Annotated in this window: 165 protein-coding genes and 16 pseudogenes (1 of these 181 running past the window's edge); 100 read left to right on the top strand and 81 right to left on the bottom strand. The window is 71.7% G+C overall.

Annotation, left to right across the window (positions count from 1 at the left end):
- Positions 1 to 346: 346 nt before the first annotated feature.
- Genes QQM39_RS45395 through QQM39_RS45370 form a run of 6 tightly spaced genes read right to left on the bottom strand, consistent with a single transcriptional unit; the run spans position 347 to position 4,969 of the window.
- A complete protein-coding gene (locus QQM39_RS45395; protein WP_302003418.1) occupies positions 347 to 910 on the bottom strand; it encodes a hypothetical protein in 564 nt (187 codons plus the stop codon).
- A 5-nt stretch (positions 911 to 915) separates the two neighbouring features.
- Complete coding sequence (locus QQM39_RS45390; RefSeq protein WP_302003417.1) at positions 916 to 1,518, bottom strand: TIGR02466 family protein; 603 nt, start codon at positions 1,516 to 1,518, stop codon at positions 916 to 918.
- On the bottom strand, positions 1,515 to 2,282 hold the full coding sequence (locus QQM39_RS45385; RefSeq protein WP_302003416.1) for an HEXXH motif-containing putative peptide modification protein: 768 nt from the start codon (positions 2,280 to 2,282) through the stop codon (positions 1,515 to 1,517). Before QQM39_RS45385 ends, QQM39_RS45390 begins: the two co-directional genes overlap by 4 nt.
- Complete coding sequence (locus QQM39_RS45380) at positions 2,198 to 2,950, bottom strand: TfuA-like protein (RefSeq protein WP_302003414.1); 753 nt, start codon at positions 2,948 to 2,950, stop codon at positions 2,198 to 2,200. Before QQM39_RS45380 ends, QQM39_RS45385 begins: the two co-directional genes overlap by 85 nt.
- Positions 2,947 to 4,161 carry a YcaO-like family protein gene (locus QQM39_RS45375; protein WP_302003413.1) on the bottom strand — a complete coding sequence of 405 codons (1,215 nt, stop codon included), beginning with the start codon at positions 4,159 to 4,161 and terminating at the stop codon, positions 2,947 to 2,949. The genes QQM39_RS45380 and QQM39_RS45375 overlap by 4 nt, the downstream gene beginning before the upstream one ends.
- 4 nt (positions 4,162 to 4,165) lie before the next feature.
- A complete protein-coding gene (locus tag QQM39_RS45370) occupies positions 4,166 to 4,969 on the bottom strand; it encodes a hypothetical protein (RefSeq protein ID WP_302003412.1) in 804 nt (267 codons plus the stop codon).
- Positions 4,970 to 5,314: 345 nt separating this feature from the next.
- Here QQM39_RS45370 and QQM39_RS45365 point away from each other — a divergent pair, with 345 nt between their 5' ends.
- The 3 genes from QQM39_RS45365 to QQM39_RS45355 all read left to right on the top strand — a co-directional run bounded on the left by QQM39_RS45365 (position 5,315) and on the right by QQM39_RS45355 (position 8,833).
- A complete protein-coding gene (locus tag QQM39_RS45365) occupies positions 5,315 to 5,632 on the top strand; it encodes a hypothetical protein (RefSeq protein ID WP_302003411.1) in 318 nt (105 codons plus the stop codon).
- A gap of 95 nt (positions 5,633 to 5,727) precedes the next feature.
- Positions 5,728 to 7,572 (top strand): M3 family metallopeptidase, encoded by a 1,845-nt coding sequence (locus tag QQM39_RS45360; protein WP_302003410.1) that lies wholly within the window; start codon positions 5,728 to 5,730, stop codon positions 7,570 to 7,572.
- Positions 7,556 to 8,833, top strand: a complete 1,278-nt coding sequence (locus QQM39_RS45355) for an MFS transporter (protein ID WP_302003409.1) — start codon at positions 7,556 to 7,558, stop codon at positions 8,831 to 8,833. Before QQM39_RS45360 ends, QQM39_RS45355 begins: the two co-directional genes overlap by 17 nt.
- A gap of 198 nt (positions 8,834 to 9,031) precedes the next feature.
- Here QQM39_RS45355 and QQM39_RS45350 read toward each other — a convergent pair.
- A pseudogene (locus QQM39_RS45350) lies at positions 9,032 to 9,526 on the bottom strand (FAD-dependent oxidoreductase); the annotation flags it as partial.
- A 184-nt stretch (positions 9,527 to 9,710) separates the two neighbouring features.
- On the opposite strand from QQM39_RS45350, the gene QQM39_RS45345 reads away from it, so the two are divergent.
- The 3 genes from QQM39_RS45345 (at position 9,711) to QQM39_RS45335 (ending at position 12,429) form a co-directional block, all read left to right on the top strand.
- A complete protein-coding gene (locus tag QQM39_RS45345) occupies positions 9,711 to 10,382 on the top strand; it encodes an RNA polymerase sigma factor (RefSeq protein WP_302003408.1) in 672 nt (223 codons plus the stop codon).
- Positions 10,379 to 11,029 carry a hypothetical protein gene (locus tag QQM39_RS45340; protein ID WP_302003407.1) on the top strand — a complete coding sequence of 217 codons (651 nt, stop codon included), beginning with the start codon at positions 10,379 to 10,381 and terminating at the stop codon, positions 11,027 to 11,029. The genes QQM39_RS45345 and QQM39_RS45340 overlap by 4 nt, the downstream gene beginning before the upstream one ends.
- A 239-nt stretch (positions 11,030 to 11,268) precedes the next feature.
- Positions 11,269 to 12,429, top strand: coding sequence for an acyltransferase (locus QQM39_RS45335; protein WP_302003406.1), 1,161 nt, complete (start codon positions 11,269 to 11,271; stop codon positions 12,427 to 12,429).
- Positions 12,430 to 12,995: 566 nt separating this feature from the next.
- Here the strand turns inward: QQM39_RS45335 and QQM39_RS46450 are convergent.
- Positions 12,996 to 13,118: a hypothetical protein gene (locus QQM39_RS46450; protein ID WP_367669683.1), complete on the bottom strand. Its 123-nt coding sequence runs from the start codon at positions 13,116 to 13,118 to the stop codon at positions 12,996 to 12,998.
- A gap of 59 nt (positions 13,119 to 13,177) precedes the next feature.
- On the opposite strand from QQM39_RS46450, the gene QQM39_RS46445 reads away from it, so the two are divergent.
- Positions 13,178 to 13,345 carry a hypothetical protein gene (locus QQM39_RS46445; RefSeq protein ID WP_367669682.1) on the top strand — a complete coding sequence of 56 codons (168 nt, stop codon included), beginning with the start codon at positions 13,178 to 13,180 and terminating at the stop codon, positions 13,343 to 13,345.
- A 38-nt stretch (positions 13,346 to 13,383) separates the two neighbouring features.
- On the opposite strand, the gene QQM39_RS45325 is transcribed toward QQM39_RS46445, so the two are convergent.
- Together QQM39_RS45325 and QQM39_RS45320 are read right to left on the bottom strand one after the other, a co-directional pair.
- Complete coding sequence (locus QQM39_RS45325) at positions 13,384 to 14,313, bottom strand: carbohydrate kinase family protein (protein WP_302003405.1); 930 nt, start codon at positions 14,311 to 14,313, stop codon at positions 13,384 to 13,386.
- Complete coding sequence (locus tag QQM39_RS45320; protein ID WP_302003404.1) at positions 14,310 to 14,996, bottom strand: class II aldolase/adducin family protein; 687 nt, start codon at positions 14,994 to 14,996, stop codon at positions 14,310 to 14,312. The genes QQM39_RS45325 and QQM39_RS45320 overlap by 4 nt, the downstream gene beginning before the upstream one ends.
- 57 nt (positions 14,997 to 15,053) lie before the next feature.
- Between QQM39_RS45320 and QQM39_RS45315 the strand changes: the two genes are divergently transcribed.
- Complete coding sequence (locus tag QQM39_RS45315) at positions 15,054 to 15,725, top strand: TetR family transcriptional regulator (protein WP_302003403.1); 672 nt, start codon at positions 15,054 to 15,056, stop codon at positions 15,723 to 15,725.
- Positions 15,726 to 15,782: 57 nt separating this feature from the next.
- Positions 15,783 to 16,544 (top strand): YqjF family protein, encoded by a 762-nt coding sequence (locus QQM39_RS45310; protein WP_302003402.1) that lies wholly within the window; start codon positions 15,783 to 15,785, stop codon positions 16,542 to 16,544.
- A 76-nt stretch (positions 16,545 to 16,620) separates the two neighbouring features.
- Here the strand turns inward: QQM39_RS45310 and QQM39_RS45305 are convergent, their stop codons facing one another.
- From QQM39_RS45305 to QQM39_RS45295, 3 genes are all read right to left on the bottom strand, one after another.
- A complete protein-coding gene (locus QQM39_RS45305) occupies positions 16,621 to 18,567 on the bottom strand; it encodes a DUF1996 domain-containing protein (protein WP_302003946.1) in 1,947 nt (648 codons plus the stop codon).
- Between the two features lie 185 nt (positions 18,568 to 18,752).
- On the bottom strand, positions 18,753 to 19,205 hold the full coding sequence (locus QQM39_RS45300) for a flavodoxin family protein (protein ID WP_302003401.1): 453 nt from the start codon (positions 19,203 to 19,205) through the stop codon (positions 18,753 to 18,755).
- 47 nt (positions 19,206 to 19,252) lie between these two features.
- Positions 19,253 to 19,933, bottom strand: coding sequence for an anti-sigma factor antagonist (locus tag QQM39_RS45295; protein WP_302003400.1), 681 nt, complete (start codon positions 19,931 to 19,933; stop codon positions 19,253 to 19,255).
- A gap of 228 nt (positions 19,934 to 20,161) precedes the next feature.
- On the opposite strand from QQM39_RS45295, the gene QQM39_RS45290 reads away from it, so the two are divergent.
- Complete coding sequence (locus QQM39_RS45290) at positions 20,162 to 20,527, top strand: winged helix-turn-helix domain-containing protein (protein ID WP_302003399.1); 366 nt, start codon at positions 20,162 to 20,164, stop codon at positions 20,525 to 20,527.
- 223 nt (positions 20,528 to 20,750) lie between these two features.
- Here QQM39_RS45290 and QQM39_RS45285 read toward each other — a convergent pair whose 3' ends face one another.
- Positions 20,751 to 21,632, bottom strand: a complete 882-nt coding sequence (locus QQM39_RS45285; RefSeq protein ID WP_302003398.1) for a YegS/Rv2252/BmrU family lipid kinase — start codon at positions 21,630 to 21,632, stop codon at positions 20,751 to 20,753.
- Positions 21,633 to 21,706: 74 nt separating this feature from the next.
- Positions 21,707 to 23,305 carry an FAD-binding oxidoreductase gene (locus QQM39_RS45280; protein ID WP_302003397.1) on the bottom strand — a complete coding sequence of 533 codons (1,599 nt, stop codon included), beginning with the start codon at positions 23,303 to 23,305 and terminating at the stop codon, positions 21,707 to 21,709.
- Positions 23,306 to 23,374: 69 nt separating this feature from the next.
- On the opposite strand from QQM39_RS45280, the gene QQM39_RS45275 reads away from it, so the two are divergent.
- Complete coding sequence (locus tag QQM39_RS45275) at positions 23,375 to 23,974, top strand: TetR/AcrR family transcriptional regulator (RefSeq protein WP_302003396.1); 600 nt, start codon at positions 23,375 to 23,377, stop codon at positions 23,972 to 23,974.
- A complete protein-coding gene (locus tag QQM39_RS45270; RefSeq protein ID WP_302003395.1) occupies positions 23,971 to 25,554 on the top strand; it encodes a glycerol-3-phosphate dehydrogenase/oxidase in 1,584 nt (527 codons plus the stop codon). Before QQM39_RS45275 ends, QQM39_RS45270 begins: the two co-directional genes overlap by 4 nt.
- Before the next feature lie 98 nt (positions 25,555 to 25,652).
- On the opposite strand, the gene QQM39_RS45265 is transcribed toward QQM39_RS45270, so the two are convergent.
- Positions 25,653 to 26,291 (bottom strand): bifunctional 2-polyprenyl-6-hydroxyphenol methylase/3-demethylubiquinol 3-O-methyltransferase UbiG, encoded by a 639-nt coding sequence (locus tag QQM39_RS45265; RefSeq protein WP_302003394.1) that lies wholly within the window; start codon positions 26,289 to 26,291, stop codon positions 25,653 to 25,655.
- 300 nt (positions 26,292 to 26,591) lie between these two features.
- Between QQM39_RS45265 and QQM39_RS45260 the strand changes: the two are divergent.
- The 5 genes and pseudogenes from QQM39_RS45260 to QQM39_RS45240 all read left to right on the top strand — a co-directional run.
- Positions 26,592 to 26,672: pseudogene (locus tag QQM39_RS45260) on the top strand (oxidoreductase); the annotation flags it as partial.
- A 23-nt stretch (positions 26,673 to 26,695) separates the two neighbouring features.
- Positions 26,696 to 26,830, top strand: a pseudogene (locus tag QQM39_RS46440) (sugar diacid utilization regulator); the annotation flags it as partial.
- A gap of 39 nt (positions 26,831 to 26,869) precedes the next feature.
- Positions 26,870 to 27,187, top strand: a complete 318-nt coding sequence (locus QQM39_RS45250) for a CdaR family transcriptional regulator (RefSeq protein ID WP_302003945.1) — start codon at positions 26,870 to 26,872, stop codon at positions 27,185 to 27,187.
- 81 nt (positions 27,188 to 27,268) lie between these two features.
- Positions 27,269 to 27,802 (top strand): GNAT family N-acetyltransferase, encoded by a 534-nt coding sequence (locus tag QQM39_RS45245; protein WP_302003393.1) that lies wholly within the window; start codon positions 27,269 to 27,271, stop codon positions 27,800 to 27,802.
- A 79-nt stretch (positions 27,803 to 27,881) separates the two neighbouring features.
- Positions 27,882 to 29,114, top strand: coding sequence for a serine hydrolase (locus tag QQM39_RS45240; RefSeq protein WP_302003392.1), 1,233 nt, complete (start codon positions 27,882 to 27,884; stop codon positions 29,112 to 29,114).
- Between the two features lie 114 nt (positions 29,115 to 29,228).
- Here the strand turns inward: QQM39_RS45240 and QQM39_RS45235 are convergent, their stop codons facing one another.
- A complete protein-coding gene (locus QQM39_RS45235) occupies positions 29,229 to 30,020 on the bottom strand; it encodes a maleylpyruvate isomerase family mycothiol-dependent enzyme (protein ID WP_302003391.1) in 792 nt (263 codons plus the stop codon).
- A gap of 104 nt (positions 30,021 to 30,124) precedes the next feature.
- On the opposite strand from QQM39_RS45235, the gene QQM39_RS45230 reads away from it, so the two are divergent.
- Positions 30,125 to 30,844, top strand: coding sequence for a lipoprotein (locus tag QQM39_RS45230; protein ID WP_302003390.1), 720 nt, complete (start codon positions 30,125 to 30,127; stop codon positions 30,842 to 30,844).
- A gap of 123 nt (positions 30,845 to 30,967) precedes the next feature.
- On the opposite strand, the gene QQM39_RS45225 is transcribed toward QQM39_RS45230, so the two are convergent.
- From QQM39_RS45225 to QQM39_RS45190, 8 genes are all read right to left on the bottom strand, one after another.
- On the bottom strand, positions 30,968 to 31,621 hold the full coding sequence (locus QQM39_RS45225; RefSeq protein WP_302003388.1) for an SRPBCC family protein: 654 nt from the start codon (positions 31,619 to 31,621) through the stop codon (positions 30,968 to 30,970).
- Entirely contained in the window at positions 31,614 to 31,976 is a 363-nt protein-coding gene (locus QQM39_RS45220; protein ID WP_302003387.1) for a helix-turn-helix transcriptional regulator, read from the bottom strand. The genes QQM39_RS45225 and QQM39_RS45220 overlap by 8 nt, the downstream gene beginning before the upstream one ends.
- Before the next feature lie 90 nt (positions 31,977 to 32,066).
- The gene (locus tag QQM39_RS45215) at positions 32,067 to 32,846 is read right to left on the bottom strand and encodes an alpha/beta fold hydrolase (RefSeq protein WP_302003385.1); all 780 of its coding nucleotides are present in this window, start codon (positions 32,844 to 32,846) and stop codon (positions 32,067 to 32,069) included.
- A gap of 66 nt (positions 32,847 to 32,912) precedes the next feature.
- Entirely contained in the window at positions 32,913 to 34,064 is a 1,152-nt protein-coding gene (locus QQM39_RS45210; RefSeq protein ID WP_302003384.1) for an alpha/beta hydrolase, read from the bottom strand.
- Entirely contained in the window at positions 34,061 to 36,415 is a 2,355-nt protein-coding gene (locus tag QQM39_RS45205) for a thioester reductase domain-containing protein (protein WP_302003383.1), read from the bottom strand. The genes QQM39_RS45210 and QQM39_RS45205 overlap by 4 nt, the downstream gene beginning before the upstream one ends.
- Positions 36,416 to 36,500: 85 nt before the next feature.
- Complete coding sequence (locus QQM39_RS45200) at positions 36,501 to 50,369, bottom strand: type I polyketide synthase (RefSeq protein ID WP_302003382.1); 13,869 nt, start codon at positions 50,367 to 50,369, stop codon at positions 36,501 to 36,503.
- 64 nt (positions 50,370 to 50,433) lie between these two features.
- Positions 50,434 to 52,200: a fatty acyl-AMP ligase gene (locus QQM39_RS45195; RefSeq protein ID WP_302003380.1), complete on the bottom strand. Its 1,767-nt coding sequence runs from the start codon at positions 52,198 to 52,200 to the stop codon at positions 50,434 to 50,436.
- Positions 52,201 to 52,574: 374 nt separating this feature from the next.
- Complete coding sequence (locus QQM39_RS45190) at positions 52,575 to 52,811, bottom strand: hypothetical protein (RefSeq protein ID WP_302003379.1); 237 nt, start codon at positions 52,809 to 52,811, stop codon at positions 52,575 to 52,577.
- A gap of 294 nt (positions 52,812 to 53,105) precedes the next feature.
- Between QQM39_RS45190 and QQM39_RS45185 the strand changes: the two genes are divergently transcribed.
- The 6 genes from QQM39_RS45185 to QQM39_RS45160 are packed head-to-tail and all read left to right on the top strand — an operon-like array spanning position 53,106 to position 58,412.
- Positions 53,106 to 54,548 carry a sensor histidine kinase gene (locus QQM39_RS45185; protein ID WP_302003378.1) on the top strand — a complete coding sequence of 481 codons (1,443 nt, stop codon included), beginning with the start codon at positions 53,106 to 53,108 and terminating at the stop codon, positions 54,546 to 54,548.
- On the top strand, positions 54,545 to 54,967 hold the full coding sequence (locus QQM39_RS45180) for a roadblock/LC7 domain-containing protein (RefSeq protein ID WP_302003376.1): 423 nt from the start codon (positions 54,545 to 54,547) through the stop codon (positions 54,965 to 54,967). The genes QQM39_RS45185 and QQM39_RS45180 overlap by 4 nt, the downstream gene beginning before the upstream one ends.
- Complete coding sequence (locus tag QQM39_RS45175) at positions 54,964 to 55,326, top strand: DUF742 domain-containing protein (RefSeq protein ID WP_302003375.1); 363 nt, start codon at positions 54,964 to 54,966, stop codon at positions 55,324 to 55,326. The genes QQM39_RS45180 and QQM39_RS45175 overlap by 4 nt, the downstream gene beginning before the upstream one ends.
- A complete protein-coding gene (locus tag QQM39_RS45170) occupies positions 55,298 to 55,948 on the top strand; it encodes an ATP/GTP-binding protein (protein WP_302003373.1) in 651 nt (216 codons plus the stop codon). The genes QQM39_RS45175 and QQM39_RS45170 overlap by 29 nt, the downstream gene beginning before the upstream one ends.
- The gene (locus QQM39_RS45165; protein ID WP_302003372.1) at positions 55,945 to 57,183 is read left to right on the top strand and encodes a cytochrome P450; all 1,239 of its coding nucleotides are present in this window, start codon (positions 55,945 to 55,947) and stop codon (positions 57,181 to 57,183) included. The genes QQM39_RS45170 and QQM39_RS45165 overlap by 4 nt, the downstream gene beginning before the upstream one ends.
- The gene (locus QQM39_RS45160) at positions 57,180 to 58,412 is read left to right on the top strand and encodes a cytochrome P450 (protein ID WP_302003371.1); all 1,233 of its coding nucleotides are present in this window, start codon (positions 57,180 to 57,182) and stop codon (positions 58,410 to 58,412) included. Before QQM39_RS45165 ends, QQM39_RS45160 begins: the two co-directional genes overlap by 4 nt.
- Positions 58,413 to 58,534: 122 nt before the next feature.
- Here QQM39_RS45160 and QQM39_RS45155 read toward each other — a convergent pair whose 3' ends face one another.
- Entirely contained in the window at positions 58,535 to 60,067 is a 1,533-nt protein-coding gene (locus tag QQM39_RS45155; RefSeq protein ID WP_302003370.1) for a helix-turn-helix domain-containing protein, read from the bottom strand.
- Positions 60,068 to 60,345: 278 nt separating this feature from the next.
- On the opposite strand from QQM39_RS45155, the gene QQM39_RS45150 reads away from it, so the two are divergent.
- Positions 60,346 to 62,331: a glycoside hydrolase family 97 protein gene (locus QQM39_RS45150; protein WP_302003369.1), complete on the top strand. Its 1,986-nt coding sequence runs from the start codon at positions 60,346 to 60,348 to the stop codon at positions 62,329 to 62,331.
- 194 nt (positions 62,332 to 62,525) lie between these two features.
- Complete coding sequence (locus QQM39_RS45145; protein ID WP_302003944.1) at positions 62,526 to 63,545, top strand: LacI family DNA-binding transcriptional regulator; 1,020 nt, start codon at positions 62,526 to 62,528, stop codon at positions 63,543 to 63,545.
- Positions 63,546 to 63,637: 92 nt separating this feature from the next.
- Here QQM39_RS45145 and QQM39_RS45140 read toward each other — a convergent pair whose 3' ends face one another.
- The 3 genes from QQM39_RS45140 to QQM39_RS45130 are packed head-to-tail and all read right to left on the bottom strand — an operon-like array spanning position 63,638 to position 65,690.
- The gene (locus tag QQM39_RS45140; protein WP_302003368.1) at positions 63,638 to 63,964 is read right to left on the bottom strand and encodes a hypothetical protein; all 327 of its coding nucleotides are present in this window, start codon (positions 63,962 to 63,964) and stop codon (positions 63,638 to 63,640) included.
- Positions 63,961 to 65,304 carry a hypothetical protein gene (locus tag QQM39_RS45135; RefSeq protein ID WP_302003943.1) on the bottom strand — a complete coding sequence of 448 codons (1,344 nt, stop codon included), beginning with the start codon at positions 65,302 to 65,304 and terminating at the stop codon, positions 63,961 to 63,963. The genes QQM39_RS45140 and QQM39_RS45135 overlap by 4 nt, the downstream gene beginning before the upstream one ends.
- A 5-nt stretch (positions 65,305 to 65,309) precedes the next feature.
- The gene (locus QQM39_RS45130; protein ID WP_302003367.1) at positions 65,310 to 65,690 is read right to left on the bottom strand and encodes a hypothetical protein; all 381 of its coding nucleotides are present in this window, start codon (positions 65,688 to 65,690) and stop codon (positions 65,310 to 65,312) included.
- Positions 65,691 to 66,583: 893 nt separating this feature from the next.
- On the opposite strand from QQM39_RS45130, the gene QQM39_RS45125 reads away from it, so the two are divergent.
- Positions 66,584 to 67,204 carry an L-threonylcarbamoyladenylate synthase gene (locus tag QQM39_RS45125; protein WP_302003366.1) on the top strand — a complete coding sequence of 207 codons (621 nt, stop codon included), beginning with the start codon at positions 66,584 to 66,586 and terminating at the stop codon, positions 67,202 to 67,204.
- A 123-nt stretch (positions 67,205 to 67,327) separates the two neighbouring features.
- On the top strand, positions 67,328 to 68,083 hold the full coding sequence (locus QQM39_RS45120; protein ID WP_302003365.1) for a dienelactone hydrolase family protein: 756 nt from the start codon (positions 67,328 to 67,330) through the stop codon (positions 68,081 to 68,083).
- Between the two features lie 78 nt (positions 68,084 to 68,161).
- Here the strand turns inward: QQM39_RS45120 and rox are convergent, their stop codons facing one another.
- The 4 genes from rox to QQM39_RS45100 all read right to left on the bottom strand — a co-directional run bounded on the left by rox (position 68,162) and on the right by QQM39_RS45100 (position 73,359).
- A complete protein-coding gene (gene rox, locus QQM39_RS45115) occupies positions 68,162 to 69,589 on the bottom strand; it encodes a rifampin monooxygenase (RefSeq protein ID WP_302003363.1) in 1,428 nt (475 codons plus the stop codon).
- 243 nt (positions 69,590 to 69,832) lie between these two features.
- Positions 69,833 to 71,023 carry an MFS transporter gene (locus QQM39_RS45110; RefSeq protein WP_302003362.1) on the bottom strand — a complete coding sequence of 397 codons (1,191 nt, stop codon included), beginning with the start codon at positions 71,021 to 71,023 and terminating at the stop codon, positions 69,833 to 69,835.
- Positions 71,024 to 71,093: 70 nt separating this feature from the next.
- On the bottom strand, positions 71,094 to 72,293 hold the full coding sequence (locus QQM39_RS45105) for an MFS transporter (RefSeq protein WP_302003942.1): 1,200 nt from the start codon (positions 72,291 to 72,293) through the stop codon (positions 71,094 to 71,096).
- Positions 72,294 to 72,459: 166 nt separating this feature from the next.
- Positions 72,460 to 73,359 (bottom strand): arginase family protein, encoded by a 900-nt coding sequence (locus tag QQM39_RS45100; protein ID WP_302003361.1) that lies wholly within the window; start codon positions 73,357 to 73,359, stop codon positions 72,460 to 72,462.
- A 271-nt stretch (positions 73,360 to 73,630) separates the two neighbouring features.
- Here QQM39_RS45100 and QQM39_RS45095 point away from each other — a divergent pair, with 271 nt between their 5' ends.
- From QQM39_RS45095 to QQM39_RS45085, 3 genes are all read left to right on the top strand, one after another.
- Positions 73,631 to 74,512, top strand: a complete 882-nt coding sequence (locus tag QQM39_RS45095; RefSeq protein WP_302003360.1) for an MHYT domain-containing protein — start codon at positions 73,631 to 73,633, stop codon at positions 74,510 to 74,512.
- An 83-nt stretch (positions 74,513 to 74,595) separates the two neighbouring features.
- Positions 74,596 to 76,098, top strand: a complete 1,503-nt coding sequence (locus QQM39_RS45090; RefSeq protein ID WP_302003359.1) for a metallophosphoesterase — start codon at positions 74,596 to 74,598, stop codon at positions 76,096 to 76,098.
- A gap of 80 nt (positions 76,099 to 76,178) precedes the next feature.
- On the top strand, positions 76,179 to 77,225 hold the full coding sequence (locus QQM39_RS45085) for an LLM class flavin-dependent oxidoreductase (RefSeq protein ID WP_302003941.1): 1,047 nt from the start codon (positions 76,179 to 76,181) through the stop codon (positions 77,223 to 77,225).
- Here the strand turns inward: QQM39_RS45085 and QQM39_RS45080 are convergent.
- From QQM39_RS45080 to QQM39_RS45065, 4 genes are all read right to left on the bottom strand, one after another.
- Complete coding sequence (locus QQM39_RS45080; protein WP_302003358.1) at positions 77,170 to 89,391, bottom strand: non-ribosomal peptide synthetase/type I polyketide synthase; 12,222 nt, start codon at positions 89,389 to 89,391, stop codon at positions 77,170 to 77,172. The two genes, QQM39_RS45085 and QQM39_RS45080, sit on opposite strands and share 56 nt — an antisense overlap.
- A gap of 184 nt (positions 89,392 to 89,575) precedes the next feature.
- Positions 89,576 to 90,550 carry a TauD/TfdA family dioxygenase gene (locus QQM39_RS45075; RefSeq protein ID WP_302003357.1) on the bottom strand — a complete coding sequence of 325 codons (975 nt, stop codon included), beginning with the start codon at positions 90,548 to 90,550 and terminating at the stop codon, positions 89,576 to 89,578.
- A 106-nt stretch (positions 90,551 to 90,656) separates the two neighbouring features.
- A complete protein-coding gene (locus QQM39_RS45070; protein ID WP_302003356.1) occupies positions 90,657 to 91,262 on the bottom strand; it encodes an AAA family ATPase in 606 nt (201 codons plus the stop codon).
- A 21-nt stretch (positions 91,263 to 91,283) separates the two neighbouring features.
- Positions 91,284 to 92,837 carry a glycoside hydrolase family 32 protein gene (locus QQM39_RS45065; protein WP_302003355.1) on the bottom strand — a complete coding sequence of 518 codons (1,554 nt, stop codon included), beginning with the start codon at positions 92,835 to 92,837 and terminating at the stop codon, positions 91,284 to 91,286.
- 189 nt (positions 92,838 to 93,026) lie between these two features.
- Here QQM39_RS45065 and QQM39_RS45060 point away from each other — a divergent pair, with 189 nt between their 5' ends.
- Genes QQM39_RS45060 through QQM39_RS45045 form a run of 4 tightly spaced genes read left to right on the top strand, consistent with a single transcriptional unit; the run spans position 93,027 to position 97,652 of the window.
- Entirely contained in the window at positions 93,027 to 94,436 is a 1,410-nt protein-coding gene (locus tag QQM39_RS45060) for an extracellular solute-binding protein (protein WP_302003354.1), read from the top strand.
- A complete protein-coding gene (locus tag QQM39_RS45055; protein WP_302003353.1) occupies positions 94,433 to 95,386 on the top strand; it encodes a carbohydrate ABC transporter permease in 954 nt (317 codons plus the stop codon). The genes QQM39_RS45060 and QQM39_RS45055 overlap by 4 nt, the downstream gene beginning before the upstream one ends.
- A 14-nt stretch (positions 95,387 to 95,400) precedes the next feature.
- On the top strand, positions 95,401 to 96,255 hold the full coding sequence (locus tag QQM39_RS45050; protein WP_302003352.1) for a carbohydrate ABC transporter permease: 855 nt from the start codon (positions 95,401 to 95,403) through the stop codon (positions 96,253 to 96,255).
- Positions 96,252 to 97,652 carry a glycoside hydrolase family 32 protein gene (locus tag QQM39_RS45045; protein ID WP_302003351.1) on the top strand — a complete coding sequence of 467 codons (1,401 nt, stop codon included), beginning with the start codon at positions 96,252 to 96,254 and terminating at the stop codon, positions 97,650 to 97,652. The genes QQM39_RS45050 and QQM39_RS45045 overlap by 4 nt, the downstream gene beginning before the upstream one ends.
- On the opposite strand, the gene QQM39_RS45040 is transcribed toward QQM39_RS45045, so the two are convergent.
- A complete protein-coding gene (locus tag QQM39_RS45040; protein ID WP_302003940.1) occupies positions 97,615 to 98,679 on the bottom strand; it encodes a LacI family DNA-binding transcriptional regulator in 1,065 nt (354 codons plus the stop codon). The two genes, QQM39_RS45045 and QQM39_RS45040, sit on opposite strands and share 38 nt — an antisense overlap.
- A 96-nt stretch (positions 98,680 to 98,775) precedes the next feature.
- Here QQM39_RS45040 and QQM39_RS45035 point away from each other — a divergent pair, with 96 nt between their 5' ends.
- From QQM39_RS45035 to QQM39_RS45025, 3 genes are all read left to right on the top strand, one after another.
- Positions 98,776 to 99,606 carry an aldo/keto reductase gene (locus tag QQM39_RS45035; RefSeq protein WP_302003350.1) on the top strand — a complete coding sequence of 277 codons (831 nt, stop codon included), beginning with the start codon at positions 98,776 to 98,778 and terminating at the stop codon, positions 99,604 to 99,606.
- A 90-nt stretch (positions 99,607 to 99,696) separates the two neighbouring features.
- On the top strand, positions 99,697 to 100,314 hold the full coding sequence (locus QQM39_RS45030; protein WP_302003349.1) for a DNA polymerase ligase N-terminal domain-containing protein: 618 nt from the start codon (positions 99,697 to 99,699) through the stop codon (positions 100,312 to 100,314).
- 78 nt (positions 100,315 to 100,392) lie between these two features.
- Positions 100,393 to 100,827, top strand: a complete 435-nt coding sequence (locus QQM39_RS45025) for a cupin domain-containing protein (protein WP_302003347.1) — start codon at positions 100,393 to 100,395, stop codon at positions 100,825 to 100,827.
- Positions 100,828 to 100,844: 17 nt separating this feature from the next.
- Here the strand turns inward: QQM39_RS45025 and QQM39_RS45020 are convergent, their stop codons facing one another.
- Positions 100,845 to 103,181, bottom strand: coding sequence for a SpoIIE family protein phosphatase (locus tag QQM39_RS45020; protein ID WP_302003346.1), 2,337 nt, complete (start codon positions 103,179 to 103,181; stop codon positions 100,845 to 100,847).
- 93 nt (positions 103,182 to 103,274) lie between these two features.
- Positions 103,275 to 103,922 (bottom strand): type III effector protein, encoded by a 648-nt coding sequence (locus QQM39_RS45015; protein WP_302003345.1) that lies wholly within the window; start codon positions 103,920 to 103,922, stop codon positions 103,275 to 103,277.
- Between the two features lie 128 nt (positions 103,923 to 104,050).
- Here QQM39_RS45015 and QQM39_RS45010 point away from each other — a divergent pair, with 128 nt between their 5' ends.
- From QQM39_RS45010 to QQM39_RS45000, 3 genes are all read left to right on the top strand, one after another.
- Complete coding sequence (locus QQM39_RS45010) at positions 104,051 to 104,482, top strand: Hsp20/alpha crystallin family protein (protein ID WP_302003344.1); 432 nt, start codon at positions 104,051 to 104,053, stop codon at positions 104,480 to 104,482.
- A 100-nt stretch (positions 104,483 to 104,582) separates the two neighbouring features.
- Positions 104,583 to 104,978 (top strand): DUF2267 domain-containing protein, encoded by a 396-nt coding sequence (locus tag QQM39_RS45005; protein ID WP_302003343.1) that lies wholly within the window; start codon positions 104,583 to 104,585, stop codon positions 104,976 to 104,978.
- Between the two features lie 73 nt (positions 104,979 to 105,051).
- Positions 105,052 to 105,486, top strand: a complete 435-nt coding sequence (locus QQM39_RS45000; RefSeq protein ID WP_302003342.1) for a DUF2267 domain-containing protein — start codon at positions 105,052 to 105,054, stop codon at positions 105,484 to 105,486.
- 533 nt (positions 105,487 to 106,019) lie between these two features.
- Here QQM39_RS45000 and QQM39_RS44995 read toward each other — a convergent pair.
- The 7 genes and pseudogenes from QQM39_RS44995 to QQM39_RS44965 form a co-directional block, all read right to left on the bottom strand.
- Positions 106,020 to 106,478 carry a peroxiredoxin gene (locus QQM39_RS44995; protein WP_302003341.1) on the bottom strand — a complete coding sequence of 153 codons (459 nt, stop codon included), beginning with the start codon at positions 106,476 to 106,478 and terminating at the stop codon, positions 106,020 to 106,022.
- Positions 106,475 to 106,855, bottom strand: coding sequence for a MauE/DoxX family redox-associated membrane protein (locus QQM39_RS44990; RefSeq protein ID WP_302003340.1), 381 nt, complete (start codon positions 106,853 to 106,855; stop codon positions 106,475 to 106,477). Before QQM39_RS44990 ends, QQM39_RS44995 begins: the two co-directional genes overlap by 4 nt.
- 72 nt (positions 106,856 to 106,927) lie before the next feature.
- A pseudogene (locus QQM39_RS44985) lies at positions 106,928 to 107,236 on the bottom strand (helix-turn-helix transcriptional regulator); the annotation flags it as partial.
- 129 nt (positions 107,237 to 107,365) lie between these two features.
- The gene (locus tag QQM39_RS44980; RefSeq protein ID WP_302003339.1) at positions 107,366 to 107,896 is read right to left on the bottom strand and encodes a MarR family winged helix-turn-helix transcriptional regulator; all 531 of its coding nucleotides are present in this window, start codon (positions 107,894 to 107,896) and stop codon (positions 107,366 to 107,368) included.
- A gap of 52 nt (positions 107,897 to 107,948) precedes the next feature.
- A complete protein-coding gene (locus QQM39_RS44975; RefSeq protein ID WP_302003939.1) occupies positions 107,949 to 108,338 on the bottom strand; it encodes an iron chelate uptake ABC transporter family permease subunit in 390 nt (129 codons plus the stop codon).
- A 75-nt stretch (positions 108,339 to 108,413) separates the two neighbouring features.
- Positions 108,414 to 109,169: a response regulator transcription factor gene (locus QQM39_RS44970; protein WP_302003337.1), complete on the bottom strand. Its 756-nt coding sequence runs from the start codon at positions 109,167 to 109,169 to the stop codon at positions 108,414 to 108,416.
- A 77-nt stretch (positions 109,170 to 109,246) separates the two neighbouring features.
- Positions 109,247 to 109,897, bottom strand: a complete 651-nt coding sequence (locus QQM39_RS44965) for a TetR/AcrR family transcriptional regulator (RefSeq protein WP_302003335.1) — start codon at positions 109,895 to 109,897, stop codon at positions 109,247 to 109,249.
- A gap of 358 nt (positions 109,898 to 110,255) precedes the next feature.
- Here QQM39_RS44965 and QQM39_RS44960 point away from each other — a divergent pair.
- The 3 genes and pseudogenes from QQM39_RS44960 (at position 110,256) to QQM39_RS44950 (ending at position 112,992) form a co-directional block, all read left to right on the top strand.
- A pseudogene (locus QQM39_RS44960) lies at positions 110,256 to 110,938 on the top strand (response regulator).
- Positions 110,939 to 111,039: 101 nt separating this feature from the next.
- On the top strand, positions 111,040 to 112,020 hold the full coding sequence (locus tag QQM39_RS44955; RefSeq protein ID WP_302003334.1) for an ATP-dependent DNA ligase: 981 nt from the start codon (positions 111,040 to 111,042) through the stop codon (positions 112,018 to 112,020).
- A gap of 195 nt (positions 112,021 to 112,215) precedes the next feature.
- Positions 112,216 to 112,992 (top strand): NPP1 family protein, encoded by a 777-nt coding sequence (locus tag QQM39_RS44950; RefSeq protein ID WP_302003333.1) that lies wholly within the window; start codon positions 112,216 to 112,218, stop codon positions 112,990 to 112,992.
- A 102-nt stretch (positions 112,993 to 113,094) separates the two neighbouring features.
- Here the strand turns inward: QQM39_RS44950 and QQM39_RS44945 are convergent, their stop codons facing one another.
- Positions 113,095 to 114,114: a DUF5937 family protein gene (locus tag QQM39_RS44945; protein ID WP_302003332.1), complete on the bottom strand. Its 1,020-nt coding sequence runs from the start codon at positions 114,112 to 114,114 to the stop codon at positions 113,095 to 113,097.
- Between the two features lie 142 nt (positions 114,115 to 114,256).
- Between QQM39_RS44945 and QQM39_RS44940 the strand changes: the two genes are divergently transcribed.
- Positions 114,257 to 115,483, top strand: coding sequence for an MFS transporter (locus QQM39_RS44940; protein ID WP_302003331.1), 1,227 nt, complete (start codon positions 114,257 to 114,259; stop codon positions 115,481 to 115,483).
- 17 nt (positions 115,484 to 115,500) lie between these two features.
- Positions 115,501 to 116,436, top strand: coding sequence for a hydroxymethylbilane synthase (hemC, locus tag QQM39_RS44935; protein WP_302003330.1), 936 nt, complete (start codon positions 115,501 to 115,503; stop codon positions 116,434 to 116,436).
- A gap of 67 nt (positions 116,437 to 116,503) precedes the next feature.
- Here hemC and QQM39_RS44930 read toward each other — a convergent pair whose 3' ends face one another.
- Together QQM39_RS44930 and QQM39_RS44925 are read right to left on the bottom strand one after the other, a co-directional pair.
- The gene (locus tag QQM39_RS44930) at positions 116,504 to 117,025 is read right to left on the bottom strand and encodes a hypothetical protein (RefSeq protein ID WP_302003329.1); all 522 of its coding nucleotides are present in this window, start codon (positions 117,023 to 117,025) and stop codon (positions 116,504 to 116,506) included.
- 189 nt (positions 117,026 to 117,214) lie between these two features.
- A pseudogene (locus tag QQM39_RS44925) lies at positions 117,215 to 117,799 on the bottom strand (ABC transporter permease); the annotation flags it as partial.
- 5 nt (positions 117,800 to 117,804) lie between these two features.
- Here QQM39_RS44925 and QQM39_RS44920 point away from each other — a divergent pair.
- Both QQM39_RS44920 and QQM39_RS44915 read left to right on the top strand, forming a co-directional pair.
- Positions 117,805 to 118,017: pseudogene (locus QQM39_RS44920) on the top strand (ABC transporter ATP-binding protein); the annotation flags it as partial.
- A gap of 20 nt (positions 118,018 to 118,037) precedes the next feature.
- Positions 118,038 to 118,247 (top strand): annotated as a pseudogene (locus QQM39_RS44915) (multidrug ABC transporter permease); the annotation flags it as partial.
- Here the strand turns inward: QQM39_RS44915 and QQM39_RS44910 are convergent.
- A pseudogene (locus tag QQM39_RS44910) lies at positions 118,247 to 118,888 on the bottom strand (ATP-binding cassette domain-containing protein); the annotation flags it as partial. The pseudogenes QQM39_RS44915 and QQM39_RS44910 overlap by 1 nt on opposite strands.
- Positions 118,889 to 118,890: 2 nt before the next feature.
- Positions 118,891 to 119,339, bottom strand: a pseudogene (locus QQM39_RS44905) (MarR family winged helix-turn-helix transcriptional regulator).
- A 248-nt stretch (positions 119,340 to 119,587) separates the two neighbouring features.
- On the opposite strand from QQM39_RS44905, the gene QQM39_RS44900 reads away from it, so the two are divergent.
- Positions 119,588 to 120,379 carry a SigB/SigF/SigG family RNA polymerase sigma factor gene (locus QQM39_RS44900; RefSeq protein ID WP_302003328.1) on the top strand — a complete coding sequence of 264 codons (792 nt, stop codon included), beginning with the start codon at positions 119,588 to 119,590 and terminating at the stop codon, positions 120,377 to 120,379.
- Positions 120,380 to 120,394: 15 nt separating this feature from the next.
- On the opposite strand, the gene QQM39_RS44895 is transcribed toward QQM39_RS44900, so the two are convergent.
- Positions 120,395 to 120,727 carry an ANTAR domain-containing protein gene (locus QQM39_RS44895; protein ID WP_302003326.1) on the bottom strand — a complete coding sequence of 111 codons (333 nt, stop codon included), beginning with the start codon at positions 120,725 to 120,727 and terminating at the stop codon, positions 120,395 to 120,397.
- Positions 120,728 to 120,896: 169 nt separating this feature from the next.
- Between QQM39_RS44895 and QQM39_RS44890 the strand changes: the two genes are divergently transcribed.
- Positions 120,897 to 121,700, top strand: a complete 804-nt coding sequence (locus tag QQM39_RS44890; protein ID WP_302003325.1) for a VOC family protein — start codon at positions 120,897 to 120,899, stop codon at positions 121,698 to 121,700.
- A gap of 141 nt (positions 121,701 to 121,841) precedes the next feature.
- Here QQM39_RS44890 and glgX read toward each other — a convergent pair whose 3' ends face one another.
- Both glgX and QQM39_RS44880 read right to left on the bottom strand, forming a co-directional pair.
- Positions 121,842 to 123,986: a glycogen debranching protein GlgX gene (gene glgX, locus QQM39_RS44885; protein WP_302003323.1), complete on the bottom strand. Its 2,145-nt coding sequence runs from the start codon at positions 123,984 to 123,986 to the stop codon at positions 121,842 to 121,844.
- Entirely contained in the window at positions 123,983 to 124,495 is a 513-nt protein-coding gene (locus QQM39_RS44880) for a pep a2 (RefSeq protein WP_302003321.1), read from the bottom strand. The genes glgX and QQM39_RS44880 overlap by 4 nt, the downstream gene beginning before the upstream one ends.
- A gap of 299 nt (positions 124,496 to 124,794) precedes the next feature.
- Between QQM39_RS44880 and QQM39_RS44875 the strand changes: the two genes are divergently transcribed.
- The 6 genes from QQM39_RS44875 to QQM39_RS44850 all read left to right on the top strand — a co-directional run bounded on the left by QQM39_RS44875 (position 124,795) and on the right by QQM39_RS44850 (position 134,548).
- Positions 124,795 to 125,097, top strand: a complete 303-nt coding sequence (locus QQM39_RS44875; protein WP_302003320.1) for a DUF5133 domain-containing protein — start codon at positions 124,795 to 124,797, stop codon at positions 125,095 to 125,097.
- Between the two features lie 70 nt (positions 125,098 to 125,167).
- Complete coding sequence (locus QQM39_RS44870) at positions 125,168 to 127,183, top strand: alpha-1,4-glucan--maltose-1-phosphate maltosyltransferase (protein WP_302003319.1); 2,016 nt, start codon at positions 125,168 to 125,170, stop codon at positions 127,181 to 127,183.
- Positions 127,180 to 128,898: a maltose alpha-D-glucosyltransferase gene (gene treS / locus QQM39_RS44865; RefSeq protein ID WP_302003317.1), complete on the top strand. Its 1,719-nt coding sequence runs from the start codon at positions 127,180 to 127,182 to the stop codon at positions 128,896 to 128,898. Before QQM39_RS44870 ends, treS begins: the two co-directional genes overlap by 4 nt.
- Before the next feature lie 41 nt (positions 128,899 to 128,939).
- Positions 128,940 to 130,298, top strand: a complete 1,359-nt coding sequence (locus QQM39_RS44860) for a maltokinase (RefSeq protein WP_302003316.1) — start codon at positions 128,940 to 128,942, stop codon at positions 130,296 to 130,298.
- Between the two features lie 4 nt (positions 130,299 to 130,302).
- Positions 130,303 to 132,510 (top strand): 1,4-alpha-glucan branching enzyme, encoded by a 2,208-nt coding sequence (glgB, locus tag QQM39_RS44855; RefSeq protein WP_302003315.1) that lies wholly within the window; start codon positions 130,303 to 130,305, stop codon positions 132,508 to 132,510.
- A gap of 133 nt (positions 132,511 to 132,643) precedes the next feature.
- Positions 132,644 to 134,548 carry a long-chain fatty acid--CoA ligase gene (locus tag QQM39_RS44850; RefSeq protein WP_302003314.1) on the top strand — a complete coding sequence of 635 codons (1,905 nt, stop codon included), beginning with the start codon at positions 132,644 to 132,646 and terminating at the stop codon, positions 134,546 to 134,548.
- Positions 134,549 to 134,582: 34 nt separating this feature from the next.
- Here QQM39_RS44850 and QQM39_RS44845 read toward each other — a convergent pair whose 3' ends face one another.
- Together QQM39_RS44845 and QQM39_RS44840 are read right to left on the bottom strand one after the other, a co-directional pair.
- A complete protein-coding gene (locus QQM39_RS44845; RefSeq protein WP_302003313.1) occupies positions 134,583 to 135,143 on the bottom strand; it encodes a hypothetical protein in 561 nt (186 codons plus the stop codon).
- 10 nt (positions 135,144 to 135,153) lie between these two features.
- A complete protein-coding gene (locus QQM39_RS44840) occupies positions 135,154 to 135,756 on the bottom strand; it encodes a hypothetical protein (protein WP_302003312.1) in 603 nt (200 codons plus the stop codon).
- A gap of 349 nt (positions 135,757 to 136,105) precedes the next feature.
- Between QQM39_RS44840 and QQM39_RS44835 the strand changes: the two genes are divergently transcribed.
- The 4 genes from QQM39_RS44835 (at position 136,106) to QQM39_RS44820 (ending at position 140,828) form a co-directional block, all read left to right on the top strand.
- Positions 136,106 to 137,488 (top strand): NAD(P)/FAD-dependent oxidoreductase, encoded by a 1,383-nt coding sequence (locus tag QQM39_RS44835; RefSeq protein WP_302003938.1) that lies wholly within the window; start codon positions 136,106 to 136,108, stop codon positions 137,486 to 137,488.
- Positions 137,489 to 137,556: 68 nt separating this feature from the next.
- Positions 137,557 to 139,800, top strand: coding sequence for an FUSC family protein (locus tag QQM39_RS44830; protein WP_302003311.1), 2,244 nt, complete (start codon positions 137,557 to 137,559; stop codon positions 139,798 to 139,800).
- A 46-nt stretch (positions 139,801 to 139,846) separates the two neighbouring features.
- Positions 139,847 to 140,068, top strand: a complete 222-nt coding sequence (locus QQM39_RS44825; RefSeq protein ID WP_302003310.1) for a hypothetical protein — start codon at positions 139,847 to 139,849, stop codon at positions 140,066 to 140,068.
- Positions 140,069 to 140,372: 304 nt separating this feature from the next.
- Positions 140,373 to 140,828: a cyclic nucleotide-binding domain-containing protein gene (locus QQM39_RS44820; protein ID WP_302003309.1), complete on the top strand. Its 456-nt coding sequence runs from the start codon at positions 140,373 to 140,375 to the stop codon at positions 140,826 to 140,828.
- A 3-nt stretch (positions 140,829 to 140,831) separates the two neighbouring features.
- On the opposite strand, the gene QQM39_RS44815 is transcribed toward QQM39_RS44820, so the two are convergent.
- Positions 140,832 to 142,130, bottom strand: a complete 1,299-nt coding sequence (locus QQM39_RS44815) for an MFS transporter (RefSeq protein WP_302003308.1) — start codon at positions 142,128 to 142,130, stop codon at positions 140,832 to 140,834.
- Between the two features lie 79 nt (positions 142,131 to 142,209).
- Complete coding sequence (locus QQM39_RS44810) at positions 142,210 to 142,824, bottom strand: LysE/ArgO family amino acid transporter (RefSeq protein ID WP_302003307.1); 615 nt, start codon at positions 142,822 to 142,824, stop codon at positions 142,210 to 142,212.
- Positions 142,825 to 142,890: 66 nt separating this feature from the next.
- Between QQM39_RS44810 and QQM39_RS44805 the strand changes: the two genes are divergently transcribed.
- The gene (locus tag QQM39_RS44805) at positions 142,891 to 143,814 is read left to right on the top strand and encodes a LysR family transcriptional regulator ArgP (protein ID WP_302003306.1); all 924 of its coding nucleotides are present in this window, start codon (positions 142,891 to 142,893) and stop codon (positions 143,812 to 143,814) included.
- 147 nt (positions 143,815 to 143,961) lie between these two features.
- Here QQM39_RS44805 and QQM39_RS44800 read toward each other — a convergent pair.
- Positions 143,962 to 144,360: pseudogene (locus QQM39_RS44800) on the bottom strand (TetR/AcrR family transcriptional regulator C-terminal domain-containing protein); the annotation flags it as partial.
- On the opposite strand from QQM39_RS44800, the gene QQM39_RS44795 reads away from it, so the two are divergent.
- Positions 144,343 to 144,480, top strand: a complete 138-nt coding sequence (locus QQM39_RS44795) for a hypothetical protein (RefSeq protein WP_302003965.1) — start codon at positions 144,343 to 144,345, stop codon at positions 144,478 to 144,480. The pseudogene QQM39_RS44800 and the gene QQM39_RS44795 overlap by 18 nt on opposite strands.
- A 106-nt stretch (positions 144,481 to 144,586) precedes the next feature.
- Complete coding sequence (locus tag QQM39_RS44790; protein ID WP_302003305.1) at positions 144,587 to 144,829, top strand: WhiB family transcriptional regulator; 243 nt, start codon at positions 144,587 to 144,589, stop codon at positions 144,827 to 144,829.
- Between the two features lie 66 nt (positions 144,830 to 144,895).
- Here QQM39_RS44790 and QQM39_RS44785 read toward each other — a convergent pair.
- Both QQM39_RS44785 and QQM39_RS44780 read right to left on the bottom strand, forming a co-directional pair.
- Positions 144,896 to 145,089 (bottom strand): annotated as a pseudogene (locus QQM39_RS44785) (ATP-binding protein); the annotation flags it as partial.
- Between the two features lie 43 nt (positions 145,090 to 145,132).
- Positions 145,133 to 146,548, bottom strand: a complete 1,416-nt coding sequence (locus QQM39_RS44780; protein WP_302003304.1) for a M1 family metallopeptidase — start codon at positions 146,546 to 146,548, stop codon at positions 145,133 to 145,135.
- 169 nt (positions 146,549 to 146,717) lie between these two features.
- Between QQM39_RS44780 and QQM39_RS44775 the strand changes: the two genes are divergently transcribed.
- Entirely contained in the window at positions 146,718 to 147,068 is a 351-nt protein-coding gene (locus QQM39_RS44775; protein ID WP_302003303.1) for a DUF488 domain-containing protein, read from the top strand.
- 40 nt (positions 147,069 to 147,108) lie between these two features.
- Here the strand turns inward: QQM39_RS44775 and QQM39_RS44770 are convergent, their stop codons facing one another.
- Together QQM39_RS44770 and QQM39_RS44765 are read right to left on the bottom strand one after the other, a co-directional pair.
- A complete protein-coding gene (locus tag QQM39_RS44770) occupies positions 147,109 to 148,782 on the bottom strand; it encodes an FAD-binding dehydrogenase (RefSeq protein ID WP_302003302.1) in 1,674 nt (557 codons plus the stop codon).
- Positions 148,783 to 148,799: 17 nt separating this feature from the next.
- On the bottom strand, positions 148,800 to 149,426 hold the full coding sequence (locus QQM39_RS44765) for a TetR/AcrR family transcriptional regulator (RefSeq protein ID WP_302003301.1): 627 nt from the start codon (positions 149,424 to 149,426) through the stop codon (positions 148,800 to 148,802).
- A gap of 117 nt (positions 149,427 to 149,543) precedes the next feature.
- On the opposite strand from QQM39_RS44765, the gene QQM39_RS44760 reads away from it, so the two are divergent.
- The 4 genes from QQM39_RS44760 to QQM39_RS44745 all read left to right on the top strand — a co-directional run bounded on the left by QQM39_RS44760 (position 149,544) and on the right by QQM39_RS44745 (position 153,568).
- Positions 149,544 to 150,173 carry an alpha-ketoglutarate-dependent dioxygenase AlkB gene (locus tag QQM39_RS44760; protein ID WP_302003300.1) on the top strand — a complete coding sequence of 210 codons (630 nt, stop codon included), beginning with the start codon at positions 149,544 to 149,546 and terminating at the stop codon, positions 150,171 to 150,173.
- Between the two features lie 110 nt (positions 150,174 to 150,283).
- On the top strand, positions 150,284 to 151,480 hold the full coding sequence (locus QQM39_RS44755) for an acyltransferase family protein (RefSeq protein WP_302003299.1): 1,197 nt from the start codon (positions 150,284 to 150,286) through the stop codon (positions 151,478 to 151,480).
- A 49-nt stretch (positions 151,481 to 151,529) separates the two neighbouring features.
- Positions 151,530 to 152,291 (top strand): MBL fold metallo-hydrolase, encoded by a 762-nt coding sequence (locus QQM39_RS44750; protein WP_302003298.1) that lies wholly within the window; start codon positions 151,530 to 151,532, stop codon positions 152,289 to 152,291.
- A gap of 41 nt (positions 152,292 to 152,332) precedes the next feature.
- The gene (locus QQM39_RS44745; protein ID WP_302003297.1) at positions 152,333 to 153,568 is read left to right on the top strand and encodes a DUF4032 domain-containing protein; all 1,236 of its coding nucleotides are present in this window, start codon (positions 152,333 to 152,335) and stop codon (positions 153,566 to 153,568) included.
- Between the two features lie 27 nt (positions 153,569 to 153,595).
- Here the strand turns inward: QQM39_RS44745 and QQM39_RS44740 are convergent, their stop codons facing one another.
- Entirely contained in the window at positions 153,596 to 154,468 is an 873-nt protein-coding gene (locus QQM39_RS44740; protein WP_302003296.1) for a universal stress protein, read from the bottom strand.
- A gap of 342 nt (positions 154,469 to 154,810) precedes the next feature.
- Here QQM39_RS44740 and QQM39_RS44735 point away from each other — a divergent pair, with 342 nt between their 5' ends.
- From QQM39_RS44735 to QQM39_RS44720, 4 genes are all read left to right on the top strand, one after another.
- Positions 154,811 to 156,487 carry an FAD-dependent oxidoreductase gene (locus tag QQM39_RS44735; RefSeq protein WP_302003295.1) on the top strand — a complete coding sequence of 559 codons (1,677 nt, stop codon included), beginning with the start codon at positions 154,811 to 154,813 and terminating at the stop codon, positions 156,485 to 156,487.
- A complete protein-coding gene (locus QQM39_RS44730) occupies positions 156,484 to 157,929 on the top strand; it encodes an ATP-binding protein (RefSeq protein ID WP_302003294.1) in 1,446 nt (481 codons plus the stop codon). The genes QQM39_RS44735 and QQM39_RS44730 overlap by 4 nt, the downstream gene beginning before the upstream one ends.
- A complete protein-coding gene (locus QQM39_RS44725; RefSeq protein ID WP_302003293.1) occupies positions 157,926 to 158,279 on the top strand; it encodes a UBP-type zinc finger domain-containing protein in 354 nt (117 codons plus the stop codon). Before QQM39_RS44730 ends, QQM39_RS44725 begins: the two co-directional genes overlap by 4 nt.
- A gap of 113 nt (positions 158,280 to 158,392) precedes the next feature.
- Complete coding sequence (locus QQM39_RS44720) at positions 158,393 to 161,335, top strand: helix-turn-helix transcriptional regulator (protein ID WP_302003292.1); 2,943 nt, start codon at positions 158,393 to 158,395, stop codon at positions 161,333 to 161,335.
- A 16-nt stretch (positions 161,336 to 161,351) separates the two neighbouring features.
- Here the strand turns inward: QQM39_RS44720 and QQM39_RS44715 are convergent.
- Positions 161,352 to 162,574 (bottom strand): annotated as a pseudogene (locus QQM39_RS44715) (SGNH/GDSL hydrolase family protein).
- 261 nt (positions 162,575 to 162,835) lie between these two features.
- On the opposite strand from QQM39_RS44715, the gene QQM39_RS44710 reads away from it, so the two are divergent.
- From QQM39_RS44710 to QQM39_RS44680, 7 genes are all read left to right on the top strand, one after another.
- A complete protein-coding gene (locus QQM39_RS44710) occupies positions 162,836 to 164,080 on the top strand; it encodes a serine hydrolase (protein ID WP_302003291.1) in 1,245 nt (414 codons plus the stop codon).
- Positions 164,081 to 164,184: 104 nt separating this feature from the next.
- Positions 164,185 to 165,600: a CAP domain-containing protein gene (locus QQM39_RS44705; protein WP_302003290.1), complete on the top strand. Its 1,416-nt coding sequence runs from the start codon at positions 164,185 to 164,187 to the stop codon at positions 165,598 to 165,600.
- A 65-nt stretch (positions 165,601 to 165,665) separates the two neighbouring features.
- Positions 165,666 to 166,343, top strand: a complete 678-nt coding sequence (locus QQM39_RS44700) for an AIM24 family protein (RefSeq protein ID WP_302003289.1) — start codon at positions 165,666 to 165,668, stop codon at positions 166,341 to 166,343.
- A gap of 171 nt (positions 166,344 to 166,514) precedes the next feature.
- Entirely contained in the window at positions 166,515 to 167,579 is a 1,065-nt protein-coding gene (locus QQM39_RS44695; protein ID WP_302003288.1) for a tetratricopeptide repeat protein, read from the top strand.
- Positions 167,576 to 168,607 (top strand): polyprenyl synthetase family protein, encoded by a 1,032-nt coding sequence (locus tag QQM39_RS44690; protein ID WP_302003287.1) that lies wholly within the window; start codon positions 167,576 to 167,578, stop codon positions 168,605 to 168,607. Before QQM39_RS44695 ends, QQM39_RS44690 begins: the two co-directional genes overlap by 4 nt.
- A gap of 39 nt (positions 168,608 to 168,646) precedes the next feature.
- On the top strand, positions 168,647 to 169,606 hold the full coding sequence (locus QQM39_RS44685) for a threonine/serine dehydratase (RefSeq protein ID WP_302003286.1): 960 nt from the start codon (positions 168,647 to 168,649) through the stop codon (positions 169,604 to 169,606).
- 155 nt (positions 169,607 to 169,761) lie between these two features.
- The gene (locus QQM39_RS44680) at positions 169,762 to 171,372 is read left to right on the top strand and encodes a serine/threonine-protein kinase (protein WP_302003285.1); all 1,611 of its coding nucleotides are present in this window, start codon (positions 169,762 to 169,764) and stop codon (positions 171,370 to 171,372) included.
- On the opposite strand, the gene QQM39_RS44675 is transcribed toward QQM39_RS44680, so the two are convergent.
- Positions 171,373 to 172,809, bottom strand: coding sequence for a serine hydrolase (locus tag QQM39_RS44675; RefSeq protein WP_302003284.1), 1,437 nt, complete (start codon positions 172,807 to 172,809; stop codon positions 171,373 to 171,375).
- A 138-nt stretch (positions 172,810 to 172,947) separates the two neighbouring features.
- Between QQM39_RS44675 and QQM39_RS44670 the strand changes: the two are divergent.
- Together QQM39_RS44670 and QQM39_RS44665 are read left to right on the top strand one after the other, a co-directional pair.
- Positions 172,948 to 173,915, top strand: a pseudogene (locus QQM39_RS44670) (LLM class F420-dependent oxidoreductase).
- 120 nt (positions 173,916 to 174,035) lie between these two features.
- Positions 174,036 to 175,073 (top strand): hypothetical protein, encoded by a 1,038-nt coding sequence (locus QQM39_RS44665; RefSeq protein ID WP_302003283.1) that lies wholly within the window; start codon positions 174,036 to 174,038, stop codon positions 175,071 to 175,073.
- Positions 175,074 to 175,136: 63 nt separating this feature from the next.
- Here QQM39_RS44665 and QQM39_RS44660 read toward each other — a convergent pair whose 3' ends face one another.
- On the bottom strand, positions 175,137 to 175,619 hold the full coding sequence (locus QQM39_RS44660; RefSeq protein ID WP_302003282.1) for a DUF6328 family protein: 483 nt from the start codon (positions 175,617 to 175,619) through the stop codon (positions 175,137 to 175,139).
- Positions 175,620 to 175,701: 82 nt separating this feature from the next.
- Positions 175,702 to 176,685 (bottom strand): aldo/keto reductase, encoded by a 984-nt coding sequence (locus tag QQM39_RS44655; RefSeq protein WP_302003281.1) that lies wholly within the window; start codon positions 176,683 to 176,685, stop codon positions 175,702 to 175,704.
- 183 nt (positions 176,686 to 176,868) lie between these two features.
- Here QQM39_RS44655 and QQM39_RS44650 point away from each other — a divergent pair, with 183 nt between their 5' ends.
- Positions 176,869 to 178,515 carry a cholesterol oxidase substrate-binding domain-containing protein gene (locus QQM39_RS44650; RefSeq protein ID WP_302003937.1) on the top strand — a complete coding sequence of 549 codons (1,647 nt, stop codon included), beginning with the start codon at positions 176,869 to 176,871 and terminating at the stop codon, positions 178,513 to 178,515.
- A gap of 7 nt (positions 178,516 to 178,522) precedes the next feature.
- Here QQM39_RS44650 and QQM39_RS44645 read toward each other — a convergent pair whose 3' ends face one another.
- Positions 178,523 to 179,734 (bottom strand): FAD-dependent monooxygenase, encoded by a 1,212-nt coding sequence (locus QQM39_RS44645; RefSeq protein ID WP_302003280.1) that lies wholly within the window; start codon positions 179,732 to 179,734, stop codon positions 178,523 to 178,525.
- Between the two features lie 346 nt (positions 179,735 to 180,080).
- Here QQM39_RS44645 and QQM39_RS44640 point away from each other — a divergent pair, with 346 nt between their 5' ends.
- On the top strand, positions 180,081 to 180,452 hold the full coding sequence (locus QQM39_RS44640) for a tyrosinase cofactor (protein ID WP_302003279.1): 372 nt from the start codon (positions 180,081 to 180,083) through the stop codon (positions 180,450 to 180,452).
- A 57-nt stretch (positions 180,453 to 180,509) separates the two neighbouring features.
- Positions 180,510 to 181,334, top strand: a complete 825-nt coding sequence (locus QQM39_RS44635; RefSeq protein WP_302003278.1) for a tyrosinase family protein — start codon at positions 180,510 to 180,512, stop codon at positions 181,332 to 181,334.
- A 20-nt stretch (positions 181,335 to 181,354) separates the two neighbouring features.
- Here the strand turns inward: QQM39_RS44635 and QQM39_RS44630 are convergent, their stop codons facing one another.
- Both QQM39_RS44630 and QQM39_RS44625 read right to left on the bottom strand, forming a co-directional pair.
- Positions 181,355 to 182,035, bottom strand: coding sequence for a ribonuclease H (locus tag QQM39_RS44630; RefSeq protein WP_302003277.1), 681 nt, complete (start codon positions 182,033 to 182,035; stop codon positions 181,355 to 181,357).
- A 47-nt stretch (positions 182,036 to 182,082) separates the two neighbouring features.
- Positions 182,083 to 182,886, bottom strand: coding sequence for a VOC family protein (locus QQM39_RS44625; RefSeq protein ID WP_302003276.1), 804 nt, complete (start codon positions 182,884 to 182,886; stop codon positions 182,083 to 182,085).
- Between the two features lie 102 nt (positions 182,887 to 182,988).
- Between QQM39_RS44625 and QQM39_RS46435 the strand changes: the two are divergent.
- The 6 genes and pseudogenes from QQM39_RS46435 to QQM39_RS44600 form a co-directional block, all read left to right on the top strand.
- Positions 182,989 to 183,237: pseudogene (locus QQM39_RS46435) on the top strand (alcohol dehydrogenase catalytic domain-containing protein); the annotation flags it as partial.
- A 223-nt stretch (positions 183,238 to 183,460) separates the two neighbouring features.
- Positions 183,461 to 183,889 (top strand): hypothetical protein, encoded by a 429-nt coding sequence (locus QQM39_RS46430; protein ID WP_367669719.1) that lies wholly within the window; start codon positions 183,461 to 183,463, stop codon positions 183,887 to 183,889.
- A gap of 187 nt (positions 183,890 to 184,076) precedes the next feature.
- Positions 184,077 to 185,519 carry a family 2B encapsulin nanocompartment shell protein gene (locus QQM39_RS44615; protein WP_302003275.1) on the top strand — a complete coding sequence of 481 codons (1,443 nt, stop codon included), beginning with the start codon at positions 184,077 to 184,079 and terminating at the stop codon, positions 185,517 to 185,519.
- A 16-nt stretch (positions 185,520 to 185,535) separates the two neighbouring features.
- Positions 185,536 to 186,579, top strand: a complete 1,044-nt coding sequence (locus QQM39_RS44610; protein ID WP_302003274.1) for a family 2 encapsulin nanocompartment cargo protein terpene cyclase — start codon at positions 185,536 to 185,538, stop codon at positions 186,577 to 186,579.
- 50 nt (positions 186,580 to 186,629) lie between these two features.
- Positions 186,630 to 187,508 (top strand): geranyl diphosphate 2-C-methyltransferase, encoded by an 879-nt coding sequence (locus QQM39_RS44605; RefSeq protein ID WP_302003273.1) that lies wholly within the window; start codon positions 186,630 to 186,632, stop codon positions 187,506 to 187,508.
- Positions 187,509 to 187,639: 131 nt separating this feature from the next.
- Positions 187,640 to 188,542, top strand: a complete 903-nt coding sequence (locus QQM39_RS44600) for an SGNH/GDSL hydrolase family protein (protein WP_302003272.1) — start codon at positions 187,640 to 187,642, stop codon at positions 188,540 to 188,542.
- A gap of 7 nt (positions 188,543 to 188,549) precedes the next feature.
- On the opposite strand, the gene QQM39_RS44595 is transcribed toward QQM39_RS44600, so the two are convergent.
- Positions 188,550 to 189,032, bottom strand: a complete 483-nt coding sequence (locus tag QQM39_RS44595) for a VOC family protein (protein ID WP_302003270.1) — start codon at positions 189,030 to 189,032, stop codon at positions 188,550 to 188,552.
- Positions 189,033 to 189,157: 125 nt separating this feature from the next.
- Here QQM39_RS44595 and QQM39_RS44590 point away from each other — a divergent pair, with 125 nt between their 5' ends.
- The 3 genes from QQM39_RS44590 to QQM39_RS44580 all read left to right on the top strand — a co-directional run bounded on the left by QQM39_RS44590 (position 189,158) and on the right by QQM39_RS44580 (position 191,727).
- Positions 189,158 to 190,363, top strand: coding sequence for an epoxide hydrolase family protein (locus QQM39_RS44590; protein WP_302003269.1), 1,206 nt, complete (start codon positions 189,158 to 189,160; stop codon positions 190,361 to 190,363).
- A 121-nt stretch (positions 190,364 to 190,484) separates the two neighbouring features.
- Positions 190,485 to 191,123 (top strand): ATP-dependent Clp protease proteolytic subunit, encoded by a 639-nt coding sequence (locus QQM39_RS44585; RefSeq protein WP_302003268.1) that lies wholly within the window; start codon positions 190,485 to 190,487, stop codon positions 191,121 to 191,123.
- Between the two features lies 1 nt (position 191,124).
- Positions 191,125 to 191,727, top strand: a complete 603-nt coding sequence (locus QQM39_RS44580; RefSeq protein WP_302003267.1) for a ClpP family protease — start codon at positions 191,125 to 191,127, stop codon at positions 191,725 to 191,727.
- A 15-nt stretch (positions 191,728 to 191,742) separates the two neighbouring features.
- Here the strand turns inward: QQM39_RS44580 and QQM39_RS44575 are convergent, their stop codons facing one another.
- Both QQM39_RS44575 and QQM39_RS44570 read right to left on the bottom strand, forming a co-directional pair.
- Positions 191,743 to 192,159 (bottom strand): helix-turn-helix domain-containing protein, encoded by a 417-nt coding sequence (locus QQM39_RS44575; RefSeq protein ID WP_302003266.1) that lies wholly within the window; start codon positions 192,157 to 192,159, stop codon positions 191,743 to 191,745.
- A 120-nt stretch (positions 192,160 to 192,279) separates the two neighbouring features.
- Positions 192,280 to 192,735, bottom strand: a complete 456-nt coding sequence (locus tag QQM39_RS44570; RefSeq protein WP_302003265.1) for an ATP-binding protein — start codon at positions 192,733 to 192,735, stop codon at positions 192,280 to 192,282.
- 181 nt (positions 192,736 to 192,916) lie between these two features.
- Here QQM39_RS44570 and QQM39_RS44565 point away from each other — a divergent pair, with 181 nt between their 5' ends.
- Positions 192,917 to 194,188: a streptophobe family protein gene (locus tag QQM39_RS44565; RefSeq protein ID WP_302003264.1), complete on the top strand. Its 1,272-nt coding sequence runs from the start codon at positions 192,917 to 192,919 to the stop codon at positions 194,186 to 194,188.
- A 114-nt stretch (positions 194,189 to 194,302) separates the two neighbouring features.
- On the opposite strand, the gene QQM39_RS44560 is transcribed toward QQM39_RS44565, so the two are convergent.
- Positions 194,303 to 194,713: a hypothetical protein gene (locus QQM39_RS44560; protein ID WP_302003263.1), complete on the bottom strand. Its 411-nt coding sequence runs from the start codon at positions 194,711 to 194,713 to the stop codon at positions 194,303 to 194,305.
- 392 nt (positions 194,714 to 195,105) lie between these two features.
- On the opposite strand from QQM39_RS44560, the gene QQM39_RS44555 reads away from it, so the two are divergent.
- Both QQM39_RS44555 and QQM39_RS44550 read left to right on the top strand, forming a co-directional pair.
- Entirely contained in the window at positions 195,106 to 195,396 is a 291-nt protein-coding gene (locus QQM39_RS44555; RefSeq protein WP_302003261.1) for a nuclear transport factor 2 family protein, read from the top strand.
- A 106-nt stretch (positions 195,397 to 195,502) separates the two neighbouring features.
- Entirely contained in the window at positions 195,503 to 195,790 is a 288-nt protein-coding gene (locus QQM39_RS44550) for a DUF1905 domain-containing protein (RefSeq protein WP_302003936.1), read from the top strand.
- Here the strand turns inward: QQM39_RS44550 and mgrA are convergent.
- Positions 195,780 to 196,772, bottom strand: a complete 993-nt coding sequence (gene mgrA, locus QQM39_RS44545; RefSeq protein WP_302003260.1) for an L-glyceraldehyde 3-phosphate reductase — start codon at positions 196,770 to 196,772, stop codon at positions 195,780 to 195,782. The genes QQM39_RS44550 and mgrA overlap by 11 nt on opposite strands.
- A 149-nt stretch (positions 196,773 to 196,921) precedes the next feature.
- Between mgrA and QQM39_RS44540 the strand changes: the two genes are divergently transcribed.
- Both QQM39_RS44540 and QQM39_RS44535 read left to right on the top strand, forming a co-directional pair.
- The gene (locus QQM39_RS44540; RefSeq protein ID WP_302003259.1) at positions 196,922 to 197,809 is read left to right on the top strand and encodes a LysR substrate-binding domain-containing protein; all 888 of its coding nucleotides are present in this window, start codon (positions 196,922 to 196,924) and stop codon (positions 197,807 to 197,809) included.
- A gap of 25 nt (positions 197,810 to 197,834) precedes the next feature.
- The gene (locus QQM39_RS44535) at positions 197,835 to 198,344 is read left to right on the top strand and encodes a DUF664 domain-containing protein (RefSeq protein ID WP_302003258.1); all 510 of its coding nucleotides are present in this window, start codon (positions 197,835 to 197,837) and stop codon (positions 198,342 to 198,344) included.
- Between the two features lie 13 nt (positions 198,345 to 198,357).
- Here the strand turns inward: QQM39_RS44535 and QQM39_RS44530 are convergent.
- Positions 198,358 to 199,429: pseudogene (locus QQM39_RS44530) on the bottom strand (adenosine deaminase).
- Positions 199,430 to 199,495: 66 nt separating this feature from the next.
- A complete protein-coding gene (locus QQM39_RS44525) occupies positions 199,496 to 199,882 on the bottom strand; it encodes a VOC family protein (protein WP_302003257.1) in 387 nt (128 codons plus the stop codon).
- 174 nt (positions 199,883 to 200,056) lie between these two features.
- On the opposite strand from QQM39_RS44525, the gene QQM39_RS44520 reads away from it, so the two are divergent.
- Positions 200,057 to 200,515 (top strand): pyridoxamine 5'-phosphate oxidase family protein, encoded by a 459-nt coding sequence (locus tag QQM39_RS44520; protein WP_302003256.1) that lies wholly within the window; start codon positions 200,057 to 200,059, stop codon positions 200,513 to 200,515.
- 111 nt (positions 200,516 to 200,626) lie between these two features.
- A complete protein-coding gene (gene sph, locus QQM39_RS44515) occupies positions 200,627 to 201,613 on the top strand; it encodes a sphingomyelin phosphodiesterase (protein ID WP_302003255.1) in 987 nt (328 codons plus the stop codon).
- 30 nt (positions 201,614 to 201,643) lie between these two features.
- On the opposite strand, the gene QQM39_RS44510 is transcribed toward sph, so the two are convergent.
- Positions 201,644 to 202,549: an aldo/keto reductase gene (locus tag QQM39_RS44510; RefSeq protein WP_302003254.1), complete on the bottom strand. Its 906-nt coding sequence runs from the start codon at positions 202,547 to 202,549 to the stop codon at positions 201,644 to 201,646.
- Positions 202,550 to 202,608: 59 nt separating this feature from the next.
- Positions 202,609 to 202,884, bottom strand: partial view of a chitinase gene (locus tag QQM39_RS44505; RefSeq protein ID WP_302003253.1) — the end only. It continues 435 nt past the right edge of the window; only the last 276 of its 711 coding nucleotides appear in the window; its start codon lies beyond the right edge, outside the window; its stop codon occupies positions 202,609 to 202,611.

Raw genomic sequence — 202,884 nt, 5'->3', positions numbered from 1 at the left:
GTAGCAAGCGCAGCCGCCTACAGACGCACCACCACACCTACGGAAAACCCCAGATCACTCCCACACAACCAAAAACCACAGATCAACCACCCCAACAACCAAACCGAACACACCCTCAAATCCACACCCAAACACACCCAAACACAGCCACATTCACCATTCCCGAGCCCCACCCCCAAAAACAGGACACCAAACCAAAACAACCACACCCCCTATCACTGCACCGTCACAACTGCCCACCCGCCACAAGGGCACCCCACCCATGGAAACCATCACGGCCCCGCACGGTACGAGCGGCTGCACAACTCCCCTCAAAAACCGGCCACTTCGAGGCGAGGTGCGGCCTTCACCCAGACAGCTTCTGCCCCAGCAGCAGGCCGGTCCGGTATGTCCCGGCGGCCCATGTGGAGTGCAACAGGCAGACCTCGACGGTGTGGCCGTCCTGGACGGGTGCCACCGACCATGCCACCCAGCTGGGGCAGATCAGCACGTTGCCGGGCTCGGGTTCCAGGTGGTGGTGGCGGCCCCAGGGCAGACCGGGCAGGAAGACGTTGCTGGCGCCGGCTCTCGGGTCGTGGAGGCTGATCCGCCCGGACTCGGCGTGCCGTGCGGTGCCGGTCGCGGAGACGACGACGATGGCCTGGAGCGTGCCCTTCCCGTAGCGGAGCCCGCAGTGGTAGCCCGCCTCCCAGCGTTCGGTGTGTGCGCTCCATGGCGTGTCCGGTTCCCGGGCGCCGGGGCCGGCCAGGGTGTGAGCGACGTCAGTGAGGGCCTGGCCCAACCTCTTGGTGCAGGCCGCCCGTACTTCCGGGTCGGAGCCGAGCAGGTCGGGCAGCCCAGCCAGGTCCTCGGCGGCCAGGGCGCCGCTCCACACGGGGGTCTCCCACAGGGAGGTGACGGGGAAGGTCATGGTCCTCACCGTTCGAAGCCGATGTTGAAGGCGATGCAGATCCGCTCGCTGCCGCCGATGTACGGCGTCACCCAGTGCTGCAACCAGCTGGGGAAGGCGATGAGTGAGCCGGTCCGCGGTGTGAAGGGCAGCAGCGGCGACCGGCCGGGCTCTGCCACGCAGGCCGCGGGGCGCGGGTCGACGAGCTCGATGTTTCCCGTGCCCTGCGCCATGTTCTCGGCGTGGACGTAGTACACGCCCGACCAGGCCGAGTCATGGTGCGAGTGGATCTTGTGGTGGCCCCACTCGTGGTAGATGACCGCCCAGGCCTCCGCGATCATCGACGCGGGCTCCCCCGCGGCCGTGACTCCGGCACCGACGTGGTGGTTCATGGACTCGCCGACATCGAGGATCCAGCCGCGCAGCGGGTCGATCAGGCAGTGGTCCCAGCGCAGCACGTCCGAGGTCGTCTTGGTCGCGTCGACGATACCGACGGTGGTGCCCGCTTTCGAGTGCTCCCTCTCCAGCAGCAGTTCGCGCAGAGCAGCGTTGTATCCGTCGGGGCTTTCCACCTGGTGGACGAGGAACGGCGTGCCCCAGCGGGTCGACAGTTCTCCCTTGAGTTTCACGCGGCAACAGCCTCCTGCAGCAATCGGTCGGCCAGCGCCTGTCCGTCGTCGGTCAGGCAGACGCGTGCCTCGTCGATGAGGGACAGGCACCCCTCGAGGTAGGACGCCAGGTCGGTGAGACGCCGGGAACGCTGGTCCTCGTCCACGTCCATCCGCTGCCACAGCCGGCGGACGTTGAGGACGACGTGCGCCGCGCCGAGGATCTCGTCCGGCTCTCGCTCGCTGGTACCGGACGGGAGTGTCAGTGTGTGGTCGCAGCCGCGGTGTTGCAGCGCCTTGATCTCCTCCACGAGGTAGAGCCAGTTGTGGGAGACCTCGTGCAGCACCTGCTCGGCGAGTTCGGCGCGGGAGGCGAAGGCGTCGTCACCGAGGAGAACGTGCTGCGGCCAGGCGTAGCAGCTGGCCCCGATGGCCCGCCCGCCGTCCCGCAGACGCAAGAAACGGATCGGCAGCCGCACCAGTGGCTCCCACGCCGGCACGGCGGCCGCGATCGTGGCCAGCGCCTCGTTCACCGCCGCCTGCCGCTCAGGTGCCAGCGGGCCACCCGGGATGTCCAGCTTCATGTCCATGCGGCGGATGGCCAGCGCGGTCAGCGGGGTCAGGACATCGTTCAGTTCGTCCGGGCCGGGCGGGGCCGCGCTGCCGGTGCGCCGGCTCGCGCGCACACAGGCGACCGCGGTCAGGAGGCGGCCAGGTAAGAAGGAGAGATCGAGGAAGGGAAATCCGCCGAATTCCCGCTCGGTGAACGACGCGGCTGACGCCATGGTTCCTCCTGGAGGAAAGTTGCCAGGTCACGGCTCTTGATCCGGTATCGGGCGGGGGGAGGCAGCGCGGACCGCAGCACGTCGGCGGCCGCGGCACCGAGCATGCGCCGGGCGAGCGCGATGACCTCCGCGAGCGAGCGGTCACCGAACCATCTGCCGGCCAGCTCGGTCAGCAGCTCTTCCTTCCGATCCCGGGACAACAGCCCCTCACCGGCCCAGTGCGCCAGAAGCACACGCAAGTCGACCAGAGCCTCGGTCGCGGGCCGGTAGCGCGGCGCGGGCCCGTGCAGCACGGCCACCTCGTCGTCGGGGGCCATGGTGTCGCGCAGGTGCCGGAAGACCTGCCCGTAGCCGATCACCCCGAGGGTGTGGAGTTCGGCAGCACGGATGGCGCCCATCGATCCGAGCCCCCAGACTCGCCAGCCGGCGTCGACGGCCTCGAGGAGCTCTCCGTGACCGACGGCCAGGACGTCGCCGAACCGGCCGTCGACCAGGGCGATCTCCTGGGGGACGCAGGTGTGCCGGCGCAGCAGCGAACGTATGGATCCGCGCTCCGCGGGCGGGTGCACCACGACGCCCGGCACTGTGGACAGCAGCTCATGCTGCCCGTAGCCCGTGGGGCCGACCATGACGTGCAGCGGTGACGGGGTGTTCCGGTGGTCGCTCACGCGGCCCCCACCAGCGTGCGTTCGACGCGCCGCAGCTGCCCCAGCCGGGTTCCCACGCGCTGAGTGGCGTTGGTGAAGTGCTCCGCGGTCGGAACCGCCACCCGCACGATACGGAACGGCAGGGCGAGTTCGGCGTAGTGGTACACGGCGATGGAGGAGAAGCCGGCGCCGCGGCAGTGCCGGACCAGGTGCTCCAGCATGACCTCGGGCGGGGCGGGGTCCGCTCCGGCTATGTCCCCGAACCGCACAGTGCGCCGTTCGTCGGCGTAGCGGCCGATCAGCTCCTCGCGGTAGCTGTCCATGGCCTGCGCCGGGGCGTCGCGGAACAGCTCGAAGGTGTCCTCCAGGTCCTCGCGGGCGCCCTGGATGTACGTGAGCCGGCTCTGGGCGGCTTCGGTGATCGCCCGCGTCGCGGCGATGACGGGGACCGGATGGGCGCCGTAACCGCCATTGCAGAACAGCGGTGTCGGAAAGTCCGGGTCCTCGATCAGGCAGGTGAAATAGGAGACGCCGAGGGCCGAGGGGACCCAGCGCAACCAGGTGCGCAGGCCCGCGGACCGGATCCTGTCGGTCATCTCGCTCAGGGCGGGCGGCAGGCTGTCGGGCCGGACGAGGAAGGAGGCATCGTCCACGACCTGGAAGGAAGAGATGTCCCGCTCCAGTACCTCGCACAGTCCGTGCACGGTGGCTTCCGGGTAGGTGTTTCCCGACGCGAGCCCCGTGGTGGTGGACCCGAAGTAACCGCTCGTCAGCTCCGGCGGGCAGGGGATGAAGACGAGCTCCGCCGGCACCGGGACAGGGCAGTCACGGACGATGTCGTGGGCGATGACCCAGGCAAGGGGCCGGTCGGGGTCGAGCGGGGCGTTGATGTGCGGACAGTAACTGCCCAACGTGGGGCCGCCGTCGCGGACCACGTCCCTCGCGCTCATCCACTCGACAGCGGCGGTCTCGGCCGCCCGCTCGGCCACACCTTGCTCGATGCTCTCCATCAGCGCACCGATGTGGGCTTCGGCGGGGCGACGGCCCTTTCCCGCCGAGACCCGCAGAATGCCGGCCCGCGGGCGCGTGGCGGAGCTGACGGGGATTCCGATCCGGTCCATCCACGTGACATCGGTGACCCGGGTGACACCCAGCCGCTGCGCGACCGCCCAGGCGACCGGCGCCGCCTCCTCCGCCGACCGGGTCCGGATGCTGCCGCTCAGCACATGCATACGGTCACCTCCCCGCACGGGACGCCGTGGCCCCCGGCAGCGCCGCGCCCGCCCCCGCGGTGTTCCAGGACGGCAGCTGGATGTGCGGTTTCAGCGCGATCCGCCGGAACATGCCGCTCTCCCGCAGCGGCCCTGGGTCCAACCCCCGCACGAGATAGGCCGTGCCGGAACGCCGGCCGGTCTGCAGGCACGGAAAGGGGTAGTCGGCCTCGGGGTCGCCGACGAACAACTCGTCGAGCTCGGGCAGTACGCGTGCGATCAGCCGCGCGTCCAGGCGTGTTCCATCGTATTCGTCGAAGGAGAAGCGCCGGTGACCGATGTCGAAATCGTCAATCGCTACGATCCCGGTGCCCGTCAGGGCGATTTCCTCGCGAATGGGCCAGTGCTCGTACCAGTGCGCGTCGAGATAGACGAGAGGCCGGCTGAAATTCTTCAGCAACCGTGGCAGCAGCTGGTCGGAGCTGCCTGTCAGAACGCGTACGTTGTCCTGCCCCGCCAGGCGCCGGCGGGTGAATGACGCATACTCCTCGGACACATCGCAGGTGCGTATCGGAGTGTCCGGATATTGCCTTGCCAAATAGGTCGTGGTGTCACCGAGGAAACTTCCCGTCTCCACGATTCCGTCGCAGCCGTAGGACGCCATCAGGAAATCAACCTGCAGGGCGGTCGTGATGTCGAACCCGAAGGGACCACCTCCATCACTGAGTCGGAAGCCACCGGCCCGCTCGACCGTGTAGAAATTGGCCAGAAGTTCCCGGGCGGCGCTCTGCGATCTTTGTGGGCTGGACTTTCGGGCGTCTCGAGACATGGGCCTCCGGCTTTCGGGGCGGTGTGTCGGCGGTTCGGACAGCGCACCCCCGGAACGTTACCCATGGCTCTTTGCTGCCAGAAGCGGGCCATGGCAAATGGCCCGAACTGAATGTGGCGGCCTTGTGCGGACGGTCAAAAATCGCAATCTACAACGGGGTTATTGGCGTCAAAACGGTCAGAACGCCGTGGCCTCGACGGTCGCTAAGCGGACAACTTCCCCAAGCGCAATTTTCAACCGCCACCGATGTGGGCGATGGTGGTTGGCGGTCGTGTTCTGCGACCGGGGGCCGAAGTGTGCGAACGCCCCAAGGCCGGTTCATCAGCTCGCAAACGGAGGACATACATGTCCGAGACGCAACCGAAGCTGACTCGATTCACCACCTCCGAGGAACGGGAGAACATCGTCGGGATCGACCTCGACCCCGTCGACGTCGACCACTACATGGACATCGTCAGGAAGGGACTCGTCGAGGCCGCTTCCGCCGCCGACGCCGCCGTCCAGGACAACTTCGGCCTGCGCGCCGAGGTCAGCATCCGGCTCAGCAGGCCGGTGGCCGAGGGTGACGACGTCAAGGAGGTCGTCGGCCGCCACACCGCCACCGGGCGCATCAAGGCGCGGAAGGTCTACATAGACCCCGAGAAGGCACCCAAGGTCGACTGAGTGCATCCTCTGGTGCGGTGCCTGCCCAGAGCAGGTCCCGCACCGCCCATGACAGTTCCACGCCAGCCCCACCACGGCCCGACGGAAACGGACAGATGAACCAAGCGACGCCGCCCCGCTGGAACCTCGACACAGTCTTCCCCTCCGCCGACGCCGCATCCCCCGACGAAGCTCTCCGTCGGCTTCGCACCCAACTCGAAGACCTGGAACGGCACTTCACCGAGCAGAAGATCGACCCGGGGCCGCCCCTGCAGACGACGCCGGACCAGGTCGCGCTCTTCGAGCAGACGCTCACCCTGGTCAGCCGAGCGGCCGAGGATCACCGGGTCCTCTCCCTGTACTGGGCAGGACGCTGCTGGGCGGACGGCGCGGACGCCGAGGCGGCGGCGCAGGCGGCCGCCGTTCGCCAGGCGACGAGCACGCTGCCCGCCCTGCAGTCACGCCTTCAACAGTGGGTGACCCGCCTGGAGCGCGAGCGGCTCGTCGAAGCCAGCCCGATCGCCGCCGCGCACCGCTACTGGCTCGAACGCACCCATGCCGTCGCGCGCCACCAACTCCCGCCGGAACAGGAGTTGTTGCTCGCGCAGCTCCGCCCCAGCGGCATGCAGGCATGGCAGAACCTCCACCGCGACCTGACCAGCAATCTCACCGGAGAGCTGGACGGCGAGACGGCGTCCATCGCCACACTGCGGAGCGAACTCGGGCGCCCGGAGCCGAAACGCCGGCACGCGGCATACGAGGCCGCCCAACGGGCGTGGCAGTCGATCGAGTCCCCGGCAGCGGCCTGCCTCAATGCCATCCGGGGCGAGACGCTCACGCTGGCGGCCCACCGAGGATGGGCCGGACCACTGGACCTGTCCCTCCATGCCAACGGTGTCGACAGCAGGATCCTGCACGTGCTGCACGAGGCGGTACGGGCGGCGCTCCCGGCCCTCCATCGCTTCGCCCGGGCCAAAGCCGCGCTGCTCGGAGTGCGGACCCTGTCCTATCCGGACATCGCCGCTCCCCTCCCCGAGGAACCGCAGATCGGCTGGGACGCCGCGCTCGAGATGACCCTGCGGGCGGCCGGCGCGTTCGCCGACGACTTCGCCGCCCTCGTCCGCCGGGCCGGCGACAACGCGTGGATCGACGCCGAGCCACGCCCCGGGAAGCGGCAGACCGCTTTGAGCATGCCCATGCGCGACGGACAGAGCCGACTGCTCGTCAACTTCGACGACAGCATGGACAGCGTCCTGAGTCTGGCGCACGAACTCGGACACGCCTACCACTACCACCTGCTGCGTGACAGCGAGGAACTGCAGCGCATCCCGCCCCTGGCTCTCGCCGAGACCGCCAGCCTGGTGTCCGAGACGCTGCTCCTGGAGCACGGCACCACGGACCCGACCCCCGAGCAGTACCTGGCGCTGATGAACGCCGACCTCATCGGGCACTTCCAGGTCGTCGTCGACACCTACAGCCGCTTCCTCTTCGAACACCGGTACCTCCGGCAACGCGAAGAGGGCACCGTCTCGGCCAAAGTCATCTCCGGCCTCCTGCACGAGGCCCAGTGCGAGACATACGGCGACAGCGTCGACGTCGCCACGCTCGACCGCTATGCCTGGATCTCCAAACCTCACTACTACGCCGAAACGCCCTTCACGAACTGGCCTTATTACTTCGGTCTGTTCCTCGGACTCGGCATCAGGGAAGGCACCGACGGTACTCTCCAGCCCGATGCCCTGCGGTACCTCCTCTCCAACTCCGGACGGCACGCTCCAGAGGTGCTCGCCCGACGGTGCGGCATCGACCTGGGTTCCGAGGAGTTCTGGATGGCATCGGCCGCCGGCCTGGCACGTCGAGTGGAGACGTTCTGCCGGGCGGCCGACGCCTACCTGAACAACGCGGGGCACACTTCCGCAGACACCGCCCGAGGAGACAACCCCGTTGCCCCGCAGCCCTGAGAATTCAGGCAGTACGACCGGTCTGCAGGCCTCGCCCCCCAGACCCCTGACAGCCGAACCGAGCTTCCTCTACTTCCTCGTCGCACGCACCGTGTCCGTCTTCGGCAACGGCCTGGCGCGCGTCGCCCTCGCCTTCGGTGTGCTCAGCCTGCCCGGAAGCACTCCGGGACAGCTCTCCCTGGTACTTGCCTGCCAGGCCATTCCCCAGGTGTGCTTCATCCTGATCGGCGGGGTCGTCGCGGACCGCGTCCGGCGCTCACGGCTCATCCTCGCCGCCGAATACACGGCGGGCATCGCCTTCACGTTCCTCGCGGTCCTGATCACCGCCGAGAGCGCCCCCCTCGTCCTGCTGTGCTTCCTGGCGGCGGTGGCCGGAACCGCCTCGGCGCTGCTGTATCCCGCCATGGACGGTCTCATCCCGCAGCTCGTCCCGGAGGACAGCCTGCAGCGAGCCAACTCGGCGCTGCGCACCGGAAGCAACACCGCGAACCTGGTGGGCCTCGCGGCGGCCGGAGCCATCGTCGGGTTCTTCGGAGCGGGCTGGGCGCTCGCCTTGAACGCCCTCACCTTCTTCGCCAGCGGCTTGCTCATGCACAAGGTGCCCGTCGCTCCGCGCCCGCGGCGCGCGACCTCCGGCTGGCAGGATCTGCGGGAAGGACAGCGGGAGTTCATGTCCCGCCAATGGCTGTGGGTCCTCACCGCCCAGTACGCCCTGGTGATGGCCGCGGTGAACGCCACCGTGGGGGTGCTGGGGCCGCTTCGTTTCCAGGACTCCGGCGGAGCGCAGACCTGGTCGGCCCTCGTCGGGGCCCAGGCGGTGGGCAGCATCGTCGGCGCGGCCCTGGGCGCCAGGTTCCGGCCCCGACGTCCGCTCCTCATCGCCTCGCTCGCCGCACTCCCCGCGGCGCTGCCCATGGCGCTCCTCGCCGCCCGGGCGCCGGCCTGGCTCACCATCGCCGCGATGTTCTTCACCGGCCTGAGCATCAGCGTCTACGGCGTCCTGTGGAGCACCACCCTCCAGCACAAGATCCCGGAGGAGTCCCTCTCCCGAGTCAGCTCCTACGACTGGTTCGGCTCTCTCTCCCTGGCCTCACTCGGCCTCCTGGTGGCCGGCCCGGCCGCCGAGGCCACCAGTCTGGCGACCACCCTCACCGTCTGCAGCCTGTCGGTGGTCCTGGCAACGGCCCTCAGCATCTCCTTCCCACAGGTTCGCACCCTCCCCCCGGGCCGCGACCATGAGCGCCCTCGGCGCAACCCATAAGGAGACCGGGCGAGCGAGCGCCTGCGTTCGAGTGCCGCCGATCATACGGAGGCCGTATGGGCAGGGACGGGCGTCCCGGCTGCGGCCGGCCGTGGTCATGGACGACGATGCGCGGCGAGCACTACGACGACGCCGAACGCGACACCGTCGGCCGGAGCCTGGCGAGCGTACTGGCCCGTGGTACTCGGCATCTTCAAAAGCGGTGGCCTCGGCGCTGCGGGGGAACATGGCCTGCTCGTACTCGGTGAGGGCGGCCTCGATGTCGTCGGGGTGTGCGGAGAGGGCCTCGCCGAGTTCGGCGCCGTCGAGCATGGCCAGGTTGGCGCGCCTTCGCCCTTCGTGACCGAGAGGTGGGCGGCGGCGCCGACCAGGGTCACCCCCGGCAACCGGTCCCACCGGTGCCCGGTCGGCGAGGGTGGTAGCGGCGCAGGACCGGCGCGGTGTCGCTGTTGGTGATCAGCGCGGTGAGCTCCGGTGCCCAGCCATCGAACTCCTTCGCGATCCGTACCGTCGCCTCGGCGGCCTCGGTGAAATCGATGGCCGCGAACCAGTCCTGCGGCTTGGACAGCACCACATAGGTGTGCAGGTGTCGCCGCTTTCCGGGACGGGCGCGATCATCGACCCGCCGCCGACCGCCTTCGCGGCGGCCTGGTGCCGGGTGTCGGCGGCGAACAGGTAGGTCTCGACGACGTACCGACGTACCGACATACGCGGTGTCCTCGCACATCCGCGTGGAGCTTCGCCCGTAGCGGGTCGCCCTGTTCGCTCTGTAACGCTTTTCGCGCCTCGTGCCAAGAACAACTGAAGCGCCTTTGAAGAACGCCGGTGAACCTCCGCCCAGGAGGACCGGGCAGCCGTTGACGACAAGGAGGCACCGGTGGATGACGCGGAACGGTTACGGGGCGGGCCCGCGGCGGCGGTACGTGACCCGCGGCTCTTCGAGGAGTTCTATCGGCGCCACGTGGACGCGGTGATGCGTTTCGTGGCCCGGCGTGTGGAGGACCCGTACACGGCGGCCGACCTGACGGCCGAGATCTTCCTCGCCGTCCTCGACTCCGCCCACTCCTACCGGCCGCGCCTCGGCAGCGAGACGGCCTGGCTGTACGGCATCGCACGCAACGTCGTGTCATCGGAGCGCCGCCGGATCGCCCGGGAGACCGAACGCGATCGACGCATCATCGGGCGGCGGCTGCTGGAGAGCGATGACATCTCCCGTATCGAGGACGAACTCGACGCGGAACGCCCCGGTCGGCTCCTCCTGGCCGCGCTGGCGAGGCTTCCCGAGGGTGAGCGGGCCGTCATGGAACTGATCGCAGTGGACCAGCTCACGGTCACCGAGGCGGCGGCCGCGCTGGGCATCCGCCAGGTCACCGCCCGCGTCCGCCTGCACCGGGCACGCAAAGCGTTGCGGGAGGAGACGGACTCCAAGGCCGCCAAGGCGAATTACACGAGTTCCACTTCCACGGCTTCCACGGCCGTACAGGCACGTTCCACAGGAACGCAGACGCCGGACACAGCGCTGCTGTACGTCGCAAGGGGAGAAGCATGAGCACGAGGACGACGTTCGAGGACCGGCTCCTGGACGGGCTGAAGCGGGAGATCGAGCAGCGGGAGATCGAGCAGCGCGAGGTCGGGACGTGCCCGGCGGGGCCAGGTGAGGCCGCAACCGGACAGGGCAGTCCGAAGGCTTCCGTGCGCCGCAAGTCCAAGGCGTCCGTGCGCCCACTGTCGGCCCCACGGCGGATCGCCGTTGTCGCGGTGGTCTGTACGGGGGCCTGGCTCGCCACGGTGGTTGCGCCCGGTTCGCCGACGGAGTCGACGGCATACGCCGTGGCGCCTCGCGACGACGGCAGTGTCACGCTCACCGTCAAGGACCAGAGCATCAGTGTCAAGGCCCAACGCGAACTCGCCTGGAAGGTCCGCCCGTGGGGCATTCAGGTGACCGTTGACGTACTGGCTCCCGGCTACGTCTGCGAGCGCAGCAAGGTCACCCCACTCGTGGGGGTCGATGCGCACGGCAACCGGGTTCCCGTCATCCCCCTGAAGGCCGGCTGGGACGTCACCCTGCGTCGGGGCAACGTACTGGCCTTCGAGAACACGAAGGGCGGCTCCCGGCCGCGTGCGGTCGAGTTCTACAAGACCGAGGCCGAGGCCGAGCCCTGCGTTCCGATGAAGGTCGCCCTGCCGGAGCGCTAGCCGGCCGGTTCACCGCAGCGCGTCCGCACTTGCGGAGCCGAAGTACCGCGAGCCCCCGCCCAGGCAACCCACAGACCCCACCGCAAGTCCAGCCGAGACCACACCAAACAGGACTCTGTCTGCGCATGCCCTCCCCACCCCTCGTCCCTGACTCTCCTGGACACTCACTCTCCGCAACATCACGATCATGTTCAGTCATCGCGGCATCCGGTCCGGCACGGCTGGGCTGGCTGGACGCGTTGCGCGGCATCGCCGCACTCGTCGTGGTGTTCGACCACTCCTCGTACACGTTCATGGCGGACTTCCGGCGGGAGTTGACGCCGCACTTCAACACCAGCCGCTACGGCATCATGCTGTTCTTCCTCGTGAGCGGCTACGTCATCCCCGCGTCGCTGGAGCGCCGGGGCAGTGTCGCCGCCTTCTGGATCGGGCGGATCTTCCGTGTGTACCCGCTGTGGGCGGCTGTCGTCACGGTGTTCCTCGCCGCCGGTCTCCTCGACATCGTGCAGGTTCCTGACTTCGGTCGGCAGAGCGCCGCCGCCGTCGCTGCCGCCCATGCCACCATGCTCCAGGAGCTGCTGGGCACACCCAATCTCCTGCTCGTCCTGTGGACGCTCTCGTACGAGATGTCCTTCTACCTGCTGGTCGTCGCCCTGTTCAGGGTCCGCCTGCACCAGCGGTCCGCGGCGGTCGCCGTCATCCTGGCCGTGCTCGCCGTCGTGAGCGTGACGGCGGGGATCGTGCTGCCGGCCTCTGCCCTGTCCGGCACGCTCGGCACCGGCCCGCTCATCGCGTTCGCCTCGATCGCCATGGTGGTCGCCGTCTGCTGTGCGAGCGCCAAGTCACCCGTGCTCCGGGGGGTCGGGGGTGTGCTGGGCGGGGTGCCGGCCCTCGTCCTGGTCGCGTTCAACAGTACGGTCCCGCTGTGGGAGAGCCTGGTGATCCTCGCCGTGATGTTCCTCGGAACCGCCGTCCACCGCGCCGAGAACGGCCAAAGCACCTGGCGGTATGCGGCGGGCACTGCCGTCACGGTGGCCGCCTGCGCCGTGGGCAGCGCCTACCGGTACGGCGACGGCGACCACTTCACACGGCGCGGCTGGATCGCCGCGTTCCTGCTGGCCTTGCTCACCTTCGGTACCGCACTGGCCGCGCGCCGCCGGCACATACCGCGCCCGCTGACCGGACTGGGAACGATCAGCTACTCGGTCTACCTGGTCCATCCCGTGCTGCTGGCGGTGATCGACAGCACGATCGGCCGGCGGCGGCAGGACAATCTCGCGCTCGAAGCGGCGTTCTTCACCGTGCTGCTGCCCCTGTGCGCACTGACCCACCGTTACATCGAAGCGCCGAGCCAGACTTGGGGCCGTAGACTGGCGCGCCCACCGCAGCCACGGCGGTAGGTTCTCCGCGGGTGACTTTGTTGGATCATGGCGGTCCGGGTCTGCCGGACCGTCTGGTCGACGTCACCGCCATGACCGGGTCTCGGGCGGCAGCAGTAAGGGCGTGTACCGCCTGGTGATGGACGACGCGACGACGGCGATCGCCTGCCTGCGGGACGACGCCGAGAACTACTGGCCGCAGGCCGAGGGGCGACGACGACCTCACCGACCCGCTCTCCCCCGGCCTCGGGCTCGACCTGTTCCAGGCCGCGCACGCGCGGCTGGACGCGCTCGGCGTCCGTGTCCCGGCGATCCGTCTCGTCGACCGCGGCGGCGACCACGGCCCGGCCGACCTCGCGATCGTCGAGGACCTCCCCGGCGAGAACCTTCAGGAGCTGCTCGCGCGCGACCCGGGCGCCGCCGCCCCGGTCATGGCCCGGCTCAGGGAGGCGCTGGAGGCGATGCGGGGCCATCAGGCTTCCACGTACGGCAAAGCGGCCGTGGTCGACGCAGGCGGCACATCGCGCGGGACATCGTGCGAGGGCGTCGTCCTGGACCGCGCGCTGCGGGACCTCACCGAAGCGGCGTCACGTGATCCGCGGATCGCGGGAGCCCGCGACCGGCTGGAGGAACGGCTGCCGGCTCTGGCGGCGGCGGTGCGGCCGCGCGCGCAGTACGCGGTCGTACGCGGCGAACCGGGACCCGACCATGTGCTGGTGGACAGGGACGGGAACCCCGTGCCGATCGCGACGCCTACCGGCCGCGGGAGGTGGACGGACTGGACGAGGACCGCCTCGCGTTCCACCTGCTCGCGCAGCGTCTGTCGCTGACCGCGGGGCCACTGCGGCTGCTCGACGGGGACTTCCCCGACCGGGCGTTCATGGCGGCCGTCGCCGAGTACAACCTGAACCAGGCGCTCGACCTGGTCCGCGCCTGAACGCCCCAGGCCGGACGCCCCCCGCCCCGCCTCTCACGTCACAGTCGGGGCTTGTGCGCCGCGGCGAAGCCATCGGCGGCAAGCAGGTCGAAGTCTCCATGGTCACTGCCCAGGCCCTGCGCCACCAACGCCGCCGCCGCGCAGCCGAGGACGGCGGAGTCGTACGGGGTGCGGCCCAAGCCCATGCCGCGTACGAAGCCCGCGGAGAACGCGTCGCCGCAGCCGGTCGTGTCCACCACGTCGACCTCGAAGGCGGGTACCTGCTGCGTGCCCTCCTCGGTCACCAACAGCGCTCCGTCACCGCCGCGGGTGACGGCGACCAGGCCGGCACCGGCGGCGAGGAGCTTGTTCGCGCCCGCCACCAGGTCCTCTTCGCCGGTGAAACCGAGGACCTGGTCCTCGTTGGGCAGCAGGTGGTCGACGTACGGCAGTGCCGACGCCACCTGCTCGAAACTCCCCAGCGCGCCGGGGGCGAGCAGGTCCACCGAGGTGACCACACCGTGCTCCTTGGCGTACGACAGGATGCGCGCGGCTGCCTCGACGCCGATCAGCTCGGGGCCGCCGAGGTGGAGGTGGGTGGCTTCGGCGATCGCGTCCCAGGGCACGTCGTCGGGGCCGTAGGTGATGTTGGCGCCGAGCAGGTGGAGTGAGGGGCGGTCGCCGTTCGGGCGGATGGGCAGGACACTCGCGGAGGTCGGGGTGTCGGTGCGGCGGACGAGGTACCGGGTGTCGATGCCTGCCGCGGCCAGCAGTTGGACCAGCATGTCACCGGTGGGGTCGGCTCCGATCGCCCCGGCGCTGCGCACTGAGGCGCCGAGCTTGGCGAGGGTCAGGGCGGTCCCGCCGGCCGTCCCGGCAGCCGTCATCCTGATGTCGTCCACCAGCGTCGCGCCCTGGCCCTCGGGTATCGCCTCCACCGGCCGCACCAGCACGTCCAGCACATGTACGCCCATCGTGACGACCTTCATCGGTTTCCCTCCTGCGCGGGCGGTACGGGGTGGGTGGTGCCGTAGTTCCGGGCGAGGGCGGCCTCGATCACCGCGAGCTGCTGCTGTTCGTCGAGGACGCGGGGTGTTCCGAGGGCGGCCGCGTGCTGGTAGACGCCGCACGCCCACTCCAGCAGCAGCGCGTGCTCGACCGCCTTGCCGAGCGTCGGCGCGTGAGTCAGCGCGCCATGGCCGGCCATCAGCGCGGCGCTGCGGCCCTCCAGCGCCGTCAGGACCGATTCGGCGAGCGCCGGCGTGCCGAAGGTGGCATACGGGGCCACGCGTACCGAGCCGCCGAGAGTGAGCAACTGGTAGTGAATGCAGGGCAGTTCGTCGAGCACGCAGGACAGGGCCGTCGCCATCGGCGCATGGGTGTGCACGACCGCTCCGGCGCCGTAGCGGCGGTAGACGCCCAGGTGCAGATCGAGTTCCGAGGTGGGCGCGAACCTCCCGGCCACGACCTTTCCGTCGAGGTCGACCACGCTCACCTGGTCTGCCGTCAGTTCGGCGAGCACCGCACCGGTGGCCGTGATCGCGACCCGGTCCTCCACCCGCATGCTCACATTGCCGGCCGTGCCGATCAGCAGCCCCTGTGCCCCCAGACGGCGGCACGCTTCGGCCACGGCGGCGCGCTCCTGACCCAGCACCGAGCTTGAGTCCGTCATGTACGCGACGCTAACGTAGAGCTGAAACAAAGTCACGTTCATGTTCGGAGGCCGCACATGGGGGATGCGCGGGCCCCGGAGCCGGGCGGCACGCGGCAAGTCCCCCCGCGCCGCACGCCCCGGCAGGCGCGCAGCAAGGCCCGTCTGGCCCGCGTCCTTCAGGCCGCCGAACGCGTCCTGGTCGGCGAGGGCGTCCAGGCACTGACCACGACCCGTGTCGCGGCGGAGGCGAAGGTCTCGGTCGGTTCGCTGTACCAGTACCTGCCCGACCGCGACGCGATCATCGACGCCCTCGCGGCCGGCTACTTCGCCCGGCTCGAGACGGCCATGGACGACCTCGTCCGCGCCGCGGCCGACGAGCGGTGGGACGACCCCGTCGGCGTGCTCATCGACGCCTACGCCGCCATCTACCGCACCGAACACGGCTTCAGGGCCCTGTGGTTCGGCAGCAGCCTCACCGAGCGGACCCGTGCCGCGGACCGTGCGCACAAACGCCGGATGGCGGACGGCATCCGGCGCGTCGTCCTGGCCCTCGGCGCCGCCCCGGACGGAGAGGCACTCGCCCGTGCCTGCCACGCCGCGGTCCTGGCCGCCGACGCACTCGCACAGGAAGCCTTCCGCCGTGACCCCGAGGGTGATCCGGGCCTCCTCGACGAAGCCAAGCTCATGCTGCGCGGTTACCTCACCGCGATCACCGCGCGCCATGAGGGGCAGGAGACCACGAGGTGACGGACGGGGTCTGGCGCGGCGTCCGGCGTCGGATCAGGGCTCTGTCATCCTGACGTAGTGCCGAAACCCACTCCCGTCAGCCCGGACTCTCCCGCTCCGATACCCACTCCTCTCCTCACCCAGCAGTGGCTCGACCTCGCCTTCATCCACTGGGCCGTCGAACCGGACGCCGTGGCGGGACTGCTGCCGAAGGGGACGGTTCCGGACACGCACGACGGGGTCACGTACATCGGGCTCGTCGCCTTCCGGATGCATCGGGTCGGCTGGCTGCGGCTGCCCGGCGTGCCGTATCTGGGGACCTTTCCCGAGACCAACGTGCGCCTGTACTCCGTCGACGCGCACGGACGACGCGGTGTCGTGTTCCGGTCGATGGACGCCGCACGGCTGATCCCGGTCGTGATGGGGCGCGTGGGCTTCCGGCTGCCGTACCTGTGGTCCCGGATGAGCGTCCGCGCGGCCGGCGACACCGTCACCTACACCAGCTCCCGCCGCTGGCCGGGGCCGCGCGGCGCGTCCAGCCGCATCACCGTACGCACCGGTGAACGCATCGAGGAGCCCACCGGGCTGGAGCACTTCCTCACCGCCCGCTGGGGCATGCACAACGCGTTCTTCGGCGGGCCCGAGCCGCTGGCGTACCTGCCCAACCACCACCCTCGATGGCCGCTGTACCGCGCCGAGCTGATCACCTGCGAGGAGAACCTGGTCACCGCGGCCGGGCTGCCCGCCCCCACCGCCTCCCCCGCCAGCGTCCTGTACTCCCCCGGCGTCCCCGTCCGCCTCGGCCGCCCGGCCCGCCCCGCCGGCATCCCCACACCGTGAGGGGCCCGGACCGGGATGACCGGTCCGAGCCCCGAGGGAACCTGTCGGCGTCAAGCGCCGTTACGGGCTCTTGCCGTCACCCGGCGCGGCGACGCGTACGCATGAGCAGCAGGAAGCCGGCCATGAGGAGTACGGCGCCGGCCGCGGCCGGCCACAGGGTGGTGCCGGTCTCCGCGAGCCCTCCGACCGCCTGCGGTTCCGTTCCGCCCCCGTCACCGGACTCCTCGCCGGCCGCGGCGGGCTGCGTCTGCGTGGGCGTGCTTCCCGCGTCGGCGCCGTCGTCCGCCGAACCGCCCTGTGCCGGTGCGGTGGCGTCCTGCGTGGCCGACGGAGTTCCGTACGACTTGGGCGCCACCGTGCTCGACATGGTGGGCTTGTCATCGTTCGCCGGTTCCGTCGCGGGCGCCTCGGTCGCCGGCTCGTCGGTCGCGGGCGGCTCAGTCGCGGGCTCCTCGGTCGCCGGCGCCTCGGTCGGCTCGTCCTCGCCGTCGCCGGGCTCCGGATCCTCGTTGCCACCGGGCGGAGTGTCGGGAGACGGGGTCGGCTGCGGCTGCTGCGTCGGCTCGTCCTCGCCCGGGTCGCCGCCCTGGTCGGCTCCGGCGCCGCACTCGCGGCCCTCGTTGATGCAGTCGACCATCTGACCCATCAGGTCCTCGGAGAAGACGTTGATGAAGTCGCCGTGGTCGGTGACCGGCTTGTGCAGCTGCTCGGGGAAGGAGTCCACCGCGAACAGCGGGGTCGTACGGCCGCCGTCCTGAAGGCTCGGCGCGTCGATGTCGTACACGATCCGCTGCACCAGCTGCGGAATGGCTTTGAAGCCGTCCGGGCAGGTGCCGTCGGCGGCCGCGAAGGCCACGTGGGTGCGGTGGTTGGCGGAGTCGATGTTCTGTCCGTCCCAGCAGCTCTGGAACTTGAACGTCCGCACCACGTCGCTGCCCCGCGGGCACAGCGGGTACTTGTCCTTCAGCTGCCGGTCCTCGAAGCCCGTGCAGCTCCAGGAGGCGTTGGCGTTGGCGGTGCCGTTCACGAAGGCCTTCGCATCGCCGGTGATGATGCGCAGCAGGCGCGGCATCTCGGTGACCTTGCCGCGCGGGTTGCCCACGAACGTGAGCGTCACTTCCTTGGGCGTGACGATCTCGCCGGCGTTGCCCTCGATGCCGCCGCCGGGGGCGTTCGCGTCCTGCTCCTGGGTTCCGTTCTGCAGGCGGATCACGGGCCAGTAGTAGGTGGACTTGTCGCCCTGGTCGACGCAGGTCGTCTCGGCGTTCGCCAGGTCCTCGTCGCTCGCGAAGGCGTCGTTGGCCTGGTTGCCGACGTAGTCGTGGAAGTGGTGGGCGCCGTTGGAGACGCCGGGGGCCACGATCACGTTGTCGGAGTTGAACAGGCCGTTCTCGTTCACCCCGCAACTGGTGGCGAAAGTGCCGCGCGAGGCTTCCTTCTGGAGGGCCGGGCCGGTCACGTTCGGCTGTACGGCGGTGATGTCGGCGAAGTCCGCGGCGACGGGGCCGTTGCCCGCCTGGCCGCCGTTGCCGGGCTGTTCGCCGTTGCCCGGCTGCTCGTTGCCCTGGTCAGCGCCTTCCTGGCCCGCCCCCTCGGCACCGCCCTCGTCCTGGTCGCCGTTGCCGCTGTCGGCGGCGCGCAGGGTGCACGGGACGAGGGACTCCAGGCCCTGGGGCCGTTCTCCCTCGCGGTCGACGGCGATGGCGATGCGCTCGATCGTCGCGGTGCGCTTGTCCTTCAGCGGATTCATGATCGCGCTGTCGGCGAAGCCGGCGTCCTGCTGGACGGCCCGGGCCGACTCCTGCAACCGCTGGTAGGCCTCGGCGATCTGCTGGTCCAGGAGGGCGAGTTCCTTCGCGACGTCCTCCTTCGCCCCGTCCGGCACGGCCGTCAGCCGACTGCCGACATCCGGGCAGTCGATGGTGCCGGCCACCGAGGACAGGGTCTGAGCAGGTTCCGTTCCCCCGTCCTCGGTGGCCGAGGCATAGACGTTGGCCGCAACCAGGCCGCCGCCGCCCAACATCAGCGCGACCGCTGCAAAGGTCGCGCGCCGTGCGCCCGTGGGGCGTCTTCGCGTGCTGCGTCCCAAGGAAGTACTCCTACGCCTCGTGGTCGGTCAGGGCATGAAAATCCCCCGGCCTTGTACGGAGACGAGCCGCGCAGTGTTCAATCGCCGCACGGATTCACAGAAATTCCTTATGACCAGGGTCAGTTCATCAGGCCGGCGGCGAGGGTGGCTCCCAGTTCCCAGCACGCCTCGATGTCGGCTTTGCCGGGTTCACCGGTCACCGTCACGGGTTGTGCCGTTCGTCGCCAGGCGAGGCCGGTGGTGATGGAGTCGATCGCCCGGACGGCGCCGGTCACGTCGCTGCCGCCGTGGACGTAGTAGCCGAAGGGGCGGCCTCGGGTCGCGTCCAGGCAGGGGTAGTAGACCTGGTCGAAGAAATGCTTGAGGGCTCCCGAGATGTAGCCGAGGTTCGCCGGGGTGCCCAGGAGAAAGCCATCGGCGTTCAGTACGTCGGACGCCGTGGCCGACAGTGCCGGTCGCCGTACGACCTCGACGTCCTCGACCTCCGGGGCGGTCGCGCCGGAGATGACGGCTTCGAGCATGGCCTGGCAGTTGGGCGAAGGGGTGTGATGCACGATCAGCAAGGTAGGCACACCCCGAACCCTGCCGGTGCGCCGCCGATCGACGCAACCGCGACGGTTCAGTCGGCGGCCTGGGCAGGCTCCTGGCCCTCCGCCTCACCTCCCGTGGTTCCCGCGCCGGAGTTGACCCTGGCGACCGCCGAGGACAGCTGTTCCTGCACGGCGTCCGGCAACGCGTCGCCCTTGACCGCGGTGACCAGGTCTCCGGCCAGGGAGTGCAGTTTGGTGTTGGTGTTCTGGGAGGCCGCGACCAGTACCGTCCAGGCCTCCTCGGAGCTCAGGCTGAACGAGGCCATCAGGATGCCCCGGGCCAGGTCGATGGTCGGCCGGGTCTGCATGGCCCGGCGCAGCTGGGCGACTTCGATCCGCAGGTCGTAGTCGGCGTCCTCGGACGTCTCCGTGTCCGGGACGTGCGGGGCCGGCGCGCCCTGGTCGTCCGGGCTCGGACGGGCGAACAGCGCGTGCGTGCCGGTCAGGTCGAGCAGGCGATCCACTTCCGTACTCACGGGGTGGAGGGCGATCGTCTTGGCCTGCTCCAGGGCTCTTTGGCGCAGGGTGAGCAGGATGTTGAGGGCGGAGCAGTCGCAGAAGGTGACGCCGCCCATGTCCAGGTCGACGCCGTGGACCGAGCGGCTCAGGGCTTCGCGCAGGACGCCGCGGAAGCGCTCGCTGGAATCCAGGTCGAGCTCTCCGCTGACCTTGACGGTGATCCGGTCACCGTCCGGGTGTATGGCGGTCACCAGCGAGCACGCCTGTGCGGCCGCCGAAGCGCCTCCGGCGTCCGCAGGGTCGGCAATGTCCCCCGTAGGGGGGTTCGCAGAGGACGCGAGCTCTGCCATGACCGCCTCTCCCTCAGGTACTCCCCGTCTCGGTACCAGATTGAACCCGAACTGCGGGACACGTCAACAGATACATGAAATGCAGTGCGTGTATTTGTATACGTGAACATACAGTCGTAGGCTTGGGACATGGACGGAGTCCCTGAGCCGCACACCGGATGGACCTTTCTGACGAACCACGCCCGTGTGCTGGCGGCCATCGCCGACAACCCGAACATCCGCATCCGGAGCATCGCCGCGCACTGCCGGCTCACGGAGCGCGCCGTCCAGAAGATCATTTCCGATCTTGAGCAGGAAGGCTATCTGTCGCACACCCGCGAGGGGCGCACCAATACCTACCGGATCACCCCGGCCAAGGTGCTGCGTCACCCCGCCGAAGCCGGGCTGACGGTGGCCGCGTTGCTCTCGTTGCTCGCCCAGGACGAGGCCGATCGCACCACCGCCCCCCAGCAGCTGAGGACGGCACGCCAGCGGATGCCGGTGGACGGCGGATGAGCGGTGGCCGAACCGGCCGTCGACGCGACGCCGAGCGCATGGCCGGCGGGCCTGCTGCTCAGGCCGCCCCCGTTGCTCCTGGCGGCCGCCTCGTCGCCGGCCGTGGGTACCCAGCGGATTCCGCCCGGCCAGATCTGGTCGGCGCTCGTGGCCCCTCGGGCACCGAGAACGACGAGATCGTGCGGCAGCAACGTCGGCCCGGGCTCGGCTCAGTACGCGCGGCTCAGCTCAGTACGCGCAGCGCTCCCGGAAGGACTCTGACCGTGACCGGGAGGACCGCCTCGACCTCGCCGTCCGCGCCGTAGGGCACCTCGCGGTCGGCCTCGATGCGGATTTCCCTGCCCCGCAGGATCCGCACTTGTGGGCGGTGGACGTGGGCGCCCGTCTTGAGGTCGTTCATCAGGGCGAAGAACAGCCGGCGCGGCGCTTCCCGGATCATGACGACGTCCAGCAGGCCGTCGTCCACGCGGGCGTCGGGCGCGATGAGGCGGCCTGAGCCGTAGTAGCCGGAGTTGGCGGCCACGACCGTGTAGCCGTTGAGGGGGTGTTCGCGGCCGTCGACGGTGACCCGGTAGCGCGCGGGGCGCCAGGTGGTGACGGCGCGCAGTCCGCCCGCGTAGTAGGAGGCGGCGCCGCGCAGGAGTGTGGCGTTGTTGGCGTGGCGGTTGGCCAGGGCGTCGACGCCCGCGTACACGCTGCCGAGGACCACGGTGCGGTCGTGGACGGCCGACTCGACCTCGATGGTGTCGACCTCACGGGGCTCGTGGTGGAGCAGTACCTGTGCGAGTGCCGTGGGTTCGGTGGGCAGGTTCAGCGCCCGGGCGAAGTCGTTGCCGCGGCCGGCCGGGACGAGGCCGAGCAGGGCGTCCGTGCCGCTGAGGGCGCCGCCGATGCCACCGGCGATTCCGTCGCCGCCGACGGCGAGCACCACCCTGCCCCGCTGTCCGGCGTCCCGGGCGAGGTCCCGGGCGTGGGGCAGGCTGCGGCTGTACTCGGTCTCCAGACCGGCCCCGGCCTCCCGCAGCAGCCGGGCCACCCGCAACAGGGCGGCAGCTGAGGCGGATCCGCCCGCCGTGGGGTTGACGATGGCGGTGAACTGTCGCATCGGTGAGCCTTTCGGGGCGACGGGAGGGTGCGCCGGAGGCGGGGGCGGGTGGAGTGGATGAGCGGGGGGCGGGGTCAGTCGGTGGGCAGGAGGACGCCGGGATTGAGCAGGCCTGCCGGGTCCAGTCGGCGTTTGACGGCTTGCAGCGCCTCGATGCCCAGGGGGCCCGCCTCGCGGACGTACCAGTCCCGGTGGTCGGTGCCCACGCCGTGGTGGTGGGTGATCGTGCCGCCCGCGGTGAGGATCGCCTCGTTGGCGGCGCGCTTGGCCCGCTGCCAGTGCGCCACCGGGTCGTCGCCCTGTGCCGAGACGACGGTGAAGTACAGGGAGGCGCCGTTCTCGTAGACGTGGGAGATGTGACACATGATCAGGGGCGGGGTGCCGGCCTCGGTGAGCGTGGTGGTGAGGGCTTCGCGGACCGAGGCGTACAGCTCGGGGACGCGCGACCAGAAGGTCGCCGTCTCCAGTGTCTCCGCGAACGCCCCCGCATCCAGCAGGGAGTCCCGCAGGTAGGGCGCCGAGTAGCGGCCGTGCGCCCAGCGCTGTCCCGGTTCCTCGCCGAGCGGGGTTCCGCCGCAGACGCGCAGGACGGCCGCGGCCCTCTCCCGGCGGTACGAGATGTCCGCTTCCGTGCCTTCGTAGCCGGTGATCGCCATGCATCCCGCGGACTGGTGCCCGGCGACGGAGGCGCCGATCGCGTCGGGTTGGGCGAGGCCGATCAGCGTCTCGGTCTCGTCGGACAGCCGCAGGACTGTGGGGCGCGGGCCGTCCTGGGCGAGGCGGCGCAGCGCGGCGGCGCCTTCCTCGAAGGAGGCGAAGCGCCAGCCCTCGTACACGCGGGCCTGGGGGACGGGGCGGATCCGGACCGTGGCGGACGTGATGACGCCGAAGGCACCTTCCGAGCCGAGGAGGAGCTGGCGCAGGTCGGGTCCGGCCGCCGAGCGCGGTGCGCGGCCGGTGTCGAGGGTGCCCTCGGGGGTGGCGAGGGTCAGGCCGAGGACCATCTCGTCGAAGCGGCCGTAGCCGGCGGATGCCTGGCCGCTGGAGCGGGTGGCGGCGAATCCGCCGATGGTGGCCCACTCGTAGGACTGGGGGAAGTGGCCGAGGGTGAAGCCGTGTTCGGCCAGCAGCGCCTCGGCCTGGGGGGCGCGCAGGCCGGGCTGCAGGGTGGCGGTGCGGGAGACCGGGTCGAGGGCGAGCAACTGGTCCATGCGCCGCAGGTCCAGGGCGACGAAGGGGCCGCGCCGGGCGGGGGCGAGGCCGCCGACGACGGAGGTGCCGCCGCCGAACGGGACCACGGGCAGGCCGTGTTCGGCGCATGCGCGCAGTACGGCGAGTACGTCGTCGTGGTCGGCGGGGAGTACGACGGCTGCGGGGATGTCGTCTACTTCGCCGTCGCGGATGCGGAGCAGGTCGGGGGTGGACTTGCCGCGCGTGTGCCGGATGCGGGTCTCGGCGTCGGTGCGGACGTGCTCCTCGCCTCCGACGGCGGCGAACAGGGCCTGGCGTGCGGCGGGTTCGAGGCGCGGCTCGGGTACGGCGATGTCCTCCAGGGCGAGCGGTCCGGCGGTGTACGGCTTGACGCCGAGCAGGTCGCGCAGCAGCCCGGTCACCGTCTCGGGCAGCGGCGCCGCCTTGGCCGGGTCGCCCCAGCCGCTCCACAACATGTCCATGGCGCTCGTCCTCATCGATTTGAGCGATGCCGTGTCCCGGACGGCCTCGCAGGCGTTACACTGTGACACATGACGCCCATTCGTCACAACCACTCGGACAGCGATGCGGTGCTCGACGCGGTGCGCGACTGCGTCCTGGCCGTCGGTGTCCGCCGTACGACGCTGACCGACGTGGCCCGCCGCGCCGGTGTCTCCCGGATGACGCTGTACCGGCGGTGGCCCGATGTGCGCACTCTGGTGGGGGACTTGATGACCCGGGAGTGGGTCGCGGTGGCCACCGGGGCCATGCCCGAGCGGCGCCCGGGGGCCGACGCGCGCAGCCTGATCGTCGACGGGCTCGTGGCCGGGGTGGCGGCCTTCCGCGTCCATCCGCTGTTCCGGAAGATCGTCGACGTCGATCCGGAACTGCTCCTCCCCTACGTCCTCGACCGTCGCGGCGCGAGCCAGGAGGCCCTCATCGCGCTCCTGGCCGACGCCCTGCGCGAAGGCCACACCGACGGGTCCGTACGCACCGGCCATGCCGAACGGCAGGCGCGGGCCCTGCTGCTGATCGTCCAGTCCTTCACCCTGTCCCTGCGGACCATGACCGACGAGGACGACGCCGACCTGAGCAGCGAGGCCTTCCTGGCGGAACTGCGCAGCATCCTGGAGAGGACCCTCACCCCATGAGCACTGCCACTCCCCCGGTTCCCGGATCGTCGCTGTCCGCCGCCCGGCGCTCGCGCGAACTGGCCGAGACGGTCGAAGGTCCGGTCGTGGACGTCCTGGTCGTCGGGCTGGGCGCGACCGGCGCCGGGGCCGCCCTGGACGCCGCCGCCCGGGGGCTGACGGTCGCCGCCGTCGACGCACACGACCTGGCCTTCGGCACGTCCCGCTTCAGCAGCAAGCTCATCCACGGGGGGCTGCGCTATCTCGCCTCGGGGCAGTTCGACGTGGCCCACGAGAGCGCGGTCGAACGCGGGGTGCTGATGGAGCGCACGGCACCGCATCTGGTGCGGGCCCAGCCCTTCGTGCTGCCGCTGACCCCGCTGGTTTCCCGCGGTCAGTCCGCCCTGGCCTGGGCCGGATTCCGGGCGGGTGACACCCTGCGCCTGGCGGCCCGCACGGCCCGCGCCACCCTGCCCGCACCGCGCCGGCTCTCCGCGGTGGAGACCCGGCACCTCGCCCCCGCCCTGCGCACCCAGGGCCTGCGCGGCGGCCTGCTGTCCTGGGACGGCCGGCTCACCGACGACGCCCGCCTGGTGACCGCGATCGCCCGCAGCGCCGCCGCCCGCGGTGCCCGGATCCTGACCCGGGTCAGGGCGCTGCGGCTCACCGCCTCCGGCGCCGTGATACGTGACGAACTCACCGGCGAGGAGGGCGAGATCAGGGCCCGCGCCGTGATCAACGCGTCCGGCGTCTGGGCGGGCGGCCTGGTGGACGGCATCCGGATCCGCCCCTCACGCGGCACGCATCTCGTCCTGCGCGCCGACCGCCTCGGCCCGCTGCCCGCGGGGCTCCACGTCCCCGTCCCCGGGGAGACCAACCGCTTCCTCCTCGTCCTGCCCCAGGGCGACGGCCGGGTCTACGTCGGTCTCACCGACGATCCCGTCGACGGCGACATCCCCGACGTGCCCGAGGTACCCGAGACGGACATCGGCTTCCTCCTCGACGTCCTCGGCTCCGTCCTGGACGTCCCGGTCCAACGCACCGACGTCGTGGGCGCGTTCGCCGGACTGCGCCCCCTGCTCGACACCACCCCCGCCGAGCAGTCCGGCGCGGCTCCCCGGACCGCCGACATCTCCCGCCGGCATGCGGTCCTCACCTCGCCGGACGGCGTGATCACCGTGGTCGGCGGCAAGCTCACCACCTACCGGCGCATGGCCGAGGACGCCGTCGACGCCGCCTTGGCCACCCGCCGGCTCACCGCCGGCCCCTCCCCCACCACCTCCCTCCCCCTCGTCGGCGCCGCATCACCCGACGTGCTCGGCTCGCTCCGGGCGCCGCGCCGTCTCGTCCAGCGCTACGGCACCGAGGCACCGGCCGTCCAGGCGCTCGGCGCGCGCGATCCCCGGCTGGGCGAGCCGGTGCTGCCGGGGCATCCCGTCACCGCCGCCGAACTGCTGTGGGCCGTACGCCACGAAGGTGCCCTGGACGAGGCCGACCTGCTCGACCGGCGCACCCGTATCGGGCTGGTGCCGGCCGACCGGGCGGTGGCGTTGGAGGCCGTACGGGAGGTGCTGGGAGAGGCGTGGGCCCAGCAGGGGTGAGTGCCGACGGGCCCGACAGGAGGCGTGAGCTGACGGTCCCTCCGGAAGGGGGCTGGTGGGCCTGGCGGAAGGCTCAATGGGGGTGCGAGCGCTCTCCGTCAGGCGTCGCCGCGTCGTATGCGCCACACGTGGTCGTCCCGGAAGCCCTGCACACCGTCCGGTGACGGGCTCGCCCTGCGCACCGTGTCCAGCGTCTCCACGATCCAGTCGCCCTTCGGCAGCGCGAGTTCGTCGAGGACGCTCTGCAGCGTCGGGAACTCGGCCTCGAAGGGTGGCTCGCTCTGCCAGGACGGCCAGCCGGCGTGCATCACGATCAGCAGGGTGCCGCCCGGTGCGACCGCCTCCGCGGCCTGGCGCAGAACGCGCTGCTGGTCCAGTGCGATCGGCGACTGCAGATACTGTGCGTTCACCAGGTCGAAGGAGCCCTTCGGGAACGTCTCTCCCAGCACGTGCCGTTCCCAGACCGCACGGTCGCTCACGCCGGCCTCGGTGGCGTGCAGGGCAGCGCGTTCCAGAGCCGTGTGCGAGATGTCGACGCCGGTGACCTGCCAGCCGCGCGACGCGAGCCACACCGCGTCGGCCCCTTCGCCGCAGCCCAGGTCGAGCGCGCTGCCCGGCCCGAGGCCGGAGGCCTCGCGTACCAGCAGGGAGTTGGGGCGGCCGCTCCACAGCCGCCCGCCGTCTCGGTAGCGGGCCTCCCAGAACTCGGCGGCCTTCAGGGCGGGGGTGTCGGTCATGGCGCCTCCCGGGTGCGCAGGTGTCGTCGCGGGACTCGGACGGCCGCGGGGGCTGCCGGGTCCACGCTCAAGAAGTCTGTGGGACGGCGCGAAGGGAAGCGAACAGTCTTGCCGATTCGGCAAAAGCCACCGGCCGACCGTGCGCACCGTGACGTGTGTGTGTGGGGGGGGACCTGGCGAACCGTTCGAGCGCAGCGACAGGCGGGCGACCGCAGGCCTACGACCTTGGTGCCGGTCCGTGCCGGTCCGCCTGGGCCCGCGGCCCGTTCGCCGAGCCCGCGCCGCGCTCGGCGTCGCACCATGCGCAGAGGACTACTTTGCACCGGCAATGTCGCACGAGCACTGGCCCAGGGCCGGAGTGCCGCAGGGCACGACGTGCTTCGGCGACGACGCCACAGCCGAACGAACCACCGGCCGAGTGCTGCAAGCGAGTCACCGACGTCATCGCCGCGCAGGACGGTCTCACGGCGCGCGGGGGGATCGGTGAACCGACCGCGTCCGTCGGCGGTCTGCACGATTCCCACCAGGATGCCTGCGACGCGCTCCGCCTCGGCGCCCGGACGGCAGGAGACTCCCCCGTGCATCTGATCACCGATCTGCGCGTCCACCAGACCCTGGCGGCGGTGGGCCAGTCGGCGCGCAACCGCCTGGTCGAGCGCCCGGCCGCGGACCTGCGGGCGCAGCCCGACTGGCCGGTACTGCGAGACACGATCACCGCTTGGTGCGAGAGCGGGTTCAACCTGGTACGGGCGTCCGCGGCGCTGCACATCCACCGCAATACGGTCGTGTACCGGATGAACAAGATCGAGCAGATCACCGGCCGTCCACTGCGCGAGCATCGGACCACCATGGCCCTGTACCTCGCCGGTCTGGCCGACCGACTGGGCGGTGCCTGAGTGCCTGCCGCAGGATCCACTGACCGCCGGGATGCGAGGCCGCAGTTCGCGCTTCCAGTACCGGGTCGGCAGGATGGGCCCATGACCGAGATCCGCACCCCCCGTCTTGTGCTGCGCCGATGGCTGGACGACGACCTCGTCCCCCTGTCCGAGATCCATGCCGATCCGGTGGTGATGCAGGGCATCGGCGACGGCAGGCCGCGCTCCCCGGAGCAGACCGCCGAGGACATCGAGGCATGGGAGGAGGAGTGGGACGAGGAAGGGTTCGGGATGTTCGCGGTCGAACTCCTGGGCTCCGGTGAGTTGGCGGGCGCCGTCGGCCTGTCCGTTGCCGACGCTCCGGCCAAGGTCGCCGGCCAGGTGGCGATCAGCTGGCGGCTCGGGCGGGCGTTCTGGGGGCAGGGATACGCCTCCGAAGCGGCGCACGCCACATTGGAGTTCGCCCTGCAGGACCGCGGCCTCGACCGCGTGGTCGCCGTGCGCCGGACGGGCGACAGCGCCTCCGCGAACGTACTCGACAAACTCGGCATGCAGGCGGAAGGCACCGCACAGCACCCGGTCCACGGCTACGAGCTCGCTGTATACGGCATCGACCTGACGCAGTACCAGGAATAGCACCGACGAGGGATTCCCCCACCCCCCTCCGGGTGATGCCGCCATGGCGCCGGTGAAACCGTTCGCTGAAGCTGGCCTCATGACCAAGCCGAAGGTGAAAAGCTCCCGGTCGCGCCTGGCGGCCGCCCTGGTCGGCGCGGCACTCGGTGCCGGTGCCCTGGTGGTGCCCGCGTCCGCGGCGCCGTCCTCGCCCGGGGAGGCCGGTCCGTTGAGCCGGGCGGACCTGCGGGCGGAGGTGGAACGCACCCTTGAGCAGGCGGGGTACGTCGGTATCTCGGTGGAGGTCCGTGACGGGCGCCACCGCTTCCGGGCCCGGGCCGGGGAGGCGAAGCTGGGCACCGGCCGTCCCGTTCCCTACGGCGGCGCCCTGCGGGCGGCCAGTGTGACGAAGCCGTTCGTCGCCACGGTGGTGCTGCAGTTGGTCGCGGAGGGACGGCTGTCGCTGGACGACACGGTGGAGCGGTGGCTGCCGGGCGTCGTCGCCGGCAACGGCAACGACGGCAGCCGCGTCACCGTCCGCCATCTGCTCCAGCACACGAGTGGCATCCACAGCTACCACTACACCGATGACACGGGCGACGACGCCGCCGCCTTCCAACGGCACAGGTTCGACCGCATCGAGCCGGAACAGCTCATCGCCGGGGCGATGCGCAGCAGCCCCGACTTCCCACCGGCCGCCCCCGGCGATCCCGAGCCGAACTGGAACTACTCCAACCCCGGCTACGTACTCGCCGGAATGATCATCGAGAAGGTCACCGGTCGTTCCTGGGCGACGGAAGTGCACCACCGGATCGTCGAACCGCTCGGCCTGAGAGGCACCTACGCCCCCGGACACGATCCGTTCCTTCGCGGACCGCATGCCCACACGTACCACCGTTTCCCGGGTTCGGACGGCTGGACCGACACCACGGTCCGCGACATGTCCTGGGCCGACGCCGCCGGCTCACTCATCACGACCGAGCGCGACCAGGACCGCTTCCTCAGCGCGCTGTTCGACGGCCGTCTGCTGCCGCCGCGGGAAATGGCGGAGATGCGCCACGTCGTGCCGGTGGGCGAGGACTTCCAGGTGCCCTTCCCCGGACTGCACTACGGACTGGGGCTGATGCGGCAACCGCTGAGCTGCGGCGGCTACCGATGGGGCCACGGCGGGGACACCGACGGCGGCAGCGTCAGGAACGGCCTCACCGAGGACGGGTCGCGCGGCGTCGTCATCAGCGCCACTGGCAAGATCCCCGAGGACGAACCGCTGTTGCGCGCCGAGGCGGCCGTCCAGCGGCTCGTCGACACCGTGCTCTGCGAGGGCATCCGGTGATGCGGCCCTGAACCGCGACAGCGGCGCCCGGGCGGAACCTCGGCAGGCCCGCCGGGCGCCGCTGTGGTCTTCGCCGTGTGGCCCGCCCGTAACTTCGCAACAGCCACAGGTAGTTCATTCACCCGTCGCCTCCAGCCAGAAGCCCGAGCGGGTCAGCCAGAGATCGAGCAGCTCCGTGTCTCCCTGCGTCTGGAGGGCGGGCGCGGGACGGCGGTAGAGGAACAGGAGCAGGTCCGTCGCCGGGCCGCTCGCGGTCACGGTGGCGTTGTCGGCCCCCGCGCGCCAGAGGGGGTGCTTGCCCGTGAGGTCGACGAGCCACTGTCCGGCGTCGGTCGCGTCGAAGTGGAGCGTGCGGTCCGGGCCGAGCAGGTCGGGCAGGTCCGGGCGGGGCTCGAACGCCTCGGGGAAGGTCGAGTACTCCAGCCATTCCTCCACCGCGTCGACGGCGAGGTCGCGCTCCAGCGCGAACCGCGTTCCGGCCGCCAGGGCCGCGTCGGCGCGGTGCACAACGGTCTCGTACGTCATGCGGCGCGCCCAGAACCCCACCGGCGCCGGCTGCTCCTCGGAAGGGTTCCACGCCTGGGCGTCGGGCCCGGCGGCGCGGAGGGTGGCGCTGAGGCCTGCGGCGCCTTCGAGGAGCCAGGGGACGAGGAACGACTCGTCCTCGTGGGTGTAAGCGGTCGGGTCGTTCACCAGCTCGTCGGGGATCGGACCGCCGGCCCGGGTCCGTACGATCTCCTCCGCCCATCGGTGGTCGCCGCCCACGTGCCGCAGCAGTTGGCCGAGGTTCCAGCCGGGGCAGGAGCGCACCGGGGCGGTCATGTCCGTGCCCCGCACGTGAGCGGTGAGCCGTTCGGTTTGGGTGACGATCTCGTCGCAGTAGCGGTCGAAGGGCAGCGAGGTCATCGCCTCATGATGCCGCAGGGCAGGACCTGCCTTGTCAGTGCTCTCGGATACTGTGTGCCGCCTGAGCAAGATCAGACGGCAAGATCGGGTGGGGAGAGAGAACGATGCTGGTGGGGGCGGGACAAGGGCGGCGCCGGCTGGCCCAGGGGGCTTTGCTGGCCGGGGTGCTGACGGGCTGTTCGGGGGCTGCGGAGGACGACGCGACGAAGACGTCGGCGAGCGCCTCGGCGTCGGCCGACGCGGCAGGTGACAGCGATACGGCGGTGAAGAGCGGCGGCACCATCGGCGCCGCCGGGTCGGCCTGTGAGCTGCCCGTCACGTTCGACATCGCCGAGGACTGGGAGGCGGAGGCCATCGACACCGGGGCGGCCGAGGAGAAGGGGGCCGGCGGCGGTGACGGCTCCGGCGGTTCCGAGAACGACGAGGTGGCCCAGGAGATCGCCGACGCGCTCCTGTACCAGGGCCCGGTCGCTGCCGCCTGTGAGGTCGACGCCAAGCCGGCGGGGAACATCGGCTTCCTCCGGGTCTGGACGGGCAAGCCGGGTGACGTCGACGCACGCACCGTGCTGGAGGCCTTCGTCGCGGCGGAGAACGGCGTGAGCAAGGAGAAGTACAGCACCTTCAAGGCGGGCGGCCTCGCCGGTGTCGAGGTGAAGTACCTCTACACCAGCAAGCTCCTGGAGGAGACGAAGGAGGAGTCGGCCATAGCCGTCACCACCGAGAAGGGCCCCGTCGTCATACACCTCGGCGGACTGGACACCGACGAGCACCGGGCGATGCTGCCGGCGTACGAACTCGCCAAGCGGACCCTGCGTACCGCCTGAGCGAGGGGGTGTCCGGCGCGGACGGCGAGCGCGCCGCGCCGGACACAGGACCGCGGGTGGTCGGACGACGTACCCGGAGCCGGTCAGGAGGCCGTGCAGGAGCCCGATCGCGTTCGATGAGCTCTACGACTGCCCCGCGTCGCTGTCCGCTCCGGTGTAGAACGCGATCGTCGCCGCCGTCGTGGCCGTCACGGTCTCCTCGTCGGCGCCCGAGGCGGCGTAGGCCTCTCCCCACAGCTCGCCCGACCGCGTGTAGAACGCCTTCCCCTCGTCCGAGACCTGCCAGGCCTCTGCCTCCTCCCTGCTCATCCCGCCCCCGGCGAGGTGCATGCCGAGGCCCAGCAACGCCCCGTCCCAGCCGACGCCCACGGCTCCCGGCCCGAAGCGGCCCCAGAAGTCGGGCGGCACCACGGCCACGTGCTCCAGCTCCAGCACCGTCCGCTCCTCGCCCTCCGGCGTGAGCCGCACCTCGACCTCGCTGAAGCCGGGATCGGGCCCGTACAGCCAGCTGACCCGCAGCCGTGTCGGCTCCTCGCACTGCAGGATCTCGCCACCGGCCTGGCCCTCCAGCTGGTAGCGCCCGCCCACCTTGAACTCCCCGCTCACCGGCAGGAACCAGCGGCCGATCCGCTCGGGCGACGTCACCGCGTCCCACACGTCGGCGATCTCGGCGTCGTAGGTGCGTCGCAGCAGCACCGTGCGGGCCTCGCCCGCCTCGACCTGCCGTGCACCGACCTGCCGGTGCAGGCGGTTCAACTGGTCGACGATCTCACTCATCCCCGCTCACGTCCTCTCTCAGTCTGCGTTCGCGCTTGCCTCGCGCGAGCTCCGTTCCGAGGGCGTCGAGCCGCTGCTCCCAGAAACCGCGGAACCTCTCCAGCCATGCGTCCACCTCCCGCAGCGGCGCGGCGTCGACGGCGTACAGCCGCCGCGTGCCCTCCGCCCGCACGGACGCGAAGCCGCTCTCGCGCAGCACCCTCAGGTGCTGCGAGACAGCCGGCTGGGAGATCCCGAACTCTTCCTGGATCACGGCACTGATGTCGCCCGATGCCTGCTCACCGTCGGCGAGCAGCTCCAATATCCGGCGCCTGACCGGATCACCCAGCACATCGAAAGCGTGCACGGAGCCCACTATGCCAGCGCCTGCTTATATAAGGCAAGGCTTAAATAAAGCGCCTGGTCGGGCCGGGGCCCGAGTGAGGTGGCTACCCGTTTCGACCGCTCATCCGCGGTCGGTGAGGAAGCGGTCGAGCGCCAGAGTCAGTTCCGCCGGCTTCTCCACCGGCAGTTCGTGGCCGGCGTCCAGGATGCGGATCACCGCGTCCGGATAGGCCTTGGCCATCCGCAGCATCTGGGCGACGGGCAGTTGGATGTCGTGGTGGCCGTGGACCATGAGGGTGGGCGCTTCTATCTCGCCGACCCTGTCCAGTACGTCGAAGGCGCGCATGGCGCCGTAGAGCGTCATGACGACCTCGCGGGGAGTGTCGGCGGAGGCGCGGATGTACGCGCGGACCTCCTCGCGCGGGTAACCGGGCGCGAAGGCGCGCTGGATGTTGGCGGCGACGAACAGCTTGAAGGGGGCGAGCGTCGAGGCGGCCATGAGCAGGGCGCGGCCGCGGCTGTAGGCCATCCTGCCGATGGAGTTCACCAGCACCATGCGCTCGACCCGCTCCGGGTGGGCGAGGGCGATGGTCTGGGCGATCATGCCACCCATGGAGTGGCCGACGATCACGAACCGCTCGATCTTCAGGTGATCGAGGAGGGCGAGGACGTCCTTCGCCAGGTCGTCGATCGTGCGTGCCCCCGACCCGCTGCTCTCGCCGTGCCCGCGCAGGTCGAGGCGGACGACTCGGCGAGCCTCGGCGAAGTGGGCCACCTGGTGGTCCCAGCGGTGCCGGTTCGCCGTCCAGCCGTGGACGAACACCAGGGGCACACCGTCGCCGTCGCGAGGGCCCTCGTCGTCGTACGTCAGTCTCGCGCCGTCGACTTCGAGCTGCGGCATGGGTGGCCTCCTGGAGTGCGGTTTCTGGTTACTGACGGGTACGGTAACCGGCCGTACCGGCTGCCGTCACCGGCGTTCGCCCAGGAAATCGAGGATGTGCCCGAAGACGTCGAGGGCCGCTCCCCTGCCGAGGAACGTGTCCAGGTGGCCGTAGCCGGGGATCTCGGTGTACGTGACGTCCAGTTGTGGCCGGCGGTGGGCGAGGACGTCGCGGCAGAGCTTCTGGGAGTCGAGCCACAGGCCGTTCTCGCTGCCCGCGAGGAGCAGGACCGGCGTGTCGATGCGGGCCGCCGCGTCCAGGGCGTTCCGCGGGAGGGCCCGGTAGCGGTGGTCGGTGTCGTGCCAGCGGACCACGGTGCGAGCCAGTTCGATGCGGCGCAGATGCGGCAGGATCCACAGCGGGGCGGGGCCGAGGAGTTCGGCGAGACGGTCGTGGGTGGCGTCGGTCAGGTGCTCGTGGACGAAGAGGGAAGCCCCGGTTCCCCAGGCCGAGTTGTGCAGGATCTGGCAGGTGGGGTCCGGGCAGGTCGCCTTGCGGGAGGCGAGGGCGAACAGCGGGGTGTACTTCGACCACAGGCCGACCTTGCGGAAGTCGACGGGGATGTGGTCGATACGGGACTTGAGGAGCTCACCGGCCAAGGTCATGCGCAGGGAGGTGCGGCCCGCGAGCTTCGGGGTGAGGAAGACGCCCTGGGAGACCACGCCGGCCAGGCCGGGCACGAGGCCTGCCGTCAGGCTCATCGAGAGGGTGAGGGAGCCTATGCAGTGGGCGACGACGAACAGGGGGCGGTCGCCGATGCGGGTGCGGATGTGGCGGACGGCCTCGGGGATGTCGTAGAGGGCGACGTCGTCGTAGGTGTAGCGGCGGCCCGTCTCGTTGTACGGCAGGCGGCAGCTGCCTCGCCAGTCGAGCAGCCAGGGCTCGTGGCCCTCGTCCAGGAGGACGTCGACCAGGTTGCGGGTCTCGGGCAGCAGGAACATGTCGGCCGAGGCCGTGTGTCCGTGCAGGAGCAGGACGGCGGGCCGGTCGCGGGCGGGGGTGCGGTCGCCCGCGTCGATGCGGGTCAGGCCGAGGCGTACGCCGTCGGTCGTGTGGAAGGGGATCTCCTCGACCGCCGCCGGGTCGAGGCGGTGGCGGAGGGGGCGCGGGGCCGTGGTGGTCCTGACTCTGCGCAGGGTCGGCCTGGGGGTCCTGGGGTTCGTCGTCCGGAAGATCATCGGTGGTGCTCCGTGGGGGTCGTGGTGCGGCGCAGGTCGAGCAGGTCCGCAGCGGCCCGGGCGAAGGGGCCGAGCAGGCCGCGGCCCATCTCCAGGCCGAACCAGGCGAGCCAGGTGAGCTTGGCGGCCCGCTTCTCCTGGCTGGTCAGGCGTGGGTCGACCTTGATGCCGTCGATCTGGTCGCGTACGTAGGAGTCGGCGGGGACGACGACCTCGCCGGCCAGGCTCGCGGGTTCGCCCTCGCGGCCGAGCTGCACGGTCAGGGCTCGGGTCTGGCGCCAGAGGTCGCGGCGGGGGCGGGCGTACTTGTGGCCCTCCAGCCACCAGCGGGTGCCGTCGGTGTCCGTCAACTCCAGGTGGCAGCGGAGGAGTTGGTGGTGCAGGCCGTGCCGGTGCGGGATGCCTTCCTCGGGGCGGATCCAGATGTCGCCGCGTGCCACGGTGAGCGGGTCGGGGTGCAGGGCCGGGCAGGTGACCTTGCCGCGGACGTCGACGCGGCGGTCCGTCACCAGTTGGTGCATGCTCGCGATGGAGAGGGTGAGGGACATCGTGCAGGGGCCGGCGGAAGTGCCAGGGGTGGTGGGGGTGGTGCTGCCGATCGGGGCGACGGTTCCTTCGGTGGTCTCGGTGAACCACAGGTAGGGCTGGTCGTCCTTGTGCGGGAGGTGGGCCAGGCCGTCGTGGGCGAGGCGTTCGAAGGTCTTCAGCTGGGCTCGGGCGTCGTAGCGGGAGGCCGGCGGGAGGCCGAGGGCGTCGACGAGTGCGGTGGTGCGGTCGGCCGTGGCGGCCGGGCCCTTGAGGGTCGCCTCGCAGAGTTTCAGGGCGGTGGGGCTCTGCAACACGCGGGTGAGGAAGGCCAGTTCGGGGATCGGCTCGGCCTGGAGGCGGGCCAGGGCGTCGGTGCGCCACTCGTCCCAGTCCTGGACGCGGACGTGCATGCCGCCGAGGGCCATGTCCCGTACGACGTCGTCGAGGGTGTTGGGGACGCCGGTGAGGTTGTAGTCGAAGCCCCAGGCGTCGGGTTCGCAGATGACGGCGGCCGCGACGCGGCTGACCCAGTCGACGGGAGCGGCGTTGAGGTAGCGGAAGGCGGGGACGGTGCGGAAGCGGCCGAAGGCCGAGATCAGGCCGCTGCTGAGGTCCTGGGGGTTGTAGGCGCCGGTCTTCGTGTGGCCGCCGATGCCGCCGGGGCGCAGGGCGGTGACGACCAGGCCGTGGTCGCGGGCGCGGCGCAGGGCGACTTCGGCGGCCCACTTGGTCTGGTCGTAGCCGGCGACGAGGCGGTCGATGTGGGCGAGGGGGTCGTCCTCGCCCATGGCGGGGATGCCGACCTCGTTGAAGACGGCGATGGAGGAGATGTGGTGCAGGGGCTTGGGGCGGCCGGTCGCGGCGAGTTCGGCGAGGGTGAGGGCGCCGAGGACGTTGCCGGCGCGCAGGGACTGGTAGCCGCGCAGGAAGTCCACGGCGGCCGCCACCCCGACGATGCTGTCCACTTCGTGGGCGAGGGTGTTCCAGAGGTCGTCGGTGAGGCCCAGGTGGGGGTGGCGGATGTCGCCGGGCAGCACGGTGACGCGGCGGCGGTTCTCCGACGACCAGGGCAGCGCATAGCCCTTGAGTGCCTCGCCGAGCCGGGCCACGGCCGCCTCCTCGTCGGCGGCCCGGACCAGGCAGTACACGTGGGCGTCGCTGTGGCGCAGCAGGTCCAGGAGCAGGTGGCTGCCGAGGAAGCCGGTGGCGCCGGTCAGCAGGATGCGGCGGGGAGGGAGGGGGTCGGGCGAGGCGGTGAAGGGGAGGCGGTCGGCGAGGGCCAGGTCGGCGAGGATCTGGGCGAGGTCGTCGGGGCGGGCTGTGGAGTCGGACGGGCCGGTGCGGGCGAGGGCGACCGGTGGAGCGGCGACTGCCGGCGACTCGACCGCCTGGATCGCCCCATGGGCAGCCGTTTGCGGTACGGCGGTGGTGGCTCCGGTCCTTTCCAGGTGGCGTTTGGCCAGGCTGGTCGGCCGGGCGTCGGCGAACACCTCGTCCAGGTCGATCTCCATGCCCAGCTCGTCCTCCAGCGCGCCGACGAGTTCCACGGCGTTCACCGAGGTGCCTCCGGCATCGAAGAAGTCCGCGTCGGGCACCAGGTGTCCGGAGGGAACGTAGCGGCCCGCCATGGCTGCGATGGTGGCGGCGAGCGTCTCCCCGTCAGGCGGCGGGGGCGGGGTGGTGTGGGCAGCCGACGTCTCGGCAGATCCCGTCACCCTGGCCAGCAGGTCGGTCACGGTCAGACCGGCACCGCCCCGCTCTATCGTCTCCGCGGTCGCCCGCTGGTCGGCGGCTGCCGACACGTTCTCGTTCACCTCACGCATGAGAGCCCTTCACGGTGTTGCCCTGCCCCTTCATCGGTGCTGTCTGGGCGGCGGGCGGCCCTCGGCCGCACACTGGTCCGCATCGTCATGGCCGCCGCCAGGAGCGGAACGTCCGCAGTTGTTCCGGGGTGACCACGGTCTCCAGCCGTTCGTCGTCCTGATCGCCGCCGCCCAGTGCGGACAGCAGGCGGCGGGCGGGGGCGTTGCGCGGCGTGCGTTGTGCTGTCAGGCGGATCTTGGCGCAGTCCAGTGCCTCGGCGCGGTCGGCCAGCCATTGCAGGAGGCGTTCCTCGACGCCTCGGCCGAGTGCCCGGCAGCTCATCAGCCAGGCCAGGACGTCGAGTTGGCCGCCCTCGTGGCGCAGGGCGAGCAGGCCGATCTGGCCGTAGTCGCCGAAGCGGTCCCGGGCCGCGGCCGTCCAGACCTCGCCGTGTGCGCGCCACCGGGCGACGTCGCCGCCGTCGGTGGAGCGGGCACGCAGGGTGAACTGGTTGGTGCGGCGGACGAGTTGCTCGGCCCGCTGTACATCGGCGTCGGCCAGGGCCCGGATGTCGACCTCCAGTTCCAGCCGGTCCAGGAACTCCTCGAAGCCGGCCTGTTCGCGTACGGCGTCCCGCTCCCGCTCCTCCTCGTAGAACCGCGCTCGCAGCGCGTCCTCGGCCGTCGCCGCCGCAGGGACCAGCGGCCACAACCTGCCCAGGAAATCGGGGAGTTCGGCCGCCGACGGGCAGGTCACCGACAGCACCTGCGGCAGTGCGGCGCGCATCCTGGCGATCTCGGCGGGGTTGTCGTCGAGGAACAGGAAGCTGTCCAGTCCGAGGTCGAGCGTGCGGGCCGCCTCGGCGAGGCGAGCCGGTTTCGGGCCCCAGGCGGCGGAGAGCACGCTGAAGTGCTCGGCCCGCAGGGGGCTTTCCGGGCGGTCCAGTACGGCGCGGACGGTGTCCTCGTCGTTGTTGCTGACCAGCACGAGCAGCGCGCCCGCCGCCCGCCACCGCAGGAGCCTGTGGGCGAGGAGGGCGCGCGGGCCGGTCAGGTCCACGGCCTCGGGGCCGATCTCCCCGGCCACGCCGCCCCACAGGGTCTCGTCGCCGTCGACCGCGATCACCTTCGGCGCCGGGCGCCGTACCGCTCGGACGACCTCGGCGAGGCGGAGGGCCACGGCCGCCTGGAAGTGCGGGGTGAACGGGAGGTGGGCCAGGCGTTCGGTCCGCTCGTCGAAGCGTTCCTCGACGGGGTGGTGGCGGGTCCAGTCGTCGTGGCCGAGGACGGCGATACCGGGCACGTCGGCCAGCTCGGCGGCGATCTCCTGTCCCCACCGGCTGAGGCGGTCCTCGTCCTGTGCGGCGGGCAGGAAGCCGACGATCAGCGGCTTGCGGGTGCGCTCGGCGACCGCGCGCAGCGCGGCCGGGTAGGCGGTGCGCAGTTCGGCGAGCAGCGCGTCGTCGACCGGGCCGAAGCGTTGCAGGTCCGTCGCCCGCAGCAGCACGACGCCCGCTGTCGTGGCCGGGTCGGCGAACACGCCGGACGGGTCGCGCAGGCTCGCCAGTACGTGGTGGTACGGGGCCTCCGCGACGGTCGTCACGCTGCCGTCCCGTACGGACTCGTCGATCGCCGTCTCGCACATCAGGGGCAGGTTGCCGAGGGCGAAGGTGGCGGCGAGTGCGAGCGTGTGGCCCGGCTCGGTCAAGGCCGCTGCGTCGGTCGCCCTCGCCGCACGCGCCGGCCCCGACGGGTCCTCGGCCGCCTCCGCGAGCAGACGCAGCAGTTCCTCACCGAGCTCGGTGACCGTCGCCGCGTCCAGGATGTCGAGGTTGTGGTCGAGACGGATCCGGCCGGCGTCCGGCGTCACGGTGATCATCAAGTCGAGGTCGGAGTAGCCCGTCCCGGCCGGCAGCACCTCCAGACCGGTCAGCCCGCGTGCGGCGCGGACGTAGTTGAAGTACACCTCCACCAGCGGCGCGTTGGCCCGGTACAGGCCTTGTCGGGCCAGCACCGGCAGCACGTCGGAGAACATCGCGCCCTTGGCGAGCACCGTCTCCAGCCGCCCGTCGGTGCGGCGCAGCACCTCCGCGATCCGCTCCCCCGCGCGGGCCTCGGCGGGGAACGGCACCGGCACACCGAAGAAGCCCACCGCGTCGTAGGCGTCGGCGTGGATGCGGGTGTCCACGGGCACGGCGAGGACGAAGCGTTCGCGCTCGCGCTTCCTGGCCAGCAGGACGGTCAGGGTGCCCAGGCAGAACGCGGCCGGGGTCACGGCCAGGCGGCTCGCGGTGGCCGAGATCCGGTCCATGAGGCCGTCGGGGATCGGCACGGTGACGCTGCCGGCGCGGTACGAGCGGGTCTGCGGGCGGGGTCGGCTCAGGGTCAGGTCGAGACGGGCGCTGCCCTGGAACGCCTCGCGCCAATCGCCCGCGTCGGTGCGCCTGTTGGCCTGCTCGGTGGACCGCCCATCGGCTTGCCCGGTGCCCTGCTCGTCGGTCCGCTGCGCCTCGATCAGAAGGTCGATGTCCCGGTTGGTGACGGTGTCACCGAGGGTGTCGCCGGACAGTTCGGCGTCGATCTCGCCCGCGACCAGCAGCAGCGACTGCAGATCACTGACGGCGTGGTGGGCGCCGTATACCAGGATCTGGCCGCGCTCGCCGCCGTCCAGCAGCTCGAAGCGCCACAGGGGCGCGACAGTCAGGTCGAACGGCGGCTCCAGCAGCTCGCGCAGCCGGTCGGCGGCTTCAGGGGCGGTGTCCGCCGGGACGACCGTCCATCGCAGCAGCGGTTCCGGCAGTTCGCGGTCCACCCTCAGCTGCCGTCCGCCTGCGTCGGCGGTGACGATGGCGGTGCGCAGGGCCGCGTGCCGGGCGGTGAGGCGGGTGAGGATGCCGGTGAGGGTCTCGCGGGTGGTCGGCGTGGTGAGGCGTACGGCGAGGCCGACGGCGTGGGCCGCGTCCGGCATGTCGGGCTGGGCGCTGCGCAGGAGTCGGACGACGTCGCGGGTCGCTGGGCGCAGTGCGGTCTCCGGGGCCTCGGGCGCGCGCTCCGGCTCCTCCTGGGTTGCTGTCGACCGTTCGGGAAGCGCCGTTCCCAGGGTTTGGGCGAGGCCGCGGATGTCGGCGGCCGAGAAGACGGTGGCGGTGGGGAGTTCGACGCCGAGTTCGCGGGCGAAGGCGTTCCGCAACCGTACGAGCATGAGGGAGTCGAGGCCGAGTTCCTTCAGGGCCGTGGTGGCGGAGACCTGGACCGCGCCGCCGGACACCTCACCGGCCCGGGCGCGTACGTAGGCCTCCAGGCGTACGGCCCGCTCGGTGTCGGTCGTCGCCGCGAACACCTTCTTGACGAGGTCGTCCGTGCCGGGCGTGCCCGTGGGGGCGGTGATCAGGTCGGCCAGGATCGGGCGGGTACGGGCCGCGTCGGGGTCGAGGGCCAGCATCTCCCCGTCCAGGGCAAGGGGGGCGAGCTGGCGGCGGGCCGTGGTCAGGACGCGGTCGAAGAGTTCGCCGCCGTCCTGTGCGGAGAAGGCGACCAGGCCCGAGCGGGCCGTCCGGGCCTCGCGGACGCCGGACTCCGACACCATGCCCACGCCCGACCAGGCGCCCCAGTCCAGGCTCAGCGCCCGGCGGTCCGTGCGGGAGAGGTGGTGGGCCCAGGCGTCGAGGAAGGCGTTCGCCGCCGAGTACGGGCTCTGACCGGCCGAGCCGAGCAGGCCGGCCGCCGAAGCGAACAGGACGAAGTCCTTTGCGTCCGGGGTCAGTTCGGTGAGCAGGGTGGTGCCGAGGACCTTGGGGGCGAGGACACGCAGGACGCGCTCGTCGGTCAGGTTGGCGATCGTGGCGTCGTCGAGGACACCGGCCGCGTGGACGACGCCGGTGATCGGGCCGAGTTCGTGCCGTACGGCGTCCAGGGCGGCGGTGAGGCCGTCGCGGTCGGCGACGTCCGCGCGCGCCGAGTGCACGGTCACGCCGCGCTCTTGGAGATCCCGGATCCAGCCCGAGGCGTCCGCGGCGGGCCCGCTGCGGCTCATCAGGGCCAGTCGACGGGCGCCGCGCCGGACCAGCCGCTCGGCGACGACACGTCCGAGGCCGCCCAGGCCACCGGTGATCAGGTACACGCCGTCCGGGACGATGGCGCCGTGACCGCCGTCGTCCGGGCGGGTGCGGGTCAGACGGGGCACGAGCCGTCCGGCGCCGCGCAGCGCGACGAGCCGTTCGTCGTCGGCGTGCCGCAGCTGGGTCCACAGGGCGCCGGTGCCTCCCGTGGGCGGGAGGTCGACGAGGGTGGTCCTCAGTTCCGGGTGCTCCTGCGCCACCGCGAGGCCGAAGCCCCAGGCGAGCGCTTGCTGAGGGTTCGTCACCTGCGTGCTGTCCCCGGTGTCGCCAGTGACACCGCTGTCACCTGTGGTAGCGGTGGCAGCGGCTGCCTGGCTGCCCCGCGCGACGACGAAGAGGCGGGGCGCCGGAGCCGGCGTCCGGTCGGCGAGCGTGCGCACCAGGTGGAGGGTGCTCAGGCAGCACAGCCGCGCCGCCTCCTCGGCCGTTTGCGCGTCCTCGATCGCGGGCGCGTCGAGTGCGGACAACTGCACTACACGCTCGGGCGGTTCGGTGGCGAAGGCCTGGTCGAGGAGGCGGGCCAGGTGCTGCGGGTCGGCCGGGTCGAGGACGTAGCGGCCGGGGCCCTCGGCGGCGAACTCCTCACCCCTGCGGGCGATCACATACGGCACCGAGGTGCCCAGCCGCTCGACTAGTTCAGCGGCCACACCCGAATCGTCGGCCAGGATCAGCCAACTCCCCCGTGCGGGCGGCTCGTTGGCGATCGGGCGGTGCCGCCAGCGGGTCTCGAACAGTGCTCCGTCGAGGGGTGAGAGCGCGGCGAGTTCGAACTCCTCGACTGCCAGGAGCAGTTGGTCCTTCTCGTCGTACAGCCGAAGGTCCAGTGTCGCGGTGTCGCCGGACACGGATCGCAGCTCGCATGTGACCCACGCGGGGCTGGTGCGCAGGCCGGTGTGGCGGAGCCGTCCGACCCCGGCGGGGACGAACGCCCGTCCCTGGGGCGCGTTGCCGGGCAGTGCGGCCGTGTGGAAGGCGGCGTCGAGGACGGCCGGGTGCAGGAGATGACCGGCGGCGGGCCGGTCGGCCAGTCGGGCGAGGGCGGTGGAGCGGGTGCGGTGGCCCGACTCCAGGCCCCGGAAGGCGGGGCCGTAGTCGATGCCGAGGGCGGCGAGGGCGCCGTAGACGGACGGGAGGTCGACCTGTTCGGTGCACCGTGCGCGCAGCATGGCGAGCGGCTCGCCCGGCTCGGCGGTGGTGGGTGCGGCGGGGGTGACCGCGATGCGTCCGTCGACGTGGTGTTCCCAGCGTGCGCGCTGTCCGCCGCCGGTGGGCGCCGAAGCGATGGTGAAGTCCCGGAATCCGTCGGCGGCGGGGCGCAGGACCAGTTGCAGCCGGGCCGGCCGGGACTCGTCGAGGCGGAGCGGCTGGACGAACCTGACGTCGGCGAGCCGTACCTCGCCGCCGCCTTGTACCGCCGAGGCGGCCTCCAGTGCCATGTCGAGGAAGGCGGCGCCGGGCAGCCACACCTCGCCGGTGACCCGGTGGTCGGCCAGATAGGCGAAGCGGCTGTCGCGCAGGTCCACCTCGCTCTGGAAGATGTGCCGGTCGGCCTCGTCGCTGGCCTCGACGTGTGTGCCGAGGAGGGGTGAGGCGCCGGTCGCGGTGGCCGGTGCGGGCGCGAGCCAGTGGCGTTCGCGGGCGAAGGCGTAGGTCGGCAGGTCGACCCGGCGGCCCGCCGGGAACAGCGTCGCCCAGTCGGGCGTGTGACCGGCCGTGTACAACTCCCCCAGCCCGCGCAGCAGTACGTCCCGTCCGCCCTGCTGCCGACGCAGCGAGCCCACGCTCACCGCGTCGATTCCGGCGTCGGCCGCCACCGCCTCGATGGACGGACCGAGCGAGGGGTGCGGGCTCAGCTCGACGAAGTAGCGGTAGCCGTCGTCCAGCATGCGCCGGATCGTCTCCGCGAAGCGGACGGGCTCGCTGAGGTTGGCGTACCAGTACGCGGGGTCCAGGCGGTCTCCGGGCACGGGCTCCGCCAGCACCGTCGAGTACAGCGCAGTCGCAGGCCGCGTGCCCCGGATGCCGGAGAAGCGGTCGAGCAGCTCCGCGCGGAGCGGCGCCATGAGAGGGGTGTGCGAGGCGAACGGCGTCGACAGCGACCGGGCCCGGATCCCCTGCTCGTCGAGGCTCCGGCGCAGGTCGGCCAGTGTGTCGCTGTCACCGGAGACGGCCGTGGAGTGCGGGCTGTTGACGGCGGCGACGAACAGCCGGCCCGCGTACGGCGCGAGCAGTTCCTCGACGCGCGGGCGCGGCAGGTCCAGGGACAGCATGCCGCCCTTGCCCGCGACCGGTACGACCGCCTGGGCGCGCCCGGTCACCACGGTGACGGCGTCGTCCAGGGTGAGGGCGCCCGCACTGTAGGCGGCGGCGATCTCGCCGAGGCTGTGGCCGGTCACGGCGTCCGGGGTGATGCCGAGCGAGCGCCAGGCGGCGGTCAGGGCGGCGTTCACCGCGAACAGCGCCGGCTGCAGATACTCGGTCCGCTCCAGGGGAGAGAACTCCTCCGGTGCCCGCAGCGCGTTGAGGACCGACCAGCCGACGTGCCGCTCCACCGCGTCGTCGATCCGGGTCAGCTCCTCGCGGAACGCCTCCGACTCGGTCATCAGATCCAGGCCCATGCCGGGCCACTGGCCCCCGTGTCCGGCGTGGACGAAGGCGACCTTGCCCGTCCGCTCCTCCCGCAGCGGTGGCAGCGGCACCCGGCCGGCCGCCAACTCACCGAGTACGGCCCGCAGTTCCTTGCTGTCCTCGGCGAGCACCGCCACGCGCCGCTCGAAGTGGCTGCGGTGGCGGGCCAGGGTGTGGGCGATGTCGGGCAGCGCGGCATCGGCGTCCTGAGCGTTGCCGCTCTCGGAAAGGTGGCGGGCCAGCGCCGCGGCCTGTCCGCGCAGACCCTCCTCGCTGCGGCCGGAGAGGACGAACAGGCGCTTGCCCGCCGGGAGTTCGGGTTCCGGCGACCGGGGCTCGGACTCCGGCTCCAGGGCCTCCTCGACGATCACGTGCGCGTTCGTTCCGCTGATCCCGAAGGCGCTCACACCCGCACGTCGCACCCGCCGCGCAGACGCGGGCCAGGGCACCGACTCCCTCAGTACGTGCAGCCCGCTGTCCGCCCAGTCGACGTGACGGCTGGGCGTGTCGGCGTGCAGGGTGCGCGGGAGGATTTCGTTGCGCAGTGACTGCACGACCTTGATCAGGCCGACCACGCCCGAAGCCGCCTGGGCGTGCCCGATGTTGGACTTCAGCGAACCCAGGTGGAGCGGGCGGCCTTCGGGTCGGGAGGCGCCGAAGACCTCCGCGAGGGCGTTCGCCTCGATCGGGTCGCCCAGGGTCGTGCCCGTGCCGTGTGCCTCCACGTGGTCGATGTCGGCGGGCCGGAGTCCGGACTGCTCCAACGCGCGGCGGATCACCTGCTCCTGCGCGGGGCCGTTCGGCGCGGACAGGCCCTGGCTGCGGCCGTCCTGGTTGACGGCGGTGCCGCGCAGCACGGCCAGGACCCGGTCGCCGTCGCGTCGGGCGTCGCTCAGCCGTTTCAGTACGACCATGCCGGCGCCCTCGGCCCAGATCGCGCCGTCGGCGGCGTCGGAGAAGGAGCGGCAGCGGCCCGTCGGGGACAGGCCGCGCAGCCGGCTGAACTCGACGAAGGTCTGCGGCGTGACCATCAGGGTGACGCCGCCGGCGAGCGCCAGATCACACTCGCCCGCGCGCAGCGCCTGCGCCGCCAGATGCACGGCCACCAGCGACGACGAGCAGGCGGTGTCCACCGTCAGCGCGGGGCCGTTCAGCCCGAGCGTGTACGCGAGCCGGCCCGAGGCGACGCTGAGCGCGGAGCCCGTGCCGACGTAGCCGTCCAGTTGGTCGAGCCGGGTGCCGGACAGGTAGTCGCTGCCGAACATCCCGACGTACACGCCGCCGGTGGTGCTGCCCGTCAGATCGCCGGGCACGATTCCGGCGCGCTCCAGCGACTCCCAGGCCGTCTCCAGCAGCAGTCGCTGCTGCGGGTCCATGGCCGCCGCCTCCTTCGGGGTGATGCCGAAGAAGCCCGCGTCGAAGGACTCGATGTCGTCGAGGAAGCCGCCCTCGCGGGCGTAGGACTTGCCGACGGCGTCCGGGTCGGGGTCGTACAGCGACTCCACGTCCCACCGCCGCGCGGGGAACGGTCCGACGGCGTCCCGCCCCTCCTCGACCAGCCGCCACAGCCCCTCGGGGTCCCTCACTCCGCCGGGCAGACGGCATGCCATGGCGACGAGGGCCACCGCCTCGTCCGACTGACGTGCGGGCGTGGGCGTGGGCGAGGCCTGGTGACTCGTCCGTCCTGTTGCCGCCAGGGCACCGGCCAGCAGGTACTCGGCGAGGCGGGTGGGCGTGGGGTGGTCGAAGAGGAGAGTGGCGGGGAGTTTGGCGCCGATGCGGGTGCTGATGCGGTTGCGCAGGTCGACCGCCGTCACCGAGTCCATGCCGAGGTCGCGCAGCGGCTGGTCGGGGCGGACGGATTCGGTCGAGCGCAGGCCGAGCGCATGGGCGGCCTCCTCGCGGACGAGGGCGAGGACGCGTGCGGCGCGTTCGGGCTCCGGCAGCCGGGACAGCCGGTCCGCCAAAGTGTGGCTGCCGGCCCGGTCGGGGCGAGGCGCGGGGAGCAGGGAACGCCACAGTGCGCCCGCCGGTGCGGCGGCTCGCAACCGGGGCAGGTCCAGAGGCCAGGCGACCAGGTGCGCGGTGTCGCGCCGCAGGGACAGCTCGGTCAGCTCGCGGCCCTGGTCCGGGGTGAGGGCGCGGTGGCCGAGGCGGGCCATCCGCTCCAGGTCGGCGTGGTCGGCGGCCAGCCCCTCCCCCGCCCAGGCGCCGAAGGACACGGACAGGCCCTGCAGCCCCAAGGCGCGTCGGTGGTGGGCGAGTTGGTCGAGGAAGACGTTGGCGGCCGCGTAGTTGGCCTGGCCCGCGTTGCCGACGACTCCCGCGGCCGAGGAGACCAGCAGGAAGAGGTCGAGCGGGCGGTCGGCGGTGAGCCGGTGCAGGTGGACGGCGCCGTCGACCTTGGGGCGCAGCACCTGCGCGAGGCGTTCGGGGGTCAGCTCGGCGACCACGCCGTCGGCGAGGACTCCGGCGCAGTGGACGACGCCGCGCAGGGGCGAGTCGTCGCCGATACGGGCCAGTACGTCCGCCACCGCGGCCGCGTCCGCGACGTCGCACGCTGCGACCTCGACTTCGGCGCCCAGCGCTGTCAGCTCGCCGGTGACTTCGGACGCGCGGGGGTCTTCGGCGCCCTGACGGGAGGTCAGCAGCAGGCGCGGGACGCCGTTCTCGGCGAGCAGACGGGCGATGTTGCGGCCTACCGCGCCGAGTCCGCCGGTGATCAGCACGGTGCCGTCGGTGGGGATCGGGGCGGGGCGGTCGGGTGGTGCTGGGCGGGCCCGTATCAGGCGCGGGGCGAGCAACTCGCCGCCCCGTAGGGCGAGTTCCGGCTCGTCGGCGTGGGTGAGGGCGGAGAGCAGTGGCGGCTCGTCGCCGCCACCGTCGAGGCCAAGGCCTAGCTCTAGGTCTAGGTCGAGCAGTGTCAGTCCGAGGTCCGGGTGTTCGGTGCGGGCGCTGCGCACCAGACCCCACAACACCGACTGGGCGAGGCCCGCGACGGCGTCCCCCTCAGCGGCTGCGATCGCACCGCGCGTAACCCAGATGGTGCGGGTGGGCGCCTTGTCGGGTGGGAGGGAGATCAGCGCCCGCAGTTCAGCCAGGGCCGTGGTCGCCAACTCGTGGGCGGTGGCGGCTGGTTCGGCGTCAGTCGCCGTCATTGGCCAGAATCGTACGACGATGTCGGCGCCCTCGTCGGCGACCTGGACGCCCGCCGCGCGCAGGTCGCGCTGGGCCGCCGCCACTGCGGGGTCGGACGGGTCGCCGTACACGGCCCACACTGAGCCGGGTGTCCCGGCCGGCTCCTCCGGTACGGCCGTCCACGCCATCTCGTACAGGTGTCGGCCGTTCCGCGAGCCGCTGCTCAGGTCGGCCGGGTTCGCGGCCCGCAGGCGTACGCCCTCCAGGCGCCCCGCCGGGAAACCGTCGGTGTCCCACAGGCTGACGTCCAGGGTGAGGTCCATGCCGGAGCCGCCGGTTCGCCGTACGCACGCGGTCAGGTCCGTCGCGCCGCCGGGCGGCAGGACACAACGGGCCACCGCGACCGGCAGCAGGACCCGCCGGTCGCCGGAGTCGAGGGCGGCGGCCACGTGGAGGGCGGCGTCCAGGAGCGCCGGGTGCACCGGGTAGGGGTCGGCCGTGTCGCGGGCCATGGGCGGCAGGGAGAGGCGGGCCAGCACGGTTGCGTCGCCGGTCGCGGCGGCCTGTCGTACGCCCTGGAAGGCGGGGCCGTAGCCGAGGCCGAGTCCGGTCAGGCGATCGTAGGTGCCCTCGTCCCAGGCCGGTTCGGCCGGCTCGGGCCACATCGGAGGCCGATCGGCCGGCAGGGTACTCGACTCGGCGGCGGACGCGGTGGCGTGCAGGGTCCAGTCCGCAGGCTCCTGGCCGCGGGGGCGGCTGTGGACCGTGATCTCGGCGACGGTCCCGGCGGTCACCACCTCTACGGACACTTCGACCGTGCCGGTGCCGGGCAGGGTGAGGGGGGCCAGGAGGAGCAGGTCGGTGACGTCGGCCGGGGTGTCCGGGCGGGCCACGGCGAGGGCGGCGCGGCAGAGTTCCATCAGGGTGGTGCCCGAGACTACGGTCCGGCCGAAGACGGTGTGGTCGGGCAGCCAGTCGGCGGTGGCCGGGGACCACTCGTTGCGGAAGGTCCAGCGGGTCTCGTCCGCCGACTGGAGCTGGATGCCGAGCAACGGGTGGGCAGCGTGGTCGAAGAAGCCGGGGGCGGTGGCGGAGGCGGCGGGCTCGATCCAGTGGCGTTGTGCGTCCCAGGCGTAGGTCGGCAGGTCCGCGGGGGTGGTGCGCGGGACCAGGCGGTGCCAGTCGATCTTCCGTCCGTGGACGTGGAGTTCGGCTGCGGCGCGGTCCAGGCAGGCGGGGCCGTCCTCGTCACGGCGGAGGGATCCGATCGCGACCAGGTCCTCGTCGATGGTGTGCAGGGCGGTGAGGAGAGAGGGGTGCGGGCCGAGTTCCACGAAGTAGCGGTAGCCGTCGGCGGTCATGCGCTCGACGGTGGGTGCGAAGCGGACGGGTTCGCGCAGGTTGGTGTACCAGTAGTCGGCTTCGAGTTCCTCGGTGACCGGCTCGGCCGTGACCGTGGAGTACCAGGCGACGGAGGTGGGGTGGGTGGTGACTCCGTCGAGTTCGTCGAGGATCGTGGCGCGGACGGGCTCGACCCGGGCGCTGTGGGAGGCGTAGTCGACGTCGAGGCGGCGGGCGAAGACCTGCTGTCGGTCGAGTTCGGCGAGCAGGACTTCCACCGCCTCCACGTCGCCCGCGATCACCGTCGAGCGGCCGCTGTTGACGGCGGCGACACCGATCCGGCCGCCGTGGTCGGCGAGTCGGGCCTCGACCTCGGTGTGCGGCAGGGCGACGACGGCCATCGTGCCGGTGCCGGACAGTGCGGTCAGGGCCTGGCTGCGCAGGGCGACCACCGCTGCCGCGTCGTTGAGGCTGAGCGCCCCGGCGACGCAGGCGGCGGCGACCTCGCCCTGGCTGTGTCCGACGACGGCGTCCGGCCGGATGCCGCGAGCGCGCCATACGGCGGCGAGCGACACCATCACGGCGAAGAGCACCGGCTGGACGACGTCGACGCGGTCCAGGGCAGGGGCGCCGGGGTCGCCGCGCAGGACGGATGTCACGGACCAGTCGGTGAACGGGCGCAGGGCGGCGTCGCAGCGGTCGAGCTCGTCGGCGAACACCGGGTCCCGGTCGAGCAGATCGCGCGCCATGCCGGCCCACTGGGCTCCTTGCCCGGGGAAGACGAACGCCAACTTGCCTGTGGCTACCGCCTGTTGGGGGCTGGCGATCAGGTCCGTGACGGCGTCGGCGTCGGGTCGGGTCTCGGTGAGTGCGCGCAGGGCGGTGAGCAGTTGGGCGCGGTCGCTCGCCCGGACGACGGCTCGGTGCTCGAAGTGGGTGCGGTGGTGGACCAGGGTCGCCGCCACGGCGGTGAGCGGCAACTCGGGCTGTCGCTCAAGGGTTTCGAGGAGTCGGCCGGCCTGTGCCCGAAGTGCGGGCAGGGTGCGGGCGGAGAGCGGGAAGAGGGTCACACCCGGGAGGTCGCCGGGCGACTGTGTCTGCTCCTCGGGAGCTTCCTCCAGCACCACATGGGCGTTCGTGCCGCTGATCCCGAACGCGCTCACTCCGGCGCGCCGCACCCGCTCGGGGTCCCGTGGCCAGGCCTGAGCCTCGGCCAGTACACGCAGACCGCTGTGTGCCCAGTCGATGTGCTCGGTCGGGGTGTCGGCGTGCAGGGACGCCGGTATCCGTTCATGGCACAGGGCCAGGACGGTCTTGATGACGCCGGCGATGCCCGCGGCGGCCTGGGTGTGGCCGAGGTTGGACTTCAGCGAGCCCACGCCGAGGGGGCGGTCGGCGGGACGGTCGGGGCCGAAGACGGCGGCCAGGGCTCGCCCCTCGATGGGATCACCGAGCCGGGTGCCGGTGCCATGCGCCTCGATGTGGTCCAGGTCGTGCGGCCGGAGCCCGGCGGCGGCGAGGGCGGCGCGCAACGCCCATTCCTGGGCAGGGCCGTTGGGGGCGCTGAGGCCCTGGCTGCGGCCGTCCTGATTGATCGCCGACCCCTTGACGACCGCGAGGATCCGGTCACCGTCGCGGCGTGCGTCCGCCAGCCGCTTCAGCAGCACCATGCCGCAGCCCTCGGCCCACACCACGCCGTCCGCGTCGGCCGAGAACGGGCTGCACCGCCCGGACGGCGACAGCCCGCGCAGTCTGCTGAACTCGACGTGTCCACGCGGCGTCACCAGCAGCGTCGCGCCGCCCGCCAGCGCGAGGTCGCACTCACCGCCCGCCAGTGCTCGTGCGGCCAAGTGCAGGGCGACCAGGGAGGACGAACAGGCGGTGTCGACGGTGACCGCCGGGCCCTGAAGGCCGAGGGTGTAGGCGATACGGCCGGACGCCACGCTGCTCGCCGAGCCGGTGCCGACGTGCCCGTCGAGCTGGTCCAGGGCGGCCGAGGCCAGGTATCCGCTGTCGTACAGGCCGACGTAGACGCCGGTGGAGCTGCCGTTCAGCGTGTCCGGAACGATCCCGGCGCGTTCGGTCGTCTCCCAGGCTGTCTGCAGGAGCAGCCGTTGCTGGGGGTCCATGGCCGCCGCCTCGCGCGGCGAGATCCCGAAGAAGCTCGCGTCGAAGCGGTCGATGCCGGAGAGGTAGCCGCCGCGCAGGGAGTAGGCCTTGCCGGTGGCCTCCGGGTCGGGATCGTGCAGACCTTGTGTGTCCCAACGGCCCGCCGGCACCTCGGTGATGACGTCCTCGCCGGCCGCCAGCAGCCGCCACAGCGCCTCGGGGTCGTCGGCGCCGCCCGGGAAGCGGCAGGCCATGGAGATGATCGCGATGTCGTCGTCGGCCCGGGTGGGCGTGCCGTGCGGAGCCGGGACCGCTGCCGGGGTACGAGCGGGCGCCTCGCCGAGGACCGCCTCACCGAAGACCCCCTCGTCGAACACCGCCTCGGCGAGCGCCGCGACGGTCGGGTGGTTGAAGACGAGGGACGGGTCCAGGGCCCGGCCGGTCAGCGCCGACAGCTCGGCGGCGAGTGTCACCAACTGCCGTGACCCCAGTGCGAGTTCGGCGATAGGCCGGTGCGGGTCGACGGCCGTCGGGTCGAGCCCGGCCGCCTCGGCGACGGCCGACTCCAGCCAGGCCCGCACGTCCCGCGGTGTCGTGAGGGACGGCTCGGCGGACTGCTTGGGGGACTCGTGAGCAGGCATGGAGACAGGTGTCCTCGTGGATTCGGGCAAGAGGTGAGGCCGTACGACGGTGGAGCGGGCGGGGTCAGCTCAGGGCGGGCGCGTCGATCACGGCGAGGGTGCCGCCCAGGTAGGCCGCCCGGGAGGCGTGGCGCTGGATCTTGCCGCTGGACGTCTTGGGGATGGTGCCCGGCCGGACCAGGACGACGTCGCGCACCGACAGGCCGTGGGCCTCGCCGATCGCGCTGCGGACGACGTCGGTGATCTTCTCCGCCTCGCCTGCCGAGTCGGGGGCGATCTCGGCGACGACGACGGGCTGCTCGCCGTCCGCGCCCGCACCCGAACCGGCCCCCGCGTCTCCCGCGCCGACGTCTCCTGCCTCGACGGAGAACGCGGCGGTGCAGCCGGGGCGCAGGGCCGGGTGGGCCATCTCAGCCGTCAGCTCCAGGCCCTGCGGGTAGTGGTTGCGTCCGTCGATGACGATGAGGTCCTTCAGGCGGCCGGTGACGAACAGCTCGCCGTCGCGCAGGAATCCGAGGTCGCCGGTGCGCAGGAAGCGGCCGTCGTGGCCGGTCAGGGCGGCGCGGAAGGTCTCACGGGTGGCGAGGGCGTTGCGCCAGTAGCCCTTGGCGACGCTCGCGCCGCGCACCCAGATCTCGCCGACCTCGCCGTCGGGCAGTTCCTCGTGCCGTTCGGGGTCGGCGATGGCGACGGTGACGTCGGGGCCGGGGCGTCCGCAGCCGACGGCCGCGGCGTCGGCCTGGCCGGAGTGCGGGCCCGTTTCGGAGGCCTGGAGCACGGCGGGCGGGGCGGTGACCGTGCTGCCGGTGACCATCAGGGTGGCCTCGGCCAGGCCGTAGCAGGGGTAGAGGGCCTCGCCACGGAAGCCGGCGGGGGCGAAGGTGTCGGTGAAGCGACGCAGTGTGGCGGCCCGGACCGGTTCGGCGCCGTTGAAAGCGACCTTCCAGCTGCTGAGGTCCAGTCCGTCGAGGAGTTCGGGCCCGGCGTGCTTGAGACAGAGCTCGTAGGCGAAGTTGGGGCCGCCGCTGGTGTGCGGGCGGTAACGGTCGATCGCGGTCAGCCAGCGCCGGGGCTGCTGGAGGAAGTGCAGCGGGGAGAAGAGGGTGGCGGTCACGCCCAGGTAGACCGTGTTGAGGACGGGGCCTATGAGACCCATGTCGTGGTACACGGGCAGCCAGCTGACGAACATCTCGTGGCCGTACTCCGCGATGGTGTCCGGCGTGTGGCCCATGCGCTCGGTGATGACCCGCTCGTTGGCCAGCAGGTTTCCGTGGGTGACCATCACGGCGCGCGGGGCGGAGGTGGAGCCGGACGTGTACTGGAGGAATGCCACCGAGTCGGCGGTGAGGTCCGGCTCGCGCCAGGAGGCGGCCGCCTCGTCGGGGATGTCCTCGGTGACGACGAGGGTGATGTCGGCGAGGTCGGGCAGGTGTTCCACCATGCCGGACAGGGCCGTGATCACCTCGCGGCCGCCCAGGATCACCTTGGCATCGGCGTCGGCGATGAGCCGCTTCATCCGGGTCAGGGCGCGGTGGTTCTGCGCGCGGCCCTGCGGCGGGACGCCCGGTACGGCGACGACGCCGGCCGCGAGGCAGCCGAGGTAGCCGCAGATGAACTCCGGGCCGGGCGGGTAGAGCAGCATGGCGCGGCTGCCGGTCAGTCCCCGCTCCTGCAGCCAGGCCGCGACGGCCCGGGACCGTTCGGCGAGACGGCCGTACGAGATCTCCTGGATCTCACCGTCGTGGTCGCCGGTGACGAGGTACCGGAAGGCGGTCCGGTCGGGATGGTGCGAGGCGTGCGTGGTCAGCAGATCGACCAGGGAACGAACCATGTGGCGAGTCACACCTGTCTGGATCGATGGGTGAGGAACTGGAGTTCGAGGGGCGCGTGATGACAACGCGCAGACGCCCCGGTCGGCCCGGCCCCCTTGCCAGGCCTTCCGTCTCGACAACCCGCCGAGGAGCTGTGGCGCTGGTCCGCCTACTCCTCGCGCCCCCCGTTCGGCTTCCTACCGGCGAGTAGCACCTTAGCAAGCCCGTTCGGTCCGACGAGCCGAACGAAAGTAAACCCTATGTGTCCAACAGGTGGTTGAAGAGGTGACGAACCGCCACGGGTCCGCCACCGCGCCCGCCGCAGACGAAAGCCCGGACACCTCCGCTTCGTCGGTGTCCGGGCCCCTGCGGGAGGGCCTGGGAGAGGGCTTGGTCAGCCGCCGTTCAGCCGCCTGCGCAGCAGCGTCTTGCCCAGTTCGGCGCCCTTGCGGCTGTCCGCCTGAGCCTTGCGGAACAGGTCGGCCACCTCGGTGTCCTTGCCGCGCTCCGCGTCCTCGATGTAGCTCTCCAGGCGCAGCGCGTTGCTCAGGCATGCCTCCACGTACCAGATCAGGTTGTAGTCCTTGTCCGGCGTACCGGTTGCGTGGCCGGCTTCCGTGCCACTGGTCATTCTGGCCTCCTCCGGCGTTGTCGTTCCTGGCCTCGCCGAGTACCCGCCGCCCGAACGGGCACACACCCGACCCCGCAGGAGTCCGGCATCCGCGCCAACTCCCGTAGGTTGTATGGCAATTGAGACAGTCGATGCAGAAGCGATCAGAGTCCCGGCACTTTCGAAGCGAAGTATCGATCGACCGTGCGAGATCGGTCGATGACGGTGTGTACTGTGCTCCGAGCGCCTCGCCGCAAGGCCTCGGAAACAGCCCTGCCCGACTGCCCCCGACCCGACCCCCTGGGAACCGACTCGATGATCGAAATACCGGACCTGGCGACCGGCGGTCTCACCGTCGGCATCCTGTCCGCGCTCGCCCTGGGCGGCGGGCTGCTGCGCGCACAGCGGCAACAGGCCAGGCAGCATGCCGAGATCGCCGCGTTAAGACGCCAACTCAAGGGCGCGGCCGAGGTGTTCACGGCCGAGGTCGAGCATCTCGCGGCGCGACGCGTCCCGGCCGCCGCCCGGCAGCCGGCACATCCGCATGTCGCCGTGCCGGGTCCGCTGCGTCCGCAGACGGCGGGGGCACCGCTGGGCCGCGCGCTGGAGCAGGTGCTGGCCGGGCTGCACACCGAGCTGGCCGCGCAGCGCACCCGGATCGACGCGGCCGCACAGGCCGGCATGCGCGGGGCGACGCGCGAGATCCAGGCGGGCCTGTACCGGCTGCAGGACGCGTTGCGCGGGCTCCAACAGAAGTACGACGACCCGGAGTTGACGCAGACACTGTTCCAACTGGACCACGAGAACGAGCAGTCGCTGCGGCGGGCGCAGGTCGCCGCCGTGGTGTGCGGAGCCTGGGTCGGACTGGCCCGCGAGGAGTCGCATCTGGTGGACGCGGTGACCGGCGGCCAGGCCCGGCTCGCGGGCTACCACCGGGTCCGGGTCCACAATCACCTGACGGCCGGGACCGGGCTGGTGTCGCACACCGTGGAGCCGGTCGCGATCATCGTCGCCGAACTCCTCGACAACGCCCTGCGGCACTCCGCGCCGGACACGGATGTCGTGGTCAACCTGGAGCATGTGCATCACGGCGCCTGCGTCACCGTCGACGACGCGGGTCTGGGCATGACCCAGGACGAACGCGCCCGGGCTCAGCGGCTGGTGGCGGGCTCCGAGCCGATTCTCCTCACCGAACTCGGCGATCCGCCGCGCATGGGGCTCGCCGCGATCGGGCAGCTGACCCGGCAGTTCGACCTGAGCGTGGACCTGTCGTCGCCCTCGCCGTACGGCGGGGTGCGGGCGGTGCTGCGGGTCGACAGCCATCTGCTCAGCCGTATCGACCCCGACGAGCGACCGCCCGCGGCGAGCGCGCCACGCTCCACCCGCACGTCCGCCCGGGACGCGGAGTCCCTCGACGTACGGGGCGAGGCGTCCAGCACCTCGCACGGATACGGGGCCGAACACGACGCCGCCGCCTCCGGTGCCGTATCCGGGCATCACGCCCCGCGCGACACCGGGGGTCTGCCACAGCGCCGGCGCCGTACGAGGGTGGCCGCCGCGGCGAGTGACATGCCCGCGCCGTCGCCTGCCGTACGCCGCCCGGAGCAGGCCGCCGCCGCGCTGGGTGCGCTGCAGGCGGGTACCGCCGCCGCGCGCTCCGCGGCCGACGAGCGCACCGGCGACACCTCCACCGCCGTATCGGAAACCGCGGCGAACGACACCGATCAGACCGACCATGAAGGGGGAACGGCTCGATGACCAGCCGCGATGTGGGAGACACGGCGTGGGTGCTCGAACCGATCCTGCAGGTGCCGCACGTGGTGGCCGCCGTGCTGCTCACGCGGGACGGACTGGTGACCGGGTACACGGACGCGCTCACCCGGCCCTCGGCCGAGCGGGTGGCCGCGATCACCAGCACCGTGCAGGGGGCGTGCCGTACCGCGGCGGCCGCGTTCGCCGACCGGGAGCGGGCGGAGGTGCGGCAGGTCGTCATCGAGTCGGACCACGGTTACGTACTGATCGTGCCGACGGACCACGGCACATGCGTGGCCGCGTACGGGGACGAGGAGGTGCGCCTGGATCTGCTCGCGCACCGGGTGCACTCGCAGGTGGCCCGGCTGGGCGAGAAGGCGATGGCCGCCGCGCCCCGAGGTGCCGACGGCGACGCTCCGGCATGACCGGCCGCCGTGCCGGCCGCCCCCTGGTTCCCGCGTATCTGTCGACCGGCGGCGTGGCCCGGCCCAGCCGGCCCCATCTGGAGCGGCTGTCGGTGCTCACCGGCGTCGGCACACCCGCCCCCGCCGATCTGCCCGCCGCCCAACTCGCCCTGCTGGACGCCCTGGACGACGGTTCGCTGACAGTCGTCGAGGCCGCGGCGCTGCTGCGGTTGCCGGTGTCCGCGGTGCGCGTCCTGGCGGCCGAACTCATCGACCGGGACCTGGTACTGGCCCGTGCGCCGATCCCGCCCGCCGGACGCTTCGACCCCGACCTGCTGAAGAGAGTGGCCGATGGCCTTCGCGCCCTCAAGCACCACTAGCCGTACCGTCAAAGCAGTTGGTGAGACCTCTGATGCGGCCGCCGGCATTCACCTGCCCGACACCGCTCTCGACCTGGTCAAGATCCTGGTCGCCGGCCCCTTCGGCGTGGGCAAGACGACGCTGATCGACTCGGTCTCCGAGATCCGGCCCCTGCACACCGAGGAGCCGCTCAGCGAGGCGTCCGCGCAGGTGGACGATCTCGCCGGGGTGCGGGACAAGTCGACGACCACCGTCGCCGTCGACTTCGGCCGGATCAGCCTGCCGGGCGGGGTCGTGCTGTATCTGTTCGGCACGCCCGGGCAGGAGCGGTTCCGGGCGCTGTGGGACGACATCGCCTACGGCGCGCTGGGCGCCCTGGTCCTGGTCGACAGCCGTCGGATCGACGCGTCGTTCGACGTGCTGGGGCTGGTGGAGGAGTCGGGGCTGCCGTACGCCGTCGCCTTCAACGCCTTTGCGGACGCGCCCCGCCACTACACGGAGGAACAGCTGCGCGCCGCCCTGGACCTGGACGCGGACTCGCCGATGGTGACGTGTGACGCACGGGACGCCGACTCGTCCCTCGACGCGCTGCTCGCGCTGGTCCAGTACCTGATCAACCGTCACGCTCCGGAGGACCGGTGACCGCCCACTCCCCCGACCGGCAGGCCTTCTCCCGCTCGGCGCCCGTGCGCCTGTGGGAGGACGCCTTCGCGCTGGATCCGTACCCGTATTACGAGGCCCTGCGCGCCCAGGGCCCGGTCGGCTGGGGCGAGTTGGCGCCGGGCGTGCCGGCGTATGTCGTCACCGACCGGCGCGCGGCGCTGGATCTGCTGCACGACACGGACACGTTCTCGCACGACCCGCGGCCGTGGGAGTCGACCGTCGCCGACGACTCGCCGGTCCTGGGCATGATGCGCTGGCGGCCCAACTCGCTGTTCGCCGACGGCGCGGCCCATGTCCGGTACCGCACCTCGCTGATCGACACCTTCGACCGGATCGAGCCGCACGACCTGCGGGCGCGAGTGCACCGGGCGGTGCGGGTGCTGGTGGGCCGGTTCGGGCCGAAGGGCGAGGCGGATCTGGTGGGCGAGTTCACGCGTCCGCTGATGGCGTTGGTCTTCAACAGCCTCTTCGGGCTGCCGGACAGTCACAGCGACCGGCTCCACGTGGCGCTCGGCAAGATGATGGAGGGCGGCGCCGAAGCGGCCGAGGGCGAGGCGGAGTACGGCGGTTACATCCTGGAGCTGATCGCGGCCAAGACGGAGCGGCGGGGCGACGACCTGCCGAGCCGGCTGCTGGACCACCCTGCCGGGCTCACCTCGGAGGAGGTCACCTGGCAGGTGTTCCTCACCCTCGGCGCCGGCCACGAGCCCACCGCCAACCTGGTGTCGAACGCGCTCTCCCGCATCCTCGGCAACCCGCTGTACTACTCCACCCTGACCAGCGGTGCCCGTCCCGTGACGGACGCGGTGGTGGAGGTGCTCCACCACGAGACACCCCTGGCGAACTACGGCATCCACTACGCCCGCACACCCGTGTCCTTCCACGGCACGTGGATCAGGGCCGCGGTGCCGGTGGTCGTCTCCTACGGGGCGCTCACGTGCTTCGCCGAGCGGGAGATCACCAGCGGCCGCCACCCCAGGGACGCCTCGCACCTGTCCTGGTCGGCGGGCCCGCACGCCTGCCCGGTCCGGCAGCACACGCTGCTCATCGCCACCGAGGCGATCGAACGGCTCACCCAGTGGCTGCCCGACCTGGAGCCGGTCCTGCCCCGCGAGCGCCTGACCTGGCGGCCCGGCCCCTTCCACCGCTCCCTGACCGCCCTGCCCGTCCGGTTCAGCCCCCGCTCCCCCGACCAGCCAGGAGTTCCGTCGTGACCGTGACCGACCGCATCGACCGCGTCGCCATCGACCCCTTCGGCGCCGACATCCCCGGCGAGAGCGCCCGACTGCGCGCCCTCGGCCCGATCGTGCCCGTGGAGCTGCCCGGCTCCATCCCCGCATGGGCTCCCACGGGCTACGACACCCTCAAGGAGCTCATCCTCGACCCGCAGGTCAGCAAGGATCCGCGACAGCACTGGCGACTGTGGCCCGAGATTGCGGAACACCCCTCCTGGGCCTGGATCCTGGGCTGGCTCGGGGTGGTCAACATGCTCTCCACCTACGGCGCCGACCACACGCGGCTGCGCAAGCTGGTCGCGCCGAGCTTCACGCAGCGGCGTACGGAGATGATGCGGCCACGGGTGGAGGCGATCACCACGGAGTTGCTCGACGCGCTGGATGACGGCAGCTCGGTCATCGACCTCAAGGCCGGGCTCGCCCACCCCCTGCCGATGCGGATGATCTGCGAACTGTTCGGTGTGCCCGAGGAGTTGCGGGAGGACACCGGAGCGCTCATCGCGGCCATCATGGACACCTCCGACCCGAGTCCGGAGCACGCCGCGTTCGTGCAGCAGCAGATCGGTGCGGTGCTGGGGGCGCTGATCGCCCACCGCAGCGAGCACCCCGGGGACGATCTGACGACCGAGCTGATCCGGGTGCGCGACGAGGACGGCGACCGGCTCAGCGACGAGGAGTTGCTGTACACGCTGCTGCTGGTGATCGGTGCCGGTTTCGAGACGACCGTCAATCTCATCGGCAACGCGGTCGTCGCCCTGCTGACGCACCCCGAGCAACTGGCCGCCGTACGGTCAGGGGAGATCGGCTGGGACGCGGTGATCGACGAGACGCTGCGGGTGCACCCGTCGATCGCGTCGCTCCCCCTGCGGTTCGCCGTCAGCGACATCAAGGTCGGGGACGTGACCATCGCGGCCGGGGACGCGATCATCACGACGTACGCCGCCGCCGGGCTGGACCCGGTGCGCTACGGGCCGGACGCGGCCGGCTTCGACGCGTCGCGCGGGGCCGACGACCATCTGGCGTTCGGGATCGGGGTGCACCGGTGCATCGGCGCCCCGCTCGCTCGCGTGGAGGCCCTGACGGCGTTGCCCGCCCTCTTCGACCGCTTCCCGGACCTTCGGCTTGCCGTCGGTGAGGACGAGTTGCGTCAGGTGCCGTCGTTCATCGCGTTCGGCTGGCAGGAGATTCCGGTGCGGTTGCGGGCCTGAACGGCCGGAAGCGGGGACGCGACCGGTCCCCCGTTCCGGTCGTGCCCCCGCGGCGAGTCGAACTTACGTCTACGCGGGCAGATTGGGTATCGCATCAATGCCCGCTGCGGCGCCCGTGGGACTCACCTGTGCACAGGTGAGTCCGGAAGGCCCGGTTTCGCCCCGTGCAGCGCGGGCTGATCCAGGTCGCCCACGACGAGATGGGCCAGGACGACCTCGTACAGGTCGCTGCCGCCGGCGAGGAGTTGCCGTTCGAGGACGGGTTCCGCGCTGCGGACGTGCTCGCGGACGGTCTGGGCGTGGACGCCGAGGGTCTGCGCGGCGCGTTCGGCGTTGCCGCCCTCGGCGATCCAGGCGCGCAGGGTGCGGCGCAGGTCCCGGGTGTCGTCCTCCAGGCGGGCGAGGAGTTCCCGTGCCCAGGTGCGCATGGCGGGCCCGGACAGCAGGTCGTGCAGCGAGGTGTGGGCCGCTGCGGAGGAGCCGGTGTCGGCCGGTGCGTCCGCCAGGCTCACCTGGCTGTTGAGCGCCAGGTGGACCACGGCACGGGCGGTCAGGTCGGCGAAGTCCGTGCGCAGGAGGGCTTCCACGCGTTCCATGCGGGCGCGGACGGTGTTGCGGCTGACGCCCAGCACCTTGGCCGCGTTGACGGCGGTGAACTCCAGGCCCAGCCGGGTGGTGGCGAGCAGTTCGGCGCGGGTGTGGTGCGGCAGGGTGTCGAGCGGGTGCAGCAGCCGGGCCGTCCAGCCGCGCAGTGCCGCCGGGTCGGTCAGGCGCTCGGGGTGGGTGCGTTCGGCGTAGACCGCGGCCTTGTCCGGGCGGAAGTGCGCGACGGCGAGGGCACTGACGGCCTGGCCGTACGCGGTGGCCGTGCGGGCCAGGCTCTGCCGGGCGCTGCCGCCGAGGAAGGTGCGGGGGCGTGGGCCGATCAGCGAGCGCAGTTCCTGGGCCTCGGCCTCGCCGGGCGTCACGACGATGACGTGTTCGTCGACCGCCGGGCAGAGCACGACCAGCGCCCGTTCGCCTGTCGCGTCGATGCACTCCCCGGCCAACCGGTCCCGGTCCTCGGCGGTGCCCTCGACGACGTGGACGCAGGCGGTGTCGGTGTCGAGCAGTCCGGGCCACAGTCCCGCGGCCACCCGGCGTGCGGAGACGGTGTCCTCCACCATCAGCAACTGCAGGATCGCCAGGCGCAGATCGGACGTCGCCCTCTGCAGCCGGCGTCCGGCGGCGGTCATCTCGCTCGCCTTGAGCAGGAGTTCGATCACCTGGACGGTGTGCGTGACGATGTCGGAGGTGCGCCGGTCGAAGGGGGTCTCGCGCGACACCGCGAGGACGCCGGCCGACGGCCGGTTCGGGTGCGCCACCCTGACCAGGCGCAGGTGACGGCCCTGGCCCTCCCAGGCGGCGGAGGCGATACGGCCGGCGGTGACGGCCGCGACGAGGTGCTCGTCCAGGGTCGCGCGTATGCCGCCGAGGAGCGTTCCGGTGTCGTCCTGCAGCGAGGCGGTGCCCTGCACGGCGTCCGCGAGCCAGGCGACGACCCGAGGGATGTCCTGCCCGGTCGGCCGCAGGTGGTCCAGCAACTCCTCCGCCCACACCGAGGCGTCGACGTCCCGCCCGCCCGCCTGACGGACCCCGCCCTCTCTGCCAGCCACGTCGGCCTTCACCTCGTCCTGAACCTTATTCACGACATACCGCTCGGACGTTACCTCACCCGTGCAGGGCGGTACGCCGAGGTACGCATCGGGGGCGGGTTCCCAGGGGCGCGACGGTCATCCCCCGAGGCCCTGAGCCCGCTCCCGACCGCACTCTTGACCCCGCCTCACATCGACGCGTAGAACATTCCCCAGGCAGAAAACGTTTACCGCACGCATCCTCCGCCCGGATCGAGCCGTGCACCGACGCGGCGCTCAATGGAGAGGCCCCTTCCAAGATGATCACGTCACAGGACCGGGAAGAGCTCGCGCCGGACGGAGTCGGCAGCCCGGGGGCACTGTCGCGCCGGGGGATGCTCAAGGGCACGGCCGTCACCGCCGGTCTGGCCGCGGCGGGGGTCGGCGCCGCGCGGCCGGCCCACGCGGCGGATGACGCGGCCGTCGTGCGGGAGTCGGTCGACGCGACCGCGCGCATGGGCGGCAACGCCATCACGATGTCGGTGGTGGACGGAGCGCTGCGGTGGTCCGCCCGGCACAACGGCAGGACGGTGATCGACACGTCCGTCCTGGGCCTCAGGCTGAGCGACGGGACCGTCCTCGGCGACGACGTGACGGTGACCGGTCACCGGCAGCGGACCACCCGCACCACCTGGACCCCGGTGTACGGGCGCAACGCCACCGTCACCGACCTCTACCAGGAGCAGCGTTGGGACCTGCGGGACAGCGCCTCGGGGATCGGCTTCGGCGTCCGGATCCGCGCCTACAAGACCGGTGTCGCGCTGCGCTACGTCCTGCTCGGCGAGGGCACCGCGACCCTCTCCGACGAGCTGACGACGTTCGTCTTCCCCGACGACACCACCGTCTACAGTGCCCGCGACGAGAACGCCTACCTCCCGGTGGAGCCGGGCTCCATCCCCGTCACCGGCACCTCGACCACGGACAACGGCCCCCTGACCGACCTGCCGCTGACCGCGACCCTCGACGACGGGCTCATCGCCTGTATCTGCGAGTCCTCCCGGCTGAACTTCCCGCGCCTGATGCTCGGTTCGGTCGAGGGGCAGCCGCGCGCCCTCTCCGCCTTCCTGATGGAGCACACCGCCCGCGGCACCGGCCCGGTCGAGACGACCAGCACGGTCACAACCCCGTTCGCCACGCCGTGGCGCGCGCTGGTCATCGGTTCCACCCACGCCGAACTGGTCGACAACGCCGAACTGGTGCTCAACCTGGCCCCGCCCAGCGCGCTGACCGACACCTCGTGGATCAAGCCGGGCAAGGTCTTCCGCTGCGAGCTCAGCACCGCCGCCGGCCTCGCGGGCGTCGACTTCGCCGTGGCCCGGGGCCTTGAGTACATCGAGTACGACGCCGGCTGGTACGGCCCCGAGTTCACCACCCCCGACGCGACCAAGCCGATCGCCGCCATCGACCTGCCGTCGGTCATCTCGTACGCCACGAGCAAGGGCGTCGGCGTCTTCCTCTACGTCAACCGGCTCGCGCTGACCGACGCGGACTCCCTCTTCGGCCTCTACAAGAGCTGGGGCGTCGCGGGCATCAAGCTCGGCTTCATCAACGACGGCACCCAGACGATGACCAACCAGATCACCGACTGGGCCGAGGTGGCCGCCAAGTACCGGTTGCTGATCGACATGCACGACGACGTCCGGCCGTTCGGCTACGAGCGCACGTACCCGAACTACATCAGCCTGGAAGGCGTCCGTGGCAACGAGCAGTTCCCGACCGCCACGCACAACGTGACGCTGCCCTTCGCCCGCAACATCGGCGGCCCGATGGACTACACCATCTGCTACGGCCAGTCACGCGACAAGACGACCAACGCCCACCAGATGGCGATGGCCGCGGTGTACTACCAGCCCCTCAACTTCCTCTTCTGGTACGACAAGCCGTCCAAGTACGCCAACCCCGCGAACTGGCCGGGACTGCCCTGGTTCAACGCCATCCCCACCACCTGGGACGAGAGCCGGACCCTGGCCGGGTCGATCGGCGAGTACGTGGCGGTCGCCCGCCGGGCCGGCGACACCTGGTACCTCGGGGCCATGACCAACGAGACGTCCCGGACGCTGTCGCTCCCCCTGTCGTTCCTGGGCGGCGGAACCTACACGGCGACCGTCTACGCCGACGGCACCCCGGGCACCAGCCCGTACCGGACCCCGGTCGTGGTCAGCACCCGGATCGTCACCGCGGAGACCACGCTGAGCGTGGCCATGGCCCCGGCGGGCGGCCAAGCGGTGGTCCTGACACCGAGCTGACGACACGGTTTGGGTAAACGTTTTCCCCGGCGCACGGCCCACGTGGGCCAGTACTTCTCCGATCCACGGGCTCACAAGGCCAAGCCGGGTGCAGTAACGTCGGAGCCGTGACGGACGAGGAAGAAGGTCCACCCGGCGGCCCCGGAGCGAAGAAGGCGAAGCGGAAAGCACGATCGGCCGACCGGCCGAGCACCATCCGTGATGTCGCCGCGAAGGCCGGTGTCTCGGTAGCAACCGTTTCCCGGACCCTGGCGGGCAACTATCCGGTGTCCGCGGAAACCAGGCAGCGCGTCATGGCCGCCGTCGACTCCCTTCACTACGTCGTGAACGTCCACGCCAAGGCGCTCTCCGGACGCGTCGCCGGCCCCATCGCCCTCGTCCTCCAGGACATCACCGGGCCGTCACTCGCCCACGTCGCCGCCGGAGTGGAACAGGAGGCCGGGAGCCGGGGGCGCCTGAGCCTGGTGTGCTCCACCAAGGGCGACACAAAGCGGGAGGACGACCTCGTCCAGCTCATGCGGGAACAGCACGCGGCGGCGGTCGTCCTCGTCGGCGGCACAGTGCCGGACGACGCCTATCACCGCCGGATGGCCGGCTACGCCAAGGCGCTGGACTCCGCGGGTTCCCGGCTGGTGCTGTGCGGCCGGCCGCCCCTTCCCGAGGGCGTGCCGGCGACGGTGGTGGACTACGACAACCGCGGCGGCGCCTTCCAGGCCACGGCGCACCTGCTGACGGCCGGCCACCGGCGCGTCCTCTTCCTCGGCGGCGCTCCCGGCTTCAGCAGCGCGGAGGAGCGCCGCCTCGGTCACCAGGACGCCCTGCGCGCCCACGGCACGCCGTACGTGGAGGAGCTGGACACCGCCGGGGACTACACCCGGAAGTCGGGCTACCTGCGCACCCGGGATGCGCTGCGCGCGGGCGTCGAGTTCACGGCGGTCTTCGCAGGGTCCGACGTGGTCGCGTTGGGGGCGCTGGCGGCCCTGCGCGAGGCCGGTCTGCGCGTCCCACGCGATGTCTCCGTGGTCGGCTTCGACGACGTCCCGTTCGCCGCCGACCTGACCCCGGCCCTCACCACGGTCCGCGTCCCGTACGAGGAGCTGGGCCGCACCGCCGTACGCCTCGCCCTGGAACGCGAGGTGGGTTTCCCGTCCGACAACCACGTCGTGTTGAGCACGCAGTTGGTGATCCGGGATTCGGTGCGTACGGCAAGCTGAGAACGGCGGTCGTGGGCGGTCACAGCAAGGCCGGCGCCCCGGGCCGAGTCAATAGGGCAACGGCCTTGCTGCGAGGGCGCCGACGGGCGAGGTCAGTGCGCTGGAAAGAACACGGTGAGGCGTCCCCACGCCGCCATCGTGACCACCACACACGGAACAATCCACCACGGCCGTAGCCAGCCGCATGCGACAGCCGGCACAGCGACCGGTGCGGTGAGCGACGCGAAGGCGAGCCCGATCTTTCCGAACAGCCGGATGTGGTCGAAAGCCTGGTGGTCCCAGGGCCCGAGCGGATGCGACAGGTAGGCGATACCGGTGGCGGCTCCTGCCACGAGGCAGCCGATGACCAGCAGGACCGCGCACACGACGCCTTTGGCCCGCGACACCTGTGACGTCTGCGACGCCTGCGACACGGTCATGATTCGAGTGCCCGCTTCGCGTCGTCGACGCTCTTGTCGAATTGACGACCGTATGCCTGAGCGTGATCGCTCCGGTAGTAGGGGCCACCGTTGTAGCGTGCCGCGAGCTCTTGCATCTGCTCCCTGGTCATCTGCTCCGGCGGCACGTCGGCGAACTCGCTCTCGGCCTTGACCTGGGCCAGGTACTCCGATGCGATGTAGATGTTCTGGCCCGGGTTCTTGGTCGCGTTGACCACCTCCTCACGCTGTGCGTCGGTGAGGTTCTCCGGGTCGTAGCCGAGCACTTCGGCAGACCGGCGCACCTGAATCGCGATCGGCCCCATGGAGGTCTGATCCGCCTCTCCCACGCCGGGTACGTGTCGACGGACCCCGTAGGCGGCCTCGTCGATCCAGGAAGGGTCACCTTCGACTTCCATCCAGGCAATGCCCGCCAACATCTCAGGGGGCAGCCCGGAGTTGTGCGCGGCATCGCTGATCAGCGCCTTGTTCCCCGAGATGTACGTGCGGCGGCCGGCGTCGTCGTCGGACGGCAGATACAGGTAGTGGTCCTGCGCACCGGGCAGGTGCGCGAGCCTGTCCCGTATGCGCCGCAGGGCCGGCGAGACCGAGGTGTCGCTCGACACCCCGGGGATCGAGTCGATCTTCACGCCAGTGCCGGGAAGCTGTGTGTTCGGGTTGCGGCTTGCGTCGCTCACTTCATGGCGCAACGCGTCTACGGCGCCGGTCAGCAGGGCGGGGTAGGTGCTGTCTCCACCACGGAAGTCCGGCAGAGACCGCAGAGCTGCCCGTATCTCGTGCACGCAGTCCTCTCGGGCCGCGGACTCCACACGCTGGGCGTCGCCGTAGTGGTTCTTGGTCGCGTTGTAGTAGTGCTCGGCCTCGTCGCGGATCGCGTCCGCGTTGACGGTGAGTTCTGCCGCCCAGTCGAGGAAGCCGGTCGTGCCGCGCAGGTCCTCCCACTGATGCAGTGCTTCGGCGGCCCGCGCTGTGGGAGTGAGTGCGACAGCTTCACGGGACATCACCTCGGCCAGACGGTCTTCTGTGGCCTGCCCGCTCTCGAAGTGCCCCTTGGCCTGCTCGACAGCCGTGGCATAGTCGTCCAACGCCTTGCGTACGCGCCTGAAGGCTGCCGACAGGTGCTCCGCCAGGTCGAGTGCTTCCCTCAGCCGCTTGGTGTAACGCTCCCGGTGTGCACTCTCCCACTCGACCTTCCCGGCCTTGCGGAAGTCGTCGTCACACGAAGCCAGGAGGGTGTGAAGGCGGCCGTACTCGGCTGCGGTCCGTTCGATCAGCTGCGGGTTCGACGCGTCGAGGAATTCGACGTCCGCGCGGTAGGCCATGGCGCTCACCGGTCCTCGGGCGCGACGTAACGCCCCTTGTCGAGCAGGTCGTCCATCGCACGCTGCGCGCCGGCGTCGGCCTTCATGTAGGCGTTTCCCGTCGATTGCAGCTTCGTTGACAGGGCGGACAGCAACGTCACCAGGTCCCCGTACTGATCCCGCGCGTACCGAGCGAAATCCTCGACGGCTTCGGCCACTTGGGGATGCGAGCGCGGCACGCGGCACTGCGTGGCGTTCTCCCCGTCCATGCGCCCGGCGTACAGCAGTCCGGCCAGCTCGTTCAAGAGATGCGAACTGCCGTCGATGGACTCGGCTCGGGCCGAGAACCCTTCAGGTCCTGCAGTCATCGTTCCCCCGAGGTTGACAATGATCGCGAACGTGAGCATGCCAGTTGCGGGTGCAACTTGTCACGTCACCTCAACCTCACCAACCGATCAAGGATGCCGGGCCTCCCCGCGGACCGCGGAGCGGCCCTTGCCGACAGCACCACACGGCTCACCGCCTCCCCGAACCGACGCGCGCCGCGCGCTTCTGCACCCGCGTGTTGGCCGAACACGCGCCGACGCCGGTGGCCAAGCGGGCGCGGCGGCCGGGCGGGTCGCGGTGGTCGCGTTCTGTCGTCCCGGGCGTGATCAGCGAAGGAAGTCGGTGACGAACCGTGCTCGCTCTGGGGGCTATGGATACGGCGGCTGCGGTCCAAGCCTGATCACTCTGTCCTTGGTTCAGCGCGGCGCACTCGCCGCGGTCAGGAACAGCCCGTCGGTCTCGGCACGCGTGCTCACGCGTGCCGGCATTGGAGGAACAGGCTCCTTCGGTCGGTCCGATGAGCAGGGGCAGGATCGCCGCCCCGGTGAAGACGCCGCCATACCTCTCGACGTCTCCCATCGGGTCGGCCTGATCGCGGTGCGGGGCCGAGCCCTCCAAGTGGGTCACCAGGACACCGCGGTCGAGGGGGCTGGAGCCATGGTCCGGCGGCTCCGCGTGCGGACCCGAAGGAGAAGCGGTCCTTGAAACGCGTCGAGGAGCCGGTCGTACTCCGGCTCGGCCGACCCGGAGTTCCGCGGCTCCTTGCGACATGGCCCGCGGGACATCGCCGCGCACGTGTTCGTCGTACGCCGTCGGCAGTGCGCCATCCGCCTCTCGTGCTTCCCTCCCCCGGCCGAACCACGGTCATGGTGTTGACGCCGCATCCCATGTGCGAGCCAGTCGGCCGCACTCCCCGGGTGTAACCGCCCCCGCCTGCGCCGCCGGCAGCGCGTCCAGGGCATAGGCTCGGTGAATGGCGAAGTACTTCGACGTGCACCCCGACAACCCCCAGCCGCGCACCATCACCCAGGTCGCCGACAGCGTCCGCTCCGGTGCGCTCATCGCGTATCCGACGGACTCCTGCTATGCGCTGGGCTGCCGACTGGGCAGCCGTGACGGCATCGACCGGATCCGGACCATTCGCCGACTGGACGACCGGCACCATTTCACCCTCGTCTGCCAGGACTTCGCGCAGCTCGGCCAGTTCGTGCTGGTCGACAAGGACGTGTTCCGCGCGATCAAGGCGTCGACGCCCGGCAGCTACACCTTCATCCTGCCCGCGACGAAGGAGGTGCCGCGCATGCTCCAGCATCCGAAGAAGAAGACGGTCGGCGTGCGCATCCCCGCCCACGTCGTCGCCCAGGCGCTGCTCGCCGAGCTCGGGGAGCCGCTGCTGTCCAGCACGCTGCTGCTGCCCGACGAGGACGAGCCGATGACCCAGGGCTGGGAGATCAAGGACCGGCTGGACCATGTGCTGGACGCGGTGGTCGACTCCGGGGACTGCGGCACCGAGCCGACGACGGTGATCGACTTCTCGGGTGGCGAGGCCGAGATCGTGCGGAAGGGGGCGGGCGACACGTCCCGGTTCGAGTGAGAGGGGCCGAGGTGGGGGTGGGTCGCGGCACTCTCAGGGGCGCGTGCCACGATGATCTCGACCCGGCCCCTCCCACGGGCCGGCCCTCGCCGACGTCCCCACGCAGAGAGGCACGTCCCAGCCATGACCGCCGTACAGGGAAACGCCGTCGACATCCCCACCGAGGACGGCACCGTCGACGCCTATCTGGCCCACCCCGCTGACGGGGAACCCCGTCCGGCGGTCCTGCTCTACATGGACGCCTTCGGTCTGCGGCCCCGGCTCAGGGAGATGGCGGACCGCCTCGCGGAGGCCGGGTACACGGTGCTGGTGCCCAACGTGTTCTACCGTCACGGGCGCGCTCCGGTGGTCGAGTTGCCGGAGTTCATCGATCCCGGCGCCCGGCCGGAGATCTTCGAGAACATCATGCCGATCATGCGGGCGCTGACACCCGACCTCGCGATGCGGGACGCCGGCGCCTATCTGCGCTGGCTGGCCGAGTGCCCGGTGGCGGCCGACGGTCCGGTGGCGCTGACCGGCTACTGCATGGGCGCGCGGCTGTCCCTGCTCACCGCCGGCACGTTCCCGGACCGGGTCGCGGCGGCGGCCGGATTCCACGGCGGACGGCTGGCGACGGAGACGCCGGACAGCCCGCATCTGGTGGCCGGGCACATCACCGCCGAGCTGTACTTCGGCCATGCGGACCAGGACCCGTCCCTCCCGGTCGAGCAGATCGAGCGCCTCGAGACCGCGCTCACCGAGGCGGGGGTCCGGCACCGCTGCGAGGTCTACCCGGGTGCGGGGCACGGGTTCACGCAAGCCGACACCTCCGCGTACAACGCCGAGGCGGACGAACGGCACTGGGCGGCGCTGCTCGATCTGCTGAAGCGGACGTTCTGAGCCGCTCGGGCACTCAAGTGGCTCTGCGGAGACCGGCCCTGCGCCGACCCTGACCCCGGCGCGGCCACTGACGCGCCCTCAGCTGACGGGCGCGCCGAACCACTTGGGCAGCCGGCCGAGCAGGTCCTGCTCGTCTTCGCCGACCCACGCCACGTGGCCGTCCGGCCGCAGCAGCACCGCGGGCAGGTCCAGTTCCTCACTGACGTCGACGACGTGGTCGACCCGGTCGGCCCAGCCCGACACCGAGAGCCGGCCCGTCTGGTCGAGCAGCAGTCCGCGGCCGTCGTGCATCAGCTCGTAGAGGCGACCGCGCTTCAGGGTGATGTCCCGCATGCGCCGGCCGAGCAGTTCATGGCCGTCGCCGAAGTCGTAGCGGACCCCGATCGCGGTGATCTTCTCGATCAGGAAGCGGTTCACGTCCTCGAAGTCCATCAGCTGCGCCAACAGGCGGCGCAGTGACTGCGTCCCCGGGTCGGTGGACAGCAGCTGCATCTGCGCGCGGGTGTTGTGCAGCACGTCGGCGGCCACCGGGTGCCGTTCGGTGTGGTAGCTGTCCAGCAACCCCTCCGGTGCCCAGCCGGCCACCTCGGCGGCGAGTTTCCAGCCGAGGTTGAACGCGTCCTGGATGCCGAGGTTGAGCCCCTGTCCGCCGGTCGGCGGGTGGATGTGCGCCGCGTCGCCGGCCAGCAGCACCCGGCCGACCCGGTAGCGCTCGGCCTGCCGGGTGGCGTCGCCGAACCGGGACAGCCAGCGCGGTGAGTGCACGCCGAAGTCGGTGCCGGCGGCCGCCCGGAGCTGTTTCCTGAACTCCTCGAGGGTCGGCGCGACCGAGCGGTCCTCGGTCACCCCCTCGGCGGGCACGACGACGCGGTACACCCCGTCCCCCATGGGTCCGAGGCCGAACCGCTTCTGGGTCTTGCGGACTTCGGTCACCACGGCGGTCACCGTCTCCGGCGGCACGCCCACCTCCATCGCGCCCAGCAGCGTCTCGACCTTGCTGGGTTCACCGGGGAAGCCGACACCGAGCAGCTTGCGCACCGTGCTGCGGCCGCCGTCGCAGCCGACGAGATAGCGCGAGCGCAGCCGCGTGCCGTCGGCCAGCTCGGCACTCACCCCGTCCTGGTCCTGGCTCAGCCCGACCAGCTCGCAGCCGCGCCGGACATCGGCGCCGAGCTCGACGGCACGCTCGGCCAGCAGGCGGTCGGTGAGGGTCTGCGGGATGCCGAGGACGTAGCCGTGTGCGGTGTCCATCCGGTCGGGCCAGGGCTTTTCGATGGCGGCGAAGAAACCGCCGACCTTGTACTGCCGTCCGTGTGCGAGGAACCGCTCCAGCAGACCGCGCTGGTCCATCACCTCGATGCTGCGCACGTGCAGGCCGAGCGCGCGGACATACGCGGGCGGCTCCGGCGCCTTCTCCAGAACGAGCACGTGCACGCCGTGCAGCCGCAGCTCACCGGCCAGCATCAAGCCGGTCGGGCCGCCGCCGACCACGATCACGTCGATCATGTGAACCCCCCATTTGACGATGTCGAATCTCGGCCGGCCCCACCGCGAGCACGCATGCTTCGCGCGCACCCCTGCTTCGCGAATGCCTGATTTCCGCCCGGTCCCGGCTTCGGCCGACGATTCTGCGGCACGACGGGGGCCTTGCCGCAAGGCCCCCTGTGCGCTATATGTTGAGAGTGGCAAGGAGTGGGTGACCTCCTTGCCTTTGCTTTTGCCGGCCTCGCTCCTCCTCGGGCGACGCGCTCACGCCCTCGCGGGTACCGGCCGCCGTACGAGGTAGACGGCCGCGGTCGAGACGAGGACGGCCATGCAGGCGATGAACACCAGCCCCGCGCCCTCCAGGCCGATCGGGCCCGTGAGTACTCCCACGCCGATGACCGGTACCGAGATGCCGGTGTAGGCCACCACGAACAGCGTCGAGATCACCGCCGCGCGCCGGTCCGCCGGGGACGCCTCGGCCACGGCGGCCAGCGCCCCGCGAAACGCCAGCCCCTGCCCGCCCCCGCCGACGAGCGCGCTCGCCACCACCAGCACCATCAGGTCCCACCGCAGCGCCCCGGCGAGCAGCGCCAGCCCGGCGAGGAGCCCGGCGCACCCCAGCGGCAGCGAGCGCCCCACCCCGACCCTGCCGACGGTCAGTTGTCCGGCGGTCGAGGCGAAGAAGGCCAGCGCCACGACCAGCCCGCTCACCGCGTGGCTGTCCACGTCCAGGGACTCCGCGAGGAACGCCGGGCTGACCGACGTGAACACCCCGAACAGCGCGAACCCCACGAAGGAGGCGATCGCCGCGGGCCCGAACACCGCCCGCACCCGCACGGGCAGACCCGGCCGTTGAGGCCGTACGGTGCTCAGCGGCGCCCGCTGCCGCACCGTCTCCGTCAGCCGCAGCAGGACGGCGACGGAGCCGGCCACCGGGGCGAGGTGCACGACGAACGGCAGGTACAGCGGCCAGGCGGCGTACTGCGCGAGCATCCCGGCGAGCAGCGGACCGCAGCCCAGTCCCCCCATGTTGGCCGCCGTCGCCACGAACGTGGCCCGCGCGGTGCCGCCGTGGGGCGCCAGCTCCATCACGTACGCCGTGCCGGCCCCGGTGAACAGGCCCGCGGACAGTCCCGACAGCAGCCGTCCCGCAAAGAGCCAGCCCAGCCCTGTGGCGCACAGGAAGCAGACGGCACTGGCGGCCGCGAACCCCAGGCCGCACAGCAGGACCGCACGTCGTCCCACCGCGTCCGAGGCGTTGCCCACCAGCAGCAGCACGCCGATGACCGCGAAGGCGTACACGGCGTACACGACGGTCACCGTCAGCTCGGAGAACCCGAACTTCTCCTGGTAGAGGGGGTAGAGAGGGGTCGGCAGCGTGGTGCCGGCCATGCACACGGCGAACACCGCCCCGCTGAGCAGACACTCGCGCCACCTTCGGCGATCGCCGTCCATGCCGCCGACGGTAACCCCGTACGCCGCCGCGGTCCGGCCCGGCACGCCACCCGTACGGACTCTCATACGGCTACCGGTGTGCCGGTGGTCCGGCCAGGTGTGCGGCCACGGCCATGACGGCGACGGAGGCCAGGACGATGCCGGCGCCGACGTAGAGCGGCGCCGTGTAGCCGAGGCCCGCGGTGATGGCGACGCCCCCGAGCCACGCGCCGAGGGCGTTGCCGAGGTTGGACGCGGACACGTTGGCGCTCGCGGCCAGCGCCGCCCCGTGGGCGAAGTCGGTGACGCGGGTGATCAAGCCGGGCACGCCGGCGAACCCGAAGAGCCCCATCAGGAACGTCAGCATCACCGACGCCACGGCGCTGTCGGCCAGCAGACCGAACAGGGCCAGGGTGAGGGTGAGTCCGAGGAGGGCGAGGACCAGGGCGCGGTCACGGTCACGGTCGGCCGCTCGTCCGCCGATCAGGTTCCCGACGACCAGGCCGACCCCGTACACCATCAGCAGCCAGGAGACGTCCGCCGGCGAGAATCCGCCGACCTCGGTGAACGTGTAGGCGATGTAGCTGAACGCGCCGAACATGCCGCCATAGCTCAACGCGGTGGCTGTCAGTGTCAGCCAGACCTGCCAGGACCGGAACGCGCGGAGCTGGGCTCGCAGGCCGCTGGGCGGTATCGGGTGTGCGGGGCTCGTCGTCGCTGTCGGCGGCCGCGTCTGGCCGGCGTCCGCCCGGCCGGGAACGAAGGCGGCGATCCCGGCCAGCGCCAGTACGCCGATCACGGTGACCGCCCAGAAGGCCGCCCGCCAGCCCCAACGCTCACCGACCCACGCCCCGAACGGCACACCCAGGACGTTCGCGACCGTCAGGCCGGCGAACATGACCGCCACCGCGCGGGACTTCCTCTCCGGCACGACCAGGCTGCGGGCGACCAGCGAGCCGATGCCGAAGAACGAGCCGTGGCACAACGCCGCGACGATCCGGCCGAGCAGCATCACCGGATAGTTCGGTGCGACGGCGGACAGCAGGTTGCCGATGACGAACAGCGCCACCAGGCCGACCAGGACCGGCTTGCGGGGCAGGCGGGCCGTCGCCGCGGTCAGGGCGATCGCGCCGATCGCGACGCTCAGCGCGTACCCGGAGATCAGCCGGCCCGCTGCCGCCTCGGACACCGCGAATCCCGACGCCACCTGCGGCAGCAGCCCGGCGATCAGGAACTCGGTCAGCCCGATGCCGAACCCGCCCAGTGCCAGCGCGATCAGTCCACTCGGCATCCGGCGCCGTTCGGTGGTGCGCTCGTGCAGGAGGGAGTCCGTCTCCCTGGTCCCGGATTCGCTCATGGTCCCACCCTCACCCCCGTCGGCGGATCCGCCCATGGACAAAGGTCGACGACGCTTGGACGAACGGCCGCGCACACCCGGGTCGGCTCGTCGGAGTGGGTCAGTCACGCACGTGGGCGGGTCCTGCCCTCAATGCCCGGCGCAGGCACTCGGCGAGGCGGGCGGCGATGCTGCCGTCCGGGTCGAGGCGAGGGTTGAAGATCGTGACGTCGAGCCCCACGGCTCCCGGGTCGCTCAGCGCCGTACGCAGCACGCCCTCCAGTTCCTCCCAGGTCAGCCCGCCCGGTTGGCGGTAGTCGACGGCCGGCATGAGCGTGTCGTCCAGGACATCGACGTCGAGGTGGACCCAGAACCGGGCGCCGGGGCCTGCGGTGAGCCGGTCGACCGCCTGGCGCGCTGCCGTGGTGGCGCCGGTGGCGCGCACGTCGTCGAGGTCGATCGCGTGCAGGTGAGGTGGGAGCGGCTGCATCCCGGCCTCGGTCGACTCGGCGGTGTCGCGGAAGCCGAAGGCGACGACGTCCTCGTCCCGCAGCAGGGGGCCGCGGCCTTCGAGGTCGGTGAGCAGCCGAGGACCGCGGCCCGTGGCCAGGGCGAGTTCCATCGAGGCCGCCTCGCCCGTCGGCTCGGCCGAGGGCTGGTAGAAGTCGGTGTGGCCGTCGAGGAACAGCAGTCCATGGCGGCCGCGGCGGCGCAGGGCGAGGAGGTTGCCGAGCAGGATGGTGCAGTCTCCGCCGAGGACGAGCGGAAAACGCCCGGCGTCGAGGACACCGCCGACCGCGTCGGCCAGCCGGACGGAGTACTCCGCGATGCCGTGGGGGTTGAGGATCCCGGTGCCCGCGTCCCGCCTCGGGTCGTACGCCGTTGCTTCGACGCGGCCGGCCCGCACCGCGTCGAGCCCGGCCGGCAGACCGGCGTCGAACAGAGCCTGCGGCAGGTCCTGGACGCCGGACGGCCGCAGCCCCAGCACGGACGGTGCCTCGATGATCGACAGGTTCCGCATGTCCCGACCCTTCGGCTGCCGGACCGCGCCTCACATCCCCCATCTGTGCCACATTCCGGGACCCGGCACCACTTGGGGCCCGGCGCCGGGCCAGGAGCAGCTGTTCCCGGGCCCGGCCCTCGCCTGGCCGAATCTCGCCCCCATGTGACCGAAGTCGACTCACGGTGATGCAGAGTTCAACGGCTACCGGCGGTAAAGGCTTGCTTTACGCACCCTTGACCCGTACACCTTGCATCTCACAACCAGCCGTGACTCTGGGGGGAGTTGGCGCATGCAAGGCACGGTTGACGGGTTCCAATATGGTGCGGTGACGCCGGTGGCGGCCTTTCTGATGGCTTGCCTGGGAGGGGCGTTGGGGCTGCGGTGCATTGTCCGGTCCCTGTTCGACGGACAGTCGTGGAAGCCGGGCTGGCTCGCGCTCGGCGCGGCGTCGATCGGCTGCGGCATCTGGACGATGCACTTCATCGGCATGATCGGCTTCGATGTCGAGGAGAGCGGGATCCGTTACGACACGGGCCTGACCGTCCTCAGCCTCACCGTGGCGGTCGTCGTCGTCGGCATCGGCGTGTTCATCGTGGGCTATCTGGGCGCGGGCAAGGGGGCGCTGACCGGCGCGGGCGTCATCACCGGGCTCGGCGTGGCCGCCATGCACTATTTAGGCATGGCCGCGCTGCGCCTCGACGGCAGCATTCAGTACGACGCGTTCACCGTGGTGCTCTCCGTTCTGATCGCGATCGTCGCCGCCACCGCGGCGCTGTGGGCGGCCGTCACCATCCGCGGTTTCCTGACCAGCCTCGGGGCCAGCCTGATCATGGGTGTGGCCGTCTGCGGGATGCACTACACGGGTATGGCCGCCGTCAGTGTGCATCTGCACGGCACGACCGGCGGGTCGTGGGCCGGTGACTCGCCCACCTCGCTGCTGCTGCCGATGCTCCTGGGGCCGATCATCTTCCTGGTGCTGGCCGGAGTGGTGGTGATGTTCGACCCGCTCCTGGTTCTCGGCGAGGGTCAGCGGGGCCGGTCCGGCGCGCCCAGGAGGGTCGGGGCAAGTGGCGTCCCCGAGCAACGGCCCGGCACCGGCGCCGAGTTGACCGCGCCCGTCGGCGGCCCGCAGCCCCGCCGGAGCCGGGAGCCGTACGCCCACAAGTGGTGACTCGGAGGGGGCGCAGGCCCGACGACTCGCCGGACCCCTCCTCCCCTGCTCGGCATCCACTCGATCATTGTTACGGTGCACCGGTGTCTGACTCCTCACGCGATACCGCCGAAGGCGCCGGCTGGGGCGCCGCCGAACTCGGTGAGTACAGGCGGCTGATGCCGCACAAGGTCGAGAAAATCTCCTGGCTCAACCCCAAGACGCTGTGGGCCGCCCGCAACGGCGTGCTCGCGTCCTGGTTCGGGGACCCCACGGGGCGTACCCGCAGCCGCTGGGTGGCGCAGCGGGCGGCTGCCGGGGCGCCCGCCGACAAGGTGATCCGGCGCGACGACCCGGACAGGTTCTCCTTCCTCGTCATCGGTGACACCGGCGAGGGCGACGACTCCCAATACGCCGTCATACCAGGCCTTGTGAAGGTGGGTCAGGACACGCGGTTCGCGGTCGTCGCCAGTGATGTGATCTATCCGGTGGGCAGCGCCGACGACTACGACACCAAGTTCTTCCGGCCGTACCAGGACTACCGGGCGCCCATGTACGCGATCCCGGGCAACCACGACTGGTACGAGGACCTCGGCGCGTTCATGCGCGTCTTCTGCGACGACGCCCCGCCCCTCGACCCCGAGGCCGCCCCGCGTCCACTCAGCAGGGCATGGCTGCGGTCGCTGCTGTGGCACCGGCCGCGCAAGGGTGACGGCCAAAGCCTCCCAGAGGCACGGAAGTTGAGGTCGGACGCCGCCCAACAGGCGGTCCAGCCGGGGCCGTACTGGGCGATCGACGCCGGGCCGGTGCGGATCATAGGCATCGACACGGGGCTGTTGGGCACCATCGACGCCGAACAGGGCGCGTGGCTGCGCGAGGTGTCCCAGGATCCCCGGCCGAAGATCCTCATCACGGGCCAGCCCCTGTACGTGGACGGTGAGCACCACCCCTGCGCCATCGAAGGGGGCGGCACCGTCGACGAGATCGTCCGTGACCCGGCGCACCGCTATGTCGCGGCGATAGGCGGCGACATCCACAACTACCAGCGCTATCCGGTGCGGGTGGACGGCCGCACCATCCAGTACGTGGTCTCGGGCGGCGGCGGTGCGTTCATGCACGCCACGCACACCATTCCGCGGGTCGACATCGCGAACGTCACCGAGAAGGAGTTCCGCTGCTACCCGCTGCGCGGCGACTCCCTGGCCTTCTACAGCAGGCTCTACGGACGCCGGCTGCGCATGCGCCGCTTCTTCACTCTCACCGAGGCGGAGGCGACGGCCGTCATCGCCGAGCGGCTGGAGATCCAGCCGGGTCGCGCACCGGCCGCGGACGCCCGCCTCACATGGCGCACACGCCTGGTCGCGGGCCTGCTGGGCACCGGACGCCGGCCCGACCGGGCCAAGCGGTTCCGCCTCCCCGTGCGCAAGATCTACACCCAGCTGTTCTCGCCGAGCTCGGCGACCTACAGCCCGCCGTTCTTCAAGTGCTTCCTGCGGCTGGACGTCACCCCGGAGACCGTCCGGCTGCGCTGCTACGCCGCGACCGGCAACCGCGCCCAGGAGGTCGACCCGCCGGTCGAGGACGAGGTCACCATCTCCCTGGTCTGACCTGGGAGCACGGGAACATCATCGGCCGCGGGCCCGTTGGCACTGCCGTACGACTCGATCAGTGAATGACGGAGGGGCCCGTGCCGCCGACCTCACGACCGCTCAGCAAGCTCGGTTTCCTCACCATCGGCCTGTTCGACGAGGCGGATCCGCGCCGGGGCCACGAGTCCACGCTCGAGATCATCGAGCTGGGCGAACGGCTCGGCTTCGACAGCGCGTGGGTCCGCCACCGTCACCTGCAGTACGGCATCTCCTCCCCCGTCGCCGTCCTGGCGGCGGCCTCCCAGCGCACCCGCCGCATCGAACTCGGCACCGCGGTCATCCCGCTCGGCTGGGAGAACCCGCTGCGGCTGGCCGAGGACCTGGCGACGGTCGACCTCCTGTCGGGCGGCCGACTCAACCCGGGCGTCAGCGTGGGTCCGCCGATGCACTACGACCGCGTCAAGGAGGCCCTCTACCCCGATACGGCGGACGTCGAGGACTTCGGCTACGAGCGGGTGCGGCGGCTGCTGGACTTCGTGCGGGGCGAGCCGGCCACGGACTTCAGCGGGGGCGAGGGCTTTGAAGTGTTCTCGGACCTGGTGCAGCCGCAGTCCTCCGGGCTGGGGAGCCGTATGTGGTACGGCGGCGGCAGCCTGCGTTCCGCCCAGTGGGCCGGTGAGCACGGGATGAACTTCCTGACCAGCAGCGTCGTCAAGGCGGAGGGCCCCGGGGGCTCGGAAGACGCGGAGGCGTCACCGGACTTCGCGGAGATCCAGCTCGCTCACATACGCGCCTTCCGCGCCCACCACCCCGACGGCGACAGCGCCCGTGTCTCCCAGGGCCTCGTCGTCATCCCCACCGACTCCGCGACGCCGCAACAGCGCGCGAAGTACGAGGAGTACGTCGCGAAGCGCACCCCTCGGACCCTGTCACCGCAGGGTCCGGCCCGGCTGCTGTTCGCGCCGGACCTCGTCGGTACCTCGGAGGAGATCGCCGAACGCCTCCACGCCCACGCCGCGTTCCGCGAGGTGGACGAGGTGGCGTTCGCGCTGCCGTTCACCTTCGAGTACGACGACTATGTGCAGATCCTCACCGATATCGCCGCCCGGCTCGGGCCTGCGCTGGGATGGTGTCCGGGGCGATGACGCGGTCGAGGAGATGCAGCGGGGCGGCCCGCACTCCGGCGGCCTCGGCCGCGTCCCAGTGGGCGAGGGCGCGAGACAGGTCGACGAGACCGTGGATCAAGGGGAGGTCGCTCGGGGTCCGGCCGGCTTCCCCGAGGTGGGCGTGGAGCAGTGACTCCAGTCGGCATGAGGCCAGAGTGCCCGGAATGGCGGGGCGCATGGCGAAGCCCGCACTCGCCGCGCTCGGCACGTCCTCGCTGAGCTGCGTCTGCGTGGAGTCGAGAGCCAGCAGACCGCCTCCGACGACCAGGACGTCCTGCTCCCGGCTCATGCGGTCCAGTGCGCTCGCGGTGTCGAAGCAGTGCGGGAAGGAGTCGTCGACGACGATGGTGCCGGGGCGCAGCCGGCCGACGTCCAGGAGGGCCGTGGCGCCGCTGACGGCGGTGATGATGACATCGGCGTCGTAGACCGCGGCGGGCAGCGTCCGCCCCGATTCGACGACCTGGACCGCCATCGCCGGATGCGCCGACGACAGGTCTGCGACCGGCCGTTCGAGTCGCGCGGTGCTGCCGGGCAGGTCGCACAGCAGCAGGCGGGCCGGTGGGCGGGGTGCCGTCGCCAGCAGCAGTCGCAGGGACGAGAGGCCGATCGAGCCACATCCGACGACGGCGAGGGAGAGCTCGTCGAAGCGGCGGCCGGTCGCCGCGAGTGCGCTGTGGGCGGTCTTGGCCACGGCGACGGTCGTCGACCCGTGGCCGGTGGTGATCGCCGTGCTCGTCGTGGTCTCCCGCAGGACGTCGTAGCCGTAGCCGGTGAGGGACGGGATCATGCCCGCGAGCGAGACACAGCGGGCGCCCAGTGAGGCCGCCTGCTCCACGGCGCGGGCCGTGCGGGCGGCCAGATCGGCGGCGGCCGGGGCCAGTTCGTCGGCGAAGAGGGGGAGGGTGACGAACCCGGAGTTCCCGAGCGGGGTCCTGGTCTCCTCCAGCAACTTTGCGCGACCGTCCGGGAAGAGCAGCGCGCGGATCTCCTCGCGGCCGAGGCCGGGGCTGTCGTGCGGCAGTCCGGCGAGGGCGGCGAGATGGTCGGGGGCGGGCAGATATCCGACGAGCGCGGCATCGAGGTGGGGGCGCCGGCGGCCGCTGCCGCGGACGGGGGCGGGGCCGGGGCCGGCTTCGCTCAGCGCGTCCTGAAGCTGTCGCCGCATCTTCTCCGCGACCCCAGCGACTTCTCCGGCCGTGAGGGCCGCCGCCGAAGCCCGCACGGTGACGCGCAGACCCTCGCCGTCCGCCACCGGCCGCACGGCCAGGAACACGTCGGTGCCCAGCGGCGGCGGAGCGAGAGCTGTGTCGGACTCGTCCGTGTGCAGGGTGAGGCTGCCGCCGGCCTCGGTGCCCAGGGAGGTGAAGTCGAGGAAGGTGAAGAAGAACTGGGCGTGGCGGGGCAGTCCCGCAGCCGTGCGCACCTCGCTGGGGCCTTCGGCGCGGGCCAGGTCGGCCTCGGCGGCGAGACGCCTCAAGTCCTCGCCGAATGCGGGTGGTTGGTCCAGGTCGCGTCCGCAGGGCAGGGCCGGGCGCAGCGCCACCGCTTCCGCGAACGGGCCGAACACCCGGTGTGCGTCCACCGTGGACTCCTCGCGCCCGGTGACGGCGAGCCCGAGCAGCAGGTCGCGTCGGCCGGTGAGTTCCGCGAGGGCGCGGTAGTACGCGGTGAGGAGCGGGGTGTACAGGGTGCGGTGGGCGGCTCGGGCGAGCCGCCGCAATCCCTGTGTGGTGGTGGCGTCCAGGGTGAGCCCTGTGGTGTGGAACGCCGGTTGGCCGTCGGCGGCGTCGGCGGTCGGCCGACGCAGCACGGGCGGCGTGTAGGGCGCGCGCAGACGTGCGCGGTACTCCTCGGCCTCGGGTCCGTGCGGGCGCGGGCGGACGGCGGACCGGGTGACGTGGTCACGGAAGGTGCTGTCGAGCGGCGGCAGGCCGTGCGGCCGGCCTCGGTCGAGGCGGTCGTATGCGGTGAGCAGTTCCCTGGCGAGGAGGGCGGCGCTGTAGCCGTCGCCGATGAGGTGGTGCGCGTGGACGAGGAGCACATGCTCGCCGGGCGCCACGGTGAGCAGCCGCAGACGCAGCAACGGCCAGGCCCAGGGCTCGAGTCTGCGTCGTGCCTCCTCGGCGATCCGCTGCTCCAGCAGGTCGGGGTGCGCGAGGGTCTCCGTCTCCACGGGCAGGCGCAACGAGTCCGGCAGTTCCTGCTGCACGGGCGGTCGGGCGCCCGCCGGGAAGACGGTGCGCAGCATCGGATGGCGGTCCACCAGGACGTCCACGGTGTGCTGGAAGACGTCATGGCGCAGCGGCCCGCTCAGCCGGAACCGGGCGAGCCAGCCGGAGCCCGCCCCGGGCTTGATGGTCTCGGCGAGCAGGAATCCCCGCTGGGAGGGGGTGAGGGGGTAGGGGCCCGCCGGTTGCGCGGGAGCGGCTTCCGGGGGCTGATCGGGTGACGGGCTTGTGACAGCGGTGATGGTGGCGGCAGTGGCGGTAGTGGCGGCGGCGGTGTCGAGGGCCGACGCGAGTGCGCTCAGCGTGCGGTGGGTGTAGACGGTTGTCGGCCGGGGGACGACCGGCAGCTCCTTGCGCAGGCGGGCGAAGAGTTCGAGCACCATGATGGAGTCGCCGCCGAGTTCGAAGAAGTCGTCCTCGCTCGTCACGTCCGGTACGTCCAGCAGCGTCGACCAGATGCGTGCCAGGGTCTGCTCGGTCGGAGTGGTGGGCGGGGTGGCGGACGGGGTTCCGGGCTCAGGCGCCCGCCGGCTGTCCTCGGATGTGCTCGCCAGCAAGTTGCGGTCGATCTTGCCGGTGCCGGTCAGGGGCATCGCCGGGATCGAGCGGATGCGTCCGGGCAGCATGTACGGCGGCAGCACCCGGGACAGGAAGGCGCGCACCTCGCGTGCGTCGGGCTCTTCCGAGCCGGGCCGGGGTTCGACGTACGCCAGGAGACGTCCGTCGACGAGCAGCGCGGCGGCACGGGCGACGTCCGGGTGGGTGAGCAGGGCGGCCTCCACCTCGCCTGGCTCCACGCGGTGGCCACGGACCTTGACCTGGTCGTCGAGGCGGCCGAGGAACTCCAGTACGCCGTCCGCGGTGCGGCGGACCCGGTCGCCGCTGCGGTACCAGCGGCGTCCGTCGCGTTCGACGAAGGCCTCCGCGGTGAGCTGCGGCTCGCCGAGGTAACCGGGTGTCAGCCCGGTTCCGGCGATGAGCAGTTCGCCGGATTCGCCGGGTGCGCAGGGACGTCCTTCCTCGGTGACGACGGCCAGTTCGGTTCCGGCGACCGGCCGGCCGATGGGCAACTGACGTACGTCGTCGGCCGGTCGGCTGTCGATGACGTGGCAGGTGGCGTTGATGGTCGCCTCGGTGGGCCCGTACAGGTTGGCGACCCGGTGCTCCGGCCCGCCGCAGACGTCGAGCAGGTCGAACCAGCGGCGTACGTGTGCGGCGGGCAGTGCCTCGCCGCCGACGTGGACCCAGCGCAGGGCCGACAGGTCCGGGGGTGTTCCGTCCTGTCGCGCCCGGGTCTCGGCGGCGGTCAGCAGTCGCTCCCACAAGGTCGGTACCGAACTCCACACCGTCATCCGGTCGTTGACGATCCGGTCGAGCAGTGCTTCGGGGTCGCGCAGGTCGTCCCGGCTGAGGGTGTGGATGGTGGCGCCGGCCAGCAGCGGTGCCAGCAACTGGCGTACGGAGGCGTCGAAGCAGACGGACGCCGTCTGTACGAGGTGGTCCCCGGGGCGGTAACCGAAGGTGGCCAGTGACCAGTCGAGGTAGTTGAGCATGGACCGGTGGGTGATCGGGACCGCCTTGGGGCGGCCTGTGGAACCCGAGGTGAAGATGACGTAGGCGATGGCGTCCGGGTCGGCGGGCGGCGGCCCGACCGGGGGTGGGACGGCCGCGGGCCGGTCTTCAGCAGTGACCGGCGTGATCCCGTCGACTGTGACCGGCGTGATCCCGTCGGCTGTGACCGGTCTGATGCCCTCCAGCGCGGCGACGGCCTCGCGCGTCGCGGCATGGCAGACCACCACGCCGACCCCAGTACGTTTCACCTGGTCCCGCAGCCTGGCCACAGGATGGGTCGCGTCCAGCGGCACCCAACCGGCGCCCGCCCGAAGAATGCCCACCACGCCGAGGACGGTGTCCGCGCCCGGTTCGGTGAGCAGGCCGGCCAGGTCGCCGGGGCGTACGCCGTTCGCTCGGAGCCGGGCCGCGAGAGCGCCGGAGGCGGCGTCGAGTTCGGCGTAGGTGAGCGTGGTACGGCCGGTGTCCACCGCGACGGCTCGCGGTGTCGCGCGGAAACGGGCACACAGGCGGTCGACGATCCCCCGGTCGCCGTCGTGCCCCTCGGCGTGGGTGGTCCGCCCGGCCGCGGCGTGCAGTTCCGCCACGTACTCCGCGGCGAGCCGCTCGACGGTCTCGGGCCGGAAGAGGTGGGCGGGGTGGTTCCAGGAGAAGCGGAGTGTCGCATCCGATTCCCAGCACAGCAGTCCGAGCCGGGTCGCGGCGGAGGCGGTGGCCGCCGCGGTCGGGGTCACGGTGACCGGCCAGTCGCGGCCATGGCTCACGGGGAAGCGGGCGAAGCTGAACCCGGCCGGGGCGACCGTGCGCGGGGCGGGGCCGGTGGCGGGCAGCAGCGCGGCGAGGTCGGGGCTGCCGAGGGTGGCGTGGGACTCCGCCTCCTGCCAGCTCCGCTGGAGCCGCCCGGCCAGTACGGCCACGGGCTCGGCGGGGTCGACGGAGGCGAACACCGGCAGGGTGTCGGCGAGCGGCCCCACGAGGCGGTCGACGCCGGGCAGGGGCGCCTCGCGGCGGGCACGCGCCACGTTCACGGCGACGGCCCGCTGTCCGCTCCAGCGGGCCAGGCAGCGGCCGTACACCGCGAGCAGCAGATGGAAGAGGGTGACTTCGTGCCGGGCCGCCACCTCGCGCAGCGCCGCCGTGAGCGAGGCGTCGATGCCTGTCCGATGGTGGGTGAGCGGCGGGGCGGGAAGGGCGTCCGGGTCGCCGTCGTACGGCAGTGTCTCAGCCGTGGCCGCCGCGGTGTGTTCGGCGATGCGGTCACGCCAGTACCGCTGGTCGCGGGCGAAGGCCGGTGACTGGCGTTCGGCGGTGACGAGGGCGGCGTAGTCGGCGAACTCGGCGCCATCGCCCGGGAGTTCGAGGGAGTCACGGCCCTCGGCGAGCGTGGTGTAGAGCGACCAGAGCTCCTCGCACAGGACCTTGAGGCTGAAGCCGTCCGCGGCGCTGTGGTGGACGACCAGCAGGAGGTGGGCGAGGTGTGCGTCGCGGCGGTCGCGGACCAGGAGCGCGCGCACCGGGGCCTCGGTGGTCAGGTCGAACGGGCGGTTGTACAGCCGCTGTTCGAGGTCCGGCATCGGCAGCGGTGGCGCGTTGTCGTCCGGCTCGTGCACCTCGTACCAGCGGGGAGCGCGGTCGGTGGGGTCGGCCGGCATCGTGTACTGACGTGGCGGTGTGCCGTCCGTGGTGATGCGCAGACGCAGCATGGAGTGGCGCGCGGCGAGGTGGGCCAGGGCGCGGCCGAGGAGGTCGGGGTCGAGGGGGCCGCGGATGGTCTGGCGTATGTAGCCGTAGGCGGTGACGCCCTCGTACAGCGCCTCGGTGGTGAGGAAGGCGAGTTGGAGCGGAGTGAGGGGGTGCGGAGTGAGAGGGCGCGGAGCGTGAAGGGGCGGGGTGTCCTGCTTGCCGCGGGTCGCGGTGGCGGGGGCGTGGAGGTCGGTCGGCCGCTGCCCGCTGAGGTGGGCGGTCAGTTCGGCGACCGTGCGGTGCTCGAAGAGCAGCGTGGCGGGCAGGGGCAGTCCGAGTTCCGTCTCCAGGCGGCGCGCGAGGTCGACTGCGGTCAGGGAGTCGAGCCCGAGGCCGAGGAACTGCTCGTCGTCGCCGATGTCCTCGGGGGCGCGGTGCAGTGACTCGGCCAGCAACCGGCGTATCAGGCCGGTGATGCGGGCGGGGTCGGTCACGGCGCCATCGCCGCCGCCGTCACCTTCGCCGCCCGGCAGGGTGCGGGTCGTGGGTGGCGTGCTTGCGGGCGTGGCGTCCGTGCGGTCCGGAGCGGGGGCGATCTGCGGGGGTGGGGAGGTCGACGAGGACGCCACGAGCAGGTGGGTGGCGTCGGTGGCGACGGCCGTCCGCAGCGCCGCGACCGCCGTCCGCGTGGTCATGGGGCCGAGTCCGCGGTCGCGCAGCCGCTGATGCCGAGCTGGTGAGCCGGCGGCCAGTCCCGCATCGGTGACGGGCCCGAACCCGATCGACCGCCAGGGCCGGCCCGCCGCGCGCTCGGCTGCGGCGAAGGCGTCGAGGAAGGCGTTGGCCGCCGCGTAGTCGCCGAGCGCGCCCGCCAGGCCGGGCAGCACCGAGGAGATGGAGGAGAACGCGACGCATACGGCCGGTTCCTGGCCGTGCCCGCGCAATGCCTCGGCGAGCAGTACCGTGCCGCGTACCTTCGCGGCGAGCACCTGCGCGATCTCCCCGTCGGTCTTGGAGCGGAGGGTGCCGGGCCGGACCGTACCGGCGGCGTGGAACACCCCGTCCAGCGGGGGCAGTTCGGCGAACAGGGCGTGGAGGGCGGCTTCGTCGGACACGTCGGCCGTGCAGTACCGGGCGCGGGCGCCGTGGGCGCGGAGATCGGTGAGCAGATCGTCGGGAGCGGTCTCGGAGCGTCCGGTCAGGATCAGTTCGCGCGCGCCGCGTTCCGCCAGGTCCCTCGCGAGTGCGGAACCGAGCCCGCCGGCTCCCCCGGTGATCAGGTAGGTGCCGTCGGGCGGCAGGGCGTCGCGCGCCGTCGGGGCGTCCGTCACGTCGGCCGGGGTACGGCTGAGCCTGCGGCCGGCGCGCCACGCGACCGCGTCTTGCGCACCCGGCTCGTGGGCCGAGCAGAGCTCCCGTTCCAGGGCATCGACCCGGGCGTCGAGGGGGTCACGGGAGGACAGGTCCACGCCGCGGGCGGCGAGCCCTGGGTGCTCCTCCGGAAGGGCGAGTGCGAAGCCGTGCGGGAGTGCCTGGGCCGGCCGCGCCTGTTCCGTCGAGGCGCCGGTGACGTACGCGTCCTCGGTGACCACCAGCAGGCGGGAACAGCCGGTGCCGAGCAGGTCGAGTACGGGGCGCAACGACGTGATCGCGGCGCTCGGGGCCTGCCGGCCTCCGTCTCCGGCGCCCTCCTCACCTCCCAGCCACACCACGGTGTCCGCCGACACCGCGCCCGGCCCGTGAGCGAGGTCGTCCCCCAGTACCGTCGTTCCACGGCCGGCGAGCCGCTCGGCCAAGGCCCGGCCAAACGCCTGACCACCACCGATCAGCCGCACGACGCGGGGCCCGGCGGCAGGCGTGAGCGGGGCGTCCCGCCAGTCGAGGCGGCGCACCACAGGCGCGGCGCCGGGCTTGCGCGGCCAGTAGGGGGTGCGCTGGAACGGATACGTCGGTACGGGCACCCTCGGACGCCCGGAGTCCCCCGTCGTCCGGTCCAGAGCCGTCCGGTCCAAGGCGGTACCGCGTGTCCACAGTCGGCCGACCGTCTCCAGCAGCATCCGTGCCGCAGAGGCATCCCCTTCACGGCCCGCGGTCGAGGTGACCCCGGTCGTCAACACCGCCACGTCCGAGGCACCGTGCGCACCGGCGACCGCGCGGACCGCCCCGCCCAGGGTGTTCCCCGGGCCGAGTTCGACGAAGGTGTCGTAGCCCTCCTCCAGGAGCCTTGCCACAGCTGCCCCGAACCGCACCGGCTCGACGGCTTGCCCCTGCCAGTAGGCGGGCGTGAGGCGGGGCCGCCACTCGCCGGTGACCGTGCTCAGCATCGGTACGTCCGCCGGTTTGACCGTCAGCGCCTTCGCGGCCTCCCGCAGCGGATCGAGGACCGGCTCCAGCAACGGCGAGTGGAAGGCATGCGAGACCCGGAGCCTGCGGATGGCCACGCCACGTCCGGTCAGCTCGACGAGGGCCTGCGCGACGGCTTCCTCGGAGCCCGAAATGACCACCTGCTCGGGCCCGTTGACGGCGGCCACGCTCAGCGCGCCGCCCGATGCGCGCACGAGCCCGGCGACCGTCTCCTCGTCACCCCTGACGGCGGCCATGGCTCCGGGGAGGGCCAGTTCGCCCACCAGGCGTCCGCGCTCCGCGGCGAATCCGACCGCCTCGGACAGGCTCAGCGCGCCGGTGACACACGCGGCCGTGATCTCGCCCACGCTGTGTCCGGCGACGGCGTCCGCGGACAGGCCCCACGCCTCCAGCTGCCGGGCCAGACCCACACCGAACGCGACGAGCAGCGGCTGGGCCACCTCCGTCCTGGCCAACTCCGCGGAGTCCGTTCGGGGATCGAGGCACCATTCGGCCAGTGAGCGCCCGAGTACGGGTCCCGTCAGCGCGGAGGCCTCGTCCAGGACCTCCCGGAACACCGGGGCCGACCGGTACAGGGCGCGCCCTTGGCCGGGCCGCTGGGCTCCCTGGCCCGGCAGCAGGAACACCGTCCGCGGCCGGGAGGACCGGGCGAGCGTGAGGTCCGCCGTGCGGGCGGCTTCGAGTCGGTCCGCCAGGTCGCCGTCGGCGACCACGGCGAGGCGACAAGGGCGGTCGTCGCGCGCGGAGTTGACGGTGGCGCAGATGTCGGCCTCGGGCAGTTCCGGGTGGGCCCGCACATACGTGGCCAGGTCGGCGGCGGCTGCCCGCAGTGCGTCGGCGCCGCGGGCCGACAGCGTGAGCAGGTGCGGGCCACCCGGGGCGGGACTCGGGGACGTCGTCCGTCCGGGTGCCTCCTCCAGGACGGCGTGCGCGTTGGTGCCGCCGAAGCCGAAGGCGTTGACGCCCGTGATCAGGGGCCCGGGGGACTGCCATGCGCGCTGCTCGGTGACGAGTTCGAAGCCGGGGGCGACGCGCCGCAGACAGGGCGCGGGCGGGGTGGCGTTCGGGGTGGGCGGGACCTGGCGGTGCTGGAGCGCCAGGACCGTCTTGACCAGGGCCGGCAGGCCGGCGGCGTTGAGCAGGTGCCCGATGTTCGCCTTGACCGAGCCGAGCAGACGCGGGAGTCCGTCCGTGCGGGGCGGGAAGGCGTGCCCGAGCGACTGGGCCTCGACGGGGTCGCCGACGGGGGTGCCGGTTCCGTGGGCCTCGATGTACGACACCGTGTCGGGGTCGATGCCGCACTCACCGTAGGCCCGGGTGATGACCTCGTGCTGGGTGCGCGGGTTGGGGGCGAGCAGGCTGAGGGACCGGCCGTCGTTGTTGACGGCCGTGCCGCGGACCAGGGCGAGTACCGGGTCACCGTCCCGCAGCGCGTCGTCCAGGCGGGCGAGGACGAGGACCGCTCCGCCTTCCCCGGGCACGATTCCGTCGGCGGCGGCGGCGAAGGGGCGGCTGCTGCCCGTCGGGGACAGCGCGCCCGCGCGTGCGAGCAGCCGATGGCCGGTCGGGGTGAGGGCGAGCTGGACGCCGCCGATCACGGCGACGTCGCACTCGCCGCTTTCGAGGCTGCGCCGCGCCAGGTGCAGCGCCACGAGCGCGGAGGAGCAGGCCGTGTCCACCGCGAGGGCGGGGCCGTCGAGGTCGAGGGCCTGGGAGAGGCGGGCGGCGATCAGGTTGGGCAGGTTGCCGGTGAGAGCGCCGGGGTCGGCGGCGAGGTCGCCGTCCGTGGCGGCGGCCAGGACCTCGCGGTATCCGCTGTCACCGGCGGCGGCGAACACGCCGATCCTGCGGCCGGTGCGTCGCGGGCCCGCGTACCCGGAGCGTTCCAGGGCTTCGTGGGCCAGCTCCAGGAAGATCCGGGCCTGTGGGTCGGTCGCGCGGGCCTCGTCGTCGTCCATGCCGAAGCAGGCTGCGTCGAAGCCGGCGGGTTCGGGGAGGAAGGACCCGAAGAGGCCGGGGACGCCAGATGCGCGCTCCCAGCCCCGCGACTCCGAGCCCTCCGAGCCTTCCCAACCCTCCGAGCCCTCTGAGCCCTCCCAGCCCTCCGAATCCTTCCAGCGGCCCTCGGGTACCCCCGTCACCGTGTCACGGCCGGACACCAGCAACTCCCAGAAGGCTTCCGGCGTTTCGGCACCGGGGAACCGGCACGCCATGCCGAGAACCGCCACCGGTCCCCGGTTCCCCGCACGCTCGGCGGACGTCAGCGGCGTGCGCCCGGCATCCGCGCTCGCCTCGGAGCCGACAGCTGACACTCCGTCAAGTGCCCTGGCGGAGCCGGCGAGAAGGGCCAGCACATGCCCGGCCAGCGCGGCCACGGTGTCATGGTCGCGCAGCACGCGCGGCTCCACCGTGACGGAGAAGGCGTCCTCGATCTCCGCGAGTACCGCCATCGCCTTCAGCGAGGAGCCCCCGAGGGCGAAGAACCTCTCGTCCCGGTCGATGGCCGCCGGCGCGAGGTCCAGCGTCCGTGCCCAGATGCCCCGGACCACGTCCTCGACGTCATGCCGCGAACGCGGCACGGCGCCCCGCTGACCGCGCTCTTCCCTCCGGACGGGCGCGCCCTCGGCCCGCGCGGCCGACAGCCGCGCCTCGACCGCCGTATAGGCACCCGCCTCGAACCGCGCACGCATCAGGCCGCGCCGCAGCTTGCCGCTCGTCGTCCGGGGAAACGCGCCGGGCGGCAGGGGCAACACCCGTACGTCGTCGTGGCCCAGCGCCGCCCTCACCCGGGCTGCCGCCGCGTCGAGCACCGGAAGGGCCGCGGCCGGGGCGGGCCGCGCCCACTGCACGAACACCACCACCCGATCGCACCCGGTGCCGGGGGCGGGGGAGCCGATCGCCGCCACCGTTCCGGCGGGCAGTCCCGGGGTGGCGGCGACCGCTTCTTCGAGGTCGGGTGCGTGGAAGGTGCGGCCGCCGACGAAGACGACGTCCTTGTGCCGGCCGGTGACGCACAACCGGCCCTCGCTCAGGAAGCCGAGGTCGCCGGTGCGCAGCCAGCCGCCGCGGAACGCGGACGCGCTCGCGTCGGGGGCGCGGTGGTAGCCGCGTGCGACCTGAGGGCCGCGTACCTCGAGGTGACCGACCCGCCGGTCGTCGAGCGGTTTGCCGGAATCGTCGGTGACACGGATCTCGCAGTCCGGGACAGGGCGGCCCAGATCCATCAACTCCACGGCGTCCGGGCCGGGTTCCACGGGGACGGCCCGGCCACGGCTGAGCGCCGTCCGGTCCAGTCGCAGGGGCTCGGCGATCTCCCCGAGCGGGGGCACGGTCACGGCGAGTGTGGCCTCGGCCAGTCCGTACACGGGGAGCATCGCCCTGGCGTCCAGCCCGGCCGCATCCGCCTTGGCCGTGAACTCCCGCCATACGCGCGGCGCGATCGGCTCCGCTCCCACGAGCATCAGGCGTACGGAGGTCAGGTCAAGGCCGGCCCAGGTGCTGTCCGGCACCCGCCGCGTCGCCAGCGCCAGCGCGAAGTTCGCCGCCGACAGCAGGGTGGCCCGGTGCCGCGCCACCGCCTCCAGCCAGCGGGTGGGGCGCTTGGCGAAGGTCAGGGGTTCCAGGCGCACCTGTTTCAGGCGTGCCGCCATGGGGACGAGGTGGGTGCCTATCAGGCCCATGTCGTGGAAGTACGGCATCCAGGTCGCCACCACGTCGTCCGGCGTGATCGCCATGGCGGCGCGGATCTGCCGGAGGTTGGCGAGCACGGCCTCGTGGGTGAGTTCGACGCCCTTCGGGGTGCCGGTGCTGCCGGAGGAGAACTGCAGGAAGGCGAGGTCCTGTGGGGCGCGGTGGGGCAGCGAGCGCAGCGGGCGGGCCTCGCGCAGCGCGTCCAGCCGCAGGGCGCGCACCGGGCCCGGGATCTCGGCGCACAGGGCTGCGGTGGCGGCATCCACCACGACGGGGGGCCTGCCGAGGAACTCCCACACCGGTCCCACCCGGCGGGCCTCCGGGGCGAGCGGCACGGGCACGAGCCCCGCCGCCAGCGCTCCCCAGAACATCGGCTGGAAGTCCTCGCCGAGCTCCGCGACCAGTGGAAGGGGGGTACCGGGCTCCAGTCCCGCCGCGCGCAGGCCCCCCGCCACGCGCAGGGCGTCGTCGTGGAGCTCGGCGAAGGTGACGGTGCGTTCGCTGCCGTCTCCCCGGACATGGACGACGACCTGACCGGGGGCCTCCTCGGCGGCGTGCAGCAGTAGGTCGAGGAGCGTGACGGCGGTACGGCGCCCGGGAGTCGACATACGGTTCCTTCCTCATCGCACGGCGTCAGCGCCCGCGGACGCGCCGTGCCGGAGCCCGGTACCGGGCCGGAGCGTTGTCGATCATTCACCTGTACGACGACGAGTTTCGTCAAACCGTTCACGTGTGCGATCAAGTGCGACCTGCGACCTGCTCGCCCGCTGAGGGCGGTGAGCCCACCGGCGGCTACCAGCGCCCCGGTTCGGTCCCGGTGATCGGCTCCGACGGTGTGCCGTCCACGCCGACCGGCACGTCACCGGCGAGCATCACCCGGTGCATGGTCCGGGGGAAGTCGAGGTGGGCGTTGTCGCTGGGGGCGAGGTGGATGGTGGCCCGGTTGTCCCAGAAGGCCACGCTGCCGGGCTCCCAGCGGAAGCGGACCGTGTACTCGGGCCGTACCGCCTGCTCCAGCAGCATGTCGAGGATCGCCCGGCTCTCGGCGCGCGAGAGGTCGGCGATCTGCTCGACGTAGTAGCCGTTGACGTACAGCACCCGCTCCCCCGTCTCCGGGTGGACGCGCACCAGCGGGTGCAGGGAGGCCACCTGATGGTCCAGCAGATGGCGGACGTAGGCGTCGTCGCCGGGTCGCGGCTGGTAGCCGACGCCGAGGCGGTGCTCGGCGCGCAGGCCGTCCACGAACTCCCGCACCGGGCCGGACAGTCCGGCGTACGCGGCAGCGAGGTTGGACCAGGTCGTGTCGCCGCCGTACGGCGGGACGGTCTCGGCGCGCAGGATCGTCGCGGCGGGCGGGTCGATGCGGGCGCCGTGGTCGCAGTGCCAGCCGCGCAGCAGGGTGTGGCGGCGGCGCCGCAGCCACTCGTCGTGCTCCATGCCGAACTTCCCGCCCAGCTCCAGCCGGTCGGCGGTCGTCTCGACCTCGCGGAAGTCCGCCGGGGAGGCACTCCCCCGCTTGCGCAGCACGACCGGTTCGCCGAAGCGGCGCGCGAACGCCACATGCCCGGCGTGGTCCAGCCGCTGCCCGCGGAAGAACACCACCTTCCAGCGCAGTACCGCCGCCCGGATCGCGGCGACCACGGCGTCGTCGAGCTCTCCGGCCAGATCGACGCCCGTGATCTCGGCCCCGATGTGTCCGGCGACCGGTTTCACCTCGATCCCGGTGGCCTGCTCCGTCCCGTCCGCAGTGGCCCTGTCCGTCGTCATACACGCTCCGTAGGTCCGTCCGCCCGGCTCCGGTCCGAGCCGGTTCCCCGAAGATCGTGACAGTGTTTCGCGGCACTGGCGACAGGGCCCCTTCCCTGCCTCTCGCCTACGCGGCGCGCGCGTCGACGGCCGCCAGGACCAGGTCCGCCACCTCGGCCGCCGAGCGCCCTGCCGTGTCGATCCGCGCCAGGCCGTGCCGGTCGACGGCCTGCGTCATCAGCTCCTGGTAGCGCTCGGTGCGGGCGAGGAACCTGTCCACCAAGTACCGCTCCTGGTCGGCCAGTTGGTCGTAGCAAGCCGACGCCCGCATCCGCTCGCGCAGGGCCGTGTCGTCCGCCGTGAGCCATACGGCCCGGGCCTGCGGCGCGGTCAACCGGGCCACGCGGGCGGGCCAGAGCGCGGAGCCCTCCAGGACCAGGCCCGACCCGTCCCCCGTCGCGCGGTCGGCGATCAGTTCCTCGATGCGCGGCCACAGGCGTGCGTAGTGGTCGAGCACCGAGCGGATCAGTTCGTCGACGTCGAGGGTGGCGTAGTGCTCGGCGACATGCGGGGGCGGCACCCACTCCGGTGTCCGCCAGGGCCGCCCCGGATGACGGGCCAGCAGGTCGGTCGAGCGGCAGTCGAAGCCGAGCCGCTGGGCGACGGTCCGGGCCGCGGTCGACTTGCCGGTGTGGGACGTTCCCCCGATGAGCACCACGCGCACGTCCTGCATACCGGTGATCCTAGGGGCTTCTCAGATCGAGAACTCCCTGATCACGGTGTTGCGGAACACGGCCGCCCCGTCGATCGTGAACAGCGCGAGCCCGATGTCGGCCGGATCCGGGAAGGCCTCGGTCGAGTGCGCGTACCGGCCGTCGTCCACGAACATCTCGACGGATGTACGGTCGATCAGGATGCGCAGTCGCACCGTGCGCGCGGACGGGTCGAAGGGACTCCGGCTCTCCTGCCACCGGCCGGAGGTGTCGGGGCTCACGGTGTATCCGCGGTTGACGAAGGCGTAGTCGCCGTAGATCCCGGCGTCGATATGGCGGCCGCCGTCGGCGGACCGCCGCAACTGGAGCCCCGCGCCCGTGAGTTGGTCCCAGGTGATCTCAGTGGTCAGCTCGTAGGCCGTGCCCGTGTAGTCGAGCAGGAGGGTCCCGTCGACCTCCAGGTCGCCGAGATCCACCGTGCGGGAGACGTGGTCGTCGAGGCCGACGACCGGCTGAGAGGCCATGTAGTAGGTGCCGTCCGTCGCCCGCTTCAGCGTGACCTCGCGGACGATCGAGTCGGTGCCGTTGAAGCCGTCACACTCGATCGTGGGCGTGGTGTTGGCGTAGTCCCAGTGGTTCATCCAGCCGATCGCGTAGCGGGCGGCCGGGTCGAGCGTGCCGTTCGTGTTCCGCTTCTCGAAGGTGACGGCCGCGTACCAGTCCCAGCCGTGGTCGAGCCACTGCGGGTCGGCGGCGTCGGCGGTGAAGGTGGTGCCGTCGAAGGCACCCGTCCAGTAGGCGTACGTGCTGGGCAGCCCGGACGCCTTGCCGTTGGCGCTCACGCCCAGCACCCACTTCCAGGTGCCGTCCTCGGCTTGGATGCGGAACAGGTCCGGGCACTCCAGGACGCCGATGCCGCCCTTGATGAAGCCGCCGACGTACGTCCACGACTTGAGGTCGGCGGAGTGGTAGAAGCCCACCTTGTCGTTCTCGGCGAGCGTCATCACCCACCGGCCGCGTTCCTCGTCGCGGATGACCTTGGGGTCGCGGAAGTCCCGGACGCCGGGGTTGGGCAGGACCGGGTCGGTGCCGTGGTTCGTGAACGTCCGGCCGCCGTCGGTCGAGTAGTACAGGTACTGCGCCTGCGTGACGTCGTCGGGCGCCATGGTGGCGAGGACGATCACCGCGCCCGCGCCGAAGCCCGCCGTGTTGTCGGTGTCGATCACCGCCGAGCCGGACCAGACGTCGCCGTTGGGGGTGGTGTCCTTCGGCACGGCGATCCCGCGGTCGGTGAAGGAGACGAGGTCGGTGCTGGTGGCCAGGCGCCAGGCCGTGCCGGCGGTCGTGCCGCCCGTCGAGTAGTCGGGGTTGTAGAGGTAGTAGTAGTGGTACTCGCCGTCGATCCACACCGGCCGCTGCGGGTCGTTCATCCACTGGTCGGGGACGGTGAAGTGGTACTCGGCGCGATAGCTGCCGGTGCACGCGGCCTCGGCTGTCACCTGCGCGGACGCCCCCTTCGAGACGGCGGGCAGTAACGCGCCGGTCGCGCCCACGGCCGAGGCGATGAACAGTGACCTCCTGGATATTCCGGGCATCCCGGATGCACCACGCATAGTGCGGCTCCTCTCTCTGACGCCGTCGTCAGGACATGCGGCTCATGTGGAGCAGGACTCTGCGACCTAACTCGTTAAAGGTCAAGTGGTTCACGACTATTGACAGGGACGTAACGCGGTTTCCATCATCTGGGGCATCACTACTCGACTAACACGAGTTAGGCCCGTTAGATGACCGACTCGCACCTCACCCGCCGCACCCTGCTGCGGTACGGCGCCTACGGCGCGGGAGCCGCCGCGCTCGCCGGTACCGCCGCCGGCTGGGACCGGCTCACCGGAGCCGACATCCCGGGCCGGGACGACGGCTCGCTCGTCGTCGCCACCCTCGGCCCCGCCTACGGGCCGGAGGCCATCCGCACGCTCACCGAGGGCTTCAAGCAGGTCCACCCCGACATCAAGCTCCGTATCAACGCCGTGCAGGCCGTCGACTGGTCGGACTTCTTCGCGAAGATCCTCACCCAGATCGCGGCGGGCACCGCCCCCGACCTCGTGTATGTCGCCACCGAGGGCGTCCAGCTGTTCGCGCAGCGCCTCGGGGTCCCGCTGGACGACTGGGTGAAGCGGGACGCCGAGGAGCTGCGCGAGTACTTCGCCGACGTCCATCCCTCGCTGGTGGAGTCGATGATGTACGAGGGGAGCCTCTACCAGCTGCCGGTCGAGTTCAACGCGGCCGACATGTACCTCAACAACCAGGTGCTGAAGCGGGCGGGAGCGGACTTCCCGGCGGCCGACTGGACCCGCGACGACTTCACCGGCCTGCTGCGGGACATGAAGAAGTCCAGCGGCTCCCAGTTCACGCCGTACTTCTGGACCAACCGGCTGTGGGGCGGCGTGGTGCCCTGGCTGTTCGCCAACGACACCAACCTGCTCGCCGAGTCCAAGGCGCCGGGCGGAGCCTGGCTGTGGGACTCCTTCTATCCGGCCGCCGCACGGCAGGGGCGCGGGGGCGGCTTCCGGTGGACGACGCCGCAGGCCACCGACGCGCGCGTGGAGGAGGCGTACGACTATCTCGCCTCCCTCGTCCAGGAGGGCCTGTGCACCCGGCCCGAGGGCGGCAACGGCCAGAACCTCATCGGTGTGTTCTCCACCGGCCGCGTCGGCGTCACACCCGCGGGCGGCTTCTGGGCGGGCGGTCTGCACCTGGCCGGCATGAAGGCCAATGGCTTCGACGTGCAGTACTTCCCGCGCTGGCGCACCCAGCGCATGCAGTACGGCGCCGCCGGCTACGCGCTGCTGCGCACGTCGAAGCGGCAGGAGGAGGCCTGGGAGTTCATCAAGTACGCCGCCCGCAGGGACACCCTGACGCGGCTGTTCGAGACCAACCAGACCACCCCGGCGCGCCGCTCGATGCTGACCGCCGACCGTTACCGCGAGACCGGCCCGGATCACTGGCAGGTCTTCTACGACACCCTCGACGAGTTCCCCGACACCGGGCCGATCCCCGCGCCGCCGCAGGTCGCCGAGGTCGAGCAGGTGCTGCTCAAGCACACCGGTACCGCCCTGGCCTCCCGGCGTGCGGTGGCCCCCGCGCTGCGGCGGATGCAGAGCGATCTGGAGAAGGCCATGGAGCGTGACGTATGACGAACACCCAGATCCCGGCCGCACGGCCGAAGCAGCCGGCCGCGCCGCCGGCGGTCGCTCCCCGTGCCTCCGCCCGCGACCGTGGCACCCGGCTGCTGGCCACGCTGTTCCTGGCGCCCACGATCGTCGGCATCGTCGTCTTCACGGTCGTGCCGATCGTCGGCTCGGTGGTGCTGAGCCTCTTCCACTGGAACGTGATCGACGACCCGAGCTTCGCCGGGACCGCCAACTACCGTGAGGTCTTCACCGATTCGACGGTGCTGGTCTCCTTCGGCAACACGCTGGTGTTCATGGTGTTCGCGGTCGCGTTGCAACTGCTGATCGCCCTGGTGCTGGCGCTGGCGGTGAACGGGCGGATGCCGGTGTGGCTGCGCTCGGTGTTCCGGTCGGCGTTCTTCTTCCCGCTGGTGCTGTCCGCCGCGTCGATCTCGGTGGTGATGAAGTACCTGTTCAACCAGGACTTCGGGGTCGTGAACTGGCTGCTCGGGCTGGTCGGGGTCGCGCCGGTGCCGTGGCTGACCTCCGAGAACGCGGCCATGGCCACGGTGATCCTGGTCTACGTCTGGCAGCAGTTCGGGTTCTCGTTCCTGCTGTTCGTCGGCGGTCTGAACAACATCCCCAAGGAGATCCACGAGGCCGCCTCACTCGACGGCGCGACCGGGCTGCGCAAGCACATCGGCATCACGCTTCCCCTGCTGTCGCCCACGCTGCTGGTCGCGTCGGTGGTAGGCATCATCAACGCGCTCCAGGTCTTCGAGCAGCCGTACGTCCTCACCAACGGCGGGCCCGGTGACGCCACCCGAACCGTGGTGATGGTCATCTACGAGAGCGCGTTCGAGCAGCTGCGCTTCGGCGAGGCCTCGGCGGTGGGTGTGCTGCTGTTCGTGCTGATCATGGCGGTGACCGCCCTCCAGTTCCGGCTCAGCCGGCGTTTCGTCCACTACCAGTGAGCCGGGTGAGTCCCTTGAGCCAAGCAACCCTGTCCCTGAGCCGCACCCGGCACTCCCTCGCGCCGTGGGCCCGGATCGCCGTGCTGGCCGTGTGCGCGCTGCTGACGCTGGGCCCGGTCATCTGGACCGTCTCCACCTCGCTGCGCACCCCCGCGGAGGCCTTCGACCTGCCACCGCGGATCATCCCGACGGAGCCGTCCACGGAGGCGTACCGCGGGGTATTCGACCAGATCGACGTCTGGCTGCTCGCCCTCAACTCGACGCTGGTGACCGCGCTGATCGCGGTGGGCCAGATGATCACGGCCGGGCTCGCCGGATACGCCTTCGCGCGCCTCGAATTCCGGTTCAAGAAGCCGCTGTTCGGGCTGGTCCTGGCGACGATGATGGTGCCGTTGCAGGTCACGATCGTGCCGGTGTTCCTGGTGCTGAAGTCGATGGGCCTGACCGACACCCTGCTCGGCCTGATCATCCCGGCCTTCCCGACCGCGTTCGGCACCTTCCTGATGCGCCAGTACTTCCTGGGCATGCCGAAGGACCTGGGTGAGGCGGCGATGCTGGACGGCTGCGGGCCCTGGCGGATCTTCCGGTCCGTGTACGCCCCGCTGGCCGCGCCCGGCCTCGCGATCGTCGGCGTCCTGGCCTTCAACTACCACTGGAACGAGTTCTTCCGCCCGCTGATCCTGGAGACCTCCGGGCAGAACTACACGCTCCCCCTGGGCCTGGTCTCCCTCCAGGGCAACCTGGGCACCGGCTCCATCTCGGTGGTGCTCGCCGGTGTCGTCCTCTCCATGATCCCCGCCGTCGCCGTGTTCGTCGTCGGCCAGCGTCCTCTGCGTGAGGGCATCACGTCCGCAGGAGTCAACCGTTGAGCCTCACCGCTCAGTCCACGGACCCCGGCGCCCCGCGCTTCCGGGTCCGTCCCCCCGCCAACTGGATCAACGACCCGAACGGGCCCTTCCGTTGGCGGGACCGGTACCACCTCTTCTACCAGCACAACCCCGACGCCCCGGTGCACGCGAACGTCCACTGGGGGCATGTCTCCAGCCACGACCTCGTCCACTGGGAGCACCATCCGATCGCGCTCGCCCCGACGCCCGGCGGCCCGGACGAGGCGGGCTGCTGGTCGGGCTGCGTGGTCGACGACGAGGGCGTGCCGACGGCCGTGTACACGGGCGTCGACCGGCACCACACCGGCCTCGGCTCGATCTGCCTGGCACGCGCGCTGGTGCCGGAGGACGAGACGCTGACCGACTGGAGGCCCGTGCCCACGCCCGTGGTCACCGGCCCGCCCGCCGGTCTGGACGTGGTGATGTTCCGCGACCCGTTCGTGTTCCGCAGCGGTGGCCGACGGTGGGCCCTGGTCGGTGCGGGGCACGCCGACGGGACCGCGTCGGTGCTGCTGTACGACTGCGACGACCTGACGGGCTGGCGGTTCGCCGGGGTGCTGCTCGACGGCGACGACCCTGTCGCGAGAGACGTGTTCGGCGACAAGGCGGTCGGCTGGGAGTGCCCGCAGCTGTACGCGACGGCGGGCGGGGAGTGGGTGCTGGTGGTGTCGCTGTGGGACGGCGATCCGTGCTCCACCGGATACCTGACGGGCCGTCTCCAGCCGTACGGCGACGGCGAGTTGCGCTTCGAGGCCCGCACCGGCGGACGGCTCGACCACGGACGGGACTTCTACGCTCCCGCCGTGCTCCAGGAGCCGGACCGGGCGTTGCTGTGGGGCTGGTCGTGGGAGGCCCGTGAGCAGGGCGAGGTCGACCGCGCGGGCTGGGCCGGGGTGCTGACCGCGCCGCGGGTCGTGGACGTCCATCCCGACGGCGCCCTGCGGGTCGTACCGGCCCCGGAGCTCGAACTGCTGCGTGCGCCCGAGCCGTTCGTCACCGCGGCAGGACGCCGTACTCCGCTCCCTGAGGCGTACGACCTGACCGTCACCGCATCCGGCCGCACCACCGTGAGTCTGCTGCGGTCCGCCTCGGGCGCGGAGCTGACGGTCGTGCTGGACCCGGACGAGGGCACGGTGACGCTCGACCGCGGGGACTGGCCGCGCGCCCGGCCCGACGGATCGGCCCCGACCGTGGTGCGGGCGGCGGCCGGTGAGGTGCGGATCCTCGTCGACGGCTCGCTGCTGGAGCTGTTCGTCGGCGACCGGGCCACGGTCACCGAACGGGTCTACCGGCGACCGGACGACGTGCCCGAACTCCTCGTCACCGGCGCCGGGGCCACCGTCACCGGCTGGGAGCAGGCCCCACCGACGCACGGCTGACCACCGGACAGGCCAGCCGCCGCACCGTCGCGGGCGGCGTCCGGCCCGTGTCGATGGCGTCCAGGAGCAGCCGGGCGGCGACCTCGCCCATCGCCCGGTGGGGCAGGGCGACGGTGGTGAGGGGCGGGGTGAGGAACGCGGCCATGTGTTCCTGGTCGTCGTAGCCGACCACCGACAGCTCGCCGGGGACGGTGATGCCGAGCCGGGTCGCGGCGTGCAGGGCGCCCGCCGCGACGCGGTCGTTGTAGCAGAACAGGCCGGTGGGGCGCCGGTCGTCGGGGGCGCCGTCGAGGACGCGCATCGCGCCCTCGTATCCGCCGGCGATCTCGCCGCCGGTGCGGACGACCCACTCCCTGGGGACCGTGATCCCCTCGGCGCGCAGCGCGTCGCGGAAGCCGCGCAGGCGGTCGACGGAGGCGATGTCCTCCTGGCCGCCCACCATGGCGACCCTGCGGTGCCCCTCGTCCAGCAGCAGCCGGGCCGCCGTACGGCCTCCCGCGCGCTCGGCGGGGATGACGGAGGGCAGGGAGTCGTCCTCGGGCAGGCAGTTGGCGAGGACGGAGTGGGTGCGGTGCAGGCCCTCGGGGACGCGGACGCGGCGCAGCGACATGGCGGCGTAGATGATGCCGTCCACGCGGCGGTCGAGGAGTTCGGCGACGGCCGCGTCCTCCTTGGCCGGGTCGCCGCCGGAGTCGATGGTCAGGACGAGGTGCTCGCTGGCCCAGGCGGTCTCCATGGCGCCGCGCAGCAGCCGGCCGGCGAACGGCGAGGAGGCGATCTCGTCGGTGACCAGGCCGATCACGGCCGTACGGCGGCGGCGCAGGCCGCGTGCGACGGGGTCGGGGCGGTAGCCGAGCTCGGCGGCGGCCCGGCGGATGCGCTCCTGGGTGGCGGGCGAGAGGTTGCCCTCGGCGCGGCCGTTGAAGACGAAGGAGACGGCCGTGTGCGACACCCCGGCGAGCCGGGCGACGTCCCGTGACGTGGGACGCCCCGATCCCGTCGGGTGCTTGTCCTCGGTGCCGCCCATGCCGTCCGCTGCCCTCATGCCCCACCCGTCCGGTTGATCAATCCTCACCCTATCCGTGACGCTGGATGCACGACACAGTCAAGGGAAGGTCCGGCAGTGATCAGCATCCCGACCCACACGCTCAACGACGGCACGCCCCTCCCCGCCCTCGGCCTCGGCACCTGGCCGATGGACGACACGCAGGCCGAGCAGGCGGTTCACGGCGCCCTGGACCTGGGGTACCGCCTCGTGGACACGGCGACGAACTACCGCAACGAGAGCGGCGTGGGCCGTGGCGTCACGGGCAGCGGCGTGTCCCGCGAGGAGGTCGTGGTGACGACCAAGCTCCCCGGCCGCCACCACGGCTACGAGGAGACCCTCGCCTCCTTCGAGGAGTCTTGCGCCCGCCTCGGCCTGGACTACGTGGACCTGTACCTCATCCACTGGCCGCTCCCCCGCGTCGACAAGTACGTCGACTCCTGGAAGGCCATGATCAAGCTGCGTGAGGACGGCCTCGTCCGCTCGATCGGCGTCTCCAACTTCACGGCCGAGCACATCGAACGGCTGGAGGAGGAGACCGGGGTCCTGCCGTCCGTCAACCAGATCGAGCTGCACCCCTTCTTCCCGCAGGCGGAGCTGCGCGCCTTCCACACCGGCAAGGGCATCGTGACCGAGAGCTGGAGCCCGCTGGGCCGCGGCACGGACCTGCTGGACGATCCCGTGATCGTCCGGATCGCCGAGGCGCACGGTGTGACCCCCGGCCAGGTCGTCCTGCGCTGGCACATCCAACTGGGCGCCGTCCCCATCCCGAAGTCGGCCGATCCCGGGCGGCAGCGCTCGAACCTCGATGTGTTCGGTTTCGAACTGGACCCCGCTCAGATGACGGCGGTCGCGGACCGCGCCCACCGGCGCGTCGGCGGGGACCCCGAGGTGCACGAGGAATTCTGAGCGGGCGGAGCGCGCCTCGCGCACGGAGTTTCCGAGCGGGCGTCGGCGGCGCCTCGCAGGGTACTCGGGACGCTCGGGAAGGAGGCCCTCGTGGGTGAGAAGGACCGGCTGCGGGACTATCACGGCAAGCGTGACTTCGGGCGGACCGGGGAGCCGCGGGGGCGTGCGGCGGTCTCCGGCCAGGAACCGCGGTTCGTGGTGCAGATCCATGACGCCCGCACCCTGCACTTCGACTTCCGGCTCCAGGTGGACGACGTACTGAAGTCCTGGTCGGTGCCGAAGGGGCCCTCCGACGATCCGCACGACAAGCGGCTCGCCATGCCCACCGAGGACCATCCGCTGGAGTACGAGGAGTTCGAGGGCGTGATCCCGAAGGGCGAGTACGGCGGCGGCACGGTGATCGTCTGGGACAACGGCACGTACGAGCCGATGAGCCATGACCGCACGGGGCGGGCCGTCGACTTCGGCGAGTCGCTCGAGCGCGGTCATGCCACGTTCCGGCTGAGCGGGTCGAAGCTGCACGGCGAGTACGCGCTCACCCGGATCCGCGACGGGCAAGGCGGTGACCGGGAGGCGTGGCTGCTGGTGAAGGCCCGCAAGGGCCGGGCACGCGGGCACGGCACGCCCGACCCGTACCGGGCCCGTTCGGTGCGGACCGGGCGCACGCTCGCGCAGGTCGCCGCGGACGCCGGAAATTCCGGCGGATGATTCGGTTCCGGCCTCAACTACCGCTCTCTGCCTCTATGTTCACGGCGACATCCGCTCTCGCCGTAGGAGGCTCCTCGTATGCGCACCGCGCTCCGCACCGCCGTCACCGGCGCCGTGGCCGCCGCCACCGTCTTCGTCGCCGGGCCCGCCCAGGCGACTCCGCCCGGGCCCGGCGTCACCGCACGGACGATCAGTCAGAAGACCGTCGGCGACACCGACTACATCCTGCGGGAGATCACCATTCCGCCGGGTCAGGCCACCGGCTGGCACTACCACGACGGGCCACTGTACGCCTTCACCCAGCAGGGCACGCTCAGCCATTACGACTCCACCTGTGCCTCCGACGGCGTCTACCCGCAGGGCAGTTTCATCCAGGAACCGGCCGGCCCCGGGAACGTCCACATAGGCCGCAACCTGGGGGACACGGCGGTCGTCCTCGACGTGCTCTATGTGCTGCCGCACGGCGCGCCGTTCTCCCAGGACGCGCCGAACCCGGGCTGCCCGTTCCAGTGATCGCGGCATGGGGGTGATCACACCGGCGGCAGCGGCTGTTCGGCCCAGATCGTCTTGCCGCTGCCGGTCTGCCGGCTCCCCCAGCGCTGGGTGAGCTGGGCGACCAGCAGCAGTCCGCGGCCGCCCTCGTCGTAGGCGTGGGCCCGGCGCAGATGCGGGGAGGTGGAACTGCCGTCGGAGACCTCGCAGATGAGGGTGCGGTCGCGGATCAGGCGGAGCTGGATGGGGGCTGCGCCGTACCGGATGGCGTTGGTGACGAGTTCGCTGACGACGAGTTCGGTGACGAAGGCGGCCTCGTCCAGTCCCCAGGCTGTCAGTTGCTCCGTGGTGGCCTGCCGGGTGGCCGCCACGTGCTCCGGGTCCGGCAGTACGTCCCAGGTGGCGATGCGGTCCGCGCCCAGGGCCCGGGTGCGGGCCAGCAGCAGGGCGACGTCGTCGCTGGGGTCCTCCGGCAGGACGGCCTTCAGCACGGTGTCGCACAGGGCGTCGAGGGTCTCGGCGGGCGCGGTCAGCGCGCGGCACAGTTCGGCGATGGCATGGTCGATGTCGCGGTCGCGGTCCTCGATGAGGCCGTCCGTGTACAGGGCGACCAGGGAGCCCTCGGGCAGCTCCACCTCCACCGCCTCGAAGGGCAGCCCGCCGACACCCAGCGGGGGCCCCGCGCTCATCTCGATGACCTGCGTGGTGCCGTCGGGCAGGACGAGGGCCGGTGGTGGGTGGCCGGCGGCGGCCAGGGTGAGGCGGCGGGAGACGGGGTCGTAGACGGAGTACAGGCAGGTGGCGCCCAGTTCGGCGACCTCCTCGCTGTCCTCCCCGGCCAGGTGGGTGACCAGGTCGTCCAGGTGGGTGAGTAGTTCGTCGGGCGGCAGGTCCACGTCGGCGAGGGTGCGTACGGCCGTGCACAGGCGGCCCATGGTTGCCGACGACGGGATGCCGTGTCCGACGACGTCGCCGACGACGAGGGCGACACGGCCGCCGGACAGCGGGATCACGTCGAACCAGTCGCCGCCGATGCCGGCCTGCGATCCGGACGGACGGTAGCGGTGGGCCACCTCTACGGCCGCCTGCCCGGGCAGGCCCCGGGGCAGCAGGTTGTGCTGCAGGGCCAGCGCCGTGCTGCGTTCCCGGTCGAAGCGGCGGGCGTTGTCGATGCAGACGGCGGCCCGGCTGGCGAGTTCCTCGGCGAAGACGGCGTCGTCGGCGACGTACTCGTCGGGTTGCCTGATGCGCACGGCCACCACGACGCCGAGCGTGGTGCCGCGGGCCCGCAGCGGCGCCGCCATCATGGAGTGGGCGCCGACGCGGTGGCGCCGGCCGGCCGGAGCGCGCGCGTTGCGCTCCGCCACCCAGCGCATGAACGCCGGCTCACCCGCCTGGCTGAGGACCACCTGGCCGTCCAGGACGGCCCGTGCGGGCGGCGAGAACGGCGGGTAGAAGTCCACCTCGCCCAGGTGCACGGCCGCTTCCGGGGTGCCCTCGGTGCCGGAGCCGTGGGCGACACGGCGCAGCGCGATCTCGGCGCCGGCCAGCACCGGCGCCTCCTCCGCGCCCAGCACCCAGTCGAACAGGTCCACGCTGGCGAAGTCGGCGAACCGGGGCACCATGACCGCGATCATCTCCTCCGCCGTGCGCACCAGGTCCAGGGTGGTGCCGATGGTGGCCGCCGCCTCGTTCAGCAGGGCCAGCCGCTGCCGCGCCCAGTACTGCTCGGTGCTGTCGAACGCGGCCAGCGCGGTCCCGACCAGCCGGCCCGAGGAGTCCCGCACCGGCCACATGTCGGTGGTCCAGGCGTGCTCCCGGTTCAGGGCCGGGGCGCCGGTGAAGCTCTCGTAGCGCAGCGGCCTGCCCGTCTCGGCGACCTGGCGCAGATGCCACAGAAAGCCCCGGCTGTGTACCTCGTCCTCCACGGTCTCCGGGAAGGGGCGGCCGAGCAGGACCTCCTCGGGTACGCCCATGACCTTGCAGGCGGCTTCGTTGAGCCGCAGGTAGTGCTGGTCGGTGTCGAAGACGGACATGGACATGGACGCCTGCTGGAAGGCCTGCTCCGCGAGGGTGGGCTCGGCCCGGCCGGACGGCACGGTGGTGATCACGTATCCGCCCGGCTCGCCGTCGTCGCCGAGCAGGACGCATGCCGTCACGTTCAGGGCGACGGGCGAGCCGTCCCGGTGCCGCACCACGGCGGTGCCGGCCAGCGCGGCCACGGCTTCGGGCGGCGGCTGCTCGGCGAGCAGCTCGCGCACCGGCCGTCCCAGGGCGTCCTCGGCCGTCAGCCCCGTCAGCCGCCGGGCGCCCTCGCTCCACCCGGTGACGACACCGTGGGCATCAATGATCGCCGCAGCGGAGACGTGCTCCATGTCGTCCAGGATGAGTCCTGAGCCGCACCGCATCAACCGCGCTGCCCGATCGGTCAGTGACTGATCGCTCGCGTGCGGGTCGCCGTGCGGTCGTCAGTCGGGCGTGGTGGACGAGTTCGTGAGGGTGTCGAGTTCGGCGGCGAGGTCGGGATGGGCGGGCGTCAGGTGGGGGCGGGTGGCGTCGAGGGGGCGCAGGAGGGCGGCGGGGTCGTCCTGGGCGAGGGCCGCGTGAAGTTGGCCGACCGGGTGACGGGCGGCGGCGGGGAGGTCGGTGAGGGCGGTGATCCGACCGGCGATGCGGCGTAGGTCGGCGGCGTTGCGGCGGGCCCAGTTGGCGATGTTGCGGTCGGCGGCGCGACGCTCACGGGTGGCCTGGACGCGTTGTTCGCCGGTGGTGCCGGCGGGGCCGGGCCGGTTGCGCAGGTAGCGGCGTTCGGCGGCCTGGCGGCTGGCGACACCGAGGGGATGGGCGAGGTCGGCCCAGCTGGCGCCGGCGTCGCGGGCTGTCTCGATCAGCCCGGTCTCCCATCCGGCGAGCTGCTCGCGAATCTGCCGCAGCAGCAGGAGGGAGGCCAGGGCCTGCTCCGGGCCGGTGTACTCGGCGTCGGAGGGGGCGGGGGGCTCGTGCTGGGCGGCGTGCAGAGCGTTGCCGATGGCTTCCAGGGCCGCCGCGGCGGCGAGAAACGAGGCCGGGGTCAGGCTGCCGGCGCTGGACGAGGCCGGCTGGTCGGCTGCTGCCATGGGCACCTCTCTCGGGGTTGTCATCCTTTCGACGACATCATGTTTGTCATCCATTGGATGACATGTTACAACGGTTTCAGCGAGGCGCATTGGCAGGTACTGCCCGAACCTTTTGGAGGTGTTTCGCGATGTTGATGCGCACCGACCCCTTCCGCGAACTCGACCGGCTGACTCAGCAGCTGATGAGCCCGGGCACCTGGACGCGGCCGTCCACGATGGCGATGGACGCCTACCGCGAGGGTGACGAGTACGTGGTGGCCTTCGACCTTCCAGGCGTCAGCACGGAAGCGATCGACATCGACGTCGAGCGGAACATGCTGACCGTCAGGGCCGAGCGCCGACCCGTGACGAAGGCCGACGACGTCCAGAGGGAACTGTCGGAGCGGCCGCTGGGCGTCTTCTCCCGCCAGATCGTGCTGGCCGACACGCTGGACACCGAGCACATCAAGGCCGACTACGACGCCGGGGTGCTGACCCTGCGCATCCCGATCGCCGAGCGTGCCAAACCCCGCAAGATCGCCATCGGCGGGGACTCCTCCCGCAAGGAAATCTCCGGCTGACCCGGGGCGACCCGGGCCGATCAGCGGCGGAGGACGGGCACCTGGTCCGGGACTCCCCCGTCCTCCGCGCCCGCCGGGCTCAAGAAGGGTGGCGGCCGACGTGACCTTGCGATGGGACGCGTTCCTGGACCGTGTGAGGGAACGCGGAGAGTACGACAGCCGGCAGGAAGCGGAACGCGCGGCCCGCGTGGTGCTCGCCCTGCTGGGCGCACACCTGGTCGGCGAGGTGCGTGCCCAGCTGGCGGCACGGCTGCCGGAAGACTTCGCCCTGATCCTGCTCAACCCGCTGCAGAGCACCGAACCGCTGTCCCCGGAGCGGTTCGTGCGGGCGACGGCGGCCTGGATCGAGGGAGCCACCGACCGGACCGCGACCTGGGACGTCGGCGCCGTCCTCAGCACGGTCGCCGACTCGGCCGGCGACGACCTGCTCAACCAGATCCTGCTCCAGCTCCCCGCAGGCTACGACCTGCTCTTCGGCCGACCCCAGCCCACCTGACCGGCCGCGTGTCCGCCTCGCCCACGGCGGGCACCGGCAACCCCACAACGACAGAAAGGCAAACACCGCAGTGATGTCCGACCGGCGTGCACCGCTCCAGCACTCCTGCGCGATGACGTTCGAGCACATGCTGGAGAAGGTCCGTTACGAAGGCGCCTACCCCACCCGGGAACGGGCCGAGGAAGCCGTCCGCCTGGTCGTGGCGGGGCTCGGGCGCCAGCTGACCGGCGACGAACGCGTCGAACTGGCCGCCCGGCTGCCCCTCGAGGCCGCACGCGTCCTCACCGAACAGATCCCCGACACCCAGCCGCTGACCGGCTGGGCCTTCGTCAAGGACCTCGCCGCCCGAACCGGCGCCACCCTGGCCACCACCCGCTGGGACACCGGCTCCGTCCTCGCCACCGTCGCCGCCCTGGCCGGCCCCGAACTGCTCACCCGCATCCTGCACCAACTCCCCTCCGGCTACGCGCTCCTGTTCGGCCGCGCCGAACTCACCCAAGCCGCCTGACCCTGCGGCTTCCCGGGCTCGCGAGGGCGGCCGAGCGGGCCCACGGGCCGCGTCCTTCCGGCCGCCGTTCGCGTCGGAGCGGTGCTCTTGCCCTGGTCCGGGCCCGCTCGCACCGGGCCGGCGGTACGTGGCTCCCCTTCCCGCCCGGCGCCGGGGCTGCGAAGCCCTGGCATGCCGGGCGGTTCGCTGAAGGCGTCGGCCCGGCAGGCTCCAGGCCGGGGGCCGGCACTTCGCACCGGCGACCAGACGGGCGTGCGCCCGCTCGCCGCCGAGCGCCGCAGTCACCGTGGTGGCGCCGAGGGGGAAGGCCGCGGCGGCCCCTGGCAGGCGCCGAGTGCTGAGGACGGCGTCGAGGCCCGCACGGCGCGGGCCACCCCGCGGGTCCCTCCCTCCGGGCACCCCCGGCCCGCCCTACCGCCCTGGACGGCCGCCAGGCGCCGCGTCAGGCGGCACTCCTCCCGCCACTGCCCGGCACGTCACGCTGCCCACCCGTACAGGGCATCGGACCGAAGTCGCCTCACGCCCCCGCGCCCTCACTTGCGCAGTGCGGCGAGGGCCCGGTCGGCGTGGGTGTTCATGCGGAGTTCGCTGCGGACGATCTCCAGGACCGTGCGGTCCTGCCCTATGACGAAGGTGACCCGCTTGGTGGGGGCCAGCGAGAAGCCGCGTGTCACGCCGAAGCGGTCCCGGACCGTCCCGTCCGCGTCGGAGAGCAGCGGGATGCCGAGGGTGTGCCGGTCGGCGAACTCCTGCTGCCGTTCGACCGCGTCACCGCTGATGCCGACGGGCCGGGCTCCGACGGCGGCGAACTCGGCGGCGAGGTCGCGGAAGTGGCAGGCCTCCGCGGTGCAGCCCGGGGTGAGGGCGGCGGGGTAGAAGAAGAGCACCACCGGCCCTTCGGCGAGCAGCCCGGTGAGGCTGCGGGTGGTGCCGGTCTCGTCCGGCAGCGCGAAGTCCTCGACCTTGTCGCCGACCTTCAGCTGTGTGCTCATGCCTGGGTCGCCGCACTCTTCGCGACCCCGCGGGCCCACAGCACGAGGGGGATCTGCAGGGGCAGTCGGCCGATGGCGGCGGCCTTCTGCGGGGCGGGGCGGTGCCGCCAGTCGACGGCCATCTTCACGTTCGCGGGGAACACGCCGACGAAGAAGGCCGCCGTGGCCAGTGCGGCGACCTTGCGGGTGCGCGGCAGCGCCACCCCGGCCGCGAGCGCGAGTTCGGCGACGCCACTGGCGTACGTCCAGGTCCGGGGCGTCCCCGGCAGGGAGCGCGGCACGGTCGCGTCGAACTGCCGTGGGGCGGCGAAGTGGGCGACGCCCGCGGTGGCCAGCAGGCCGGCGAGCAGCAGGGGCGAACGTTCGGACCGGGGCACGGATCCTCCTAGGGTGACCTGCCGCCGGATGCTACCGGAGGGTAGACAACGGCCCGGCACGCGCCCCGGCCGTCACCGGCCCTGCTCGGTGCGGCGATTGTGGGTTCCGGCCGTGTAGTCGAAGGACCGGCGGAAGGCGTCGATGAAGGCGCTGGCGGAGGACCAGCCGCAGCGGTGGGCGACGGTTGTGACGGGCGTGTCCTCGGCGAGCAGCCGCAGTGTGCGGTAGAGGCGCGACTGGGTGCGCCACTGCGGGAAGGTCATGCCGAACTCGTGGCGGAAGAGCCGGCTGAGGGTGCGCCCGCCGGCCCCTGTCACGGCGGCGAGGGTGGCGGGGGTGCGCGGGTCGGGGTGGACGAGCGCGCGGACCGCGGCCAGGCGGGCGCTGGGACGGCTGCTGCTGTCCGGGCTCCGGGAGCCGGCGCCGCCCGGCGGGGCCGCCCCGGCCCCGGGCCCGTCCGGGCAGCGCCCGCGCACGGCGTCGTCATGACCGGTGCCCGAGCGGTTCGGTCAGGCGGTGTCGGCCGGTGCCGTCGGCTGCGGTTCGGTGTCCTCGTCGATGGCGTGGGCGAGGAAGTCGTCGACCATGCGGTGGAAGAGGGTGGACAGTTGGCCCAGTTCCTCGGGGGTCCACTCGGTCAGGGCGAGCTGCATGCCGCGGGCGCCGGCCTCACGCACGCGGGCGACGGCCTGCCGGCCGGCCTCGGTGAGTTCGATGCGCTGGGCGCGGCGGTCCCGGGGGTCGGGGACGCGGGTGACGTAGCCGGACTTCTGCAGCTGCTGCACCGTACGCGTGACGTGCGAGGCCTCCACACCGAGCCGGGCGGCCAGTTCCCCGGGGCGCAGCGACTCCGAGTCGGCGACCTGGCGCAGCAGCGCCACGGCGGCCCGGTCCAGTGGCACACCGGCCAGGGCCATGAGCCGCTCGTGCTGCCGGGCGCGCGTGCTCAGGTAGGTGATGCGGGTGAGCGCTCGCTCTATCTCGATCACTTCCGGGGACGCGGGCGTGTCGAGGAGTTCGGGGAGCGGCGGTGTCGACATGGGGACCACTTTACCATTTAGTTGCGTAACTCAACTAATTTGGGGTGGGTGTTCACACGGCGCCCGCCCTGCGCTCTTTCCGCAGCAGCCAGGCCGGATACGCGCCGTCGGCCACGCCCGTCACCACGCCGGCCGGCGGGAGGGCCGACCCGGTGACGCGCTGTGTGGCCAGGTCGGCGGCGGACACGAGGAGCGCGCCCGTCCACGCGGCCGGCAGGACGTCGGGGCCGGCGGCCCGGGTGACGCGGCGGGCGAGTCGGGGTGCGGCCATCGCGACGACCGGCACCGGCCCTGCGGCGGCGACCGCCATGGCCGTGAGCCCCGTCCCGGCGCACGGCGGCACAAGTCGGCTGCGCTCGGGCGGGACGCCGAGCGCGTCGGCCGTGTCGTCGCCCATCTCGAGCAGGGTCAGGCGCCTGGCGGCCCCGAGGACGACCGGCATCAGCGCCACCGGGCCGAGCGCAGGCCTCCGGCACACACCGCACCGCCCTGCTTGGCCGACTCCCCCCACCGGGCGTCAGGAACCGCTCTCGGCCCGGCCCAGCCAGTACCCGAAGCCGCGGCGCGTGTGGATCAGCGCCGGGTCGTCGTCCCGGTCCACCTTGCGGCGCAGGCGGGAGACGAGTTGCTCGATCGCGTTGTCGCCGCGGTGGTCGCCCCAGACGTAGCGGCCGATCTGCTCCTTGGACAGCACCCGGTGCGCGTTGCCCAGGAGGTGGCGCAGCAGCCGGTACTCCGCCGGCGTGAGGTCGAGCGCCCGCATCCCCCGTCGGGCCCGGCACACGGTGTCGTCCAGCACCAGGTCGCCGTACTCCAGCGGGTTGCCTCTGGGCGGGCCGGGGCGAGGGCCGCGCAGCAGCACCTGGATCCTGGCGAGGACTTCGGCCACCCGGAACGGCTTGGTGACGTAGTCCCGCTCCCCCAGGCCGAGTTCGGGCACGAGCCGGTGCAGGTGGTCGTACTCGGTGAGGAGGAGGACGGGCGGGCGGTGCGGGAGGGCGGGTCGGCGCTCCCGGCCGAGGTTCACCAAGTCCGGCAGGGTGGTGTCGAGGACCACCAGGTCGAAACGGTGCCGCGCGACGCGGGCCAGCGCCTCGGCGCCGGTGCCGGTGAGGCTGATCCGGTAGCCGGCCAACTCCAGGGTGGTCGAGACCAGTTCGGCGACGTCGGGCTCGGCCGCGACGACCAGGACGTGCTGGCCGGCGCCGCGCGCGAGGGCGGGTTTGTCGCCGGGGGCACCGTCCAGGGGCGCGGCCGTCTGCCGAGGGCTCATGACCGGCCCCGTCCGGCGCCGCGACGGCGGCCTTGGCCCGGAGTCGTTTTCACGGTCGTACTCCTTGTGCGGCGCCGTCAGCGGCCGGGTGAGACGGGTGCCAGCCACATGCCGACGACGGCATCGGCGAGGCCCATGGCGGCGTCGTCCCAGCTGGACCGGGGGGTGGAGGTGTTCTCGGCGAGGGCGCGCTCACGCTCGGCGGCCACGTGGACGACCAGGTGGCGGACCATCTCGCCGCGTTCGGCGCGGACCTCGGCGGGGAGGTCGGGCAGGCACCGGTTCAACCCCTCGATGATCTCCTGGAGAGCCGGGGAGGTAAGGGCCTCCTCGACCATGATCCGGTGCAGCGCCGGATCGGCGACGACCTGGGCGCAGAACCGCGCGTACCAGGTGGGGCTGCCGAGTGCCGCGAGGTGTTCGAGCGCCGGGCGGACGAGGCAGTCCACCCAGCCGCGCAGGTCGTCCGGGTCCGCGAGGTCGGCGACCAGGCGGGCGCGGATGTCCTCGATGCGCGTGGCGTGCCGCCGGACGATGGCGCGGACCAGGTCGGCCTTGGTGCCGAAGTGGTAGCCGACCGCCGTGTTGTTGCCCTGCCCCGCGGCCTCGCTGACCTGGCGGTTGGACACCGCGTACACGCCGTGTTCGGCGAAGAGCCGCTCGGCCGCGGTCAGCAGCAGCTCCCGGGTCGCGTTGACCTGTTCCTCGCGCAAAGTCCTGCTCGCCATGATCACCACCGCACCGGGACTTCCCAACACCCCCTGCGACGACCAGTCCCTCGAGCCGTCGCGGGTTCGCACTCCTACAATCTAAGTCACGTGATTGAACGATGCGGTGGAGCTGCCGTGCGTGTGGTGAGGACGGGCCCTGCTCCCCCTCGGGGATGACCTTGCCCGTGGCGCGTACTGCGTTCCGAGTACCGGCGACTGTCGGCAGACGCACGACGACGTGGCGGGCTGTTCCCTGGACCCTGGCAGATGGCTCCTGGCAGATGTCCGGGGCGCGAAGACCTCTCGTTCGTCACCACCGCACCGCACCCTGCCTCACCCGCACCCGCACCGACCGCTCCGGAACCGGAAGACCCCCATGACCATCCGCGTACTGCTCGTCGACGACCAGGCCCTGCTGCGGGCCACCTTCCGGATCCTGATCGACTCCTGCGCGGACATGGAGGTGGTCGGTGAGGCCGCCGACGGCGCCGAGGCCGTCGACCTCGCCCGAGCCCACCGCCCCGACCTGGTGCTGCTGGACATCCGCATGCCCGGCACCGACGGACTGGCCGCCACGTCCGCGATCTGCGCGGATCCGGACCTCGCGGCGGTGCGCGTGCTGATCCTCACCACGTTCGAGATCGACGAGTACGTCGCGCAGGCGCTGCGCGCCGGGGCGAGCGGCTTCCTCGGCAAGGACGTCACCGCGGACGTGCTGCTGGACGGCATCCGGACCGTGGCCGCCGGCGAGTCCCTGCTCTCCCCCACCGCGACCCGCACGCTGGTCACACGGTTCCTGGCCTCTCCCGCCGAGAGCTCGCAGTCGGCCGCGCCCGAGGACCTCGCCGCCCTCACCGCCCGGGAGCGGGAGGTCATGGCCTGGGTGGCCGAGGGGCACTCCAACGAGGAGATCGCCGAGAAGCTCTTCGTCAGCCCGCCGTGCGCACCCATGTCCACCGTGCCATGACGAAGCTGGGCGCCCGCGATCGTGCCCAACTCGTCGTCATGGCCTACCAGTCGGGTCTGGTGCGGGCCGTGCCGCCGAAGGGGAACGGCTGACCGCCCTTGCGCTGTTCGGGGGACAGACGCCTCGGCCGCCGTTCAGGGGAAAACGACGGCGGGGGTGCGTGGCGGCGGGCGGGACCGTCGACAACTGACCCGTGAGTCTGCCGCTGATCCCTCCCATGCTCGCCACGCCCGGCACCCTGCCGCCCGCCGCGCAGGACGCGCGCTGGGCGTACGAGACCAAGCAGGACGGCCAGCGCGCGGTGGTCTATCTGGAAGGCGACGGCAGCCTGCTGCTGCGCGCCCGTTCCGGCGAGGACATCACGGCCGCCTATCCCGAACTGCGGCCGCTGGGCAGCGCGCTCGGCACCACGGGCGCCGTACTGGACGGGGAGATCCTGGCGCTGGACGAACAGGGGCGCGCCGACTTCCAGTTGCTGCAGTCCCGCATGGGCCTGGCGCACGCGCCGACACGGGCCGCGCGGATGGCGGCTCAGACCCCCGTCCATCTGGTGCTGTTCGACGTGATGCACCTGGCGGGCCGCTCCCTGCTCACGCTGCCCTACACCCGGCGGCGCGGGCGGCTGGAGGAGCTGGGCCTGAGCGGGCCGTTCTGGTCGACGCCGGGCGCGCTGGTCGGGCACGGCGCCGAGGCCCTGCGAGCGACGCTCGAACACGGTCTGGAGGGGCTCGTCTGCAAGCGGCTGGACTCGGTGTACGAGCCCGGGGTGCGCTCCCGCGCCTGGATCAAGATCCGCAACATGCGCACGGAGGACGTCATCGTCGGGGGCTGGCTGCCCGGCAAGGGACGGCTCACGGGCCTGCCGGGAGCGGTGCTGGTCGGACAGCGCGCGGCCGGAAGTCTGCGGTACGTCGGCGGCGTGGGCACCGGCTGGAGCGAGGCCGAACGGACGCGGCTGGCCGAGCTGTTGCGGGCGTCCGAGACGGACACCTGCCCCTTCGCCCCCGCCCCGCGCGTGGCCGGTGCGCACTGGGTGCTGCCCCGGCTGGTCGGCGAGGTCCGCTACAGCGTCCGCACCCGGTCCGGGATGCTGCGCCAGCCGTCCTGGCTGCGGCTCAGGCCCGACCTCGCACCGGAGGACGCGGCGGCCGACCTGCCGGACGACAGTGTGTGACGCGGCTTCAGCCCCTGCAGCTTCGAACGGGACCGCGCTCGTGCCTTCTTGATGGGTTCAACGCGCCCCAACTGTTGCGCTGATCGTTACCACCGGTACGCCCGTGACTCTTGGCACGGAAGTGAAAAGGCAGGACCCTGAACTGCCTTTCCCCCACAGCCGTTGTGGCTGCGCCCGAACCAGGAGGAGGACGCAGTGTCGTCACTGGCGTTCCGCACCCACCGCAGGAGATGGCTCACCGGTCTCGCCGGTGCTGCCGCCCTCGTCATCGCCTTCCCCGCCGTGGCTTTCGCGGCCCCGCCGTCGGCGCTGCCCGCCAACGCCGACACGGCCGAGAGCACGTACCAGCCGGCCTACGACTACGACACCGACGGCTGCTACTCCACCCCCGCCATTGGCCCGGACGGAACCGTCAACGGCGGTCTCAACCCGACCGGTTCGCTCAGCGGCGACTGCCGTGACGCCTCGGACCTCGACAACACCAACGGCTACTCCCGCTACAAGTGCAACAACGGCTGGTGCGCCTACATGTACGGCCTGTACTTCGAGAAGGACCAGGCCGTGGCGGGCAGCAGCATCGGCGGGCACCGGCACGACTGGGAGCATGTCGTGGTGTGGGTGCAGAACAACGCGGTGCAGTACGTCTCGACGTCCAACCACGGCTCGTTCACGATCAGCGCCGCGTCCTCGGTGCGCTTCGACGGCACGCACGCGAAGATCGTGTACCACAAGGACGGCGTCAGCACGCACTGCTTCCGCCTCGCGGGCTCGGGCGACGAACCGCCGGAGAACCACAAGGGCACCTGGCAGTACCCGCCGCTGGTCGGCTGGAACGGCTACCCGTCGGGCGTGCGCGACAAGCTGGTCGCGTACGACTTCGGCAGCGCCAACTTCGGCCTGAAGGACGCCAACTTCGCGAACCACCTGGCGTCGGCGAAGCCGTCCGGCATCACGTTCGACCCGTACGCCTGATCAGCCCCTTCGGGCTCGGGCAGCAGGGCCCGGCCACCTGAGCGAGCGCGGGGCCCCGGACCTCTCCGGGGCCCCGCGCGGCCGTGCTGCGCGCGGTCGGTGTCAGCCGGCCGCCGGTCCGACGTCCCCGTCGACGTCCCGGTCGACGAGGGCGTCGCCCAGGGCCGTTCGGCCGTACAGCACGTAGTGGCCCTGACGCCGGGACTCCAGCAGGCCGGCCTCGCGCAGGACCGAGAGGTGGGCCGACACGGTGGAGGGGGCCAGGCCGTGACGGCGGGCCAGGTCCGTCGTCGAGGACGGGGTGGTCAGGTCGGCGAGGAGGGCGGCGCGCTGGTGGCCGAGCAGCCTGGCGAGTGCCTCCGCCGGGCGCCGTGCGGGGACGCTGTGCAGGCGGCCCATGCCTCGGGCGGGGTAGATGACGGTCGGCTGCCAGGGCCGGGCGAAGCCGCTGACCACGTCCGGCCACACGAACACGCTCGGCATGAGCAACACCCCTCTGCCGTCGGGTGTCTGGGCGTCCGGCACATCGCTGTACTCGCGCAGCGTGAGGGTGTGGCCCGCCCAGTCGACGGATGGATGCAGTCCGGTGAGCAGCGCGTCGAGCCCGGCGTCCGCCGCCCTGCGCGAGCGGTACGCGACGTCCGCCTCCAGAACAGCGCGGTGGCGCGGCCAGTCCGGTGCGAGCAGGGCGTACGAGGCCTGTTCGGTGAGGTCGGCCAGGCGCCGTACGGTGGCGGCCGGGTCGTCGAGCGCGGCACGCCCCTGGGGTGACTCGGCGAGTCCCGGGGTGAAGCCGAGCGAGCGGCTCATCTCCGCGTGGGCCAGGTCGGGGTCCGTGGCGCGCATCCGCGCCAACTCGTCCTCGATCGAGGGATACGGCTCCTGCGGCGGCGGTCCCAGGAAGTCCGGGGTGTAGCCGCCGGGCGGTGGGATGAACAGCCACAGCGGTGCCAGGTCGAGGCCGGCGACCGTACGGCGCATGCGGCGCAACCAGCCCTGGTGGTAGCCGTGCCGGGCGGGCCGGCGGAGCAGGCGCAGCGCCTCGTGGGTCTGGCACAGCGGCGAGATCGCGAACCGGCAGCGCGTGAGGTCGTCGGTGCCGAGGTGCAGGGCGAGCGGCATGGCGACCCCCGTCGTGAGCAGCGATTCGTCCGGATCGAAAGCCTCGTGCCGGCCCGAGGATTCGTCCTGGACCGAAAGAGTAGAGGCGCACGCCGCCGACCGGCATGCTTGCCCCGACTCCCCCTCTCGGAAAGGCGGATGGATGGGCAGCCCACGTCCGGCACCCTGGCGGCGTGCCGCCGTCGTCGCGGCGCTGATGCTGGCGGCGTTCACGTTCAACACCACCGAGAACCTGCCGATCGGCCTGCTCGCGCTCATGGCGGACGACCTGCGGGTCTCGCTGGCGGCCGTGGGCGCCCTGGTGACCGGGTACGGCCTGACCGTGGCTGTCGTGTCGCTGCCCCTCGCCCATGCCACCCGGTCGCTGCCACGCCGGTATCTGCTGGCGGGGCTGCTGGGGCTGCTCGCCGTGGCCAGTTGGGTGTCGGCGCTGGGAGGCGTGTCGTACGGGCTGCTGCTCGCGGCGCGGGTGGCGACGGCGATGGCGCAGGCGTTGTTCTGGGCGGTGATGGGACCGGTCGCGGTCGGGCTGTTTCCGCCCGAGCGCCGGGGGCGGATCATCGGGCTGCTGTCCGTCGGCGGTTCCCTGGCCACGGTGGCCGGGGTGCCGGCGGGAACCTGGCTGGGCGGGCACACCGGCTGGCGGACGCCGTTCGTGCTGCTCGGGGTACTCGCGCTCATCTCGCTCGTGACCATCGGCGTCCTGCTGCCCTCGTCCCGCCCGGAGGACGGCCACTCCGTGTACGGGGCCGCCCCCGACCGGCGCGGGTTCTACGTCGTGCTGACCGTCAGCGCCCTGTCGGTGACCGGTTTCTTCGCCGGGTTCACCTACGTCGTCGCCTTCCTCGACGAGGTGAGCGGGCTGGGCGAGGACGCGGTGAGCGGCGTGCTGTTCGCGTTCGGCGGGGCGGCGCTGGCCGGGGTCACCGTGGTCGGTCCGCTCCTCGACCGCTTTCCGCGGGCCACGCTGGCCGTGCCGGTGGCGGCCCAGGCGGTGGCGCTGCTCGGTCTCTACGCGACGGGCCATGTCCCGGTGGCGTGCGTCGTGCTGATCATGCTGCTCGGCGCCTCGGTCGCGACCACCTTCATGGCGTCGCAGAGCCGGGTTCTCCAGGTGGCGCCGGGTCGCACGGAGACGGCCCTCGCGGCCAACTCGGCCGCCTACAACGTGGGCATCGCCGCCGGTGCGCTGCTCGGGGGCGTACTGCTGCCCGTGGTCGGGGTGCGCGGCACGTTCCTGGTCGGGGGGCTGCTGACGGTGGCGGCGCTGGCGGTGCTGATCCGGCCGGTGCGGGCGGGCGTCGAGGACGGGGCGGGCGGCAAGGGCCGGGCGGGAATGGGGCGGTACCGTACGGACGCGGGGTTGTGACGGTCTATCGTGTCCGCATGTCCGTCCCTGAACTGATCCGTATCGTCTCCCGTGACTCGCCCATGGCGCTCGCCCAAGTGGAGCGTGTCCGCGCCGAGTTGGCGGCCCTGCACCCCGGTGTGCGCACCGAGGTCGTGCCCGTGAAGACGACCGGTGACAAGTGGATGGGCGATCTGTCCCAGGTCGAGGGCAAGGGAGCGTTCACCAAGGAGGTGGACGCGGCGCTGCTGGCGGGCGAGGCCGATCTCGCCGTGCACTGCGTCAAGGACGTCCCCGCCGACCGGCCGCTGCCCGCGGGCACGACGTTCGCCGCGTTCCTGAAGCGGGACGACGTCCGGGACGCCCTCATCCATCCCGGGGGACTCACGCTGGACGAGCTGCCGGCGGGGACCCGGATCGGCACCTCCTCGGTCCGCCGCGTCGCCCAGCTGGCCGCCACCCACCCGCACCTGCAGTGCGTACCGTTCCGCGGCAACGCCAACCGGCGGCTGGAGAAGCTGGCCGCCGACGAGGCGGACGCGCTGCTGCTGGCGGTGGCCGGCCTCGAGCGCATCGGCCGGCGTGACGTGATCAGCGAGGTCCTCTCCCCCGAGGTGATGATGCCGCCGATCGGCGCGGGCATCCTCGCGCTGCAGTGCCGGGAGGGCGACACCGAGCTCATCGACGCGGTCAGCGGCCTCGGTGACCCGGACACCTATCGGGAGGCCACCGCCGAGCGCATGTTCCTGCACGTCCTGCAGGGGCACTGCAACAGCCCGATCGCCGGGTACGCGCGCGTGGACCGGGGCGGCGAACTGTCCCTGCGGGCCTGTGTGTTCACTCCGGACGGCAAGACGCGGCTGAACGCCCACGAGTGGGCCGGCCGACTGGACCCGGCCACGCTCGGTACGTCGGTGGCGGTCGCGCTGCTGCGTCAGGGGGCACGGGAGATCATCGACGGCATCCCGCACTGAGGCCTCGGGGACCTCGGGCACGAAGGGCGCTGCCGCGTCGGACGGCGCCCCACCGAGACGCTCCGCGTCAGGCGGTGCCCTCTTCGGCCTGGTCCCGCAGGAAGTTGCTCACCTGGAGCGCGAGGCCGTCGCGCAGGGTGGCGGCGTGGGCGCCGACGGAGTTCTCCTGCAGCCCGAGGCCGCCGGTCCACAGCCGGCGGTCGGCCCACTCCTCCTCGACGCGCAGCTGGATCTGCACGTCGACCTGGCTCAGGCTCGCCTCCGGGCCCGCCGCGTACAGCACGGCGGTGGCCCGGCGCAGCGGGTAGACGTCGAAGCCCTCGATGAACTGCGAGTTGCGCCAGTCGATGAACGCCGCCTCGCCTTCACGGCCGATCCGCACGTCGATCTGACCGTCCTCGAGGTGGATGCCGAGGTGCCGCTCGCCGCGGTTCTCGACGGTGACGCGGACCCTGAAGTACGTCAGGCCTTCGGCGGCGTCGTCCCGTCCGCGCGGCGGCTCGGCGGCTTCCAGGCGGTGGACGCGGACACGCAAACCGGCATGCTCGTCGTACTCGTGCCAGTCCCCGACCACGTTCGGCTCGTACACAGTCCACCTCTCGACCTCAGAGAGCTGCTTCCTATCTTTGCGCCGAGTGCACTGTCAAATGAGCAGAATGCGCGGTGGCCAGCCCATTCGCCCCCTTGATCACCGATCAAGCCGTGGGCAGGAAGAATCCGCTTTCTGGCCTGACGGCCGCGTTCGGCCACGTGCCGCACATCACGTTGCCCACCAAGATCAGCGAGCCAGCCGGCCCAGCAGCGAGGAGGCCGCGGCGATGCCGAGCACGGCGGCCACCAGCAGGACGGCGAAGTCGAGCGCGAGGTGGGCCGGGGTGCCGAGGAGGAGGCCGCGCAGGGCGTCGACCTGGTAGCTGAGCGGGTCGGCCTTGCCGACCGCCTGGAGCCGGCCCGGCATCACGGACAGCGGGTGGAGGGCATTGGAGCCGAAGAACAACGGCATCGTGATGGCCTGCCCGAAGCCCATCAGCCGGTCGCGGCTGAGGACGATGCCGGCGATGGTCATCGACAGGCAGGAGAAGAACGCCGGTCCGAGGACGACGACGGCGGCGACGCCGAGCAGCTTCAGCGGGTTCCAGGTCAGCGCGACGCCGAGCAGCGCGGCGAGGACGATCACGACGACGGCCTGGGCCAGGGACTTCACCCCGGCCGCGAACGCCTTGCCGGTGATCAGGGCGGAGCGCGGGGTCGGGGTGACCAGGAGCTTGTTGAGGATGCCGGCGTCGCGTTCCCAGATGATCTGGATGCCGTGGAAGACGGCGATGAACATCGCGGACTGGGCGATGTTGCCGGGGGCCAGATAGGTCGAACCGGGTCGGGCTGATGCACCGCGGCCGCATCCGGGCCCTCGGCACCCCGACCGAGCTCAGGGAAGGGCTCGGCACCCGTCGGCGTGCCGCGGGGGCGGCCGACACCGACCCGCTGCCCACGCTGGAGGGCGACATCGTCGGCAGCAGACTCGACGAGAGTTCAGGAGACTTCCGCGATGTCCGAAGCACCCGCCGCACGCCGCGTCGGCTGACCGGGACCCCGCCCACGGCATCGACCTGCTGCTACGGCCGCCCGAACCCCGCCCCGGCTGGCGGCTGCTGCCCGCCCGCGTCCTGGCGATGTGCGTCGTGGAGCTGCAGAAGCTGCGCCGCGACCGCACCGAGCTGTACACCCGCGCGGTCCAGCCCGCCCTCTGGCTGCTGATCTTCGGCCAGACCTTCACCCGGCTCAGGGCGATCCCCAGCGAGGGCGTCCCCTACTCGCAGTACTGGTCGGCCTCGTCCATGTTGGGGGTCCCCCTCTGGGGGAGGGTGGTGACCAGGACCGTCATGCCGGTGACGGCGCGGACGGCACCGATGTGCTCCCACACGCCGGTGCGGGCGATCGGGTCGAGGCCGATGGTCGGTTCGTCGAGGATCAGCAGGCGGGGCGCGCTGACCAGGGCCTGGGCGAGTTCGAGGCGGCGGACCATGCCGCCGGAGTAGGTGCCGGCGAGCCGGTCGGCGGCGTCGGTGAGACCGACGGCGGCCAGGGCCTGGCCGACCCGTTCGGCGCGTTCGCGGCGGGGCACGTCGAAGACGCGGGCGAACAGGGCGACGTTCTCGCGGCCGGTGAGGCTCGCGTCGGCGGACAGCTGCTGCGGGACGTAGCCGAGCAGACGCCGCACCGCCATACGGTCGCCCGCGGCGTCGTACCCGAAGACGTGGACCATGCCGGCGGGTACCGGCAGGAGGGTGGTCATGCAGCGGATGGCCGTGGTCTTTCCGGCGCCGTCGGGGCCGAGCAGGCCGAAGACCTCGCCCTGCCGCACCGTCAGGTCGAGCCCGTCCACCGCGTTGGTCTCACCGAAGGAGCAGGCGAGCCCGGTGCAGGTCACCGCCTCGGCGACGTCTCGTTTCATGCTCACTCCGCCTCCTCGCGCAGTGTGCCGGCCAGTCGGCGCAGCGCCGGGATCGCCGCCGGCAGCGTCTCCCGGTCCGCCTCGTCGAGGCCGGACACCTGGCGTCGTACGAGATCGGCGCGCCGCTTGCGCCACTCGCCGAGCCGGGCCTCGGCCGCCGGGGTGGCAGCAGTCGGGCGGCGCGCCGGTCGGCCGGGTCCGTCTCGCGGACCAGATGGCCCTGCCGGGCCAGCTGGTTGACCAGCGTCGACACCGAATTGCCCGCCAGGTACAGCTCCTTGGCCGCGTCCGAGATCCCGATGCCGGGCCGCTCCACGACCAGCCGCAACAGCTCCACCTCGGCACCGGGCAGCTGCGGGGCGGGCATCTCCCGCCGCAGCCTGCGCCGGATCAGTCGCTGGACCCCGACGAGCGCGTCGGCCGGCTCCTCCGGGAAGGTCTCCTGCGTCATGGACCAAGGGAGGGCAATGGCGAGCCCGTTTCTCCGCCAACACAGAGTCATTCGACGGTGACATGAAGTCGCATTCACGAAATTTGTTTCAGATGCGCTTTCAGGGGGGAATCCACCCATATGTGCTTCGGACAGGAGGCACGTCCGTGGGAGCCGGCCCACCGGGCTCCAGGGTGTCCTCCTGAGGTCCGACTCCGCGCCTCCCACGGTGTCTGTCCAGTCAGCACCTGCTGAGGAGGTGCGCTCGGATGAGTGCCACCACCAGAACGAAGCAGCATCCGCACGACGACGCCCCTGACACCGCGGAAGCGTTCGACCGGCTCGTGGGAATGCCGAACGGGCCGGAACGCAAGGCGCTCAGGGACGATCTGGTTCAGGCCTGGTTGCCCATGGCCGAGCGGATCGCCGTCCGGTTCAAGGGGCGCGGTGAGTCCCTCGAGGACCTGTACCAGGTGGCCGCCCTGGGACTGGTGAAGGCCGTCGACCACTACGAGCCGGCACGCGGCCACGCCTTCGAGGCGTACGCGGTGCCCACCATCACCGGCGAGATCAAGCGGCACTTCCGCGACCACATGTGGACGCTGCACGTGCCGCGCCGGGTCCAGGACCTGCGCAACCGGGTGCGCAGCTCCGCGAAGGAGCTGTCGCAGCAGACCCCGGGCCGGGTGCCCACCGTGTCGGAGATCGCCGAGCACGCGCATCTGACCGAGGCCGAGGTGCGCACCGGCATGGAGGCCCTGGAGTGCTTCTCCGCGCTGTCGCTGGAGGCGGAGATGCCCGGCACGGACGGTTACGCGCTGGGCGACGCGCTCGGCGGTCCCGATCCGGCGTACGACGTCGTCGTCGACCGGGTGACCGTCAGCCCGTGCCTGCAGCGGCTTCCGGAGCGTGAGCGGACCATCCTCTACCTCCGCTTCTTCGGCGGGATGACCCAGAGCCGCATCGCGCAGCAGCTCGGCATCTCGCAGATGCACGTCTCCCGGTTGCTGAGCGGCTGCTTCGCCCATTTGCGCGACGAAATGCTCGTGGAAGTCCGTTGAACCCGAAGGGATGAGTCAGTCCTGGGCCGATCCCGGAATCTGCGTCGGGCCACGACGTTCGAGGGCCTCTTCGAGCTCGACGCTGATTTCGGGCGGCATCTCGCCGTCCCGGCCCCAGCGGAGAATCAGTTCCGCGACGTGGCGGAGCTTGATGTTCGTGTGCTGGGACACGTCCTTCAGTACGGCCCACCCCTGCTCCGGCGACACCCGGCCGAGTGCGACGACCATGCCGATCGCCTGGTCCACGACGGCGTGCGAGACGACCGCCTCCTTGAGCTGGTCGACTTCCTCTTGCAGCTCGAGGATCCGGTCGGTCTCGTCTGCGGGCTCGTGCGGTACGGGTGCCACGCCTCCATCCTCGCCGCTTCGCCCCCCGTGTGCCAGTGAAGCGGAGGGTCCGCCTCGGCCGTTTCGGCGCCACGCCGGAGGTAACTCGACAGGCCCCGGAGCGGATCCGGCTGGACACTGGGAGGAGACCGGTGGCCGCCGGTCGCGCGAGAGCCAGGACGCGACTGCCATGAACGACGCTGCGAGAAACCCCACGGGCACGACCGACGTCGTGTCCACACACTCCGTGTTCGGCGCACCCTGCTGGGTGAGCCTGACCAGCCGCGATCTCGAGGCCACCCACGAGTTCTACTCGGCCGTACTGGGCTGGCGCTGGCGGCCCGCCAAGCTCGGTGACCGCTTCTGGGTGGCTCTGGCCGACGGGATTCCGGTGGCCGGGGTCGCGGCGGTCGCCACGATGTGGCAGATGGCCGTCGCCTGGACGCCCTACTTCGCCGTGCCGAGCGCGGACGAGGCCGTGGCGCGCGTACAGGAGCGCGGCGGCACCTCGGCCGTCGGACCGCTCTCCCTGCCGCCCGGACGTGCGGCGCTGCTGGCCGACCGGGACGGCGCGACCTTCGGCGTCTGGGAGGGCGAGCTGCACTCCAGCTGGGAGACCTGGCGGCGCGCGGCGCCCACCTTCATCCGCCTGCACACCCGCGACGCCTTCGACGCCGCCATGTTCTACGGCGAGGTCCTGGACTGGGCGACGGAGCGGCCCGGGTGCTGCGAGGTCCGCTACGAGGGCGGGGAGGTCGTGCTGCGCAGCGGCGGCGACGTCGTGGCGCGGATCGAGTCGGGTGCGCTGGAAGCGGCGCCGGATCCGACGATCCGGCCGCACTGGCAGGTTCACTTCGCGGTCGCCGACGTGGCGGGGTGTGCGCGGGCGGCGGAGCTGCATGGGGGCAGCGTGCTGTCGAAGGGGAGCGAGGAGGCTGTGCTGCGTGATCCCGACGGGGCGCAGTTCACGGTGACGTCGCGGCGGGCCCGGTAGAGGGTGCGACTACGGGGGGCGCGGTGTGTTGGTGGTCGTCTGCGGCTGTGTTGTGGCTGCGGCTGTGTTGTGGCTGCGGCTGTGTTGTGGCTGGTCGCGCCCACGCGGCGGAGCCGCATATCGATACAGCCCCGCGCCCCTTCAGGGGCGCTGCCGAGACGGTCTCGTGAGGAGCAGTAGGCTGCGGCGCTCGACCAGGACGCGGGTGCCTGCCTTGTGTTCCGACTCGTCCGGAGGGCCCTGTGGTTCGGCCGTGTCGATCAAGGTCGTCCAGCGATCGCCGTAGGTGGCGTCCGGCAGGCGGAACTCCACCGGCTCCCAGTAGCTGTTGAGCAGAAGCAGGAACGAGTCGTCCACGACGGGCTCGCCGCACCAGTCGGGTTCGGCGATCGCGTCGCCGTTGAGGAAGGCGGCGACCGAGTGGGCGTCGGAGCGCTGCCAGTCCTCGTCGGTCATCTCGCGTCCGTCGGGGAGCAGCCACAGCAGATCGGGCAGCGGTTGTTCGGGGTGGGTGGGCGTCTCTCCCTGGAAGAAGCGGCGGCGGCGCAGGACGGGGTGGGCGGCGCGCAGCGCGATGACGTAGCGGGTGAAGCCGGCAAGGTCACGCTGGTCGTCGGTGAGCCGCCAGTCGATCCAGGAGACCTCGTTGTCCTGGCAGTAGGCGTTGTTGTTGCCGCGCTGGGTGCGGCCGAGTTCGTCGCCGTGGCCGAGCATGGGGATGCCCTGCGAGAGCAGCAGCGTGGCGATGAAGTTGCGCTGTTGGCGGGCGCGCAGTCGCAGGACGGCCGGGTCGCGGGTCTCGCCCTCGGCGCCGCAGTTCCAGGACCGGTTGTGGCTCTCGCCGTCCCGGTTGCCCTCGCCGTTGGCCTCGTTGTGCTTGTCGTTGTAGGAGACGAGGTCGCGCAGGGTGAACCCGTCGTGCGCGGTCACGAAGTTGACGCTGGCGCGCGGTCGGCGCCGGCTGTGCGCGTAGAGGTCGGAGGAGCCGGTCAGCCGGGAGGCGAACTCGCCGAGCGAACCGGGCTCGCCGCGCCAGAAGTCCCGTACGGCGTCGCGGTACTTGCCGTTCCACTCGGACCACAGCGGCGGGAAGTTGCCCACTTGGTAGCCGCCCTCCCCCACGTCCCACGGCTCGGCGATCAGCTTGACCCTGCTGATCACCGGGTCCTGCTGGATGAGGTCGAAGAACGCCGAGAGCCGGTCCACCTCGTGGAATTGGCGGGCGAGCGTGGCCGCGAGGTCGAAGCGGAAGCCGTCGACGTGCATCTCGGTCACCCAGTAGCGCAGCGAGTCCATGATCAGCTGGAGCACGTAGGGGTGGCGCATGAGCAGGCTGTTGCCGGTGCCGGTGGTGTCGTAGTAGTGCGCCCAGTCGCCGTCGACGAGGCGGTAGTACGAGGCGTTGTCGATGCCGCGGAAGGAGAGGGTGGGGCCGCGCTCGTTGCCCTCGGCGGTGTGGTTGTAGACCACGTCGAGGATCACTTCGAGGCCGGCCGCGTGCAGCGCCTTCACCATCGACTTGAACTCGTCGACCTGCTGGCCGCGGGTGCCGTGGGCGGCGTAGTCGTTGTGCGGCGCGAAGAAGCCGATCGTGTTGTAGCCCCAGTAGTTGGACAGGCCCCGGTCGAGCAGCACGCCGTCCTGGACGTACTGGTGCACCGGCATCAGCTCTACGGCGGTCACCCCGAGGTTCGTCAGGTGCTCGACGACAGCGGGGTGCGCGAGTCCGGCGTAGGTGCCGCGCAGTTCCGGCGGGACGTCGGGGTGGGTGCGGGTCAGGCCCCGTACGTGCGCCTCGTAGATGACGGTGTCGGCGTACGGCCGCCCCAGCGGACGGTCGTCGCCCCAGTCGAAGTGCGGGTCGGTCACCACGCCGAGCATGGTGTGCCCGGCGCTGTCGGCCGGGGACGGGGCGCCCGGGGTGCGTTCGAAGAGGGAGGCGTGGTTGTCCACCTGGCCGTCCACCGCCCGGCTGTACGGGTCGAGCAGCAGCTTCGCCGGGTTGCACCGGTGGCCGAGGCCGGGGTCCCAGGGGCCGTGGACGCGGTAGCCGTAGCGCTGACCGGGTCCGACGCCGGGCAGATAGCCGTGCCATACGAAGCCGTCGACCTCGGTCAGCTCTACGACGCTGTGCCGGTCCTTGTCGTCGACGAGGACGAGCTCGACGCGTTCGGCGACCTCGCTGAACAGGGCGAAGTTCGTGCCCTGTCCGTCGAAGACGGCTCCCAGCGGGTAGGGGTGCCCGCTCCAGGCCGGCACCCCTTTGCCACGTCGTCGCACGGTCACCGGGCCTCCTCCAGGACGACGTCCCGGGTGCCCGCCGCGTCGGCCACGGCGGTGACGGGCACCTCGCGGGGTACCTGAAGGGCCTCCCGCAGGTGGGGGGCGGGCGCCGTGGGCACGAGCGGGGCGCGTTCGCCGGCGCGGGCGCGCTGCGAGAACCAGATGATCTTGCTGCCTGTCTCGGTGGCGCAGCAGCCCCAGCCGTCGCTCACCGCGGCGAGGTGTTGCAGGCAGGCGCGCAGTTCGTGGTCCGGGCGCAGGGCGCGGTCGTTGTCGCCGATGGCGGTGATGAGGTGCTGGCCGTTCCACCACATCTCGATGGAGGTGTTCTTGTCCGTCGCGTGCTCGTCGATGGCCCGCAGCAGCATCTCCGTGCCGTGGCGGACGGGCTCGACAAGCGTCTCCAGGTCCCAGTACCGGAGGTGGGCGGCCAGAATTCGGCTGACCTGTCCCACCCGTTCGGGGCTGACTTCCACGTCGAGGTGGTAGTAGCAGGGCACTGCGGTCTTCACCGTCGTTACCTCCTCACCGCGAAAGCTCCCGCTCTCCTCGCCCCTGCGGGACGGGCCCCGAGCACGGAGCGTGAGCGCTGATCGCTTCTGAGTCACTCCAGGGTGGGGTTGGTACGCCATTCGTGCAACAGGAGCACACACCTGAGGTAGTTGAAGAACCAACAAGACGCTGAGTCGTCAACCATGCACCATGTGTGAAGACCTCGATGCCCGTAACGGAACCCGTGTGTGTGCGCGCACGGGTTCCGCCCGACGGTCGGGAGACGCGTCATCGAGCAGCCCGGAAGGTGAACGGCGCCATGCTGCTACCGGCCAAAGCCGAAGTCGCTCGGCAACTGCGGCGTTATCGGGCCTGGGAGCGCGCCATGCTCGCGGCCCCTGCCGACCACACGGTGCGCGCCACCTTCGAGGACGCCGGATACACCCTGTGTGTGCTGATGGGCAAGCGCTGCGCGCGTGAGGCCGCGGACGCGGCCGAACGCTATCTGCGCATCACCCTGGCGGCCTACCTCCGGGAGCAGGACGAGCGGCCCCGCTTGAGCGCCACCGCGCGCCGGGGCCCATCGAGATCACGGCGGTGGCGTTTCGTTGCCGGGAAGTAGACACCTTCCGGCGCAGCTTCGACCCCCGGCCGGGCCTGGTGCCCGGCCTCGAGCACGGCGGAGGTGAACCATGGGCAGGACCAAGACGAAGACCGGGACCAGGACCGGGACGATCGGCCGCATCCCGGTACGGGACGTACAGCCGGCCGTGGAGTGCGGCAGGCATCCGGCGAAGGCGGTCGCGGGAGAGACCTTCGAGGTCACCGCCACCGTGTTCCGGGAGGGCCATGACGCCGTGGCCGCCAATGTCGTGCTGACCGACCCGGACGGCCGTCCGGGCCCGTGGACGCCGATGCACGAGCTGGCCCCGGGCAGCGACCGCTGGGGCGCCAAGGTGACGCCGTCGTCGGTGGGCCACTGGACCTTCCGGGTGGAGGCCTGGAGCGACCCGGTGGCCACGTGGCGCCACACCGCCCGGATCAAGGTTCCGGCCGGGATCGACGTGGGGCTCGTCCTGGAGGAGGGCGGCGAGCTGTACGAGCGTGCGGCGGCCGCGGTGCCCGACGACGCGGGGCGGGCGACCGTGCTAGCCGCCGCGGAGGCGTTGCGGGACGACTCGCTGCCGCCCGCCTCACGGCTGGAGGCGGCGTTCGCGGCGAACGTGGATGCGGTGTTGGGGCGGTACCCGCTGCGGGATCTGGTCACCGCGTCGGATCCGCTGCCGCTGCTGGTGGAACGGGAACGGGCCCTGCACGGCTCCTGGTACGAGTTCTTCCCCCGCTCCGAAGGCACCCCGCAGCAGCCCCACGGCACCTTCCGCACCGCCGCGCGCCGGCTCCCGGCGATCGCCGCGATGGGCTTCGACGTCGTCTACCTCCCGCCCGTCCACCCGATCGGCACCACCTTCCGCAAGGGCCCCGACAACACCCTCTCCGCCGGCCCCGACGACGTCGGCGTGCCCTGGGCGATCGGCTCGCCCGAGGGCGGCCACGACGCCGTCCACCCCGACCTGGGCACCATCGAGGACTTCGACCACTTCGTGGCCCAGGCCGGTGAGCTGGGCCTGGAGATCGCCCTGGACTTCGCCCTGCAGTGCTCCCCCGACCACCCCTGGGTACACAAGCACCCCGAGTGGTTCCACCACCGCCCGGACGGCACGATCGCCTACGCGGAGAACCCGCCGAAGAAGTACCAGGACATCTACCCCCTCGCCTTCGACGCGGACATGGACGGCCTGATCGCCGAGACCCTGCGCGTGCTGCGGCACTGGATGGCCCACGGGGTGCGGATCTTCCGCGTGGACAACCCCCACACCAAACCGGTCGTGTTCTGGCAGAAGGTCATCGCCGACATCAACCGCACCGACCCGGACGTGATCTTCCTGGCCGAGGCGTTCACCCGCCCGGCGATGATGCACACCCTGGCCCAGATCGGCTTCCAGCAGTCCTACACCTACTTCACCTGGCGCAACACCAAGCAGGAACTCACCGAGTACCTCACCGAACTGACCGGCGAAGCAGCCGCCTACATGCGGCCGAACTTCTTCGCCAACACCCCCGACATCCTCCACGCATACCTCCAGCACGGCGCACGCCCCGCCTTCGAGGTCCGCGCCGTCCTGGCCGCCACGCTCTCCCCCACCTGGGGCATCTACAGCGGCTACGAACTGTGCGAGAACACCCCCCTGCGCGACGGCAGCGAGGAATACCTCCACTCGGAGAAGTACCAGCTCCGCCCCCGCGACTGGGAAACCGCCGAACGCGAAGGCCGCACCATCACCCCCCTGATCACCCAGCTCAACGCCATCCGAAGGAGCCACCCCGCACTCCACCGGCTCAGGAACCTCCGCTTCCACCGGACCGACAACGACGCGCTCATCGCGTACAGCAAACGCACGGGCCCGGACACCGTTCTGGTGATCGCCAACCTTGATCCCCACCACACCCAGGAGGCCACGGTCTCGTTGGACATGCCGCAACTCGGCCTGGACTGGGATGCCTCCCTGTCCGTGCTCGACGAACTGACGGGTGAGACCTACCGCTGGGGCAGGACCAACTACGTACGCCTGGAGCCCGGCAGGGCGCCCGCGCACGTGTTCCACGTCCAGGCATCACCACCCCGGATCGGAGGGTCCCCCGCGTCATGACCGTCAACGAGCCCGTGCTGGACACCTTCGAGGACACGCCTGCCAAGGATCGTGACCCGGACTGGTTCAAGCGCGCCGTCTTCTACGAGGTCCTGGTCCGCTCCTTCCAGGACAGCAACGGCGACGGCGTCGGCGACCTCAAAGGACTGACCGCCAAACTCGACTACCTGCAATGGCTCGGCGTCGACTGCCTGTGGCTGCCGCCCTTCTTCAAATCACCCCTGCGCGACGGCGGCTACGACGTCTCCGACTACACCTCCGTACTGCCCGAATTCGGTGACCTCGCCGACTTCGTCGAATTCGTCGACTCCGCCCACCAGCGGGGCATGCGGGTCATCATCGACTTCGTCATGAACCACACCAGCGACCAGCACCCGTGGTTCCAGGAATCGAGGAAAGACCCCGACGGCCCCTACGGCGACTACTACATGTGGGCCGACGACGACAAGCAGTACGCCGACGCCCGCATCATCTTCGTCGACACCGAACCCTCCAACTGGACGTACGACCCGGTCCGGGGTCAGTACTTCTTCCACCGCTTCTTCTCCCACCAGCCGGACCTCAACTACGAGAACCCGGCCGTACAGGAGGAGATTCTGGCCGCCCTCCGTTTCTGGCTGGACCTGGGAATCGACGGATTCCGGCTCGACGCCGTGCCCTACCTGTACGCGAAGGACGGCACGAACTGCGAGAACCTTCCCGCCACCCACGAGTTCCTCAAACGCGTCCGCCGCGAGATCGACGCGATGTATCCGGACACGGTCCTGCTGGCGGAGGCGAACCAGTGGCCGGAGGATGTCGTCGACTATTTCGGCGACTTCCGAAACGGTGGCGACGAATGCCACATGGCCTTCCACTTCCCCGTCATGCCGCGCATCTTCATGGCCGTACGGCGGGAATCCCGCTACCCCGTCTCGGAAATCCTCGCCAAGACCCCCGCCATTCCCTCCGGCTGCCAGTGGGGCGTCTTCCTGCGCAACCACGACGAGCTGACCCTGGAGATGGTCACCGACGAGGAACGCGACTACATGTGGGCGGAGTACGCCAAGGACCCCCGCATGCGCGCCAACATCGGAATCCGCAGGCGACTCGCCCCGCTCCTCGACAACGACCGTCATTCGATCGAGCTCTTCACCGCTCTGCTGCTCGCCCTGCCGGGCAGCCCGATCCTCTATTACGGCGACGAGATCGGCATGGGCGACAACATCTGGCTCGGCGACCGCGACGCCGTCCGCACGCCGATGCAGTGGACCCCGGACCGCAACGCCGGCTTCTCCTCCTGCGACCCGGGCCGCCTCTGCCTCCCCACGATCATGGACCCGGTCTACGGCTACCAGGTGACGAACGTCGAGGCCTCCATGGCCTCCCCGTCCTCGCTGCTGCACTGGACCCGCCGCATGATCGAGATCCGCAAGCAGAACCCGGCCTTCGGACTCGGCTCCTACACGGAACTGCAGTCCTCCAACCCGGCGGTGCTCGCCTTCCTGCGCGAGTACGAGGACGACCTCGTGCTGTGCGTGAACAACTTCGCGCGCTTCGCGCAGCCCACCGAGCTCGACCTGCGCGAGTTCAGCGGACGCCACCCGGTGGAGCTGTTCGGCGGGGTCCGTTTCCCGGCCATCGGTGAGCTGCCGTATCTGCTGACCCTCGGGGGCCACGGCTTCTACTGGTTCCGGCTCTCCCGAGTCGCATCCCGCATCGGCAGACGACTTTGAGCGTGAGCTTCGAGCGTGTGCCGAGGAAAGGACGGGTCACCATGCAGAAGACCGCATCTCCCCGACCGAGCCGTACGGTCGACGCGAGCCCCATGGCCTCGCTCGCCGGGCTGCTGCGCGAGTGGCTGCCACGGCAGCGCTGGTTCGCGGGCAAGGACCGGCCCGTCACGGAGCTGGCGCTGCTGTCGATGACGGAGCTGTTCCCGGGCTGTCTGCATCTGCTGGTGCACGCCGGTCACGGGGTCCCCGCGCCCGGTGGCGCTCCCCCGGCCGGTGACTGCTACCAGCTGCTGCTCGGCGTACGGCAGCATCTGTCGCCGCGGCTCGGCCGGGCGCTCATCGGCCGTGCGGAGGAGGGGCCGCTGGCCGGTCTGACCGTCTTCGACGCGTTGCAGGACCCCCGGTCGGCCCAGCTCCTGCTGGAGCGGCTGCGGCAGCCGGGCGCGGCCGGCCCGCTGCGCTTCGAGGCGGACCCGTCCGTGGCGCTGGCGGCGGGTCTCGTGCCGCGGCTGCTGGACGCCGAGCAGTCCAACTCCTCGCTGGTGTACGGCGACACGTACATCCTGAAGCTCTTCCGGCGCATCCAGCCGGGCGTCAACCCCGACCTGGAGCTGTCCGGCGCGCTGGCCGAGCAGGGCTGCCGTCGGGTACCGGCCCCCGTGGCCTGGTTCCGCACGACGCATCCCTGGGAGGCGACGCTCGGTGTGCTGCAGCCGTTCCTGCGGGACGCCTCCGACGGCTGGACGCTGGCGCTGGACGCCCTGGCCTCGGGTGGCGACTTCACGGCGGAGGCCCGTCAGCTGGGGCGGGCGACGGCGGAGGTGCATCTGGCGCTGGCCTCGGCCTTCCCCTCCCGGACCCCCGGCGAGAACGGGCGTACGGCGGCGGCGATGACGGAGCGCCTGGAGATCGCCGCGCACTTCGTCCCCGCGCTCCAGCCCTATGTCCCCGGCCTGCGCACCGCCTTCGGCGCCCTCGCCAGCTGCGATCCCGGGCCGCCCGCCCAGCGCATCCACGGCGACCTGCACCTCGGTCAGGTGCTGCGGGCCGGCCGGGAGTGGTTCGTCATCGACTTCGAGGGTGAACCGTCCCGCCCGCTCGCCGAGCGGCGCGGCGTCCACTCGCCGGTGCGGGACATCGCCGGCATGCTGCGCTCCTTCGACTACGCCGCCCGGCAGCGCCGCCCGTGGCGTCCGGAGTGGGCGCGCCGCTGCCGGGAGGCCTACTGCGCGGGCTATGCCGCCCTCGCCGGGTGGGACCCGCGCAAGAAGCACGGCTTGCTGCGTGCTTATGAGACCGACCGCGCCGTGTACGAGGTCCTGTACGAGGCCCGGCACCGACCCGACTGGTTGCCCGTACCGATGGCGGCGATCGAACGCCTCGCCGTGAGAGGAGCCTGACCCCATGGCCCTGCACGAGACCTCGCGCCCCGAATCGGCCGGCCCCGGCCGGCACGCCGCCGCGCCTCCCCTGGACCCCGCCGACCGCGAACGCCTGCTGTCGGGCGCCCACCACGATCCGCACGCGCTGCTCGGCGCGCATCCGGTCCCGGGTGGAATCGCCTTCCGGGCGCTGCGGCCGTTCGCGCGTGCGGTGAGCGTGGTGGTCGACGGCGAGCGCACCGGGCTCGTCTCCGAAGGAGGCGGCCTCTTCTCCGGCGTACTGCCGCTGGACGCGATCCCGGCCTACACGCTGACGGTGTCGTACGCCGAGGACGGGTCCGACGAGCGCGAGGTCCACGACCCGTACCGCTTTCTGCCCGCCCTCGGCGAGCTCGACCTCCATCTCATCCGCGAGGGCCGGCACGAGGAGCTGTGGAAGGCGCTCGGCGCCGAGCCGATGACCCACCAGGGCGTGCCGGGCACCCGCTTCACGGTGTGGGCGCCGAACGCCCAGGGGGTGCGGGTCGCCGGGGACTTCACCTGCTGGGACGGGACGGCGTTCCCGATGCGGTCCCTCGGGGCGTCCGGGGTGTGGGAGCTGTTCCTGCCGGGCATCGGCGAGGGCGCCCGGTACAAGTTCGAGATCACCTCCCGCTACGGTCACCGCTTCCTCAAGGCCGACCCGATGGCACGCCGCGCGGAGGTGCCGCCGGACACGGCGTCGATCGTGCACGCCTCGCACCACGAGTGGGGCGACGAGAGGTGGATGGCGCACCGGGGTGACGTGCCGGTGCACCGGGCTCCGTTCTCGGTCTACGAGGTTCACCTCCCGTCGTGGCGACCTGGTCTGACGTACCGTCAACTCGCCGAGGAGCTGCCGGCGTACGTCCGCGACCTCGGTTTCACCCATGTCGAGTTCATGCCGGTGGCGCAGCACCCCTTCGCCGGTTCCTGGGGCTATCAGGTCACCGGTTTCTACGCGCCAACCGCGCGGCTCGGTACGCCCGACGACTTCAAGTACCTGGTGGACGCCCTGCACCAGGCCGGCATCGGGGTGATCGTGGACTGGGTGCCGGCCCATTTCCCCAAGGACGACTGGGCGCTGGCCCGGTTCGACGGGGACCCGCTGTACGAGCCCGGGGACTCGCGGCGTGCCGAGCACCCGGACTGGGGGACGTTCGAGTTCGACTACGGACGTACCGAGGTGCGCAACTTCCTCGTCGCCAACGCCACGTACTGGTGCGAGGAGTTCCACATCGACGGGCTCCGGGTGGACGCCGTCGCCTCCATGCTCTACCTCGACTACTCGCGGGACTCCGGGCAGTGGGCGCCCAACGCCTTCGGCGGCCGGGAGGACCTGGACGCGATGGCGTTCCTGCAGGAGATGAACGCGACCGTGTACCGGCGCAACCCCGGGGTCGTCACGATCGCGGAGGAGTCGACCGCCTGGGGCGGGGTGACCCGGCCCACCGACAGCGGCGGACTGGGGTTCGGCCTGAAGTGGAACATGGGCTGGATGCACGACTCGCTCCAGTACATCGCCAAGGAGCCGATCCACCGCAAGTACCACCACAACGAGATGACCTTCTCGATGGTGTACGCGTACAGCGAGAACTACGTCCTGCCGATCTCCCACGACGAGGTGGTGCACGGCAAGCAGGCGCTGGTCTCCAAGATGCCCGGCGACTGGTGGCAGCGACGCGCCAACCACCGCGCGTACCTGGGCTTCATGTGGGCCCACCCCGGCAAGCAACTCCTCTTCATGGGGCAGGAGTTCGCCCAGGGCGCGGAGTGGTCGGAGGCGCACGGTCCCGAGTGGTGGCTGCTGGATCCCGGGTACGCGTCGGCGGGTGACCATCGGGGCGTGCGGGACCTGGTCCGCGACCTGAACACGTTCTACCGGGCGACGCCTGCCCTGTGGGAGCGGGACACCGACCCCGCCGGCTTCCAGTGGGTGCTCGGCGACGCCGCCGATGACAACGTCTTCGCCTTCCTCCGGTTCGGCGCCGACGGCGACGTCCTGCTCGCCGTCTCCAACTTCTCCCCCGTCGTCCGTCACGACTACCGCCTGTGGGTGCCGGACCACATCGACGCCTGGCAGGAGACCCTCAACACCGACGCCGCGCATTACGGCGGCAGCGGCGTCACCAACCCCGACCCCCTCAAGCCGGAGGACGGGCACATTCGGCTGACGTTGCCTCCGCTCGCCACGGTGTGGCTGTCGCCCTGATCGAGCCGGGATCACCGAACGGGGTCGATTGTCAGTTCTCGACACCATGCGCTCTCAGCTGGGCTAGATTCGGGCAGCGCCGATAACAGTACTCATCGGTGACGTCACACCCGGTACGCATCAGGAGCAGCGCATGCGCGATCCCGGCCTCGCTCCCCCGACCGTCGCACCCCTGACCGGTGGGCTCGCCGACAGCGTCTTCGAGACGGCGGCCCTCGATCCCACACTGCCGATGCTCGCGCGCCGCCCCGCCCCCTCCTCCACCACCTGGGAGGAGGTGACCGCAGCGGAACTGCGCGACGAAGTGACCGATCTGGCCAAGGGGCTGATCGCGTCCGGGATCTCGCCGGGGCACCGCGTGGCCATCATGGCGCGCACGCGTTACGAGTGGACGGTGCTCAGTTACGCGCTGTGGACGGTGGGCGCCGAGGCGGTCCCGATCTATCCGACGTCGTCGCGCGACCAGGTCGAGTGGATGCTGCGGGACGCCGAGTGCGTGGCCGTCGTCGTCGAGGACGAGCAGGCGATCATGACGGTCGGCTCCGTGTGCGGATCGCTGCCGCGGCTGCGCCATGTCTGGCAGTTGGACGCGGGAGGGCTGCAGCAACTCGTGGAGCGGGGCGAGTTCGTTCCGCTGGCGACGGTCGAGTCACTGCGCCGGATCGTGCTGCCGGACTCCACCGCGGTCATCGCCTATACCTCCGGCACGACGGGCCGGCCCTTGGGCTGCGCGCTCAGTCACCGGAATCTGGCGAGCACATGCGACACGCTCCTGGCGGGCTGGGGCCACAAGGTGGTGCCCCCGGGAGAGCAGGCGTCCGTTCTCGCCTTCCTGCCCTTCTCCCATGTGTACGGCCTCCTGGTGCAGACCCTGTGCATCCGCGGCGGCATGCTGATGGGCCACGAACCCGATCTGAGCGAGAAAGCACTGTCGGTTGCCCTGCGCGCCTTCAAGCCCACCTACTTCTGCGCCGTGCCGTCGATCTTCGAGAAGATCTACAAGAACGCCCTGCGCACGGCCCAACAGGCGGGCCGGGGAGCGCTGTTCGAGCGGGCCGCCGACACCGCGCGGGACTTCGCCGCGGCCCTGGAACGTCAGCGGCTGGGCGGGGGGCCGCGGCCAGGCTTCGATCTGCGGCTGCAACATGCCCTGTACGAGCGGACGGTGTACCGCAAGTTCCGCGCCGCGCTGGGCGGCAGGGTGATGCTTGCGACGTCCGGCGGCTCGCCCCTGAACCGTGAGCTTTCCCTCTTCTACGAGGGCGTCGGCATCTACGTGAACGACGCGTACGGGCTCACGGAGGCCAGCGGCGGGGTCACGGCGCCGCCGGTGGGCCGGGAGATGTCGGGGACGGTCGGGCAGGCGCTGCCCGGCATGGACATCCGGTTGGCCGACGACGGGGAGATCCTGGTGCGGGGGCCATCGGTGTTCCAGGGCTACATCAACGACGAGGCCGCGACGCGGGCAGCGCTGCGCGGCGGCTGGCTGGCCACCGGGGACCTCGGGCGGCTGGACTCCGACGGCTATCTGACGATCACGGGGCGCAAGAAGGACGTCATCGTCACGAGCAGCGGTAAGAACGTCTCCCCGGCGCTCCTGGAGCAGCGGCTCAGGATGCATCCGCTGGTGCATCAGGCGGTGGTAGTGGGCGACAACCGGCCGTGCGTCGGGGCGCTGATCACGCTGGACCCCGACTTCCTGGCCTACTGGCGCGAGGGCCTCGCGGTGCGCAGCGACGCGCGGGCCCGGGAGGCGCGGGAGGAGAACGCGCTGCGGGAGGAGCTCGCCCGGGCCGTGGCGGCCGCCAACAGCGCGGTGTCGCGCCCTGAGTCCATCCGGGTGTTCCGGGTGCTGCCGGAGCCGTTCGACGTGGCCAGCGGCTTGCTGACACCGTCGATGAAGCTGCGCCGGGACGCGATCGTGCGGCACTACGCGCTGCAGATCGACGCGATGTACCGGGCCCGCTCGCGCGCGCCCCGGGAGCACGTGGTGGACGAGCCGGCGCACTGGGACGACGCGGACAACGTCTTCCGCTGAGTGCCGAGTGCCGAGCGCTCAGCGCTGAGCGCGCCTACTCGCCGGTGGTCAGCCGTACGACATTCGACTGCTCGCCGAGGACGAAGGCACGGACGCGGTAGGCGGCGTGCCGTTCGCCGGGCAGGGGGACGAATTCGGTGGCCTCGGTGTTCGGGGCGAGGACGGCGACCGGGTCGTACCGGTCGCTGTTCTTCTTGCGGAGCTCCAGGAGAAAGCCGTCCTCGTCGGCCGAGTTGTCGCTCCAGGTGAAGCGGATGCTGTCCGGTCGGTCGACCCGGACCGGCCGGACGGTGGGGCCCCGGTAGGACCGCAGCCGGTAGTGGAAGGTGGTGTGCGGCATGAGGTCGGGGGGGCGGTAGCGCGTCACCTGGGGGGCGAGGTACCGCAGGACGGTGTAGGGGCCGGCCTCCTCGGTCGCGAACTCCAGGACGTGGCCCGCGACCGAGGGCCGGGTGTCCTGCCAGTCGAGGTCGAGGTCCGTGGGTGTCGTGAGGACACCTCGCAGTGGCTGTTCGGTGTCGCCGGTGCCGGCCGTGCAGGCCGACAGCGCCAGGATCAGCGCCGCCGGCGCCGCGATGCGCGCCTTTCCTCGCATACGGCGGCCGCTACTTGCGCCAGAAGCGGATGTCGCTCCACTCCACGGTGGCCTGCCCGCTGCCGCTGTTGGTGCGGTAGGCGCCGAACTTGTCGTAGAAGCTGCCGCCCGGGCTGGCGTAGGTGTGCTTGAGCGAGCCGTTGATGTAGGTGCGGTGCTCGACGCCGACCTGGTGGACCGTGTTGACGCGGACGGTCGCGCCGACGGTCCCGGCGCCCGAGAGCGTGGCGCCGCCGTGCACCGCGTACAGCCTGCCGCCGCGCTCGACGGCGAGCATGAAGTACGGGCCGGAGGCCGACTCGTTGAAGGTCTGCTTGAGGCTGATCCGGGTGCCGCTGAGGCTGGTGATGCGGAAGTAGCCCTCGAACTGGCGCGTTCCGCCGGTGTAGGTGGCGTAGCGCCGTTCAGCCCGTTGATCGCCGCTCGCGGTGGAGCAGGTGAGCCGGAACGTCAGGCCCTCGACCTGGCCGCAGCCGCGCTCCTGCACGGAGTATCCGGGTGACACCGACTGCCAGCCGCCGGGCTCGACTTCGGCGAAGGCCTGTGGGGCGGCGAGCAGCGATGTGGCGCACAGCGCCGAGGTGAAGGTGAAGGTGCGCAGGGTTGCGAGCATCCTGACTCCTGTCCGAGGTGGGGGTGGGCCGCACGTCACGCACACCGGTCACGCACATCGGTCCGCGCATCGGTCGCATACATGAACCGCGCCCCCTGGCTTGGACGAGCGACTGGGACGTTAGGTCCAGACCAATAAACCGTCAAGAGATCACGCGTACATGTCTTTCGCTTCCGAACCGGTGTGCCCCCGCGCAGGTTGGGGCAAGGTGGCTGTCGACGGGTTCATCTGCCTGCCGCACCCGGCTGGCGGAGCGGTCGGTGGCGCGGTGGGATCGATGCGTGCGAAGCAGCGATCCAGGGGCAGGCGAACGACGTCAGGCAGACCGCCTGGAGCCGCAGAAGGGAACATCACCGTGACACGACCCAGGATCCTGGTGGTTGGCGCAGGCTTCGCCGGAGTCGGCTGCGTTCGCAGGCTGGAACGCAAACTCTCCCCCGACGAGGCCGAGATCACCTTGGTGACGCCGTCCTCCTACCAGCTCTACCTGCCGCTTCTGCCCCAGGTCGCCTCCGGCGTCCTGACGCCCCAGTCGATCGCCCTGTCGCTGCGTCGCAGCCGCAAGTACCGCACCCGGATCATCCCGGGCGGCGCCGTCGGCGTGGACCTCGCGGCCAAGGTCTGCGTCATCCGCACCATCACCGACGAGGTCGTCAACGAGCCGTACGACTACATCGTGCTGGCCCCCGGGAGCATCACCCGCACGTTCGACATCCCGGGGCTCACCGACCACGCGTACGGCATGAAGACGCTCGCGGAGGCCGCCTACCTCCGCGACCACGTCATCTCCCAGCTGGACCTCGCCGACGCCAGCCACGATCCGGCCGAGCGCGCCGCACGGCTGCAGTTCGTGGTGGTCGGCGGCGGCTACGCGGGCACCGAGACCGCCGCGTGCCTGCAGCAGCTGACCCACAACGCGGTCAAGCGCTATCCGCGGCTCGACCCGAAGCTGATCAGGTGGCATCTGATCGACATCGCGCCGAGGCTGATGCCCGAGCTCGGCGAGAAGCTGGGCAGTGCCGCCCAGGAGATCCTGCGCAGGCGTGGCATCGAGATCTCCCTGGGCGTGTCCATCGCGAAGGCGGGTCCCGACGAGGTCACCTTCACCGACGGCCGCGTCGTCCCCACCCGGACCCTGATCTGGACCGCCGGTGTCGTCGCCAGTCCGCTGATCGGCACGCTCGGCGCGGAGACGGTCCGGGGGCGGCTCGCGGTCACGGCCGAGATGAACCTGCCGGGCCACGACGGGGTGTTCGCCCTCGGCGACGCCGCCGCGGTGCCCGACGTGGCCAAGGGCGAGGAGGGCGCCGTCTGCCCGCCCACCGCACAGCACGCGATGCGCCAGGGCAAGGTCGTCGCCGACAACGTCATCGCGGCCCTGCGCAACCAGCCGCTGCGGCCGTACGAGCACAAGGACCTCGGTCTGGTCGTCGACCTCGGCGGTCGCGACGCCGTCTCCAAGCCCCTCGGCGTCGAGCTGAAGGGCCTGCCCGCCCTCGCCGTCGCCCGCGGCTACCACTGGTCGGCGCTGCGCACCAACGTCGCCAAGACCCGCGTCATGACGAACTGGCTGCTCAACGCCGTCGCCGGGGACGATTTCGTGCGCACCGGGTTCCAGTCCCGCAGTCCGGCCAAGCTCAAGGACTTCGAGTTCGTGGACGCGTATCTGACGCCGGAGCAGCTGCGGGCGCAGGTCGCCGGGAAGGGCGGCGCCGAGGGGACGGACGGGTGAGGTGACGGCCGCGGCCAAGCTGCGGTCGACGGCGTGAACGGGGAAAGAGCGGGAGAGAGTACGGCGGCGTGAGGGCAGTGGGACGGCCGGTGCGGGCGCGACTGCGGGACCGTGTCGCGGCGTCGGACCCCGGACTGCTGCGGCTTACCGCCGGGCTGCGCACGGCCGGCGCGATCGCCCTCGCGGTCGCCGTGCTCGCCCTGCTGGGGACCGATGTGACCCACCTGGTGGCGGGGGCGCTGGCGGCGATGGTCGCCACCTTCGCCATCCGGGAGAAGCAGCGCGGGCAGCAGGCCGTCACACTCGCCCTGGGCCTGCCGGTGGCGCTGGCGTCCATGACGCTGGCTGCGGCTCTGCACAGCCGTGTCGTGGCCGGGGACCTCGTCTTCGTCGCGCTCATCTTCTGTGCCGTCTACGGCCGCAGATTCGGCGACCGCGGCACCGCGCTCGGCCTGATCGGCTTCCAGATCTACTTCATGTCCCTGTTCGTCGGCGCCACCGTCTCCGCTCTGCCCGAGCTCTACGGCGCGGTCGCCGTGGCCTTCGCGTGCAGCGCGCTGGTGCGGTTCGCCGTCGTCCCCGAGACGCCGACGGGGGTGCTCGCGCGCCTGCGCGGGGCCTTCCGCGCCCGCCTGGCGCAGCTGCTGTCCGCGCAGCTCGACCTGCTGGACGCCGGTCCGCAGGAGGCGGACCGGGCGCTGGAGCGCGTGCGCGGGGGCACGGCGCGTCTGCATGAGACGGCGTTGCTGATCCAGGGCCGGCTGGCGGAGGGGACCACCGACGAGGCCGTGGCGCGGCTGGTCCAACGGCGTGTCGCGGACGCCGAGATCGCCGCCGAGCGACTGGGGCTGTCGCTGCTGGCCGCACGCGGCGCCGAGCGGGCGGACACGCTGGCCCTGCACCTGCCGGGAGCGCCCTTCCCCCCGGGCGGCCGGCTGCCCGTACGGGACGAGGGGACTGCCGCGCTGCGCCGTGACCTCCAGGCGCTGCGCCTGCTCGTCCTGCGTCCGGTCGGCCAGGCCACCGGCACCGCGCTGTCCCGCGTCCGCAACCGGCTCCTCGGCTACCGCGACGAGGAGAATCTGCCCGACGCCTCCCCCGCCGTGCAGGACGCCTTCCGGGCCGTCGGCGAGGCCGCCCGCGCGGTCCTCGGGCTGCGGATCGCCCTCGGCGGGCCCCGGGACGAGTCCGACGACACCCCGGCCACGGCCCGTTCGCGCGAGGAACTGGACGCGGAGGACGCCGTGCTCGACGCCGACGCGGAGGACGCCCCGGAACAGGCCACCGGGCTGCGACGGCCCACCACACGTGCCGCCGTGCAGGTGGCCGTCGGGTCGACGCTGGCCATCATCGGCGGCGAGCTGCTGTCCCGCGACCGCTGGTACTGGGCGGTGCTGACCTGCTGGATCGTGTTCCTCAACACCGCGTCCACGGGCGAGATCCTGGTCAAGGGCTACCGCCGCCTGCTGGGCACCGTGCTCGGCGTCCTGGCCGGCATCGTGCTGGCGGGTGCCGTCGGGCGGCACACCTGGACGGCGTTCGCGCTGGTGCTGCTGTTCGTGTTCGCGATGTTCTACTCGGCACCGCTGTCCTACACGCTGGTGTCGTTCTTCGTCACCGCGGCGCTCGGGCTGCTCTACACCCTGCTGCACACCTACAGCCTCGCGGTGCTCGTGCTGCGCATCGAGGAGACGGCGCTCGGCGCCGCCTGCGGGGTGATCGCGGCCGCACTGGTCCTGCCGGTGCGGACGGACCGCCGTACGAACGAACTCCTCGCCACCGTCCTCGAACGGCTCGGCGACGTCACCCGCAGCGCCGTCGAGCAGCTCAGCGGCGGGCCGCCCGTCGACCTGCTCGACCAGGCACGCGACCTGGACCAGGCGCTGGCCGATCTGCGCGCGGCCACCCGGCCCCTCACCCATCCGGTGACGCCCCTGCGGGCCCGCCGGGAGACCGCGCGCTACGTCGTCGCACTGCTGGAGACGTGCGCGTACCACGCGCGTGCGCTGGCCGCGACCGCCGAACTGCTGCCCACCCACCCCTCGATCGCGGCGGACCCCCGGCTGCGCCGGGCCGCGGGGCGCATCGCGCACAACATCGAGGCGATCGCCGCTCATGTCACCGACGAACACGCCACGGACGGGATCGAGACGGGCCCGAGTATCGCCTCGCTCCTCGGCCGGACCGCCTCCGGCGCACCGCGCTACGGCCGGGTCACCGACCGTGTCCTGCGGCATCTGCAGCGCCTCGACGAGGGTGTGGCCGGTCTGGCCCGTCCTCTGGGGGTGCCCGTGAAGGCATCGGACGGATGACTGCTCATCGGCCTATACCGGGCCGATACGGGGGTACGCGGATGACATGACCGATGTCGTGGACTCAGACGAACTGTTGCGGCGGATGCAGCGCGCCAGGGCCTGTGCCCGGCAGGAGGAGCGGACGTGGCGGGCGAGGAGCGAGCAGTTGCGGTCGGCCGACCCCGACGGGGCTCGTGACGCCGCCGTACGGACGCTGGCCTACGAGGCCGTGGTCACGGTGCTGGAGGAGATCCTGACGCCGGGCAAGCACTCCGAGCGAACCTGAAACCTGGATCGGAGTGAAACCGGTCACTTACCCCGGTCTCGGCTACGCAGAATCCCCTTAGATGGTTTACGGTTCATACATACGTGGTCACGGGGTAGACCGCAATCGTCCCCCGCGCACCACCACCTACGGCCCTGGCTGGTCTCCCCCGTCCAGCCAGGGCTTTTTAATGCCCTCCGCGACCTGCCCGCGCGGACTCCCGGCCGAAACCGCCCTCCGCCGAGGTGCTCAGGGCGTCGGCAGCAGCTGAAATGGACGCAGGGAAAGCCCCGGAACCTCAGTCGCCGGCGAGGAGCCCCGTGTCATGACCAAAGCGATCAAACTGCTGGCCGCCCTGCCGCCGCCTCAGCGTGAGCGCCTGATGTCGCTCGCCCGGGAGGTCTCCTTCCCGGAGGACGCCCGCATCTTCGAAGCGGGCGGTACGGCCGACCGCTTCTGGGTCATACGCTCGGGAGCCGTCTCCCTCGACCAGCGTGTGACATCGATCCAGCGGGTGACCGTCGCCAGCCTCGGAGCGGGCGATCTGCTCGGCTGGTCCTGGCTCTTCCCGCCGTACCAGTGGGACTTCGGCGCGGAGGCCTTCAGCCCCGTGCGCGCCTACGAGTTCGAGGCGCCGGCGGTGCTCCGGCTGTGCGAGGAGGATCCGCGGCTCGGGATGTCGCTGGTGCGCCATGTCGCCGAAATCCTCGCGCACCGGCTGGAGCTGACCCGGGGCAGGCTGATGGAGCAGTACGGCCCGCACCGCCGCAGTGCGCTCTGAGCGTCAGACCCGGTAGCGGCGCAGGGCGGGGAGCGCCGCGGCCAGGCCCAGCATGACGGCGACGACCAGCACCCCACCGCCCACGGTCGCCGTACGCGCCCCGAAGGCCGAGCCCGCCGTGCCGTGCAGGACGTCGGCGAGCCGCGGGCCACCCGCGACGACGACCGTGAACACGCCCTGCATCCGCCCGCGCATCTCGTCGCTGGCGGCGGACAGCAGGATCGCCCCGCGGAAGACCATCGAGACCATGTCGGCGACTCCGGCGAGGACCAGGAACATCACCGCGAGCCACAGGCTGCCGCTCAGCCCGAAGCCGGTGATGGCCGCGCCCCAGGCGACGACCGCGCCGATCACCATCCAGCCGTGCCGGCGGGCCCGGGAGAACGTGCCGGAGAACAGCCCGCCGGCCACCGCACCGATCGGGATCGCCGCGAACAGCAGGCCGAGGGCGAGCCCTTCGCCGTACGACGCGTAGGTCTGGCTCGCCAGTTGCGGGAACAGGGCGCGGGGCATGCCGAAGACCATCGCGATCACATCGGCCAGGAAGGACAGCAGCAGCACCTTGTGCAGGGCGATGTAGCGGAAGCCGTCCAGGATCTCCCGTACGCCCGCCCGGCGTTTGACGGTGGCCGCCAGGGGCGGCAGCGCGGGCAGCCGTGCGACCGCCCAGACCGTGACGCACAGGGCCAGCGCGTCGATGAGGTACAGCTCGGCCAGCCCGATCACGGGTATGAGCACGCCGGCCAGCAGCGGCCCGACCACCTGGCCGGTCTGCATGACGGTCGAGCCGAGGGCGTTCGCGGCGGCCAGTTCGTCGGCCGGGACCAGGCGGGCGATGGAGGCGTTGCGGGCCGGGGCGTTGAGCCCCCAGAACGCCTGCTGTACGGCGAGCAGCACCATCAGCACGGTCACCGACGCGAGACCGGTGACGGCCTGGAGCCAGAAGAGCACCGAGGTGACGGCGATGCCGCTGTTGGTGATCAGCAGCAGTCTGCGCCGGTCCATGCTGTCGGCGATCGCCCCGCCCCACAGGGCGAACACGATGAGCGGCAGCAGCCCGGCGAGGCTCGCGGCGCCGACCCACGCCGAGGAGCCGGTGATGTCGTAGATCTGCTTGGGCACGGCGACCGCGGTGAGCTGGCTGCCGACGGCCGTGACGATGGTCGAGGACCACAGGCGGCGGTAGGCGGGGCGGCGCAGCGGCCGGGTGTCCATGGCCCAGCGGCGCCAGCCGCGCCGCTGGGGTGTCACCGAAGAGGGGTCCTTCTCCTGTGGTGCGGTACTGCTCTCGCTGGTGTCCACGGGCTTCCTGGATGCTCGTTACATCTTTCTTGTCCGGGGATCACTATCGCAGCAGCGGCCGGGGGTGGGGATCCGTGTCTCAGCTTCCGGCGATGAGGCCGATGCCCAGAGCGATCATCGTCGCGGCCACCAGTCCGTCCAGCACGCGCCAGGCCCCGGGCTTCGCGAGGTGACGGCTCAGCAGCCGCGCGCCGAAGCCGAGGGCGGCGAACCAGCACAGGCTGGCGAGTGCGGCGCCGATGCCGAACGTCCAGCGCATCTCGCCGCGGTCGGCGGCGATGGTGCCGAGCAGGAAGACGGTGTCGAGGTAGACGTGCGGATTGAGCCAGGTCATCGCGAGGCAGGTCAGTACCGCCCGGCGCCGTGACCCGGCCGCGTCGCCGTCGGTCAGCAGGGCGCCGCTCGGCCGGAACACCCGGCGGGCGGCGAGAGCGCCGTAGCAGAGCAGAAACGCCCCGCCGATCCACGCGACCGCCGTCAGCACGCCGGGCCACGCCACGACCACCGCGCCGACGCCGGCCACGCCCAGGGTGATCAGGAGCGCGTCGGACAGGGCACAGATGCCGACGACGGCGAGGACCGCGTCGCGGCGGATCCCCTGGCGCAGCACGAAGGCGTTCTGGGCGCCGATGGCGACGATCAGGGAGAGGCCGGTGCCGAATCCGGCGGCCGCGGTGGTGAGGGCGTTGGTCATGGCATTGACGCTAAGGAAGCGATCACTGCAAGTACAGCTAAAGATTCTTACGTATCATTAGTGTCCGTGAAGGCAGGGATCGCACGGACAGAACTGACGGAGCTTCCCCTCGACCAGGTGCGGACGCTGCTCGCGGTGGTGGACGAGGGCACCTTCGACGCGGCCGCCGCCGCGCTGCATGTGACGCCGTCGGCCGTGAGCCAGCGAGTGAAGGCGCTGGAGCAGCGCACGGGGCGGGTGCTGCTGGTGCGGACGAAGCCGGTGCGGCCGACCGAGTCGGGCGAGGTCGTCGTCCGGTTCGCCCGCCAGCTGGCGCGGCTGGAGCGCGATGCGCGGGCCGAGCTCGGTATGAGCGGTGCCGGGGAGGCGACCCGGGTGTCGATCGCGGTCAACGCGGACTCGCTGGCGACTTGGTTCCTGCCGGCCCTCACACGCGTGCCGCAGGAGCCACGGATCGGCTTCGGGCTGCGACGGGAGGACGAGAGCCGTACGGCGTCGCTGCTGCGGGAGGGCCTGGTGATGGCCGCGGTGACCTCGTCACCGGAGGCGGTGGCGGGGTGTTCCGTGCGTGCGCTGGGCCGGATGCGTTATCTGGCCGCGGCGAGCCCGGAGTTCGCCGAGCGGCATCTCGGCGGCGCGCTGCGGGACGCGCTGGTTCAGGCGCCGGTGGTGACCTTCGACCGCAGCGACGATCTCCAGGACGGGTTCGTCCGGGGGCTCCGGCGCAGCCGCACCGGCGCGAGTGCCGTACGGCACTACGTCCCCACCTCGGAGGGCTTCGTTTCCGCCGTGATCGCCGGACTGGGCTGGGGCATGGTCCCCGAGGTCCAGGCCGAGCCGCTCCTCAAGGACGGCCGCCTCGTGCAGCTGGCACCGAAGCGGCCGGTCGACGTTCCGCTGTACTGGCAGCAGTGGAAGCTGGATTCGCCGGCGTTGGCCGCGGTGACGGAGGCGGTGACGGCGGTGGCGGCCGAGGCGTTGCGAGGCTGAGCAGGTCGGGCACATTCTGCCGGCGGCACTGCAACGCCCTCAAGGGGCGCGGGGCTGTATTGATGTGCGGCTCCGCCGCGTGGGCGCGACCAGCCACGAGGGCGCCGCAGACGAAAGACGGCCCAGCGCGGCACTACCTCCGAAGGGCTACAACTGAGCCGCGGCACTGTCCAACAGCATCTCCAGCGCCGTCGGATAAGCGCTGTTCACCATCCGGGTAGCCAGCAGCGGCGCCGCCTCGGCGATCCGCGGATAACTGGCCCGGGGCAGCAGGGCATACGTCGACCGCCACATCCCCTCGTCCGCGCGGAGCGCCTCGCTCGGCAACGCCAGCGACGCCGCGTCCAGCGTGGCGAAGGCCAGCGTCTGGTCGATGAAGGCGTGGTAGATGCGCACAGTGTCCGGCAGCGAGAAGCCGGCGGTGCGCAGCACGTCCAACACGGCCTCGTCGGCGGCGAGTTCGTTGGCCCGGCCGGTGACCCGGCTGGTCGTCAGCGCGGCGGCCTGCGGATGGGCCACGTACGCGGCGTGGATGCGCAGCCCCAACTCCTCGCCACCGGCGCCTGGTCCGGCACGGGCGTGCTGGGCCCTGAGGCCTTCCCGGCCCGTCCCTTCCTGGATCTGCTGACGGCGTACGGCTCCCCGTGGGGCATGCGCGAACAGTGACCGAATTCGCCGGTGTCCCACGGGGTTTCACACACGCATCGACAGGCGACTCGAAACCGAGTAATGCATCCACCGAGGGCACGTACGACGATCGCAGGTGACTTTGATGGACGACTGGCGAGACCACGCCGCCTGCCGCCATGAGGACCCCGACCTCTTCTACCCGATCGGCACATCCGGGCCGATGCTGCTGCAGACGGAGCAGGCCAAGGCGGTCTGCCGGCGCTGCTCGGTCCGTGAGCAGTGTCTGCGCTGGGCGCTCGACACGGAGCAGCACATCGGGATCTGGGGCGGCACGAGCGAGAACGAGCGACGCGCGCTGCGGCGGCGGGCCCGACGCACCGGATGACCGGCGGACCAGGAGGAGACACGTCGCATCCGCGCGGCTCACTCGGGCGCCGCGGCTCCCGGCAAGGAAGACGTACGGCAGGTCCTCGGGGTCGATTCCGGCCCGGTGTCGATGACTTCGAGGACCACGTCCTCTCCGTCCCGCCGGGCGGTGAGCGTGCCGGTGCCGTCGGCGGGCGTGTGGCGCAGGGCGTTGGAGACGAGGTTGCCGAGTGCCTGGCGCATGCGCACGGGGTCGGCGTCCAGCCAGGAGGTGCCCTCCGCCGGCGGAGAGGTCCTGGAGGTCGTCGATACTCGTCAGGATCTACGGCTTGTTCGGCTTGCCCTCGCTGTACACCCAGGTGTGGAACAGGGCGTCCAGCTCTTCGCCCGACACGCGTTCCGCGAGCCGGACGAACTGCGCCGTCGTGCCGTGGCCGTCGCGGCGCTCGCCCGACCAGGTCCGCAGGATGCGGAAGAACGCCCGGTTCCCGACCGTCGTACCGAGTCGGTGCAGGGCCATGGCGCCGCGGGCGTAGACGGGGATGCCGAAGATGTTCGCGCCGCTGCCCGGGTCGCCGGGCGGGAACGCCCACAGTTCGTCGTCGGCGGGGCGGGCGTACAGCGCGTCGAAGATCTTCTGCGCGCTGTCGCCGCCGTGCTGCTCGCTGTAGAGCCACTCGGCGTAGGTCGCGAAGCCCTCGTTGAGCCAGATGTCCTTCCAACTGGTCAGGGACACGGAGTCGCCGAACCACTGGTGGGCGCTCTCGTGGACGAGGGTGCCGATGTCCGGCGCCCGGTCGTACACGGGACGCGTCTGGGTCTCCAGCGCGTACCCGACGTCCGGTGCGCGGTCCACGATCGAACCGGCGGCCCGGTACGGGTAGGGCCCGAAGAGTTTGCTCGCCCACTCCAGGACGGAGGGCAGCTTCTTCAGGACGGGTGCCGCCTCGGTGGCCTCGCGGGGGTCGACGGCGTTGTAGACCCGGATGCCGTCGCGGGTGGTGTACTGCTCGACCCGGAACTTCCCCACGGTCGCCGTGGCGAGGTAGGCGGCCATGGGTTCGGGCTGGTGCCAGCGGAAGGTGGTCAGGCCGTTCGTCGTCCACTGCCCCAGAAGGACGCCGTTGGCGACGGCGGTGCGGCCCTTGGGGACGGTGATCGTGAAGTCGTACGACGACTTGTCCTGGGGGTGGTTGTTGGCCGGGAACCAGGTCATGGCGCCCTGCGGCTCCCCGGCGACGAAGGCGCCGTCGTCGGTGGGGATCCAGCCGTCGAGCGTGCCGTCCGGGTCGGTCACCGGGCCGGGGCTGCCGTTGTAGGTGACCGCGACCTGGAACACCTGGCCCTGGCGCAGGGCGTGGCGCGGAGTGACGACGAGTTCCTGTCCGTCGCGCCGGAAGCCGGCCTTGCGGTGGTCGACGGTGAGTCCGGTGACCTTCAGGCCGTGGAGGTCGAGGTCGAAGCGGGTCAGGGACCGGGTGGCGCGGGCCGTCAGCACCGCCCTGCCGTCGAGGTGACGGCTCGTCGGGTCGTAGCGGAGGGTCAGGTCGTAGTGGTTGACGTGGTAGCCGCCGTTGCCGGCCAGGGGGAAGTACGGGTCGCCCACGCCGGCCTCACCGATGGGTCCGGCCGACGCGGGCCCGGCGGTCGCGAGGAGCGCGGCCAGGGCGAGGGGGACGGTCACGATCACGGCTTCGCGGCGGAGGACGGCCGTGCGTCTGGTGGCCTGCTCTCTCATGGCCTGCTTCACGTGTGCGCCTCCAACGTGGGGGGGTGGGCAACGGCCTCACCCTAGGCGTCGGATCGCCCGCAACTCCCTCGCCGGGGCCGGGTTGTGTCGCTTCGACGGCCGTATGAGTGCGCGGCAGTAAGCTCCGGGAACGAATTCGCCCGAGAAAGGCACGCTTGTGAGCATTCGCGTCCGCCGCGTGTACGAACCGCCCGAGCCGGAGGACGGCGTGCGGGTCCTCGTCGACCGGCTGTGGCCGCGCGGTCTGTCGAAGGACGCGGCCCGCGTGGACGAGTGGCCCAAGGGGCTCACCCCGTCGACGGAGCTGCGCCGCTGGTATCACGCGGGCGAGCGGTCGTACGAGGAGTTCGCCGAGCGGTACGAGGCGGAGCTCGCCGCACCCGAGGCGTCCGAACTCGTCGATCGTGTACGGGAGTTGGCGAGCAAGGGCGAGGTGACCCTGCTGACCTCGTCGAAGTCCCCCGAGCAGAGTCACGCCGCCGTGCTGGCCCGCCTCCTCCAGGCGTGACGCCTGCTTCCGTCGTGAGGAGACGGGCCGTACGCCACCGTCAGGCCGCCTGCCGTGCCGCGGCCCGGCCCGCCGCGCGGCCCGAGAAGAGGCAGCCGCCGAGGAAGGTGCCCTCCAGGGCGTTGTAGCCGTGGACGCCGCCGCCGCCGAAGCCGGCGACCTCACCGGCCGCGTAGAGACCGTCGATGGGCGTCCCGTCGGCTGCGAGCGCGCGGGAGTCGAGGTCGGTCTGGATGCCGCCGAGGGTCTTGCGGGTCAGGATGTGCAGCTTGACGCCGATGAGGGGGCCGGCCGCCGGGTCGAGGATGCGGTGCGGGGTGGCGACCCGGCCGAGGCGGTCGCCGATGTAGCGGCGGGCGTTGCGGATGCCCTGCACCTGGGCGTCCTTGCTGTACGGGTTGGCGATCTGCAGGTCGCGGGCCTCGATCTGGCGCCGGACGCTCTCCGCGTCGAGGAGCGGCTTGTCCGTCAACTGGTTCATCTTCTCGACCAGTCGCTCCAGGTTCGGGGCGGTCACGAAGTCCGCGCCGTTGCGCAGGAACGCCGCCACCGGCCCGGGGGCGCCCTTGCCCAGCACCCGCTCCTTCAGGAACCCGGCGCGGTCCTTGGCGGTGATGTCGGGGTTCTGCTCGGAGCCCGACAGCGCGAACTCCTTCTCGATGATCTTCTGACTGAGGATGAACCAGGAGTGGTCGTGCCCGGCGATGTCCGCGTCGGTGCGCAGGTGCTTGAGGGTGCCCAGGGTGTCGTAGCCGGGCAGGCACGGGTCGGGCAGGCGGCGGCCGAGGGCGTCGAACCACATCGAGGACGGGCCGGGCAGGATGCGGATGCCGTGGCCGGGCCAGATCGGGTCCCAGTTCTGCAGGCCCTCGGTGTAGTGCCACATACGGTCGCGGTTGACGAGCCGTACGCCCGCCTCCGCGCCGATGTCGAGCATCCGTCCGTCGACGTAGGCGGGGACGCCGGTGACCATCTCGGTCGGCGGGGTGCCGAGCCGTTCGGGCCAGTAGCGGCGGACGATGTCGTGGTTGGCGCCGATGCCGCCGGTGGTGACGACGACGGCCTGCGCGGTGAGTTCGAAGTCGCCGACGCGGTCGCGGTTGGAGGCGACGCCCCGGGGCGAGTGGTCGTCGGCCAGGACCGTACCGCGCACACCGCGCGCGGAGCCGTCCTCGATGACCAGTTCGTCGACCTGGTGCCGGTGGTAGAAGGTGAGCAGCCCGTCGCGCGCGGCCTGCTTGGCGTACCGGACGAACGGCTCCACCACACCCGTGCCGGTGCCCCAGGCGATGTGGAAGCGGGGCACGGAGTTGCCGTGGCCGTCGGCGCGCAGGTCGCCGCGCTCCGCCCAGCCCACGGTGGGCAGGAACTTGATGCCGTGTCCGTCGAGCCAGGCGCGCTTCTCGCCGGCCGCGAACTCGACGTACGCGCGTGCCCAGCGCACCGCCCAGGAGTCCTCGTCGTCCACCCGGTCGAACTGGGCGCTGCCCTGCCAGTCGTTCCAGGCCAGATCGAGGGAGTCCTTGATGCCCAGGCGCCGCTGCTCCGGGGAGTCGACGAGGAAGAGCCCGCCGAAGGACCAGAAGGCCTGGCCGCCGAGGTTGGCGGCGTTCTCCTGGTCGACCAGCGCGACCCTCCTGCCGCGGCTGGTGAGCTCGTGCGCGGCGACCAGGCCCGCGAGCCCCGCTCCGACGACGATGACGTCGGCATCCATGGCGACCGTCCCTTCCCTCATACGGTGGTGTCGCTGCCGTCGGTGAGCAGCGCGGTGAGCAGTTGCTTCAGCCAGACGCGGGCGCGCTCGACGTCCCGGTCCAGCAGGAGTTGGACGGTGACTCCGTCGTAGGCGGCGACCACGGCGTGGGCGGCCCCCTCGGCGTCACGGAGCACGGCGGGCAGTTCGGTGTGCCCGCGCGCGCGTGACAGCCGGTCGGCGATCGCGCGCCTGAGCCGCGCCCGGTGTTCGAGCAGCGTCCGGGCGACCTCGGGCGCGCGGGCGGCGTACACCAGGAAGTCGGTCTTCACCAGGAGCCAGTCCCGGTCGAGGAGCAGCACTTCGGTGACGCGGTCGACGGCCGCCGGGACGTCGAGACCCGGTCCGTCCAGGGCGAGCGCCCCGGACACCTGCTCCGCGATCAGGTCGGCCCGCTGCTGGTAGAGGGCGAAGAACAGCTCGTCCAGGCTGTCGAAGTTGGAGTAGAAGGCACCCCTGCTGTAGCCGGCGGCCTCGCAGACCTCCTCGATGGAGACCCGGCCGAACCCTTTGGCGGCGAACACCGCGAACGCGGCGTCGAGGAGATTGGCCCGCGTGCGGACCCGGCGCTTGGTGACGCGCCTGGTCGTGCTCTCCACCGCCATGTCCGGACCTCCATTCGATACATGACCGTATCCGATACATCAACGTATCCAAAGAGGCAGGACCAAGTAGGGGAATTAGATGGGAACACATATTCGATTAAGCGCTACGCTGGAACCATGGCGACGCACCTCCAGGGCTCCCTGTTCGACCAGACCGACGAGCTGCGGCTCGGGGTTCTTGCCGGGATCCGCCGTACCCAGCTCGCCCTCGGCGCCTGGATCGACGTCCGGCCCGGCTGGCTCAGCGGGGCCGGCGCCCTGTTCGAACAGCTGGCCACGGAGGTCCCGTGGCGTGCAGAGCGCCGCACGATGTACGACCACGTGGTCGACGTACCGCGCCTGCTCGCCTTCTACGGCGCGGACGACGCACTCCCGCACCCGGTACTCGCGCAGGCCCGCGACGCGCTGTCCGCGCACTACGCCGACGAGCTGGGCGAGCCGTTCACCACGGCCGGGCTCTGCTACTACCGCGACGGCCGGGACAGCGTGGCCTGGCACGGCGACCGGATCGGGCGGGGCGCCCGCGAGGACACGATGGTCGCCATCCTCTCCCTGGGCGCGCCGCGCGACCTGTTGCTGCGGCCGAGGCGCGGCGGCTCCGGGACGGTGCGCCGCCCGCTGGGGCACGGCGACCTGATCGTGATGGGCGGCTCCTGCCAGCGGACCTGGGAGCACTCGATACCGAAGACCACGCGCGCCGCGGGACCGCGTATCAGCGTCCAGTTCCGTCCGCACGGCGTGCACTGAGGCTTCGGCGGAGGCCGCTTCGGGTGCACGCGGGGGCTGCCTCCGGCGGACGGTGCCGGAGGCAGCCCTTCCTCTGGGCGAAGCCGCGCCGTGCCCCCACACTGGTCCGGGTGAGCGCTGAGACGCAGGCACCGGCCACCGCTCCCCGGCGCGGCGAGCTGGACGCGCTGCGGATCTTCGTCGTCCTCGGTCTGGTCTTCTTCCACTCCGCCCTCGCCTTCTCGCCGGACGACGACTTCTACGTCAAGAACGCGGAGACGACCGACGCCATCACCGTGCTCGCCGGGTTCGGGGTCGTGTGGGCGATGCCCATGCTGTTCCTCGTCGCGGGGCTGGGCTCCCGGTACTCGGTCCGCCGCCGTGGGCCGGCCCGTTTCACCCGGGAACGCCTGCTGCGCCTGGGCGTTCCGCTGGTCTTCGCGACGCTCGTCCTGTGCCCGCTCCCCCAGTGGCTGCGGCTGCGGGCCGCCGACCCCGGCTACGACGAGTCGTACTGGCGTTTCTGGCCGCGCTTCCTCACCGTCCGCCCGGACGCGGCCGACTTCCCGTTCGTCCTCGAAGGGGAGCACTTCGAGACCGGCCATCTGTGGTTCGTCGTCCTGCTCCTCGCCTTCAGCCTGCTCCTCGCCCCGGTCGCGACGCGGCTCGCGGCCTGGACGGAACCCGTCGGACAGGCGGTGGCGCGGCGCCCGGTCCTGCTCCTCCTGCCCGTCCTGCCGCTCGCCGCGATCAACGCCTTCCTGGGCATGGAGGAGGGCTTCGCGGGCTGGAACCGCTGGGCGTACCTGGTGTTCTTCCTCTTCGGTCACGTCCTCGCCGACGACGCGCGCGTGCGTGCCGCGCTGCGCCGACTCGCCGTGCCGGCGGGCGTGTTCGGGGTCGGTCTGTTCGCGGGGACCGCGCCCGGGTTCCTCGCCCTGGACGACCCGTTCACCGACTCGGGCCCGCTCGCGCTGGCGACCAGGGCGCTGTTCGGGGCGGCGGGCTGGTGCTGGGTCGTGGCGATCCTCGGGCTGCTGGACCGGCCTCGCGAGGGTCGGCGAGGTGAACGGCGGCCGCCGTCGCGGGCGATGGTGTATCTCGGGGTCGCCGCCCTGCCGCTGTACGTCCTGCACCAACCTGTCGTGGTCGCCTTCGCGTACGGCGTGGTGGGGTGGTCGGCGCCGATCGTGGTCGAGTACGCCATGATCGTGACCGGTTCGCTGGCGGTGATCCTCGCGGTGTACGAGTGCCTGGTGCGCAGGACGCGCGTGACGCGGTTCCTGTTCGGGATGCGCACCGACCCGCCGGTCACACCGCCCTCGTGATCTGCTTTGCTGGGTCCGTCGGGCACGGACCTCACCACGCGGGACGATCATGCGGGCAGATATGCAGCAAGTGGCGGACGGCACGTACCTGGTGCACGGCAGCAACACCAACTGGGTGATCCTCACCGAGGGGGACGCGGTCACGCTGATCGACACCGGCTACCCCGGGGACCGGGCCATGCTCCTCGCCTCGCTCGCGGAGGTGGGGAGTGCGCCGGAGGCCGTCAGGGCGGTACTGATCACGCACGCGCACACCGACCACCTGGGCAACGCCGAGTACCTGCGCACCACCCACGGCACGCCCATATACCTCCACGAGGCCGAAGTGCCGCACGCCCGCCGGGAGTTCCTGCACCAGGTCAACGTCGGGACCGTGCTGAAGAACGGCTGGCGGCCCGGTGTCCTGCCCTGGGCGATACACGCGATTCGCTCCGGCGGCACGGCGCACGTCCCGGTCACCTCCCCCGAGCCGTTCCCGTCGGACGGCCTCGCGTCGGACGACCCGCTCGACCTGCCCGGCCGGCCCGTCCCGGTGCACACGCCCGGCCACACCGACGGACACTGCGCCTACCACCTGCCCGACGCCGGCGTGGTGATCGCCGGCGACGCCCTGGTCAGCGGGCACCCCACCTCGCGGATCAAGGGCCCCCAGCTGCTGCCCGACATGTTCCACCGCGAGCGTGCTCGTGCCGTGGCCTCGCTGGACGTGATCGAAGGGCTCAAGGGCGACGTGCTGCTGCCCGGGCACGGGCCCGTGTACCGGGGGCCGGTGCGCGATGCTGCTCTTCAGGCGCGGGAGCGCGCACTTTAGGGTGAGGTGACGATCACCGGCGAGGCGAGGACGAACAACCCATGGCACTGCAGATCAGCGCGACGAACCCGGAGCACCCCGCGCTCCTGCTGGAGCTGCCCTGGCATCTGCCCCTGGAGCAGTGGCCGGAGGAGGTCCTGGTCCCGCTGCCGCGCGGTATCTCCCGCCACGTCGTGCGGTACGCCCGGGCGGGCAGCGAGGTCATCGCCGTCAAGGAGCTCGCCGAGCGCCCGGCGCTGCGCGAGTACGAGCTGCTGCGCGACCTGGACCGGCTCGGCATCCCGTCGGTGGATCCGCTGGCCGTGGTCACCGGGCGCACCGACACGGCCGGCGACCCGCTGGAGTCGGTGCTGGTCACCCGGCACCTGGGCGGCTCGCAGCCGTACCGCTCGATGTTCGAGACGACGATGCGTCCGGCGACCATGCACCGTCTGATGGACGCGCTGGCCGTGCTGCTGGTCCGCCTCCACCTCGCCGGGTTCGCGTGGGGCGACTGCTCGCTGTCCAACACGCTGTTCCGGCGGGACGCGGGCGCCTACGCCGCGTACCTGGTGGACGCCGAGACGGGCGATCTGCACCCGCAGCTGAGCACCGGCCAGCGCGAATACGACCTGGACCTCGCCCGGGTCAACATCAGCGGGGAGCTGCTGGACCTGGAGGCGTCCGGTGCGCTGCACCCGTCCGTCGACCCGATCGAGTTCGGCATGGAGATCTGCGCGCGCTACGGCAGCCTGTGGGAGGAACTGACCCGCACCTCGGTGTATCCGGCGGGCAAGTACCACTACATAGAGCGCCGCATACGCCGCCTGAACGACCTCGGTTTCGACGTGGCCGAGATGCAGATCGAGCACGCCACGAACGGCGACACGGTCACCTTCGTGCCCAAGGTCGTCGACGCCGGTCACCACCAGCGTCAGCTGCTGCGCCTGACGGGCCTGGACACCGAGGAGAACCAGGCCCGCCGGCTCCTGAACGACCTGGAGAGCTGGATGGCCACCCAGGACGACTACGCCCCGGGCGACCCGCTCGGCGCCCGCCCGGAGGTGCTCGCCCACCGGTGGGTGCGGGACGTCTTCCGGCCCACCGTGCGGGCCGTGCCGCTGGAGCTGCGCGGCTCCATGGACTCGGCCGAGATCTACCACGAGCTGCTCGAACACCGCTGGTACCTGTCCGAGCGGGCGCAGCACGACATCGGCTTGGACACGGTGGTCGAGGACTACATCAAGAACATCCTGCCCACGGCCCGGGAGACGCTGCAGCCGACGGCGTCCGACTGACTCGTCCGCCTGACTCCTCCGACCGACTCAGGCGGGCGGTACGACCGCCACCGGGCAGTCCGCGTGGTGCAGGACGCCGTGCGCCACCGAGCCGATCCGGGCACCGACAGCCGTACGGTGGGCGCGGCGGCCGACGACCATCAGCTGGGCCCGTCCGGCGACCGACAGCAGCACCTGCCCGGCGCTGCCCATCTCCGCGTGCTCGACCACCCGGACGTCCGGGAAGCGCTCCCGCCACGGCCGCAGCGCCTCGCCCAACGCCTTCTTCTCGTACGGCTCCAGCCCCCCGGCCTCGTCGAGGAGCTTGAGGGAGGCCGGGCTGTAGGCGAACAGCGGCGGCAGCGTCCAGGCCCGTACGGCGCGCACGGTCGCGCCACGCGCCGCGGCCGTCTCGAACGCGAACCGCAGCGCGGCGGCACTGTCGTCCGCGTCGCCGTGCTGGCCCACGACGATCTCGCGCCCCGCCGCCTCGGCGGACGCCTGGTCCCCGGCTCGTACGAGTACGACCGGACTCTTGGCCTCGGCGATCGCCTGCTGTCCGACGGAGCCCAGCAGGAACCTGACGACCGCGCCGTGGCCGCGCGATCCCAGCACCAACATCTCGGTGTCCGCCGCCGCGGCGACCAGCGCGTCGACGGGCCCGCCGTCGAGGACGTCCGTGGTCACATCAAGGCCCGGATGCCGCTCGGTGACGGTACGGGCCGCTTCCGCCAGTCCGTCCCGCACCCACTGGGCCTGGGTGTCCGGGTCCCCCGCGTCGATCGCGTCCTGCGGCTGGTACCGCCAGGCGTGCGCCACCCGCAGCGCGAGCCCCCGCCGGACCGCCTCCCTCGCCGCCCAAGCCAGTGCGGCGAGGCTCTCCTCCGATCCGTCCACCCCTGCCGTGATCGGGCGCGTCATTCCGGCTGCCTCCTCGTGTCGTGGTCACGTCCTCCGGGCCCAGTCTTCCCTACGCCGCGCCCACGGCCTTGGGGTGTGAACAAGTGAACGTGGTCAAGAACCGCCTCACGCGCGGCACGCGGCACGCGGACGTCGGGCGTGGAGCTGCCAGGCGTTGATCAGCTCGGGAGAGCGACGGAGGCGCCCGGCCACCTGCCGGGCGAAGTCCGCCGGAGGGGAGGCCGACCGCATACCTGAGCGAAGCCGGACGATCGAACATACGATGGCCCGGAGTCGACACGACGGACGGGCCACCGGACGTGATCGCCGTGCCGAAAGCGCGACCCTCGGGGTGGGAGACGTATGGCACAGGCCGCCGACGCAGCGCGGGCCGTCATTCTGACCGTGGACGACGACCCGGGGGTCTCCCGTGCGGTCGCCCGCGATCTGCGGCGGCGCTACGGTGCGTCGCACCGGATCGTGCGGGCGGAGTCCGGCGAGTCGGCGCTGGAGGCGCTGCGGGAACTGAAGCTGCGCGGTGATCTCGTGGCCGTGATCCTGGCCGACTACCGCATGCCGCAGATGAACGGCATCGAGTTCCTCGAACAGGCGCTGGACGTGTATCCGGGGGCGCGGAGGGTGCTGCTCACCGCCTACGCCGACACGAACGCGGCGATCGACGCGATCAACGTCGTAGATCTTGACCACTATCTGCTCAAGCCGTGGGATCCGCCCGAGGAGAAGCTCTACCCGGTTCTGGACGACCTGCTGGAGGCGTGGCGGCGCAGCGACTACCGGCCGGTGCCCAGCACCAAGGTGGTCGGGCACCGCTGGTCGGCGCGCTCCTCGGAGGTGCGGGAGTTCCTGGCCCGCAACCAGGTGCCGTACCGCTGGTACTCCGCCGACGAGCCCGAGGGGCAGCGGCTGCTGGCCGCGGCCGGGCAGGACGGGCAGCGGCTGCCGTTGGTGATCACGCCGGACGGGACGCCGCTGGTCGCCCCGGAGGCCCCCGAGCTGGCGGCGCAGGTCGGGCTGGCCACGACGCCGACGGCCGACTTCTACGACCTCGTCGTCATCGGCGGCGGCCCGGCCGGGCTCGGCGCGGCCGTGTACGGCGCCTCGGAGGGCCTGCGGACCGTGCTGGTGGAGCGGTCGGCGACCGGCGGGCAGGCCGGACAGAGCTCCCGGATCGAGAACTACCTCGGCTTCCCGGACGGCGTGTCGGGGGCGCAGCTCACCGACCGGGCCCGACGGCAGGCGGCGAAGTTCGGCGCCGAGATCCTCACCGCGCGCGAGGTGACGGCACTGGAGGCCGGCGGCGCCGCCCGCATCGTACGGTTCTCGGACGGCTCGGCGGTCGCCGCGCACAGCGTGATCCTGGCGACCGGCGTGACCTACCGGCAGCTGGCGGCGCCCGGCTGCGCGGACCTGACCGGCTGCGGGGTGTTCTACGGCTCGGCGCTGACGGAGGCGCCGTCCTGCCAGGGCCAGGACGTGTACATCGTCGGCGGCGCCAACTCCGCGGGGCAGGCGGCGATGTATCTGTCGCGGGGCGCCAAGTCGGTGACGCTGCTGGTGCGCGGGGCGTCGCTGTCGGCGTCCATGTCGCACTACCTGATCCAGCAGATCGACGAGGCGCCGAACATCTCGGTGCGCACCGGCACGGAAGTCGAGGCCGCGCACGGCTCCGACCACCTGGAGCAGCTGACCCTGCGGGACGTGGAGAGCGGGCGGACCGAACTCGTCGACGCCCAGTGGATGTTCGTGTTCATCGGCGCGGCCCCGCTGACCGACTGGCTGGGCGAGACGGTACTGCGGGACGAGCGCGGGTTCATCCTGGCCGGGCCCGACCTGACGCCCGACGGGCGGCCGCCGGCCGGCTGGGAGCTGGACCGGCCGCCGTACCACCTGGAGACCAACATTCCCGGGGTGTTCGTGGCGGGCGACGCACGCGCCGAGTCCGCCAAGCGGGTCGCGTCCGCCGTCGGTGAGGGAGCCATGGCCGTGATGCTCGTCCACCGCTATCTGGAGCAGTCATGAGCGGGCAGTCGATGCCGTGCGACCCCCAGGAGATCGGGGCGCTGTTCCTGTTCGAGAAGCTCACGCCCGAGCAGCTCGGCAGGCTGTGCAGCGAGGGACGGGTGGAGAGGTTCGAGCCCGGTCCCGTGTACGCCGAGGGCGATCCCGCGACCTGCTTCTACGTGATGGTCGAGGGCACCGTCGTGCTGTCCCGGCGGGTCGGCGGGGATGACGTGGAGGTCACCCGGACCTCCCAGCGCGGGGTGTACTCCGGGGCGTGGCAGGCCTATCTCGGGGACCGGGTGCCGCAGGTCTACAACAGCTCGATGCGGGTCACCGAGCCGACGCGGTTCTTCGTGCTGCCCGCCGAGTCCTTCGCGGCCCTGATCCAGGACTGGTTCCCGATGGCCCTGCATCTGCTGGAAGGCCTCTTCTTCGGCCAGAAGAGCACCCAGTCGGCCATCAACCAACGCGAACGACTGCTGGCGCTCGGCTCGTTGTCCGCCGGGCTCACGCACGAGCTCAACAACCCCGCGGCGGCGGCCGTACGGGCGACCGCGACGCTGCGGGAGCGGGTGGCGAAGATGCGGCACAAGCTCGCCGTCATCGCGCAGGGCTCGTACTCCCCCGAGGTCATGGCGAACCTCATCGACATCCAGGAGCGCACGGCCGAACGCGTCGCCAAGGCACCGACGTTGAGCCCCTTGGAGGCCTCGGACCGGGAGGACGAGCTCACCGACTGGCTGGACGACCACGGTATCCCGGAGGGCTGGCGGATCACGCCCACCTTCGTGCAGGCCGGTCTGGACGCCGACTGGCTGGACCGGATCGCGGCGGCCGTGGCCGAGGAGATCCTGCCGAGCGCGATCGGATGGCTCAACTACACCGTCGAGACCGAGCTGTTGATGGACGAGATCAACGACTCCACCCACCGCATCTCGGACCTCGTCGACGCCGCCAAGCAGTACTCCCAGCTCGACCGCGCCCCCTTCCGGAACGCCGACGTGCACGAACTCCTCGACAGCACCCTGCTGATGCTGTCGGGCAAGATCGGCCGGCAGATCAAGGTCGTCAAGGAGTACGACCGTACGCTGCCGAAGATCCCGGCGTACCCGGCGGAGCTCAACCAGGTGTGGACGAACCTGATCGACAACGCGGTCTCCGCCATTAACGGCGCGGGCGGGGAAGGGACGTTGACCGTGCGGACCGCGCCGGATCACGACCGGCTGCTGGTGGAGTTCCGGGACACGGGGGTCGGGATTCCGCCGGAGCACCGGGGGCGGATCTTCGATCCCTTCTTCACGACGAAGCCGGTGGGTGAGGGCACCGGACTCGGCCTCGACATCTCCTGGCGGATCGTGGTCAACAAGCACCACGGCAGCATCCAGGTGGAGTCGCAGCCGGGTGACACCCGCTTCCAGGTGCTGCTGCCGCTCACACCGGTCGAGGAGGAGTCCGTATGAGCAGCGACAACGGAATCGACCCGAGCGTTCCGCCGAGCGGGAGCGGGTGTGCCGAGTGCGATGCGGCCGGGGGGTGGTGGTTTCATCTGCGGCGGTGTGCGCAGTGCGGGCATGTGGGGTGTTGTGACAGTTCGCCCGCGAAGCATGCGACGGGGCATTTCCGGGACACTGGGCATCCGTTCGTGCAGAGCTTCGAGCCGGGTGAGGACTGGTACTGGAACTACGAGACGGACGAGTTGTACGAGTCGGGGCCCGAGTTGGCTCCGCCGGTGAGTCGTCCTGCGGATCAGCCTGCGCCGGGGCCTGCGGGGCGGGTGCCGGATGATTGGGCGAAGACGTTGCGTGCCTAATGGCTCGGGGCCTGGTGTGCGTGGGCGGCTGCGGGTCGTTCGTGGTTGATCGCGCAGTTCCCCGCGCCCCTGAAACCAGAGGCGCTGTCAGTGGTGCGTGACAGGATGTGTGCGTGTCGCAGACCTCATTCAGCACGCCGTTGATCGGGCGGGAAGACGAGCTCGACCGGCTCTCCGGTGTGCTGGAGCGTGCCCGGAGTGGTGAGAGCCGGGCCGTCTTGATCGCCGGGGATGCCGGGGTCGGCAAGACTCGGCTACTGGACGAGCTCGCGGGGCGCGCCGCTGCGGACGGGATGATCGTCCTGACCGGGCACTGCGTCGATCTCGGCGACGTCGGGCTGCCGTATCTGCCGTTCACCGAGGTGCTGGGAGTACTCGCCGGTGAGGATCGGTTCGCGGAGGTTCTCGCCGCGCATCCCGTGGTCGAAGGGCTGCTGGGCGGCGGGACGGACGCCGTCAGCGACCGGCTGCGGTTGTTCGAGGGCATCGCGGGGCTGCTCGCCGATCTGACGGACGTCGCGCCCGTACTGCTCGTGCTGGAGGATCTGCACTGGGCCGACCAGTCGTCCCGGGATCTGCTGCGGTTCCTGCTCAGCCGCGGGATTCCGCAGCGGCCCGCGGATGGGGCGCCCCGGCACCGGCCGGCGGTGTTCGCGTCGTACCGCGCGGATGATCTGCATCGGCGTCACCCGCTGCGGCCGCTGCTCGCCGAGTTGGTGCGGCTGCCCGCCGTCGAGCGGCTCGAACTGCGGCCGATGGCGGACGCCGAGGTGGCGCGTCTGGTGCGGGCCGTGCAGGAGCGGCCGCTGTCGGACGGCACGGTCCGGCGGATCGTCGAGCGCGCCGAGGGCAACGCCTTCTACGCCGAGGAGCTGGTCGCGGCCACGGACACGGAGGTCGGCGGGATGCCCAGCGGGCTGGCCGACGTACTCCTCATACGGTTCGAGCAGCTGTCCGACACCGCCCAGCAGGTGCTGCGTACGGCCGCCGTCGCGGGGCGCCGCGTCGAACACGCGCTGCTGCGGGGCGCCGTGGGCATCCCGGAGGAGGAGCTGGAGGCGGCGCTGCGGGAGGCGATCGGGCGGCAGTTGCTCGTGGCCGGCGACGGCGACACGTACACGTTCCGGCACGCGCTCGCGCGTGAGGCGGTGTACACCGATCTGCTGCCCGGTGAACGGGCCCGGCTGCACGGCGCGTTCGCCCGGCTGCTCACCGGACGCGGCCGTCCCGCCGAGACGGCGGCGGAGCGCGCCCACCACTACCGCGAGAGCCACGACCTGGCCGAGGCGCTGGCCGCCTCGCTGGAGGCCGCCGACCACGCGCACGGGGTCGGCGCTCCCGCCGAAGAGCTACGGCATCTGGAGACCGCCCTGGACCTGTGGTCGTCGGTGGAGCCGTCGGCGCGGCCCTCGGGCGAGCGCAACGACCGGGTGACGCTCACGCTGCGCGCGTCGGCGGCGGCCGCGCACGCCGGGGAGGCGCACCGCGCGGTCTCCCTCACCCGTTCCGCCCTCGCGGGCGTCGGCCAGGACACGGACACCGAACTCGCCGCCCGGGTCCGCTACACCCTCGCGGGCAATCTGATCGGCGTCGACAGCCTGACGGCGGCCTTCGCCTACAGCAGCGAGGCCCTCGCGCTGATCCCCGCCGAGCCTCCGTCGCGAACATGGACGTGGGCGGCGGCCACGCATGTCATGGCGGCACGCCAGGTCGGGGAGCACGAGACCGCGCAGCGGGTCGGCCGCGAGGCCCTGCGCACGGCCGAGAAACTGCAGGTGACGGACGCCCAGGCCGACCTGCTCATCTCTCTGACCGGACTCGAAGGAGGCAGCCGCAGCACGCCGGAGGGCCGGGAACGGATGCGCGAGGCCCGGGAGTTGGCGCGGCGTGCGGGCAACGCGCCGGTGGAGATGCGCGCGCTGTTCAACCTCACCATCGGCTGCTACGAGTCCGGTGATCTCCAGGAGTGTCTGGCCTGGCTGACGGAGGGGCTGGACCGGGCCCGGCGTGCCGGGTTGCTGTCCTCGATGTATCCGCTGGCGATGCGGTATCTGCGGCTGCTGGTGCTGTACACGCTGGGCCGCTGGGACGAGTGTGTGCGGGCTGCCGCGGCCGACACCGAGGTGCTGCCCGCGACGGGCGGATACGCGGCCGGTCCGGCGCTGTACGTCGCTCTCGCACGCGGCGACCTCGCGGCCGCCGAGCAGGCCCGCGCCCTGCTGGAGGGGCCCTTCGACTGGATGGGCACGCTCGTCGCGGGCATCGCGCTCACCGACGCCGCCGCGCTGCGCGGTGACGCGGAGGAGGCGGTGGAGCGGATGCGGTCCACGGTCGCGGCTCTCACCGACGAGGCGGGCAAGCTGCCCGACTCCACGGTCCGGCTCGCCGCCCTCGCGCTGGCCGCGGTCGCCGACCGTACCGCCGAGTCGCGCCTGACCGGCGACGAGGCGGGGGTGCGCCGCTGGGCGGACACCGCGACCGAACTGGTCGAGCTGGCCCGGACGGCGGCCGTGCACAGCGAGCACGGCACGCCACAGGGCCCGGAAGGCATGGCGTGGCTGGCCCGCGCGGAGGCGGAGTGGGTGCGGGCGGTGTCCGGGCCGGACGTGCGGGCGTGGGCGAAGGCGGTGGCCGCTTCCGACTACGGCGACGCGTACGAGCGGGCGCGGTGCCGACTGCGGCACGCCGAGGCCCTGTTGGCGGCGGACGACCGCGAGGCGGCGGCCACCGAGGCCCGGGCGGCGCGGGACACGGCGGCCCGCCTCGGCGCGACACTCCTGCTGGAGCGACTGGACGCCCTGATCCGCCGCGGCCGTCTCGCGGAAACCCCCACCGACCGCTCCTCACCGCTCACAGCCCGCGAGCAGGAGGTCCTGCTCCTCCTCGCCCTCGGCCGCAGCAACCGGCAGATCGGCGAGGAGCTGTACATCACCGGCAAGACGGCGAGCGTCCACGTCTCCAACATCCTCGCCAAACTGGGCGCCGCGAGCCGTACGGAGGCGGTGGCGATCGCCTATCGGGAGGGGCTGATCACCCGCGAGGAGACGGTCGGCTGACCCGCCGTCGGGCACGTCAGCCGGTGCTGTCGCAGTCGAGGGCGGTCAGGTCGACGGCGTCGGCCATCGCCTGCATCCCCTTGTCGTTGGGGTGGATGTGGTCGCCGCCGTCGAGGGCGGGCAGTATGCGTGCGGGGTCGTGGGGCTGCGCAGGACGCGGTCGAAGTCGGTGACGGCGTCGAACTCGCCGCTGGTGCGGATGAACGCGTTGACCTCCTGGCGTACGGCCTCGGCGGCCGGGTCCCATTCGTGCCGGCCCTTGAACGGCCCGACGGTCGCGCCGACGACGCACTTGCCGGCCGCGTGCGCCCGCTCGACGATCTCGCGGTAGCCCTCGATCAGGTCCTCGGCCGCGACGCCCGGATGGGCCTTGATGTCGTTCACGCCCTGGAAGAGGAACACGGTCCGCACGCCCGGCTGGGACAGGACGTCCCGCTCCAGCCGGTTCAGTGCGCTCCGGCCGGGGTTGTCCGCGAGGACCTTGTTCCCGGCGATCCCTTCGTTGGCCACGCCTTTCACCGCCGTGTCCGCGCGTTGCAGGCGGCGGGCCAGGTAGTCGGGCCAGCGGCGGTTCAGGCCGGCGGTGGACTGCCAGCCGTCGGTGATGGAGTCGCCGAGGGCGACCACCGCCCCGGTGCCCGCGGGGGCGCGTACGGAGACGGCGTCGAGGTAGAACCAGGAGCCGGTCGGGATGGTCCAGGCGGCGCCGCTCTCCTCGGCGGTGTGATCGCCCTGGGTCGCGTACGACGACTGCAGCGCCATCCAGTGTCCGCTGGCCGGGCCTCCCGCGTCCGGGCTGTGCAGGCTGACGGCGAGGTCGGTCGCGGCGGGGAGCCTGCCGGGCAGCGGGTCGCTCCACACGATGCTGCCCGCCGGCACGGTGACGCTGCGCGCACCGCCGAAGGTCAGGCGCCGGTTGCTGCCCGGCCGCAGTTCGGCGCCCTGTCGCCGGATGCCCGCGTAGACGCTGTCGAAGGTCAGCGGCCGGTCCCCGAAGGCGTTGGAGAGCCGGATCCGCAGGTCGGTCCCGCCCGCGCTGGTGTGCACGACGAGCCGGTAGCCGCGGCCGGCGACGCCGTCGCCCATGCGGTCGGCGCTCGCCGCCCAGGTGACGACGCCACCCGTGTCGCCGGCCGTCTCGACGGGCGCGGGAGCGGACTGGCAGGCGGCGACCGTCAACAGGGCGACGGCGAGCGGCAGTCTGGCCCTCACCGTCTCGCCGAGGTTGTCGGGGGACATCCACTCCTCCAGCCAGCCGGTGCTTTGGCTGACTTGTGGCAGGTACGGCTTTCTGCGCAGTGAGGCGATCGTATCGGCCTGTTCCTGAGCATAGGTGGTGCCCGGTGGCCCGGCGGGCGGGACTGGACTCCCTCCCGGTGATCCACGGCTGTCCAACTGCGCGTCGTCCGTGGCGATGTGACGGGATGCGGGAAAGTTGCCCCGCGCCGAGGTGATCGTTCTCGTAGCAGCAGCACATCGACAGAAATGGGAGGAAGCCGGATGGTCTCAGCAACGGTGGTCCGAGGTACGGCGGCAGCGGCGGCCCTCGTGTCACTCCTGGCGGTTCCCGCCCACGCCGCCGCGCCGGAACCCGGCACCACCCCGGCCGACGCCTCGGCACGCGCGCTGGCCGAACCGGATGTCGCGGGCGTGTGGAACGTCCTGACCAAGGTGCGACGGCAGGGCGCACCCGGCGCGATGGCGCGCCTGGACGACCGCGACACGATCCGCTGGGCGGCCGTCGGTGTCGCCGACCGAAGGTCCGGGCGGGCCATCAGCAACGCCGACCGGTTCCGCATCGGCAGCGTCACCAAGGTCTTCTCGGCCGTCGTCCTGCTGCAACTGGTCGACGAGAAGAAGCTGAAACTGGACGCCCCGGTCAACCGCTATCTGCCGGGGCTGCTGCCGGACGACCGCATCACCGTGCGGCATGTCCTGAGCCACCGCAGCGGCCTGCACGACTACACCAACGAGATGTTCGCGCGGACGGTTCCCGGCTTCGAGGCGGTCCGCACCAAGGTGTTCACCTACCGGCAACTGGTGAACCGGTCCCTGAGCAAACCGCGCACCACCGCGCCCGGCGGCGCGTACTCCTACTCCAACACCAACTTCGTGGTCGCCGGCATGCTCATCGAGAAGCTCACCGGCCACTCCGTGCGGACCGAGTACAAGAACCGGATCATCGACCCGCTGAGGCTGCGTGACACCTTCTACGTCCACCCCGGCACGAAGATCCCCGGTCGGCACACCCGCGGCTATCTCACTCCGGACGCCGCCGGAGCGGCACTCGTCGACTCCACCGAGCAGACGGTGTCCTGGGCGCGGAGCGCGGGCGCGATGATCTCCAGCACGCGGGACCTCAACACCTTCCTGTCGGCGCTGCTCGGCGGCCGGCTGACCTCCCGGGCACAGCTGGCCCAGATGCAGCGGTGGGTACCGGCGGGCACCTCGCAGGCGTACGGGCTCGGGCTGCGGCGCCGCGATCTGTCGTGCGGGATCTCCGTCTACGGCCACACGGGCGCCGTCCAGGGCTACTACACGTATGCGTTCGCGTCCAAGGACGGCCGGCGCAGCCTCGCCGCGGTCGCCAACACCTCCAACAACGGCACGGTCCTCAACTCCATGCTGGGCACGCTGGAGTCCGCGTTCTGCGGCAAGCCGGCGAAGACGCAGCGTCGTTCCGCGCCCGTCGAACGGCACGAGGACGTCGCGCCGGGGGTCCCCCTGGGCGTGAACCAGAACTGAGAGCGGCCTCACACCGTCGTCCCGACGGGTGGGAACCCACGAGATCCGGTGGACGTTTTCCCGACATCCCCACCGGATCTCGAAGCACCCACCAGGACGGCACAATGAGCGAGTTGGTTCCCGGGGGCAATCTGCCCCTCCCGGGCGGCAGCGTGAGCGTCCGGGTGCCCGGTCCTTTCGACGTGTCCGCCCTCATCACCGACGACAGCGGCAAGGTCCGGGGCGACGCCGACTTCGTGTTCTACAACCAGCCGTCCGCTCCGGGTGCCCGGCTCCACGGCGACACCCTGACGGTCGACCCCTCGCGACTGCGCCCCGGGGCCACCCGGGTCACGGTGGTCGTCAGCCCCGCCGACCCCGGCACTCCCCTGGGCCGCCTGCCCTCCCCCACGCTCCAGGTCACCGGCCCGGACGGCCAGCCGATCGCCCGGTTCGCCCCGCCGCGCCCACGGCAGGAGACCTTGCTGCTGCTCGCGGAGATCTACCGCCGTGGCGGCGGCTGGAAGCTGCGGGCCCTGGGGCAGGGGTACGCGGACGGGCTGGCGGGGCTCGCGCGCGATTTCGGGGTCGACGTCATCGAGGACGCGACGCCGTCCCCGGTCCCGTCGGCGCCCGCCCCGCCGTCGCCCCTCACCCCACCCGCGCCCACCGCTCCTCCCCTGCCCGCCGCTCCCCCTGCGCCGACCGCACGGCCCACGATGCGGACCCTGTCCGCCGTCACCGCCCCGCACGCCCCGTTCCCCGATCGCGACGGCTTCCTGGGCCTGGTCAACTCCGCCCGCGCCGAGAGAGGTTCACCGCCGGTCACCCTAGACGCCCGCCTCGCCTCCGCCGCCCAGGCCCACGCCTCCGCCATGGCCGCGGCAGGACGGCTCGGCGTCGAGGGCCGCGACGGCGTCTCCGTGTACCAGCGCATCACCGCCGCCGGGTACGCGTATCTCACCGTCGGCGAGCACCTGGTCTCCGGCCCCCGCACCCCCGCCGAGTTCGTCGCGTACTGCCTGCGCACCGAACAGGCCCGCCGCACGCTGCACGACCCGGCCTTCACCCACGCCGCCCTGGCGCATGTCACGGGCGGCCGCTCGGGCGACACCTACTGGACCGCGCTGTGGGCCAGACCGCTCACGCCCGGCGACCTGTCCCGTACCGCGGCCGAGGTCGTCGAGCTCACCAACCGGGAGCGGACCGGGGCCGGCTTGCGCCCCCTGGCCGTCGACCCCCTGCTCACCACCGCCGCGCAGGCGCACAGTGCCGACATGGTGGCCCGCGCCTTCTACTCCCACACCTCGCCCGAGGGGAGTCAGCCCTGGGACCGGGCCGCCGCCGCGGGCTCCACGCGGCGTTCGATCGGCGAGAACATCGCGTGCGGCCAGCGCTCCCCCGCCGAGGTCGTGGAGGGCTGGATGAACAGCCCGGGCCATCGCGCCAACATCCTCAAGCGCGACTTCACCCACATAGGGATCGGCCTCGCGGGCGGCGGAGCGGCGGGGACGTACTGGACACAGCTCTTCGGCGCCTGACGGCCCAAGGACAGCGACACGCCGCGATCTGGTCGGAACGGGACCGTCCGGGACAGGATGCCCCCATGAAGGGTGACCTGTTTTCCAGTGAGCACATGGTCCAGCCCGCCTCGGCGCCGGGCATGACGATCGAGAACTCCAAGTGCGTCAAGTACGCGGTGAACGGTGAGATGCACGCCCGCCAGGGCGCGATGATCGCCTACCGCGGCAATCTGCAGTTCGAGCGCAAGGGCCAGGGCGTGGGCGGCATGCTCAAGCGGGCCATGACCGGTGAGGGGCTGCCGCTGATGGCGGTGCGAGGGCAGGGCGAGGCCTGGTTCGCGCACGAGGCGCAGAACTGCTTCATCGTCGAGGTCGACCCCGGCGACGAGTTCACCGTCAACGGCCGCAACGTCCTGTGTTTCGACGCCTCGTTGTCGTACCGGATAGCGACGGTGAAGGGCGCGGGCATCGCCGGGGGCGGCCTGTTCAACAGCGTCTTCACGGGGCAGGGCCGGCTGGGGCTGGTGTGTGAGGGCAATCCCCTGGTCATTCCGGTCTCGCCGCAGTACCCGGTGTACGTCGACACGGACGCGGTGGTCGGCTGGACCGCCGGGCTGCAGACCTCGCTGCACCGTTCGCAGTCCCTCGGCTCGATGCTGCGCGGCGGGTCCGGGGAGGCCGTGCAACTGATGCTGCAAGGCCAGGGCCATGTCGTCGTACGGCCGAGTGAGGCGACGCCGCCGAAGGCCCAGCAGCACTGACTCCTCGGGAAGTGATCTGCGCCTCACGGGCAACCCACTCGGTCGTGCCGGCGTCTTGACCGGCAACAGGTGACGCCCTGGCCCCTGGGCCAGGGCTCATTTCCAACGCTCTATACACACGACGTATACACAGAGCGTATACATGGCGTGTATACGAACCGAGAGGGATCGATGTACGGCAAGGCATTCGCCCCCGAGTACCAGGGCGCCCTGACCACCCTGTCCGTCAACTCCTCACTGACCGATGTACTGGCCGCCGGCACCGAGCAGTTGCGGGCAGCCCAGCGGGCCGGACAGCACGGCGAAGCCGCGCGCTCGGGGCTCGCGGTCGCCGAGGCGCACCGCCGACTGGGACAGGTCGGGGACGCGGAGCGGGCTTGGAAGGCGAGCTACCGCGCCGCCCGGAAGGCCGGCGACACCGCGGCGATGGCGTGGGCGCTGTGGAGCGGCGGCACGCTGGCCCGGCAGCGCGGCGCGTTCCCCCTGGCCCGGCGGCTGCTCCAGCTCGCCGCCGACCTCGGCGAGCGCGGCGGCGACATCGTCGTACGCGGCTACTCGCTGGCCGGTCTGGCGGAGACCGGCCGGATCCAGGGCGACTACGAGGCCGTCCACCGGCTGCACGAGCAGTTGCTGGCGGAGGCCCGGCGGCGCGGTGAGGCGCGGCACACGGTGTGGGCGCTGGAGGGCATAGCCCAGATCCATCGCAACACCGGCTCGTACGACACCGCGTACGCCCTGTTCGAGGAGGCGGCCGAGATCGCCGCGCGCGCCGACGACCGGCGCGGCCATGCCTGGGCGCTGCGCGGACTCGCGGACATCGTCTCCGTGCGCGACGGCGACGCCGAGCGGGCGCTGGCCCTGCTGTCCGAGGCGGAGACGGCGTGCCGGGCCATGAAGCTGTCCAGCGCGCTGGCCTACAACCACAAGATGCGCGGCAACGTCCTCTATCGAGCCGGGCGTTACGCCGAGGCCCGGGACCTGTACGAGCAGGCGCTCGCGGAGTTCCGCGCCATGAGCGAGCCTCGCGGGGAGGCGCTGTCCCGGCTGGGGCTGGCCAAGTCGCGGGCCCGGCTGGGGCGCGACCGCGCCGAGACCGCCGCCGAACTGGCCGAGCTGGCGGGGGTGTTGGAGCGGATCGGGCTGCGGCACGCGCGGGAGATGGTGGCGCGGGCGCAGGAGGAGTTCCGCGCCCTGGAGGGTGCTGTGGCGGGCGCCGGGGCGGTGGCCGTACGGTGACGGCTCTCCCCTCTGCGGTTCAGGCGCCGGCAGACGCCCGCCAAGTCCTCGACCGCTGCCGCGCCTTGGTGCGGCCCGCACTGCGGGAGGCAGTGGGGCGGACGCATCCGTGGGTCGGTGAGATGGCCGCGTACTCCTTCGGCTGGTGCGAGGTGGGCGGCGCGCCGGCCGCGGCGTCCGACGGGAAGGGCGTACGGCAGGCGCTGGCGGTGCTCGGGGCCGAGGCGGCCGGTGCGCCCGGGCGGGTCGCGGTGCCCGGGGCGGTGGCGGTGGAGCTGGTGCACGCCTTCTCCCTGCTGCACGACGACATCATGGACGGCGACACGGCCCGACGCCGCCGCCCCACCGTGTGGAAGGCGTACGGCACCGGGCCCGCCGTTCTCGCGGGGGACGCGCTGTTCGCGCTCGCGGTCGAGACGCTCGCCGTGGAACCGGCGGGCCCGCAGGCCGTACGGCTGCTGTCGGCGGCGCTGCAGGACCTGGTGCGCGGGCAGGCGGACGACCTGCTGTTCGCGACGCGTCCCTGGGCAGGGCCGGAGCGGGTGCGGCCGGTCGAGTACCGGACGATGGCCGAGCACAAGACCGGCGCCCTGCTGGGCTGTGCGGCCGCACTGGGCGCGCTGCTCGGCGGTGCGCCGCCCGCGACCGTCGCCGCCCTCGACCGGGCGGGACGGCATCTGGGCATCGCCTTCCAGGTGGTCGACGACCTGCTGGGCATCCGGGGCGACCCGGCGGTGACCGGCAAACCGGTGTACGGCGATCTGTGGGAGGGGAAGAAGGCGTTCCCTGTGCTGGCCGCGCTCGACTCACCCGCCGCCGGTCGTCTCTCCGCGCTGCTGGAGTCGGCCGCCGACCCTTGTGAGGTGGCCGCGCTGATCGAGGAGTCGGGGGGCCGCTCGGCCACGCTGGACGAGGCACGGCGCCAGGTGACCGCCGCCGAGGCGGCTCTGGCCGGCGTACCGCTGGAGGCGGGGGCCGTCGAGGAGCTGCGGTCACTGCTGGACTTCCTCGTGCGGCGCGACCTGTGAAAGCGTGGATCACCGCCCCACGCCGGAAAGGTGACTGCCTTGATCGGGATCTCGGATGTCGAAGCCGCGGCCGACCTCATCGCCGGACACGTCGTACGCACCCCGACCGTACCCAGCCCCGGCCTGTCGGCCCTCCTCGGCGTTCCGGTCACGGCCAAACTCGAACTCCTCCAGCGCACCGGCTCGTTCAAGGCCCGCGGGGCGACGGCGAAGCTGCTGTCGCTGAGCGACGCCCAGCGCGCCGCCGGGGTGGTGGCGGTCAGCGGGGGCAACCACGGAATCGCCCTGGCGATGACGGCCGCCGTCCACGATGTGAAGGCCACCGTGGTGATGCCGCGTACGGCGCCGGCCCGCTCCATCGGGATCGTCGAGGACGCCGGGGCGTCGGTGCGGCTGACGGACGACATGGACGGCGCGTTCTCGCTCGTCACGAGACTGCGGGACGAGGGGCTGACACTCGTCCATCCCTTCGACGACCCCTTGGTGATCGCCGGCCAGGGCACGGCCGGGCTGGAGCTCGCCGACGACGCCGGTGACCTCACGGATGTGCTCGTCAGCGTCGGGGGCGGCGGGCTCATCGCCGGCGTCGCGGTGGCACTGCGGGCCCGCCGTCCGGACGTGCGGATCTGGGGTGTGGAGACCGAGGGTGCCGAGGCCATGTCCGAGGCGCTGGCGGCGGGCGGGCCGGTGCCGGTCGCACTGTCGTCGATCGTGTCCACGCTGAGCGCGCCGGCCGTGTCGCAACTGACGTACGACCATGTGTCCGCCCTGGTCGACGACGTGCTCGTGGTCCCGGACCGGGAGGCGGTGCGGGGCGTGCTCGACCTCGCCGAGCACGCCAAGGTGTGGGCGGAGCCGGCCGCCGGGTGTCTGCTGCCCGCGGCCCGGCGCGTGGTGGAGCGGGTCGGGAACGGCGTCCGGCTCGGGCTGGTCGTGTGCGGGGGCAACGCGACGACCGGGGATGTGCTGCGCCGGGCGAAGGATTTCGGTCTTCACTGACACCCGCTGGCTCAATTCCCGTGGTTTTTCGGATGCTTACTCGCGCGTAAGCAGCAAAAGAAAAGAGATGCCGTTGGTTGAGGATTTCGTTGAACGCTTCCCGTCATCCCTGTCGTACTTCCTGTGAGAAATAGGAGCCAGGGGTTCAGCGAGGGATGACCATGGTCAAGGCGCGTGTCTCCACAGCCGAGTTGGTCGCGGGAAGGTACCGGCTCGTCGATGTCGTCCATCGCGAGACGAACCGCGTCAGTTACCACGGCGAGGACATAGAGACCGAACACCCCTGCCTTCTCACCCAGATCGGGCTCCCCGACGATCCATGCCCCGAGGAGGGGCGCCGGGCCACCTCGCGAATCCTGCGGGCTTCCGAGCGGATGGGGCTGCTGCGCCCGGGCCGGGTCGCGACCGTCCTGGACGTCGTCGAGGAGTCCGGCAGCCTGTGGATCGTCGCGGAGTGGATCGACGGCACGCCCCTGAGCGAACTCCTCGCCCAGCAGCGCACGTTCAACTATGTGCGGGCCGCGCGCATCGGCCTCGAACTGCTCGACGTGCTGGAGGCCGCGCACGTCGCGGGCATCACCCACGGCGAGCTGAGCCCGGGGCAGATCTTCGTGCGCGACGAGGGCTCCGTCGTCGTCACCGGCTTCGGGCTGGCCGGCGCGACCCTCGCGCCCCGGGTCGCCGCGCCGTCGTACGCGTCCCCGGAACAGGCCCGTGACGAGCGCATCGGGCCGGCGTCGGATCTGTGGGCGCTCGGCGCGATCCTCTACACGATGGTCGAGGGGCGCCCGCCGTATCGCGAACGGGACCGGCCCGAGGCCACGTTGAAGGGCGTGGACCGGCTTCCGCTGCGCGCCCCGGTGCGGGCCGGGCCGCTCACCCAGGCGGTGCAGGGGCTGCTGCGCAAGGACTCCCGGGAGCGGCTGAGCCGGCCGGTGGTGCGCGAGGCGTTCGTCCGGGTCCTCAACGAGGACCCCGAGGCCGCCCTCCGGGCGGAGCCGCGCCCTCGCCTGCGCGGCAGGTACACCGGGGGACCGGGCTGGGGCAGACGTGCCATGGTCTCCGGCACCGCCCTCGCCGTGGTCACCGTCGCGGCCGCCGTGCTGGTGGTGACCAACGGCCGGCCGGACGACTCGGGTCCGTCGGCGGCGGATACGACACCCGGCCCGTCGGCCTCCACCGGGGCACCCACCGGCCCGTCCCCCACTGCCACGCCCAGCTCGTCGCCCAGTTCGTCCCCTCCACAGGAAGCGACGGAGCCGGGGACGCCCACCGCGTCCCCGTCGGACACGGCGGCCCTGCCCCCCGGCTTCACGACGTACAAGTCACCGGACGGCTTCTCCGTCGCCCTGCCCGAGGACTGGCAGCCGCTGCGCACCAAGCGTGCCTCGGACTTGGCGTACCGCGTCTTCTTCAGCGCCGACGGCGATGAGCGCAAGCTGGCGATCACCTACAGCGAGGCCCTGGGCCCGGACCCCGTCGCCATCTGGCGCGACGACGTCGAACCCGACCTGGAGGAACGGAGCGGGTTCCAGCGGATCGGCGAGATCGAGGCGACCACGTACCAGGGATACGAGGCCGCCGACATGGAGTGGCTCTCGGACAAGGACGGCGTCCGCGTCCGTACCTTCGGCCGCGGCTTCCTCATCGATGAGCACCGGGGCTACTCACTGCGCTGGACGACACCGGAGGCCGACTGGGACGACCCGGCCAACCAGGAGGCCCTGGACGTCTTCCTGCGGACCTTCCGGGTGCCCGAGGGCTGATCAGGTCGACGCGCGAGGTGCGCGCATCGCCCGCAGGGGCAGGCGGTGCAGCGGATCGGTGCGCCAACGCGCCGTGAAGGTCCGGTCCTTGAGCGAGCACGTCACGTCCAGGTGGTGCGGGGTCTCCAGGAAGGCGATGTCCACGACGAGGGTGTCCGCGTCGGTCCAGCCGCCGCTGACCGCGGTGGGCACCGGCTCCTCGGCGACGGTCCAGCCGGCGTCCCCGAGCCGCAGCCGAAGCGGGTGGCCGTCCTCGGTGAGCGTCAGGGTCCAGCCGTCCGCGCCGGGCGTGAGGTCGATCGCGGTCAGCTTGGGCAGCTGCCCGCGGGCACCGCCGTCCGGCGTGAACGCGGCGGCGGACCAGGCCTCGGCCCGCTCGGGCGGTGCGGGCTTGCCGGCGGCCGGCGGCAGCGCGAGGCCCGCCAGCCGCTGGGCCAGGGCCGCGTCCGCCGCCTCCCCGCCGGTCAGGGGCGCGGGCCGGAACGCCGGCAGCAGATGCTCCCAGACCAGGTTCAGCAGTCCCGGCATGTCCCAGGTGTCAGCGGTCGTCGCGATCACGGCGTCCTGCTCGGGCAGCACCACACAGAACTGACCGAACATGCCGTCACCGCGATAGCCGTGCCGGGACATCCAGAACTTGAAGCCATAGCCCCGTTGCCAGTCGTCCCCGGGCATGACACCGGCGTTCGCGATCTGCCGGCGCGTCGCCTCGGCCACCCACCACTCGGGCAGCAGCCGCTCGCCCTCCCACACCCCGCCCCGCAGATACAGCTGACCGAGCCGGGCGATCGCGTCGGTGGTGGCGTGCAGCCCGCTGAAGCCGAGCTCCCGGCCGCTGCGGTCACCCAGCCACCCGATCTCGCCGATGCCGAGCGGATCGAGCAGGCGCGGCCGGAGGTACTCGGTCAGCGACTGGCCGCTCGCCCGCCGGACGATGGCGGCGAGCGTGAAGGTGGCGGGCTGGTTGTACGCGAAGACGGTCCCCGGGTCGCGGGACGGGGGCACCAGCAGGAACCCGCGGACGAGGTCCTCGCGGTCGAGGTCGCGCGCCGCGAAGATCGTGTCGGTCTCGTGCCCGCTGGCCATGGACGCCACGTGCCGCACGAGCATCGCGCGGCTGCGCGGATCGGTGATGTCGGCCTCGAACTCGGGGAAGTACGAGATCACCGGGTCGTCGAGCCGTATCAGCCCTTCGCCGGCGGCGATCCCGGCGGCGGTCGCGGTGAAGCTCTTGCTGATCGAGTAGAGGAGATGCGGGCGTTCGGGGGTGTACGGCGCCCACCAGCCGGAGGCCACGAGGTGGCCGTGCCGCAGGATCATCAGGCTGTGCGGCTCGATGTCGGGGGCGGTGTCGAGGGCGTCGAGGAAGGCGAGGACACCGGAGGCGTCGACGCCCTGGGCGGCGGGTGAGCTCGAGGGCAGCGGGCGGGCAGACATACGGGCATCCTCTCCCGGTACCCGGGCACCGCGCCGAGACGTTTTTCACCCGGACGTGTCCCCCAGCCCCTCGCGGTCCACCGGCGCCCTGCCCCGTCCGTCCCGTTTTCCACACCCGTGTCCGGGGACTCGGCCCCTATGGTGCAGATCGGATACACGATGATGACCGAGCAGGCCGGCCCCCGTGAGCTGGTGGACCACCTGGTCCGCGCCGAGGAGGTGGGCTTCGACTTCTCCGTGACCTCGGACCACTACTTTCCGTGGCTGCGTTCGCAGGGTCACTCGCCGTACGCGTGGAGTGTGCTGGGCGCGGCCGCCCAGGCCACGTCGCGGATTCCGCTGATGACGTACGTGACGTGTCCGACCGTCCGCTACCACCCGGCGGTGGTGGCCCAGAAGGCGGCCACGATGCAGTTGCTGGCCGAGGGCCGGTTCCGGCTGGGGCTCGGCTCGGGCGAGAACCTCAACGAGCATGTCGTGGGCGGTGGTTGGCCGTCCGTCGACGTGCGGCACGAGATGCTCGAGGAGGCGGTGGAGGTCATCCGCGCGCTCTTCAAGGGCGGCCATGTCAACCATCGCGGCACGCACTTCGACGTCGAGTCGGCCCGGCTGTGGGATCTGCCGGACCAGCCGCCCCCATCGGCATCGCGGTCTCCGGGGAGCAGTCCTGCGAGCTCGCGGGCCGCCTCGGCGACCTGGTGATCGCCACGGAGCCCAAGGCGGGCCTGCTGGAGACGTTCGACCGGCACGGCGGCGCGGGCAAGCCGCGCGTGGGGCAGCTGCCGGTGTGCTACGACCCCGACCGGGACACCGCGATCAAGCGCGCCCACTCCCAGTTCCGCTGGTTCGGCGGCGGCTGGAAGGTCAACTCGGAGCTGCCGCACCCGGACTCCTTCGAGGCGGCCACCCAGTTCGTCACCCCGGACGACGTCGCCGACTCGATCCCGTGCGGCGACGATCCGGACGCCTTCGTCGAGGCCGTCCGCCCGTACGCCGAGGCGGGGTTCACCGAGATCGCCCTGGTACAGATCGGGGGCGAGACGCAGCTGCCGTATCTCGACTGGGCGGAGAAGACGCTGCTGCCCGCGCTGCGGGACGCTCTCTGACCGCACGTCCACTCCGGCTGCACGGGGCGGCGCCGGATGCGGCGGAGCATCGTCCGCGGGTGCCATAGGCTGCTGGTCTGCGTTTTCGCCTTCCCAGCAGCCTGTACAGGAGAGTCATCCGTGAGCCTGGCGATCGTCCCGTCCGAGACGTCCCCCGTGCCCCTGTCCGACCTCGTCGCCCGCGACGCGCGCGAGTTCGGGGTCTACGCGCGGACCGGAGGCTGGGCCTTCGGCCTGATGGTGGCGCGCAGCGTGCGGCCCGGCGGGCAGAGCGCGGGTGAGACGCCGAAGGTGTCCGCGAAGGAGTTCGCCGAGCTCGCCGGGTGCTCCCCCGAGCGCGTCATGCGCTACTACAAGGCCTGGGACCGGGCCGCCGACGACGGCCTCGTCCCGCAGTTCGAGGCGCTCGCACCGGGCCAGGAGGTGGAGCTGCCGGACTCCGACGTGTGGCTCGGCTACTACGTCTCCCGCAACAGCGCCACCTCCGAGCGCGGCACCGCCATCGCCGAGGCAGCCGAGGCCGAGGGCATCCGCCCGACCAAGGCCCTGGAGGTCGCCGAGAACCCCACCGCGCTGCGCGCCGCGATCCTCGCCGACCCGTCGACCGCCCGCGCGGCCCGCCAGGCACTCCTCGACCGGGTCCTCGAGGACCCCGGCCTTCAGGCCGAGTTGGCGCGGGACGTCGTACGCACCGACGACCTGAAGAAGGCCGTCGCCAGTGAGAGCCGGGCGGTCGACCGGATCGACTACGTCCGCCAGATCGCCGAGTCCGGCCAGATCAAGACCCCGGCCGGGCAGACCGTCGACGCGCCCGTGGACCTGCGCCAGGAGGCCGAGCGGCACCTGTCGCTGATCGACGAACTGGAGGACGACGAGGACACCGGCGAGTGGGCCACCGAGGCCTACGGCACGATGAAGTCGCTCGTCGCCGAGGCGGTGGAGGCCGACCCCGAGCTGCGAGTGCAGGAACGGCGGACGAAGTTCTACAGCAGCCTGCAGAAGGCCACGAAGGTCTTCGAGGAGCTGACCTTCGACGATGTGCAGGAGTTCGTCGAGGACGACATGGTCCAGCAGTTGGAGGAGCTCCAGCAGGCCATCTCCAGCTGCATCGCGGCACTGCGCGGGGCGCAGGGAGGCGGCACGGCGCGGCAGCAGTAGCCGCCGCACTCATACCGCCGAAGACCGAAGGCCGCCGTCCTCACACCCCCGGAACGCCACCGCTCACTCCGTGTAGCGGTGGCGTGTCCACAGCGGCAGCACGAACCAGCACGCCAGGTACCAGACGACCACTCCCGAGACCAGGAAGGGCACATAGCCGTCGTGGGTGGCGACCCGCAGGATCAGCAGCAGCGAGCACGCCGTCGTCGCGAGGAGCAGGATCAGACCGACGAAGGTCAGCCGGGACGCCCACTCCACGGCCTTCGGCTTGATGCGCCGCCCGGACACCAGGCGGTGCAGGGAGACGGGGCCGATCAGGGCGCCGGTGGCGGCGGCACCCAGCACGACCGTCACGATGTAGATGGTCTGGTCCGTGTTGTCGAGCGTGTCGTACTTCGGCGTGAAGACGACCGTGAGCAGGAAGCCGAACAGGATCTGGACGCCCATCTGGGCCACCCGGACCTCCTGGATGAGCTCGCCCCACATACGGTCGGCCCGCTCGTCCTCCGTCTCGTCGCGTCCCGTCCGTCTGTCCTTCTCGGTCATGCGGGCCGGGTATCCCAGGCGCCGAACCCTCAAACGGCGGGGCCCCGGGAGCGGCGGCCGGCCGCCCCGGAGCCGCACGGGTCTACCAGCGGTTCTCGACCTGGTCCTTGATCCGCCGGTCGTAGAGGCTCCCGATCGCGGCGAGCGTCGCGTCGGACAGCTCCGGCAGCGCGGCGGCGGCCGCGTTGGCGCGGGCCTGCTCGGGCGAACGGGCGCCCGGAATCACGGTGGTCACGCCCGGCTGCTGGATGATCCAGCGCAGCGCCAGCTGGGCCGGCGTGAAGCCCTCGGGGGCGAGGGCGGCGAACTCGACGGCCGCCTCCACACCTGACTCGTAGTCGACGCCGGAGAAGGTCTCGCCCTGGTCGAAGGACTCGCCGTGCCGGTTGTAGGTGCGGTGGTCGTTCGCCGGGAAGACGGTGTCCTTGGTGTACTTGCCCGACAGCAGGCCGGAGGCCAGCGGGACGCGGGCGATGATGCCGACGCCCGCCTGCTCGGCGGCGGGCAGCACCTCGCGCAGGGGCTTCATGCGGAACGGGTTGAGGATGATCTGCACGCTCGCGACGCCGGGGCGGGCGATCGCGGTCAGCGCCTCCTCGCAGGTCTCCACGCTGACGCCGTAGTGGGCGATGCGCTCCTCCGCGACCAGGGTGTCCAGCGCGTCGAACACCTCGTCCGTGGAGTAGACCGGCGTCGGCGGGCAGTGCAGCTGGACCAGGTCGAGGCGGTCCACGCCGAGGTCGCGCCGGGAACGGTCGTTCCACGCGCGGAAGTTGTCGAGAACGTAGTTCTCGGGGATCTGGTCGACGCGGCGGCCCATCTTGGTCGCCACGAAGATGTCCAGTTCGGGCCTGCCGCGCAGGAAGGCGGCGATGGTCTGCTCGCTGCGCCCGTCGCCGTACACGTCGGCCGTGTCGAAGAAGGTCACCCCCGACTCGACCGCCGCCTCCAGCACCGCCAGGGCTTCCTTGTCGTCGACGTCCCCCCAGTCGGCGCCCAGCTGCCACGTACCGAGACCTACGACGGATGCCCGCTGACCCGACCTACCGATTACACGCTCGTCCATGGCGTCAGTGTGTCATTCGTCATGCGGGCGCGCGGAACGGCCCCCCTCCACGTGCCTCCCTGTGAATCTGTCACTCACACGGGTGAATCGGCTCGACAGGCCGACGGCGCCTGTCAAGCCGGTCCCTAGCGTGAGCCCGTGAACGAAGACTTCAGCCGCAGGGGTTTCCTCCGCACCGCCGCCATGGCCGCCGTACCGACTCTCCTCCCGGCGGATCCGGCCGTCGCGGCACAGGAGTTGCCGGATTTCCCGGCGGATGTGGCGCTGTACCGCTCCGCGTACCGGAACTGGGTCGGCGAGATCACCGCCGACGGGCTGTGGGCCTGCGCACCGGCCGGACCCCACCAGGTGGTGAGCGTCGTCAACTGGGCCTGGCGGCACGGCCGGCGAGTCCGCGCCCGGGGTTCCTCGCACGGCTGGTCACCGCTGACGATCACGCGGGGCACGGAGTCGGACGCCCCGGTCCTTCTCGTGGACACCGCCTCTCATCTCACCGGCCTGTCCCTGGAGTCGCCGACCTCGGTGCGCGTCGGCACCGGCGTCACCCTGGAGGCCCTGCTCACCTACCTGGAGGAGCACGGCCTCGGCGTCACCGCCGCGCCCGCTCCCGGCAACCTCACGCTGGGCGGCGCCCTGGCCATCGACGCGCACGGCACCGCCGTACCGGCGCGGGGCGAACAGCGGCCGGCCGGGCACACGTACGGCTCGCTGAGCAATCTCGTGCTGTCGCTGACGGCCGTCGTCTGGGACGAGGACAGCGGCGCGTACGTGCTGCGGACGTACGACCGCGACGAGGCGGACTGTGCCGCGCTGCTCACCCATCTCGGCCGCTCCCTGGTCACCGAGGTCGTGCTGCGCGTGGGCGCGAACACGAACCTGCGGTGCGTCAGCCGTACGGACATCCCGGCCGGCGAGCTCTTCGCCGCGCCCGGCAGCACCGAGGGACGTACTCTCGCGGGCTTCCTGGACCGGGACGGACGCGTCGAGGCGATCTGGTTCGCCTTCACCGAGTTCCCGTGGCTGAAGGTGTGGAGCGTCTCCCCCACCCGGCCGCTGACCTCGCGGCACGTGACGACGCCGTACAACTACCCGTTCTCCGACAACGTCCCGCGCCCGGTGGCGGAGCTGGTCGGGCGCATGGTGTCGGACGGGGCCTGGCATCTGGCGCCGGTGCTCGGCAACGCGCAGTACGACGCGGCCGCGCTCGGGCTCGTGGCGACGCTGTCGGCGGACCTGTGGGGGCCGTCCAAGAACACGCTGCTGTGTCTGCGGCCGACGACGCTGAGGATAGCCACGAACGGGTACGCGGTGCTCACCAGCCGAGACCGAGTGCAGCGCGTGGTCGCCGAGTTCACCGCCTTCTACCGGGAACGGCTCACGGCGTACGCCGACCGGGGCCGATTCCCGGTCAACGGCTCGGTGGAGATCCGGGTCACCGGCCTCGACGATCCGGCGGACGTCGGCGTGGACGGGGCGCGCACCCCGCTGTTGTCGGCGCTCAGGCCGCGCGAGGACCGTCCCGAGTGGGACACGGTCGTGTGGCTGAACATCCTGACACTGCCGGGGACGCCCTACGCGGAGGCGTTCCTGAGCCAGATCGAACGGTTCCTGCTGCGCACCTTCGACGGCGAGTACGCCCTGACCCGCGTCGAGTGGTCGAAGGGCTGGGCCTATACGAGGGACAGCGCCTGGAGCGACGGCGAGGTGCTGGGCGCGGTCGTGCCCGGGTCCTTCGGGGAGGACGTGTGGGGGCACGCGGCCGGGGTGCTGGACCGGCTCGACCCGCACGGCGTGTTCGGCAACGCCCTTCTCGACCGGTTGTTCCGGTGAGGTGCGGCTACTTGCCGGAGGCCAGCGCCCTGGCCTGCACCGTGCGCGCGACCTTCGGACCGAGCCGGCGCTTGAGGCGCCGCAACGCCTCCACCTGCCCGGCCGCCCGGTCGATCCGGTAGTACAGCTGGGGCGGCAGGTACGGCAGCAGGGGCGAGTGGCGCTGGCCGAGCAGGGCGAACATCACTTGCGGGGGCAGGCGGATGTAGCGGGGCAGGTTCTCGTACCACTCGGCGCTGTAGTGGGCCGCGCTCTGGACGGACAACAGGGCTTGCTTGCGCTCCTGTTCGTAGCGGGCGAGGGCCTGCGGGAGGGCGGCGTGCTCGTGCAGGGCGCCGGCGAGGGCGATGGCGTCCTCCAGGGCGAGGGTGGTGCCGGCGCCGATGGAGTAGTGGGTGGTGTGGGCGGCATCGCCGACGAGGACGAGGTTGTCCCGGTGCCAGGTGCGGTTGGTGAGGGTGCGGAAGGTCCGCCACTCGGCGCCGCCGTCGGCGCCGGAGCGGCCGGCGAGGGGGTGGCCGTCGAGGACGCCGGCGAAGATCCTCTCCAGCAGGGCCACCCCGTCGTCCTCGTTCGCGGTGTCGAGGCCGAGGCCCGTCCAGGTCTCGGAGGCGCATTCGATGACACAGGTGCTGCCTTCGGGGCCGAAGCCGTAGCCGTAGCACCAGATCCAGCCGTGGCCGGTCTCGACGAAGGCGAAGGTGAAGGCGTCGAAGACCTTGCTGGTGCCGAGCCAGATGTAGCGGTTGCGGCCGCGTCTGGTCCGGGTACCGAAGTGGTCGGCGTACTGGGTGCGCAGGGTGCTGTGGACGCCGTCGCCCGCCACGACCAGGTCCGCGACGGGCAGTTTCTCCGGCATGATCTCGTGCTCGAACTCCAGCCGTACGCCCAGCGAGCGGGCGCGTCCGGCGAGGATCTCCAGCAGCCGGTGGCGGCCGATGCCGTGCCCCGTGTCGCCGGACCGGCGGGTCGTCCGGCCCCGGACGTGGGCGACGCCCTCGTTCCAGCGGACCGAGCTCTCCTCGATGGCGCGAGCGGTCACGGGGTCGTGCGCGTGCAGCTGGTCGAGCAGTCCGCGCCAGTACGTGACGCCCCCGCCGTAGGTGGAGCCCTCCGGATCGCGCTCGTGGACGGTGATGTCGTGGGACGGGTCCCGTAGCTTCAGCAGGATCGACAGATACAGGCCGGCGGGCCCGCCACCGACGCAGGCGACCTTCACACATACCCCTAGAAATGGTCTAAAACGGTCATAACACTTTGCAGGGTAGCAAGGCGGGTGCGCTCCGCCGGGACATTCCGGATCGCGCCAGTTTCGACCGGTGAGGCAGACCACTGGCGACACGTCCGCCCGCGAAGGACTGCCCGGATCGCGATTCCCGGAAGAAGGAATTCCCGCTTCCGGGCCCCCGGGTGATCCTCCACAGAAAGATCATCTTCGTTCAACTCTGTACGACATGTGCAGACTTGTCCTGATCGGAGCCAACCACTCGCGACCGATTTCTCCCGCTCTCGTCGGGCCCGATAGGCATGCGGAGTCGCCAACCGAACCAACCCAGGAGGTCCGCATGCCGGAACTCAGCCGTCGCCGTGCGCTCACCGCCGCGGCCGCCCTCGCCACCGCGGCCGGTGTCCAGACGCTCACCGCCCCCACCGCGTCCGCCGCCGGGCACGACCACCACGCCCCGGCGTCCTTCGACGAGGTCTACAAGGGCCGCCGGATACAGGGCCGGCCGGCCTCGGGCGGCGGCCACCAGCATCACGGCGCCGGCTACTCCGTGTTCGTCGACGGGGTGGAGCTGCATGTGATGCGCAACGCCGACGGCAGCTGGATCAGCGTCGTCAGCCACTACGACCCGGTGCCCACCCCGCGCGCCGCGGCCCGCGCCGCCGTGGACGAGCTACAGGGCGCCGCACTCCTGCCCTTCCCCGCCAACTGACCTCGCCCTCCCCGCCAACTGACCTGCCCTCCCGGCACTTTGGAGCACCCGCACCTCATGACTGTCCGCAAGAACCAGGCCGTGCTGACCGCCGACGAGAAGCGGCGGTTCGTCGCCGCCCTCCTGGAGCTGAAGCGCAGCGGCCGCTACGACGCGTTCGTCACGACCCACAACGCCTTCATCGTCGGTGACACCGACAACGGCGAGCGCGTCGGCCACCGTTCACCGTCCTTCCTGCCCTGGCACCGCAGATTCCTGCTGGAGTTCGAGCGCGCGTTGCAGGAGGTCGACGCCTCGGTCGCGCTGCCGTACTGGGACTGGAGCACCGACCGCTCGATACGGTCCTCGCTGTGGGCTCCCGACTTCCTCGGCGGCACCGGGCGCAGCCGGGACGGGCAGGTGATGGACGGGCCGTTCGCCGCGTCCACCGGCAACTGGCCGATCAACGTGCGCGTCGACGGCCGTACGTTTCTGCGCCGCTCGCTCGGCGCGGCCGTACGGGAGCTGCCGACCCGGGCCGAGGTGGAGTCCGTGCTCGCCATGGCGACGTACGACATGGCGCCCTGGAACAGCGGGTCGGACGGTTTCCGCAACCACCTCGAAGGCTGGCGCGGCGTCAATCTGCACAACCGGGTCCATGTCTGGGTCGGCGGGCAGATGGCGACCGGTGTGTCGCCCAACGACCCGGTGTTCTGGCTGCACCACGCCTACATAGACAAGCTGTGGGCGGAGTGGCAGCGGCGGCACCCCGGCTCGGCCTATCTGCCGGCCGCCGGGACGCCGAACGTGGTCGACCTGGGCGACACGATGAAGCCGTGGAACGACGTGCGTCCCGCCGACCTGCTGGACCACACCGCGCACTACACGTTCGACGCGGCCTGAGACACCGTAGGGACGGCCCGTCAGGCCTCGGCGGTACGGCAGTCCGGGTGGCCCCAGCCCTGGGGGTTCTTGGCGATGGGCTCGCCCGCCGCGTAGCCGCGGCCGCAGATGCAGCGGCCGGGGAACTTGGCCTTGATGGTGCGGGAGGAACTGCCGTTCTTCCGGGTCGCCGCCGCCTTGCGGCGCGGGGCCTTGGCCGACGGGGTGTCCGGGGAGGGCGGCGGCTCGGGTGAGCCGAGGCCGCTGCCCGCGGGTTCCTGGACGGTGGCCGCCTGGCTGGCGGCGCGGTCGGCGAAGTCGTTCAGCGGGTCGCCGTCGACCTGGTGGGCGGGGACGTAGCGGAACTCGACGGTGCGGCCGTCGAGCAGTTCGTCGATGCGCACGACCAGGTCCTGGTTGGCGACCGGCTTGCCGGCGGACGTCTTCCAGCCGTTGCGCTTCCAGCCCGGCAGCCAGGTGGTGACGGCCTTCATGGCGTACTGCGAGTCCATCCGGATCTCCAGCGGTACGCCGGGGTCGGTCGCCGTGAGCAGGCGTTCCAGTGCGGTGAGTTCCGCGACGTTGTTGGTGGCCCTGCCAAGCGGGCCCGCCTCCCACCGAGTAGGAGTCTCCTTGCCGTCGGCGACGACCCAGGCCCAGCCCGCCGGCCCGGGGTTTCCCTTCGAAGCCCCGTCGCACGCGGCCACAACTCGTTCACGCATGCGCCGATCATGCCATGGGCGGGCCGGGTGCCAGGTCGCGGAGCCGTTCAGGAGACGTCGCTGAGCTTGGGCATCTCGCCCTCGGTCGTGCCGGTGTCGATCACCGAGAAGTTCGCACCCTGCGGGTCGCTCAGCGCCGCGAACCGGCCGAAGGGGCTGCTCATCGGGCCGAAGCGCAGCACGCCGCCGAGCTTGGTGGCCTTGGCGACGGCGTCGTCGCAGTCGGGGACGTTGAAGTAGACGTTGATGTAGGGCGGGACCTCGGGCGGGAAGTCGTCGGTCATCTTCATCCGGCCCAGGGCCATGGTCTCCTTGCCGAGGGTGTAGAGGCGGAAGTCGATCGCGTCGTCCTCCATCTGCTGCTGCCCGTAGCCGAAGACGGCGGGGAAGAAGGTGTCGGACTTCTCCGGTTCGCGAGTGAAGACCTCCGCCCAGCAGAAGGCGCCGGCCTCGTCCATCGCCGTTTCGAAGCCCTCGTGGGCGCCGGCCTGCCAGACACCGAAGACGACGCCGCCGGGGTCGCGCGCCAGGCACATGCTGCCGAAGTCGCCGACCGCCATCGGCTCCATCAGGATCTCGCCGCCGTTCTCACGGATCGTGGCGGCGGTCGCGGCGACGTCGGAGGAGGCGAAGTAGAGGCACCACTGGGACATGCCCTCCTGGCCCGGCATGGGCGGGACCACCGCGGCGGCGGCCTTGCCGTTCGCGTACGCCTGGGTGTAGTTGCCGTACTCCGACGACGCCTCGCCGAAGGTCCAGCCGAGGACGTCGCCGTAGAAGTTCTTGGCTCCCTCGACGTCGCTGAACATCGCGTCGGCCCAACAGGGGGTCCCTTGAGGTTGCACGGCCATGGCTGCGGCCCTCTTCCGGCTCGGTGAGTTGTCCGGATTCTCACGCTAGTCACCCGCAGGGCCGGTCGCGCGCCGAAGGGCGGATTCCGTTCCAGACCGGGGGTGGGAGGCGGAGGCGGAGGCAGGCGGCGGCCGGTCGCCGGTCGGCACGTCGCCGAGGGGGAGCCGCCGGTGCATCGGCCGGGGGTCACACCCGGGCACGAGGTGGTCGGGGAGGCGGCCGGGGTCGGGGCGGCGGTGCGTGGCTTCGGCGTCGGGGAGCGGGTGGCCTGGCTGCGGCGCACCGACGGCACCTGCACCTACTGTGCGCGCGGCGCCGAGAACCTGTGCCCGGCCTCGCGGTACACGGGCTGGGACGCCGACGGCGGTTACGCGCCGTACACGACCGTACCGGCCGCGTACACCTACCGGCTGCCGGGCGGCCTCGACGACGTGACGTCCGCGCCGCTGCCGTGCGCCGGGATCATCGGCTACCGGGCGCTCGGCACTGCCGCCGGGCGGGCGGCTCGGGCTGTACGGCTTCGGGGGCAGCGCCCATCTGTGCGCGCAGGTGGCGCCGGCCGAGGGCGCCACCGTGCACGTGCTGACGCGAGGTACGGCCGCGCGGAAGCCGGCGCTCGACCTGGGTGCCGCCTCGGCGCGCGACGCGTCCGAGATGCCGCCGGAGCCGCTGGACAGCGCGAGCCTGTTCGCGCCGGCCGGCGACCTGGTCCCGGTCGCGCTGCGGGCCCTCGACCGGGGCGGCACGCCGGCGATCGCCGGTATCCACCTCAGCGACGTCCCGGCGCCGCGCTACGAGAGCGAGCCGTTCCACGAGAAGCAGCTGCGCAGCGTCACCTCCAACACGCGTGAGGACGGCCGGGAGTTCCCGGCGCTCGCCGCCGAGCACGCCGTGCACGCCACGACGCACACGTATCCGCTGTCGCGGGCCGACCAGGCACGCGCGGATCTCAAGGCCGGGCGGTTCGACGGGGCGGCGGTGCTGGTGAACGACCTGTTCTGAGCGTCCCGTCCCCGCGTGTGGGAGCACAGGAGGGGAGCGGGATCACTCACGGTGTGTCCACTGCCTTGTACGGCAGGTTTGTACCTCCAGGGCCTGAAGTCGCCCCGTTCACGCCCTGACCCGGCCGCCTCTCCGGCTGTTGGCTGGTACCGCGCTCGGCCAGCCCGCTCACCTCCCGGGAGGGAATGTGTCCACACCGGACAGCGCCACCGGTCCCGTCATCGAAGAACCCGATCCCGAACCCCAGTCCGACGGTCAGCTCACCAGCCTCAGTACCCAGGCGGCCCGGCAGCTCGCCACGACCACCAAGTCCGAACCCCAGATGCAGGCCATCAGCTCGCGCTGGCTGCTGCGGATGCTGCCCTGGGTGGACGTCAAGGGCGGTACCTACCGCGTCAACCGGCGTCTGCAGCTGCGCGTCGGCCGGGGCCGGGTGCAGTTCGAGCAGAACGGCGCCGACGACATCAAGGTCATCCCCGAGACACTCACCGAACTGCCGGTACTGCGCGGCTACTCCGACACCGACGTCCTCAGGGAGGTCGCCACCCGCTTCCGGGTCCGGGAGATCCGCGCCGGCCAGGTGCTCGTCGAGGCGGGGCAACCTGTCACGGAGGCCTACCTCGTCGTGCACGGCCGGTTCACCCGCTTCACGGAAGGCAAGTACGGCGAGGAGGAGATCCTCGGCGTCGTCACCGACGGCGACCAGATCGGCGACGAGGCCATCGGCCGGCACGACCCGCTGTGGCTGAGCTCGGTGCGGGCGGAGACCGCCGGCGTGCTGCTCGTGCTCCCCTGGACCGTGGTCGAGGAGTTCACCGACCGGGTGCCGTCCCTCGGAGCCCACCTGCAAGCCTATGCCGCGCGCCAGAGCCTGCCGATGAACCGCAAGGGCGAGGCCGACGTCCCGGTGCAGGCCGGCCACATCGGCGAGCCGACCATCAACGGCGGCTACGTCGACTACGACCTCGCCCCGCGCGAGTACGAGTTGTCACTGACGCAGACCGTGCTGCGCGTCCACACCCGGGTCGCCGACCTCTACAACAACCCGATGGACCAGACCGAGCAGCAACTGAGGCTGACCATCGAGGAGATCCGCGAGCGCCAGGAGTGGGAGCTGGTCAACAACCGGGAGTTCGGGCTGCTGCACAACGCCGACTACGGGCAGCGCATCAGCACCTTCACCGGACCGCCGACCCCGGACGACATGGACGAGCTGCTGTCGATGCGCCGCAAGACCAAGCTGTTCATCGCCCATCCGAAGGCGATCGCGGCGTTCTTCCGGCAGTGCAACCGGCGCGGCCTGGTGCCCGGCACGGCGACCGTCGAGGGGCATGAGATCCCCGCCTGGCGCGGGGTCCCGATCTTCCCCTGCAACAAGATCCCGATCAGCCCCCAGCACACCAGCAGCATCATCGCGCTGCGCACCGGAGAGGGCGACCAGGGGGCCATCGGGCTGTACCAGACCGGGATCCCCGAGGAGTACCAGCCCGGTCTGAACGTGCGGTTCATGGGCATCGGCACCAACTCGATCATCCGCTATCTCGTCACCGCCTACTACTCGCTGGCGATCCTCGTTCCCGACGCGGTCGGAATCCTCGAGAACGCCCAGATCGGCCGGACGGCCGAGTGACCGCGTGGAGCACGTCATGAGCACGTCCGCCTTCTCCCTGCCGGGCCCCCCGAATGTGGCGAGCACCCTGCGCCCCCGCCGCGGCGGGGCGATTCCGGGGCTGCGGTACCGGCAGGTCGCGCCTGCCGACCCCGCGAAGGCCGCGGAGGTCGACCGCAGGCTGGAGGCCTGGGCCCGGCAGCTCGATCTGTTCCCCGAGGCGTGGAAGGGGGACTTCTCGGGGTTCCAGTTCGGGCGGGCCGTGGTGCTCCAGCATCCGGAGGCGGCCGATCTGGAACGGCTGACGGTCGCCGGTGAGCTGCTGCTCGCCGAGAATGTCGTCGACTCCTGCTACTGCGAGGAGGACGAGGGCCGGGGCGGAGCACGCCGGGGCCTCGGGGGCCGGCTGATCATGGCCCAGTCGGCGATCGACCCGTACCACGGCATTCCCGAACTGGAGGAGGAGTGGCGGGAGGGCGTGCGGGCCGACGGTCCACTGCGCTCGTACCACTTCGCCCTCGCGGACTACGCCGCCTTCGCCACGCCCAGCCAGACCGACCGTTTCGTGCACGACATCGCCCGACTGCACCTGGGCTATCTGGCCGAGGCCGCCTGGGCGGAGACCCGGTACGTGCCGCGCGTCTGGGAGTACCTGGTCATGCGGCAGTTCAACAACTTCCGTCCCTGTCTGTCGATCGTGGACGCCGTGGACGGCTACGAACTGCCCGAGCCGCTCTATGCCCGGCCCGAGATCCAGCGGATCACGGCGCTCGCCTGCAACGCGACCACGATCGTCAACGACCTGTACTCCTTCACCAAGGAGCTGGCGAGCGACCCGACCCACCTCAACCTGCCGCAGGTCATCGCGGCCAACGAACGGTGCGGGCTCAAGGCCGCCTATCTGAAGGCCGTCGAGATCCACAACCGGATCATGGAGGCCTTCGAGGAGGAGTCCGCCCTGCTGTCCGCCACCTCGCCCCTCGTCGAGCGCTACGCCCGGGGCCTGTCCGACTGGGTGGCCGGCAACCACGAGTGGCACGCCACGAACAGCCACCGCTATCACCTGCCCAACTACTGGTAGAGCGCGACCGTATGACAGAACGTCAGGAACAACGGCACGAGGAGCCATCGTTGACCATCGCCCCCGAAGCCGGCACCGCCGCAGCACCGGTGCCGTCCCAGTCCACGTACCAGACCCGCGTCGCGGACTACTGGAACGCCGAGGAGAACCCGGTCAACCTCGAACTCGGAAAGATCGACGACCTGTACCACCACCACTACGGCATCGGCGCCGCCGACCGCTCCGTGCTCGACGAGCCCGATCCCGGTCTGCGCGGCGAACGCATCACCGCCGAACTGCACCGGCTGGAACACGCCCAGGCCGAACTGCTCGCCACCCACCTGGGCCCGCTGACGCCCGCCGACCGTGTCTTCGACGCCGGCTGCGGACGCGGCGGCGGCAGTGTGGTGGCGCATCTGCGGTACGGCTGCCAGGCGGACGGCGTCACGCTCTCCGCCAAGCAGGCCCGGTTCGCGAACGAGCAGGCCCGCAAGCGGGGCATCGACGACCGGGTCCGCTACCACTGCCGCAACATGCTCGACACCGGGCTGCCGTCCGGGGAGTTCGCGGCGTCGTGGAACAACGAGTCCACGATGTACGTCGAGCTGGACCTGCTGTTCGCCGAGCACGCCCGGCTGCTGCGCCGCGGCGGCCGCTACGTGGTGATCACCGGCTGCTACAACGACACCTACGGGCGTGCCTCCCGCGAGGTGTCGCTCATCAACGCCCACTACATCTGCGACATCCACCCACGCTCGGCGTACTTCCGGGCCATGGCCCGCAACCGGCTGGTCCCGGTCCATGTGGAGGACCTGACCGAGGCGACCATCCCCTACTGGGAGCTGCGCCGCGAGGCCGAGCACCTGGTGACGGGCATCGAGGACACGTTCCTGGACGCGTACAAGAACGGCAGTTTCCAGTACCTGCTGATCGCGGCGGACCGTATCTGAACGACGGTTCTGAATGACCGTCAGGACCGCGTCGGCCATGGGCGTTCCGTGGCCGACGCGGGTCTTCCCCCGTGGGCCCGGCTGTGCTTGCCTGGGGAGCCGTTTTCGGTGTCCGGGGCGGGAGTTGCCGTATGCGCAAGCCGTGGGTCGTCGGGGTGCTGCTGGCCGCCGTGCTCCTCGGGGCGTGCGGGGACCCGGCGTCCGAGCCGGAGGCCGCCGCGCCCCCCGAGGTGCCTCAGGCGTCGGCCACCACCCACCAGCGCGCGCCCGCCTCGCCCGGCACCTCCGCTACGGCGCCCGCCGCGAAGGCGCCGTCCGTGCTGTATCTGGGCGACTCGCTCGCGATGGAGGCGCAGAAGGTGCTCGGGCAGGAGCTGCGCCGCGACCTGCGGGCGACGTACACGAGCGCCCCGTACTCGGGCACCACGGTGTGCGACTACCTCGAAGGCACGGGCAAGCGGTCCCTCGTCCCGGTCGCGGACAAGGCGGCCGCCCTGGTACGCAGGCTGCGGCCGGACTTCGTGGTGCTGCAGTTCTGGGGCAACGCGTGGGGCTACACACCGTGCATGGACGGGATCACCTACGACGCCTCCCCGGAGAAGTACTTCAAGCGGTACGCGGCCGACGTGAAGCGGCTCGCCGACCAGATCGCGGCTGCCGGGGACGCGCGGATCGTCTGGGTGGCGCAGGGCCCGGACCCGATCACCCCCGACCGGGTCCGGCGCGTCAACGCCCTCTACGAGGAGCGGGCCGCCGCCTCGGGCGACCTGGTCGCCGACGCGGGCAAGGCGGTGAGTGCGGCCGGGGCGCGCTACTCCTGGGTGCAGTACCTGCCGTGCACGGCGTACGAGCGCGAACACGCCGAGTACTGCACGCAGCCGGGCCGCGATCGGACAGCGCTGCACCGCGACGACGACTACCTGCACTTCTGTCTGGCGCCCACGACCTCGACACCGAAGCCGTGCCCGGTCCGCTCCCCCGGGATCCTGCGGATCGCCCTGGCGATCACTCGGGCGATCCGGGAGAACCCGTAGGCCGGGCTCACTCGCCCGCGTAGGCCTTGTCGAGGGCGGCGATGTCGAACTTGCTCATCGCCATGAACGCCTCGGTCACGCGGGCCGTCTTCGCCGGGTCCGGGTCGGTGATCATCTCCTGGAGCCGGTCCGGGACGACCTGCCAGGACACTCCGTACCTGTCCTTGAGCCAGCCGCACGGGCCGGGCTCGCCGCCGTTCTCGGTGAGCTTGGCCCAGTAGTAGTCGATCTCCTCCTGGTTCTCGCAGAAGACCATGAAGGAGGTCGCCTCGGTGAACTTGAACTCGGGGCCGCCGTTGAGCCCGAGGAACTTGTGGCCGTTGGCCGTGAACTCGACGGTCATCACACTGCCGGCGGGCTGCATCGCTCCCTCGGGGTAGCGCGCGACCTTGCCGACGCTGGAGTTCTTGAAGATCGAGACGTAGAAATGGGCGGCCTCCTCGGCCTGGCCGTCGAACCAGAGACACGTGGTGAATCCGTCGGTTGCCATGAGTACCTCCTGGGCGTGCGGGACGCTGTCATCTGTGTCGACCGATCCTCGCGCCGGAACTCATCGGTCGCGTGGCCGGTTAATCCAGATGGCCGCTACACCCTTCGGCACCTAGCATCCCGTTCATGACGTCTTCGCCCGCCGACAGCGGCATCCATCCCTTCCGTATCGCCATACCGCAGAGCGACCTGGACGATCTCCACCGCCGCCTCGACGCCACCCGGTGGCCGGACGAACTTCCCGGGGTGGGATGGGCGTACGGGGTTCCGTCGGAGTATCTGCGCGAGCTGGTGCGGTACTGGCGGCACGAGTACGACTGGCGGGCCGCAGAGGCACGGCTGAACGAGTGGCCGCAGTTCACGACCGAGATCGACGGCGCGCATGTGCACTTCGCCCATGTCCGCTCCCCCGAGCCCGATGCCACCCCGCTGATCGTCACGCACGGCTGGCCGGGCTCGATCGTCGAGTTCCTGGACGTCGTGGGGCCGTTGACGGATCCCGTGGCGCACGGCGGTGACCCGGCCGACGCCTTCCACCTCGTGCTGCCGAGCATCCCCGGCTTCGGGTTCTCCGGGCCCACCCGGGAGACCGGCTGGGAGGCGCGCCGGATCGCCGACGCGTGGGCCGAGCTGATGACCCGCCTCGGCTACGACCGGTTCGGCGCCCAGGGCGGCGACTGGGGCGCGGGCATCTCCCGCGAGCTGGGCCGCGTCCACCCCGACCGGGCCATCGGCATCCACCTCAATCTGCTGCCCGGTGCGCAGGCGGCCACCGAGCCGACTCCCGAGGACCTGGAGGCGCTGAGCCCGCGGGAGCGGGAGCGCACGCTCACCTCGTGGCGCCGGTGGGCCGCGTGGTTCCGCGACGGGACGGGCTACTTCCATGTGCAGTCCACGCGGCCGCAGACCCTCTCGTACGCGCTGACGGACTCGCCGGTCGGTCAACTCGCCTGGATCGTCGAGAAGTTCCAGGAGTGGACGGACTCCGAGCGGCTGCCGGAGGAGGCCGTCGACCGGGATCTGATGCTCACGAACGTGATGCTGTACTGGCTGACGGGTACGGCCGGTTCGTCCGCCCGGGTCTACTACGAGCGGGCCCACGCCACGGGCGACCGGATCGCCGCTCCGCACGAGCCCTCGACCGCCCCGACCGCGGTGGCCTCCTTCCCCGGCGATCCGCAGATCCCGCTGCGCCACAAGGCGGAGCGGACGGAGAACATCGTGCGCTGGACGGAGCTGGACCGGGGCGGGCACTTCGCGGCGATGGAGGAGCCCGACCTGCTGGTGGACGACGTACGGGCGTTCTTCCGGCAGTTGCGCGAGAAGGGCTGACCCGGCGCTCTGCCCGTGCTCTGCCCGTGGCGAATCTGCCGCGGGCAGAGAAGCCTCGTTCCGGCCTCGTCCGCGGTCAACAGTGGAGTCGACGGCATCCGCGCCACGACGAGGAGAACCGATGACACCACTCACCACACTCGCTCCGCGGGCGGAGGAGGGCGACACCCCTCCCACCCGCTTCGACGACCAGCTCGCCTCCCAACTGCTGGCGCAGCGCATCGTCCTGCTGGGCACCCAGGTCGACGAGGTCTCCGCGAACCGGGTCTGCGCCCAGCTGCTGATCCTGTCCGCGGAGGACCCGCGCACCGACATCGCCCTGTACATCAACAGCCCCGGCGGCTCGGTGCACGCGGGCCTCGCCATCTACGACACGATGCGGCTGATCCCGAACGACGTCTCGACGCTCGCCATGGGCTTCGCGGCCAGCATGGGCCAGTTCCTGCTGAGCGTCGGCGCCGAGGGCAAGCGGTACGCGCTGCCGAACGCGCGGATCATGATGCACCAGCCGTCGGCGGGCATCGGCGGGACGACCGCGGACATCGAGATCCAGGCGGAGAACCTGGAGTTCACCAAGAAGACCATCGAGCGGATCACCGCGGAGCACACCGGCCAGAGCCCGGAGACCATCTCCCGGGACGGCGACCGCGACCGCTGGTTCACGGCCGAGGAGGCCAGGGAGTACGGCATGGTGGACCGGGTGGTGGAGTCCCTCACGGACGTCCGCCCGGCTTCCTCCCGACGACGGATGGGGCTGTGACATGGGGACCTACACGATTCCGAACGTCGTCGAGCGCACCCCGCAGGGCGAGCGGTCCTACGACGTCTTCAGCCGGCTGCTGTCGGAGCGGATCATCTTCCTCGGCACGGAGATCGACGACGGCGTCGCCAACGTCGTCATCGCGCAACTCCTCCATCTGGAGTCGGCGTCGCCGGAGAGCGAGGTCGCGATCTACATCAACTCTCCTGGCGGATCGTTCACTTCGCTCATGGCGATCTACGACACGATGACGTACGTGCAGGCGCCGATCTCCACGTTCTGCGTGGGCCAGGCCGCGTCCACGGCGGCCGTGCTGCTGGCCGGAGGGGATCCGGGCCGGCGGTTCGTGCTGGAGCACGCGCGTGTGCTGCTCGGTCAGCCGGCCAGCGGGGGCAGCCGGGGTGTGGTGTCCGATCTCGCCCTGCATGCCAAGGAGATGGTCCGGATCCGCTCGCAGGTCGAGGAGGTGCTGGCCCGGCACACGCACCACGACATCGCGACGCTGCGTGCGGACATGGACCGCGACAAGGTGTTCACCGCGCAGGAAGCGGTGGCGTACGGGCTGGCCGACGAGGTGGTGAGCCGGCGCCTCGTGCGGGTCTGAGGCGCCGGCGCGGCCTCACGCGGCCAGACACATCCCGTCGTACGGCGCACCGGCCCTGCTGCGGCTACTGCTGGGCATCCGGCGGCTGGTGACCCGCACGAGCTCGCCCTGCGCACGCGACAGCAGGTCGCCGAGGCCGAGCCCGAGGGCGTGGGCGGCGGCCGCGAGGACCTCCGAGGAGGCCTCCTTGCGGCCCCGCTCCACCTCCGAGAGATACGGCATGGAGATCCGGGCCGCGTCGGCCACGTCCTTGAGCGTGCGCTCCTGGGTCAGGCGCTCGCGGCGCAGGACGTCGCCGACCAGGTCGCGCCACAGGGGTTCCTTGGCCTCCCCCTGCTGTGACGGACCCTGCTGTGACGGAGCGGCGGCCGGGCGCGCGGCAGGCGGGCGCAGCGGAATGACGCGGGCTTCGTTCGGCGGTTGGTTGCTCACGTCTTCAGACTAGATTCCCTGGCCCTGGTGGGAAGGGATCAGCGTTCTGCTCTGGGGAGAATCACCGGAGGTGGGTCCGGGGACCGGCCAACCCACCCTTTCACTGGCCGAGTTCGTCCGTCACTCGTCGGTCAGCCGCAGCAGCGCCCGCACCCGCTTGCCGACCGGCACCTTTTCCACGGTGACCTCCGCCGCGAGCGCGTGCACTATCTCCAGACCGTGTCGGCCGACCCGTTCCGGGTCCTTGGGGTAGCGGCGGGGCAGGGCGGAGCTGCTGTCGTACACGCAGACCATCACCGCGTCGTCCGTGCCCTCCAGGTCCAGGATGTACGGGCCGTTGCTGTGCCGGTCGGCGTTGGTGACCAGTTCGCTGACCACCAGGAGCACCTTGTCCTGGGCGGGCTCGCCGATCGTGGCGCACCACTCGGTCCTGAGCCGGCCCAGGAACCGCGCGGCGAAGGACCGCGCCTCGGCGATGCATCCCGGTTCACCGCTGTAGTGCGCCGCCCGTCGAAGCGGTTCCACGGGCACGTCGAAACCAGTCGGAATCACTGCCCCGTCCACGTGCTCGATCATGCGTTTCTCTCTCGGAAGCCGGACCTGGCCGGACGCTGCTGCACCAGTCCTCGTACCCAGAGCAGCGCCGCGCAGTCTCCATGCAGGTGGCGCCGTACGTCACAGTGACGCGCAAGCCGACGCGGACGGACCTCTCGGAGGGCGCGCCGCAGCGGCGCTGCTTAGCGTGGGCAGGGTGAGCATGCCGACCCCCACTCGTCCGGCCGTGGCCGGCCACGGCTGGGTACAGGCCCTCGCCACGGTGCTGGCCGGGCTGCTCTCGATGGGGGTGGTCGCATCGCTGGGGCTGTGGGCGGCCGGTGCCGCGGAGCTTCCGGACAACGCCTTCCCGCGGGTCGTCGCCGCGACCGTGGTCACGGCGGTCGGCGGCACGGTCGAGGTCTCCGGGAACGCCGGTGGGCTGGCCGAGTCCGACGCCGGGCTGACTGTGATCCCACTGTCCGTCACGCTCGTCGGAGCCCTCGTCCTGGCCGCCGGTTTCCTGCGGCCGCTGCGGCACCGGGCGGTCACCGGCGCCGGGGAACTGGCCGGATGGGCCGCCAGGATCGCCGTACTGTGGCTGGCCGGGCTGGTGGCGCTGGCCTACGCCGCCCGCCAGACCTTCTCCCTCTCCCTCGGCGACCTCGGGGAAGACGTCCTGGGCGACCTCGGTGACCTGTTCGGCATCTCACCGGAGGTCGGCTTCACCACGGACGTCCCGGCGACCGTGTTCTTCGGCCTGCTGTGGCTGGCGGGCGTGCTGGTGGTGGCCCTGCTGGTCTCGCGCGGGGCTCCGCTGCCGGGCCGACTGCTGCGCTTCCAGGAGTCGGTACGACCGGCCGCGTACGCCATGGTGGTGCTGCTGCTGGCGTGGGTCGGGCTGGGTGTCGTCGTCGGCCTGGTCGTCGCGGCGACACGCGGGCACGCGGTCGAGACGCTCGCGGTGATCCTGCTCGGAATGCCGAACCTGGTGTGGCTCGCCCTCACGATCGGGCTCGGCGCGACATGGAACGGCCGGGTGGAGGGGCCGTTCGGGCTGCCCATGCCGCATGTTCTCGACGAGGTACTGCGCGGCCGGGACGACGCCGCGCTCGATCTGGGCACGCTCGCCGAGTACGACAGCCGGGTGTGGTGGCTCGTCGCCGTCGACTCGGCCCTGCTGCTGGCCGTCGCGTTCGTGATGACGAGGCGTTCACCCGCCCGGATGCGTGCCTGGCAGCACGCCGTCCACATGGCGGTCGCTCTCGCGCTGACGGTCCTGATGATCTGCCTCGTCGGCCGGATCTCCGCGCACTACGGCCTGTCGGTCCTGGGCATCGGCGACCTGGGCGGTGATCTGGGCGGAGAGCTGGTCCTGAGGCCCGAGGTGTGGACCGCGTTCGGCCTGGCGCTGCTGTGGGGGCTGGTCGCCGGGTTCCTCGGCGGGCTGCTGGCGCGGCACCGGGGCGGGGTCGCGGCGCCCCGGGGAAGATGACGTCCGCTCGACGGAGTGGGGCGGTGCGGGTCAGCGGGCCGCCGTCGTGCGGCACGGTGGGCCGGGTGGGGTCGGGGGCCTCCCAGGCGGGCATGCAGCGCTGGTGCGGCGGCTTCACGCGATGGACACGAACAGCGCCGGGATGGTCCGCTGCATGCGCAGCGCGTCCACCGACTCGGCGAGCAGTTCGTACTCGGTGGTGTCGTCGCTCACCGCGAGCCTCACCAGTCGACCGGCCGCCAACTCGTCGGCGACCAGCTCCTGTTGGCCGACGTCACCGCACCAGGTGCGCAGTACGGCCGGCACGTCGGGCACGGTGTCGCCGACCGGGACGAGCGCGCCCGGCGGGAAGTGCTCGGCGTCGGGTCGCGGGTCTAATCGCTCGGCGATCCAGGAAGCCCGGTCGCGTAACCACCACAAGGCGAGGGCCAGGGTGGGCGCCCGATAGGTCCCCAGGGGTACACCGATGCGCCGTCCGCCGCAGACGCCGTATGCGGTGACATGGCACAGGAACTCGTCGTGCACGTAGCCTCCCCCGTGTTGCCGTGTTCGCCTCTCGGCGGACCTCGCTTCCCGTGCGGCTCGTGAGCGGTGTGTAAGGGTGCCGTCGCCCCATGTGAGGCACCCTCGTAGTCGAGTATGTTCACTACTGAAACACTGTCACCACGACTTTCCGGCCAGTCTCCTGGCATATTCACAGCCGGTGTTGGCCGAAATACGGCGGGTACACGTCAACCTCGGGGAACGACCGGGCATTACCTCGGGAGTAATCGAGCTCTCAGCACCGGGCGGGCATCGTTGCGGTACCGGGTCGCCGCGACCGGCATCCGGGTTCCGACCAGCAGTGACGACCTCGTTGACGACCTCCTTGGAGGCTGATCGCCACGCCCGCGTCCACCGACCGCTGCGACCTCGCGGTGGCCCGCTGCTTCGAGGCCTGGAACGCCCGCGAGCCCAGTGAACCGGCCCGGGCGGTCGCCACCGCGTGGACCCCGCAGGGCGGCTGCACCGACCCCCTCGCCGACGTCCGCGGACACGAGGGGATCGTGGCCGTCGTCGCGGCGGCGCAGGCGCGCTTCTCCTGGGAGCTGGTGCGGGAGGCCGACGGTTCGGCGCCGGCGGCCGGGTCCGATGTGATCACACTGGACGCCGAGGGACGGATCATGTCCGTCCTGGGATTCCTCGACCGGGTGCCCGCCCAGACGTGAGCGATGAGTTCCGTGCCTCGCGGCGGTCTGAGCATGGAAGGCCGCGAAGACCCCCGCGACGGAGGACGTCATGAGCACGAACGGGAACATGACCACGAGCGGGAACATGACCACGAGCCGGGAATTGGACGCTGAATTCACCGCCGTCCTGCTCAAAAGCCCCAGCAAGGGCGGCTGGACCTATGTCGTCTGGCCGGAGTCCGCCGACTTCTTCGGCACCCGCGGGCTGGTCAAGATCCGCGGGACCGTCGACGGACATCCGTTCCAGAGTTCGTTCATGGCCCTGGGAGACGGCACCCACAAGCTCCCCGTCAAGGCCGATGTGCGCAAGGCCATCGGGAAACAGGAGGGCGACCGGGTGACCGTTCACCTGACGGAACGGCTCAGCCCTTGATCACCGCGTCGATCCGGGCCAGCTCCTCCGCGTCGAAGTCCAGGTTGCGGGTGGCGGCGACGCTGTCCTCGATCTGCTGCGCGCTGCTCGCGCCGACGAGCGCGGAGGTGACCCGGCCGCCGCGCAGGACCCAGGCGAGCGCCATCTGGGCCAGGGTCTGGCCACGGGACTTGGCGATGTCGTCGAGGGCACGCAGCTGGCCCACCAGCTCCTCGGTGAGCCGGTCCGAGTTCAGGAACGGGCTGTCGCTCGCGGCCCGCGAGCCCTCCGGGATGCCGTCGAGATAGCGGCTGCTCAGCACGCCCTGCTCCAGCGGGGAGAAGACGATGGAGCCGACCTGGAGCTCGTCCAGGGCGTCCAGGAGGCCCTCGTCCTCGGGGCGGCGGTCGAGCATCGAGTAGCGGGGCTGGTGGATGAGAAGCGGGGTGCCCAGCTCGCCGAGGATGCGGGCGGCCTCACGGGTCTGCTCGGCGGAGTAGTTGGAGATGCCGACGTACAGGGCCTTGCCCTGCTGCACCGCCGAGTGCAGGGCGCCCATCGTCTCCTCCAGCGGAGTGTCCGGGTCGGGGCGGTGCGAGTAGAAGATGTCGACGTAGTCCAGGCCCATCCGCCGCAGGCTCTGGTCGAGCGAGGACATCAGGTACTTGCGCGAGCCCCACTCGCCGTACGGGCCGGGCCACATCAGATAGCCGGCCTTGGTGGAGATGATCAGCTCGTCCCGGTACGGCGCGAAGTCCGTCTTCAGCGCCTCGCCGAACGCCGACTCGGCGGCCCCGGGCGGCGGGCCGTAGTTGTTGGCAAGGTCGAAGTGGGTGACGCCGAGGTCGAAAGCGCGGCGGAGGATGGCCCGCTGGGTCTCGACGGGGCGGTCCGGGCCGAAGTTGTGCCACAGTCCGAGGGACAGCGCGGGGAGTTTGAGGCCGCTGCGTCCGGTGCGCCGGTAGGGCATGTCCGCGTAGCGGTCGGTGTGTGCGGTGTACAACGCGACTCCAGAGGGGTTGGCACACGTGAGGACGGTTCCGCAGAACCGGTGGGCGACCGGTATTCCAGTCGGCGTCCACTCTGTCGTGACCTGCGGGCAGTGGTCCAACAGGTAAATCCGATGGGATTCAGCGGTTAGGCTGCTCAATCATGGAACTGCGCCATCTCCAGCATTTCGTCGCGGTCGCCGAGGACCAGCACTTCACCCGGGCGGCCGAACGCCTGATGGTGTCCCAGTCGGGCCTGTCGGCCTCGATCCGGGCGCTGGAACGTGAGTTGCAGACCCCGCTGTTCGTGCGGACGACCCGCCGGGTGACGCTCACGCCGGCCGGCCGGGCGCTGCTGGGCGAGGCGGAGCGGATCCTGGCGCAGGTGCGGGCGGCCCATGAGGCGGTGGCCGCGGTGCAGGGCGTGCTGCGCGGGATGCTGGCGCTCGGGTCGGAGCAGTGCATCGCCGGGGTGCATGTGGCGGGGCTGCTCGCGGCCTTCCGGCGGCAGCATCCGGACGTGGAGATCTGTCTGCGTCAGACGGGTTCGGGCGCCCTGGCGGAGGAGGTCGCGGCCGGGCGCCTCGACCTGGCCTTCGCCGTACGGGCCGCGCAGGAGGACACCGACCAGCTGCGGGTCGTACCGCTGACCGGCGAACCGATGACCGTCCTGTGCCATCCGAGCCACCGGCTCGCGGCCGCCGGGGCGGCGGTCACTCCGGAGGAGCTGGGCGGGGAGGTCTTCGTCGACTTCCACCCGGACTGGGGGCCGCGCCGCACCACCGACGCGGTCTTCGCCGCCGCCGGGGTACGACGGAGCGTCTCCCTGGAGGTCAACGACGTGCACAGCCTCCTGGACCTGGTGGACGAGGGCCTCGGCGTAGCCGTCGTACCGCGCCACTTCCGGCACAAGCGGCGGTCACTGACCGCGCTGCCCGTGAAGGTCACCGACGAGAACGTCTACGAGACGGTCGCCCTGCTTCCGCCGCCGCAGGCCACCAGCCCGGCGGCCCGGGCCCTGATGGCGCTGCTGGAGACGGAAGGCGCGTGACGGACGGGTGCGCGATGGTGGAGCCATGCATGCCAAGGACATCCTCATCGACGGATACAACCGCATCCAGGAAGAAGTCCACGCCGCCGTCGAGGGCCTCGGCCCCGACGACCTGCACGCCCGCCCCTCCGCCGACGCCAACTCCATCACCTGGCTCATCTGGCATCTCAGCCGGGTCCAGGACGACCACATCGCCGACGCCTTCGACCTCGACCAGGTCTGGCTGACCCAGGACTTCCAGAAGACCTTCGGCCTCGACCTGCCACGCCATGACACCGGCTACGGCCACACCGCCGCGAAGGTCGCCAAGGTGCGGGTCGACTCCGGTGACCTGCTGACCCGCTACTACGACGCCGTGCACGCCCAGACCCTCGGGGCCCTGCGGGAGGTGGCCGCCAAGGATCTGGAGCGCATCGTGGACGAGCGCTGGGACCCGCCGGTCACTCTGGGCGTACGGTTGGTCAGCGTTCTGTCCGACGATCTGCAGCACGTCGGACAGGCCGCCTATGTCCGCGGGCTGCTGAAGAGCTCATAGCCCGCGAGCCGCTTCACAGCGCGGCCGCGTACCCCGGCAGGACGACGTCCTCGATGAGGGCCTTGCGCTCGTCGAACGGGATGAACGCGCTCTTCAGGGCGTTCACCGTCACCGTGCGCAGGTCCTCGACGGTCCAGCCGGCCTGCCCGACCAGCAGGGACATCTCGCGCGTCATCGTCGTACCGGACACCAGACGGTTGTCCGTGTTGAGGGTGACGCGGAAGCCGAAGGTCCTTCAGCGCGGTGATCGGGTGCTCGGCGATGGAGGTGGCGGCGCCGGTCTGGAGGTTGGAGGTCGGGCACATCTCCAGTGCGATACGGCGGTCGCGCACCCAGCCGGCCAGGGGGCCGAGCTTGCCGTCGACTATGTCGTCGGTGATGCGCACGCCGTGACCGATGCGCTGGGCACCGCACACCTGGAGGGCCTGGTGGATGCTGGGCAGGCCGTGCGCCTCGCCGGCGTGGATGGTGAACGGGACGCTCTCGCGGCGCAGGTGCTCGAAGGCGTCGAGGTGGTCGGCGGGCGGGAAGCCGTCCTCGGCACCGGCGATGTCGAAGCCCACCACGCCCGCGTCGCGGAAGGCCACGGCGAGGTCGGCGGCCTCGCGCACGCGGTCGAACATCCGCATCCCGCACAGCAGCGTGCCGACCCGCACCGGCGTACCCGCGGCCGCGGCCTTCGCCATACCGGCGGCGAGGCCCTCCTGGACGGTCTCGACGACCTCGGCGAGGGTCAGCCCGCCGTTGGTGTTCAGCTCGGGGGCGTAACGCACCTCGCCGTACACGACACCGTCGGCGGCCAGGTCGAGGACGTACTCCTCGGCGGTGCGCAGCAGGCCCTCGCGGGTCTGCATGACGGCGAGGGTGTGCTCGAAGGTGGCGATGTAGCGGACCAGGTCGCCGGAGTTCGCGGCCTCGTAGTACCAGGCGGCGAGTGCGTCCGGGTCGGTGGTGGGCAGGGTGTGGCCGACCGTCTCCGCGAGCTCCACCACGGTGGCGGGGCGCAGACCGCCGTCGAGGTGGTCGTGCAGGACGGCCTTGGGGAGGCGGCGGATCACTTCGGCGTCTACGCGCGTAGCAGTCATGGCGGGTCTTTCCTTGAGCCTTGAGCGGGGTGGTTCGGAGCGGCGGGCGGAGGAGCGGGGGACGGTTCAGTCGGCGGGCTGGAGCAGGTCCCAGCGGTTGCCGTACAGATCCTGGAAGACGGCGACGGAGCCGTACGGCTCGTGCCGGGGCTCCTCCAGGAAGGTCACGCCCGCGGCGAGCATGCGGGCGTGGTCGCGGGCGAAGTCGTCGGTGTACAGGAAGAACCCGACGCGCCCGCCGGTCTGGTCACCGACCCGGGCGCGCTGCCGGTCTCCCGTGGCCCGGGCCAGCAGCAGACAGGTGCCCTCGCCGCCGGGCCGGACGACGACCCAGCGGGAGCCGTCCGGGCGCGGGGTGTCCTCGACGAGCCGGAAGCCGAGGGCCTCGGTGTAGTGGCGGATCGCCTCGTCGTAGTCGTCGACGACGAGGGTGACCAGGGCGATGCGTCTCATCGGGGCCTTCCGGGAGGTGCGATTGACGGGAGAGGTTATACGTAAAACGTCGCGGACGCCAGTCGCCCGCGGGACGGGCCCTCGGTCCGGCCCGGAGACCTAGGACTGAGGCCCGAACCGACGCGGGCCCCGGGCCCGATCCGCATCGCCCCCTCCCCCGGTACCGTCCCGGCCATGAAGATCACCAAGCCGCCCCGTGCCCCCGAGCAGCGCAAGCGCGATCTCCTGGCCCGCCTGGAGAGGGAGATGGACATCTGGGTGGCCACGGCCGGCCCCGACGGGCTGCCGTGCCTGGTGCCGCTCTGGTTCGTGTGGCACGGCGAGTCCCTGTGGCTCGCGACCCGGCCGGCCACCCCGACCGGCCGCAACCTGCGCGACGGCGGGCGGGCCCGGCTGGCGCTCGGGGACACCTTGGACGTCGTCCTCGTCGACGGCGACGCGGAGCTGCACGCCGCCGACGAGGTGCCGGCCGCGGCGGCCGAGGCGTTCCTCGCGAAGACGGGCTGGGATCCCCGGGCGGACGAGGCCGCGTACGTCTACTTCCGGGTGCGTCCGCGCCTGGTGCAGGCGCGGAACGGGGAGCACGAGATGCGCGGACGGTATCTCATGCGGGACGGGGTGTGGGTGGTCTGAGCCGGACGTACCGCTGCCCGACATTCTTTTCCCGCACGGGAGTTACCTGGGAGTAATCGCCGGTGGTTTGATGTGCGGCGCCACTCAGCCCCTCACCCTCAGGGAGATCCAGTGACACTCTACGCACCGCGCCGCACCCCGGGCGCAGCCCTGCTCGCCCTCACGCTCGCCACCACCGGGCTCGCGGGCACCGCTCCCGCCGCGACGGCCGCAGACCAGACCCCTGCGCTGCGGGTGCTGTCGTACAACGTCTTCCTCTTCAGCCGGACCCTTTACCCGAACTGGGGCCAGGACCACCGGGCGGCGGAGATCGCGAAGGCGTCCTTCTTCCGCGGGAACGACGTCGTGGTGGTGCAGGAGGCCTTCGACAACTCGTCGTCCGACGCACTGAAGTCCGCGGTGGCGGACGGGTATCCGTACCAGACGCCGGTGGTGGGGCGGAGCAAGGACGGCTGGGATGCGACGGGTGGGGCGTACTCGGCGACGACGCCCGAGGACGGCGGGGTCGCGATCCTCAGCAAGTGGCCGGTGCTGCGCAAGGAGCAGTATGTGTTCAAGGACGCGTGCGGGGCGGACTGGTGGTCCAACAAGGGCTTCGCTTATGCGGTGTTGGACGTGAACGGTGCCAAGGTGCACGTCGTCGGCACGCACGCGCAGTCGACCGACCCGGGCTGTGCCGCCGGTGAGGCCGCCGTGATGCGCAGCCGGCAGTTCAAGGCGATCGACGCGTTCCTGGCCGCCAAGAACATCCCCTCGGGCGAACAGGTCCTGGTCGCCGGGGACTTGAACGTCGACTCGCGCACCGCCGAGTACGCCTCCATGCTCGCCGACGGCGCTCTGGTCGGGGCCGACGCGCGCACCGGGCACCCGTACTCCTTCGACACGCGGGACAACTCCATCGCCCGCGACCGCTACTCCGACGACCCGCGCGAGGACCTGGACTACGTCCTTCACCGCGCGGGTCACGCCCGTCCCACGGTCTGGCAGAACGAGGTCGTCGAGGAGCAGAGCGCGCCCTGGACGGTGACGAGCTGGGGTACGGACTACACGTACACGAACCTCTCGGACCACTATCCGGTGACCGGGTACGCGGGCTGAGCGGACGAGCAGTATCCCAATGGCTCCTGCTCAACCGGTCTGCTGCCGCGCCGAGTTGAGCCGGGCCAGCTCGTCGTCGGTGAGGCGGAGCGCGCCCGCGGCCACGTTCTCGACCAGGTGTTCGGGGTTGCCGGTGCCGGGGATGGCGAGGACGTGCGGGCCCTGGTGCAGGGTCCAGGCGATGCGCACCTGGGCGGGGCTCGCGCCGTGCGCCCGCGCCACGGCGAGCACCTCGTCGTCGTGGGCGGCGGTCGCGCCCCGCTCCCCGGTGTCGCCGGCCACGGCGTAGAACGGCACGAAGGCGATGCCCTGCTCGCCGCACAGGCGCAGGAGTTCGTCGGCCTCGGGGTCGGGCCGGTCGAGCGCGTACCGGTTCTGCACGCACACCACGGGCGCGACGGCCCGGGCCTCGGCGAGGTGCCGTGGCTCCACGGCGGAGATGCCGAGGTGCCGTACGAGGCCCGCGTCGCGCAGCTCGGACAGCGCGCCGAAGTGCTCGGCGATGGAGTCCTGCCCCATGCGGCGCAGGTATACGACGTCCAGGTGGTCGCGGCCGAGCTGGCGCAGGTTCTCCTCGACGTGGCCGCGCAGTTGGTCGGGGCGGGCCGAGGTTCCCCACTCGCCGTGGTAGTCGCGGTAGGGGCCGACCTTCGCGGCGATGACCAGGGCGTCGGGGTACGGCGCCAGCGCGGTGTTGATCAGTTCGTTGGCCGAGCGGAGGGCGGAGAAGTAGAAGGCGGCCGTGTCGATGTGGGTGACGCCGAGCTCGACCGCCTTGCGCAGTACGGCGATCGAGCGGCCCCGGTCGCTCGGCACCCCGTGATGGAAGGCGGCACTGCCCGTCAGCCGCATCGCGCCGAAGCCGACGCGGCTCACGGACAGGTCGCCGAGTTTCCAGGTGCCCGCGGCATCCGCAGTGATCGTTTCGGAGGTCATCGGCGGAGTCTCGCACACGCCTCGGGCACGTCTCGGGCACGTCTCGGGCACCGGGGGCGTCAGCAGTACAGGTTGCCGCCCGGAGAGACCCCGAGGATCTGCGTGAACCGCTGGTAGGCGCTGACGCGGCTCTGCACCTGCGCCGGGTTCTTGCCGTCGCATTCCAGGGAGCCGTTGATGCTGCGGATCGTCTGGCCGAAGCCGGCCTGGTTGACCATGGCGTTGTGGGGGGTCATGGTGCCGGGGCCGCTCTGGGTGTTCCAGTACCACAAACCGGTCTTCCAGGCGACGGCCGCCTCGTTCTGCACCCGCCAGGGGTTGCCCAGCAGGTCGAT

It is taken from the genome of Streptomyces sp. DT2A-34 (assembly GCF_030499515.1).
In the GTDB taxonomy this organism is placed as follows: domain Bacteria; phylum Actinomycetota; class Actinomycetes; order Streptomycetales; family Streptomycetaceae; genus Streptomyces.
Note: the sequence above shows the minus strand (reverse complement) of the source record. Positions and strands in the feature narration are given on the sequence as shown.

Excerpts from the sequence above, each read along its gene's own strand:
- QQM39_RS45100 (WP_302003361.1), bottom strand. The coding sequence starts at position 73,359 with ATGCGGAACCTGTCGATCATCGAGGCACCGTCCGTGCTGGGGCTGCGG.
- QQM39_RS44845 (WP_302003313.1), bottom strand. The coding sequence starts at position 135,143 with ATGCGAGGAAAGGCGCGCATCGCGGCGCCGGCGGCGCTGATCCTGGCG.
- glgB (WP_302003315.1), top strand. The coding sequence starts at position 130,303 with ATGGCCCTGCACGAGACCTCGCGCCCCGAATCGGCCGGCCCCGGCCGG.
- QQM39_RS44735 (WP_302003295.1), top strand. The coding sequence starts at position 154,811 with ATGGCACAGGCCGCCGACGCAGCGCGGGCCGTCATTCTGACCGTGGAC.
- QQM39_RS45280 (WP_302003397.1), bottom strand. The coding sequence starts at position 23,305 with ATGGACATGTTGTGGAGCGGCTGGGGCGACCCGGCCAAGGCGGCGCCG.
- QQM39_RS44875 (WP_302003320.1), top strand. The coding sequence starts at position 124,795 with ATGCTGCTACCGGCCAAAGCCGAAGTCGCTCGGCAACTGCGGCGTTAT.
- QQM39_RS45025 (WP_302003347.1), top strand. The coding sequence starts at position 100,393 with ATGCGCACCGCGCTCCGCACCGCCGTCACCGGCGCCGTGGCCGCCGCC.
- QQM39_RS44730 (WP_302003294.1), top strand. The coding sequence starts at position 156,484 with ATGAGCGGGCAGTCGATGCCGTGCGACCCCCAGGAGATCGGGGCGCTG.
- QQM39_RS44745 (WP_302003297.1), top strand. The coding sequence starts at position 152,333 with ATGGCACTGCAGATCAGCGCGACGAACCCGGAGCACCCCGCGCTCCTG.
- QQM39_RS45225 (WP_302003388.1), bottom strand. The coding sequence starts at position 31,621 with ATGAGTGAGATCGTCGACCAGTTGAACCGCCTGCACCGGCAGGTCGGT.
- QQM39_RS45040 (WP_302003940.1), bottom strand. The coding sequence starts at position 98,679 with ATGGGCGGCACCGAGGACAAGCACCCGACGGGATCGGGGCGTCCCACG.
- QQM39_RS45215 (WP_302003385.1), bottom strand. The coding sequence starts at position 32,846 with ATGCCGCAGCTCGAAGTCGACGGCGCGAGACTGACGTACGACGACGAG.
- QQM39_RS45190 (WP_302003379.1), bottom strand. The coding sequence starts at position 52,811 with ATGACCAGTGGCACGGAAGCCGGCCACGCAACCGGTACGCCGGACAAG.
- QQM39_RS45230 (WP_302003390.1), top strand. The coding sequence starts at position 30,125 with ATGCTGGTGGGGGCGGGACAAGGGCGGCGCCGGCTGGCCCAGGGGGCT.
- QQM39_RS45000 (WP_302003342.1), top strand. The coding sequence starts at position 105,052 with ATGTCCGACCGGCGTGCACCGCTCCAGCACTCCTGCGCGATGACGTTC.
- QQM39_RS44565 (WP_302003264.1), top strand. The coding sequence starts at position 192,917 with ATGCCGACCCCCACTCGTCCGGCCGTGGCCGGCCACGGCTGGGTACAG.
- QQM39_RS44585 (WP_302003268.1), top strand. The coding sequence starts at position 190,485 with ATGACACCACTCACCACACTCGCTCCGCGGGCGGAGGAGGGCGACACC.
- QQM39_RS45120 (WP_302003365.1), top strand. The coding sequence starts at position 67,328 with ATGACCGCCGTACAGGGAAACGCCGTCGACATCCCCACCGAGGACGGC.
- QQM39_RS44765 (WP_302003301.1), bottom strand. The coding sequence starts at position 149,426 with ATGGCGGTGGAGAGCACGACCAGGCGCGTCACCAAGCGCCGGGTCCGC.
- QQM39_RS45095 (WP_302003360.1), top strand. The coding sequence starts at position 73,631 with ATGCAAGGCACGGTTGACGGGTTCCAATATGGTGCGGTGACGCCGGTG.
- QQM39_RS45270 (WP_302003395.1), top strand. The coding sequence starts at position 23,971 with ATGAGCACTGCCACTCCCCCGGTTCCCGGATCGTCGCTGTCCGCCGCC.
- QQM39_RS44740 (WP_302003296.1), bottom strand. The coding sequence starts at position 154,468 with ATGACGCGCCCGATCACGGCAGGGGTGGACGGATCGGAGGAGAGCCTC.
- QQM39_RS44820 (WP_302003309.1), top strand. The coding sequence starts at position 140,373 with ATGACCAAAGCGATCAAACTGCTGGCCGCCCTGCCGCCGCCTCAGCGT.
- hemC (WP_302003330.1), top strand. The coding sequence starts at position 115,501 with ATGTCCGTCCCTGAACTGATCCGTATCGTCTCCCGTGACTCGCCCATG.
- QQM39_RS44850 (WP_302003314.1), top strand. The coding sequence starts at position 132,644 with ATGCGCGATCCCGGCCTCGCTCCCCCGACCGTCGCACCCCTGACCGGT.
- QQM39_RS44660 (WP_302003282.1), bottom strand. The coding sequence starts at position 175,619 with ATGACCGAGAAGGACAGACGGACGGGACGCGACGAGACGGAGGACGAG.
- QQM39_RS44520 (WP_302003256.1), top strand. The coding sequence starts at position 200,057 with ATGAAGATCACCAAGCCGCCCCGTGCCCCCGAGCAGCGCAAGCGCGAT.
- QQM39_RS44780 (WP_302003304.1), bottom strand. The coding sequence starts at position 146,548 with ATGAGAGAGCAGGCCACCAGACGCACGGCCGTCCTCCGCCGCGAAGCC.
- QQM39_RS45320 (WP_302003404.1), bottom strand. The coding sequence starts at position 14,996 with ATGACGGACTCAAGCTCGGTGCTGGGTCAGGAGCGCGCCGCCGTGGCC.
- QQM39_RS45285 (WP_302003398.1), bottom strand. The coding sequence starts at position 21,632 with ATGCGACAGTTCACCGCCATCGTCAACCCCACGGCGGGCGGATCCGCC.
- QQM39_RS44610 (WP_302003274.1), top strand. The coding sequence starts at position 185,536 with ATGAGCACGTCCGCCTTCTCCCTGCCGGGCCCCCCGAATGTGGCGAGC.
- QQM39_RS44655 (WP_302003281.1), bottom strand. The coding sequence starts at position 176,685 with ATGGACGAGCGTGTAATCGGTAGGTCGGGTCAGCGGGCATCCGTCGTA.
- QQM39_RS44675 (WP_302003284.1), bottom strand. The coding sequence starts at position 172,809 with ATGTCTGCCCGCCCGCTGCCCTCGAGCTCACCCGCCGCCCAGGGCGTC.
- QQM39_RS44860 (WP_302003316.1), top strand. The coding sequence starts at position 128,940 with ATGCAGAAGACCGCATCTCCCCGACCGAGCCGTACGGTCGACGCGAGC.
- QQM39_RS45150 (WP_302003369.1), top strand. The coding sequence starts at position 60,346 with ATGATCACGTCACAGGACCGGGAAGAGCTCGCGCCGGACGGAGTCGGC.
- QQM39_RS45275 (WP_302003396.1), top strand. The coding sequence starts at position 23,375 with ATGACGCCCATTCGTCACAACCACTCGGACAGCGATGCGGTGCTCGAC.
- QQM39_RS45130 (WP_302003367.1), bottom strand. The coding sequence starts at position 65,690 with ATGCTCACGTTCGCGATCATTGTCAACCTCGGGGGAACGATGACTGCA.
- QQM39_RS44705 (WP_302003290.1), top strand. The coding sequence starts at position 164,185 with ATGAGCGAGTTGGTTCCCGGGGGCAATCTGCCCCTCCCGGGCGGCAGC.
- QQM39_RS45395 (WP_302003418.1), bottom strand. The coding sequence starts at position 910 with ATGACCTTCCCCGTCACCTCCCTGTGGGAGACCCCCGTGTGGAGCGGC.
- QQM39_RS44760 (WP_302003300.1), top strand. The coding sequence starts at position 149,544 with ATGGCGACGCACCTCCAGGGCTCCCTGTTCGACCAGACCGACGAGCTG.
- QQM39_RS44570 (WP_302003265.1), bottom strand. The coding sequence starts at position 192,735 with ATGATCGAGCACGTGGACGGGGCAGTGATTCCGACTGGTTTCGACGTG.
- QQM39_RS45010 (WP_302003344.1), top strand. The coding sequence starts at position 104,051 with ATGTTGATGCGCACCGACCCCTTCCGCGAACTCGACCGGCTGACTCAG.
- QQM39_RS45125 (WP_302003366.1), top strand. The coding sequence starts at position 66,584 with ATGGCGAAGTACTTCGACGTGCACCCCGACAACCCCCAGCCGCGCACC.
- QQM39_RS44510 (WP_302003254.1), bottom strand. The coding sequence starts at position 202,549 with ATGACCTCCGAAACGATCACTGCGGATGCCGCGGGCACCTGGAAACTC.
- QQM39_RS44975 (WP_302003939.1), bottom strand. The coding sequence starts at position 108,338 with ATGCCGGTCGTCCTCGGGGCCGCCAGGCGCCTGACCCTGCTCGAGATG.
- QQM39_RS45205 (WP_302003383.1), bottom strand. The coding sequence starts at position 36,415 with ATGCGTGAGGTGAACGAGAACGTGTCGGCAGCCGCCGACCAGCGGGCG.
- QQM39_RS45065 (WP_302003355.1), bottom strand. The coding sequence starts at position 92,837 with ATGCCCGGAATATCCAGGAGGTCACTGTTCATCGCCTCGGCCGTGGGC.
- QQM39_RS44550 (WP_302003936.1), top strand. The coding sequence starts at position 195,503 with ATGACCACGAGCCGGGAATTGGACGCTGAATTCACCGCCGTCCTGCTC.
- QQM39_RS44725 (WP_302003293.1), top strand. The coding sequence starts at position 157,926 with ATGAGCAGCGACAACGGAATCGACCCGAGCGTTCCGCCGAGCGGGAGC.
- rox (WP_302003363.1), bottom strand. The coding sequence starts at position 69,589 with ATGATCGACGTGATCGTGGTCGGCGGCGGCCCGACCGGCTTGATGCTG.
- QQM39_RS44945 (WP_302003332.1), bottom strand. The coding sequence starts at position 114,114 with ATGCCGCTCGCCCTGCACCTCGGCACCGACGACCTCACGCGCTGCCGG.
- QQM39_RS44995 (WP_302003341.1), bottom strand. The coding sequence starts at position 106,478 with ATGAGCACACAGCTGAAGGTCGGCGACAAGGTCGAGGACTTCGCGCTG.
- QQM39_RS45360 (WP_302003410.1), top strand. The coding sequence starts at position 5,728 with ATGAACCAAGCGACGCCGCCCCGCTGGAACCTCGACACAGTCTTCCCC.
- QQM39_RS45055 (WP_302003353.1), top strand. The coding sequence starts at position 94,433 with ATGACGAACACCCAGATCCCGGCCGCACGGCCGAAGCAGCCGGCCGCG.
- QQM39_RS45385 (WP_302003416.1), bottom strand. The coding sequence starts at position 2,282 with ATGGCGTCAGCCGCGTCGTTCACCGAGCGGGAATTCGGCGGATTTCCC.
- QQM39_RS45140 (WP_302003368.1), bottom strand. The coding sequence starts at position 63,964 with ATGACCGTGTCGCAGGCGTCGCAGACGTCACAGGTGTCGCGGGCCAAA.
- QQM39_RS44870 (WP_302003319.1), top strand. The coding sequence starts at position 125,168 with ATGGGCAGGACCAAGACGAAGACCGGGACCAGGACCGGGACGATCGGC.
- QQM39_RS45365 (WP_302003411.1), top strand. The coding sequence starts at position 5,315 with ATGTCCGAGACGCAACCGAAGCTGACTCGATTCACCACCTCCGAGGAA.
- QQM39_RS45290 (WP_302003399.1), top strand. The coding sequence starts at position 20,162 with ATGGACGGAGTCCCTGAGCCGCACACCGGATGGACCTTTCTGACGAAC.
- QQM39_RS45060 (WP_302003354.1), top strand. The coding sequence starts at position 93,027 with ATGACCGACTCGCACCTCACCCGCCGCACCCTGCTGCGGTACGGCGCC.
- QQM39_RS44890 (WP_302003325.1), top strand. The coding sequence starts at position 120,897 with ATGAACGACGCTGCGAGAAACCCCACGGGCACGACCGACGTCGTGTCC.
- QQM39_RS45135 (WP_302003943.1), bottom strand. The coding sequence starts at position 65,304 with ATGGCCTACCGCGCGGACGTCGAATTCCTCGACGCGTCGAACCCGCAG.
- QQM39_RS44595 (WP_302003270.1), bottom strand. The coding sequence starts at position 189,032 with ATGGCAACCGACGGATTCACCACGTGTCTCTGGTTCGACGGCCAGGCC.
- QQM39_RS44540 (WP_302003259.1), top strand. The coding sequence starts at position 196,922 with ATGGAACTGCGCCATCTCCAGCATTTCGTCGCGGTCGCCGAGGACCAG.
- QQM39_RS45110 (WP_302003362.1), bottom strand. The coding sequence starts at position 71,023 with ATGGACGGCGATCGCCGAAGGTGGCGCGAGTGTCTGCTCAGCGGGGCG.
- QQM39_RS45370 (WP_302003412.1), bottom strand. The coding sequence starts at position 4,969 with ATGTCTCGAGACGCCCGAAAGTCCAGCCCACAAAGATCGCAGAGCGCC.
- QQM39_RS44580 (WP_302003267.1), top strand. The coding sequence starts at position 191,125 with ATGGGGACCTACACGATTCCGAACGTCGTCGAGCGCACCCCGCAGGGC.
- QQM39_RS45020 (WP_302003346.1), bottom strand. The coding sequence starts at position 103,181 with ATGGAGCACGTCTCCGCTGCGGCGATCATTGATGCCCACGGTGTCGTC.
- QQM39_RS44695 (WP_302003288.1), top strand. The coding sequence starts at position 166,515 with ATGTACGGCAAGGCATTCGCCCCCGAGTACCAGGGCGCCCTGACCACC.
- QQM39_RS44650 (WP_302003937.1), top strand. The coding sequence starts at position 176,869 with ATGGCCGCCGTACCGACTCTCCTCCCGGCGGATCCGGCCGTCGCGGCA.
- QQM39_RS44750 (WP_302003298.1), top strand. The coding sequence starts at position 151,530 with ATGCGGGCAGATATGCAGCAAGTGGCGGACGGCACGTACCTGGTGCAC.
- QQM39_RS45340 (WP_302003407.1), top strand. The coding sequence starts at position 10,379 with ATGAGCACGAGGACGACGTTCGAGGACCGGCTCCTGGACGGGCTGAAG.
- QQM39_RS44810 (WP_302003307.1), bottom strand. The coding sequence starts at position 142,824 with ATGACCAACGCCCTCACCACCGCGGCCGCCGGATTCGGCACCGGCCTC.
- QQM39_RS44770 (WP_302003302.1), bottom strand. The coding sequence starts at position 148,782 with ATGGATGCCGACGTCATCGTCGTCGGAGCGGGGCTCGCGGGCCTGGTC.
- QQM39_RS45080 (WP_302003358.1), bottom strand. The coding sequence starts at position 89,391 with ATGTCGACTCCCGGGCGCCGTACCGCCGTCACGCTCCTCGACCTACTG.
- QQM39_RS45075 (WP_302003357.1), bottom strand. The coding sequence starts at position 90,550 with ATGACGACGGACAGGGCCACTGCGGACGGGACGGAGCAGGCCACCGGG.
- QQM39_RS44980 (WP_302003339.1), bottom strand. The coding sequence starts at position 107,896 with ATGTCGACACCGCCGCTCCCCGAACTCCTCGACACGCCCGCGTCCCCG.
- QQM39_RS44625 (WP_302003276.1), bottom strand. The coding sequence starts at position 182,886 with ATGGCCGTGCAACCTCAAGGGACCCCCTGTTGGGCCGACGCGATGTTC.
- QQM39_RS45240 (WP_302003392.1), top strand. The coding sequence starts at position 27,882 with ATGACCAAGCCGAAGGTGAAAAGCTCCCGGTCGCGCCTGGCGGCCGCC.
- QQM39_RS45175 (WP_302003375.1), top strand. The coding sequence starts at position 54,964 with ATGACCGGCCGCCGTGCCGGCCGCCCCCTGGTTCCCGCGTATCTGTCG.
- QQM39_RS46450 (WP_367669683.1), bottom strand. The coding sequence starts at position 13,118 with ATGGTCGGGTCCCGGTTCGCCGCGTACGACCGCGTACTGCGCGCGCGG.
- QQM39_RS44940 (WP_302003331.1), top strand. The coding sequence starts at position 114,257 with ATGGGCAGCCCACGTCCGGCACCCTGGCGGCGTGCCGCCGTCGTCGCG.
- QQM39_RS44635 (WP_302003278.1), top strand. The coding sequence starts at position 180,510 with ATGACTGTCCGCAAGAACCAGGCCGTGCTGACCGCCGACGAGAAGCGG.
- QQM39_RS45305 (WP_302003946.1), bottom strand. The coding sequence starts at position 18,567 with ATGTTGGGCGGCGGCGGCCTGGTTGCGGCCAACGTCTATGCCTCGGCC.
- QQM39_RS45180 (WP_302003376.1), top strand. The coding sequence starts at position 54,545 with ATGACCAGCCGCGATGTGGGAGACACGGCGTGGGTGCTCGAACCGATC.
- QQM39_RS45015 (WP_302003345.1), bottom strand. The coding sequence starts at position 103,922 with ATGGCAGCAGCCGACCAGCCGGCCTCGTCCAGCGCCGGCAGCCTGACC.
- treS (WP_302003317.1), top strand. The coding sequence starts at position 127,180 with ATGACCGTCAACGAGCCCGTGCTGGACACCTTCGAGGACACGCCTGCC.
- QQM39_RS45185 (WP_302003378.1), top strand. The coding sequence starts at position 53,106 with ATGATCGAAATACCGGACCTGGCGACCGGCGGTCTCACCGTCGGCATC.
- QQM39_RS45070 (WP_302003356.1), bottom strand. The coding sequence starts at position 91,262 with ATGCAGGACGTGCGCGTGGTGCTCATCGGGGGAACGTCCCACACCGGC.
- QQM39_RS44710 (WP_302003291.1), top strand. The coding sequence starts at position 162,836 with ATGGTCTCAGCAACGGTGGTCCGAGGTACGGCGGCAGCGGCGGCCCTC.
- QQM39_RS44965 (WP_302003335.1), bottom strand. The coding sequence starts at position 109,897 with ATGGCGAGCAGGACTTTGCGCGAGGAACAGGTCAACGCGACCCGGGAG.
- QQM39_RS44630 (WP_302003277.1), bottom strand. The coding sequence starts at position 182,035 with ATGCGTGAACGAGTTGTGGCCGCGTGCGACGGGGCTTCGAAGGGAAAC.
- QQM39_RS44700 (WP_302003289.1), top strand. The coding sequence starts at position 165,666 with ATGAAGGGTGACCTGTTTTCCAGTGAGCACATGGTCCAGCCCGCCTCG.
- QQM39_RS45315 (WP_302003403.1), top strand. The coding sequence starts at position 15,054 with ATGGGGGATGCGCGGGCCCCGGAGCCGGGCGGCACGCGGCAAGTCCCC.
- QQM39_RS45200 (WP_302003382.1), bottom strand. The coding sequence starts at position 50,369 with ATGCCTGCTCACGAGTCCCCCAAGCAGTCCGCCGAGCCGTCCCTCACG.
- QQM39_RS44535 (WP_302003258.1), top strand. The coding sequence starts at position 197,835 with ATGCATGCCAAGGACATCCTCATCGACGGATACAACCGCATCCAGGAA.
- QQM39_RS44825 (WP_302003310.1), top strand. The coding sequence starts at position 139,847 with ATGACCGATGTCGTGGACTCAGACGAACTGTTGCGGCGGATGCAGCGC.
- QQM39_RS44680 (WP_302003285.1), top strand. The coding sequence starts at position 169,762 with ATGACCATGGTCAAGGCGCGTGTCTCCACAGCCGAGTTGGTCGCGGGA.
- QQM39_RS44790 (WP_302003305.1), top strand. The coding sequence starts at position 144,587 with ATGGACGACTGGCGAGACCACGCCGCCTGCCGCCATGAGGACCCCGAC.
- QQM39_RS44840 (WP_302003312.1), bottom strand. The coding sequence starts at position 135,756 with ATGCTCGCAACCCTGCGCACCTTCACCTTCACCTCGGCGCTGTGCGCC.
- QQM39_RS44525 (WP_302003257.1), bottom strand. The coding sequence starts at position 199,882 with ATGAGACGCATCGCCCTGGTCACCCTCGTCGTCGACGACTACGACGAG.
- QQM39_RS44590 (WP_302003269.1), top strand. The coding sequence starts at position 189,158 with ATGACGTCTTCGCCCGCCGACAGCGGCATCCATCCCTTCCGTATCGCC.
- QQM39_RS44640 (WP_302003279.1), top strand. The coding sequence starts at position 180,081 with ATGCCGGAACTCAGCCGTCGCCGTGCGCTCACCGCCGCGGCCGCCCTC.
- QQM39_RS45265 (WP_302003394.1), bottom strand. The coding sequence starts at position 26,291 with ATGACCGACACCCCCGCCCTGAAGGCCGCCGAGTTCTGGGAGGCCCGC.
- QQM39_RS45210 (WP_302003384.1), bottom strand. The coding sequence starts at position 34,064 with ATGATCTTCCGGACGACGAACCCCAGGACCCCCAGGCCGACCCTGCGC.
- QQM39_RS45375 (WP_302003413.1), bottom strand. The coding sequence starts at position 4,161 with ATGCATGTGCTGAGCGGCAGCATCCGGACCCGGTCGGCGGAGGAGGCG.
- QQM39_RS45170 (WP_302003373.1), top strand. The coding sequence starts at position 55,298 with ATGGCCTTCGCGCCCTCAAGCACCACTAGCCGTACCGTCAAAGCAGTT.
- QQM39_RS45245 (WP_302003393.1), top strand. The coding sequence starts at position 27,269 with ATGACCGAGATCCGCACCCCCCGTCTTGTGCTGCGCCGATGGCTGGAC.
- QQM39_RS44970 (WP_302003337.1), bottom strand. The coding sequence starts at position 109,169 with ATGAGCCCTCGGCAGACGGCCGCGCCCCTGGACGGTGCCCCCGGCGAC.
- QQM39_RS44900 (WP_302003328.1), top strand. The coding sequence starts at position 119,588 with ATGAGTGCCACCACCAGAACGAAGCAGCATCCGCACGACGACGCCCCT.
- QQM39_RS44600 (WP_302003272.1), top strand. The coding sequence starts at position 187,640 with ATGCGCAAGCCGTGGGTCGTCGGGGTGCTGCTGGCCGCCGTGCTCCTC.
- QQM39_RS45195 (WP_302003380.1), bottom strand. The coding sequence starts at position 52,200 with ATGGTTCGTTCCCTGGTCGATCTGCTGACCACGCACGCCTCGCACCAT.
- QQM39_RS45105 (WP_302003942.1), bottom strand. The coding sequence starts at position 72,293 with ATGCCGAGTGGACTGATCGCGCTGGCACTGGGCGGGTTCGGCATCGGG.
- QQM39_RS45235 (WP_302003391.1), bottom strand. The coding sequence starts at position 30,020 with ATGACCTCGCTGCCCTTCGACCGCTACTGCGACGAGATCGTCACCCAA.
- QQM39_RS45325 (WP_302003405.1), bottom strand. The coding sequence starts at position 14,313 with ATGAAGGTCGTCACGATGGGCGTACATGTGCTGGACGTGCTGGTGCGG.